Annotated in this window: 207 protein-coding genes, 3 tRNA genes, 11 pseudogenes and 1 riboswitch (2 of these 222 running past the window's edge); of the genes and pseudogenes, 145 read left to right on the top strand and 76 right to left on the bottom strand. The window is 71.2% G+C overall.

Going from position 1 to position 227,033, the window contains the following annotated elements; translation table 11 throughout:
- The 4 genes in view from RKD20_RS06890 to RKD20_RS06875 are tightly spaced (at most 30 nt apart) and all read left to right on the top strand, a layout consistent with a single transcriptional unit that may run on beyond the window.
- On the top strand, window positions 1-900 hold the 3' portion of the coding sequence (locus tag RKD20_RS06890) for an ROK family protein (protein ID WP_424876903.1). The gene continues 246 nt to the left of window position 1, outside the view; the window shows 900 of its 1,146 coding nt (coding positions 247-1,146); the start codon falls outside the window, past its left edge; the stop codon is at window positions 898-900.
- Window positions 901-930: 30 nt separating this feature from the next.
- Window positions 931-2,439: a GMC oxidoreductase gene (locus tag RKD20_RS06885; RefSeq protein ID WP_424876902.1), complete on the top strand. Its 1,509-nt coding sequence runs from the start codon at window positions 931-933 to the stop codon at window positions 2,437-2,439.
- A gap of 22 nt (window positions 2,440-2,461) precedes the next feature.
- On the top strand, window positions 2,462-3,073 hold the full coding sequence (locus tag RKD20_RS06880) for a nucleoside deaminase (protein WP_424876901.1): 612 nt from the start codon (window positions 2,462-2,464) through the stop codon (window positions 3,071-3,073).
- Window positions 3,070-4,041 carry a sugar phosphate isomerase/epimerase family protein gene (locus RKD20_RS06875; protein ID WP_424876900.1) on the top strand — a complete coding sequence of 324 codons (972 nt, stop codon included), beginning with the start codon at window positions 3,070-3,072 and terminating at the stop codon, window positions 4,039-4,041. The genes RKD20_RS06880 and RKD20_RS06875 overlap by 4 nt, the downstream gene beginning before the upstream one ends.
- Here RKD20_RS06875 and RKD20_RS06870 read toward each other — a convergent pair.
- Window positions 3,988-4,134: pseudogene (locus tag RKD20_RS06870) on the bottom strand (MFS transporter); the annotation flags it as partial. The gene RKD20_RS06875 and the pseudogene RKD20_RS06870 overlap by 54 nt on opposite strands.
- Before the next feature lie 151 nt (window positions 4,135-4,285).
- On the opposite strand from RKD20_RS06870, the gene RKD20_RS06865 reads away from it, so the two are divergent.
- Complete coding sequence (locus RKD20_RS06865; RefSeq protein ID WP_424876899.1) at window positions 4,286-6,340, top strand: phosphocholine-specific phospholipase C; 2,055 nt, start codon at window positions 4,286-4,288, stop codon at window positions 6,338-6,340.
- Between the two features lie 63 nt (window positions 6,341-6,403).
- Window positions 6,404-7,267 (top strand): phospholipid scramblase-related protein, encoded by an 864-nt coding sequence (locus RKD20_RS06860; protein WP_424876898.1) that lies wholly within the window; start codon window positions 6,404-6,406, stop codon window positions 7,265-7,267.
- 6 nt (window positions 7,268-7,273) lie between these two features.
- Here the strand turns inward: RKD20_RS06860 and RKD20_RS06855 are convergent, their stop codons facing one another.
- Together RKD20_RS06855 and RKD20_RS06850 are read right to left on the bottom strand one after the other, a co-directional pair.
- Window positions 7,274-8,221 (bottom strand): hypothetical protein, encoded by a 948-nt coding sequence (locus RKD20_RS06855; protein ID WP_424876897.1) that lies wholly within the window; start codon window positions 8,219-8,221, stop codon window positions 7,274-7,276.
- Window positions 8,218-9,021 (bottom strand): phosphatase PAP2 family protein, encoded by an 804-nt coding sequence (locus RKD20_RS06850; RefSeq protein WP_424876896.1) that lies wholly within the window; start codon window positions 9,019-9,021, stop codon window positions 8,218-8,220. The genes RKD20_RS06855 and RKD20_RS06850 overlap by 4 nt, the downstream gene beginning before the upstream one ends.
- 232 nt (window positions 9,022-9,253) lie before the next feature.
- Between RKD20_RS06850 and RKD20_RS06845 the strand changes: the two genes are divergently transcribed.
- Window positions 9,254-9,868, top strand: a complete 615-nt coding sequence (locus tag RKD20_RS06845) for a TetR/AcrR family transcriptional regulator C-terminal ligand-binding domain-containing protein (RefSeq protein ID WP_424876895.1) — start codon at window positions 9,254-9,256, stop codon at window positions 9,866-9,868.
- A 143-nt stretch (window positions 9,869-10,011) separates the two neighbouring features.
- Here the strand turns inward: RKD20_RS06845 and RKD20_RS06840 are convergent, their stop codons facing one another.
- Entirely contained in the window at window positions 10,012-11,022 is a 1,011-nt protein-coding gene (locus tag RKD20_RS06840; RefSeq protein ID WP_424876894.1) for a DUF2510 domain-containing protein, read from the bottom strand.
- Window positions 11,023-11,306: 284 nt separating this feature from the next.
- Between RKD20_RS06840 and RKD20_RS06835 the strand changes: the two genes are divergently transcribed.
- Entirely contained in the window at window positions 11,307-13,976 is a 2,670-nt protein-coding gene (locus RKD20_RS06835) for an ATP-binding protein (protein WP_424876893.1), read from the top strand.
- Window positions 13,977-14,031: 55 nt separating this feature from the next.
- On the opposite strand, the gene RKD20_RS06830 is transcribed toward RKD20_RS06835, so the two are convergent.
- Genes RKD20_RS06830 through RKD20_RS06795 form a run of 8 tightly spaced genes read right to left on the bottom strand, consistent with a single transcriptional unit; the run spans window position 14,032 to window position 21,317 of the window.
- On the bottom strand, window positions 14,032-14,823 hold the full coding sequence (locus RKD20_RS06830; RefSeq protein ID WP_424876892.1) for an SDR family NAD(P)-dependent oxidoreductase: 792 nt from the start codon (window positions 14,821-14,823) through the stop codon (window positions 14,032-14,034).
- Window positions 14,824-14,872: 49 nt separating this feature from the next.
- Window positions 14,873-15,991, bottom strand: a complete 1,119-nt coding sequence (gene pcaD, locus RKD20_RS06825) for a 3-oxoadipate enol-lactonase (RefSeq protein WP_424876891.1) — start codon at window positions 15,989-15,991, stop codon at window positions 14,873-14,875.
- Complete coding sequence (gene pcaB / locus RKD20_RS06820; protein ID WP_424876890.1) at window positions 15,988-17,319, bottom strand: 3-carboxy-cis,cis-muconate cycloisomerase; 1,332 nt, start codon at window positions 17,317-17,319, stop codon at window positions 15,988-15,990. The genes pcaD and pcaB overlap by 4 nt, the downstream gene beginning before the upstream one ends.
- Window positions 17,316-17,921: a protocatechuate 3,4-dioxygenase subunit alpha gene (gene pcaG, locus RKD20_RS06815; RefSeq protein WP_424876889.1), complete on the bottom strand. Its 606-nt coding sequence runs from the start codon at window positions 17,919-17,921 to the stop codon at window positions 17,316-17,318. The genes pcaB and pcaG overlap by 4 nt, the downstream gene beginning before the upstream one ends.
- A 6-nt stretch (window positions 17,922-17,927) precedes the next feature.
- Entirely contained in the window at window positions 17,928-18,701 is a 774-nt protein-coding gene (gene pcaH / locus RKD20_RS06810; RefSeq protein ID WP_424876888.1) for a protocatechuate 3,4-dioxygenase subunit beta, read from the bottom strand.
- Between the two features lie 17 nt (window positions 18,702-18,718).
- Entirely contained in the window at window positions 18,719-19,921 is a 1,203-nt protein-coding gene (locus RKD20_RS06805; protein WP_424876887.1) for a thiolase family protein, read from the bottom strand.
- Entirely contained in the window at window positions 19,918-20,562 is a 645-nt protein-coding gene (locus tag RKD20_RS06800) for a CoA transferase subunit B (RefSeq protein WP_424876886.1), read from the bottom strand. The genes RKD20_RS06805 and RKD20_RS06800 overlap by 4 nt, the downstream gene beginning before the upstream one ends.
- A complete protein-coding gene (locus RKD20_RS06795; protein ID WP_424883162.1) occupies window positions 20,562-21,317 on the bottom strand; it encodes a CoA transferase subunit A in 756 nt (251 codons plus the stop codon). Before RKD20_RS06795 ends, RKD20_RS06800 begins: the two co-directional genes overlap by 1 nt.
- Window positions 21,318-21,452: 135 nt before the next feature.
- Between RKD20_RS06795 and RKD20_RS06790 the strand changes: the two genes are divergently transcribed.
- The gene (locus RKD20_RS06790) at window positions 21,453-21,917 is read left to right on the top strand and encodes a MarR family winged helix-turn-helix transcriptional regulator (protein WP_020122199.1); all 465 of its coding nucleotides are present in this window, start codon (window positions 21,453-21,455) and stop codon (window positions 21,915-21,917) included.
- On the opposite strand, the gene RKD20_RS06785 is transcribed toward RKD20_RS06790, so the two are convergent.
- Window positions 21,918-22,928 (bottom strand): DUF3048 domain-containing protein, encoded by a 1,011-nt coding sequence (locus RKD20_RS06785; protein ID WP_424876885.1) that lies wholly within the window; start codon window positions 22,926-22,928, stop codon window positions 21,918-21,920.
- Window positions 22,929-23,121: 193 nt separating this feature from the next.
- On the opposite strand from RKD20_RS06785, the gene RKD20_RS06780 reads away from it, so the two are divergent.
- A complete protein-coding gene (locus RKD20_RS06780) occupies window positions 23,122-24,312 on the top strand; it encodes a zinc-dependent alcohol dehydrogenase (protein WP_424876884.1) in 1,191 nt (396 codons plus the stop codon).
- A gap of 9 nt (window positions 24,313-24,321) precedes the next feature.
- Here RKD20_RS06780 and RKD20_RS06775 read toward each other — a convergent pair whose 3' ends face one another.
- Window positions 24,322-25,383, bottom strand: coding sequence for an ATP-dependent DNA ligase (locus RKD20_RS06775; protein ID WP_424876883.1), 1,062 nt, complete (start codon window positions 25,381-25,383; stop codon window positions 24,322-24,324).
- 65 nt (window positions 25,384-25,448) lie between these two features.
- On the opposite strand from RKD20_RS06775, the gene ligD reads away from it, so the two are divergent.
- Window positions 25,449-26,474, top strand: coding sequence for a non-homologous end-joining DNA ligase (ligD, locus tag RKD20_RS06770; RefSeq protein WP_424876882.1), 1,026 nt, complete (start codon window positions 25,449-25,451; stop codon window positions 26,472-26,474).
- Here the strand turns inward: ligD and RKD20_RS06765 are convergent.
- Together RKD20_RS06765 and RKD20_RS06760 are read right to left on the bottom strand one after the other, a co-directional pair.
- Complete coding sequence (locus tag RKD20_RS06765; RefSeq protein ID WP_424883161.1) at window positions 26,461-28,653, bottom strand: OmpL47-type beta-barrel domain-containing protein; 2,193 nt, start codon at window positions 28,651-28,653, stop codon at window positions 26,461-26,463. The two genes, ligD and RKD20_RS06765, sit on opposite strands and share 14 nt — an antisense overlap.
- A gap of 17 nt (window positions 28,654-28,670) precedes the next feature.
- The gene (locus tag RKD20_RS06760) at window positions 28,671-31,166 is read right to left on the bottom strand and encodes a ThuA domain-containing protein (protein ID WP_424876881.1); all 2,496 of its coding nucleotides are present in this window, start codon (window positions 31,164-31,166) and stop codon (window positions 28,671-28,673) included.
- A gap of 189 nt (window positions 31,167-31,355) precedes the next feature.
- On the opposite strand from RKD20_RS06760, the gene RKD20_RS06755 reads away from it, so the two are divergent.
- From RKD20_RS06755 to RKD20_RS06745, 3 genes are all read left to right on the top strand, one after another.
- A complete protein-coding gene (locus RKD20_RS06755; protein ID WP_424876880.1) occupies window positions 31,356-32,336 on the top strand; it encodes a multicopper oxidase domain-containing protein in 981 nt (326 codons plus the stop codon).
- Between the two features lie 14 nt (window positions 32,337-32,350).
- Window positions 32,351-33,277 (top strand): ornithine cyclodeaminase family protein, encoded by a 927-nt coding sequence (locus RKD20_RS06750; protein ID WP_424876879.1) that lies wholly within the window; start codon window positions 32,351-32,353, stop codon window positions 33,275-33,277.
- Window positions 33,278-33,395: 118 nt separating this feature from the next.
- Window positions 33,396-34,421, top strand: coding sequence for a LacI family DNA-binding transcriptional regulator (locus RKD20_RS06745; RefSeq protein WP_424876878.1), 1,026 nt, complete (start codon window positions 33,396-33,398; stop codon window positions 34,419-34,421).
- 16 nt (window positions 34,422-34,437) lie between these two features.
- Here RKD20_RS06745 and RKD20_RS06740 read toward each other — a convergent pair whose 3' ends face one another.
- Window positions 34,438-35,229, bottom strand: coding sequence for a VOC family protein (locus RKD20_RS06740; protein WP_424876877.1), 792 nt, complete (start codon window positions 35,227-35,229; stop codon window positions 34,438-34,440).
- Between the two features lie 415 nt (window positions 35,230-35,644).
- Here RKD20_RS06740 and RKD20_RS06735 point away from each other — a divergent pair, with 415 nt between their 5' ends.
- Complete coding sequence (locus RKD20_RS06735; protein WP_424883160.1) at window positions 35,645-35,920, top strand: WhiB family transcriptional regulator; 276 nt, start codon at window positions 35,645-35,647, stop codon at window positions 35,918-35,920.
- Between the two features lie 145 nt (window positions 35,921-36,065).
- Here the strand turns inward: RKD20_RS06735 and RKD20_RS06730 are convergent, their stop codons facing one another.
- The 4 genes from RKD20_RS06730 to RKD20_RS06715 form a co-directional block, all read right to left on the bottom strand.
- Window positions 36,066-36,209 carry a hypothetical protein gene (locus RKD20_RS06730; protein ID WP_424876876.1) on the bottom strand — a complete coding sequence of 48 codons (144 nt, stop codon included), beginning with the start codon at window positions 36,207-36,209 and terminating at the stop codon, window positions 36,066-36,068.
- A gap of 77 nt (window positions 36,210-36,286) precedes the next feature.
- Complete coding sequence (locus RKD20_RS06725; RefSeq protein ID WP_424876875.1) at window positions 36,287-37,264, bottom strand: acyl-ACP desaturase; 978 nt, start codon at window positions 37,262-37,264, stop codon at window positions 36,287-36,289.
- Window positions 37,265-37,491: 227 nt separating this feature from the next.
- Complete coding sequence (gene ddaH, locus RKD20_RS06720) at window positions 37,492-38,268, bottom strand: dimethylargininase (RefSeq protein ID WP_424876874.1); 777 nt, start codon at window positions 38,266-38,268, stop codon at window positions 37,492-37,494.
- A 130-nt stretch (window positions 38,269-38,398) separates the two neighbouring features.
- Window positions 38,399-38,833, bottom strand: a complete 435-nt coding sequence (locus RKD20_RS06715) for a DUF6194 family protein (protein WP_424883159.1) — start codon at window positions 38,831-38,833, stop codon at window positions 38,399-38,401.
- Window positions 38,834-38,884: 51 nt separating this feature from the next.
- Here RKD20_RS06715 and RKD20_RS06710 point away from each other — a divergent pair, with 51 nt between their 5' ends.
- A complete protein-coding gene (locus RKD20_RS06710; protein ID WP_424876873.1) occupies window positions 38,885-39,610 on the top strand; it encodes a MerR family transcriptional regulator in 726 nt (241 codons plus the stop codon).
- On the opposite strand, the gene RKD20_RS06705 is transcribed toward RKD20_RS06710, so the two are convergent.
- Window positions 39,579-41,201: an ABC-F family ATP-binding cassette domain-containing protein gene (locus tag RKD20_RS06705; RefSeq protein WP_424876872.1), complete on the bottom strand. Its 1,623-nt coding sequence runs from the start codon at window positions 41,199-41,201 to the stop codon at window positions 39,579-39,581. The genes RKD20_RS06710 and RKD20_RS06705 overlap by 32 nt on opposite strands.
- A 285-nt stretch (window positions 41,202-41,486) precedes the next feature.
- Here RKD20_RS06705 and RKD20_RS06700 point away from each other — a divergent pair, with 285 nt between their 5' ends.
- Together RKD20_RS06700 and RKD20_RS06695 are read left to right on the top strand one after the other, a co-directional pair.
- Window positions 41,487-42,134, top strand: a complete 648-nt coding sequence (locus tag RKD20_RS06700) for a GOLPH3/VPS74 family protein (protein ID WP_424876871.1) — start codon at window positions 41,487-41,489, stop codon at window positions 42,132-42,134.
- A 49-nt stretch (window positions 42,135-42,183) separates the two neighbouring features.
- Entirely contained in the window at window positions 42,184-42,348 is a 165-nt protein-coding gene (locus RKD20_RS06695) for a hypothetical protein (protein WP_424876870.1), read from the top strand.
- A gap of 339 nt (window positions 42,349-42,687) precedes the next feature.
- On the opposite strand, the gene RKD20_RS06690 is transcribed toward RKD20_RS06695, so the two are convergent.
- Window positions 42,688-43,104, bottom strand: coding sequence for an SsgA family sporulation/cell division regulator (locus tag RKD20_RS06690; RefSeq protein ID WP_424876869.1), 417 nt, complete (start codon window positions 43,102-43,104; stop codon window positions 42,688-42,690).
- A 285-nt stretch (window positions 43,105-43,389) separates the two neighbouring features.
- Between RKD20_RS06690 and RKD20_RS06685 the strand changes: the two genes are divergently transcribed.
- Window positions 43,390-44,457: a WD40/YVTN/BNR-like repeat-containing protein gene (locus RKD20_RS06685; RefSeq protein ID WP_424876868.1), complete on the top strand. Its 1,068-nt coding sequence runs from the start codon at window positions 43,390-43,392 to the stop codon at window positions 44,455-44,457.
- 50 nt (window positions 44,458-44,507) lie between these two features.
- The gene (locus RKD20_RS06680) at window positions 44,508-44,837 is read left to right on the top strand and encodes a hypothetical protein (RefSeq protein ID WP_020122179.1); all 330 of its coding nucleotides are present in this window, start codon (window positions 44,508-44,510) and stop codon (window positions 44,835-44,837) included.
- Window positions 44,838-44,841: 4 nt separating this feature from the next.
- On the opposite strand, the gene RKD20_RS06675 is transcribed toward RKD20_RS06680, so the two are convergent.
- Entirely contained in the window at window positions 44,842-45,138 is a 297-nt protein-coding gene (locus RKD20_RS06675; RefSeq protein WP_424876867.1) for a YciI family protein, read from the bottom strand.
- A 42-nt stretch (window positions 45,139-45,180) separates the two neighbouring features.
- Here RKD20_RS06675 and RKD20_RS06670 point away from each other — a divergent pair.
- Together RKD20_RS06670 and mmpA are read left to right on the top strand one after the other, a co-directional pair.
- Window positions 45,181-45,877, top strand: a pseudogene (locus RKD20_RS06670) (endonuclease V).
- Between the two features lie 84 nt (window positions 45,878-45,961).
- Window positions 45,962-46,120, top strand: coding sequence for a morphogenic membrane protein MmpA (mmpA, locus tag RKD20_RS06665; RefSeq protein ID WP_199790130.1), 159 nt, complete (start codon window positions 45,962-45,964; stop codon window positions 46,118-46,120).
- A 7-nt stretch (window positions 46,121-46,127) separates the two neighbouring features.
- On the opposite strand, the gene RKD20_RS06660 is transcribed toward mmpA, so the two are convergent.
- Window positions 46,128-47,306 (bottom strand): saccharopine dehydrogenase family protein, encoded by a 1,179-nt coding sequence (locus tag RKD20_RS06660; RefSeq protein ID WP_424876866.1) that lies wholly within the window; start codon window positions 47,304-47,306, stop codon window positions 46,128-46,130.
- Window positions 47,307-47,533: 227 nt separating this feature from the next.
- Here RKD20_RS06660 and RKD20_RS06655 point away from each other — a divergent pair, with 227 nt between their 5' ends.
- The 4 genes from RKD20_RS06655 to RKD20_RS06640 are packed head-to-tail and all read left to right on the top strand — an operon-like array spanning window position 47,534 to window position 53,302.
- Complete coding sequence (locus RKD20_RS06655; protein ID WP_424876865.1) at window positions 47,534-48,688, top strand: CaiB/BaiF CoA transferase family protein; 1,155 nt, start codon at window positions 47,534-47,536, stop codon at window positions 48,686-48,688.
- Window positions 48,685-49,827 (top strand): acyl-CoA dehydrogenase family protein, encoded by a 1,143-nt coding sequence (locus RKD20_RS06650; RefSeq protein WP_424876864.1) that lies wholly within the window; start codon window positions 48,685-48,687, stop codon window positions 49,825-49,827. The genes RKD20_RS06655 and RKD20_RS06650 overlap by 4 nt, the downstream gene beginning before the upstream one ends.
- Window positions 49,828-49,849: 22 nt before the next feature.
- Window positions 49,850-51,064: an acetyl-CoA C-acetyltransferase gene (locus RKD20_RS06645; RefSeq protein ID WP_424876863.1), complete on the top strand. Its 1,215-nt coding sequence runs from the start codon at window positions 49,850-49,852 to the stop codon at window positions 51,062-51,064.
- 42 nt (window positions 51,065-51,106) lie between these two features.
- Window positions 51,107-53,302: a 3-hydroxyacyl-CoA dehydrogenase NAD-binding domain-containing protein gene (locus RKD20_RS06640; protein ID WP_424876862.1), complete on the top strand. Its 2,196-nt coding sequence runs from the start codon at window positions 51,107-51,109 to the stop codon at window positions 53,300-53,302.
- 98 nt (window positions 53,303-53,400) lie between these two features.
- On the opposite strand, the gene RKD20_RS06635 is transcribed toward RKD20_RS06640, so the two are convergent.
- A complete protein-coding gene (locus tag RKD20_RS06635) occupies window positions 53,401-54,120 on the bottom strand; it encodes a MerR family transcriptional regulator (RefSeq protein ID WP_424876861.1) in 720 nt (239 codons plus the stop codon).
- Between the two features lie 220 nt (window positions 54,121-54,340).
- Here RKD20_RS06635 and RKD20_RS06630 point away from each other — a divergent pair, with 220 nt between their 5' ends.
- From RKD20_RS06630 to RKD20_RS06605, 6 genes and pseudogenes are all read left to right on the top strand, one after another.
- A complete protein-coding gene (locus RKD20_RS06630) occupies window positions 54,341-55,807 on the top strand; it encodes an amino acid permease (RefSeq protein WP_424876860.1) in 1,467 nt (488 codons plus the stop codon).
- 39 nt (window positions 55,808-55,846) lie between these two features.
- Window positions 55,847-56,044: a hypothetical protein gene (locus RKD20_RS06625; RefSeq protein WP_424876859.1), complete on the top strand. Its 198-nt coding sequence runs from the start codon at window positions 55,847-55,849 to the stop codon at window positions 56,042-56,044.
- A gap of 1 nt (window position 56,045) precedes the next feature.
- On the top strand, window positions 56,046-56,981 hold the full coding sequence (locus RKD20_RS06620) for a PfkB family carbohydrate kinase (protein ID WP_424876858.1): 936 nt from the start codon (window positions 56,046-56,048) through the stop codon (window positions 56,979-56,981).
- A 20-nt stretch (window positions 56,982-57,001) separates the two neighbouring features.
- The gene (locus RKD20_RS06615) at window positions 57,002-57,190 is read left to right on the top strand and encodes a hypothetical protein (RefSeq protein ID WP_424876857.1); all 189 of its coding nucleotides are present in this window, start codon (window positions 57,002-57,004) and stop codon (window positions 57,188-57,190) included.
- Window positions 57,191-57,268: 78 nt separating this feature from the next.
- Entirely contained in the window at window positions 57,269-57,415 is a 147-nt protein-coding gene (locus tag RKD20_RS06610) for a hypothetical protein (RefSeq protein ID WP_424876856.1), read from the top strand.
- An 86-nt stretch (window positions 57,416-57,501) separates the two neighbouring features.
- Window positions 57,502-58,127, top strand: a pseudogene (locus RKD20_RS06605) (DUF6766 family protein).
- 38 nt (window positions 58,128-58,165) lie between these two features.
- Here RKD20_RS06605 and RKD20_RS06600 read toward each other — a convergent pair.
- Window positions 58,166-59,659, bottom strand: a complete 1,494-nt coding sequence (locus RKD20_RS06600) for a M1 family metallopeptidase (protein ID WP_424876855.1) — start codon at window positions 59,657-59,659, stop codon at window positions 58,166-58,168.
- A 161-nt stretch (window positions 59,660-59,820) separates the two neighbouring features.
- Here RKD20_RS06600 and RKD20_RS06595 point away from each other — a divergent pair, with 161 nt between their 5' ends.
- Window positions 59,821-61,797 carry a Xaa-Pro dipeptidyl-peptidase gene (locus RKD20_RS06595; protein ID WP_424876854.1) on the top strand — a complete coding sequence of 659 codons (1,977 nt, stop codon included), beginning with the start codon at window positions 59,821-59,823 and terminating at the stop codon, window positions 61,795-61,797.
- Between the two features lie 241 nt (window positions 61,798-62,038).
- Window positions 62,039-62,377, top strand: coding sequence for a hypothetical protein (locus RKD20_RS06590; RefSeq protein WP_424876853.1), 339 nt, complete (start codon window positions 62,039-62,041; stop codon window positions 62,375-62,377).
- Window positions 62,378-62,886: 509 nt separating this feature from the next.
- Here the strand turns inward: RKD20_RS06590 and RKD20_RS06585 are convergent.
- Window positions 62,887-62,979 (bottom strand): annotated as a pseudogene (locus RKD20_RS06585) (transposase); the annotation flags it as partial.
- 390 nt (window positions 62,980-63,369) lie between these two features.
- Here RKD20_RS06585 and RKD20_RS06580 point away from each other — a divergent pair.
- The 3 genes from RKD20_RS06580 (at window position 63,370) to abc-f (ending at window position 67,992) form a co-directional block, all read left to right on the top strand.
- The gene (locus tag RKD20_RS06580) at window positions 63,370-65,073 is read left to right on the top strand and encodes a BCCT family transporter (RefSeq protein WP_424876852.1); all 1,704 of its coding nucleotides are present in this window, start codon (window positions 63,370-63,372) and stop codon (window positions 65,071-65,073) included.
- A gap of 198 nt (window positions 65,074-65,271) precedes the next feature.
- Entirely contained in the window at window positions 65,272-66,300 is a 1,029-nt protein-coding gene (locus tag RKD20_RS06575; protein ID WP_424876851.1) for an oxidoreductase, read from the top strand.
- A gap of 48 nt (window positions 66,301-66,348) precedes the next feature.
- On the top strand, window positions 66,349-67,992 hold the full coding sequence (abc-f, locus tag RKD20_RS06570) for a ribosomal protection-like ABC-F family protein (RefSeq protein ID WP_424876850.1): 1,644 nt from the start codon (window positions 66,349-66,351) through the stop codon (window positions 67,990-67,992).
- Window positions 67,993-68,049: 57 nt separating this feature from the next.
- Here abc-f and RKD20_RS06565 read toward each other — a convergent pair whose 3' ends face one another.
- The 3 genes from RKD20_RS06565 to RKD20_RS06555 all read right to left on the bottom strand — a co-directional run bounded on the left by RKD20_RS06565 (window position 68,050) and on the right by RKD20_RS06555 (window position 71,586).
- Window positions 68,050-70,401: a Tex family protein gene (locus RKD20_RS06565; RefSeq protein WP_424876849.1), complete on the bottom strand. Its 2,352-nt coding sequence runs from the start codon at window positions 70,399-70,401 to the stop codon at window positions 68,050-68,052.
- Between the two features lie 94 nt (window positions 70,402-70,495).
- On the bottom strand, window positions 70,496-70,627 hold the full coding sequence (locus RKD20_RS06560) for an LPFR motif small protein (RefSeq protein WP_252100555.1): 132 nt from the start codon (window positions 70,625-70,627) through the stop codon (window positions 70,496-70,498).
- Window positions 70,628-70,716: 89 nt separating this feature from the next.
- Window positions 70,717-71,586: an SCO6745 family protein gene (locus RKD20_RS06555; RefSeq protein ID WP_424876848.1), complete on the bottom strand. Its 870-nt coding sequence runs from the start codon at window positions 71,584-71,586 to the stop codon at window positions 70,717-70,719.
- A 113-nt stretch (window positions 71,587-71,699) separates the two neighbouring features.
- Between RKD20_RS06555 and RKD20_RS06550 the strand changes: the two genes are divergently transcribed.
- Both RKD20_RS06550 and RKD20_RS06545 read left to right on the top strand, forming a co-directional pair.
- A complete protein-coding gene (locus RKD20_RS06550) occupies window positions 71,700-72,659 on the top strand; it encodes a GlxA family transcriptional regulator (protein WP_424876847.1) in 960 nt (319 codons plus the stop codon).
- Between the two features lie 11 nt (window positions 72,660-72,670).
- A complete protein-coding gene (locus RKD20_RS06545) occupies window positions 72,671-73,321 on the top strand; it encodes a DJ-1/PfpI family protein (protein ID WP_424876846.1) in 651 nt (216 codons plus the stop codon).
- Here the strand turns inward: RKD20_RS06545 and RKD20_RS06540 are convergent.
- On the bottom strand, window positions 73,293-74,057 hold the full coding sequence (locus tag RKD20_RS06540; protein ID WP_424876845.1) for an enoyl-CoA hydratase/isomerase family protein: 765 nt from the start codon (window positions 74,055-74,057) through the stop codon (window positions 73,293-73,295). The two genes, RKD20_RS06545 and RKD20_RS06540, sit on opposite strands and share 29 nt — an antisense overlap.
- A 69-nt stretch (window positions 74,058-74,126) precedes the next feature.
- Here RKD20_RS06540 and RKD20_RS06535 point away from each other — a divergent pair, with 69 nt between their 5' ends.
- Entirely contained in the window at window positions 74,127-74,732 is a 606-nt protein-coding gene (locus RKD20_RS06535) for an HdeD family acid-resistance protein (protein ID WP_424876844.1), read from the top strand.
- 126 nt (window positions 74,733-74,858) lie between these two features.
- Window positions 74,859-75,383: an ATP-binding protein gene (locus RKD20_RS06530; protein WP_424876843.1), complete on the top strand. Its 525-nt coding sequence runs from the start codon at window positions 74,859-74,861 to the stop codon at window positions 75,381-75,383.
- Between the two features lie 15 nt (window positions 75,384-75,398).
- Here RKD20_RS06530 and idi read toward each other — a convergent pair whose 3' ends face one another.
- From idi to galE, 3 genes are all read right to left on the bottom strand, one after another.
- A complete protein-coding gene (idi, locus tag RKD20_RS06525) occupies window positions 75,399-75,992 on the bottom strand; it encodes an isopentenyl-diphosphate Delta-isomerase (RefSeq protein ID WP_424876842.1) in 594 nt (197 codons plus the stop codon).
- A gap of 187 nt (window positions 75,993-76,179) precedes the next feature.
- Window positions 76,180-77,121 carry a cation diffusion facilitator family transporter gene (locus RKD20_RS06520; protein WP_424876841.1) on the bottom strand — a complete coding sequence of 314 codons (942 nt, stop codon included), beginning with the start codon at window positions 77,119-77,121 and terminating at the stop codon, window positions 76,180-76,182.
- Between the two features lie 141 nt (window positions 77,122-77,262).
- On the bottom strand, window positions 77,263-78,231 hold the full coding sequence (galE, locus tag RKD20_RS06515; protein ID WP_424876840.1) for a UDP-glucose 4-epimerase GalE: 969 nt from the start codon (window positions 78,229-78,231) through the stop codon (window positions 77,263-77,265).
- Between the two features lie 277 nt (window positions 78,232-78,508).
- Between galE and RKD20_RS06510 the strand changes: the two genes are divergently transcribed.
- The 20 genes from RKD20_RS06510 (at window position 78,509) to RKD20_RS06415 (ending at window position 99,549) form a co-directional block, all read left to right on the top strand.
- A complete protein-coding gene (locus RKD20_RS06510) occupies window positions 78,509-80,302 on the top strand; it encodes a DUF5941 domain-containing protein (protein WP_424876839.1) in 1,794 nt (597 codons plus the stop codon).
- Window positions 80,299-81,054: a sugar phosphate nucleotidyltransferase gene (locus RKD20_RS06505; RefSeq protein WP_424876838.1), complete on the top strand. Its 756-nt coding sequence runs from the start codon at window positions 80,299-80,301 to the stop codon at window positions 81,052-81,054. The genes RKD20_RS06510 and RKD20_RS06505 overlap by 4 nt, the downstream gene beginning before the upstream one ends.
- Window positions 81,042-82,103 carry an iron-containing alcohol dehydrogenase family protein gene (locus RKD20_RS06500; protein ID WP_424876837.1) on the top strand — a complete coding sequence of 354 codons (1,062 nt, stop codon included), beginning with the start codon at window positions 81,042-81,044 and terminating at the stop codon, window positions 82,101-82,103. Before RKD20_RS06505 ends, RKD20_RS06500 begins: the two co-directional genes overlap by 13 nt.
- Window positions 82,081-82,860 (top strand): CDP-alcohol phosphatidyltransferase family protein, encoded by a 780-nt coding sequence (locus RKD20_RS06495; RefSeq protein ID WP_424876836.1) that lies wholly within the window; start codon window positions 82,081-82,083, stop codon window positions 82,858-82,860. Before RKD20_RS06500 ends, RKD20_RS06495 begins: the two co-directional genes overlap by 23 nt.
- Window positions 82,857-83,741: a glycosyltransferase family 2 protein gene (locus tag RKD20_RS06490; RefSeq protein WP_028807533.1), complete on the top strand. Its 885-nt coding sequence runs from the start codon at window positions 82,857-82,859 to the stop codon at window positions 83,739-83,741. The genes RKD20_RS06495 and RKD20_RS06490 overlap by 4 nt, the downstream gene beginning before the upstream one ends.
- A 106-nt stretch (window positions 83,742-83,847) precedes the next feature.
- Window positions 83,848-84,777: an ABC transporter permease gene (locus tag RKD20_RS06485; RefSeq protein WP_424876835.1), complete on the top strand. Its 930-nt coding sequence runs from the start codon at window positions 83,848-83,850 to the stop codon at window positions 84,775-84,777.
- A 19-nt stretch (window positions 84,778-84,796) separates the two neighbouring features.
- Window positions 84,797-85,585, top strand: a complete 789-nt coding sequence (locus RKD20_RS06480; RefSeq protein WP_424883158.1) for an ABC transporter ATP-binding protein — start codon at window positions 84,797-84,799, stop codon at window positions 85,583-85,585.
- A 387-nt stretch (window positions 85,586-85,972) separates the two neighbouring features.
- Complete coding sequence (gene hpnC / locus RKD20_RS06475; RefSeq protein WP_424876834.1) at window positions 85,973-86,875, top strand: squalene synthase HpnC; 903 nt, start codon at window positions 85,973-85,975, stop codon at window positions 86,873-86,875.
- A complete protein-coding gene (hpnD, locus tag RKD20_RS06470; protein ID WP_020116597.1) occupies window positions 86,872-87,822 on the top strand; it encodes a presqualene diphosphate synthase HpnD in 951 nt (316 codons plus the stop codon). Before hpnC ends, hpnD begins: the two co-directional genes overlap by 4 nt.
- Window positions 87,822-87,971 carry a DUF6380 family protein gene (locus RKD20_RS06465; RefSeq protein ID WP_424876833.1) on the top strand — a complete coding sequence of 50 codons (150 nt, stop codon included), beginning with the start codon at window positions 87,822-87,824 and terminating at the stop codon, window positions 87,969-87,971. Before hpnD ends, RKD20_RS06465 begins: the two co-directional genes overlap by 1 nt.
- Entirely contained in the window at window positions 87,968-89,362 is a 1,395-nt protein-coding gene (gene hpnE, locus RKD20_RS06460; protein WP_424876832.1) for a hydroxysqualene dehydroxylase HpnE, read from the top strand. The genes RKD20_RS06465 and hpnE overlap by 4 nt, the downstream gene beginning before the upstream one ends.
- 71 nt (window positions 89,363-89,433) lie before the next feature.
- Window positions 89,434-90,498, top strand: a complete 1,065-nt coding sequence (locus RKD20_RS06455; protein WP_424883157.1) for a polyprenyl synthetase family protein — start codon at window positions 89,434-89,436, stop codon at window positions 90,496-90,498.
- Window positions 90,499-90,619: 121 nt separating this feature from the next.
- Window positions 90,620-92,611 carry a squalene--hopene cyclase gene (gene shc, locus RKD20_RS06450; protein ID WP_424876831.1) on the top strand — a complete coding sequence of 664 codons (1,992 nt, stop codon included), beginning with the start codon at window positions 90,620-90,622 and terminating at the stop codon, window positions 92,609-92,611.
- Window positions 92,611-93,252 carry a 1-hydroxy-2-methyl-2-butenyl 4-diphosphate reductase gene (locus RKD20_RS06445; RefSeq protein WP_424876830.1) on the top strand — a complete coding sequence of 214 codons (642 nt, stop codon included), beginning with the start codon at window positions 92,611-92,613 and terminating at the stop codon, window positions 93,250-93,252. Before shc ends, RKD20_RS06445 begins: the two co-directional genes overlap by 1 nt.
- Before the next feature lie 5 nt (window positions 93,253-93,257).
- Window positions 93,258-94,280, top strand: a complete 1,023-nt coding sequence (hpnH, locus tag RKD20_RS06440) for an adenosyl-hopene transferase HpnH (protein WP_020116602.1) — start codon at window positions 93,258-93,260, stop codon at window positions 94,278-94,280.
- A 4-nt stretch (window positions 94,281-94,284) separates the two neighbouring features.
- Window positions 94,285-95,442 (top strand): flavodoxin-dependent (E)-4-hydroxy-3-methylbut-2-enyl-diphosphate synthase, encoded by a 1,158-nt coding sequence (gene ispG, locus RKD20_RS06435; RefSeq protein WP_424876829.1) that lies wholly within the window; start codon window positions 94,285-94,287, stop codon window positions 95,440-95,442.
- 27 nt (window positions 95,443-95,469) lie between these two features.
- Window positions 95,470-97,368 (top strand): 1-deoxy-D-xylulose-5-phosphate synthase, encoded by a 1,899-nt coding sequence (dxs, locus tag RKD20_RS06430; protein ID WP_424876828.1) that lies wholly within the window; start codon window positions 95,470-95,472, stop codon window positions 97,366-97,368.
- Window positions 97,365-98,750, top strand: a complete 1,386-nt coding sequence (locus RKD20_RS06425) for an aspartate aminotransferase family protein (RefSeq protein ID WP_424876827.1) — start codon at window positions 97,365-97,367, stop codon at window positions 98,748-98,750. The genes dxs and RKD20_RS06425 overlap by 4 nt, the downstream gene beginning before the upstream one ends.
- Before the next feature lie 74 nt (window positions 98,751-98,824).
- Entirely contained in the window at window positions 98,825-99,430 is a 606-nt protein-coding gene (locus RKD20_RS06420) for a helix-turn-helix domain-containing protein (protein ID WP_424876826.1), read from the top strand.
- On the top strand, window positions 99,427-99,549 hold the full coding sequence (locus tag RKD20_RS06415; protein WP_033415234.1) for a DUF6126 family protein: 123 nt from the start codon (window positions 99,427-99,429) through the stop codon (window positions 99,547-99,549). The genes RKD20_RS06420 and RKD20_RS06415 overlap by 4 nt, the downstream gene beginning before the upstream one ends.
- Window positions 99,550-99,561: 12 nt before the next feature.
- On the opposite strand, the gene RKD20_RS06410 is transcribed toward RKD20_RS06415, so the two are convergent.
- A complete protein-coding gene (locus RKD20_RS06410) occupies window positions 99,562-100,359 on the bottom strand; it encodes a tyrosine-protein phosphatase (RefSeq protein WP_424876825.1) in 798 nt (265 codons plus the stop codon).
- Between the two features lie 207 nt (window positions 100,360-100,566).
- Here RKD20_RS06410 and RKD20_RS06405 point away from each other — a divergent pair, with 207 nt between their 5' ends.
- From RKD20_RS06405 to RKD20_RS06390, 4 genes are all read left to right on the top strand, one after another.
- On the top strand, window positions 100,567-102,642 hold the full coding sequence (locus tag RKD20_RS06405) for an alpha-galactosidase (protein ID WP_424876824.1): 2,076 nt from the start codon (window positions 100,567-100,569) through the stop codon (window positions 102,640-102,642).
- A gap of 300 nt (window positions 102,643-102,942) precedes the next feature.
- Window positions 102,943-103,111, top strand: a riboswitch (cyclic di-AMP (ydaO/yuaA leader).
- A 2-nt stretch (window positions 103,112-103,113) separates the two neighbouring features.
- Window positions 103,114-104,055, top strand: a complete 942-nt coding sequence (locus RKD20_RS06400; protein ID WP_424876823.1) for a M23 family metallopeptidase — start codon at window positions 103,114-103,116, stop codon at window positions 104,053-104,055.
- Window positions 104,056-104,298: 243 nt separating this feature from the next.
- Window positions 104,299-105,018 (top strand): DUF6250 domain-containing protein, encoded by a 720-nt coding sequence (locus tag RKD20_RS06395; protein WP_424876822.1) that lies wholly within the window; start codon window positions 104,299-104,301, stop codon window positions 105,016-105,018.
- 142 nt (window positions 105,019-105,160) lie between these two features.
- Window positions 105,161-105,946 carry an SGNH/GDSL hydrolase family protein gene (locus RKD20_RS06390; protein WP_020116612.1) on the top strand — a complete coding sequence of 262 codons (786 nt, stop codon included), beginning with the start codon at window positions 105,161-105,163 and terminating at the stop codon, window positions 105,944-105,946.
- A gap of 100 nt (window positions 105,947-106,046) precedes the next feature.
- Here RKD20_RS06390 and RKD20_RS06385 read toward each other — a convergent pair whose 3' ends face one another.
- Together RKD20_RS06385 and RKD20_RS06380 are read right to left on the bottom strand one after the other, a co-directional pair.
- Window positions 106,047-106,655, bottom strand: coding sequence for a TetR/AcrR family transcriptional regulator (locus RKD20_RS06385; RefSeq protein WP_424876821.1), 609 nt, complete (start codon window positions 106,653-106,655; stop codon window positions 106,047-106,049).
- Window positions 106,656-106,703: 48 nt separating this feature from the next.
- Window positions 106,704-107,882 (bottom strand): Glu/Leu/Phe/Val dehydrogenase dimerization domain-containing protein, encoded by a 1,179-nt coding sequence (locus tag RKD20_RS06380; protein ID WP_424876820.1) that lies wholly within the window; start codon window positions 107,880-107,882, stop codon window positions 106,704-106,706.
- Between the two features lie 174 nt (window positions 107,883-108,056).
- Here RKD20_RS06380 and RKD20_RS06375 point away from each other — a divergent pair.
- The 7 genes and pseudogenes from RKD20_RS06375 (at window position 108,057) to RKD20_RS06345 (ending at window position 115,623) form a co-directional block, all read left to right on the top strand.
- Window positions 108,057-109,233: pseudogene (locus tag RKD20_RS06375) on the top strand (MBL fold metallo-hydrolase).
- Window positions 109,234-110,283: 1,050 nt separating this feature from the next.
- Complete coding sequence (locus RKD20_RS06370) at window positions 110,284-112,875, top strand: ATP-binding protein (RefSeq protein WP_424876819.1); 2,592 nt, start codon at window positions 110,284-110,286, stop codon at window positions 112,873-112,875.
- 68 nt (window positions 112,876-112,943) lie between these two features.
- Window positions 112,944-113,378 (top strand): roadblock/LC7 domain-containing protein, encoded by a 435-nt coding sequence (locus RKD20_RS06365; RefSeq protein ID WP_020116617.1) that lies wholly within the window; start codon window positions 112,944-112,946, stop codon window positions 113,376-113,378.
- Window positions 113,379-113,380: 2 nt separating this feature from the next.
- Window positions 113,381-113,752: a DUF742 domain-containing protein gene (locus RKD20_RS06360; protein ID WP_007386182.1), complete on the top strand. Its 372-nt coding sequence runs from the start codon at window positions 113,381-113,383 to the stop codon at window positions 113,750-113,752.
- Complete coding sequence (locus RKD20_RS06355) at window positions 113,730-114,329, top strand: GTP-binding protein (protein WP_007386183.1); 600 nt, start codon at window positions 113,730-113,732, stop codon at window positions 114,327-114,329. Before RKD20_RS06360 ends, RKD20_RS06355 begins: the two co-directional genes overlap by 23 nt.
- Before the next feature lie 57 nt (window positions 114,330-114,386).
- Complete coding sequence (locus tag RKD20_RS06350) at window positions 114,387-114,965, top strand: GAF domain-containing protein (protein WP_424876818.1); 579 nt, start codon at window positions 114,387-114,389, stop codon at window positions 114,963-114,965.
- Between the two features lie 58 nt (window positions 114,966-115,023).
- Entirely contained in the window at window positions 115,024-115,623 is a 600-nt protein-coding gene (locus RKD20_RS06345) for a TetR/AcrR family transcriptional regulator (RefSeq protein ID WP_424876817.1), read from the top strand.
- Here RKD20_RS06345 and RKD20_RS06340 read toward each other — a convergent pair.
- From RKD20_RS06340 to RKD20_RS06330, 3 genes are read right to left on the bottom strand one after another with little or no spacing between them, the layout of a single operon-like run.
- Window positions 115,620-116,213, bottom strand: coding sequence for a GOLPH3/VPS74 family protein (locus tag RKD20_RS06340; protein WP_424876816.1), 594 nt, complete (start codon window positions 116,211-116,213; stop codon window positions 115,620-115,622). The two genes, RKD20_RS06345 and RKD20_RS06340, sit on opposite strands and share 4 nt — an antisense overlap.
- A gap of 41 nt (window positions 116,214-116,254) precedes the next feature.
- A complete protein-coding gene (locus RKD20_RS06335) occupies window positions 116,255-117,412 on the bottom strand; it encodes a YbfB/YjiJ family MFS transporter (RefSeq protein ID WP_424883156.1) in 1,158 nt (385 codons plus the stop codon).
- 56 nt (window positions 117,413-117,468) lie between these two features.
- On the bottom strand, window positions 117,469-117,759 hold the full coding sequence (locus tag RKD20_RS06330; RefSeq protein WP_424876815.1) for a muconolactone Delta-isomerase family protein: 291 nt from the start codon (window positions 117,757-117,759) through the stop codon (window positions 117,469-117,471).
- A 110-nt stretch (window positions 117,760-117,869) separates the two neighbouring features.
- Between RKD20_RS06330 and RKD20_RS06325 the strand changes: the two genes are divergently transcribed.
- The 10 genes and pseudogenes from RKD20_RS06325 (at window position 117,870) to RKD20_RS06280 (ending at window position 125,282) form a co-directional block, all read left to right on the top strand.
- Window positions 117,870-118,808 (top strand): LysR family transcriptional regulator, encoded by a 939-nt coding sequence (locus RKD20_RS06325; RefSeq protein WP_424876814.1) that lies wholly within the window; start codon window positions 117,870-117,872, stop codon window positions 118,806-118,808.
- Window positions 118,809-118,935: 127 nt separating this feature from the next.
- A complete protein-coding gene (locus RKD20_RS06320; RefSeq protein ID WP_424876813.1) occupies window positions 118,936-119,649 on the top strand; it encodes an SDR family NAD(P)-dependent oxidoreductase in 714 nt (237 codons plus the stop codon).
- A gap of 32 nt (window positions 119,650-119,681) precedes the next feature.
- Window positions 119,682-120,054, top strand: a pseudogene (locus RKD20_RS06315) (YybH family protein).
- A gap of 337 nt (window positions 120,055-120,391) precedes the next feature.
- Window positions 120,392-121,420, top strand: a complete 1,029-nt coding sequence (gene tdh / locus RKD20_RS06310; protein WP_424876812.1) for an L-threonine 3-dehydrogenase — start codon at window positions 120,392-120,394, stop codon at window positions 121,418-121,420.
- 15 nt (window positions 121,421-121,435) lie between these two features.
- Window positions 121,436-122,629, top strand: a complete 1,194-nt coding sequence (locus RKD20_RS06305) for a glycine C-acetyltransferase (RefSeq protein ID WP_424876811.1) — start codon at window positions 121,436-121,438, stop codon at window positions 122,627-122,629.
- Between the two features lie 27 nt (window positions 122,630-122,656).
- Window positions 122,657-123,559: a LysR family transcriptional regulator gene (locus tag RKD20_RS06300; RefSeq protein WP_329269835.1), complete on the top strand. Its 903-nt coding sequence runs from the start codon at window positions 122,657-122,659 to the stop codon at window positions 123,557-123,559.
- Window positions 123,560-123,608: 49 nt separating this feature from the next.
- Entirely contained in the window at window positions 123,609-124,193 is a 585-nt protein-coding gene (locus RKD20_RS06295) for a helix-turn-helix domain-containing protein (RefSeq protein ID WP_424876810.1), read from the top strand.
- Window positions 124,190-124,723 carry a GNAT family N-acetyltransferase gene (locus tag RKD20_RS06290; RefSeq protein ID WP_424876809.1) on the top strand — a complete coding sequence of 178 codons (534 nt, stop codon included), beginning with the start codon at window positions 124,190-124,192 and terminating at the stop codon, window positions 124,721-124,723. The genes RKD20_RS06295 and RKD20_RS06290 overlap by 4 nt, the downstream gene beginning before the upstream one ends.
- Window positions 124,724-124,753: 30 nt before the next feature.
- Window positions 124,754-125,110, top strand: coding sequence for an MmcQ/YjbR family DNA-binding protein (locus RKD20_RS06285; RefSeq protein WP_424876808.1), 357 nt, complete (start codon window positions 124,754-124,756; stop codon window positions 125,108-125,110).
- 98 nt (window positions 125,111-125,208) lie between these two features.
- Window positions 125,209-125,282: transfer RNA gene (locus RKD20_RS06280), tRNA-Pro, on the top strand.
- A 69-nt stretch (window positions 125,283-125,351) separates the two neighbouring features.
- Here RKD20_RS06280 and RKD20_RS06275 read toward each other — a convergent pair.
- The 5 genes from RKD20_RS06275 to glyA are packed head-to-tail and all read right to left on the bottom strand — an operon-like array spanning window position 125,352 to window position 131,598.
- Entirely contained in the window at window positions 125,352-125,963 is a 612-nt protein-coding gene (locus tag RKD20_RS06275) for a sarcosine oxidase subunit gamma (RefSeq protein ID WP_424876807.1), read from the bottom strand.
- Entirely contained in the window at window positions 125,956-128,781 is a 2,826-nt protein-coding gene (locus tag RKD20_RS06270) for a sarcosine oxidase subunit alpha family protein (protein ID WP_424876806.1), read from the bottom strand. The genes RKD20_RS06275 and RKD20_RS06270 overlap by 8 nt, the downstream gene beginning before the upstream one ends.
- Complete coding sequence (locus RKD20_RS06265) at window positions 128,778-129,059, bottom strand: sarcosine oxidase subunit delta (RefSeq protein WP_424876805.1); 282 nt, start codon at window positions 129,057-129,059, stop codon at window positions 128,778-128,780. Before RKD20_RS06265 ends, RKD20_RS06270 begins: the two co-directional genes overlap by 4 nt.
- 26 nt (window positions 129,060-129,085) lie before the next feature.
- A complete protein-coding gene (locus RKD20_RS06260; RefSeq protein WP_381332792.1) occupies window positions 129,086-130,306 on the bottom strand; it encodes a sarcosine oxidase subunit beta family protein in 1,221 nt (406 codons plus the stop codon).
- Window positions 130,303-131,598, bottom strand: a complete 1,296-nt coding sequence (gene glyA, locus RKD20_RS06255; RefSeq protein WP_424876804.1) for a serine hydroxymethyltransferase — start codon at window positions 131,596-131,598, stop codon at window positions 130,303-130,305. Before glyA ends, RKD20_RS06260 begins: the two co-directional genes overlap by 4 nt.
- Before the next feature lie 95 nt (window positions 131,599-131,693).
- On the opposite strand from glyA, the gene RKD20_RS06250 reads away from it, so the two are divergent.
- Window positions 131,694-132,353: a GntR family transcriptional regulator gene (locus tag RKD20_RS06250; protein ID WP_424876803.1), complete on the top strand. Its 660-nt coding sequence runs from the start codon at window positions 131,694-131,696 to the stop codon at window positions 132,351-132,353.
- A 27-nt stretch (window positions 132,354-132,380) separates the two neighbouring features.
- On the opposite strand, the gene RKD20_RS06245 is transcribed toward RKD20_RS06250, so the two are convergent.
- The 3 genes and pseudogenes from RKD20_RS06245 to RKD20_RS06235 all read right to left on the bottom strand — a co-directional run bounded on the left by RKD20_RS06245 (window position 132,381) and on the right by RKD20_RS06235 (window position 134,509).
- Window positions 132,381-133,421, bottom strand: a complete 1,041-nt coding sequence (locus RKD20_RS06245) for a glycoside hydrolase family 43 protein (RefSeq protein WP_424876802.1) — start codon at window positions 133,419-133,421, stop codon at window positions 132,381-132,383.
- 115 nt (window positions 133,422-133,536) lie between these two features.
- Window positions 133,537-133,825: pseudogene (locus tag RKD20_RS06240) on the bottom strand (DUF1905 domain-containing protein).
- 24 nt (window positions 133,826-133,849) lie between these two features.
- A complete protein-coding gene (locus RKD20_RS06235) occupies window positions 133,850-134,509 on the bottom strand; it encodes a TetR family transcriptional regulator (protein ID WP_424876801.1) in 660 nt (219 codons plus the stop codon).
- Window positions 134,510-134,602: 93 nt separating this feature from the next.
- On the opposite strand from RKD20_RS06235, the gene RKD20_RS06230 reads away from it, so the two are divergent.
- From RKD20_RS06230 to RKD20_RS06220, 3 genes are all read left to right on the top strand, one after another.
- Window positions 134,603-135,307 (top strand): class II aldolase/adducin family protein, encoded by a 705-nt coding sequence (locus RKD20_RS06230; protein WP_424876800.1) that lies wholly within the window; start codon window positions 134,603-134,605, stop codon window positions 135,305-135,307.
- The gene (locus RKD20_RS06225; RefSeq protein WP_424876799.1) at window positions 135,304-136,233 is read left to right on the top strand and encodes a carbohydrate kinase family protein; all 930 of its coding nucleotides are present in this window, start codon (window positions 135,304-135,306) and stop codon (window positions 136,231-136,233) included. Before RKD20_RS06230 ends, RKD20_RS06225 begins: the two co-directional genes overlap by 4 nt.
- A gap of 316 nt (window positions 136,234-136,549) precedes the next feature.
- Window positions 136,550-136,879, top strand: coding sequence for a DUF2218 domain-containing protein (locus tag RKD20_RS06220; RefSeq protein ID WP_424876798.1), 330 nt, complete (start codon window positions 136,550-136,552; stop codon window positions 136,877-136,879).
- 9 nt (window positions 136,880-136,888) lie between these two features.
- Here the strand turns inward: RKD20_RS06220 and RKD20_RS06215 are convergent, their stop codons facing one another.
- From RKD20_RS06215 to RKD20_RS06200, 4 genes are read right to left on the bottom strand one after another with little or no spacing between them, the layout of a single operon-like run.
- Window positions 136,889-137,425, bottom strand: a complete 537-nt coding sequence (locus RKD20_RS06215; RefSeq protein ID WP_020116643.1) for an NUDIX hydrolase family protein — start codon at window positions 137,423-137,425, stop codon at window positions 136,889-136,891.
- A 2-nt stretch (window positions 137,426-137,427) separates the two neighbouring features.
- A complete protein-coding gene (locus RKD20_RS06210; protein ID WP_424876797.1) occupies window positions 137,428-138,612 on the bottom strand; it encodes an amidohydrolase family protein in 1,185 nt (394 codons plus the stop codon).
- 2 nt (window positions 138,613-138,614) lie between these two features.
- Window positions 138,615-140,018, bottom strand: a complete 1,404-nt coding sequence (locus RKD20_RS06205) for a glutamine synthetase (RefSeq protein ID WP_424876796.1) — start codon at window positions 140,016-140,018, stop codon at window positions 138,615-138,617.
- A 38-nt stretch (window positions 140,019-140,056) separates the two neighbouring features.
- On the bottom strand, window positions 140,057-140,869 hold the full coding sequence (locus tag RKD20_RS06200; protein WP_424876795.1) for an SAM-dependent methyltransferase: 813 nt from the start codon (window positions 140,867-140,869) through the stop codon (window positions 140,057-140,059).
- Window positions 140,870-141,039: 170 nt separating this feature from the next.
- On the opposite strand from RKD20_RS06200, the gene RKD20_RS06195 reads away from it, so the two are divergent.
- From RKD20_RS06195 to RKD20_RS06160, 8 genes are all read left to right on the top strand, one after another.
- Entirely contained in the window at window positions 141,040-141,483 is a 444-nt protein-coding gene (locus tag RKD20_RS06195; RefSeq protein ID WP_424876794.1) for a potassium channel family protein, read from the top strand.
- Between the two features lie 506 nt (window positions 141,484-141,989).
- Entirely contained in the window at window positions 141,990-142,622 is a 633-nt protein-coding gene (locus tag RKD20_RS06190; RefSeq protein ID WP_424876793.1) for a helix-turn-helix domain-containing protein, read from the top strand.
- A 71-nt stretch (window positions 142,623-142,693) separates the two neighbouring features.
- A complete protein-coding gene (locus tag RKD20_RS06185) occupies window positions 142,694-144,019 on the top strand; it encodes a M24 family metallopeptidase (protein ID WP_424876792.1) in 1,326 nt (441 codons plus the stop codon).
- On the top strand, window positions 144,019-144,996 hold the full coding sequence (locus tag RKD20_RS06180; protein WP_424876791.1) for a thiamine pyrophosphate-dependent dehydrogenase E1 component subunit alpha: 978 nt from the start codon (window positions 144,019-144,021) through the stop codon (window positions 144,994-144,996). The genes RKD20_RS06185 and RKD20_RS06180 overlap by 1 nt, the downstream gene beginning before the upstream one ends.
- Entirely contained in the window at window positions 144,984-145,964 is a 981-nt protein-coding gene (locus tag RKD20_RS06175; protein ID WP_424876790.1) for an alpha-ketoacid dehydrogenase subunit beta, read from the top strand. The genes RKD20_RS06180 and RKD20_RS06175 overlap by 13 nt, the downstream gene beginning before the upstream one ends.
- Window positions 145,965-145,986: 22 nt before the next feature.
- Window positions 145,987-147,333, top strand: a complete 1,347-nt coding sequence (locus RKD20_RS06170; protein WP_424876789.1) for an amidohydrolase family protein — start codon at window positions 145,987-145,989, stop codon at window positions 147,331-147,333.
- Window positions 147,330-148,202, top strand: a complete 873-nt coding sequence (locus RKD20_RS06165) for a cupin domain-containing protein (protein WP_424876788.1) — start codon at window positions 147,330-147,332, stop codon at window positions 148,200-148,202. The genes RKD20_RS06170 and RKD20_RS06165 overlap by 4 nt, the downstream gene beginning before the upstream one ends.
- On the top strand, window positions 148,199-148,888 hold the full coding sequence (locus tag RKD20_RS06160; protein WP_424876787.1) for an SDR family NAD(P)-dependent oxidoreductase: 690 nt from the start codon (window positions 148,199-148,201) through the stop codon (window positions 148,886-148,888). Before RKD20_RS06165 ends, RKD20_RS06160 begins: the two co-directional genes overlap by 4 nt.
- 16 nt (window positions 148,889-148,904) lie before the next feature.
- Here RKD20_RS06160 and RKD20_RS06155 read toward each other — a convergent pair whose 3' ends face one another.
- The 6 genes from RKD20_RS06155 to RKD20_RS06130 are packed head-to-tail and all read right to left on the bottom strand — an operon-like array spanning window position 148,905 to window position 152,331.
- Window positions 148,905-149,699 (bottom strand): SAM-dependent methyltransferase, encoded by a 795-nt coding sequence (locus tag RKD20_RS06155; RefSeq protein WP_424876786.1) that lies wholly within the window; start codon window positions 149,697-149,699, stop codon window positions 148,905-148,907.
- Window positions 149,700-149,743: 44 nt separating this feature from the next.
- Window positions 149,744-150,391 carry an endonuclease gene (locus RKD20_RS06150; protein WP_424876785.1) on the bottom strand — a complete coding sequence of 216 codons (648 nt, stop codon included), beginning with the start codon at window positions 150,389-150,391 and terminating at the stop codon, window positions 149,744-149,746.
- Window positions 150,388-150,720: a DUF3140 domain-containing protein gene (locus RKD20_RS06145; protein WP_424876784.1), complete on the bottom strand. Its 333-nt coding sequence runs from the start codon at window positions 150,718-150,720 to the stop codon at window positions 150,388-150,390. The genes RKD20_RS06150 and RKD20_RS06145 overlap by 4 nt, the downstream gene beginning before the upstream one ends.
- Before the next feature lie 32 nt (window positions 150,721-150,752).
- A complete protein-coding gene (locus tag RKD20_RS06140) occupies window positions 150,753-151,232 on the bottom strand; it encodes a Dps family protein (RefSeq protein ID WP_424876783.1) in 480 nt (159 codons plus the stop codon).
- On the bottom strand, window positions 151,229-151,486 hold the full coding sequence (locus RKD20_RS06135; protein WP_424876782.1) for a WhiB family transcriptional regulator: 258 nt from the start codon (window positions 151,484-151,486) through the stop codon (window positions 151,229-151,231). The genes RKD20_RS06140 and RKD20_RS06135 overlap by 4 nt, the downstream gene beginning before the upstream one ends.
- A gap of 44 nt (window positions 151,487-151,530) precedes the next feature.
- Window positions 151,531-152,331, bottom strand: coding sequence for a lysophospholipase (locus RKD20_RS06130; RefSeq protein WP_424876781.1), 801 nt, complete (start codon window positions 152,329-152,331; stop codon window positions 151,531-151,533).
- Window positions 152,332-152,414: 83 nt separating this feature from the next.
- Here RKD20_RS06130 and RKD20_RS06125 point away from each other — a divergent pair, with 83 nt between their 5' ends.
- Both RKD20_RS06125 and RKD20_RS06120 read left to right on the top strand, forming a co-directional pair.
- A complete protein-coding gene (locus tag RKD20_RS06125) occupies window positions 152,415-153,602 on the top strand; it encodes a thiolase family protein (RefSeq protein WP_424876780.1) in 1,188 nt (395 codons plus the stop codon).
- A 77-nt stretch (window positions 153,603-153,679) separates the two neighbouring features.
- Entirely contained in the window at window positions 153,680-154,453 is a 774-nt protein-coding gene (locus RKD20_RS06120; protein ID WP_424876779.1) for a sulfite exporter TauE/SafE family protein, read from the top strand.
- On the opposite strand, the gene RKD20_RS06115 is transcribed toward RKD20_RS06120, so the two are convergent.
- Window positions 154,439-155,233 (bottom strand): HAD-IIA family hydrolase, encoded by a 795-nt coding sequence (locus tag RKD20_RS06115; protein WP_424876778.1) that lies wholly within the window; start codon window positions 155,231-155,233, stop codon window positions 154,439-154,441. The two genes, RKD20_RS06120 and RKD20_RS06115, sit on opposite strands and share 15 nt — an antisense overlap.
- A 136-nt stretch (window positions 155,234-155,369) precedes the next feature.
- On the opposite strand from RKD20_RS06115, the gene RKD20_RS06110 reads away from it, so the two are divergent.
- The gene (locus tag RKD20_RS06110; RefSeq protein WP_424876777.1) at window positions 155,370-156,116 is read left to right on the top strand and encodes a cobalt-precorrin-6A reductase; all 747 of its coding nucleotides are present in this window, start codon (window positions 155,370-155,372) and stop codon (window positions 156,114-156,116) included.
- 114 nt (window positions 156,117-156,230) lie between these two features.
- On the opposite strand, the gene cobF is transcribed toward RKD20_RS06110, so the two are convergent.
- Both cobF and RKD20_RS06100 read right to left on the bottom strand, forming a co-directional pair.
- Window positions 156,231-157,004 (bottom strand): precorrin-6A synthase (deacetylating), encoded by a 774-nt coding sequence (gene cobF, locus RKD20_RS06105; protein WP_424876776.1) that lies wholly within the window; start codon window positions 157,002-157,004, stop codon window positions 156,231-156,233.
- A gap of 125 nt (window positions 157,005-157,129) precedes the next feature.
- Complete coding sequence (locus tag RKD20_RS06100) at window positions 157,130-157,648, bottom strand: DUF309 domain-containing protein (protein ID WP_424876775.1); 519 nt, start codon at window positions 157,646-157,648, stop codon at window positions 157,130-157,132.
- 100 nt (window positions 157,649-157,748) lie between these two features.
- Here RKD20_RS06100 and RKD20_RS06095 point away from each other — a divergent pair.
- Window positions 157,749-157,822, top strand: a tRNA-Pro gene (locus RKD20_RS06095).
- Between the two features lie 104 nt (window positions 157,823-157,926).
- Here RKD20_RS06095 and RKD20_RS06090 read toward each other — a convergent pair.
- A pseudogene (locus tag RKD20_RS06090) lies at window positions 157,927-158,388 on the bottom strand (acyltransferase); the annotation flags it as partial.
- A gap of 188 nt (window positions 158,389-158,576) precedes the next feature.
- Between RKD20_RS06090 and RKD20_RS06085 the strand changes: the two are divergent.
- On the top strand, window positions 158,577-159,239 hold the full coding sequence (locus RKD20_RS06085; RefSeq protein ID WP_424876774.1) for an NUDIX domain-containing protein: 663 nt from the start codon (window positions 158,577-158,579) through the stop codon (window positions 159,237-159,239).
- Window positions 159,240-159,316: 77 nt separating this feature from the next.
- Window positions 159,317-159,484, top strand: a pseudogene (locus tag RKD20_RS06080) (aldo/keto reductase); the annotation flags it as partial.
- A gap of 89 nt (window positions 159,485-159,573) precedes the next feature.
- Here the strand turns inward: RKD20_RS06080 and RKD20_RS06075 are convergent.
- The 3 genes from RKD20_RS06075 to RKD20_RS06065 form a co-directional block, all read right to left on the bottom strand.
- Window positions 159,574-160,359, bottom strand: a complete 786-nt coding sequence (locus RKD20_RS06075) for a GntR family transcriptional regulator (protein ID WP_424876773.1) — start codon at window positions 160,357-160,359, stop codon at window positions 159,574-159,576.
- Between the two features lie 35 nt (window positions 160,360-160,394).
- Window positions 160,395-162,269 (bottom strand): 3D-(3,5/4)-trihydroxycyclohexane-1,2-dione acylhydrolase (decyclizing), encoded by a 1,875-nt coding sequence (iolD, locus tag RKD20_RS06070; RefSeq protein ID WP_424876772.1) that lies wholly within the window; start codon window positions 162,267-162,269, stop codon window positions 160,395-160,397.
- Window positions 162,270-162,366: 97 nt separating this feature from the next.
- A complete protein-coding gene (locus tag RKD20_RS06065; RefSeq protein WP_424876771.1) occupies window positions 162,367-163,254 on the bottom strand; it encodes a PfkB family carbohydrate kinase in 888 nt (295 codons plus the stop codon).
- Window positions 163,255-163,513: 259 nt separating this feature from the next.
- On the opposite strand from RKD20_RS06065, the gene RKD20_RS06060 reads away from it, so the two are divergent.
- The 6 genes from RKD20_RS06060 (at window position 163,514) to RKD20_RS06035 (ending at window position 169,612) form a co-directional block, all read left to right on the top strand.
- A complete protein-coding gene (locus tag RKD20_RS06060) occupies window positions 163,514-164,533 on the top strand; it encodes a sugar ABC transporter substrate-binding protein (RefSeq protein ID WP_424876770.1) in 1,020 nt (339 codons plus the stop codon).
- Complete coding sequence (locus tag RKD20_RS06055) at window positions 164,533-165,612, top strand: ABC transporter permease (protein WP_424876769.1); 1,080 nt, start codon at window positions 164,533-164,535, stop codon at window positions 165,610-165,612. The genes RKD20_RS06060 and RKD20_RS06055 overlap by 1 nt, the downstream gene beginning before the upstream one ends.
- Before the next feature lie 7 nt (window positions 165,613-165,619).
- Window positions 165,620-166,534, top strand: a complete 915-nt coding sequence (locus RKD20_RS06050; RefSeq protein WP_424876768.1) for an ATP-binding cassette domain-containing protein — start codon at window positions 165,620-165,622, stop codon at window positions 166,532-166,534.
- Between the two features lies 1 nt (window position 166,535).
- The gene (locus RKD20_RS06045) at window positions 166,536-167,438 is read left to right on the top strand and encodes a sugar phosphate isomerase/epimerase family protein (protein ID WP_424876767.1); all 903 of its coding nucleotides are present in this window, start codon (window positions 166,536-166,538) and stop codon (window positions 167,436-167,438) included.
- 10 nt (window positions 167,439-167,448) lie between these two features.
- The gene (locus RKD20_RS06040; RefSeq protein ID WP_424876766.1) at window positions 167,449-168,468 is read left to right on the top strand and encodes a Gfo/Idh/MocA family protein; all 1,020 of its coding nucleotides are present in this window, start codon (window positions 167,449-167,451) and stop codon (window positions 168,466-168,468) included.
- A 151-nt stretch (window positions 168,469-168,619) separates the two neighbouring features.
- Entirely contained in the window at window positions 168,620-169,612 is a 993-nt protein-coding gene (locus tag RKD20_RS06035; protein WP_424876765.1) for a hypothetical protein, read from the top strand.
- Between the two features lie 213 nt (window positions 169,613-169,825).
- Here the strand turns inward: RKD20_RS06035 and RKD20_RS06030 are convergent, their stop codons facing one another.
- From RKD20_RS06030 to RKD20_RS06010, 5 genes are all read right to left on the bottom strand, one after another.
- Window positions 169,826-170,833: a Gfo/Idh/MocA family protein gene (locus tag RKD20_RS06030; RefSeq protein ID WP_424876764.1), complete on the bottom strand. Its 1,008-nt coding sequence runs from the start codon at window positions 170,831-170,833 to the stop codon at window positions 169,826-169,828.
- The gene (locus RKD20_RS06025; protein WP_424876763.1) at window positions 170,830-172,152 is read right to left on the bottom strand and encodes a protoporphyrinogen/coproporphyrinogen oxidase; all 1,323 of its coding nucleotides are present in this window, start codon (window positions 172,150-172,152) and stop codon (window positions 170,830-170,832) included. The genes RKD20_RS06030 and RKD20_RS06025 overlap by 4 nt, the downstream gene beginning before the upstream one ends.
- Before the next feature lie 139 nt (window positions 172,153-172,291).
- Window positions 172,292-173,296 (bottom strand): Gfo/Idh/MocA family protein, encoded by a 1,005-nt coding sequence (locus RKD20_RS06020; protein ID WP_424876762.1) that lies wholly within the window; start codon window positions 173,294-173,296, stop codon window positions 172,292-172,294.
- Between the two features lie 35 nt (window positions 173,297-173,331).
- On the bottom strand, window positions 173,332-174,108 hold the full coding sequence (locus RKD20_RS06015) for an SDR family oxidoreductase (protein ID WP_424876761.1): 777 nt from the start codon (window positions 174,106-174,108) through the stop codon (window positions 173,332-173,334).
- A gap of 31 nt (window positions 174,109-174,139) precedes the next feature.
- Window positions 174,140-175,306 carry a phytanoyl-CoA dioxygenase family protein gene (locus RKD20_RS06010; RefSeq protein ID WP_424876760.1) on the bottom strand — a complete coding sequence of 389 codons (1,167 nt, stop codon included), beginning with the start codon at window positions 175,304-175,306 and terminating at the stop codon, window positions 174,140-174,142.
- A 107-nt stretch (window positions 175,307-175,413) separates the two neighbouring features.
- Here RKD20_RS06010 and RKD20_RS06005 point away from each other — a divergent pair, with 107 nt between their 5' ends.
- Window positions 175,414-176,433, top strand: a complete 1,020-nt coding sequence (locus RKD20_RS06005) for a LacI family DNA-binding transcriptional regulator (protein ID WP_424876759.1) — start codon at window positions 175,414-175,416, stop codon at window positions 176,431-176,433.
- Between the two features lie 25 nt (window positions 176,434-176,458).
- On the opposite strand, the gene RKD20_RS06000 is transcribed toward RKD20_RS06005, so the two are convergent.
- Window positions 176,459-177,607, bottom strand: a complete 1,149-nt coding sequence (locus tag RKD20_RS06000) for a Gfo/Idh/MocA family protein (RefSeq protein ID WP_424876758.1) — start codon at window positions 177,605-177,607, stop codon at window positions 176,459-176,461.
- A gap of 112 nt (window positions 177,608-177,719) precedes the next feature.
- On the opposite strand from RKD20_RS06000, the gene RKD20_RS05995 reads away from it, so the two are divergent.
- Entirely contained in the window at window positions 177,720-178,727 is a 1,008-nt protein-coding gene (locus tag RKD20_RS05995; protein WP_424876757.1) for a LacI family DNA-binding transcriptional regulator, read from the top strand.
- Between the two features lie 30 nt (window positions 178,728-178,757).
- Here the strand turns inward: RKD20_RS05995 and RKD20_RS05990 are convergent, their stop codons facing one another.
- Window positions 178,758-179,102, bottom strand: a complete 345-nt coding sequence (locus tag RKD20_RS05990) for a cupin domain-containing protein (RefSeq protein ID WP_424876756.1) — start codon at window positions 179,100-179,102, stop codon at window positions 178,758-178,760.
- A 123-nt stretch (window positions 179,103-179,225) separates the two neighbouring features.
- On the opposite strand from RKD20_RS05990, the gene RKD20_RS05985 reads away from it, so the two are divergent.
- The 7 genes from RKD20_RS05985 (at window position 179,226) to RKD20_RS05955 (ending at window position 185,635) form a co-directional block, all read left to right on the top strand.
- Complete coding sequence (locus RKD20_RS05985) at window positions 179,226-179,738, top strand: hypothetical protein (RefSeq protein WP_424876755.1); 513 nt, start codon at window positions 179,226-179,228, stop codon at window positions 179,736-179,738.
- 268 nt (window positions 179,739-180,006) lie between these two features.
- Complete coding sequence (locus tag RKD20_RS05980) at window positions 180,007-180,657, top strand: GntR family transcriptional regulator (RefSeq protein ID WP_424876754.1); 651 nt, start codon at window positions 180,007-180,009, stop codon at window positions 180,655-180,657.
- A 48-nt stretch (window positions 180,658-180,705) separates the two neighbouring features.
- On the top strand, window positions 180,706-181,455 hold the full coding sequence (locus tag RKD20_RS05975) for a PIG-L deacetylase family protein (protein WP_424876753.1): 750 nt from the start codon (window positions 180,706-180,708) through the stop codon (window positions 181,453-181,455).
- Window positions 181,452-182,156, top strand: a complete 705-nt coding sequence (locus tag RKD20_RS05970) for a 4-carboxy-4-hydroxy-2-oxoadipate aldolase/oxaloacetate decarboxylase (protein WP_424876752.1) — start codon at window positions 181,452-181,454, stop codon at window positions 182,154-182,156. The genes RKD20_RS05975 and RKD20_RS05970 overlap by 4 nt, the downstream gene beginning before the upstream one ends.
- On the top strand, window positions 182,153-183,247 hold the full coding sequence (locus RKD20_RS05965) for a 4-oxalomesaconate tautomerase (RefSeq protein WP_424876751.1): 1,095 nt from the start codon (window positions 182,153-182,155) through the stop codon (window positions 183,245-183,247). Before RKD20_RS05970 ends, RKD20_RS05965 begins: the two co-directional genes overlap by 4 nt.
- Complete coding sequence (locus RKD20_RS05960) at window positions 183,244-184,194, top strand: catechol 2,3-dioxygenase (protein ID WP_424876750.1); 951 nt, start codon at window positions 183,244-183,246, stop codon at window positions 184,192-184,194. The genes RKD20_RS05965 and RKD20_RS05960 overlap by 4 nt, the downstream gene beginning before the upstream one ends.
- 115 nt (window positions 184,195-184,309) lie before the next feature.
- Window positions 184,310-185,635, top strand: a complete 1,326-nt coding sequence (locus tag RKD20_RS05955) for an MFS transporter (protein WP_424876749.1) — start codon at window positions 184,310-184,312, stop codon at window positions 185,633-185,635.
- A 114-nt stretch (window positions 185,636-185,749) separates the two neighbouring features.
- Here the strand turns inward: RKD20_RS05955 and RKD20_RS05950 are convergent, their stop codons facing one another.
- Window positions 185,750-186,343, bottom strand: coding sequence for a TetR/AcrR family transcriptional regulator (locus RKD20_RS05950; protein WP_424876748.1), 594 nt, complete (start codon window positions 186,341-186,343; stop codon window positions 185,750-185,752).
- Window positions 186,344-186,518: 175 nt separating this feature from the next.
- On the opposite strand from RKD20_RS05950, the gene RKD20_RS05945 reads away from it, so the two are divergent.
- Together RKD20_RS05945 and RKD20_RS05940 are read left to right on the top strand one after the other, a co-directional pair.
- Window positions 186,519-187,946, top strand: a complete 1,428-nt coding sequence (locus RKD20_RS05945; protein WP_424876747.1) for an MFS transporter — start codon at window positions 186,519-186,521, stop codon at window positions 187,944-187,946.
- An 81-nt stretch (window positions 187,947-188,027) separates the two neighbouring features.
- Window positions 188,028-188,101, top strand: a tRNA-Pro gene (locus RKD20_RS05940).
- Window positions 188,102-188,702: 601 nt separating this feature from the next.
- Here RKD20_RS05940 and RKD20_RS05935 read toward each other — a convergent pair.
- A pseudogene (locus RKD20_RS05935) lies at window positions 188,703-189,216 on the bottom strand (integrase core domain-containing protein); the annotation flags it as partial.
- Window positions 189,217-189,420: 204 nt separating this feature from the next.
- Between RKD20_RS05935 and RKD20_RS05930 the strand changes: the two are divergent.
- From RKD20_RS05930 to RKD20_RS05875, 12 genes and pseudogenes are all read left to right on the top strand, one after another.
- The gene (locus tag RKD20_RS05930; RefSeq protein WP_424876746.1) at window positions 189,421-190,725 is read left to right on the top strand and encodes an ABC transporter substrate-binding protein; all 1,305 of its coding nucleotides are present in this window, start codon (window positions 189,421-189,423) and stop codon (window positions 190,723-190,725) included.
- Window positions 190,726-190,795: 70 nt separating this feature from the next.
- On the top strand, window positions 190,796-191,755 hold the full coding sequence (locus RKD20_RS05925; protein WP_424883155.1) for a carbohydrate ABC transporter permease: 960 nt from the start codon (window positions 190,796-190,798) through the stop codon (window positions 191,753-191,755).
- Complete coding sequence (locus tag RKD20_RS05920; protein ID WP_424876745.1) at window positions 191,755-192,588, top strand: carbohydrate ABC transporter permease; 834 nt, start codon at window positions 191,755-191,757, stop codon at window positions 192,586-192,588. Before RKD20_RS05925 ends, RKD20_RS05920 begins: the two co-directional genes overlap by 1 nt.
- A 90-nt stretch (window positions 192,589-192,678) precedes the next feature.
- A complete protein-coding gene (locus tag RKD20_RS05915) occupies window positions 192,679-193,866 on the top strand; it encodes an ABC transporter ATP-binding protein (protein WP_424876744.1) in 1,188 nt (395 codons plus the stop codon).
- A gap of 384 nt (window positions 193,867-194,250) precedes the next feature.
- Window positions 194,251-196,935 (top strand): LuxR C-terminal-related transcriptional regulator, encoded by a 2,685-nt coding sequence (locus RKD20_RS05910; protein WP_424883154.1) that lies wholly within the window; start codon window positions 194,251-194,253, stop codon window positions 196,933-196,935.
- 298 nt (window positions 196,936-197,233) lie between these two features.
- Window positions 197,234-197,710: pseudogene (locus RKD20_RS05905) on the top strand (MFS transporter); the annotation flags it as partial.
- Between the two features lie 16 nt (window positions 197,711-197,726).
- Window positions 197,727-198,245 (top strand): hypothetical protein, encoded by a 519-nt coding sequence (locus RKD20_RS05900; RefSeq protein ID WP_424876743.1) that lies wholly within the window; start codon window positions 197,727-197,729, stop codon window positions 198,243-198,245.
- 126 nt (window positions 198,246-198,371) lie between these two features.
- Window positions 198,372-198,572: a hypothetical protein gene (locus RKD20_RS05895; protein ID WP_424876742.1), complete on the top strand. Its 201-nt coding sequence runs from the start codon at window positions 198,372-198,374 to the stop codon at window positions 198,570-198,572.
- Window positions 198,573-198,706: 134 nt separating this feature from the next.
- Complete coding sequence (locus RKD20_RS05890; protein WP_424876741.1) at window positions 198,707-198,901, top strand: hypothetical protein; 195 nt, start codon at window positions 198,707-198,709, stop codon at window positions 198,899-198,901.
- Window positions 198,902-199,008: 107 nt separating this feature from the next.
- Complete coding sequence (locus tag RKD20_RS05885; protein WP_424876740.1) at window positions 199,009-199,671, top strand: DUF308 domain-containing protein; 663 nt, start codon at window positions 199,009-199,011, stop codon at window positions 199,669-199,671.
- A 170-nt stretch (window positions 199,672-199,841) separates the two neighbouring features.
- Entirely contained in the window at window positions 199,842-200,300 is a 459-nt protein-coding gene (locus RKD20_RS05880) for an SHOCT domain-containing protein (protein WP_424876739.1), read from the top strand.
- 31 nt (window positions 200,301-200,331) lie between these two features.
- Window positions 200,332-200,757 (top strand): DUF7144 family membrane protein, encoded by a 426-nt coding sequence (locus tag RKD20_RS05875; RefSeq protein ID WP_424876738.1) that lies wholly within the window; start codon window positions 200,332-200,334, stop codon window positions 200,755-200,757.
- 85 nt (window positions 200,758-200,842) lie between these two features.
- Here the strand turns inward: RKD20_RS05875 and RKD20_RS05870 are convergent, their stop codons facing one another.
- A complete protein-coding gene (locus tag RKD20_RS05870) occupies window positions 200,843-203,803 on the bottom strand; it encodes a GH59 galactosidase (RefSeq protein ID WP_424876737.1) in 2,961 nt (986 codons plus the stop codon).
- Between the two features lie 168 nt (window positions 203,804-203,971).
- On the opposite strand from RKD20_RS05870, the gene RKD20_RS05865 reads away from it, so the two are divergent.
- The 16 genes from RKD20_RS05865 to RKD20_RS05790 form a co-directional block, all read left to right on the top strand.
- The gene (locus RKD20_RS05865; RefSeq protein WP_424876736.1) at window positions 203,972-205,786 is read left to right on the top strand and encodes an ABC transporter ATP-binding protein; all 1,815 of its coding nucleotides are present in this window, start codon (window positions 203,972-203,974) and stop codon (window positions 205,784-205,786) included.
- Between the two features lie 795 nt (window positions 205,787-206,581).
- Window positions 206,582-207,952, top strand: coding sequence for a sugar transferase (locus tag RKD20_RS05860; RefSeq protein WP_424883153.1), 1,371 nt, complete (start codon window positions 206,582-206,584; stop codon window positions 207,950-207,952).
- Window positions 207,953-208,025: 73 nt separating this feature from the next.
- Window positions 208,026-209,342 carry a nucleotide sugar dehydrogenase gene (locus RKD20_RS05855; protein WP_424876735.1) on the top strand — a complete coding sequence of 439 codons (1,317 nt, stop codon included), beginning with the start codon at window positions 208,026-208,028 and terminating at the stop codon, window positions 209,340-209,342.
- Complete coding sequence (locus RKD20_RS05850) at window positions 209,332-210,600, top strand: glycosyltransferase family 4 protein (protein WP_424876734.1); 1,269 nt, start codon at window positions 209,332-209,334, stop codon at window positions 210,598-210,600. Before RKD20_RS05855 ends, RKD20_RS05850 begins: the two co-directional genes overlap by 11 nt.
- Complete coding sequence (locus tag RKD20_RS05845) at window positions 210,597-211,970, top strand: Wzz/FepE/Etk N-terminal domain-containing protein (protein WP_424876733.1); 1,374 nt, start codon at window positions 210,597-210,599, stop codon at window positions 211,968-211,970. Before RKD20_RS05850 ends, RKD20_RS05845 begins: the two co-directional genes overlap by 4 nt.
- Complete coding sequence (locus tag RKD20_RS05840) at window positions 211,967-213,520, top strand: Wzz/FepE/Etk N-terminal domain-containing protein (protein ID WP_424876732.1); 1,554 nt, start codon at window positions 211,967-211,969, stop codon at window positions 213,518-213,520. The genes RKD20_RS05845 and RKD20_RS05840 overlap by 4 nt, the downstream gene beginning before the upstream one ends.
- 3 nt (window positions 213,521-213,523) lie before the next feature.
- On the top strand, window positions 213,524-215,458 hold the full coding sequence (gene asnB / locus RKD20_RS05835) for an asparagine synthase (glutamine-hydrolyzing) (RefSeq protein WP_424876731.1): 1,935 nt from the start codon (window positions 213,524-213,526) through the stop codon (window positions 215,456-215,458).
- Window positions 215,459-215,474: 16 nt separating this feature from the next.
- Entirely contained in the window at window positions 215,475-217,655 is a 2,181-nt protein-coding gene (locus RKD20_RS05830) for a bi-domain-containing oxidoreductase (RefSeq protein ID WP_424876730.1), read from the top strand.
- On the top strand, window positions 217,652-219,592 hold the full coding sequence (locus RKD20_RS05825) for an alginate lyase family protein (protein ID WP_424876729.1): 1,941 nt from the start codon (window positions 217,652-217,654) through the stop codon (window positions 219,590-219,592). The genes RKD20_RS05830 and RKD20_RS05825 overlap by 4 nt, the downstream gene beginning before the upstream one ends.
- Before the next feature lie 8 nt (window positions 219,593-219,600).
- Window positions 219,601-221,142, top strand: coding sequence for a right-handed parallel beta-helix repeat-containing protein (locus RKD20_RS05820; RefSeq protein WP_424876728.1), 1,542 nt, complete (start codon window positions 219,601-219,603; stop codon window positions 221,140-221,142).
- A gap of 1 nt (window position 221,143) precedes the next feature.
- Window positions 221,144-222,376, top strand: a complete 1,233-nt coding sequence (locus RKD20_RS05815; RefSeq protein ID WP_424876727.1) for an O-antigen ligase domain-containing protein — start codon at window positions 221,144-221,146, stop codon at window positions 222,374-222,376.
- Between the two features lie 2 nt (window positions 222,377-222,378).
- On the top strand, window positions 222,379-223,620 hold the full coding sequence (locus RKD20_RS05810) for a glycosyltransferase (RefSeq protein ID WP_424876726.1): 1,242 nt from the start codon (window positions 222,379-222,381) through the stop codon (window positions 223,618-223,620).
- A complete protein-coding gene (locus tag RKD20_RS05805; RefSeq protein ID WP_424876725.1) occupies window positions 223,617-224,876 on the top strand; it encodes a class I SAM-dependent methyltransferase in 1,260 nt (419 codons plus the stop codon). The genes RKD20_RS05810 and RKD20_RS05805 overlap by 4 nt, the downstream gene beginning before the upstream one ends.
- Window positions 224,873-225,667: a glucose-1-phosphate cytidylyltransferase gene (locus RKD20_RS05800; protein WP_424876724.1), complete on the top strand. Its 795-nt coding sequence runs from the start codon at window positions 224,873-224,875 to the stop codon at window positions 225,665-225,667. Before RKD20_RS05805 ends, RKD20_RS05800 begins: the two co-directional genes overlap by 4 nt.
- Complete coding sequence (locus tag RKD20_RS05795; protein ID WP_424876723.1) at window positions 225,664-226,311, top strand: PIG-L deacetylase family protein; 648 nt, start codon at window positions 225,664-225,666, stop codon at window positions 226,309-226,311. Before RKD20_RS05800 ends, RKD20_RS05795 begins: the two co-directional genes overlap by 4 nt.
- A gap of 4 nt (window positions 226,312-226,315) precedes the next feature.
- Window positions 226,316-227,033, top strand: partial view of an NAD-dependent epimerase/dehydratase family protein gene (locus RKD20_RS05790; RefSeq protein ID WP_424876722.1) — the 5' portion only. It continues 317 nt past the right edge of the window; 718 of the gene's 1,035 nt are visible here — the first part of the coding sequence; the start codon lies at window positions 226,316-226,318; its stop codon lies off the right edge, out of view.

The following is a 227,033-nucleotide window of genomic DNA, read 5'->3' as shown; positions in this document are numbered from 1 at the left end:
GAACACGCCCTGCTGGCCGCCGTACGCATCACGACCGTCGATGTCTCCGCCGTCGTCGCCGACGTGCGCGGCCACATCCTCGGCCGGGCACACCGGCCGCTGCGCGCCTACAAGGATCCGTGCACCACCCTCGACGACGCCGCCGCACTGGTCCTTGAGGCCCTCGACGACGCCGGCGGCTCGGTGGACCGGCTGCGCGCCGGGGCCGTCGCGGGCGGCGGTGCCATCGACGACGAGGGAGTCGTACGGCGCCTGGTGCACACCACGCGCTGGGAGGGCGTGCACCTGCCCGAGGAGCTCGGCCGGCGCGTCCCGGTGCCCTGGTTCGCCGACAACGACACCAACCTCGGTGCGCTGGCGGAGCGTTGGCGGGGAGTCGCCGTCGATCACGACAACGTCGTATGGGCGATGCTCGGGAACCGGACCGGTCTCGGCATCCTCATCCGAGGGGCCGTGCACCGCGGGCTCGACGGTGCCGCGGGCGAGATCGTCGAGGCACGCTCGATGCCGGCCGGCTCGGTCGAGGACCGGCCCGTGGCCGCCCTGACGTCACCGTTGCCCGCCCAACGCGCCCTCGCCCTGGCCCGGTTCGAGGCGGCCAGGAACGGTGACGCCGCCTCGCTCGCCGAGGTCGACGAGTTCGTGGAGAACATCGCGTCGATCCTCACCACCCTGTCCTGGACGGTCGCCCCCTCGCTCATCGTCCTCGGCGGCGGCCTGGAGGACGCGGCCGACGTCCTGCTGCCCCGGGTGCGGGACGCGCTGCGGGACGCCCGCACCCCCGCGGTCGAACTGCGCGCCACCGCGCTCGGCCACGACGCCCCGCTCATCGGCGCGGTGAAGCTCGCCCTGGACCGCATGGACACCGAGCTGTTCGGACCGCTCGTCCCGGTCGACTGACCCCCACACCCCACGTACCCGGAGCTCCACTTGACCCACACCCCCCGCACCGACGTCCTCATCGTGGGCAGCGGCATCATGGGCTCCCTCGTGGCCCGCCTCCTGCGCGAGAGCGACCCGGCGCTGCACATCACCATGGCCGACGGCGGCGCCCCGATCGGCGGTGCGCCCGGGCGGCACCTGCACGACCTCGACGACCCCGAGCTGTGGTCCCGCTACAACGAGAAGGTCGCCACCGGCATCCAGGGCATGTACACGGGAGCGGAGGTGGTCCGGGAGGTCGCGGACAGCCTCCCCGACCTCACCCCCGGGATGTTCCACGCGCTCGCCTTCGGCGAGGACGCCGAGGCGATGCCGCAGGCCGCGCTCGCCTGGAACGCGGGCGGCATGGGCGTCCACTGGACCGCCGCGACACCGTGGCCCGCCGGGGACGAGGTCTTCGACTTCGGCGACCCGGACGCCTGGGCGGCCGACCTCGACACCGCACGCCGACTGCTCGCCGTCACACCCGCCGCGATCGGCCCGACCAAGGTCGGCGAACTCGTCCTCGACATCCTGCGCCGACGCTACGGCGGCACAGGGCCGGCCGACCGGGCCCCGCAGCCCATGCCCATGGCCGTCACCCCCACACCCTCGGGCCCCATGCCCCGCACGGCCCCCGGGACGATCTTCCCCGCCCTCGCGGAGGGCGGCGATCCGGCCTTCACCCTGCTCACCGGCACCCTCGTGACCGCCCTGGTCCGGGACGCCGGCCGGGTCACCGGGGCCCGTCTGCGCCGCGTCGCCGACGGCACCGAGACCGAACTCCGCGCCGGCACCGTGGTGGTGTGCGCCGACGCCCTGCGTACCCCACAACTCCTGTACGCCTCCGGCATCCGCCCCGAGGCCCTGGGCCGTCACCTCAACGAGCACGCCTTCGTCACGGCCCGCGTCCTGCTCGACCTCGACCGGTTCGGCCTCGACCCCGGTGCCCTGCCCCTGCCGCGTCCCGGCGAGTTCAGCACGGACTCGCTGTGGCTGCCGTGCAACGGACCCGGCCGGCCCTTCCACGGCCAGATCATGAACCGCACCTACGTCGACGAGGCCGGCCGGCCCCTCGCGCACTCCGTCGGTCTGTCGCTGTACGTCCCCGTCGAGTCGCGCCCGCAGAACCGGCTCGTGTTCTCCGCGAACGAGACCGACCTGGCGGGGCTGCCCCGCATCCGCGTCGAGTTCGGCTACTCCGAGACCGACCGCGCGCTGATCCGGCGAGCGCTGGATGAAGTCCGGTCCGTGGCCGGGAAGTTCGGCCCCTTCGATCCCGACACCGAGTCCACGGTGCTGCCGCCCGGCTCGTCGCTGCATCTCACCGGCACGGTCCGGGCAGGCGTCACCGACGACGGCACCAGCGTGTGCGACCCGGACGGAAGGGTGTGGGGCTTCGACAACCTGTATCTGGCGGGCAACGGAGTCGTTCCCACGGCCATGGCCGCCAACGTCACCCTGACCGGCGCCGTCACCGCGGTACGGGCCGCCCGTGCCGTCACCGCACGCACCTGAACCATCCGAGAGGAACAGCACAGTGATCGACACCGCCAAGGAATACCGCGTCGCCCTGCCCGCCTGGATCGACGACGAACTCGCCGACGCACCCGCCGCCTTGCCCTCCCGCGAGGACCGGATGCGTCTCGTGCACCGCCTTGCCGACCGCAACTGGCGCGAGGGCAACGGCGGCCCGTTCGCCGCTGTCGTCGCCGAGCGCGAGTCCGGCCGGATCGTCTCCGTCGGCGTGAACGTCGTCCTGTCCACCGGAGTCTCCAGCGCGCACGCCGAGGTCGTCGCGCTCGGCCTCGCCCAGATCGCCACCGGCAGCTGGGACCTCGGCGGCGACGGCCTGCCGTCCCACGAACTGGTCGTCAACTGGCGTCCCTGCGTGCAGTGTTACGGCGCCACGATGTGGTCCGGGGTCCGCGGCCTGGTGGTCGCGGGCCAGGGCCCCGAACTGGAGGAGATCACCACGTTCGACGAGGGCCCGGTCGGCGCGGACTGGGCCGAGCAGTTCGAGGCACGCGGTATCGAGGTCGTGCGAGATGTCCTCAGGGACGAGGCGCTCGCGGTGTTCCGCAACTACCGCAAGGCCGTCGACGAGTCCGACGAGGTCGTCGTCTACAACGCGCGCGGGGGAGCCGAATGAGCCCTCGTTTCGCCACGGACGTCGTCACCTTCCATCACCCCGGATTCTGGGGCCTCGACTCCGCCGCCGCGGTACGCGACTGGGCCGCGGATCATCCGGACCGCTTCTGGGGGCGGGTGCTGGACACGCTCGCCGAGACCGAGGTCACCGGCATCGAGCTGACGTTCGCGCCCGGCGGCATCGACTCGGCCCTGCGCGCCTACGGCGGCGCGGAGGCGTTCCGCCGGGAACTGGCCGGCCGGGGCCTGGCCGTCGTCAGCGCCTTCGTCGCCGACAGCGACGCCCCCGACTGGCGGCACGGCGGCAACCTCCCCGCGATCGTCGCCGACGCCGAGCGCCGCGCTGCCTTCCTCGCCGAGGTGGGCGCCGAGGTCCTCGTCGCCGGACTGCCGATGAGGGCGACGTACGGCACCCGCCCGCCCTTCTTCGTCGACGCCGCCTACATGACCCGCATGGCCGACATCGCGCACGTGGTGGGCGAGGCGGTGTCCCGGCACGGGGTGCGGCTGGCCTTCCACACCGAGTCCCACAGCACCCTCTGGTACGAGCGGGACATCGACCTGTTCATGGCCCTCACCGACCCGTGCTACGTCTGGCTGTGCCCCGACTCCTGCCACATCGCCCTGGGCGGCGGCGACCCCGTCGCAGTGGCCCGGCGCCACACCCCGCGCACCGCCCTGGCCCACTGGAAGGACGCGGTCGCCCCGATCGACGTCCACCTCACGATCGACGAGACGGTGTACTCCCGACAGCAGCCGTACATGACGGAGTTGGGCACGGGCATCGTCGACTGGGAGGGCTGGGCGGACGCGATGTCCGCGACGCCCGGCGCGGACACGGTCCTGATCGAACTGGACGAGGCCGCCGACCCGGTGGCCGCGCTGAGGTCGGGCACGGCGGTGGCGAAGCGGGCGCTAGCGGCGCAGTTCCCCGTGGGCGGTCTCCGGGAGCCGCAGATAGACCAGTGACGAGCCGAGGCAGAGGGCGGCCACGTACCAGGGGAACACGCCCGCGTGGCCCAACTCCTTGAACAGAGTGCCCACATACGGTGCCCATCCCCCGATCGAGGTCCGCCACACCTCCCGTACCCACGACTTTCACATCAGCGCCACCGCACCCTTCCCTGACGTTTGTTGCTCTTGGAACACTCGCTGCGCGCACCTTCCGTCACATGCGGGCCATCGATGCGCAGGATTGAGAGGTCCCTCACTCATGTCCGACGTCAACCGGCGCAGATTCCTCCAGCTCGCGGGCGCCACCACCGCCTTCACCGCCCTGTCGAACAGCATCCAGCGCGCCGCCGCGCTTCCGGCCCACCACCGCACGGGGACGATCGAGGACGTCGAGCACGTCGTCGTCCTGATGCAGGAGAACCGGTCCTTCGACCACTACTTCGGCTCGCTCAGGGGCGTTCGCGGCTTCGGCGACCCGCGCCCCGTGACGCTGGAGAACGGCAAGTCGGTCTGGCACCAGACGGACAGGAACGGCAAGGAGATCCTGCCGTTCCGCCCCGAGGCCGACGACCTGGGGCTCCAGTTCATCCAGGACCTCCCGCACGGCTGGAACGACGGACACGCCGCCTTCAACGCGGGCAAGTACGACAAATGGGTCCCGAACAAGGGGTCCACGACGATGGCCTACCTGAACCGCGAGGACATCCCGTTCCACTACGCCCTCGCCGACTCCTTCACCGTCTGCGACGCCTACCACTGCTCGTTCATCGGCTCGACCGACCCGAACCGCTACTACATGTGGACGGGTTACACGGGCAACGACGGCCAGGGCGGCGGCCCGGTCCTCGGCAACGACGAGACCGGCTACGGCTGGACGACCTACCCCGAGCGCCTGGAGAAGGCCGGCGTCTCCTGGAAGATCTACCAGGACGTCGGCGACGGCCTCGACGCGAACGGCTCCTGGGGCTGGATCCCGGACGCCTACCGGGGCAACTACGGCGACAACTCGCTGCTCTACTTCAACCAGTACCGCAATGCCAAGCCCGGCGATCCGCTGTACGACAAGGCCCGCACCGGCACCGACTACACCAAGGGCGAGGGCTACTTCGACCAGCTCAAGGCGGACGTCAAGGCCGGGAAGCTGCCCCAGGTCTCCTGGATCGTCGCCCCGGAGGCCTTCACCGAGCACCCCAACTGGCCCGCGAACTACGGTGCCTGGTACATCGCCCAGGTCCTGGACGCGCTCACCTCCGACCCCGAGGTGTGGGCGAAGACGGCCCTGTTCATCACCTACGACGAGAACGACGGCTTCTTCGACCACGTGGTCCCCGCCTTCCCGCCCGGCTCCGCGGCCCAGGGCAAGTCCACGGTCGACCCCGCCCTCGACCTGTTCAAGGGCGACGCCAACCACCCGGCCGGCCCCTACGGACTCGGCCAGCGCGTGCCCATGCTCGTCGTCTCGCCCTGGAGCAAGGGCGGTTACGTCTGCTCCGAGACGCTCGACCACACCTCGATCGTCCGCTTCCTGGAGAAGCGCTTCGGCGTCCACGAGCCCAACATCTCGCCCTGGCGGCGCGCCGTCTGCGGCGACCTGACCTCGGCCTTCGACTTCTCCCACAAGGACACCGGGCCGGTCGCCCTCCCGGACACCGACGGCTACGCGCCGCCGGACCGCGAGCGCCACCCCGACTACGTGCCGGTCCCACCCGCCGTCGGCGTCCTGCCGAGGCAGGAGCGCGGCCTGCGCCCCGCCCGCCCGCTCAAGTACGTCCCGCGCGTGGACGGTTCGGTGGACGCGGCGAGCGGCACATTCACGCTCACCTTCGCCTCCGGCAGCAAGGCCGGCGCCGCGTTCCTGGTGACCTCCGGCAACCGCACCGACGGGCCCTGGAGTTACACCACCGAGGCCGGCAAGACCGTCTCGGACACCTGGAACTCGGCGTACTCCAAGGGGTCGTACGACCTGACCGTGCACGGCCCGGCAGGCTTCCTGCGCGTCTTCAAGGGGCCGAACAAGAGCGCCGGCCCCGAGGTCGCCGCCTGCCACACCGGCGACGACGTCGAGCTGACCTTCACCAACAAGGGCTCCCGCACGGTCCGTCTGAAGGTGGCGAGCGGCTACGGCGACCCCGCGAGGACCTTCACCGTGCGGGCCGGGGCCACCGTTCAGCACACCTTCGGCCTCGCCAAGAGCCGTCGCTGGTACGACCTCACGGTCACGTCCGACGCGGAGCCGGCGTTCCTGAGGCGATTCGCCGGACATGTCGAGAACGGGCGCCCCGGAGTGAGCGACCCCGCCGTCATCACCAGGTAAAGCCGTACGGGGGGCGGTAATTCACCCGGCCGGAATGCGATGGTCCCGGGGTAGTGTGCCCCGGTGACCATGCATTCGAACACACCTGCAGGCTGGTACCCCGATCCGCACGGAGCCGCCCAGACGCTCCGTTACTGGGACGGGGCGCAGTGGACCTCGCACACGCACCAGGACCAGCAGGGGGCGGGGCAGGCCCAGGCTCAGGCCGTCAAGGCCCCGCCGGTCCAGCAGGCACCGCAGATGCCTCAGCAGTCGGCCGGTCCGGACCCGCGCGTGCAGCGTCAGGTGCAGCAGCAGGCCGGGGTCACCGGGGGAGGTGCGGGCGGCGGCACGCTGTTCTCCGAGCCGGTGCTCGTGGTCAACCAGAAGGCCAAGCTGATCGAGCTGACCAACGAGTACAAGGTCATGGACCAGAACGGCAACCAGCTCGGTTCCGTCAGCCAGGTCGGGCAGAGCGCCTTCCGGAAGATCGTGCGGTTCTTCTACAGCATCGATCAGTTCATGAAGATCAAGCTGGAGATCCGCGACGCCCACGGGCAGCCGGTCATGCTGCTGACCCGGCCGGGGAAGATCTTCAAGTCGCGGGTGATCGTGGAGCGTCCGGACGGTTCGCCGGTCGGCGAGATCGTCCAGCAGAACATGATCGGGAAGATCAACTTCGCGCTGATGGTGAACGGCCAGCGGGTCGGGGCGATCAAGGCGGAGAACTGGCGGGCCTGGAACTTCGCGATCGTCGACCACACGGAGAACGAGGTCGCCCGGATCACGAAGACGTGGGAGGGGCTCGCCAAGACGATGTTCACGACCGCGGACAACTACGTCCTGCAGATCCACTACCAGCTGCCCGAGCCGCTGTTGAGCCTGGTCGTCGCCACCGCGCTGACGGTCGACACGGCGCTGAAGCAGGACGCCCGCGGGTTCGGCTGAGCCTGCCTACAGCGGTGTGAGGTGCCCCGGCTCCGGCTGCCGGGGCACCGTCATGTCCCGCAGGGACGGTTCCACCGACGCGGTCGACGGCTCGAGGGCCAGGACCGCCGCCACCGGGTGGTCGTCGTCCACCGGCACCGGGGACATCCGGGTCAGCAGCACCACACCCCAGGCCGCCAGGCCCGCGCCCGCCAGGGCGAGCAGCACTCCCGCCGCACCGCCCCGCAGGCTCTCGCCCAGGAGGGAGAGGCCGATCACCGCGGCGGCCACCGGGTTGGCCAGAGTCACCACCGCCAGCGGGGCGCCCAGGCCGTCACGGTAGGCGGTCTGGGAGAGCAGGAGGCCGCCTGCGGCGAAGGCCGCCACGAGCAGGGCCACGCCGATCACCTGGACGCTGAGAAGGGACTCGGAACGGTCCGTCGCGGCCACCGTCACGGTCTGGGTGAGCGCGGAGGCCACCCCCGAGGCGACCCCGGACGCCGACGCGTGCCGTATGCCGGGCCGGGCGCCGGGGCGGGCCAGCAGACCGATCAGGGCCGCCGTCACCGCCGCCACCGCCACCGCCTCGGACGTGCTCAGCACCTTCCCGGGCTCGGAGCCCGACGCCACCACCAGGATCGCGGCGAGACCGGCCAGTGTGTATGCCGTGCCCCGCCATTCCGTCGCGCTGACCCGGCGCCCCGCGATCCGCGCGCCCAGTGGCACCGCGGCGACCAGGGTGAGGGCGCCGAGCGGCTGGACCACGGTCAGGGGACCGTACTTGAGGGCGACGACGTGCAGCAGCGCGGCCGCCGCGTTGAGCCCGACCGATCCCCACCAGGCGCCCGAGGTCAGCATCCGCAGCACACCGGAGCCGGGGTTGCGGGAGGCGAGGCGCTCCTGGGCGACCGCGGCGGCCGCGTAGGCGACGGAGGAGAGCAGGGAGAGAGCGAGGGCGAGCAGGGTCGCGTTCATCGGCCCGCTCCGACCAGGACGGTCTCCTTGGGCTCGGCCGGAGCGAGTTTCTCCTGTGCCCCGCCTGTCGTGGTGGCCGTCCGGGACGGCGGCTGGATGACCGCGAGGGCGATGCCGAGGAGGGCCGTCGCCACGATCGCGTCCATCCAGTAGTGGTTCGCGGTGCCGACGATGACGACCAGGGTCACCAGCGGGTGCAGCAGCCACAGCCAACGCAGGCGTGAGCGGGTCGCCACGATCAGGCCGATGGCCACCATCAGGGCCCAGGCGAAGTGCAGCGAGGGCATCGCGGCGAACTGGTTGGAGAGGGTGTCGGTCTGCGGCGGGCCGTACACGGAGGGGCCGTACACCTTCGCGGTGTCGACCAGGCCCGCCGCCGCGAGCATCCGCGGCGGGGCCAGCGGGAAGAGGAGGTGCAGCACCAGGGCGGCGCCGGTGAGGGCGGCCAGGACGCGGCGGGCCCAGACGTAGTGGGCGGGGCGCTTCAGGTACAGCCAGACCAGGAAGGCGACCGTGGCCGGGAAGTGAACGGTCGCGTAGTAGGTGTTAGCGAGATGCGCGAGGGTGTCGCCGTGCAACAGCAGGGACTGCACCGAGCCCTCGCCCGGCAGGTGCAGGGTCCGTTCCCAGTCCCATACGCGACCGGCGTCGCGGTAGGCCTCGGTGGTGTGGCCCGTGACCAGTTGCCGGCCGAACTTGTAGACGAGGAAGAGTCCTACGACGAGCAGGAGCTCACGGACGAGCGGCGGCCGCGCTGTCGCGCTCGGCTCCGCTTCTGAAGGCTCGGTGCGGGCATTCATTCCCCCGGCCCTTTCGCTGGCGGTGGTGCTGATACTGGATCCGAACAAGGGGATGACCCGTCCGGATTCCGAAACTCATCGATACGACATCGTACCGATACGCCAGTGTACCGATACGGTCGGGTACCGGTACACTGGCGTATCGATTGACATACGCCACACTGGAATCCGGGAATGAAACGCGCCGGCCGCGCAGCAGCCCGGCCGGCGGAGCGAAGGAAGGGAAGAGCTGATGACGTCGCAGGCCGCGGACGGACCGGAGACGGTCGCCGCCTCGCGCCGCTCCAAGATCACGCCCGAGCGTGAGCAGGAGTTCTTCGACGCCGTGCTCGAACAGGTCCGCGAATGCGGATACGAAGCCGTGACCATGGAGGGCGTCGCCGCCAGCACCCGCTGCAGCAAGTCCACCCTCTACCGGCAGTGGAAGACCAAGCCCCAGTTCGTGGTGGCCGCCCTGCGCTCCCGCCGCAGGTCGAAGTTCGACGGGATCGACACCGGATCGCTCGCCGACGACCTGCGCGAGGCCGCCCGGGCCGCGGGCCGGTGGTCGATGCACGACACCAAACTGCTCCAGGCGCTCGGCCACGCGGTCACCCAGGACGCGGAACTCGCGCAGGCCCTGCGTGAGGCGCTGGTCGAACCGGAGATCGCCGCACTGCGGCACATTCTCCAGCGCGGGGTCGACCGGGGTGAGATCATCACCGGCCACCCGGCCCTCGAGTACATCCCGGCCCAGATGTTCGGCGTCATCCGCGCCCGGCCCGTCGTGGACGGTAAGTACGCCGACCCGGACTACCTGGTCCGCTTCGTCGAGGCCGCCGTACTGCCGGCCCTCGGCCTGACCTGAGACCCAGGCCGCCGTCCACGGGATGACTGGACGGTGACCTGCTCGCGCCGCACCGTGGGGACGGGGGCGGCGCGCACCCCCCGGCCGGGTGGGGTTCCTCCTGGCTCAGGAGGAACCCCACCCGGCCGACCGGTGTCCGGCCGTCAGACGCCCTGACCGCTGCCGCCGCCCGTCGACACCTTGATGCCCTCGGTGATGTCGTCGATCACCGTCTGGCCCTCCTCGACGTCGACACCGAAGCGCACCACGACGATCTGCTGCGGGTTCGCCGGGGACGGGAAGGCCAGGGACTCGACATAGCCGTCGGAGCCCTTGCTGGTGACCGCCTTCCAGCGCACCCGGTAGCCCTTCTGCCCGGCCACCGTCACGGCCTTGGAGTCGATCACGTCGTGCGAGGTGATCGAACCGTAGGTCTTGCCACCGTAGGACTGCTCGGCGTTCGCCTGGATGTCGGCCTTGGCGACGGCCTCGGCCGTGCCGCCCTTGGTGCCCAGCGCCACGGCGGGAGCCGAGTAGGCACCGCCCTTCGTGCACTTGTCGGCGGTGTCGCCGGGGCAGGCGTAGGAGTCGTTCGAGGTCACGGACGCGCCGACCTGGATCTCCTGGCCGTACCAGTCGTCGGGAATGGGCAGGCTGATCCCGTCGATCGAGTCGGTCACCGAGCCGCTCTCGATCCTCGGCGCCTCGGACCCCTGCGGGGAGGGCGACGCGCCCCCGGAACCCCCGCTGCCCCCGGAGCCGCCGGACCCTCCGTTGCCGCCGAACGGTCCGCCCTGCCCTCCCGTGCCGCCGGGACCGCCCTGGCCTCCCGGCCCCTGCGAGGCGGCCGAGTCGTCGTTGCCGTTGCCGCTGTCGGCCAGCGCGTACACCCCCACGCCTATGCTCGCCAGGACCACGACCGCCACCGCCACGGCTATGCCCGTACGGCCGCGCCGCGAGCCGCTCGGCTGTTGGGCGGGATACGGCGGAAAGGCCGGATACTGCCCGGTGTCCCCGGGGCTCGCGACCTGTTCCGGAGGACCCCATGCGGCGGCCGATCCGGCGAGCCGGGTCTGCTCGGTCCACGCCTTGCCGTCCCACCAGCGCTCGGCGGCGGGACCGTCACTTGTCTGCCCGGGATCGGGGTACCACCCGGGGGGAGTCTCCTGCGTCATGCCCCCACCGTATGAGCACTCGGTGAAAGCGGGATGAGAGGGCCACCACTCGAATCGGCCGTTCCGAGGCGCGCCGCACCGGTGGACCGCCCCAGGTGTCTCCCGGCCCACGACTGACTGTCGGTCAGGTTTGTCGACGGCAGGTCAGGGGCACTGCGCGTCGCCCTCCCGTACCCCAGCTCACCCGTCAAGGCAACAGGTACCCCGACCGCCCTCCGCTTCCGCACCGGGACGGCTACGCTCGAGATCCGTACGTCGTTCGGGCGACTTGGGGAGGTAGCGGGATGACGGAGGTAGGGCCGATTGCGGCCGCCCCGGCCTCGCTGTGGGAGCGCGACGAGGAACTCGCCGCCGTCGAGGGGGCGATCGACTCCCTGTGTGCGGGCCGTACGTCCTCGGGCAGTGTGCTGCTGATCCGCGGCGAGGCGGGCTTCGGCAAGACCGCCCTGCTGGCCCAGACCCGCCGCATCGCCGAGGAGCGCGGCTGCACGGTCTGGTCGGCCCGCGGCGGCGAGACCCTCAGGTCCGTCCCCTTCAATGTCGTACGCCAACTGCTCCAGCCCGCCCTCCTGTCGCTGATGCCCGAGGAGGCCCGCGAGTACCTCGGCGACTGGTACGACATCGCCGGACCCGCCCTCGGCATCGCGGAGCCGGGGGAGCGGCAGGCCGACCCGCAGGGCGTGTGCGACGGACTGGTCGCCGCGGTGCGCAGGCTGGCCCGCCGGGACTGGCCGCTCGTGCTGATGGTCGACGACGCCCACTGGGCCGACCAGGAGACCCTGCACTGGCTCGCCGCCTTCGCCGAGCGCCTGGACGACCTGTCCGTCCTGGTCGTGGTGGCCCGGCGCCCCGGCGAGGCCACCACCGAGAGCGCCCGCCTCCTGGAGACCGTGGCCTCCGCCGCGGGCCACCCCGTCACCAGCCTCAGCGCCCTCACCCCGGAAGCCACCGCGGGCCTCACCCGCGCCACCCTCGGCGAGCACGCCGACGCCCCCTTCTGCCGCGAGGTGTGGGCCGTCACCGGCGGCAACCCGTACGAGACCGTCGAACTCCTCGCCAAGGTCCGCGACAGCGAGATGGAGCCCAGCGAGGCCTCGGCCAACGAACTGCGCGAGCTGAACCGGTCGGCCCGCGGCGGCGGACTCGTCGCCCGCCTGGAGGAACTCGGCATCGACGCCACCCGGTTCGCCTGGGCGGCCGCGATCCTCGGCACCGACATCTTCGTCGACCTGGTGGCCAAACTCGCCACCCTCAAGCCGGACAAGGCAAGGCTCTGCGCCGAACTGCTGCGCAGCGCCCGCATCCTGACCGATTCCGGCGCGGAGGAGGGCGAGCTGGAGTTCGTGCACCCGCTGATCGCCACCGCCGTCTACGACTCCATCCCCGACGCCCTGCGCACCGCCATGCACGGCATCGCCGCCCAGCTCGTCACCGACTCCGGGCTCGGAGCCGCGGCCGCCTCCCGGCACCTGCTCCAGGTCCACCCGGACGACGACGAGGAACTCGTCGAGCAGCTGCGCGAGGCCGCCCGCGAGCACCTGCTCGTCGGCGCCCCCGACGCGGCCCGCCGCTGCCTGGAGCGCGCCCTGCTGGAACCCCCGACCCCCGAGGTCCACGCGCGCGTGCTCTTCGAACTCGGCTGGGCCACCCTCCTGACCGCACCCGCCAAAACCATCGGCCACCTCCAGACCGCGCTCGCCATGCCGGGCCTGGAGGGCTCCGCCCGGGTGGACGCGGTCGTCCGCCTGTCCCAGGCGCTCATGCACAACAACCAGCTGGAGGAGGCGGTCCGCATGGTCGAGGCGGAGGCCGCCCGGCACGAGGAAGGCCCGGCCCGGCTGCGCCTCCAGGCCGTGCAGTACACCTGGGAGGCGCTCTACCCCGGCGAGGCCACCTCCCCGGCCCGCTCCGAGCGCCTCGCCGCCCTCGCCGCCACCTGCACCGGCCGGGACAACTCCGAGCGGGCCCTGCTCATCCTGCGCGGATTCGACGCCATGGCCCGCGGCGAGAGCGCCGAGGAGATCGCCGAAGCGTGCGACCGCGCCCTCGTCAACGGCCGCCTCGCGCCCGGACTCGGCTGGACCGACACCGAGTGGGGGCTCGAACTGCCGCTGATGCTGGCCAGCGCGTACGCCTTCACGGACCGGCTCGACCGCGCAGAGGCCCTGTACACCGAGGCCCTGCGCACCTACGAGTCGGCCGGCTGGAGCGGCGGCCACCTCGCGCTCGCCCACGCCTACGTCGGCCTGGGCCACCGTCGGCGCGGCCGGCTCCGGGAGGCGGAGACCTCCCTGCGCGAGTCGCTGCGGCTCGCCGAGCGGGTGGGGCGAGGACTGCCGCTGTACTGGTCGGCGACGTGCAACCTCGTGGACACGCTGCTCGCGCGCGGGCATGTCGAGGAGGCGTGGGCGATCGCCGAGCAGTACGGGTTCGCCCCGCCGTACCCGTCCACGATCGTGCTGCCCGACCCGCGGTCCGTGCGCGGGCGGCTGCTGCTGGCCGTCGGCAGGACCAAGGAGGGGGTCAACGAACTGGACGCCGCGGAGAAGGCGGCGGCGGTCCGAGGCCATCACAATCCGGTGCTGGTGCCGTGGGCGGCCGACCTCGCGCGCGCTCTCGCCGTCGAGGACCCGGTGCGGGCCGCCCAGCTGGCCACGGATCTTCGCCGGCATGCCGAGCGCCTCGGCACGGACACGGCCATAGGCGAGGCGCTGCGGTGCGCGGCGGCGTTGGAGACCGGTCAGCGGGCGGTACGGCTCGCCGCGCAGGCCGTCGCCTATCTGGAGGCCTCGCCGTGCCAGTACGAGCACGCGGCGGCCCGGGTCGAGTACGGCATCGCGGCCCGGTCCGTGGCCGAGCTCAACCGGGGCCTGGCGCTGGCGCGTTCGTGTGGCGCGGACGGGCTGGTGACGCAGGCCAGGGAGGTGCTGGAGACGGGGCGGGGACTGCGCTGATCTCGTCTGCGGGCCGGTGGGGGCTGGTCGCGCAGTTCCCCGCGCCCCTGGGGAGCTACGGCGCGAGGAGCTGGTCCGTCAGCGTCGCCAGGCGCTTCTGCACCTCCCCGTTGTACGTCTCCCCGTGCGCCCGCGCGGGACGCGTCCCGTCGAAGTAGCCGCCCGTTCCCAGGTCCTCGGTGGCCAGGGCCAGCACTCCCGGCGCCCCGTCCGCGACCGTCGACCACGGGGCGACCCCGCCCTCCCGGACCATCGCCGTGTCCATGAACGTGGCCGGGTGGAGCACATTCACCGCGACACCCGAGTCCTTCAACTCCGCGGCCAGGGCGAAGGTGTGGGCCGACAGGGCGAACTTGGCCCGGCAGTAAGCGGCGAAGCCCGCGTAGCCGCGGGTGAACTCCGGGTCGTCGAAGTCGATCGGCTCCTGCCCCGCCGAACCCACGTTGACGATGCGGGCCGGTGCGTTCGCCCGCAGCACCGGAAGCAGGGACCGGGTCAGGGTCACCGGCGCCAAGTAGTTCACCGCCAGCCGCAGTTCATGTCCGTCCGCGCTCACCTCACGGCCCGAGCCGGGCGAACCCGCGCCCACGCCCGCGTTGTTGACCAGGACGTCGAGTCCGGGACGGGCCTCGGCGACCCTCGCGCCCAGCTCGCGCACCTGGGCCAGGGAGGCGAGGTCGGCCACGAAGCCCTCGGCCTCCCCCTCCGTCCGCAGCTCCGCCACCAGGCTCTCGGTGCGGCCCGGGTCCCGCCCGTGGGCGAGGACGAGATGGCCGGCGCGGACCAGTTCGAAGGCGACGTAACGGCCGAGACCGGAGGTGGCGCCGGTGATCAGGATGGTCGACATGCCCCCACGGTAGGCACATCGTCGTCTCGCGTGCCTGCCCCTGCCCGGGTCACCCTTCCGTCTCCTCCGCCAGCACCCGCTGGGCCGTGGCGAACGCCGAGTTCGCCGCCGGCACCCCGCAGTAGACGGCCGTCTGGAGCAGTACGGCCCCGATCTCCTCCGGCGTGAGGCCGTTGCGCCGGGCCGCCCGCACATGCATGGCCAGCTCGTCGTAGTGGCCGTGCGCGACCAGCGCCGTCAGCGTGATCATGCTGCGCTCGCGGCGGCTGAGCGTCGGGTCGGTCCAGATCTCGCCCCACGCGTACCGTGAGATGAAGTCCTGGAAGCGCGCGGTGAAGGGCGTCTGCCGGGCCTGCGCCCGGTCCACGTGCGCGTCCCCGAGCACCTCGCGCCGCACCTCCATGCCCCGCTTGGCACCCCCGTCGAGATGTGCGCGCAGAGCGGTGAGAACGGCCTCCGGGCACTGCGCCGGGGCCAGGTGCGAGGCCCCCGGGAGTTCGACGAGCGTGGCGCGCGGCACCGCGTCGGCGATCTCCCGCAGATGGGGCGGCGGGGTCGCCGGGTCCTGGCGGCCGGCGATCAGCAGGGTGGGCGCGGAGATCCCGGTCAGTCGGTCGCGCAGGTCGAAGGAGGCCAGGGCGTCACAGCAGGCCGCGTACGCCTCCGGATCGGCCTCGGCGTGGTCCCGTACGAGCTCCGGCACGGTGAAGTCACCCGCGAACCAACGCGCGTTCGCGCTCTCCAGCAGCCACTCCATGCCCTCCCGGCGGACCCGCTCGGCACGCTCCTCCCACGGCTTGCTGCCGTTGAAGTGGGCCGAGGAGCAGATCACCGCCAGCGATGTGACGCGCTCCGGGTGGTGCACGGCCAGGTGCAGACCCACCGCGCCCCCGAGCGACACCCCCGCGTACGCGAATCGCTCGACGCCGAGCGAGTCGGCGAGCGCCAGCACCAGGTCGGCGAGGTCACCCACACCGGCGCCGGGACCGATCAGGTGCGCCGCCGAACCGCCGTGTCCGGGCAGGTCCCAGCGGATCACCCGGTGGCTGGACAGCTCGGGCGCCACCTTGTCCCACAGGGCGTACGACGTCCCGAGCGACGGGCCGAGCAGCAGCGGGGGAGCGGAGGCGGGGCCCTCGGCGCGGTGGTTGAGGAGTGTGTCGGTCAACGTCGCTCCAGAGCACGGTCGGTGAGGGCACCGGCGGAGCCGGTGTAACGGGCGGGGTCGGTGAGCTCGTCGAGATCGACGTCCTTCAACTCGGGTTCCTGGCGGAGGAGTTCACCGAGCGAGACACCATCGGCGTACGTCCGCGCGGCGAGTTCTGTCAGCAGTGCCTTAGCGCGGGCGCGGCCCAGCACGGGGGCCAGCTCGGCGGACAGCCGCTCGGAGACGATCAACCCGTGGGTGAGATCGAGGTGTTCGCGCATGGTGTCGGCGTGGACCCGCAGCCCTGAGGTCAGTTCGGCGGCGTCCCGGGCGGCTCCGCCGACAATCCGCAGCAGGTCCCTGAGCGGCTCCCACTCGGCGTGCCAGGCTCCGGCGGGCCGCTCGTCCTCGGCGGCGAGCGAGCCGTACAGCGTGGCCGCGAGCTGCGGGGCGCGCCGGACGGCGGCGGCGATCAGCGTGGACCGCACGGGATTCGCCTTGTGCGGCATGGCCGAGGAGCCGCCCCCGCTGCCCTCCGCGAGCTCGGCGATCTCGGTGCGGCCGAGCACGAGCACATCCGCGGCGATCCTGCCCAGCGCGCCGGCGGTGAAGGCCAGGCAGCCGGCGAGGTCGGCGATCGGGGTGCGCAGGGTGTGCCAGGGGAGCGACGGCACCCCGAGGCCGAGCTCGTCGGCGAAGGCTGCCGTGAGGGCCGGGGTGTCCTCGGTGCCGTACGCCGTGAAGGCCGCCAAGGTCCCTGCGGCGCCGCCGAGTTGGACGGGCAAGGCGTCCCGTACGGCCGTGACCCGGTCCCGCGCGTCCAGTACCAGCGAACGCCACCCGGCGGCCTTCAGCCCGAACGTCGTCGGTACGGCGTGCTGGGTGAGCGTCCGGCCGGGCATCGCGGTGTCGCGGTGGTCGGCGGCGAGCCGGGCCAGGGTCTGCTGGACGCGGTCGAGGTCGGTCAGCAGGAGAGCGAGCGTGCGGCTCGCGACCAGCATCGTCGCGGTGTCCAGGATGTCCTGGCTGGTGGCGCCCCGGTGCACGTACGGGCCGTACTCCTCGCCGGCCGCCTGCGTGAGGTCGGCGACCAGGGGGATGACGGGGTTGCCGCCGCCGCGCGCCCGCTCGGCGAGCGAGCGTACGTCGAAACGGCCCGCGTCGGCTGCCTCGGTCACGGCGGCGGCCGCCTCCGTCGGAGCCAGGCCCAGCGCTGCCTGTGCCCTGGTCAGCGCGGCCTCCGCGTCCAGCAGCGCCTGGAGGTAGGCGCGGTCGGAGGTCGCCGCGGCGGCGGGGGAGCCTGCCCACCCGGGGGCGAGCAGGCCGGTGTCCGGATCGGGAGAAGTCACTGGAACTCCAGGAAGACCGTTTCGCCTTCGCCCTGAAGGCGGATGTCGAAACGGTAGGTGCCGTCGCCCTGCTTCCGCGCGATCAGCGTGTCGCGCCGCTCCGCCGGCACCCGGGCCAGCAGCGGGTCGGCGGTCAGGGCCGCCTCGTCGCCCGGCAGGTAGATGCGGGTGTACAGGTGCACCAGCAGTCCGCGCGCGAAGACGCACACGCTGATGTACGGCGCGCTCAGCCCGCGCGCGCCCGGCCGCAATGTCCGGGCGGTCCAGTGGCCGTTGGCGTCGGTCTGGATCCGGCCCCAGCCGGTGAACTCCACGCCGTTGCGGCCGAGGTAACCGCCGCTCGCGGGGTCGCGCCGGATCGAGCCGTCGACCTGCGGGACGTTGCCCTCGGGGTCGGCGCTCCACAGTTCCAGGAAGGCGTCCGGCAGCGGGTTGCCCTGGCCGTCGGTGACGTAGCCCTGGAGCGTGATGGTGTCCGGGTGGCCGACGGGCGCGATGTCGCCGCCGCCGGGGAAGGGCAGGGCGTGGCCGTAGAAGGGGCCGACCGTGTGCGACGGGGTCGGCAGCACGGTCTCCGGACGACTGGTGTCGATCTTCGTCATGGCTGGTCAGCGTCCTTCTTCGATCCAGGTGGCCTGCGGCCCGTCGAGCACGATGTCCCAGTGGTAGCCCATCGAGAACTCCGGCACGGACAGGCTGTGGTCGTAGGTGGCGACGAGCCGCTGACGGGCCGAGTCGTCGGTCACCGACTGGATGATCGGGTCGTACGGGAACAGCGGGTCGCTCGGGAAGTACATCTGCGTCACCAGCCGCTGGGTGAAGGCCGTGCCGAAGATCGAGAAGTGGATGTGGGCCGGCCGCCACGCGTTGACGTGCTGGCGCCACGGGTAGGGGCCCGGCTGGACGGTGGTGAAGCGGTAGCAGCCGCTGTCGTCGGTCAGGGTGCGGCCGACGCCGGTGAAGTTCGGGTCCAGCGGGGCGTCGTGCTGCTCGCGCTGGTGGGCGTAGCGCCCGGCCGAGTTCGCCTGCCAGATCTCGACCAGCTGACCGCGCAGCGGACGGCCGTTCCGGTCCAGGAGCCGGCCCTCGACGGTGATCCGCTCACCGATCGGCTCCCCGTTGTGCTGCCGGGTCAGGTCGTTGTCGATCTCGGTGATGTCCCGCTCCCCGAAGGCGGGCGAGTGCAGCTCGACCAGCTCCGGGTCCTTGGACACGTCGATGGTGATCGGCGGCTGCTTCGGGTGCCGCAGCACCGAGGAACGGTAGGGCGCGTAGTCGCGGCGCGGCTGGTGCTCGACGGGTGCGCCGTCGGCGAGCCGCTTCTCGTATGCGGCGTGCTCGGCGGCGATTTCCCGGTCGATGTCGTGCTGGGTGAGAGTCATGGGGATTCCTGCGTTCCTTAACGTTCGAGGACGAGGGCGAGGCCCTGGCCGACGCCGATGCACAGGGTGGCGACACCGACTCCGCCGCCCCTGCGGGCGAGTTGGTGGGCGACCGTGCCGGCAAGGCGGGCGCCGGAGGCACCCAGCGGGTGGCCGAGGGCGATCGCGCCGCCCTGCGGGTTGAGGATCGCCGGGTCGAACTCGGGCCACTCGGCCACGCAGCCGAGCACCTGGGCGGCGAACGCCTCGTTCAGCTCCAGCACCGACAGATCGCCAAATCCCTTGCCCGCCTTGGCGAGTGCCCGGTTGACCGCCTCGACGGGGGCGAGCCCGAAGTAGTGCGGGTCCAGCGCGTTGACGCCGGTCGCGGAGATCCGGGCGAGCGGCTCGCGACCGGTGGCGGCGAGGCCCTCGTCGTCGACGAGCAGCAGCGCGGCGGCGCCGTCGTTCAGGGGCGAGGCGTTGCCCGCGGTCACGGTGCCTTCAGAAGTACGGAAGGAGGGCTTGAGCTTGGCCATCGCCTCCAGCGAGGCATCCGGCCGTACGCACTCGTCGGCGCCGAAGACGACCGGCTCGCCCTTGCGCTGCGGGACGGGCACCGGCGCGAGCTCGGCGTCGAACAGCCCCGCCGCCTGCGCCGCGGCCGCCTTGCGGTGGGAGTCGAGCGCGAACTCGTCCTGCTGTTCACGGCCGATCTTGTGCTTGTCGGCGATCAGCTCGGCCGACTCGCCCAGCGGGACCGTCCACTGCGGCTCCATCCTGGGATTGACCATGCGCCAGCCCAGGGTGGTCGAGTACAGCTCGGCGTGCCCGGCCGGGAACGCACGGTCGGACTTGGGCAGCACGTACGGTGCCCGGGTCATCGACTCCACACCACCGGCCACGGCGATCGAGGCGTCCCCGAGGGCGATCGCCCGGGCCGCCTGGATCACCGCTTCCAGACCCGATGCGCACAGCCGGTTGACGGTCACCCCCGGCACCGAGGTCGGCAGGCCCGCCAGCAGCGCGGCCATCCGGCCGACGTTGCGGTTCTCCTCGCCGGCGCCGTTGGCGTTGCCGAAGTAGACGTCCTCGATCCGGGAGGGGTCCAAGTCGGGCGTACGGGCGAGGAGTTCACGGATCGCGTGCGCGCCCAGATCGTCCGGGCGTACCGAGGCGAGGGAGCCGTTGTAGCGGCCGACCGGGGTGCGGACCGCGTCGACGATGTAGACGGTTTTCACTGCAGGCCCTCCGCGACGGTCAGCTTGGCGTCGGTCTTGGCGGTGATCTCCTCGACGCCCACCCCGGGCGCCGTCTCGACCAGCAGCAGACCGTCCTCGGTGACGTCCAGGACGCCGAGGTCGGTGATGATCCGGTTCACACACGCCTTGCCGGTCAGCGGCAGCGCGCACTCGGTGAGGATCTTCGGCGAGCCGTCCTTGGCGGTGTGCGTCATCACCACGATGACCGTACGGGCGCCGTGGACCAGGTCCATCGCCCCGCCGATCCCGGTGATCAGCTTGCCGGGAATGGCCCAGTTGGCCAGGTCGCCGGCCTCGGAGACCTGCATGGCACCCAGCACGGCCACGTCGATGTGCCCGCCCCGGATCATCCCGAAGGACAGCGCCGAGTCGAAGAAGGACGCCCCCGGCAGCACCGTGACGGTCTCCTTGCCCGCGTTGATCAGGTCCGGGTCGACCTGGTCCTCGGTGGGGTAGGGGCCGGTGCCCAGGATGCCGTTCTCGGACTCGAGGATCACCTCGACGCCCGGCGGGAGATAGTTCGGGATCAGCGTCGGCAGGCCGATGCCGAGGTTGACGTACTGACCGTCCTGGAGCTCGCGCGCGGCCCGCGCGGCCATCTGTTCCCGGGTCCAGGCCATCAGCTGCTCACCGTCCGCTGCTCGATCCGCTTGTCCGTCGCCTGCTCGGGCGTCAGCGCGATCACCCGCTGTACGAAGATCCCCGGCAGGTGCACCGCGTCCGGGTCGATCTCGCCGGGCTCCACCAGCTCCTCCACCTCGGCGATCGTGACCCGGCCCGCCATCGCCGCCAGGGGGTTGAAGTTCCGGGTGGACTTGTTGAAGACCAGGTTGCCGTGCCGGTCGCCCTTCGCCGCCCGCACCAGGGCGAAGTCGGTGCGGATCCCGTGCTCCAGGACGTACTCCGTGCCGTCGAACTCCCGCACCTCCTTCGGCGGCGAGGCCACCGCGACCCCGCCGTGGCCGTCGTAGCGCCAGGGCAGCCCCCCGTCGGCGACCTGGGTCCCGACCCCGGCCGGGGTGAAGAACGCGGGGATCCCGGCGCCGCCCGCCCGCAGCCGCTCGGCGAGCGTGCCCTGCGGGATCATCTCGACCTCCAGTTCGCCGGCCAGGTACTGGCGGGCGAACTCCTTGTTGGCGCCGATGTAGGAGCCGGTCACCCGGGCGATCCGCCCGGCGGCGAGCAGGACGGCGAGGCCCGATTCCATCGCCCCGCAGTTGTTGGAGACCACCGACAGCGAGCCGGTGCCCTGCTCGTACAGGGCCTGGATGAGCACGTTGGGCACACCGCTCAGCCCGAAACCGCCCACCGCGAGCGACGCGCCCTCCGGCACATCGGCCACCGCATCCCGGGCCGTGGCGACCACCTTGTCCATCCGCACAGCCCCATCTCTCCATTGCTCAGTGCACTGAGTATTTCAGCGAGGTTTCTCTTAAGCTGCCACTGTGGCAGCCTGGCGTCAAGGCTCACTACTCTTCAGTGCACCAACCAACCTGACTCGGGAGCGCACATGGCCGCGGTGGACCTCACCACCCACCCCGGGCACCTCGCCCGGCGACTCCAGCAGGCGCACTACCTGCTGTGGAACACCATGGTCTCCGAGGAGATCACCTCGCCCCAGTTCGCGGTCCTGAACGCGCTCGTCGCCGAGCCGGGCCTCGACCAGCGCACGGTGGGGGAGCGGGTGGGGCTCGACCGGTCCACGATCGCCGAGGTCATCAGCCGGCTCGGCCGGCGCGGACTGCTCGACAAGGTCCGCGACCCCCAGGACGGCCGCCGCTTCCTGCTGCGCCTGACCGACGACGGGGTGCGCACCCACCGCAAGCTGACCGTGCGCACCGCCCGGATGAACCAGGTCTTCCTGGCCCCGCTCTCCGACGACGAACAGAGCCGGTTCTTCGAGCTCATCCGCCGGGTCGCGGACGCGGCGGAGGGGCTCCGCAATCCCGCGGAACCCCTCGTCAGCCCGCGCTGATCAGGACGCCTTCGCGAAGACGACCCACACCTGGCCCTCGGCGAAGTTCACCGGGGAGCCGTCCTTCGTGGTGAAGTCCGTGCCGTCCGTGGCCTTCGCCCGCTTCCAGTTCACGTCGTAGGCGCGGCCGTCGCGCAGCACCTTCGCCCTTCCCGAGCCCACCGTCACCGTGTACGGCGTGTTGTTGCCGAGGAAGTCGTGGAAGGCGGACTTGCGGATCTTCACGTACTGCACGACGACCGTGGCCGGGGCCAGCCGCTTCCCGTCGGCCGTCACGTCCGGTGCGCCGTCCATCGAGACCAGCCAGCGCTCCCGGCTCCGCGACCAGGTGAAGGTGAAGCGGGCGGCGGGGTAACGGACCGTCTCCGAGGTGTCCTTGCTGCCCCCGGCCGGCGCGGGGCCGTAGCGGAAGCCGTTCGTCAGAGCGGCCGCGCCCGGCGTGGCGGGCACCAGGCGTTCGGGGTGCAGGAAGAGGTTGTGCGGGACGACCTTGCCGGCGCCGCGGAAGTAGGCGCCGGCCGCCTTCTCGGGGGTCCGGGCCACCAGCGGTGCCCGGTTGATCAGGGGCATCAGCTTGCCCTGGGCGCCGGAGAAGGCGAGCGTCGGTTCGTGGAACTGCCGCAGCAGCTCCAGATCCGACTCGCGGGCGCTGCGCACGGGGCCCACGGCCTTCGGCAGCTTCGTCGCGTACACCGCCATGAGGCGGCTGAGCCCGCCCTCGACCTGCTCGGCGTACACGACATCCGCCGCGTCGAGGCCGGTCTGCGGGCGCGCAGCCCGCACGTTGTCGATCTTCACGGCGAGCACGGAGGGGCCGTCGGCCCTCGCGCTCGGTTCCGAGGTGTCCGGTCGCGAGGTACCCGGTTGTGCCGTGCGGAACTGCCCCCGTCCGTCGTCGGTCGGGGGTGTGCCGTGTCCCGTGCAGCCCGCGGCGAAGAGGCCCGTGACGGTCAGCAGTGCCGCCGCCGTACGGGCGGGTCTCGTGCGCGCCCTTTGCTCCGTACCCACCATGCCCACCATGCCCGCCCGTCTCGTGTCTTTGATTGTGCGCTTATAAGTTCGTTGATGGCCATACCCGTCTGTTTCTGATTAGTCGCGTCGACTACGCCGATCGGCCCTGGATTGCGGTTCGGCGGGAGTGCGTCCGGGTACCCGGGGCGCTTACCGCGGACCGACACGCGATGTGACGGAGGGAAGTGCCGGGATGAAGGCTGTGACCTGGCAGGGCAAGCGGGACGTACGGGTGGAGGAAGTGCCCGATCCGAAGATCAAGGAGCCGACGGACGCCGTCATCCGGATCACCTCGACCGGGCTGTGCGGCTCCGACCTGCATCTCTACGAGGTACTCACCCCGTTCATGACCCCGGGCGACATCCTCGGCCATGAACCCATGGGCATCGTCGAGGAGGTCGGGGCCGCGGTGCCGGACCTCTCGGCGGGCGACCGGGTCGTCGTGCCCTTCCAGATCGCCTGCGGCAACTGCTGGATGTGCATGACCGGACTGCCGACCCAGTGCGAGACCACCCAGGTCGCCAGCGAGGGCATGGGTGCCGCCCTGTTCGGCTACACCCGCCTCTACGGCGCCGTACCGGGCGCCCAGGCCGAGTACCTGCGCGTCCCGCAGGCCCAGTTCGGACCCATCAAGGTCCCCGAGGGCCCGCCGGACGACCGCTTCGTGTACCTCTCCGACGTGCTGCCCACCGCCTGGCAGGCCGTCGCCTACGCGGACATCCCCGAGGGCGGCAGCGTCGCCGTGCTCGGACTCGGGCCCATCGGGGACATGGCCTGCCGGGTCGCACAGGTGCGCGGCGCCGGGCGCGTCTTCGGCGTGGACCTCGTGACCGAACGGCTGCGCCGGGCCCGCACGCGTGGCGTGGAGACGTACGACCTCAGGAGCTTCGACAGCGAGAAGGAGCTGGTCCAGGCGATCCGCGACGAGACCGACGGACGCGGCCCGGACGCGGTGATCGACGCCGTCGGCACCGAGGCCCACGGCAGCGCGGTCGCCCGCCTTGCCCAGAACGCCTCGGCCCTGCTGCCCAGGAAGATCGGCGGACCGTTCGCCGAGCGTTTCAGCGTCGACCGGCTCGCCGCCCTGCACACCGCCATCGAGCTGGTGCGCCGCGGCGGCACGCTCTCCCTCGTCGGTGTCTACGGCGGCATGGCCGACCCGCTGCCCATGCTCACCATGTTCGACAAGCAGATCCAGGTCCGGATGGGCCAGGCCAACGTGCGGCGCTGGAGCGACGAGATCATCCCGTACCTGACCGACGAGGACCCGCTCGGCGTAGACGACTTCGCCACCCATCACGTGCCGCTGTCGGACGCCCCGCACGCGTACGAGATGTTCCAGAAGAAGCAGGAGGGCGCGGTCAAGGTCCTGATGCGGCCCTGACCTGGCGCGTCAGCCCAGGATCTCGTCGAGGTCGTAGCGCACCGGCTCCTCCAGCTGCGCGTACGTGCAGCTCTCCGGGGTCCGGTCGGGCCGCCAGCGGCGGAAGCGGGCGGTGTGGCGGAACCGTATGCCGTTCTCCATGTGGTCGTACGCCACCTCCGCCACCCGCTCCGGCCTGAGCGGCACCCAGGACAGGTCCTTCTTGCCCGACCAGCGGCTCGGCGCCCCGGGCAGCCGGGCGCTCTCGTGCGCGGCCTCCTCGGCCCAGGCCGCCCACGGATGCCCGGAGGCGTCCCGCATCCGCAGCGGCTCCAGCTCCTCGATCAGCTCGGCGCGCCGCTTCATGGGGAAGGCAGCGGACACGCCGACGTGCTGGAGCGTGCCCCGGTCGTCGTGGAGGCCGAGCAGCAGGGAGCCGACGACCGGACCGCTCTTGTGCAGCCGGTAACCCGCGACCACCACGTCCGCCGTGCGCTCGTGCTTGATCTTGAACATGGCGCGCTCGTCCTGGAGATAGCGCAGGGTGAGCGGCTTGGCGATGACCCCGTCCAGGCCCGCGCCCTCGTACTCCTCGAACCACTGCCGCGCCACCTCGATGTCCGTGGTCGCCGGTGCCACGTGCACGGGCGGGGTCGACCGGGACAGTGCCGTCGTGAGCAGCTTCCGGCGGTCGGTCAGCGGGACGTTCAGCAGTGACTCGTCCTGGAGCGCCAGCAGGTCGAAGGCCACGAAGGAGGCCGGCGTCCGCTCCGCCAGGGTGCGCACCCGGGAGGCCGCCGGATGGATCCGCTCGGTGAGCGCGTCGAAGTCCAGCCGCCCGTCCCGGGCGATGACGATCTCCCCGTCCATCACACAGCGCTCGGGCAGCCGCTCCCGCAGCGCCTCCACCAGCTCCGGAAAGTACCTGGTCAGCGTCTTACCGGTACGACTGCCCAGCTCGACCTCCGCACCGTCCCGGAACACGACGGCCCGGAAGCCGTCCCACTTCGCCTCGTAGTGCATGTCCGGCGGGATCTTCGCCACCGACTTGGCGAGCATGGGCTTCACGGGGGGCATCACCGGCAGATCCATGGTCCGATTCTGCACGCGCACGCCCCGAAATGCCTGATATGCCGGGCTCGCTTACGGTGGCTCGCATGGGTGACGCGGTGGAACTGGAGACGGGCGGCCGGACCGTACGGCTGTCCAGCCCGGACAAGATCTTCTTCCCGGAGCGCGGGTTCACCAAGCTGGACCTCGCCCGCTACTACCAGGCCGTCGCCCCCGGCATCCTGCGCGCCCTGCGCGACCGCCCCACCACCCTGGAGCGCTACCCGGACGGTGTGACCGGCGAGAACTTCTTCCAGAAGCGGGCGCCCAAGAACATGCCCGACTGGATCCCGACCGCCCACATCACCTTCCCCAGCGGCCGCAGCGCCGACGAGATGTGCCCCACCGAGGAGGCCGCCGTCCTGTGGGCCGCCCAGTTCGGCACGCTCACCTTCCACCCCTGGCCGGTCCGCCGCGACGACGTCGACCACCCCGACGAACTCCGCATCGACCTCGACCCGCAGCCCGGCACGGACTACGACGACGCCGTGCGCGCGGCCCACGAACTACGGTCGGTCCTGGCGGAGTTCGGCGGTCTGCGCGGCTGGCCCAAGACCTCCGGCGGCCGCGGTCTGCACGTCTTCGTGCCCATCGAACCGCGCTGGACCTTCACCCAGGTGCGACGGGCCGCGATCGCGGTCGGGCGCGAGATGGAACGCCGGATGCCGGACCACGTCACCATCAAGTGGTGGAAGGAGGAGCGCGGCGAACGCATCTTCATCGACTACAACCAGACGGCCCGCGACCGCACGATCGCCTCCGCCTACTCGGTACGGCCGCGCCCGCACGCCCCCGTCTCCGCACCCCTGCGCTGGGAGGAGGTCGGCCAGGCGCACCCCCAGGACTTCGACATCGCGACCATGCCCGCGCGCTTCGCCGAACTCGGCGACGTGCACGCGGACATGGACGATCACGCTTTCTCGCTGGAGGCCCTCCTGGACCTGGCCCGCCGCGACGAGCACGACCACGGGCTGGGTGATCTGCCGTACCCGCCCGAGTATCCGAAGATGCCGGGGGAGCCCAAGCGGGTACAGCCGAGCCGCGCCAAGAAGGCCGGTCCTACAGCTCCTTGATCCTGACGTCCCGGTACGAGATCACGTCCGTCGTGCTGTGCACCTGGAGTCCGATGTAGCCGGAGGAGAACCGCCGTCCGTCCGTGCCCGGGTCATCCGAGCGGGCGGGGTAGAAGTCCTGGCCGCCGATGTTGTCGAACTCGTTGATCAGCACGCCGTTGCGGTAGACCGAGTAGTGCTGGTCGACCACCCGGATCTCGTAGTCGTTCCACGTGCCCTTCTGGGTGACGCCGGCGCCGGCGAGCCCCACCCGGTCGAAGCCGTAGACCGATCCGGTCTTGTACATGTCGCCGTCGGGCCGGTCGAACACCTGCACCTCGTGGCCGTACTTGATGGCCGCCCACTCGGGCCGGGGCTCCTCCGGGTGGTCGTGGACCCACGGGAACCGCACGAACACACCGGAGTTGGCGTTCCCGGTGCCCGGGGCGTCGTCCCGCCACTGGAGCTTGAGCGAGAAGTCGCCGTACGTGCGCTCCGGGAACCAGAGCATGCCGAGGCCGTCCCTCGTGGTGCCTGAGGTGATGGACCCGTCGCCGTTCGGCGCGAAGGAACCACCGCCCACCTGCTGCCACTTGGCGAAGGAGGCAGGGCTGCCGTCGAGGATCGTGCGGTAGCCCTCGGTCTGTCCCGGCCTGCCGATCCCGGACTCACGGGCTGCCGCGTCGATCGCGTCGTACTCGCGCTCGTCGACGACCCCCTCCCGGAAGAGCTTGTCCAGAACGGTCTTCACATGCTTGAGGAACAGCGCGTGGGACGTCCACTCCTTCTCGTCCTCGATCAACTCGTTGATCCGGCACCGGCTGTTGGTGATGCGGTTCGGCACCCCGGAGTCGACCGTGCCGACGATCACCGTCAACCGCTCGTCGAACTCGGCGCAGTTGGGCGCCGGGACCTGGCCTGGGATCACCGTGAAGGTCACCGTGCGCGCGGCCGAGGTGTTGCCCGCCTTGTCCGTCGCCCGGTACGCCAGGGTGTGCGTGCCCGCCCGGTCCACGACCACGGCAGCGGTGTACGCGAGATAGGGGCCCGCGTCGATCGAGTACTCGACCCCGGCCACCCCCGAACCGCCCTCGTCCGTGGCGCTCACGGTCACCTTGGCGTTGCCCACGTACGCCCCGTCGGAGTTCCGCGTGCCGTCCACGGTCACACCGGTCACCGGCGGGGTGGTGTCCTGCGGGGCCGCCGCGACGACCGTGAACCGGACGCTCTTCTCGGCGGCCACGTTGCCCGCCTTGTCGGTCGCCCGGTAGCGCACGGTGTGGGAGCCGGCCTGGTGCACCATCACGGGCATGGTGTACCGCTGCCAACTCCCGTCGTCCACCGCGTACTCGATGGTGTTGACCCCGGATCCGGTGTCGGAGGCCGACACGGTCACCGTGGCCATGTCGATGTAGGCCCCGTCCGGGTTCTGCTCGCCGCTCACCGTCGCCGAGGTGTCCGGCGGGGCGGTGTCGTCGGAGGGCGGCGCGACCACCGTGAAGGCGGCGCTCTTCTCGGCGGAGACGTTGCCCGCCTTGTCGACGGCCCGGTAGCGGACCTTGTGGTCGCCGACCTGGTCGACGACGACCGGGGCGGTGTACGGCTGCCAGGCACCCGTGTCCCCGATCGCGTACTCGATCCGGTCGACGCCGGAGCCACCGGCCTCGTCGGTCGCCGTGACCGCCACGCTCGCCGAACCGATGTACTGGCCCTGCGCGTTCTGCGTGCCGGTCACCTGGGCCTGGGCGGTCGGCGCAGTGGTGTCCTGGCCGCTGCCCTCGCTCACCACGAGGATGCCCTGCATCTGGCCGTGGCCCGGGATCGTGCAGTGGTAGAAGTAGCGGCCCGGGGTGAGCGTGACCTCGGCGGTGTGGCGGCCGCCCATGTCGTCGTTCGGGTTGGCCAGGATGTTGAGTTCGACGTCGTCGTTGAACTCGGGATCACTGGTCACGAAGGTCAACGTGTGCGGCATGCCGGTGGTGTTGCCGGTCTCCGTGCTGTTCTCGAAGACGATCGTGGCCGTACCGGCGACGGCGGTTGCCGGGGCGGATCCGTACTTGGTGATGTCGTCGCCAGCGGTCCAGGTGAGTGTCTGGCCCGCCGCAGGGACCGCGTCGGGCCGTGCTTCGGACGTCGACTGGAGGCCGAGCACCATCAGCAGGGCGGCCAACAGGACGGTCAGAGCTCTTCGGGCGTGCATCACTGCTCGGGGGTGCATCACTGCCCTCCTCTCGCCAGCTGTCCGGCGGCCGGCGTCGGCCCGCCGCCGGTGTAAGTGACCCGCCACAGTGCCGACTTGGCGTCCGAGGTGAAGAACCCGCGTCCGTAGTCGAGGACGTACAGCGCGCCGTCCGGGCCGAACTTCCAGTCCATGAGGTTCTTGATGCCGTCGTTGCCGATCGGCACGATCTTCTTCAGCGACTCCGAGTGGACGGGCAGTCCGCCCTCGCCGTGGTTCTTCGGATCGGTGATGACGGCGTTCCGCGGCTGGTCGGCGTCGTAGAAGTCGCCGACGAACCACTTGCCGTCCCAGTAGGCGGGCCACTTGGTCGCGCTCGCGCTGGATGGGTCGTAGCGGTAGACCGGCCCGTTCATCGCCGCCTGGCCGCCGCCCTTGAGCCACGGCAGCAGGTACTTGGCCTCCTCCTGCTTGTAGGACGGGATGCCGTTCGCGTCCCGCGGGTAGTCCGGGGCGCCGCCCTGCGGCGAGTACCAGATGTTGTTGCCGGTGACCGGCGGGAGGTTGACCAGACCGTCGTTGTTGGGCGACTCGTTCTTCGGGTGGTCGCAGTCGTACCAGCCCAGCGGCTGGTCGGGGTTGGGCAGGTTGCGGTCCCGGTAGGGCTGCTTGTTGCCCATGCAGTACGGCCAGCCCCGGTTGCTCGCCTTGGTGATGACGGCGAAGGTGTCGTACTTGGCCGGCCCCCAGGTCGTCGAGGGCGTGCCGGCGTCCGGCCCGACCCAGCCCGCGTAGAGGATGTCGGTCTTCTTGTCGACGAAGATCCGGGCCGGGTTCCTGACCCCCATCACATAGATCTCGCCCCGGGTCTTGCCGCCGCCCTCGGCCGTCTCCCGGCCCGTGAAGAGGTTGCCCTCGGGCAGGGTGTACGTTCCGTCGGCCTCCGGATGGATGCGCAGGATCTTGCCGTTGAGGTTGTTGGTGTTGCCGGCGGTGCGGCGCGCGTCCGCGAAGGAGACGCCCTTGTAGTTCGGCTGCGGGTTGTTGCCCGAGTAACCGCCGCTGAAGCCACTGGAGTTGTTGTCACCGGTCGCGATGTACAGGTTGCCCTTCGAGTCCCAGGACATCCCGCCGCCCGCGTGGCAGCAACTGTGCACCTGAACCGGCCACTTGAGCAGGACCTTCTCGCTGTTCAGGTCCAGCTTGTTCGTGGCGAGGTCGAGGGTGAAGCGGGAGACCCGCCGCTCGGCCATCTGCGTGTCGCGGTTGAGCTGAGAATGCGGGGTGTAGTGCAGGTACACCCAGCCGTTCTCCTCGAAGCGCGGATCGAGCTCGATCCCGAGCAGGCCCTCCTCGACCTTCACCAGCTCGTCGCCGCCGCCCTTGTTGCCGAACACGGTCAACGCGCCCGCGAGGGTGACCTTCCTGGTCTTCGGGTCGTAGACGTGGATCTCGCCCTTGCCCTTGCCGATGTCGGGGTTGTTCCAGTCGGTGATCACCGGCTGGGAGGAGTCGGCTCCGCCCCGCCCGATGTACAGGACCCGCCCGTCGGGGGCGGTGACCAGCCCGTGCGGTTCGCCGATCTGGTCGTTCAGCCCCGCCTGGTTGGGCTGGGTGAGGCGCTCCGCCTTGTAGTTGCCGTTGATGGTCGCCTTGCAGTCGGCCTGGACGAGCCGCGAGGTCCACAGCAGCGCGCCGCGCAGATGGGTCCGGAAGTCGGTCTCGTCGTACGAGGACACCGTGCCGCCCATGCCGGTGTAGAAGGACCGGCCGCCGTCGTAGTCCCGGCACCAACTCACCGGGTGGTCCCAGCCGTTGGCACTCGCTCCCGGCTGGTAGGTCGACTCGCGCACCCGGGCCACGGTGTGCACGTCACCGGAGGGGTTCTTCGTCCAGTTGAACCACTGGTCGGGGCGCTTCCACTGCACCGGCAGATCCCTGGTCGCCGGATGCTGCCGGTCGCCGACCTCAACGGTAGCCCGCTGTACGGCCGTTGGGCTGGAAGCCGCCGGCCGGGCGCCCACCAGACCCGTGAACCAGTCGGAGTAGGGCTCCGCGCGGGCCGCGTCATGGATGCCGACGAAACCGCCGCCCGCCTCCATGTACGCCTCCAGACCGGCCTCCTGCTCCGCGTCGAGGACATCGCCGCCGCCGGTCAGGAAGACGATGGCGTTGTAACTCCCCAGTGCCTTCTCGTCGGTGAAGACCCTCGCATCGTCGGTGGCCTCGGTCTCGAACCGCTGGTTCACCGGACCGGACAGCCCGATCCTCTCGATCGCCGCGATACCGGCGTTGACGACGGGCGATTCCTCGCCGGCCGCCGCGGACCCGTGGAAGACCAGCACCCGTACGTCCCCGCCGCCCGGTGGCGACTTGACGGACATCGTTGTCGCGGACGGGCCGGGAGCCGGCAGCGCCCCCGCCGCCGGCCCGGACATCAGCCCTGCGGCGACGACCCCCGCGGTCACGGTGGCCGTCCAGACCCGTCTCCTCGCGCTTCCTCCGCTTCTCGCGCTCAACCCTCGTAAGTGCATGGGCACCTCCTCGGTCACAGCAACAGCGCCATGGAAGCTAGACCCCTTTGCCTCCCGCGCCAATACCTATGACCGGGATCGCACGAACTTTGTCCTGAGTGTGGATAAACGGTTCCGGGGCCGGTACCGTCTCACCGGTTCATCACAGGTACGTCTCCGCAAGACCCGTATCGCGGTGGGGAGTTCTGCATGGGCGCACTGGACAGACGTGGCTTCAACCGGCGGGTGCTGCTCGGTGGCGCGGCGGTGGCGACATCGTTGTCGATGGCGCCGGAGGCCCGCAGTGACCCGGGTCCGGCGCAGGCCGCCCCGCCCGGTGGCGAGGTCCGGCGCATCAAGCTGTACGCCGAGAAGCTCGCCGACGGACAGCTGGGCTACGGCCTGGAGAAGGGCAAGGCGACGATCCCCGGCCCGCTCATCGAGCTCAACGAGGGCGACACTCTGCACATCGAGTTCGAGAACACCCTGGACGTCCGGGCGAGCCTGCACGTCCACGGCCTGGACTACGAAGTCTCCAGCGACGGCACGACGTTGAACAGGAGCGACGTCGAACCGGGCGGCACCCGCACCTACACCTGGCGCACCCACGCGCCCGGCCGCCGCAGCGACGGCACCTGGCGGGCCGGCAGCGCGGGCTACTGGCACTACCACGACCACGTCGTCGGCACGGAACACGGCACCGGCGGCATCCGCAAGGGCCTCTACGGCCCGGTGATCGTCCGTCGCAAGGGCGACGTCCTGCCGGACGCGACGCACACGATCGTCTTCAACGACATGCTCATCAACAACAAGCCGGCGCACTCGGGACCCGACTTCGAGGCCACCGTGGGCGATCGGGTCGAGTTCGTGATGATCACGCACGGCGAGTACTACCACACCTTCCACCTGCACGGTCACCGCTGGGCGGACAACCGCACCGGCATGCTTACCGGGCCCGACGACCCGAGCCAGGTCGTCGACAACAAGATCGTGGGCCCTGCGGACTCCTTCGGCTTCCAGGTGATCGCGGGGGAGGGGGTCGGGGCGGGCGCGTGGATGTACCACTGCCATGTGCAGAGCCACTCCGACATGGGGATGGTGGGCCTGTTCCTGGTGAGGAAGACGGACGGGACGATCCCGGGGTACGAGCCGCACGACCACACCGGGCAGCGGGCCGGGCACCACCACTGACGGATCATGGGCGGGTGACTCTTCTTCTCACGCGCGGCGACCTGGAGACGGTGCTGGAGCCGGAGACGTGCCTCGACGCACTGCGGGACGGCTTCCTGAATGCGGACGTGGACGCGGACGGTGTGTCGATCGCCGGGCAACGGGTGCGCACGGACCTCCCGTTCCCCGGTACGGCCACCGCGCTGATCCCGGGCCTGCTCCCCGGCGTTCCCGCCTACACCGTGAAGGTCAACGCCAAGTTCCCGGCCGCGCGCCCCGCCCTGCGCGGGGTGATCTGCCTGCACAGCGGAACCGACGGCGCGTTGCTGGCCCTCATGGACTCGGCGACGGTCACGGCGTGGCGGACGGGGCTGGCCGCGGCACTGGGCACACACCTGCTGGCCGGCCACGCTGACGTCGTCGGAGTGATCGGCGCGGGCGTACAGGCCGAGCTGATGGTGCGGGGCCTCGGGGCGCTACGACCCCGCGGTGCCCTCGTCGTCCATGACACGTCCGCCGAGCGCGCCGCGGAGTTCGCCGCGAGGCACGGCGGCCGGGTTCTGGGCTCCGCCGCGGAGATTGCCACGGCCGCCGACGTCGTCCTCTCGGCGACCTGGTCCCGAGAGCCGCTGCTGCACCTGAACGACACCAGGCCGGGCCAGCACTTCACGAGCCTCGGCGTGGACGAACCGGGCAAGGCAGAGCTGGCGGCGGACCTCCTGGACGCGTCGCTGCTGGTGGTCGACGATCGCGAACTGGCGTCACGCGTGGGCGTGTTGAGGGCCGCCGACGCGACCTTGGGCGAGATCGTGCGTTGCGAACACTCCGGCCGGACGGCGGAGTCGGACCGTACGGTCTACGCCCCCGTGGGCATGCCCTGGCAGGACCTCGCGGTCGCCTGGACGGCGTACGAGCGGGCCGAACGGGACGGGATCGGGCGGCGGATCGACCTGCTGGCGTGAGGCCGTTCACCGGACGTCCCCGGGCTCAGGTGTCCATCGTCCGATGCCGCGAGAGCGCTCTCACCGGGTGCTCGTCCGGGGCTATCCTGATCCGCACCCGCCGATGAGGAGCCCCGAAGTGACCGAGACAGCGCCGCGCCCCACACTGGAGGCCGTGGCGGCCCGGGCCGGGGTGTCGCGGGCCACCGTGTCCCGGGTGGTGAACGGTGGGGACGGGGTCAGGGAGCCGCTCGTCGAGCGGGTGCGCAGAGCTGTCGAGGAGCTCGGTTACGTGCCCAACCAGGCCGCCCGCAGCCTTGTCACCCGGCGCCACGACGCGGTCGCCGTGGTCGTGGCCGAGCCGGAGACCCGGGTCTTCGCCGATCCCTTCTTCGCGCTGCAACTGCGGGGTATCAGCAAGGAGTTGACCGCTCACGACAATCAGCTCGTCCTGCTGCTCACCGAGGGCCGCGACGACCACGCGCGCGTCGGACGCTACCTCGCCGGAGGCCACGTCGACGGCGCGCTCGTCTTCTCGCTGCACCTCGACGACCCGCTGCCCGGACTGATCCAGCGGGCCGGTGTCCCCACGGTGTTCGGCGGACGGCCCGGCTGGAGCGACGGGACGACGGACGTCGTGTACGTCGACAGCGACAACCGGGGCGGTGCCCGCGAGGCCGTACGGCATCTCGCCGGGCTCGGGCGCACCCGTGTCGCCCACATCACCGGCCCCCTCGACCAGACCTCCGCGGCGGACCGGCTCGACGGCTACCGGGACGTCATGGGCGACGCCCACCCGAGGCTGGTCGCAGGCGGCGACTTCACCCCGGCCGGCGGTGAGCGGGCCATGCGGGAACTCCTCGACCGGTGTCCGGACGTGGACGCGGTGTTCGCCGCCAACGACCTCACCGCGTCCGGCGCCCTGCGCGTGCTGCGCGAGCGAGGGTGCCGGGTGCCCGAGGATGTGGCGGTGATCGGCTTCGACGACATGCTGCCGCTCGCCGAGCAGGCCGATCCGCCGCTGACGACGGTCCGTCAGGACATCGAGGAGATGGGCCGGTTGATGGCCCGCCTGCTCCTGGGAGGCCTCGGCCCGGGGGACACGGGAGCCGCACCGGCCGGTGTCGTACTGCCCACCACGCTGGTGCGGCGCACCTCGGCGTGAGCCGCCCCCGCCCCCGTCACGTCTGCTGCGGCGCGCTCTTGATCACCGCGAAGCGGGCGCCGTACGGATCGGCCAGCTTGGCGACCCGGCCGACACCCGGGATGTCGGTGCCGGGCAGCCGGACGCTGCCGCCCAGCTCCTGCGCCTTCGCCACCGTCTCGTCCGTGTCCGTGACCTCGAAGTACGGCATCCAGTACGCCCCGTCCCGCGCCTCCAGCGGATCGTCGGCGAGCGGGACGATGCCGCCGAACATGCCGTCCTCGCTCTGCCCGTCCGGCAGCACGGTGGTGTACGTCCCGCCGGGGAAGTCGACCCCGTAGGTCTCCAGGCCGAGGGCCGCGCGGTAGAAGTAGGCGGCCATCGGCAGGTCGGCCGTGTACAGCTCGACCCAGCACAGTGACCCGGGCTCCTGGGTGACGTCGAGCCCCTTGTTCCGCCCGGGCTGCCAGATGCCGAAGGGGACGCCCGCCTTGTCGGCGAGGATCGCCATGCGGCCCTGGTCCATCACGTCCATGGGCTGCATCAGCACCGAGCCGTGCGCCTCCTCGGCCGCCTTCGCGGTGGCGTCCGCGTCCGGTGTCTGGAAGTACACCGTCCAGGACGGCGGGCCCTGCTCCGGTGTGGTCTGCATGCCGCCCGCGGCGGTTTTGCCGGCGAGCTGGAAGAAGCCGTAACCGCCGGCCTCGGGCGGGCCCGGCCGGAACTCCCAGCCGAACAGGCCACCGTAGAAGGTGGTGGCGCCGTCGATGTCGGGGGTGCCTAGGTCGAGCCAGTTCGGAGCGCCGGTGACATAACGGGTCGTGAGCATCTCTGCCCTCCTCTGAGGGGTCCCGTTGCCTGTACCGCCGAGTCTCGCACCGTCCACTGACAATCGCTGCCGGGACGCCGATGCGGGCCGGTCGGCAGTCGCGCCCGCCGTGGGGGAGCGGGTGCGGTCCTTGCCGGCGGACGCGCGGGTGCCGTCGAAGCCGGGCCGGCCGGGCCGGAGGGCACCGGGCCCGCGGCGGACCTGGGCGGGAGCGCATCGGGACGACCGGCGGCCCGCACCGCCCCGGGGCGCCGGCACCCACCGGGCGATCCGTTTCCGCAGGGCGAACCGATTCCGCGCGCCGCCGTGCGCCCCCGCGACGGACGGGGGACCATCAAGGCGGCCCGGGGCCATGAACGCAGCCGTTGATCCCGCGTTGATCGAACGTTTTTCGCTGCCCGGCACGATCTCCGCCATGCACATCGACACCATCACCCCGACCGACCCCGCCTGGCAGGCGCAGGCGTTGTGCGCGCAGACCGGGGCGGACTTCTTCTTTCCCGAGCCGGGCAGCTCGGTACGAGAGGCGAAGCGCATCTGCGGCATGTGCGAGATGCGCCCGGCCTGTCTCGAGTACGCCCTGGCCAACGACGAACGCTTCGGCGTCTGGGGCGGCCTCTCCGAGAAGGAACGGCTGGCGATCAGGCGCGACGGCAAAACCGGTGAGCCGGCCGGCCGGGAGTGCGGTTAAGACCCCGGAGCGCACCCGGGCGTAGCGCAGAGGCAGGCGCACCTTCATGGCCACGGGCGGCTGGATCGTGCGACGGCCGCGTTGAGCTCCGGGTCGTCCTCCTCCAGGATCCACACCAGCACGGAGGAGGCGACCGGGGTCGACCTCAGGACGGCCCGGGCGACCCGGCGTGCGTTCGCGCCCGATGGCGGCGCGCCGATGCGCCGTCGTATCCGTACGGCGGCGCATCGGCGTCGATCAGGCCCGGCAGGAAGCCGGCGGCCCGCTGATCCATGCTGCTGTCATGCATGGCCGCATGATCGCGCTGGGTAGGGCGGATCGCACCGGGATTCGATGCGTCGGCGGGCCGGGACGGCCAGGTCGGCGTCAGGCGCCCGCGCGGGCCGCCATCCGCGCCTTGCGCGCAGCCAGCTTCTCGTCGAACTTCGCGGCCTCCGCGTCCAGACCGCCCATGTACAGGCCGAGTTCGTCCTGCGCCTTCTGGCCCTCGGGGCCGAGGCCGTCGATCTCCATGACCTTCAGGAAGCGCAGGACGGGCTGGAGCACGTCGTCGTGGTGGATGCGCATGTTGTAGATCTCGCCGATCGCCATCTGCGCGGCGGCCCGCTCGAAGCCGGGCATGCCGTGGCCGGGCATCCGGAAGTTCACGATCACGTCGCGCACGGCCATCATCGTCAGGTCGGGTGCGAGCTCGAAGGCCGCCTTCAGCAGGTTCCGGTAGAAGACCATGTGCAGGTTCTCGTCGGTGGCGATGCGCGCCAGCATGCGGTCGCAGACCGGGTCCCCGGACTGGTGGCCGGTGTTGCGGTGCGAGACGCGGGTCGCGAGCTCCTGGAAGGACACGTACGCGACCGAGTGCAGCATGGAGTGGCGGTTGTCCGACTCGAAGCCCTCGCTCATGTGGGCCATGCGGAACTGCTCCAGCTTGTCCGGGTCCACCGCCCGCGAGGCCAGCAGGTAGTCCCGCATCACGATGCCGTGCCGGCCCTCCTCGGCGGTCCAGCGGTGCACCCAGGTGCCCCAGGCGCCGTCACGGCCGAAGAGCGAGGCGATCTCGTGGTGGTAGCTGGGGAGGTTGTCCTCGGTGAGCAGGTTCACGACCAGGGCGATCCGGCCGATCTCGGTGACCTTGGACTGCTCCTTCTCCCAGGCCTCGCCGTCCTCGAAGAAGCCGGGGAAGTTGCGGCCGTCGCTCCACGGGACGTACTCGTGCGGCATCCAGTCCTTGGTGACCTTCAGATGCCGGTTGAGTTCGGTCTCGACCACTTCCTCCAGCGCGAACAGCAGTCGCGCGTCGGTCCACTCGGAGGACGGGCTGCCGAGGTGAGGGGAAGTGATCGTCATAGGTGCTCCAGGGGGACGGGACCAGCATTGCGGGCTCCGGCGAGCGGTGCCGGGGAACCTACGGAATCGTAGGCTACGAAACCGTAGGTTACGAGACCGTAGGTTAAGGGTGTCGTAAAGATCCCTGATCAGCAGTGCTCCCCGGGCAGGACACGCGGCTCTGGAACCACGAGAAGCGCCCCTGGAACTGCAGGTCCGAGGCCGCCGGGTCTCATGCCCGCACCCCGTCAGGCGTACAGCTCCCGCAAGCGCACTGAGAGGCAAGTCACACAGCCTTCGAGCTTCTCGAACTCGCTGATGTCCACCACGACCGGTTCGAATCCGAGGTCGGTGAGCAGCTCCGCGGTCTTCGGCGCGCTCGCGGCCATCAGCAGCTTGGGACCGCCGAGCAGGACGACATGGGCGCCGGCCTCCTCGGGCACGGACAGGAAGCGCGGGAAGAGCGCGGGCCGGTCCACCTTGGGGATGTGTCCGATGACGGTTCCGTCGGGCAGCGCGGTGACCGCCGACTTCAGGTGCAGCACCTTGCTCACCGGCACGGCGACGACCCGCGCCCCGAGCGGTTCGAAGGCGGCCCGCAGCTGCTGGACGCCGGCCGCGTTGGTACGCCCGCCCCGGCCGACGTAGATCGTGTCGTCGATCTTCAGCACGTCACCGCCGTCCAGGGTGCCCGGCTCCCAGACCCAGTTCACCGAGCAGCCCAGGCGCGCCACGGCCTCCTCGACGCCGGTGGTCTCCTCGCGCCGGGACTCGGCGCCGGAGCGCGCGATCAGGGCGACGTTCTTGTACATCACCACGGTGTCCTCGACGAACACCGAGTCCGGGCAGTCGTCCTCCGGGTCCACCTCGACGGTCTCCCAGCCGTGCCCGCGCAGGGCCTCGACGTACGCCTCCCACTGTTCGAGCGCGAGGTCGACGTCGACCTTCTCCCGCTCGACGTGCGTCACCAGACCTTCGGCGAGGCGCGGGCTGGGGCGGCGGACGAGGGCCTTCTTGCTGGGCACGAGGGAACTCCGTATCGGCGGGACAGGGGGCGGCGCGCGTGACGGGCGCCGGTCAGCCATCATGCAGCGCCGGTCCGTGTCGACAAAACCCCTGGAGTCAGGCTGTGGCCCTCCTGAGACGCTTCACGGCTCACGAGCGCCGTCGCGCAGCACGCACGCGTGCCGCCTCATGGGCCTCGCGCAGCAGTCGTACGACGGTCCCGGTCGTCCTCTCGCCGGGATTCACCACGCAGATCCAGCCGAGGGACCCGTAGACCGGGTGCGGCAGCACCACGTCGGCCGTCGCGGGATCGTGCCGTTCCCCGAGGAGTTCCGGGAGCGCCGTGCGGCCGACCTGGACGTTGACCCGCCAGCGGCCCGGCGGGTCCAGGTCGCAGGCGGTGTCGGCGGGGTAGTTCTTCGTGACGATCGTCCCGTAGGGCTGGGTGTTCCGTGGCGTCCGGCCGTCGGGGGCGTAGTAGAAGAACGCGTCGCCCCACGCGATCTCGGGGGAGTCCCCACCCGGCCCCGGGACGATCACGAGAGCCCCGTCGAAGCCGCGCACGGTCGCGATGATCTGCTCCATACTCATGGTTCAAGCGTGACCTTCAAGTGCTTGTGTGGGGTTGACCGAACGATGCGCACGACCGACGTCGCCAGGGAGTCCGGGTACTCGGCCCAGCAGGTGCGCGACCTGGAGCGGCTGGGCGTGATTCCGCCGGCCGTACGGTCGGACAACGGCTACCGCTCCTACACGCCGCTCCATGTGCACGCTCTGCGCGCCTACCGAGGGCTCGCAGCGGCCGCCGGACCCGTCGAGGCCCGGCGGCTGCTCGCCGAGCTGCGGACGGCGACGGTCACGGAGGCGGCCTCGGCGGTCGACGAGGTCCACGCCCGGCTCGCGCGGGAGCGCGCGGAGGTGCTGCGCGCCCAGCGGGCGCTGGAGGGCATCCAGGCCGAAGGGGCCGGCGGGGACGACGACTTCATGACCATCACCCAGCTCGCGCAGGCCCTCGGCGTACGGTCCTCGACCCTGCGGTTCTGGGAGGAGGAAGGGCTCGTCCTCCCGGAGCGCGTGACCACCCTGCGCGCGCGCCGCTACGGTCCCGCGGCGATCAGGGCGGCACGCGTCGTCGTCGCCCTGCGCGCCGGCGGGTACGGCATCCCGGCCGTACGTGAGGTGATGGCCTGCCTGGACGGCACCGACGGCCTGGAGGACGCCCGGCGGATCCTGCGGGCACGGCTCGACCGGATCGCCGCCCGGAGCGTGGCGCTGCTCCGGGCGGGCGCGGACCTGGCGGCCGTCGTCTGCGCCGCGGACGTCACGGACGCTACACGCGGAACTCCAGATCCTCCGGCGTGACCTCACGCAGCTCCCCGTCCAGCATCAGCCAGCGCGTGATGCCGATCGACTCCAGGAACGGCAGGTCGTGACTGGCCACGACCAGCGCGCCCTCGTACGACTCCAGGGCCGAGGTCAGCTGTCGCACGCTCGCGATGTCGAGGTTGTTCGTCGGCTCGTCGAGCATGAGCAGCTGGGGTGCGGGCTCCGCCAGCATCAGCGCGGCCAGGGTCGCCCGGAAGCGTTCGCCGCCGGACAGTGTCGACGCCTGCTGGTCGGCCCGGGCGCCCCGGAACAGGAAGCGGGCGAGACGGGCCCGCACCCGGTTGTTGGTGGCGCCCGGCGCGAACCGGGCCACGTTCTCGGCGACCGACAGCTCGCCGTCGAGGACGTCCAGACGCTGGGGCAGGAAGCGGAGCGGGACATGGACGGTGGCCTCGCCCGACACCGGGGGCAGCTCCCCGGCGATCGTCCGCAGCAGCGTCGTCTTGCCCGTGCCGTTGCGCCCGATCAGCGCGACCCGCTCGGGCCCGCGAAGGTCGAGACCGCCCTTCACCCGCGCGCCATAGGCGAGGTGCAGGTCCATGAGGGTCAGGACCGTACGGCCCTGCGGTACGGCCGTGTACGGCAGGTCGACGCGGATCTCGTCGTCGTCCCGTACGGCCTCCACCGCCTCGTCGAGGCGGTCCTTGGCCTCGGCGAGCTTCTCCTCGTGCATGATGCGGTGCTTGCCCGCGGAGACCTGGGCCGCGCGGCTCCTCAGCTTCATGACGGCCCGGGGCTCGCGCTTGGTGTCGTACATCTTCTGGGCGTAGCGCCTGCGATGGGCCAACTTGACCTGTGCGTCCACCAGTTCACGCTTCTGCTTGCGGAAGTCGGACTCGGCGACGCGCACCATCCGCTCCGCCGCCTCCTGTTCCACGGCGAGGGCCTCCTCGTAGGCGGAGAAGTTCCCGCCGTACCAGGCGACCTCGCCCGAGCGCAGATCGGCGATCTGGTCGACCAGGTCGAGGAGTTCGCGGTCGTGGCTGACCACGACCATCACCCCGGGCCAGGAGGCGACGGCCGAGTACAGCCGCCTGCGGGCGTACAGGTCGAGGTTGTTGGTGGGCTCGTCGAGGAGCAGGACGTCCGGTCGGCGCAGCAGCAGCGCGGCCAGCCGCAGCAGTACCGACTCGCCGCCCGAGACCTCGCCGATCCTGCGGTCCAACCCGATGTGGCCGAGCCCGAGTTCACCGAGGGTGGCCAGGGCCCGCTCCTCCACGTCCCAGTCGTCGCCGACCGTCTCGAAGTGCTCCTCGGACACGTCGCCGCCCTCGATGGCGTGCAGGGCGGCGCGGCGCGCGGCGATACCGAGCGCCTCGTCGACCTTCAGGCCGGTGTCGAGCGTGACGTTCTGCGGGAGGTGGCCGACCTCGCCCGCGACGCGCACGGCGCCGTCGGCCGGGGTGAGTTCACCGGCGATCAGCTTCAACAGGGTGGACTTTCCTGACCCGTTGACGCCGACGAGGCCCGTCCGGCCGGGGCCGAAGGCGATGTCGAGGCCGTCGAAAACGGGGGTGCCGTCGGGCCAGGAGAAGGCGAGGGAGGCGCAGGTGAGGGAAGCAGACATGTGAGTCTCCGCGGTTGCTCGAAGCGAGAAGGGGCAAACGCGTATCGAGACACCCGCGACCACGGGAGAAGGCCAGGAGACCGGAGGGCGGGAACAGGGCCCTGCTCGTCGGGAACGGCTCGTGTGCCGAGGTCGCACGCGGCGCACACACCTCAGGTGTGTGACACGGTGTCTCAGGACCTCAGACGAGCAACGTCCTACTCCGATCGACGGCAACAGAAGCGTTCTACACCGTACGAGGCGGCCGTAGGGCTGTCAACGAGTTAAATCGCCTTAGGAGGCCCCGTGCCCGACGGACCGCTCTCCCTGCCGGCCCACCTCTATCTGCTGGCCTGGGACACCTCGAAGTCCGAGACCACCGGTGCCGCCCAGGTTCCCCAGCTGGTCCGGGCCGGTGCCCTCACCGAGCTGGCCCGGCGCGGGCTGCTCCTCGACGTGGACGGCATCGCCACGCCGGTCGACATGGACGCCGAGACCGGTGACCCCGTCCTGGACGGGCTGCTCGAACTGGTCCGGGAATCCCGCCCGCACCGGTGGCGGAGCTGGGTGACACCGCACACCCGGATCACCCTGGACGCCGTACGGGAACAGCTCACGGCGGGCGGACATCTGCGCGCCCGCAAGCGGCGGATCCTCGGGCTGTTCCCGACGGTGGAGCACGACCTGGCCCGACCGGCCGCCGTGGAGGCGCTGCAGGAGGAGGCGCGGCAGGTGCTGCGAGGCCCGGTGCCGCCGGTGGACGTCTCCGAGCGAGACGCGGCCCTCGTCGCGCTCGCCGCGGCGGCCGAACTGCGCACCCTCCTGCCCCGCGGCGAACACCACGAGGCGCGCGTCGAGGAGCTGGTCGAGCGCAGCGGTCAGGTGGCGCCGGTGCTGCGGGAACTCGTCCACGGGGTCCGCGGGGCGGCGGCCGCGGTCACGGCGCGCGCCTGAACGCCGGGGTCGGATTCCGGCCGGCGCTGCCGCGGGGGCCGGCGACTGAGTGAGCAGGAACGCGGGCGCCACTGCCGTGGCCAACGCGAGCTCCGGGCTCTCCTGGGCCCTGGACGCCGTGGGGCGGATCGCCGCCGTGCCGGTCGGCGCGGACATAGAGAGCGGGTTCGTATCGCGCGGGCGGGCGGTGCTCGCGGCGGGCGGGGTCGGGTGAACGTCGAGGACGCCCTGTACGACGACGAGGGCGAACCGCGCCTCGCCGTGGGCGTCGACGGGATCCCCGTCCCCGGGGCCGTCGACCCGGGAACCGTCAGGCTCCTCGTCGACGCGATCGACCGTCCGCTGAACGTCATGGCCGGGCCCGGCGCCCCGCGTTCGTTGCCGAGTCGGCCTCAATCGGGGTGGCGCGCGTCAGCGTCGGCTCCGGCCTCGTGCAGGCCGCGCACGCCCTGGCCCGCCGCGTCGCGCGGGAGCTGCTGGACGCGGGGACGTGCGACGTGCCGACCGAGGGGCTCGACCACGGCGAGCCCGACGCCCTCCTGGGCGCCCGGCGTCAGCAGGCGTCGCGTATCAGCTCGGCCAGGTCGTGGTCGAGGTCGAGCTGGAGGTGCTCCAGACCGGTCGGCACGAGGTCGTTCGTCGCCTCCAGGAACCGGCGCAGCTCACCCGTGCGGACATGCACGACGGCCGTGCCCTCGGGGGCGTGGAACTCGAGAACGGTGCGGTCGTAGCCGTACGGCCGCACCCGGACGTCGCCGTGGCCCTCGGGCTCGTGCAGGCCGGTGGTGAGCAGTTCGCGGCTGAAGGTCCAGCAGACCTCGACGCCCTCCAGGGTGGCCGGGGCGGGGAAGGTCATACGGACGGCGAACGGATCACAGCGGTCGTAGTGCAGGGTGGCGGGAATGCTCGGCATCCGCGGTGCCGCGGCGACGAGACGGGCCTCTACGGGCTGCTCGATGACGGTGGACAACGCCTTGCTCCCTTGTGACGGCGGTGGGCTTCCGGAGTGGGACGGGCACTGGAAGAGACGTCGGAATGAGCCAATCCGTGTACACGAAATTCGAGTGACCTCTGTCACCGTCTTCATGTACCGGTGTGATCCAGTCCTTCTCCCGTGCCCCGAGAGACACTTGTGACACCCCGCGCACCGGTCGGCGGCCGCCCGAGGGCATCTGGACGGCGCCGGGAGCGTGGGCTAGCTTCGCCCGCCATGAGGCGCTTGGGAAACACGCGAGGCAAGAGACCGACGGGCCTGATGAGCCGGACCGTCGCCGCGGGGGCGGCCTGTGCGGCGGCGCTGGCCGTCCTGACCGCAGTACCGGCCGAGGCACATGACCCGGACGGCCGTGCGCCGCGCTGGGAGCTCAAGGACAGCGGCACCCCCGAGGTGCGGTTCCGCGGGCTGTCGGCGGTCAGCCGGGACACCGCCTGGCTGGCCGGCACCCAGGGCACCGTGCTGCGCACCACGGACGGCGGAGCGAGCTGGCGAAACGTCTCGCCGCCCGGTGCCGCCGAGCTCCAGTTCCGGGACATCGAGGCCTTCGACGCGCGCCGGGCGGTGGTGCTGGCCATCGGGGAGGGCGAGGCGTCCCGCGTCTACCGCACCGAGGACGGCGGCGCGACCTGGACCGAGTCCTTCCGCAACACCGACACCAAGGCCTTCTACGACTGCCTCACCTTCTTCGACCACCGCCACGGCCTCGCCATGAGCGACCCGGTGGACGGGAAGTTCCGCATCCTGTCGACCTCCGACGGCGGCCGCTCCTGGAAGGTGCTGCCCGACAAGGGGATGCCGGCCGCGCTCGACGGCGAGGCGGGCTTCGCGGCGAGCGGGCAGTGCCTGGTCAGTTCCGGGCCCCGGGACGTCTGGCTGGCCACCGGCGGGGCGGCACGCGCGCGTGTCCTGCACTCCGCCGACCGGGGCCGCACCTGGACGGCCTCCGAGACGCCGATCCCGGCGGGCGACCCCGCCAAGGGCGTCTTCGCGCTCGCCTTCCGCGACCGCGTCCACGGGCTCGCGGTCGGCGGCGACTACCGACCTGACCAGAGCTCTCCGCAGGCCGCCGCCCGCACCGGTGACGGGGGCGCGACCTGGCGGCCCGCCGCGGCCCCGGTGAACGCCTACCGCTCCGGCGTGGCCTGGCTTCCGCACAGCCGCACCGCGGCCCTCGCGGTCGGCCCTACCGGAACGGACCTCACCAGGGACGGCGGCCGGACCTGGCGGACCGTGGACACCGGCTCGTACGACACCGTCGACTGCACGGTCGACGGCGGCTGCTGGGCGGCCGGGGAGAAGGGACGGGTGGCTCGTCTGGAGGGCTGAGTGGCGGAATGTGGGTACCCGGGCGCCGACGGCGAAAGGAGTGATCCCCCATGCCGGCCGGTTCGAACTCGAAGCGTGAACGCCAGTACGAGCACATCAAGGAGAGCGCGGAAGACCGGGGCGAGAGCACCGGACGGGCCAAGGAGATCGCGGCGCGGACGGTCAACAAGGAACGCGCCCGCTCCGGCGAGTCCAAGACCGCCAGCCGTACCTCGACCAAGGACATGTCCTCCGGCAAGCGGGGCGGCCAGCGGTCGGGCAAGGGCTCGCAGGGGCCGACCTACGACCAGCTGTACGAAGAGGCCAAGCGCAAGGGCGTCAAGGGCCGTTCGGACATGAACAAGAGCCAGCTCCAGCGCGCCCTCGGCAACAAGAGCTGATCCGTCAGCCGGGGATCTCCCGGTACGGCTCCAGCGCCGGAGCCGTCTTCGTCGCGGCGAACTCGGTGACGCGGTACGCGCACACCCCGGCCGTGACGAACGGGTCGCCCGCGGTGATCTCCTCGATCCGCGCACGATCCTCCGCGACGGCGATGATCATCCCGCCGTCGCGGGGGTTCTTGGGCCCGGACGCCAGGAAGACGCCGTGCTCGTACTGCTTTTCCAGCCAGGCGACATGCGCCGGCAGCACGGCGTCCACGGCATCGAGCGGGGCGGTGTAGGTCAGTTCCAGTACGAACATGATCGCGAGCCTACGCCGCCCCGTCGTACGCTCGCTTCCACCATGACGACAGTGGACATCCCCGCGGGCTGGCCCGCCACCGAGGAGCAGGCCCGCGCGGTCCAGGACGAGTTGAGGCCGCGGACGGTCCTCGACGAGCCGGGCCCGCCGCCCGGCACCGGCTATGTCACCGGGGTCGACGTGGCCTACGACGACGACCGGGACGTGGTCGCGGCGGCGGCCGTGGTGCTGGACGCGGCGACCCTTCAGGCCGTGGCCGAGGCGACCGCCGTCGGCCGCATCTCGTTCCCGTACGTCCCCGGCCTGCTCGCCTTCCGCGAGATCCCCACGGTCCTCGCCGCCCTCGACGCCCTGCCGTGTCCGCCCGGCCTTGTCGTCTGCGACGGCTACGGCCGCGCCCACCCCCGCCGCTTCGGTCTCGCGAGCCACCTCGGCGTCCTCAGCGGGCTGCCGACGATCGGGGTCGCCAAGAACCCATTCACTTTCACCTGCGACGATCCCGGCACCCGGCACCCGGCGCGGTGCGTGGTCGCCGTTGCTGGCGGGCCCGGAGGAGGTCGGCCGGGCCCTGCGCACGCGCGAGGCGGTGAAGCCGGTCTTCGTCTCGGTCGGCCACCGCGTGAGCCTGGACAACGCCTGCGCCCACACCCTCGCGCTCACGCCGTCGTACCGGCTGCCGGAGACGACCCGCAGGGCGGACGCGCTGTGCCGGCAGGCGCTGCGGGAGGCGACCTCCTGACAGGTTTCAGGAGAGGTACTGAGTACGTCGTCTGAGTATCTGTACGGATGTGCCCACCCCGGTGTGCTCGGCAGGCTGTTCCGCATGACGACGCACCGCATGGCCCACCGTTCGCCCAAGCCCCTCGCCGACCCGAACCGGCCCGTCGAGCGTGCCGTGACCGCCGCGCTGGTCCTCGGCGTGCTCGCCGGGCTCGGCTGGATCGCGGGGATGATCTACACGGTGGCGGGCTGGTCCTTCTGACGCGGCCTCACCGGGTCGACGCGACCCGGAAGGTGATCCCGGCCCGTCGCAGCCGCTCGATCAGCGCGTCCCCCATCGCCACCGCCGGCGTGACCTGACCGGACGTCTCCGGGAGGTCGTCGAAGGCCAGCGACAGCGCCGACTCGGCGAACATCTTCGCGGTCTCGTCGTACCCCGGGTCGCCGCCCGCGACCTCGGTGAACACCCGCCGGCCACCGCCCTCGCCGACGAAGCGCACCGAGAACCAGCTCTTCGCCCGCTTCTCGGCGCTCGGCCCGTCACCCGGCCTGACCCGGCCGGACAGCCAGCGACGCGCGGGCGGCACCTGAGCCGCCGCGAACAGCGCGCCCACGGCCGCGACCCCGCCCACCGCGACCGGCAGCCGCCGTACCGCCGCGTAGTGGCGGTAGCGGAAGTCCGGGCCGTAGCGCTCCAGGGCCTTCGCCGAGCGCCGGACGATCTGCGCGTCGATGGTAGGCAGCGGCAGCGCCCAGGCGCCGACCTCCTGCGCGTACCGGGGGGTGCCGGTCGGCGCGGCGGCCCGCCGCCCCACCAGGCGCGGCTCGTGCCGGCCGCGGTCCCGGGCGGCGGCGATCATCTGCCGGCCGCGCGCGAACTGGTTGAGAGCGGAGGCGAAGGTCCCGCCGGAGAACATGGCGTCCGCGGTCACGAAGCCGTCGACGGTGAGCGGAACGCCCTCCGGCAGCTGCCGGACCGTGAAGTAGGCCCCCAGATCGTGCGGGACCGAGTCGAACCCGCACGCGTGCACCAGGCGTGCGCCCGTCTCACGCGCGCGTGCGTCGTGCCGGACGTACATCAGGTCCACGAACTCCGGCTCGCCCGAGAGGTCGAGGTAGTCCGTCCCCGCGTCCGCGCAGGCGGCGACCAGCTCCTCGCCGTACGTCAGGTAGGGGCCGACCGTGGTGGCGACCACGCGCGCGTGCTCGGCGAGGGCGCGCAGCGAGTCCGGGTCCGACACGTCGGCCGTGAGGACCCCGATGTCCGTGCCCTCCGGCAGCCGCTCGCGCAGCGCCCTCAGCTTGTCCTCGTTGCGGCCGGCGATCGCCCAGCGCAGATCGTCCGGGCCGTGCGCGGCGAGGTACTGCGCGGTGAGCGCGCCCGCGAAACTCGTCGCCCCGAACAGCACGATGTCGTAGGGACGGTCCGACCTTTTCAGCCTGCTCATGACACTCCTGGATCCGCCGCACGCGCCGTTGTCGGTGGCCGAGGCTAGCGTGAGGAGTGCGGAGCCAGTCGAGGGGGCCGGAGGTTGATGCGGATGGCGAAGCGGGAGAACCGCCGTGACCGGCTCATAATTGGCTAAGCGCTTGCTCGCTCAGGTCTTGTGTCCACTGGAACACGTTCTTAGCATCACTGGTGTTACATCGGTTGTGTCACGCCAATGGGGGCTGCATGACAACGGCAACGACGCCCGGGCACGGCCCGCTCGCCGGCGTGCGCGTGGTGGAGCTCGCCGGCATCGGGCCGGGGCCGTTCGCCGGCATGCTCCTCGCAGACCTGGGAGCCGACGTCGTCCGTGTCTCCCGCCCCGGCGGCGCCGCCCTCTCGATCGACCCCGACCACGACCTCACCAACCGCAACAAGCGCTCGGTCGTCGTCGACCTCAAGGCCCCAGAAGGACCCGCGCGCGTGCTCGACCTCGCCGCCCGCGCCGACATCCTGATCGAGGGCAACCGCCCCGGTGTCGCCGAGCGCCTCGGCGTCGGCCCCGAGGACTGCCACGCACGCAACCCCGCCCTCGTCTACGGCCGTATGACCGGCTGGGGCCAGCAGGGACCGCTGGCCCAGCGCGCCGGGCACGACATCGCCTACATCGCCCTCACCGGCACCCTCGGCATGATCGGCGAACCGGGTCGCCCCCCGGCCGTCCCCGCCAACCTCCTGGGCGACTACGCGGGCGGCTCCCTCTACCTCGTCGTCGGCGTTCTCGCCGCCCTCCACCACGCGCGCGCGACCGGCACCGGACAGGTCGTCGACGCCGCCATCGTCGACGGCACCTCCCACCTCTCCGCGATGATCCACGCCATGACCGCGGCCGGCGGCTGGCAGGACCGGCGCGGCGCCAACCTCCTGGACGGCGGCTGCCCGTACTACGGCACCTACGAGACCGCCGACGGGAAGTACATGGCGGTGGGGGCGCTGGAGCCGCAGTTCTACGACCTGTTCCTCGACCTGCTCGGCGTCCCGGACTTCGCGGACGCCCGCAAGGACTGGACCCGCTGGGGCGACCTGCGCGAGGCGGTCGCGGCCCGCTTCCGCAGCCGTACGAGAGACGAGTGGGCGGCCGTCTTCGAGGGCACCGACGCGTGTGTGGCGCCCGTCCTGTCGCTGCGCGAGGCGCCGCACCACCCGCACCTCGCCGCCCGCGGCACCTTCACGGACCACGGCGGCATCACCCAGCCCGCGCCCGCGCCCCGCTTCTCCGCGACCCCCACGGCCGTGCGCACCGGGCCCGCCCGGGACGGCGCCGACACCGCGGACGTGGCACGAGACTGGGACGTACCGGACCTCGTGCAGGTCCAGGAACTCCGGAAAGGCCCCGAATGAAGCGGCAGCTCTTCGCCCCCGAGCACGACGCCTTCCGCGCGACCGTGCGCGCCTTCCTGGCCAGGGAGGTCCTGCCGTACTACGCGCAGTGGGAGAAGGACGGCATCGTCTCCCGCGAGGCCTGGCGGGCGGCCGGCAAGCAGGGTCTGCTCGGGCTCGCCGTGCCCGAGGAGTTCGGGGGCGGCGGCACGACCGACTTCCGCTACGCGACCGTCCTGGCCGAGGAGTTCACGCGCGCGGGCGCCCCCGGACTCGCCCTGGGCCTGCACAACGACGTCATCGGCCCGTACCTCACCGGCCTCGCCACCGAGGAGCAGAAGCGCCGCTGGCTGCCCGGCTTCTGCGACGGCTCGCTGATCACGGCCATCGCCATGACCGAGCCCGGCGCGGGCTCCGACCTCCAGGGCATCCGCACGCACGCGGAGGATCGGGGCGACCACTGGGTGCTGAACGGCTCCAAGACCTTCATCTCCAACGGGATCATCGCCGACCTGGTGATCGTCGTCGCCAAGACCACCCCCGAGGGCGGGGCCCGCGGGCTGTCGCTGCTGGTCGTCGAGCGCGGCATTGCGGGCTTCGAGCGCGGCCGCAACCTCGACAAGATCGGCCAGAAGGCGCAGGACACCGCCGAGCTGTTCTTCCACGACGTGCGCGTGCCCAAGGAGAACCTCCTCGGCGAGCGCGACGGCGCCTTCGCGCACCTGATGACCAACCTCGCACAGGAGCGCCTGAGCATCGCCGTCGCGGCGATCGCCGCTGCCGAACACCTCCTGGAGATCACCACCGCGTACGTCAAGGAGCGCGAGGCCTTCGGCCGGCCGCTCGCCACCAAGCAGCACATCCGGTTCGAGATAGCCGAGATGGCCACGGAGTGCGCGGTCACGCGGACGTTCGTCGACCGCTGCGTCGAGGACCACTCCGACGGAGGACTGGACGCCGTCCACGCCTCCATGGCCAAGTGGTGGGCGACCGAGCTCCAGAAGCGGGTCGCCGACCGCTGCCTGCAACTGCACGGCGGCTACGGCTACATGAGCGAGTACCCGGTCGCACGGGCCTTCACCGACGGCCGGATCCAGACCATCTACGGCGGCACGACCGAGATCATGAAAGAGATCATCGGCCGTTCCCTGCTGAGCTGACCCTCATTTGAAAGGCTTCCCCGTGAGCACCGAAGCGTACGTGTACGACGCGATCCGCACCCCGCGCGGCCGCGGCAAGGCGAACGGCGCCCTGCACGGCACCAAGCCCATCGACCTGGTCGTGGGACTCATCCACGAGATCCGCGCCCGTTTCCCGGGCCTGGATCCGGCGGCGGTCGACGACATCGTGCTCGGTGTCGTCGGCCCGGTCGGCGACCAGGGCTCCGACATCGCCCGGATCGCCGCCGTCGCCGCCGGACTGCCGGACACGGTCGCGGGCGTCCAGGAGAACCGCTTCTGTGCCTCGGGTCTCGAGGCCGTCAACATGGCTGCCGCCAAGGTGCGTTCGGGCTGGGAGGACCTGGTCCTCGCGGGCGGTGTCGAGTCGATGTCCCGGGTGCCGATGGCCTCCGACGGCGGCGCCTGGTTCAACGACCCGATGACCAACCTCGCCGTCAACTTCGTGCCGCAGGGCATCGGCGCCGACCTGATCGCCACGATCGAGGGATTCTCCCGGCGTGACGTCGACGAGTACGCGGCACTGTCCCAGGAGCGTGCCGCGACGGCCTGGAAGGAGGGCCGCTTCGACCGCTCCGTCGTCCCGGTGAAGGACCGCGCGGGCCTGACCGTCCTCGACCACGACGAGCACCTGCGCCCCGGCACCACCGCCGACTCCCTCGGCAAACTCAAGCCGTCCTTCGCGGACATCGGCGACCTGGGCGGCTTCGACGCCGTGGCCCTGCAGAAGTACCACTGGGTCGAGAGGATCGACCACGTCCACCACGCGGGCAACTCCTCCGGCATCGTCGACGGCGCCTCGCTGGTCGCGATCGGCTCCAAGGAGGTCGGCGAGCGCTACGGCCTCACCCCGCGCGCGCGGATCGTCTCCGCCGCGGTCTCCGGCTCCGAGCCCACCATCATGCTCACCGGCCCCGCGCCCGCCACCCGCAAGGCGCTCGCCAAGGCCGGGCTGACCATCGACGACATCGACCTCGTCGAGATCAACGAGGCCTTCGCGGCGGTCGTCCTGCGCTTCGTCAGGGACATGGGCCTCTCGCTGGACAAGGTCAACGTCAACGGCGGCGCGATCGCCCTCGGCCACCCGCTCGGCGCCACCGGCGCCATGATCCTGGGCAGCCTGATCGACGAACTGGAGCGCCAGGACAAGCGGTACGGCCTCGCGACCCTCTGTGTCGGCGGCGGCATGGGCATCGCCACCGTCGTCGAGCGCATCTGACCCCCTCCCACGGATACGACGGATCACACGGAGCACTTCCACATGAGCACTCAGTCCACGACCATCCGCTGGGAACAGGACCGCACGGGCGTCGTCACCCTCGTCATCGACGACCCGAACCAGTCCGCGAACACCATGAACCAGGCGTTCCGCGACTCCCTCGCGGTGATCACCGACCGCCTGGAGGCCGAGAAGGACACCATCCGCGGTGTCATCATCACCTCCGCCAAGAAGACCTTCTTCGCGGGCGGCGACCTGCGCGACCTGATCCGGGTCACCCCCGGGACCGCGCAGGAGCTCTTCGACGGCGGCCTCGCGATCAAGCGCGACCTGCGCCGCATCGAGACCCTGGGCAAGCCGGTCGTCGCCGCCATCAACGGAGCGGCCCTCGGCGGCGGTTACGAGATCGCCCTGGCCTGCCACCACCGCATCGCCCTCGACGCGCCCGGCTCCAAGATCGGCTGCCCCGAGGTCACCCTCGGCCTGCTGCCCGGTGGCGGGGGAGTGGTGCGCACCGTCCGGCTGCTCGGCATCGCCGACGCGCTGCTGAAGGTGCTGCTCCAGGGCACGCAATACGCCCCGCAGCGCGCCCTGCAGAACGGCCTCGTCGACGACGTGGCCACCACACAGGACGAACTCCTCGCCAAGGCCCGCGCGTTCATCGAGGCCAACCCCGAGTCCCAGCAGCCCTGGGACAAGCCCGGCTACCGCATCCCCGGCGGCACGCCCTCCAACCCGAAGTTCGCGGCGAACCTGCCCGCCTTCCCGGCGAACCTCCGCAAGCAGACCAACGGCGCGCCCTACCCGGCCCCGCGCAACATCCTCGCGGCCGCGGTGGAGGGCGCCCAGGTCGACTTCGAGACCGCGCAGGTCATCGAGGCGCGTTACTTCGTCGAGCTGGCCGCCGGCCAGATCTCGAAGAACATGATCCAGGCGTTCTTCTTCGACCTCCAGGCGGTGAACTCCGGCGCGAACCGCCCCAAGGGCGTGGCACCCCGCCAGGTCCGCAAGGTGGCCGTGCTCGGCGCCGGGATGATGGGCGCCGGCATCGCGTACTCGTGCGCCCGCGCGGGCATCGACGTGGTCCTCAAGGACGTGTCCCTGCAGGCGGCGGCCAAGGGCAAGGCCTACTCGGAGAAGCTCTGCGCGAAGGCGGTCTCCCGAGGCCGTACGACGCAGGAGAAGGCGGACGCGCTCCTGGCCCGCATCACCCCGACCGCGGACCCGCAGGACCTGGCCGGCTGCGACGCCGTCATCGAGGCCGTCTTCGAGGACACGTCGCTCAAGCACAAGGTCTTCCAGGAGATCCAGCACATCGTCGAGCCGGACGCACTGCTGTGCTCCAACACCTCGACGCTTCCCATCACCGCTCTCGCCGAAGGGGTGGAGCGCCAGAGCGACTTCATCGGCCTGCACTTCTTCTCACCGGTCGACAAGATGCCGCTGGTCGAGATCATCAAGGGCGAGCGCACGGGCGAGGAAGCCCTCGCGAGGGCCTTCGACCTGGTGCGGCAGATCAACAAGACCCCGATCGTGGTGAACGACTCCCGCGGGTTCTTCACCTCCCGCGTGATCGGCCAGTTCCTCAACGAGGGCGTCGCGATGGTCGGCGAGGGCATCGAGCCCGCGTCGATCGAACAGGCCGCGGCGCAGGCGGGCTACCCGGCCAAGGTCCTCTCCCTGATGGACGAACTGACGCTGACGCTCCCGCGCAAGATCCGCAAGGAGACGAAGCAGGCGGTGGAGGAGGCGGGCGGCACCTGGACGCCCCACCCCGCCGAGGCGGTCATCGACCGCATGGTCGACGAGTTCGGCCGCACCGGCCGCAGCGGGGGCGGCGGCTTCTACGACTACGGCGACGACGGCAGGCGCTCCGCCCTGTGGACCGGTCTCCGCGAACACTTCACCCGCCCCGGCACGGAGATCCCCTTCCAGGACATGCAGGAACGCATGCTCTTCGCCGAGGCCCTGGACAGCGTCAAGCTCCTGGAGGAGGGAGTCCTCACCTCGGTCGCCGACGCCAACATCGGCTCCATCTTCGGTATCGGCTTCCCGGGCTGGACGGGCGGTGTCCTCCAGTACATCAACGGCTACGACGGCGGCGCCGGGGCAGGTGTCGGCCTGCCGGGCTTCGTGGCACGCGCGCGTGAGCTGGCGGACCGGTACGGAGAGCGCTTCACGCCTCCGGCGCTGCTGGTCGAGAAGGCGGAGAACGGAGGCCGTTTCGGGGACGAGTGAGGCGAACGCCAGGAACGCCGGGCGGGGCTGTGCCGACCCGCCCGGCGTCCGCGGTGGTGCGGGCGTCAGAGGGCCCCGCTCTCAGGAGGCCCCCACCCTCAGGGGGCCCCGCCCACCTCTGACGTCCACTCCCGCAGCTCCTCCTTCAGGGACCGCTGAAAGGTCGTCAACAGGGCCTGCACGACCAGGGGTTCCATGTGTGCCGACAACGACTTCACGTCCTGCGCGTCGCGTTGGGCCACCTCGCCCCGGAACAGCTGCGACAACTCGTGCGCGGCGGACCGGGAGTGCTCGATGAGGACCTTCCGCGAGGCGAGGATCGCCTCCTGCGACAGGGGGACGTCGAGCAGCGCGACGCCGAGCCGGAGCAGGCCCAGGTCGACTCGGTAGCCGTCGCCGTCCCGCCGTACGACGTCCATCGCGGCGAGCCGCTCCAGGTCGTCGTCGCTCAGTGCCCGCCCCGCCCGCCGCCGCAGCTCCTCGCGGGTCACCCGCTCCACGACGTCCGGGGCCCAGGAGGCCACCACCGCCCGGTGGATCGCGAGGTCGTGTGCGCTCAGCTCGGCCGGCAGCTGCTGCATGTACCGCTCGATCGCCGCCAGCGTCATCCCCTGGTGCTGGAGCTCCTCGATCAGCGCGAGACGCGCGAGGTGCTCGCGGCCGTAGTGGCCGACCCGGCGCGGACCGATCACCGGCGGCGGCAGCAGCCCTCGCGTGCCGTAGAAGCGGACCGTGCGGACCGTGACCCCCGCCCGCGCGGCCAGCTCGTCGACGGTGAGGGTCGGCTCCTCGGCAACGGGGGAGGGGTCGGTCGTCATGTGCAGCAGTATCGCTGTCTCACCACTGCTGTGACACCCGGTCGGCAGACCCTTTCCGATCATGTCGGCCGCCGACCGCTGTGACGACCGCCACCGCGTGAGGGGTCGTTTCCGGGGCATGCGCCCTCTCGGCCTGTGCCTGTCACCAGGAGGTGCGGGCCGACGCACGTCCGGAAACCCGAGCGGGACCCGCCGGGGCGCACCAGAGAGTGGATCCACCGTGAGCAAGGACGCCGTGCACTCGGCACAGGCCGCCTCCCGCACCGACGTGGCCCAGGTGCCCGCCGACGCGGGCGACGCCGGCTACAGCAAGGACCTCAAGGCCCGCCATGTCAACATGATCGCCATCGGCGGCGCGATCGGCACCGGTCTCTTCCTGGGGGCCGGAGGGCGTCTCCACACGGCGGGTCCGGCGCTGGCGCTGGCCTACCTGGTCTGCGGCATCTTCGCCTTCTTCGTCGTCCGCGCCCTGGGCGAGCTGGTCCTGTACCGCCCCTCCTCGGGCTCCTTCGTGTCGTACGCGCGCGAGTTCCTCGGGGAGAAGGGCGCGTACGTCGCCGGCTGGATGTACTTCCTGAACTGGTCGACGACCGGCATCGCCGACATCACCGCGATCGCGCTCTACACGCACTACTGGAGCCTGTTCACCCACATCCCGCAGTGGACGCTGGCCCTGATCGCGCTGGCCGTGGTCCTCGCCGTGAACCTGATCTCGGTGAAGATCTTCGGCGAGATGGAGTTCTGGTTCGCGATCATCAAGGTCGCCACGCTCGTCGGCTTCATGCTGATCGGCATCTTCCTGCTGGCCACCCAGCACGAGGTGGGCGGTCGGACGCCCGGTGTGTCGGTGATCTCGGACAACGGCGGCGTCGTCCCGCACGGCGTGATGCCGGTCGTCCTCGTCATGCAGGGCGTCATCTTCGCGTACGCCGCCCTCGAACTGGTCGGTGTCGCGGCGGGCGAGACCGCGGAGCCGGAGAAGGTGGTCCCGCGCGCGGTGAACTCGATCATGTGGCGGGTGGGCCTGTTCTACGTGGGCTCGGTGGTTCTCCTGGCCCTGCTCCTGCCGGGGTCGGTCTACTCGGCCGACCAGAGCCCGTTCGTCACGGTCCTGTCGAAGATCGGGGTCCCGGCGGCCGGTGACGTGATGAACCTCGTCGTCCTGACGGCGGCGATGTCCTCGCTGAACTCCGGGCTGTACTCCACGGGCCGCATCCTGCGCTCGATGGCGACGGCGGGCTCGGCCCCGAAGTTCACGGCCCGGATGAACCGCAGCCAGGTCCCCTACGGCGGCATCCTGCTCACGTGCGCGGTCTGCGTCCTCGGTGTGGTCCTGAACTACCTCATGCCGAGCCAGGCCTTCGAGATCGTCCTGAACGTCGCCTCCCTCGGCGTCATCAGCACCTGGGTGATCATCATGGTGTGCCACCTGGTCTTCGTCCGCCGCGCACGTTCGGGCCTGCTCACCCGCCCCTCCTTCCGGCTCCCGTTCAGCCCGGCCACCGAGATCACCACGATCGCCTTCCTCCTGGCCTGCCTGGGCATGATGTGGAAGGACCCCGAGGTCGGCCGCAGGACGCTGCTGCTCATCCCGGTGATCGCGGTACTCCTGGTGGGCGGCTGGTTCGGTATCCGCCGCAGGGTGGAACGGACCACGGACCGCGAACTGACCGAGTTCACGGACTGACGAGCAGCCACTGTCAGTGGTGGCCTTTACGGTGGCGCCATGGGGGAGATCAAGTACGACATCATGTCGACAGGCGGCGAGGGACGCGCCCCGCAGGGGCGCGGGGAACTGCGCGACCAGCCACAGCCGGCCCGCAGCTGCCCCATGCCTGGGGGCCTACGGGAGAGAGCAAGCGACACACCCAGCGGAGCGACGCGCGACCTCTCCGTCACCGTCTACGACCACGGGGAGGACTGACGTGAGCCGGGACATCGACGTGCTCGTGCTGGGCGGGGCCGGGGTGGACACCATCGTGTACGTCCCCGAGCTGCCCCTGCCCTACGCCGACAGCTACATGATCGACTCCGGCATCCGCACCCGCGCCGGACAGACCGGGGACTTCGTCGCCGTGGGCCTCGCCGCCCTCGGCATGAACACCCACCACCTCGACTTCCTCGGCGACGACCCCGAGGGCGAGCTGGTCCGCACCCTGCACCGCGACCGCGGCATCGCGCTCACCGCCGTACCCCAGCCCGCCGGCACCAAGCGGGCGGTCAACCTCGTCGGCCCCGACGGCAGGCGCCTGTCCCTGTACGACACCAGCCGTGCCCACGCAGACGACCGCATCCCGCCGGACACCCTGCGGCCCGTCGCCGAGGCGAGCCGCCATGTCCACATCTCGATCACCCACCCCTGCGCCCACGCCCTCCCCGTCCTCCAGGACACCGGGGCCACCCTCTCCACCGACCTCCACGACTGGGACGGCGAGAACCCCTACCACGAGCCGTTCGCCCTCACCGCCGACGTGGTCTTCCTGTCCGCGGCCGCCCTCACCGACCCCGAGCGCACCCTGCGCGACATCGCCGCACGCGGCCGTGCCGAGGTGGTCGTCGCCACCGCCGGCGCCGAGGGCTCGTACCTTCTCGCCGAGGACGAGCTGACCCACGTCCCGCCGGTCACGCCACCCGCCCCCGTGATCGACTCCAACGGCGCCGGTGACGCCTTCGCCGCCGCCTTCCTCTTCGGCCGCCTGACCGGCGAGCCCCCGCACCGGTGCGCCCTGTACGGCGCGGTGGCCAGCGCCCACGCCTGCACCGTGCCGTCGACGCGGACGGACGCGATCACCAGGGACGTCCTCCTCGCCCGCGTGGCAGATCTCTTGAACCGGGAGGATCCGGGTACCCGGGCCGGGTGAGAGAGCCGCACCGGAACCGGATGCGCACATCGCACCGGATCAGCGCGCTGATGTGCCTGGCCCTGCTGGGACTGGTCCTCTCGGGCTGCGGCAGCGTCGGAGAGCGCCGTTCGGACGCCGAGACCGCGGCCACCGGATTCGAGCGGCTTCTGCGTGCCGACGATCCGACCGGACTGCGCACCGCACTCGCGCCGGAAACCCGCAGCTAACTGGAGGAGTCCGACAAGGCTGGTTGCGAGAAGGCGATCTCCTCCCAGGAGATTCCCCCCGGCGGCACCACCCACCGAGTGGACCTCTACGGCAGACAGGCCCGCATCGTCCTGGCCAGGGACACCCTCTTCCTCTCCCTGTTCCCCGACGGCTGGAAAGTCGTCGCGGCCGGCTGCAGCCCGCAGCCGGGGCGGCCGTACCAGTGCGCGATCAGGGGAGGCTGACGGCACACGCGGACCATGTTCACGCTCTGCCTGGCCGTCGTCCTCAGCGGCCTCGTCTACTTCACCGTCGTGGGGCTGATGCACCGATGACCACACGCCCCCGGACGACCACCCGCACCCGCGGCTTCCTGCGCGACAACGGCCTCGGCCTTGCCTTCGGCATCGGATTCCTGGTGGCCCTCGCCGGACGGGCGATCGCGGGGTACGCGGACTTCAACAACCAGCTCACCACCGAGGGACTCGCCCAGGTCGGCTTCGGCGACTACCTCATGTCCTCGGACTTCGCGGTCGACGTGACGGAGAACTGGCAGTCGGAGTACCTCCAGTTCTTCCTCTACATCACGGCCACTGTCTGGCTCCTCCAGCGCGGCTCACCCGAGCCCACCGGAACTCCCCGCGATGGGCCGCTGCCGGCGGACTGCGCCAGGGCCTCTACTCCCGCTCCCTCGGGCTGGTGGTGGGCGCCATCTTCGTCTTCTCCTGGCTGGCCCAGTCGATCGGCGGCGTCGCCGCCTACAACGAGGGGCAACCGCGGCAGTTCCAGGCCCCCATGAGCTGGGGCGGCTACATCGGCTCCGCGGACTTCCGGAGCCGCACCCTGCGGAACTGGCAGTCCGAACTCCTCGCCGTGGCCTCGATGGCCATCCTCTCCGTCTACCTCCGACAGCGCGGCTCACCGGAGTCCAAACCGGTCGGAGCGGCCCACACCTAGACGGGCGTCGAGGGACAGGCCGCCCCACCCCACGACCCTCAGTGGCCGTGTACCTCGTTCGTCGCGGCGATCCTCTTCCACGACTTCGGCTGTACGGGAGCCTCCGCGGCCCTCGCGATCGACACGCCCCGAGCCGCGGGCGACCCCGGCCTCGACGGCTGGAACAGCCACGTGTCGAACAGCGCGGCCAGCGGCTGCCCCGACACCTCCTCGGCGTACCTCTGGAAGTCGGCGACCGACGCGTTGCCGTAGGCGTACTTCTGCGGCCAGCCCTTCAGCACCGCGAAGAACGCCTCGTCGCCGATCTCGTTCCGCAGCGCCTGAAGGGCCAGCGCGCCCCGGTCGTAGACGGCGATGTCGAACTGGTTCTCCGGCCCGGGGTCACCCGGCCTGACCGTCCAGAACGTGTCGTCGGCCGGATGCGAGGCGTACACGTAGTCGGCGAGCTCCTGCGCGGTCCCCTCGTCCTCGTGCTCGGACCACAGCCACTGTGCGTACCGGGCGAAGCCCTCGTTGATCCAGATGTCCTTCCAGCCGTGCACGGACACCAGGTCGCCGTACCACTGGTGGGCCAACTCGTGGACGACCACGGAGGTGTTGGACCCGTTCGCGAACTGCCGCGGGCTGTAGAAGGGCCGGGTCTGCGTCTCCAGCGCGTAACCGGTGTTCGTGTTCGGCACATAGCCGCCGAGCGCGTCGAAGGGATACGGCCCGAAGTAGCCGCTCAGCCAGTCGGCGATCTCCCCGGTCCGCTCGACGCTGGCGCGCGCGGCGCCGTAGTTGGCCCCGAGGTCCTTGCTGTAGGCGTTGACGACCGGAATCCCGCCGTCGGTCGTCCCGGTCGTGAGGTCGAAGCGGCCGACGGCGAGCGTCGCGAGATAGGTGGCCTGCGGCTTGTCGGAGCGCCAGTTCCAGCGGGTCCAGCCGAGGCGTGAACTCGTCGACTGGAGCGTGCCGTTGGAGATGGCCTGGCTGCCGTCCGGCACCAGGACCGACACGTCGTAGGTGGCCTTGTCGAGCGGGTGGTCGTTGCTCGGGAACCACCACCAGGCCGCCTCGGGCTCGTTCGCCCCGACCCCGCCGTCCGGAGCGCGGTGCCAGCTGGTGAAGCCGTACGCCTGCTTCGACGAGGGCACTCCGCTGTAGCGGACCACCACCGTCACGGAAGTGCCCTTTGCCAGCGGCGACTTCGGTGTGACTTCCAGCTCGTGCTCGCCCGAGGTGGTGAACAACGCCTTCGCGCCGTTGACCCGGACTTCGCTCACGTCGAGGAGAAAGTCCAGATCGAAGCGGGAGAGGTCCTGCGTGGTGCGGGCCAGGAGGGTGGCGGTGCCCTCCAGTTCGTCCGTGGCCGGCTGGTACTTCAGCCGCAGGTCGTAGTGGGAGACGTCGTATCCGCCGTTGCCGTAGTCCGGGTAGTAGGGGTCGCCGATGCCCGGAGCGCCGGGGGAGAAGCCCGCCGCCGACGCCGGGATCGCCAGCATCAGGGAGGCCGCCGCGAATGCGCCCGGTGCGATGAGTCTGCGGTGCACGAATGCTCCAAGTCGTAGGGGCACGAGGTCTGTTCGCAGCCTATTCACCACCTGTGAGCCGGATGTGTCCACGGCCACCCCTGTCACACGATCGCCATTCGGTCGTCGCGGACTCAAGGGGCCCTCTTTTGCACGGGAGTTGACCGCAGTACCGTCCGCGCATGTCGATACGCACGCGCTTCATGATCTGGAGACCGCTCGCGACCGCCGCCGCGGCCACCGCCGCCCTGCTGGCGACCTTCCTCGCACCCGCGACCGCACAGGCACAGGCCCAGTCGGCCCCGCGGGAGAGCCAACCGATCTACTCGTACGAGAACGCCGTCCGCGAGGCCGTCTGGGTGGACACCCGGCTCGACGGCGACGGAGACGGAAGGACCGACCGCGTCGCCGTCGACATCGTCCGGCCCCGCGAAGCAGCCCAGAAGGGCCGCAAGGTCCCGGTCATCATGGACGCCAGCCCCTACTACTCCTGCTGCGGACGCGGCAACGAGAGCCAGCTGAAGACGTACGACGCCAACGGCGATGTCGTCCAGATGCCGCTGTTCTACGACAACTACTTCGTGCCCCGCGGCTACGCCTTCGTCGGCGTCGACCTCGCCGGCACCAACCGCTCCGACGGCTGTGTGGACGTCGGCGGCCGCTCCGACGTCCAGTCGGCGAAAGCGGTGGTCGACTGGCTGAACGGCCGGGCCACGGCCTACACGAGCCGCACCGGCACCGCGAAGACCAAAGCCACCTGGACCAACGGCAGAACCGGCATGATCGGCAAGAGCTGGGACGGCACCATCGCCAACGGCGTCGCCGCCACCGGCGTCAAGGGCCTGAAGACCATCGTCCCGATCAGCGCCATCTCCACCTGGTACGACTACTACTTCGCTCAGGGCGCCCCGCTCTACGACTCCGGCCCCGACTGGCTGTCCGACTACGTCGACAGCCCCGACGCCCGCGCCAAGTGCGCCGCCGTCCAGCACAAGCTCGTCGACCAGGCGCCCCGCACCGGCGACCGGACCCCGCTGTGGACCGAACGCGACTACGTGAAGGACGCGAAGAAGGTAAAGGCCAGCGTCTTCCTCGTGCACGGCATGCAGGACCTCAACGTCCGTCTCCAGCACGTCGGTCCGTGGTGGGACGCCCTCGCGAAGAACGGCGTCGAGGGCAAGATCTGGCTCTCCCAGACCGGCCACGTCGACCCCTTCGACTTCCGGCGCACGGCATGGGTCGACACCCTGCACCGCTGGTTCGACCACGAACTCCTCGGCTACGACAACGGCATCGACCGCGAGCCCATGGCCGACATCGAACGCCACCCCGACCAGTGGGTCACCTCGAAGTCCTGGCCCCCGCGCGGCACTTCGTCGGCCACCTTGCGCCCCGCCCAGGGTGCCCGGTCGGGCGTCGGCACCCTCGGCCTCGCCAAGGCCAAGGGCACCGAGACCTTCACCGACGACCCGGCGCTGAGCGAGACCGACTGGGCCGCCCGGATCGACACGTCCACCCCCGACAAGGCGGGCTTCACCACGGGCACCCTCACCAAGGACCTCCGCCTGTCCGGCCCTTCCAAGGTCACGGTCACGGCGACCCCGACCACCCCCACGGCCCACCTCTCCGCCGTGCTCGTGGACCTCGGCCCCGACACCATCCGCGACTACGCGGCCAGTGGGGAAGGCATCACCACGCTCACGAACCGCACCTGCTGGGGCGCCGGCACCACCGGTGACAGCGCCTGCTTCAAGGAGACAAAGGCCAGGACCACGGCCGTCGACTACACGGTGGTCAGCCGCGGCTGGGCCGACCTCGGCACCTACGCCGACGCCGGGAAGGGCGTCCCGCTCACCCCGGGCAAGGCCTACACCATCACCCTCGACCTCGGCGCCACGGACCACGTCGTCCCGGCGGGCCACCGCCTCGCCCTGATCGTCGCGGGCACCGACAAGGACCTCATCGACCCGCCGTCCACCAAGCCCACCCTGACGATCGACCTGGCCCGCACCTCGGCCCGCGTCCCGCTGGTCGGCGGCGCCTCCGCCTTCGCGCACGCCACGAAGGGCGCCGGGACCGCCGTACCCCATCGGGCGGCAGCCCTCGACGGCGTGCGGGCACCGCGCGCCGCGCACCGCGTCCCGGAGGGAGGACGATGATCCGAGCCGTCACCGCGAGCGTGGCTGCCGGGGCCGCATCCCTGATCGCGACGCCGGGCGAGTCCACGGAAGCCACCGAGGCCGCAAGTGGTTGTCCGATGGGTTCCCCGAACGTCCTCACCCTGACGTAGCCGCATCTCAGCAGGTCCACGGTCTGTACCGGGGAGTCACTCGTTCATGTGGGATCTCCGCTGTTACTGGCGGATTCTGCGAGTGATCCCCCTAATGTGCCGGTTCGTGGATGAAACCAGAAGTCGTCGGCTGTCGCTGGTCCCGCACGGCAGCTGCACCGAGTGAGGCGCGTCCGCCAGGGGAGGGTCTGGCGGACGTACTCACGCTGCAGCGGCGGGCCGCCGCGATCTCGGACAGCGCGGACGAGATCGCGGCCTTCCAGGACGCCGTGGCCGAGTACACCTGGGCACGGGACGTGGCCGGGCTCGCGGCGACGACGCTGGGCAAGCTCACGAAGCCGGTCATCGAGCTCTGCGACGTCTACGAGATCCTGCGGCGGTTCGGGGCGGCCGTCGAGTCGCCGGTCGATCCCTTCAACCGTCCGCGCCACCGGGCGAGTACGGCTTGAGGATCCCGCCCTCGAAGCGGGCGATGACAGAGTTCTTCGCCTCCTGGCGCGAGGCATTACCGGACGCCCGCAAGTATTCGGTGGCCGTGCGTGACTACTGCATGGCGAAGATCTCCTACATCTCCGGCGTCCGGGCCACCGAGCTGTGCACAGTGCGCATCGGCGGCATCCACTGGGAGTTGGGCCAGTGGGGACGTTTCGTCGTCCAGGGCAAAGGCGCCAGAGGCTCCGGGCCGCGTGAACGCGAGGCGTTTCCGTTCGCGGAGGGCCGTGAACTTCTGTGGTGGTACGTCGAGGAGATCCGCGGTGAGTCCGCCGACGACCCGTCCGATCCGTGTGCTCCGGTGTGGCCCTCGGAACGGCTGCCGACCGCTGTCGCCTCCCTCGATCTCCCGGTCGCGCGGGCTGTCGGCCCGGACGCCTTCCGCCGGTCCTTGAAGGCCGCCTCGAAACCGCATCCGTCGGGCCCGGTCACCGAGCTTCATCCACATCTCCTGCGGCACGCGTGCTCTCCAACAGGTCATGCCCGAGCCGAAGCCCATCTGGGCGGGCAGGTGTTCCCACTGGATGCCGGTGTGCAGCACGTACAGGATCCCGCAGAGAACCTCAGCCCGCCCTGCCGACACCACCGCTGAGACCAAAGCCTTCATTGCGTTGGCCGTTGTCAGCGGAAATGCGACTTCACCCCTGAAGGGCAACGGTGCGGTCGCAGATCTGCCGGCCACCTCTCTCCGAGACCTGCTGGACTGATCGCGAAACGGGCGGCCTTACACAGGACGGAACCCATGTCGCCCACCTCCACCGCTTCGGTCAACGCCAGCCCCTGCGCGCCCTCGTCCCGCTGCTTCTCGACGAACGCGCTCCCTATCACCTGACGGTCGGGGAGCCCGACACCGGCTGCTGAATCGGCTCCGATCTGCGGCACCTGTGGTAGGTCCTGGGGAACTGTGTGAAAACCGGCGTATCCACTGCCCCGGGGGAAGGTGCCGCACATGACTGAAGACCTGAAGCAGAGAGGTGGCCGGGAAGACCCCACCGCGGGGATTCTCGGCCACCGGACCGACCGGGTGGTGTTCGGCGTCACCGCCGCCATCACCCTGGCCTTCGTGATCTGGGGCTGGGCGGCGACCGACTCGCTGGAGGACGTCTCCACCAGCATGCTCGGCGGGCTGATCCACAACGGCGGCTGGGCCTTCATGCTGGCCGCCTCGTGTTTCGTGGTGTTCGCCCTCTGGCTCGCGATGAGCCGCTACGGCCGCATCCACCTGGGCGCCGAGGGCGAGGAACCCGAGTTCAAGACCGTCTCCTGGGTCGCGATGATGTTCAGCGCCGGCATGGGCATCGGCCTGATGTTCTACGGCGTCAGTGAGCCCCTCTCGCACTACACGACCCCGCCTCCGGGCACGAGTCCCGCCAACTCCGGTGAACGCATGGAGACGGCGATGGCCACCACCCTGTTCCACTGGACCCTGCACCCCTGGGCGATCTACGCGGTGGTCGGCCTGGGCATCGCCTACAGCACCTTCCGCAAGCGCCGGCGCCAGACCATCAGCGCCGTGTTCACCCCGCTCATCGGGGAGAAGCACGCGAACGGCACCGCGGGCCGCGTGATCGACATCCTCGCGATCATCGCCACCGTCTTCGGCTCCGCGGCCTCCCTCGGCCTCGGCGCCCTCCAGATCGGCTCCGGCTTCCAGGAGCTGAACTGGATGGACCACGTCAGCACCGGACTGCTCGTCACGATCATCGCCGTGCTGACCCTGGCCTTCGTGCTCTCGGCCGTCTCCGGCATCGAGCGGGGCATCCAGTGGCTGTCCAACACCAACATGGTGCTCGCCCTGATCCTCGCCGTGTTCGTGTTCATCGCGGGCCCCACGATCATCGTCCTCGACCTGCTGCCCACCTCGGTCTTCTCCTACCTCGGCGATCTGCCCCAGCTCGCGGGGCGTACCGAGGCGAGCGGCGGCAAGGGCGTCGCGGACTGGCTCGGCAGCTGGACCGTCTTCTACTGGGCCTGGTGGATCTCCTGGACGCCCTTCGTCGGCATGTTCATCGCCCGCATCAGCCGCGGCCGCACCATCCGGCAGTTCGTCGGCGGCGTCATCCTGGTGCCCAGCACGGTCAGCCTCGTCTGGTTCGCGATCTTCGGCGGTACGGCCATGAAGCTGAAGGAGGGCGGCGCGCTCGCCGGCGAGTCGACCCCGGAGGGCCAGCTGTTCGGCGTGCTCCAGGAGTTCCCCCTCGCCACCGCCACCAGCCTGCTCGTGATGATCCTGGTCGGCATCTTCTTCGTCTCCGGAGCCGACGCCGCGTCCATCGTGATGGGCACGCTCTCCCAGAAGGGCGCCCTCGAACCCGGCCGTTTCGTCGTCGTGTTCTGGGGTGTGGTCACCGGAGCGGTCGCCGCCATCATGCTGCTCGTCGGCAGCGGCCAGGGCGACGCGCTCACCGGCCTGCAGAACCTCACGATCCTGGCCGCCGCCCCCTTCGTCCTCGTGATGATCGGGATGTGTGTCGCCCTCATGCGCGATCTGCGCCAGGACCCGGTGATCGTGCGCGGCGAGATGGGCTCCGAGGCCGTCGAACTCGCCGTGATCGAGGGCCACAAGAAGTACGACGGCGACTTCGGGATCCAGATCGGCCCGGGCCCCGGCACCGAGACGGAGGGTGACCCGCTGGGCCACGACCACAGCTGAGTACGGCGCACGTCGGGAGGAGGGGGTCACACCCTCTCCGACCGGTCCTCCTTCGACCACGCGTACGCCGCTGACGCCGGGCCGCGCCGCCAACTCCTCGTGCACGCCGAGGTACTTGTCGAGCGACCGCGCCGCCCGGCGTGAGCGGAATGACCCATGCCGTGCTCAGACCGGCCCAAAGCCGGGAATACTCACACCATGTCTGCCGCATACGCGACCTTCGGCCTGGCACCGGCGATGCGTGCCGGTGGAGTACTCGCCAACGGTGACGTCCAGGTCCACCGGGACTTCCTGGACTTCATCGTCGACGGCCGGCCGCTCCTCTTCCAGCTCTCCGACCTCGACGCCGTCTCCCCCCTCGCCTCCGACGTCCCACCCGCGATCTTCACCGCCCAGGTCCGCAGCCTCCTGGGCGAGACGGACGCCCCGCTTCCGAACGGCCGGCACGTCATCTACGGCTGCCCCGAGTGCGAGGACCTCGGCTGCGGTGCCGTCACCGCCGTCATCGAGCGGGACGGCGACGACTTCATCTGGCGCGACTTCGCCTGGCAGACCGCGGAGGCCGTGGACGTCCAGCTCAACGGCTACCACGGCATCGGGCCGTTCCGCTTCCAGGGCGCCGAGTACCGCACGGCGCTCGACTCCCTGCTCCGGGGCGCCGAAGACTCGGAGGGCTCCCGCCGCCGCGTCCTGCTCATCGGCGCCCGCGTCGCCGTCCTCGCCAAACTCGCCGCCGCCCTGCGCGCCATCGGCATCGGCGCCGACATCACCCGCGAGGTCGGTGAGGTCCACGCCGACGAACTGCGCGGCTACGGCGCCGTGGCCTTCGGCCGCGCGGTCACCGAGGAGGAACGTGCCGCCGTACGCCGCTCCTTCGCCCGCGCGGGCGTCGACGTGGCCTACGTCGACGGCCTCGCCCCGATCGTCCCTCTGCTCGTGGCGCAGATTGAGCACGCCCTGGACCGCCGCCCGGTGGAACTGCGCCGGCTGACCCGGCTGGTGGCCGCCGACGGCGAGGCCGGCGTCGAGGTCACCTCGCCGTGCCGGGTGCGCCTGACGGCGTACCGTCTCGACCGGCTGTACCGCACCCACGCCCAGGAGGTCTTCGACGGCGTCCTGGAAGCGGGCCGGCACCGCATCGCCCTGGACGCCAAGGCGGTGCGGGGAGAAGCGTTCGTGGTGGCGCGGACCTCGGGAAGCGTCCTGGTGGAGGCGATGGCCCGCTGAGAACCGGGGCGCCGGGCACCCACCACGGCCATTAGGATCGACGGTCTGATGACTGCCACCCTCGTCGCCAAGAACCTCGCCGCCGGCCACGGCGACCGTTCCCTGTTCAGCGGGCTCGACCTCGTCGTCGCGCCCGGAGATGTGATCGGCCTGGTCGGGGCCAACGGCGCGGGCAAGTCCACGCTGCTCAGGATGCTCGCGGGTCTGCTCGCCCCGGAGGAGGGAGAGCTCAGGCTCTCCCCGCCCACGGCCACCGTCGGGCACCTGCCGCAGGAGCCGGAGCGGCGCCCGGGGGAGACCGTGCGCGAGTTCCTCGCCCGCCGCACCGGAGTCGCCGAGGCCCAGCGGGTGATGGACGAGGCGACCCAGGCCCTGGTCGACGGGGCACCGGGCGCCGACGACGCCTACGCCACCAGCCTGGAGCGCTGGCTGGACCTCGGCGGCGCCGACCTCGACGAACGGGCCGAGGAGGTCACCGACTCGCTGGGCCTGGCGGTCGACCTGGACCAGCCGATGACGTCCCTGTCGGGCGGCCAGGCGGCACGAGCAGGCCTCGCCTCCCTGCTGCTCTCCCGCTACGACCTGTTCCTCCTCGACGAGCCGACCAACGACCTCGACCTGGACGGCCTGGAGCGCCTGGAGCGGTTCGTGAAGGGCCTAAGAGCCGGCACGGTGGTCGTCAGCCACGACCGCGAGTTCCTCACCCGCACGGTCACCAAGGTCCTCGAACTCGACCTGGCCCAGCAGCAGATCACCCTGTACGGCGGCGGCTACGAGGCCTACCTGGAGGAGCGCGAGGTCGCCCGCCGGCACGCCCGGGACGACTACGAGGAGTACGCCGACAAGCGCTCAGCGCTCCAGGACCGGGCGCAGATGCAGCGCTCGTGGATGGACAAGGGCGTGAAGAACGCGCGCCGCAAGGCGAACAACGACAACGACAAGATCGGCCGCAAGTTCCGCAGCGAGGCCAGCGAGAAGCAGGCCGCGAAGGCCCGCCAGACCCAGCGCATGATCGAACGCCTCGATGTCGTCGACGAGCCGCGCAAGGAGTGGGAACTGCGCATGGAGATCGCGTCGGCGCCCCGCTCCGGCGCGGTCGTCGCGACTCTGCGGGACGCCGAGGTACGCCACGGCGACTTCGTCCTGGGCCCGGTGTCCCTCCAGATCGACTGGGCGGACCGGGTGGCCGTCACGGGCGCGAACGGGGCCGGCAAGTCCACTCTGCTCGGCGCCCTGCTGGGCCGGGTGCCGCTGACCTCCGGCCAGTCCTCCCTGGGCTCCGGTGTCCTGATCGGCGAGGTAGACCAGGCCCGCGAGCTGTTCCACGGTGAGGAGTCCCTGCTGGACGCCTTCTGCGCGGCGGTCCCCGACACCGAACCGGCGGAGGTCCGCACCCTCCTGGCCAAGTTCGGCCTGAAGTCCGACCACGTCACGCGCTCGGCGGCGACGCTCTCCCCTGGGGAGCGGACGAGGGCGGCGCTCGCCTTGTTGCAGGGCCGGGGGGTGAATCTCCTGGTCCTGGACGAGCCCACCAACCACCTCGACCTGCCGGCGATCGAACAGCTGGAATCCGCGCTGGACGCCTACGAAGGCACCCTGCTGTTGGTCACCCACGACCGCAGAATGCTGGACGCGGTAAGGGTGAACCGCCGCCTGGAGCTCTCGTCGGGCAAGGTGACGGAAACTCGTTAGGGGCGCGGGGAACGGCGCGACCAGCCACAGCCGACCCGCAGTTCCCCACGACCTGTACTAGCGTTTGCCGTTCTTCGGATTGAGCAGGCCCGCCTTCCGCAAAGCGTCAGCCATCGCACTGTTGCCCGGCGCAGGCGCCTGCTGCCGCTGCTGAGGCGGCCGCCCACCCCGCTGCGGCTGACGACGCTCCCCACCGGAGGACTTCGGCGCCGCTTCGTCGTCGAGCCGCAGCGTCAACGAGATCCGCTTGCGGGGAATGTCGACTTCCAGCACCTTCACCTTGACGATGTCACCGGGCTTCACCACATCCCGCGGGTCCTTGACGAACGTCTTCGACAGCGCGGAGACATGCGCCAGACCGTCCTGGTGGACACCGACGTCGATAAACGCCCCGAACGCCGCCACATTGGTCACGACCCCCTCCAGCACCATCCCGGCGGACAGGTCGGAGATCTTCTCGACACCCTCCTTGAAGGTCGCCGTCTTGAAGGCGGGCCGCGGGTCGCGGCCCGGCTTCTCCAGCTCCTTGAGGATGTCGCTCACCGTGGGCAGACCGAACGTCTCGTCCACGAAGTCCTGCGGCCTCAGCGACCGCAGCACCCCGGTGTTGCCGATGAGGGAGGCGACTTCCTGACCCGCGGTCTTCACCATGCGCCGCACCACCGGATACGCCTCGGGGTGGACGCTGGAGGAGTCCAGTGGGTCGTCGCCGCCGCGGATCCGCAGGAAGCCCGCGCACTGCTCGTACGCCTTGGGGCCCAGCCGGGCCACCTTCTTCAGCTGGGTGCGGGACTTGAAGGGGCCGTTCGCGTCGCGGTGCGACACGATGTTCTCCGCCAGTCCGGAGGTGATGCCGGAGACCCGGGCGAGCAGCGGGGCGGACGCGGTGTTGACGTCGACCCCCACGCCGTTCACACAGTCCTCCACCACCGCGTCCAGGGAGCGCGACAGCTTCACCTCGGACAGGTCGTGCTGGTACTGGCCGACGCCGATCGACTTCGGGTCGATCTTCACCAGCTCGGCCAGCGGGTCCTGGAGCCGGCGCGCGATGGAGACGGCGCCGCGCAGCGACACGTCCATGTCCGGCAGCTCCTGCGAGGCGAACGCGGAGGCCGAGTACACGGAGGCGCCCGCCTCGGACACCATCACCTTGGTGAGCTTCAGCTCCGGGTGCTTGGTGATCAGTTCCCCGGCGAGCTTGTCGGTCTCGCGGGAGGCCGTGCCGTTGCCGATCGCGATCAGCTCGACCGCGTGCTCCATGGCGAGCCGGGCCAGCTTGGCGATCGCCTCGTCCCACCGGTTGGCCGGGACGTGCGGGTGGATGACGTCGGTGGCGACGACCTTGCCGGTCGCGTCGACCACGGCGACCTTGACGCCCGTACGGAAGCCGGGGTCCAGGCCGAGCGTCGAGCGTGTGCCGGCCGGGGCGGCGAGCAGCAGGTCGCGGAGGTTGGCCGCGAACACGTTGACCGCCTCGTCCTCGGCGGCCGTCCGCAGCCGCAGCCTGAGGTCGATGCCGAGGTGCACGAGGATGCGGGTCCGCCAGGCCCAGCGGACCGTGTCCGTCAGCCACTTGTCGCCGGGGCGGCCGCGGTCGGCGATCCCGAACCGGTGGGCCACGATGCCCTCGTAGGACGAGGGTCCCTCGGTGGGCTCCTCGGGCTCCAGGACGAGGTCGAGGACCTCCTCCTTCTCGCCGCGCAGCATCGCCAGGATGCGGTGCGAGGGCAGGTTCGTGAAGGGCTCGGTGAAGTCGAAGTAGTCGGCGAACTTGGCGCCCGCCTCCTCCTTGCCGTCCCGCACCTTGGCGGCCAGCCGCCCCCGCACCCACATGCGCTCGCGGAGCTCGCCGATCAGGTCGGCGTCCTCCGAGAAGCGCTCGGTGAGGATCGCCCGGGCGCCGTCGAGCGCGGCCTGCGCGTCGGGCACGCCCTTGTCGGCGTCGACGAACGCGGCGGCCGCGGCGAGCGGAGCGACACCCGGGTCCCCGAGCAGGCCCTCGGCGAGCGGTTCGAGGCCGGCCTCGCGGGCGATCTGCGCCTTGGTGCGGCGCTTCGGCTTGAACGGCAGGTAGATGTCCTCGAGGCGCGCCTTGGTCTCCGCGCCCTGGATCCGCGCCTGAAGCTCCTCGGTGAGCTTGCCCTGCTCGCGCACCGAGTCGAGGATCGCCGTCCGCCGCTCCTCCAGCTCCCGCAGATACCGCAACCGCTCCTCGAGCGTGCGCAGCTGCGCGTCGTCGAGCATCTCGGTCGCTTCCTTGCGGTAGCGGGCGATGAAGGGAACCGTGGAACCGCCGTCGAGCAGTTCCACGGCGGCCTTCACCTGCCGCTCCCGTACGCCGAGCTCCTCGGCGATCCTGCTTTCGATCGACCCTGCGCTGGTGGACCCGCTGGACCCGGGTGTCGTCACGATCCCGTACCGCCTTCTCACTGAGGTTGCGCGGCAATTGTGGCAGGCGGCACCGACAGTCGGGGATCAGGGCGCGGTCATACGACCGGGGGCATCACGCCCTGCGGCTCCGCGTGGAGCCGGACGCACCGCCGAAGAGCCGGGCCAGTGCCCGGAAGGGCAGGGTCACCACGGTGGCGATGGCGCCACCGATCTGGCGCAGGACGTCTGCGATCGCGCGGAACATGTGCTTCCCCTTTCCTCTCCCGGCCAGGACGACCGGGAAGGGAACGGGTACCTCCGAGACGGCCGGGCAATCTTCGTGGCCCGGGAAGATCAGCGCTTGCCGATCAGGTCCGCGGGATAGGCCCCCGCCGCCATTGCGGTTCGCGCGAACCCCACCGCGAGCTCGGTCAGCCGTCGTACGCCCTCCGGCCCGAGGTGCTCGTACGGGGCCCGGTCCAGCCGGTCCGTCTCGGCCTCGACCTCCTCCCGCAGGGCGAGCCCCCGCTCGGTGAGCTCACCGTCTGCGTCCAGAAGTCCGCGTCCACGGAGCCGTTCGACGGCCGCGTCCCACTCCTGACGGGTCCACCCGCGCGTGGTGAACACCCAGGACGGCGTCATGCCCCGGCCGGTCGCGGTGTGGGTCACCAGAGCCTCAAGACCGTCCAGCTCCGCGGCCATCAAGGCGGCCAGATGTCCGTCGCCCCGGTGCTCGCGCAGCAGCGTCGCGGCGTGCCAGAACGCCAGGTGGGGCTCCTCGGGCACCGGCAGGTCGGCGTGCGCGGAGTACAGCGGGCGGGCGGCGCGCGAACAGCCCTCCGCGGCCCGCAGCGCGAGCCGCGCGGCCTCGGCCATCCCGTCCGAGGTCACGGTCTCGTCGCCGAGCAGGCGGCGCAGGGTCGCGTCGACGGCACGCACGCGTGCCGCCAGAACCTGTTCGGGCGTGGCGGTCCGCCACACGGCGGGCACGTGCTCGGCGACCAGCTCGTGCTTGTAGTTGTAGAACGCGGCCGTCACCGCTCCCGGGCCGACCGGTCCCAGCGCGGCGGCCCGCACCGCGAAGTTGACGGCTCTCGGGTGCGTGACACCGATCGCGGCCAGCTCCTTGCCCAGGTCGGGAGAGAAGTAGTGCGCGGCGTGCAGGGAGTTGAGGGGGTTGTGACAGCGGCGGCCGACGCGCGGTTCCAGGGCGGCAGTAGTCATGGCGAGCAGGTTACCGACCGCTTGGTATCCCCTCTACGGGGAGGCTGCGCAGGGCAGAAAAGGTGGGGAACTCGTCATTGCCGCCATCGCCCCGCGGCCCAAGAATCGGGGACATGGCCCAGCGAACCGTTCTCTTCGTCCTCTTCGACGGGGTGCAGAGCCTCGACGTCACCGGCCCGTTGGAGGTCTTCGCCGGCGCCGAGCAGCTCGCCCCGGGCACCTACCGCATCCGTACGGCCTCGCCGGACGGCGCTCCCGTACGCACCTCCAGCGGCCTGACCGTCGTACCGGACGAAGCCCTCGCGCGGGCGGACGCCCCGCACACCCTCCTCGTGCCCGGTGGCCAGGGCACCCGGCACCCCGACGCGCGCCTCGCCGACTGGCTGCGCGAGTACGGACCCCGGGCCGAGCGCCTGGTCTCGGTGTGCACCGGCGCCATCCGGCTCGCCGAGGCAGGGCTCCTGGACGGCCGCCGGGTCACCACGCACTGGGCGTACTGCGACAAGCTGGCCCGCGACCACCCGGCCGTCGAGGTGGACCCCGACCCGATCTACGTGCGCGACGGACAGGTGTCGACGTCCGCCGGCGTCACCTCGGGCATCGACCTCGCGCTCGCCCTGGTCGAGGAGGACCTGGGCCGGGAGGCCGCCCTCGCCATCGCCCGCCACCTGGTCGTCTTCCTGCGCCGGCCGGGCAACCAGGCCCAGTTCAGCGCCCAGCTCGCCGCCCAGACCGCGCAGCGCGAGCCGCTGCGCGAGGTCCAGCTGTGGATCACCGAGCACCCCGCCGACGACCTGAGCGTCGAGGCCCTCGCCGCCCGGGCCCGCCTCTCGCCCCGCCACTTCGCGCGTGCCTTCCGGACCGAGACCGGCATGACGCCCGGCCGGTACGTCGACCGGGTCCGGCTCGAACACGCCCGCCGTCTCCTGGAGGACACCTCCGACGGCATCGAGGAGATCTCCCGCGCCAGCGGCTACGGCACACCCGAGGGGATGCGCCGTGCCTTCGTCAAAGCCCTCGGCACGGCCCCCTCCGAGTACCGCCGCCGCTTCCACCCGACCCCGGCCCGCTGAAAGGACTCCCTGTGCAGATCGCCATCGTCCTCTTCGACCGTTTCACCGCCCTGGACGCGATCGGCCCGTACGAGACCCTGGGCCGTCTCCCGGACTCGGAGGTCGTCTTCGTCGCCGAGGAGACCGGCCCCGTCCGTACGGACAACGGCAGGCTCGCCCTGGTCGCCGACAAGAGCCTCGCCGAGGCGCCGCACCCCGACATCGTGGTCGTCCCGGGCGGCCCCGGACAGACCCCGCAGATGACCAACCAGGCACTGCTGGACTGGATCCGCGCCGCCGACGCCACCAGCACCTGGACGACGTCCGTGTGCACCGGCTCCCTGCTGCTCGCGGCGGCGGGCCTCCTCGAAGGCCGCCGGGCCACCTCGCACTGGCTGGCCCTCGACGAACTGAGGAAGTTCGGCGTCGAACCGACCGGGGAGCGGGTCGTGGTGGACGGCAAGTACGTCACCGCGGCCGGGGTCTCGTCCGGTATCGACATGGGGCTCGACCTGATCGGCCGGACGGCGGGAGACTTCGTCGCCCAGGCCGTGCAGCTGGGCATCGAGTACGATCCGCAGCCGCCCTACGACGCCGGGGCCCCGCAGAAGGCACCCGCGGACGTCGTGGAACTGCTCCGCTCCAGGAGCCGTTTCATCCTCGGCCAGGAACCGACCACGTGAACCGCGGCTGACGGCGCTCCAGGAACGCGGCGACCCCCTCCGAGGTGTCGTCGCTGTCCCGTGTCTGCGCGCTCCAGTGCGCGTCCCGGTCCGTGCGGCCGTTCGCGAACTCCTTCGCCGCGGCCTGCGTGAGCTGCGAACGGGACGCCAGGATCCGCGCGAACTCCCCGACCCGCTTGGTGAGTTCGCCCTCCGGCAGTACCTCGTCGACCAGACCCGAACGCAGTGCCCGCTCCGCGTCGATCAACTCGCCCGAGAACAACAGGTACTTGGCGGTGGCCGGACCGACCAGCGACACCAACCGCCGGGTGGAGGAGGCCGGATACACGATACCGAGCTTCGCCGGAGTCACCCCGAACAGCGCGCCCTCCTCGGCGAACCGCAGGTCGCACGCCGCCGCGAGCTGCGACCCGCCGCCCACGCAGTGCCCCCGGACCGCCGCGAGCGTCGGCTTCGGAAACGCGGCCAGGGCCTCCTCGGCCCGCACCGCGAGGCCCTGGGCCTCCTCGGGCGACCGGCGCAGCGTGGAGATGTCGGCGCCCGCGCAGAACGTCCCGCCCTGCCCGGTCAGCACGAGCATCCGGACGCCCGGATCGGCGGCCAGCGTGTCCAGCAGCGGCGGCAGTGCTCCCCACATCGCGGCCGTCATGGCATTGCGCTTGGCCGGATGGTGGACCACGACGGTAGCGACCGAGTCGGCGACGGTGTGCAGCAACTGCGGTTCCGGGTACTCCATGGGTCGGATGCTAGCCGTACCCCCCGACCGCACGATCAAGAAGGGGCCCGCGGCGCGAGGAGGCCCCGCATGGCAGTGAACAAGGCGGAGAACCCGGAGACGGCCAGGCTGAGCCGCGATTTCGGCTGGCTGGCGGCGCTCGGTGTGATCCTGGTGATCGCCGGACTCGTCGGGCTGGTCTACACCGGGGTGGCCACGCTCACCTCGATGATCCTGTTCGGCTGGCTCCTGCTGATCGGCGGCGTGGTCGGACTGCTGCACGCGGTCCAGGCCCGGGGCTCCAGCTTCTTCTGGCTCGGTGTCGTGGTCGCCGCACTGAACATCGCGGCCGGCGTCGTCGTCATCGCCCGCCCGGAGGCGGCCGCCGCGGCGCTGACCATGTTCGCCGCGCTGCTCTTCCTGACCGGCGGGGTGTTCCGGCTGGTCGGCAGTCTGGTGGTGCGGGGACCGCAGTTCGGCTGGACGCTCGTGCAGGGCGCCTTCGGTCTGCTGCTGGGCATCCTGGTGCTGGCCTCCTGGCCGAGCAGCAGCAAGTACGTGATCGGCTGCTTCTTCTCGCTCGCCCTGCTCTTCGACGGTCTCGGGCTCATCGCCACCGGGTTCGGCGGACGAAAGATCGTCGGCATGGTCACCGAACAGCACGAGGCAGTCGCCAAGCCGACGCAATCCGAATAGTTCCGCGCGGAATCGGTCAGGGGCATTCGATATGCGCTGACTTCTGTTCAGACATCCGGAGGGGAGCGGTGCGCTGCCAACACTCGACATGTGGTGACAATCGAGCGCAAGGGTGGCGACCGAAGAATGGACGATCATGGGCGTGGGTCAGGCCCTCGCCCGACGGACAGCGGAGAAGACCCCCTCGAACCGGACCCTCTCGACCGGGGCACACCGGACCCGCTGCCGTACGAGGGGGTGTGGAGGTTCACCGCCCCCGCCGTCGACGCGTCGGTCCCGCAGGCGCGCCACGCCGTGCGGGACCTGCTGTACCGCCAGGGAGTGCCCGTCTCGGACGACCTCGTCCAGGGCCTCCTGCTGATCGTGTCCGAGCTCGTCACGAACGCCGTCCGGCACGCGGCCCTGCTCTCACCGATGCTCGCCGTGGAGGTGGCCGTGGGTGCGGAGTGGGTGCGGGTGTCCGTGGAGGACAACCACCCCTACCGGCCGACCGCCCTGGAGGCCGACCACAGCGGTGAGGGGGGCAGGGGACTGCTCCTGGTCCGCGAGATCACCCGCGAGGCGGGCGGGGTCTGCGACGTCGAGCACACCTCCAGCGGCGGCAAGGTGATCTGGGCCGCCCTGCCGCTCAAGGCCGTGCGCGTGTCCTGAAGGCCCATGGGCCCCTCACCAGCCGGCGGACGGGCCCGTCAGCTCCCTGACCGCGGGACGGGCCGCGTCCAGCACCGTCATGAACCACGCGGAGAAGGGGTCCTTCGCGTGCCGCTCCGCCAGCTCGGCCGGGGTCACGAAGGCGGTCGTGGCGACCTCCTCCGGGTCCGGGCCGAGCGGGGACTGCACCACGCCGACGAACAGGTGGTTGTACTCCTGCTCGACCAGGCCCGAGTCCGGGTCGGGGTGGTTGTAGCGGACCGTGCCCGCCTCGGCGAGCAGCGACGGGGAGACCCCCAGCTCCTCGTACGTCCGCCGGGCCGCCGCCGCGAAGGGCGCCTCGCCCGGGTAGGGGTGGCCGCAGCAGGTGTTGGACCACACGCCGGGGGAGTGGTACTTGCCGAGCGCGCGCTGCTGCAGCAGCAGCCGGCCCCGCTCGTCGAAGAGGAACACCGAGAAGGCGCGGTGCAGTTGTCCCGGCGGCTGGTGGGCGGCGAGCTTCTCCGCGGTGCCGATCGTCACACCGTGCTCGTCGACCAGTTCCAGCAGGATCGCGTTCGCGGCGCCGTTCGACGGAGTGTGCGTCGTGGTGGCAGGTGTGGTCGGCATACCCATCCTTCACATCGGTCTTCGCGCCCCAAGTGTGCCGCACGGATCCGGCACCCCCGGCAGTTGATCGTGCCCGGCGCGGCGGGCGGGGAACCGCTCGGGGCGGGGTTGTGGGGTGGAGGACGCGAAGGTGCGCCGGATCGCTGCATTCCGCCAGAACGGGCGTTTCATGCACCGTACACGCGTGTCAGTGACACAGATGGGCCTCGTGCTCCGCGTGCCCGACCGGCTCCAGCTGGAAGGTGCAGTGCTCCACGTCGAAATGGTCACCGAGGCAGTTCTGGAGCTCGTGCAGCATTTTCTCGTGGCCGATCGCGCTGAGTACGTCGGAACGCACCACCACGTGAGCGGACAGCACCGGCATTCCCGAGGTGATCGTCCAGGCGTGCAGGTCGTGGACGTCCTCCACGCCGTCCAGGGCCAGGATGTGCGTGCGCACCTCCGCCATGTCGACGTCCTTGGGCGCCGACTCCAGCAGCACGTCGAGGGTCTCGCGCAGCAGCCTGAAGGTGCGCGGCACGATCATCACGCCGATGACGAGCGACGCGATCGGGTCGGCGGCCTGCCAGCCCGTGGTCAGGATCACCGCGGCCGAGACGATCACCGCGAGCGAGCCCAGCGCGTCCGCCGCGACCTCCAGGAACGCCCCGCGCACGTTGAGGCTCTCCTTCTGGCCGCGCATCAGCAGGGTCAGCGAGATCATGTTCGCGACCAGACCGATCGCACCGAACACGATGGTCAGCCCGCCCTCGGTGTCGGCCGGCGTGACGAACCGCTGGATCGCCTCGTACAGGACGTAGCCGCCGACGACGAGCAGCAGCAGACAGTTCGCGAGGGCGGCGAGGATCTCCGCGCGGGCGTACCCGAAGGTGCGGTTGCCGGTCGGCGGGCGGTTGGCGAAGTGGATCGCGAGGAGGGCCATGCCGAGGCCCAGCGCGTCCGTCGCCATGTGCGCCGCGTCCGCGACCAGGGCGAGGGAGTCGGCGACGACGCCGCCGACGATCTCGACCACCATGACGGTGAGCGTGATCGACAACGCCACCCGCAGCCTGCCGACGTACGCCGAGGTCGCCGTACCGCCGGCCGGCGCATGCGAGTGCGCGTGGCCGTGATCGTGCCCTGCCCCCATGGAAGCCGCCTCCTGTGTCGATCCCGGACAGTCCGCCCGGGATCACAGTGAACTACGGGCGGGGGGTATCGGGCAACGCGGCACTGAACACCGTTGTCATGTGCCCTGACCTGCGGAAACGAATCGCAGGTCAGGGCAGCCTCACCGGTGGTGCAGCAGCCAGCCGCGCCAGGCGGACTCGATCATCTCGCGCACCCCCCGGCGCGCGCTCCAGCCGAGCGTCTCGGCCGCCCGGGCCGCCGAGGCCACCGACACGGGCGCGTCCCCGGGACGGCGGGGCTCCACGACCGCGGGCCGTCGGTCTCCGGTCACCTCGCCGATCACCGTGACCATCTCGCGTACGGAAACGCCCTCACCACGACCGATGTTGACCGTCAGGTCGCCGTGCCGGCCGCCCTCGGACAGCCGCCTGGCCGCCGCGAGGTGCGCGTCGGCCAGGTCGGACACATGGATGTAGTCGCGGACGCAGGTGCCGTCCGGCGTCGGGTAGTCGTCGCCGAAGATCCGCGGGGCCTCGTCGCGGGTGAGGCGGTCGAAGACCATGGGCACGATGTTGAAGACGCCGGTGTCCGCGAGCTCCGGCGCCGCGGCCCCGGCGACGTTGAAGTAGCGCAGGCACACGGTGGAGATCCCGTGTGCCTGTCCGGCCGCCCGCACCAGCCACTCCCCGGTGAGCTTCGTCTCGCCGTACGGGTTCACGGGAGCGCACGGCGTCTCCTCCGTGATGAGTTCCACATCGGGGTTGCCGTAGACCGCCGCCGAGGAGGAGAAGAGGAAGCGTTCGATCCCGGCCTCCGCGACCGCCTCCAGAAGGGTCGCGAGCCCCCCGACGTTCTCCTGGTAGTAGCGGGTCGGCTGCGCCACCGACTCGGCGACCTGCTTGCGCGCCGCGAGATGCACCACACCCGTCACCGCGTGCTCGGCCAGCACCCGCTTCAGCAGGCCGCCGTCCCGCGAGGAGCCCCGGACCAGCGGCACGTCGGCCGGGAGCCGCGCGGGCACCCCGGCCGAGAGGTCGTCCAGGGCGAGCACCCGTTCCCCGGCCCCCGTCATGGCCCGCGCCACATGCGCCCCTATGTACCCGGCACCGCCGGTGATCAGCCACGTCATGGTCGTCCACCCTATGCCGACGGTCCCGGACCCTCACGATGTCCTGGATGTCCGCTCTGTGGGGCGCGGTTTGTGGGCGGGGGCCCGGATCACCGATGATGATCGCGGCAAAGGCCGGGGGAGACGCTGTTGATCGGTCCGTTAACGGGCGGTGAACGCCGCCTTCTTGGCATCCGATAGCCTCTGCCGACATGCCGCCCGCCTGGTCCAGCCAAGGGGCGCCCCCATCGTGCACATGACCGGCGCCCGCGCGTCGGCACCCAGGGAGTGAGTTCGGTTGTCGACCGCCATCCTCACCGGTCAGCCGGTCCCCGGTTCGTCGATCGAGGGTGATCTGCGGTCCCTCGGCTTCGACGTGCAGGTCGCCGCGGACGCCGCCGACGCCGAGCGGCTGGTCGCCGAGGCACCCTGCGACCAGCGCGTCGCCCTCGTCGACGCCCGGTTCGTCGGCCACGTCCACGCGCTGCGCCTGGGTCTCACCGACCCCCGCTTCTCCCTCGCCGCGCTGCCCGGCGCGGTCACCGCGCAGCCCGACGGCCGGGTGGCCCTCACCCGCGTGCTGGCCCGCGAGAACTCCGCGGGCGGCGGCACGGCGGTCGCCGTGGACAGCCTTCCCGACCGCATCGTCACGGCGCTGGCCGAGGACGGCGCCGAGGTGTACCGCCCCGAGCTCGGCAGCCTGGTCGCCGCCGTCCCCGCCGACCCGCAGGCCCGCAACGAGGCACGGCAGGCCGTCGCGGACGTCGACGACGAGGCCGTACGCCTGAAGTCCGCCGTGAAGTCCCGCGACGGCTTCTTCACCACGTACTGCATCAGCCCCTACTCCCGCTACATCGCCCGCTGGTGCGCCCGCCGCGGCCTGACCCCGAACCAGGTCACCACCGCGTCCCTGATCACCGCCCTGATCGCGGCGGCCTGCGCGGCCACCGGCACCCGCGGCGGCTTCGTCGCGGCGGGCGTCCTGCTGATCGCCTCGTTCGTCCTGGACTGCACCGACGGCCAGCTCGCCCGCTACTCGCTGCAGTACTCCACCCTCGGCGCCTGGCTCGACGCCACCTTCGACCGCGCCAAGGAGTACGCCTACTACGCCGGCCTGGCCCTCGGCGCGGCCCGGAGCGGCGACGACGTGTGGGCGCTGGCGCTCGGCGCGATGATCCTCCAGACCTGCCGGCACGTCGTCGACTTCTCCTTCAACGAGGCCAACCACGACGCGACCGCCAACACCAGCCCCACGGCCGCCCTTTCGGACAAGCTCGACAGCGTCGGCTGGACGGTGTGGCTACGGCGGATGATCGTGCTGCCCATCGGGGAGCGCTGGGCGATGATCGCCGTGCTCACCGCGGTCACGACACCGCGGATCACCTTCTACGTCCTTCTCGTCGGATGCGCCTTCGCGGCGACGTACACCACGGCGGGCCGGGTGCTGCGGTCGCTGACCCGCAAGGCACAGCGCACGGACCGGGCGGCACAGGCGCTGGCGGACCTCGCGGACAACGGGCCCCTCGTCCAGGCACTGGCGCGGATTCTCCGTGGGAACGGCCCGCACCTGGCACCCCTGAGCGCCGCCGTGGGCGGCGGCATCGTCGTCGCCGGAGCCTGGGCGTGGGGCTCGGGATGGTGGGTCGTCCTGATGGCGGGTACCTATGTCCTGCTCTCCGCGGAAGCCGTCTCCCGCCCCCTCAAGGGCGCCCTCGACTGGCTCGTCCCCCCGCTCTTCCGCGCCGCCGAATACGGCACCGTCCTGATCCTGGCGGCCAAGGCGGACGTGAACGGAGCCCTGCCAGCGGCTTTCGGGCTGGTGGGCGCCGTCGCCTACCATCACTACGACACGGTGTACCGCATCCGCGGCAACGCCGGAGCGCCCCCGGCCTGGCTGGTGCGCGCCGTCGGGGGGCACGAAGGACGGACTTTGCTCGTCACCGTCCTGGCCGCGCTGCTCACCGCCTCGCAGTTCACGGTCGCGCTCACGGTCCTGGCCGTGGCCGTGGCCCTGCTGGTGCTCGTCGAGAGCATCCGCTTCTGGGTGTCCGCTGGGGCTCCCGCCGTACACGACGAAGGAGAACCCGCATGATCGGCCTCGTGCTGGCGGCCGGCGCCGGACGCCGTCTGCGCCCCTACACCGACAGCCTCCCCAAGGCTCTGGTGCCGGTGGGCCCCGCGGGCATAGAGGGCGAGCCGACGGTCCTGGACCTCACCCTCGGCAACTTCGCCGAGATCGGTCTGACCGAGGTCGCGGTCATCGTCGGCTACCGCAAGGAAGCCGTGTACGAGCGCAAGGCGGCGCTGGAGGCCAAGTACGGCCTCCAGCTCACCCTCATCGACAACGACAAGGCCGAGGAGTGGAACAACGCCTACTCCCTGTGGTGCGGTCGTGACGCCCTCAAGGACGGTGTGATCCTCGCCAACGGCGACACCGTGCACCCGGTCTCCGTCGAGAAGACGCTGCTCGCCGCCCGCGGCGAGGGCAGGCGGATCATCCTCGCCCTGGACACGGTGAAGAACCTCGCCGACGAGGAGATGAAGGTCGTCGTCGACCCCGAGCGGGGGGGCATGACGAGGATCACCAAGCTGATGGACCCCGCCGAGGCCACCGGCGAGTACATCGGTGTCACCCTCATCGAGGGCGACGCCGCCCCCGAACTGGCCGACGCGCTCAAGACGGTCTGGGAGACCGACCCGCAGCAGTTCTACGAGCACGGCTACCAGGAGCTCGTGAACCGCGGCTTCCGTATCGACGTCGCGCCGATCGGCGACGTTCCGTGGGTGGAGATCGACAACCACGACGACCTCGCCCGTGGACGGGAGATCGCGTGCCGCTACTGACAAGGCTGATTCCCTCGCCGGTCGTCGTGGACATCCGCCCCGGTGCCCTCGACGACCTCGCCGGTGTGCTCGCCGACGAGCGCATCTCGCACTCCGGCAAGCTCGCCGTCGCCGTCAGCAACGGCTCCGGCGCCAAGCTGAGGGACCGGCTTGCTCCCGCCCTGCCCGGCGCCACCTGGTACGAGGTCGGCGGCGGCACCCTCGACGACGCGATCCGGCTGGCCGGCGAGATGAAGGCCGGCCACTACGACGCGGTCGTCGGACTCGGCGGCGGCAAGATCATCGACTGCGCCAAGTTCGCCGCGGCACGCGTCGGCCTGCCCCTGGTCGCCGTACCGACCAACCTCGCGCACGACGGCCTGTGCTCGCCCGTCGCGACCCTCGACAACGACGCGGGCCGCGGCTCCTACGGCGTGCCCAATCCGATCGCGGCCGTCATCGATCTCGACGTCATCCGCGAGGCCCCGGCCCGGTTCGTGCGGGCCGGCATCGGTGACGCGATCTCCAACATCAACGCCGTCGCCGACTGGGAACTGTCCAACCGCGTCAACGGCGAGAAGATCGACGGTCTCGCCGCCGCCATGGCCCGCCAGGCCGGCGAGGCGGTACTGCGCCACCCCGGCGGCATCGGGGACAACGCCTTCCTCCAGGTGCTCGCCGAGGCGCTGGTGCTCAGCGGTATCTCGATGTCGATCTCCGGTGACTCCCGCCCGGCCTCCGGGTCCTGTCACGAAATCCACCACGCGTTCGACCTGCTCTACCCCAAGCGTGCCGCCGCCCATGGCGAGCAGTGCGGTTTGGGCGCGGCCTTCGCGATGTACCTGCGCGGAGCCCACGAGGAATCGGCGTACATGGCCGAGGTACTGCGCCGGCACGGACTTCCGGTACTGCCGGAGGAGATCGGCTTCACGCCCGCGGAGTTCGTCCGCGTCGTGGAGTTCGCCCCGCAGACCCGCCCCGGCCGCTACACCATCCTCGAACACCTCGACCTCAAGACCGACCAGATCAAGGACATCTACGCCGACTATGTCAAGGCCATCGGTAGCTGAACTCCGTCCGGTCGTCCACCCCGCAGGGGTCAAGGACCGGCGCAGCGGTGAGCACTGGATGGGACGCCTCTACATGCGTGAGGTGTCCCTGCGGGTGGACCGCTACCTGGTGAACACCAGGGTCACGCCCAACCAGCTCACGTACCTGATGACCGTCTTCGGAGTCCTCGCGGCCCCGGCCCTCCTGGTGCCGGGGATCCCGGGGGCCGTGCTCGGCGTGGTGTGCGTCCAGATGTACCTGCTGCTGGACTGCGTCGACGGCGAGATCGCGCGCTGGAAGAAGCAGTACTCGCTCAACGGCGTCTACCTGGACCGCGTCGGCGCGTACCTGACCGACGCGGCCGTGCTCGTCGGCTTCGGTCTGCGCGCCGCCGACCTGTTCGGCAGCGGCCGTATCGACTGGCTGTGGGCCTTCCTCGGCACCCTGGCCGCGCTCGGCGCGATCCTGATCAAGGCCGAGACCGACCTCGTGGGGGTCGCCCGGCACCAGACGGGCAAGCCGCCTGTTCAGGAGGCCGCCGCCGAGATGCGCTCCTCCGGCATGGCGCTGGCCCGCAGGGCCGCCTCCCTGCTCAAGTTCCACCGGCTGATCCTCGGCATAGAGGCGTCCCTGCTGATCCTCGTCCTCGCGGTCGTGGACCAGGCGCGCGGCGACCTGTTCTTCTCGCGGCTCGGTGTCGCGGTGCTCGCCGGGATCGCCCTGCTCCAGACCCTGCTGCACCTCGTGTCGATCCTCGCCTCCAGCAGGCTGAAGTGAGCACCGGCATGAAGGTCGGCGCGGTCATCATCACCATGGGCAACCGCCCCGAGGAGCTGCGCGCCCTGCTCGACTCGGTCGCCAAGCAGGACGGCGACCCGGTCCAGGTGGTCGTCGTCGGCAACGGCTCGCCCGTCCCGGACGTCCCCGAGGGCGTCCGGACCATCGAGCTGCCCGAGAACCTCGGCATCCCCGGCGGCCGCAACGTCGGCATCGAGGCCTTCGGCCCCAGCGGTCGCGATGTAGACATATTGCTTTTCCTGGACGACGACGGACTCCTCCCGAATCACGACACCGCCGAACTGTGCCGCCAGGCCTTCACGGCCGACCCGAAGCTCGGCATCGTCAGCTTCCGCATCGCCGACCCCGACACCGGGGTCACCCAGCGCCGGCACGTTCCCCGGCTGCGGGCCGCCGACCCGATGCGTTCCTCCCGGGTCACCACCTTCCTCGGCGGCGCCAACGCCGTCCGCACCCAGGTCTTCGCCGAAGTCGGCGGCCTCCCGGACGAGTTCTTCTACGCCCACGAGGAAACCGACCTGGCATGGCGGGCTCTCGACGCGGGCTGGATGATCGACTACCGGTCCGACATGGTGCTGTACCACCCGACGACCGCGCCCTCCCGGCACGCGGTCTACCACCGCATGGTCGCCCGCAACCGCGTCTGGCTCGCCCGCCGCAACCTGCCCGCGCTCCTGGTCCCGGTCTACCTGGGTGTCTGGATGCTGCTGACCCTGGTGCGCCGCCCCTCGCGGCCCGCCCTGAAGGCCTGGTTCGGCGGCTTCCGGGAGGGCTGGAGCACGCCGTGCGGACCGCGCAGGCCGATGAAGTGGCGTACCGTCTGGCGCCTGACCCGACTGGGCCGGCCCCCGGTCATCTGACAAGCTCGTTCCTGAGAGCGGCCGGGCCGGACCATGGCCCCCGCTCCTGCCGTGCCCGTACAGGCCGCGCATCCCGAAGCATCCCGAAGAGGAAAGCTATCCATCAGTGAGTGAGACAACGCACGACGCCATGGTCGCGGTGAGCGCGCCCGCGTCGCCCGACGAGGGCCTCACGGCGGCGCAGCTCGCCGGCCGGTACGGCCTGACCGTGAGCGGCGCCAGGCCCTCGCTCGTCGAGTACGTCCGCCAGCTCTGGGACCGGCGCCACTTCATCCTCGCGTTCTCGCGGGCGAAGCTGACGGCCCAGTACAGCCAGGCCAAGCTCGGCCAGCTGTGGCAGGTGGCGACGCCGCTGCTGAACGCCGCCGTGTACTTCTTCATCTTCGGCCTGCTGCTGGGGGCCCGGAAGGGCATCCCGCACGACGTCTACGTGCCGTTCCTGGTGACCGGCGTGTTCGTCTTCACCTTCACGCAGAGCTCGGTCATGGCGGGTGTGCGGGCCATCTCCGGCAACCTCGGGCTCGTGCGGGCGCTGCACTTCCCGCGCGCCTCCCTGCCGATCTCCTTCGCGCTCCAGCAGCTCCAGCAGCTGCTGTTCTCGATGATCGTGCTGTTCGCCGTGGTGATCGGGTTCGGTCACTACCCGGACCTGTCCTGGGCGCTGATCGTGCCGGTGCTGGCCCTTCAGTTCCTCTTCAACACGGGCCTCGCGCTGATCATGGCCCGCGCTGGTGCCAAGACACCCGACCTGGCCCAGCTGATGCCCTTCGTGATGCGTACGTGGATGTACGCGTCCGGCGTGATGTTCTCGATCCCGGCCATGCTGGCCGGCAAGCCGCAGTGGATCGCCACGGTTCTCCAGTGGAACCCGGCGGCCCTCTACATGGACCTGATGCGCTTCGCCCTGATCGAGGAGTACGGCGCCGAGAACCTGCCGGACCACGTCTGGGCGGCCGCGTGCGGCTGGGCCGCACTCTTCGCGATCGGCGGTTTCGTGTACTTCTGGAAGGCGGAGGAAAGGTACGGCCGTGGCTGACGACATCCGGGACGAGCAGATGCCCAAGGTGACGGCGGACGCGCAGACCCCCACGGTCATCGCGGACGAGCTGCACATCGTCTACCGCGTCAACGGCGCCAAGACCGGCAAGGGCAGCGCGACCGCCGCGCTCAGCCGCATCCTCAAGCGAGGCTCCGACGACACTGCGCGCGGTGTGCGCAAGGTGCACGCCGTCAAGGGCGTCTCCTTCGTCGCCTACAAGGGCGAGGCGGTCGGCCTGATCGGCTCCAACGGCTCCGGCAAGTCGACCCTCCTGCGCGCCATCGCAGGCCTGCTGCCCGCCGAGAGCGGCCGCGTCTACACCCACGGCCAGCCCTCCCTGCTCGGCGTCAACGCGGCGCTGATGAACGACCTGACCGGCGAGCGCAACGTCATCCTGGGCGGGCTCGCCATGGGCATGTCCCGGGAGCAGGTCAGGGAGCGCTACCAGGAGATCGTCGACTTCTCCGGGATCAACGAGAAGGGCGACTTCATCACCCTTCCGATGCGCACCTACTCCTCCGGCATGGCGGCCCGCCTGCGCTTCTCCATCGCCGCGGCCAAGGACCACGACGTCCTCATGATCGACGAGGCCCTGGCCACCGGTGACCGCAAGTTCCAGAAGCGCTCCGAGGAGCGCATCCGGGAACTGCGCAAGGAGGCCGGCACGGTCTTTCTCGTCAGTCACAACAACAAGTCGATCCGTGACACCTGCAACCGCGTTCTGTGGCTGGAGCGCGGCGAGCTGCGCATGGACGGCCCGACCGACGAGGTCATCAAGGAGTACGAGAAGTTCACGGGCAAGTAGTCCACCGCGCCACGGACGAAAAACACCGCTCCGCTCGACCGGGCCCCGCCGGAACTGTTCCGGCGGGGCCGCGCGTCTGCAAAGGAAGCGTCAACTTCGGCGCCCCTTAGGAATCTTGGGGCCAATCGGTGTGTTGTTGTGATGTGCAGGACACCCCGACGATCCTTGCCGCGTTGTACAACGTAAGCTGTACCGGTGCCCAATCGCGGCAAGTAGGGCGATAATGCGCGACACCCCATCACTGGGACGCCGTGCGGACGGCTGGGCGGCGTGTCCGAAATAGTGTGTATTGGGTCGGCGGTGTAGAACGGGAGATGTGACGGCGATGGCTACGGAAACTCCCCAGCTCAACGCAGCACGTGCCGTCCCCGCCCCGGGCAGGCCGCGATGACGGAGACGGGCACGACGCGCCCCGGAGTGACGGAGCGTGGAACGCTCGACAAGGCCGCGGCGGAGAACTTCCCCGTGGCCCCCTTCTTCCTGCCCAGGGACTGGCGCACCGACCTCATGGCGGTCTACGGCTTCGCGCGCCTCGTCGACGACATCGGCGACGGCGACCTCGCCCCCGGCGGAGCCGACGCCCGGCTGCTCGGCGTGTCGCCCGCGCAGGCCGAGGACCGGCTGCTCCTCCTGGACGCCTTCGAGGCCGACCTGCACCGCGTCTTCACCGGAGAGCCCCGCCACCCGTTGCTGCGCCGCCTCCGGCCCACGGTCCGCCGCCGCGCGCTGAGCCCCGAGCCCTTCCTCGGCCTGATCGCCGCCAACCGCCAGGACCAGCTCGTCACCCGCTACGAGACCTACGACGACCTGCTCGCCTACTGCGAGCTGTCCGCCAACCCCGTAGGCCGTCTCGTGCTCGCCGTCACCGGCACCTCGACCCCCGAGCGGGTCCGCCTCTCGGACGCGGTCTGCACCGCCCTCCAGATCGTCGAACACCTCCAGGACGTCGCCGAGGACCTCGGCCGCGACCGGGTCTATCTGCCCGCCGCGGACATGAAGCGCTTTCATGTGCAGGAGGCGGATCTCGCCACGAAAACCGCGGGCGCATCGGTGCGCGCTCTGGTTGCATACGAGGCGCAACGCGCCCGCGAACTCCTGAATGAAGGCGCCCCCCTGGTGGGTAGCGTCCACGGCAGACTGAAGCTGCTGCTCGCGGGGTTCGTGGCGGGGGGAAGGGCGGCGCTCCGTGCGATCGCCGCCGCCGAGCACGACGTACTTCCCGGCCCGCCCAAGCCCGGCAAGCTCCAGCTGCTGCGCGAGGTGGGCGTCACTCTGCGAGGAGAGAGGTGATCCGGACGGTGGAGCCACCACCGCACGCGTCCGCACCGGTACTCGCCGCCTACAGCTACTGCGAGGCCGTGACCGGACAGCAGGCCCGTAACTTCGCGTACGGCATCAGGCTGCTGCCGACGTCCAAGCGGCGTGCGATGTCCGCGCTCTACGCGTTCTCACGGCGGGTCGACGACATCGGCGACGGCGCGCTGGCGGGCGACGTCAAGGCCGCGCGACTCGAGGACACCCGGGCGATGCTGACCCGGGTGCGCGAGGGCTCGGTCGACGAGGACGACACCGATCCGGTGGCCGTCGCCCTCGCCCACGCCGCCGAGACCTTCCCGATCCCGCTGAGCGGCCTGGACGAACTGATCGACGGCGTCCTGATGGACGTACGCGGCGAGACCTACGAGACGTGGGACGACCTGAAGGTGTACTGCCGCTGCGTGGCCGGCGCCATCGGGCGCCTCTCGCTCGGCGTGTTCGGCACCGAACCGGGGGCGCGCGCCGCCGAACGCGCGCCGGAGTATGCCGACACGCTCGGTCTCGCGCTCCAGCTCACCAACATCCTCAGAGACGTCCGTGAGGACGCCGAGGGAGGGCGGATCTATCTGCCGGCCGACGACCTCGCGAAGTTCGGCTGCTCGGCCGGCTTCAAGGGGCCGAAACCACCGGAGGGTGCCGACTTCGCGGGCCTCGTGCACTTCGAAGTGCGACGGGCCCGCGCCCTTTTCGCCGAGGGCTACCGGCTGCTGCCCATGCTCGACCGGCGCAGCGGCGCCTGTGTCGCCGCCATGGCCGGCATCTACCGCCGCCTGCTCGACCGCATCGAGCGCGACCCCGAGGCTGTGCTGCGCGGCCGGGTCTCGCTGCCCGGGCGTGAGAAGGCGTACGTCGCCGTCCGCGGCCTGTCCGGCCTGGACACCCGCCATGTGACGCGGCGGACCGTCAGGAGGCGCGCCTGATGGAAGACGTGGACAATCCGCTCCAAGGTGATGTCGCCGGAGGAAAGCGGCACGCAACCCTCCGCTCGACGACGGCGTCCCTGACTGCAACGGCCGACCGTGCACCGTACGAGCACCACGGCGTCCGGGCAGGGGAGGGTGTGCGATGACCGACGGACAGCGGTCCGGACGGGACGCCGTCGTGATCGGCGGCGGGCTCGCCGGCATCACCGCCGCGCTCGCGCTCGCCGACGCCGGGGTGCGCGTCACCCTGCTCGAAGGCAGGCCACGCCTGGGCGGGCTCGCCTTCTCCTTCCAGCGCGGCGAACTGACCGTCGACAACGGACAGCACGTCTACCTGCGCTGCTGCACCGCCTACCGCTGGTTCCTCGACCGCATCGAGGGGACGGCGCTGGCGCCGCTGCAGGATCGTCTCGACGTGCCCGTACTCGACCTGGCCCGGCCCGCGGGCCGACGGCTCGGCAGACTGCGGCGCGACGCGCTGCCGGTCCCCCTGCATCTGGGACGCAGCCTCGCGACCTATCCGCATCTCTCGCTCGCCGAGCGGGCCAGGGTGGGTCGGGCCGCGCTCGCGCTCAAGGGTCTCGATCTCGCCGATCCGAGCCTGGACGCACAGGACTTCGGCAGCTGGCTGACCGCGCACGGTCAGTCGGCGCGTGCCGTCGAGGCCCTGTGGGACCTGGTCGGGGTCGCCACCCTCAACGCGGTCGCGGGCGACGCCTCGCTGGGGCTCGCCGCGATGGTGTTCAAGACCGGTCTGCTGTCCGACCCGGGCGCGGCCGACATCGGCTGGGCGCACGTCCCGCTGGGTGAACTGCATGACCGGCTCGCCCGCAAGGCGCTCGACTCCGCGGGCGTGCGTACCGAGGTCCGTACACGCGTCACCTCCATCTCTACTGACGAGAACGGCACTTGGAGCGTTCAGGTTCCCGGGGAGACGCTCCGGGCCGACGCCGTCGTGCTCGCCGTGGCCCAGCACGAGGCGTGTGACCTGCTGCCGGAGGGCGCGCTCGACGCCCCGGAAAATCTTCGGCAGATCGGCACCGCGCCGATCCTCAACGTCCACGTGGTCTACGACCGCAAGGTCCTCGACGAGCCGTTCCTCGCGGCCCTCGGCACCCCGGTGCAGTGGGTCTTCGACCGCACCGGCGCCTCCGGGCTGAGCGAGGGCCAGTACCTCGCCCTGTCCCAGTCGGCCGCGCACGACGAGATCGACGAGCCGGTGGCCGCGCTGCGCGAGCGCTATCTGCCCGAGCTGGAGCGGCTGCTGCCGCTCGCACGGGGCGCCGAGGTGAAGGACTTCTTCGTGACCAGGGAGCGCACGGCGACCTTCGCCCCAGCCCCCGGCGTCGGACGGCTGCGGCCCGGCGCCCGTACGAAAGCCCCCGGCCTCTACCTGGCCGGCGCGTGGACCGCCACAGGGTGGCCCGCGACCATGGAGAGTGCGGTCCGCAGTGGTGTGAGTGCGGCGGACGCCGCCCTCGCCGCCCTGGGCCGGCCCCGCCCCGCCCGTCTCTTCGAGTTCGAGGAGGCCGCGTGATGCTCGACCAGCACGGCGTATCCGGCCCCAGCACCTCCGGTACCGCAACAAGAGGAGAGACTGTGCCCACTGTGCCCCCGGCCGAGACGGCCGCTGCGAGGTCCGCGGTGGACGTGACCGCGCTCCTGGAGCGCGGCCGGACCCTGGCCACTCCGGTGCTGAAGGCGGCCGTGGACCGCCTCGCATCCCCGATGGACACCGTTTCCGCCTACCACTTCGGCTGGATCGACGCCCAGGGCAACCCCGCGGCCGGAGACGGCGGCAAGGCCGTGCGACCCGCGCTCGCCGTGCTCTCCGCCGAGGTCACCGGTGCCGAGCCCGAGACCGGCATCCCCGGCGCGGTCGCCGTGGAACTGGTCCACAACTTCTCGCTGCTGCACGACGACCTGATGGACGGCGACGAGCAGCGCCGCCACCGCGACACCGTCTGGAAGGTGCACGGCCCGGCTCAGGCGATCCTGGTCGGCGACGCCCTGTTCGCCCTGGCCAACGAGGTCCTGCTGGAGCTCGGCACCGTCGAGGCCGGCCGCGCCACCCGCCGTCTGACCACCGCCACCCGCGCCCTGATCGACGGCCAGGCCCAGGACATCTCCTACGAGCACCGCGACCGCGTCAGCGTCGAGGAGTGCCTGGAGATGGAGGGCAACAAGACCGGCGCCCTGCTGGCCTGCGCCAGCTCCATCGGCGCCGTGCTCGGCGGCGCGGACGACCGCACCGCCGACACCCTGGAGAAGTACGGCTACCACCTCGGCCTCGCCTTCCAGGCCGTCGACGACCTCCTCGGCATCTGGGGCGACCCGGACTCCACCGGCAAGCAGACCTGGAGCGACCTGCGCCAGCGCAAGAAGTCCCTGCCCGTGGTGGCCGCGCTCGCGGCGGGCGGTGCCGCCTCCGAGCGGCTCGGCGAGATCCTCGCCGCGGACGCCAAGAGCAGCGACTTCGAGAACTTCTCCGAGGAGGAGTTCGCGGCCCGCGCCGCCCTCATCGAGGAGGCCGGAGGCCGCGAGTGGACGGCCGCGGAGGCCCGCCGTCAGCACACCATCGCCATCGAAGCCCTGAACGCCATCGACATGCCCGACCGGGTACGGGACCAGTTCACGGCGCTCGCCGACTTCGTCGTCGTACGAAAGAGATGATCACTATCGGTCGAATAGCCCTCGCGTAGTCGCCGGCCGGTGCTGCGAGGAAAGGAAAGGCACCGGCCGACGGCGGACCCACAGCAGAGCACCACATTGCACACTGCACGAAGGGGAAGCCATGACAGCGACGACCGACGGAAGCACCGGGGCCCTGCCGCCCCGCGCTGCCGCGGCCAGCGAAACCCACCTCGACACCCCCGTGGCGGCCGGGATACAAGAAGCCGCCCTGCGTGCCGTCCTGCGCGCGACCGACCACCTGCTCGCCCGGCAGGACGCCGAGGGCTGGTGGAAGGGCGACCTGGAGACCAACGTCACGATGGACGCCGAGGACCTGCTGCTCCGTCAGTTCCTCGGCATCCGCGACGAGTCGACCACCCGGGCCGCCGCCAAGTTCATCCGCGGCGAGCAGCGCGAGGACGGCACCTGGGCCAGCTTCTACGGCGGTCCCGGCGAACTCTCCACCACCGTCGAGGCGTACGTCGCCCTGCGCCTGGACGGCGACGCCCCGGACGCCCCGCACATGGCGAAGGCCTCCGCCTGGATCCGCGCACAGGGCGGGATCGCCGCCGCCCGGGTGTTCACCCGGATCTGGCTCGCCCTGTTCGGCTGGTGGAAGTGGGAGGACCTGCCCGAACTCCCGCCGGAGCTCATCTACTTCCCCAAGTGGGCCCCGCTCAACATCTACGACTTCGGCTGCTGGGCCCGCCAGACCATCGTCCCGCTGACGATCGTCTCCGCGAAGCGCCCGGTGCGGCCCGCGCCCTTCCCGCTCGACGAACTGCACACCGACCCGGCCGACCCGAACCCGGCCAAGCCCCTCGCCCCGGTGGCGAGTTGGGAGGGAGCCTTCCAGCGGCTCGACAAGGCGATGCACCAGCTGCGCAAGGTCGCCCCGCGCAGACTCCGCAGAGCCGCGATGAACAGCGCGGCCCGCTGGATCATCGAACGGCAGGAGAACGACGGCTGCTGGGGCGGCATCCAGCCCCCGGCCGTGTACTCGGTGATCGCCCTGCACCTGCTCGGCTACGACCTCCAGCACCCGGTCATCCGGGCCGGTCTGGAGTCACTGGACCGGTTCGCCATCTGGCGCGAGGACGGGTCCCGGATGATCGAGGCCTGCCAGTCGCCGGTGTGGGACACCTGCCTTGCCACCATCGCGCTCGTCGACGCGGGCGTGCCCGCCGACCATCCGCAGCTCGTCAAGGCCGCGGACTGGATGCTCGGCGAGGAGATCGTGCGGCCCGGTGACTGGTCGGTCAAGCGGCCCCAACTTCCGCCGGGCGGCTGGGCGTTCGAGTTCCACAACGACAACTACCCGGACATCGACGACACCGCCGAGGTCGTCCTCGCGCTGCGCCGGGTCAGGCACCACGACCCCGAGCGGGTTGAGAAGGCCATCGGGCGCGGGGTGCGCTGGAACCTCGGCATGCAGTCGAAGAACGGGGCCTGGGGCGCCTTCGACGTCGACAACACCAGTCCCTTCCCCAACCGGCTGCCGTTCTGCGACTTCGGCGAGGTCATCGACCCGCCGTCCGCCGACGTCACCGCCCATGTGGTGGAGATGCTGGCCGTCGAGGGTCTCTCCCACGACCCGCGCACCCGGCGCGGCATCGAGTGGCTGCTCGCCGAACAGGAGCCCGACGGCTCGTGGTTCGGGCGCTGGGGCGTCAACTACATCTACGGCACCGGGTCGGTGGTGCCCGCCCTGACGGCCGCCGGACTGCCCGCCTCGCACCCGGCGATCCGGCGGGCGGTGGCCTGGCTGGAGAAGGTGCAGAACGACGACGGCGGCTGGGGCGAGGACCTGCGCTCCTACAAGCACGTCAAGGAGTGGAGCGGCCGCGGCGCCTCCACCGCCTCGCAGACGGCCTGGGCGCTGATGGCGCTGCTGGCCGCGGGGGAGAAGGACTCCAAGGCCGTCGAGCGCGGCATCGAGTGGCTCGCGAGCACCCAGCGCGCGGACGGCTCCTGGGACGAGCCCTACTTCACCGGCACCGGCTTCCCCTGGGACTTCTCCATCAACTACCACCTCTACCGGCAGGTCTTCCCGCTCACTGCCCTGGGCCGTTACGTCCATGGAGAACCGTTCTCCCGGACCGAGGCGATCTGATGAGCACCCAGCCCGCCACCGCCCCGCTGCTGATCGCCTGCGCGCTCGGCATCGAGCATCTCGCCCTGCGCACCGGCGAGCGCGGCGGGGCCGGCGGGCCGGTCACCCTGCTCCGGACGGGCATGGGCCCCAAGGCGGCGCAGCGGTCCGTCACCCGGCGCCTGGCCGACCCGGCCCTCGCCGGGGCCGCCGTGCTGGCCACCGGCTTCTGCGCGGGCCTCGCCCCCGGGATGCACCCCGGCGACCTGGTCGTCGCCGAGGAGACCCGTGACCCGGACGGAACCGTTCCCTGTATGGGGACCGACCTGCTCGTCAAGGAGCTGGTACGGGCCGTGCCGGGACGTACCGTGCACACCGGACCCCTCACCGGCTCCGATCACGTCGTCCGAGGTCACGAGCGGTCCGCGCTGCTCGCGACCGGCGCGATCGCGGTCGACATGGAGTCCGCGGCCACACTCCTGAGCGCCGTGCGCGCGGGCGAGCGCCCTGTTGCGGCCGTCCGGGTGGTCGTGGACGCTCCACAACATGAACTCGTCCGGATCGGCACGGTACGCGGTGGAATATCAGCCTTCCGCGTTCTTCGTTCCGTCCTTCCCGCTTTCTATGAATGGCACCGTTCCTTGCTGCTCCCCAGGAGGTGAGCCAGATGGCCATGCCGCTGCGTCAGTCCATCAAGGTCGCTACATACTTGGCCGAACAGAAGCTCCGCAAGCGGGACAAGTTCCCGTTGATCGTGGAGCTTGAGCCCCTCTTCGCGTGCAACCTCAAGTGCGAGGGCTGCGGCAAGATCCAGCATCCGGCGGGCGTGCTCAAGCAGCGCATGCCGGTGGCGCAGGCCGTCGGGGCGGTCCTCGAGTCCGGTGCGCCGATGGTGTCCATCGCCGGCGGTGAGCCGCTGATGCACCCTCAGATCGATGAGATCGTGCGGCAGTTGGTGGCGAAGAAGAAGTACGTCTTCCTCTGCACCAACGCCATGCTGCTGCGCAAGAAGATGGACAAGTTCACGCCCTCCCCCTACTTCGCCTTCGCCGTGCACATCGACGGACTGCGCGAGCGCCACGACGAGTCCGTTGCCAAGGAGGGTGTGTTCGACGAGGCGGTGGAGGCGATCAAGGAGGCCAAGCGGCGCGGCTTCCGGGTCACCACCAACTCGACCTTCTTCAACACCGACACCCCGCAGACCATCATCGAGGTGCTCAACTTCCTCAACGACGACCTCAAGGTCGACGAGATGATGATCTCGCCCGCCTACGCCTACGAGAAGGCGCCCGACCAGGAGCACTTCCTGGGCGTGGAGCAGACCCGCGAACTGTTCAAGAAGGCCTTCGCGGGCGGCAACCGGAAGAAGTGGCGGCTCAACCACTCCCCGCTCTTCCTGGACTTCCTGGAGGGCAAGGTCGACTTCCCGTGCACGGCCTGGGCGATCCCGAACTACTCCCTGTTCGGCTGGCAGCGCCCCTGCTACCTGATGAGCGACGGGTACGTGCCGACTTACCGCGAACTCATCGAGGAGACCGACTGGGACAAGTACGGCCGCGGCAAGGACCCGCGCTGCGCCAACTGCATGGCGCACTGCGGCTACGAGCCCACCGCCGTCCTCGCCACCATGGGCTCGCTCAAGGAGTCGCTGCGCGCCATGCGCGAGACCGTCTCCGGAAACCGCGAGTAGCGCCATGACCGCCATTCCCTTGGGCGTCCCCGAGGTACCGGTCCGGCCGATCGCCAGGCGGCGTGTGTCGCGGCAGATCCAGGTCGGGCCGGTGGCGGTCGGGGGCGGGGCTCCGGTGCCGGTGCAGTCGATGACGACGACCCGTACGTCCGACATCGGCGCCACCCTCCAGCAGATCGCCGAACTCACCGCGTCCGGCTGCCAGATCGTCCGTGTCGCCTGTCCCACGCAGGACGACGCGGACGCCCTCGCGACCATCGCCCGCAAGTCGCAGATCCCGGTGATCGCGGACATCCACTTCCAGCCCAAGTACGTGTTCGCGGCGATCGAGGCGGGCTGTGCCGCCGTACGCGTCAATCCCGGCAACATCAAGCAGTTCGACGACAAGGTCAAGGAGATCGCGCGGGCCGCGAAGGACCACGGCACGCCGATCCGGATCGGGGTCAACGCCGGGTCGCTGGACCGGAGGCTGCTCCAGAAGTACGGCAGGGCGACCCCGGAGGCACTGGTCGAATCGGCGCTGTGGGAAGCGTCGTTGTTCGAGGAGCACGGATTCCGGGACATCAAGATCTCCGTCAAGCACAACGACCCCGTGGTGATGGTGGCCGCCTACCAGCAGCTCGCCGAGCAGTGCGACTACCCGCTGCACCTGGGGGTCACGGAGGCCGGGCCCGCCTTCCAGGGGACGATCAAGTCGGCGGTGGCCTTCGGGGCGCTGCTGTCCAGGGGCATCGGCGACACCATCCGGGTGTCGCTGTCCGCCCCGCCCGTCGAGGAGGTCAAGGTCGGCATCCAGATCCTGGAGGCGCTGAACCTGCGGCAACGCCGGCTGGAGATCGTCTCGTGCCCGTCCTGTGGGCGCGCGCAGGTGGACGTCTACAAGCTGGCGGACGAGGTCACGGCGGGTCTCGAAGGCATGGAGGTGCCTTTGCGGGTCGCGGTGATGGGGTGTGTGGTCAACGGTCCCGGCGAGGCGCGGGAGGCGGACCTGGGGGTCGCCTCCGGCAACGGCAAGGGACAGATCTTCGTGAAGGGCGAGGTCGTCAAGACCGTCCCGGAGTCGAAGATCGTGGAGACCCTCATCGAGGAGGCGATGAAGATCGCCGAACAGATGGAGCAGGACGGCGTCGCGTCGGGGGAGCCGGCCGTCACCGTGAGCTGAACAGCACGGACCGAAGGGGGCCCGAGCGTGACCATCTTGGAGAACATCCGGGGACCACGCGACCTGAAGGCGCTGTCCGAGTCGGATCTTGGTGAACTGTCCGAGGAGATCAGGGAGTTCCTGGTGCACGCGGTCGCCAGGACCGGCGGACACCTCGGGCCCAACCTGGGGGTGGTGGAACTGACCATCGCACTCCACCGGGTCTTCGAGTCGCCGGTCGACCGCATCGTGTGGGACACCGGCCATCAGAGCTATGTGCACAAGATCCTGACAGGGCGTCAGGACTTCTCCAAGCTGCGCGGCAAGGGCGGTCTGTCCGGCTACCCCTCCCGCGAGGAGTCCGAGCACGACATCGTCGAGAACAGCCACGCGTCCACCGCGCTCGGCTGGGCGGACGGGCTCGCCAAGGCCCGCCAGGTGCAGGGCGAGAAGGGGCATGTCGTCGCGGTCATCGGCGACGGCGCGCTCACCGGCGGCATGGCCTGGGAGGCGCTGAACAACATCGCGGCCGCCAAGGACCGGCCGCTGATCATAGTCGTCAACGACAACGAGCGGTCGTACTCGCCGACCATCGGCGGCCTCGCCAACCACCTGGCCACCCTGCGCACGACCGACGGCTACGAGAAGGTGCTGGCCTGGGGCAAGGACGTACTGCTCAGAACCCCCCTGGTCGGCAACACCGTCTACGAGTCCCTGCACGGCGCGAAGAAGGGCTTCAAGGACGCCTTCGCACCGCAGGGCATGTTCGAGGACCTCGGGCTGAAGTACGTCGGCCCGATCGACGGACACGACATCGGGGCCGTCGAGTCCGCGCTGCGGCGTGCGAAGCGCTTCCACGGGCCGGTGCTGATCCACTGCCTCACCGAGAAGGGACGCGGATACGAGCCCGCCCTCGCCCACGAGGAGGACCACTTCCACACCGTCGGTGTGATGGACCCCCTCACCTGCGAGCCGCTCGCGCCGTCCAACGGGCCGTCCTGGACCTCGGTGTTCGGTGACGAGATCGTCGCGATCGGGGAGGAGCGGGAGGATGTCGTGGCGATCACGGCGGCCATGCTGCACCCGGTGGGGCTCGGGAAGTTCGCGGCGCGTTTCCCGGACCGGGTGTGGGACGTCGGCATCGCCGAGCAGCACGCGGCGGTCTCCGCGGCAGGTCTCGCCACTGGCGGGCTGCACCCGGTCGTCGCCGTCTACGCCACCTTCCTGAACCGGGCCTTCGACCAGCTCCTGATGGATGTCGCCCTGCACCGCTGCGGGGTCACGTTCGTCCTCGACCGCGCCGGGGTCACGGGGGTGGACGGGGCCTCCCACAACGGCATGTGGGACATGTCGATCCTCCAGGTCGTGCCCGGCCTGAGGATCGCCGCGCCCCGCGACGCCGACCAGCTGCGGGCGCAGCTGCGGGAGGCGGTCGCGGTGGACGACGCGCCGACGCTGGTGCGGTTCCCGAAGGAGTCGGTGGGGCCCGTGGTCCCGGCCGTGGACCACGTGGGCGGCATGGACGTGCTCCACCGCGGGGAGCGGCCCGAGGTGCTTCTCGTCGCCGTCGGCGTGATGGCGCGCGTCTGCCTCCAGGCCGCCGAGCTGCTGCAGGCGCGGGGCATCAACTGCACGGTCGTGGACCCCCGTTGGGTCAAGCCCGTCGATCCCGCGCTGCCGGGCCTCGCGGCGGAGCACCGGCTGGTGGCCGTGGTCGAGGACAACAGCCGGGCCTCCGGAGTGGGCGCAGCGGTGGCGCTGACGCTCGGGGACGCCGAGGTCGACGTGCCGGTACGGCGGTTCGGGATCCCGGAGCAGTTCCTCGCGCACGCCAAACGGGGCGAGGTGATCGCGGACATCGGCCTCACGCCGGTCGAGGTGGCGGGACGGATCAGCGCGAGCCTGGCCGTGAAGGCACAGGTCGACCTCAAGGAGACTGCTGAATGAGCACGGAGTTCGACCTCGGCAGACTCCTGGCCGAGCGCGGAGCCGAGCGCTACGAGCTGCACGGCAGGTATCTGAACCACCAGCTCCCGCGAATGCTGCACACCATCGGCTTCGACAAGGTCTACGAGCGTGGTGAGGGCGCCTACTTCTGGGACGCGGACGGCAACGACTACCTGGACATGCTCGCCGGGTTCGGGGTGATGGGCCTCGGGCGCCACCACCCCGTCGTCCGCAAGGCGCTGCACGACGTCCTGGACGCCTCTCTCGCCGACCTCACCCGCTTCGACTGCCAGCCGCTGCCGGGGCTGCTGGCGGAGAAGCTGCTCACGTACAGTCCGCACCTGGACCGGGTGTTCTTCGGGAACAGCGGCACCGAGGCGGTGGAGACCGCGCTGAAGTTCGCCCGGTACGCCACCGGCAGGCCCCGCGTCCTGTACTGCGACCACGCCTTCCACGGGCTGACCACCGGCTCGCTGTCGGTCAACGGCGAGTCCGGTTTCCGGGACGGATTCGCGCCCCTGCTGCCCGACACCGCCGTACCCCTCGGCGATCTCGACGCTCTGGCCCGGGAGCTGAAGAAGGGTGATGTCGCCGCCCTGGTCGTCGAGCCGATCCAGGGCAAGGGGGTGCACGAGGCGCCACCCGGGTATCTGCGCGCCGCGCAGGAGCTCCTGCGCAGGCACAAGGCGCTGCTCATCGCCGACGAGGTGCAGACCGGGCTCGGCCGGACCGGGGACTTCTACGCCTACCAGCACGAGGACGGCGTCGAGCCCGACCTGGTGTGCGTGGCCAAGGCGCTCTCCGGAGGCTATGTCCCGGTCGGCGCCACCCTCGGCAAGGACTGGATCTTCAAGAAGGTCTACTCGTCGATGGACCGGGTCCTGGTGCACTCGGCGAGCTTCGGATCCAACGCCCAGGCGATGGCGGCCGGGCTGGCCGTCCTGTCGGTCATGGAGAACGAGCAGATCGTCGCGAACGCCCGCGCCACCGGTGACCTGCTGCGGTCCCGGCTCGCGGCACTGGTGGACAAGTACGAGCTGCTCGCCGACGTACGAGGCCGGGGCCTGATGATCGGCATCGAGTTCGGCAGGCCGAAGTCGCTCAAGCTGCGCAGCCGCTGGACCATGCTCCAGGCCGCGCGCAAGGGTCTGTTCGCGCAGATGGTCGTCGTCCCGCTGCTCCAGCGGCACCGGATCCTCACCCAGGTCTCCGGCGACCACCTGGAGGTCATCAAGCTCATCCCGCCGCTCGTCGTCGGAGAGAAGGAGGTGGACCGGTTCGTGGACGCCTTCACCGAGGTCATGGACGACGCGCACAACGGCGGCGGACTGATGTGGGACTTCGGCAAGACGCTGGTGAAGCAGGCGGTGGCCAACCGGTAACGGCCCGACCCAAAGGTTTTTGCCTCTGAGGCAAGAAATTTGCCGCAGAGGCAAAACTCCGGCTCAATGGACGTATGACCTCCCCGGAAGCCTCCACGGAGCTGCCCTCCGTGGCTCCCCAGCTTCGCGCTCTGCGCCGTCGCGCCTCCCTGACCCTGGAGGCCGCGGCCGGTGCCGCGGGGCTGTCGCCCGCCCATCTCTCGCGGCTGGAGACCGGTCAGCGCCAGCCCTCGCTGCCGATGCTGCTCGCGCTCGCCCGTATCTACGGTACGACGGTCTCGGAACTTCTCGGCGAGACGGCCGCCGACCGGGACGCCGTGATCCGCGCCACCGACATGGAACCGACCGTGGCGGGCGGCTGGACCTACGTCCAGGCGGGCGCGGCCGGCCGTGGCATGCAGGCCCTGCGCGTGCAGGTCCCGCACGGCTCCCAGGGCGACATCGTGCGGGTGCACCCCGGCGAGGAATGGCTGTACGTCCTCAAGGGGCGGCTCAGGCTGCGCCTCGGGGACGCCACGCACCGGCTCGGCCCGGGCGACAGCGCGCACTTCGACTCGCTGACCCCGCACCGCATCGCCGCCCAGGATCCCGACGGTGTCGAGCTCCTGTTCGTCCACACCCTGTTGCAGAGTCCCACGGCCACGTTGTGCCTGGGCCCCACCCCTGGAGAGACGCCATGAGTGACATGGAGGAGAAGTTCCCCCGCGCCCTGTGGGTGCGCCTCATCATCTACCTCGCGGTCGGCCACGTCTTCGCGGCCTTCATCTACTTCCTGTTCGCGGTGGGAGCCGGGCAGTAGCGGCCGTGCGGCTCAGTCGAGCAGGCGCTCCCGCAGCCGCTCGCGGATCTCGGGAGTCAGGCCGAGGCCCTCTCGCAGATACTCCTCGACCCCGCCCCACGTCTCCTCGATGGTCTCGAAGGCCGCCTCCAGATACTCGGCGCGCGCCTCGAACAGCGGGCTGAGCAGCTCCATGACCTCGGGGGAGTAGGCGTCGGCGGAGGTGCTGGTGCGGCGCACCTTGTACCGGCGGTGCTTGGCGTTCGACTCCAGGTAGTCGGCGACGATCGCCTCGCGCTCCACCCCGAGGGCGAGCAGGGTCACGGCGACGGACAGGCCCGCGCGGTCCTTGCCGGCCGCGCAGTGCATGAGGGCGGGCGCGCTGTCCTCCGCGAGGGAATGCAGCACCTGGGAGTGCTCGCCGGTGCGCTCCTTGATCATCGTGCGGTAGGAGCTGGTCATGCGCTCCGCGGCCTTGCCGTCCCCGAGGAGCTCGCGCAGCTGCTCTATGTCGCCGTCGCGGACCATCTTCCAGAACCAGGTGCCCTCGGCGGGGTCGCTCAGCGGCAGGTTCACATTGGTGACGCCCGGCAGGTCGACGTCGGGGCCCTCCAGCTTCTGGTCCGCAGCGTTGCGGAAGTCGAAGATCGTGTGCAGGCCCAGGGAGGCCAGGAAGGCCGCGTCCTCCTCGGTCGCGTGCGCGAGGTGACCGCTGCGGAACAGCATTCCGTACCGCACCCGCCGCCCGTCCGCCGTCGGCAGTCCGCCCACGTCGCGGAAGTTGCGGATTCCTGCCAGTTCGGGTTCGGTCGACGGGATCTGCTGCGTCACGGGGGCTCCTCCCAGCCGGGCTCCGCCGACGCGGCTCGTCGACGGGGCACGTCCTCGACGATACGACATGGGTTCCTGGGGCAATGAGTTGTCCACAGGGCCGGCAATGACTTGTCCACAGCCGTTGCAACCAGCGCTGTCCGCCCTTGATGATGTTGGGGCCTGAGTGCACCTGTTGGCACCTGTTCGGATCTGTGAGGAAGCACCATGCTGGAGATCGCCGAGAACGGCCGTACGTGGATTCTGTCCGGGCCGGCCAGCAGTTACGCCCTGCACCTCACCGCCGAGGACGAGCTGCTGCACCTGCACTGGGGCCCGAGGATCGCCCTGGCCGACGCCGAGGCCCTCGCCGTACGTCCGCTGCCCGAGTACTGGCCCTTCGAGTCCCCGCTCGACGGCCGCGAGGAGTACCCCGTCGAGGGCGGCCCCCGCTTCACCCGCCCCGCCCTTTCCGTGCGCACCGACGAGCGGCGCGGCACCGAATGGGGCTTCGAGGCGTACGACACCGAGGGCGACGAGCTGCGGCTGCGGTTCCGCGACGGCTGGCTGACCATCACGCTGCACTACCGGATGCGCCACGACGTCCTGGAGCGCTGGGTGACCCTGGACAACCAGGACCCGGCCCCGGTCGAGCTGCTGCGTGCCGACTCCGCCACCTGGACCCTGCCGGACCGCGAGGACGGCTGGCGGCTGTCCCAGCTGCACGGCCGCTGGGCCGCCGAGTCCCTGCTCACCCGGACCCCGCTCACCTACGGCGAGAAGGTCATCGGCAGCCGCCGCGGACACACCGGCCACCAGCACCTGCCGTGGGTGGCGCTCGACACCGACGCCACCGAGGAGCGGGGCGAGGTCTACGGCGTCGCCCTCGGCTGGTCGGGGTCCTGGCGGATCGCCGTGGCACAGCTGCCCGACGCGCGCGTGCAGATCACCGGCGGCGCCGGCTACGACGACTCGGGTCTGCTGCGGCTGGCGGCCGGGGAGTCCTTCACGACCCCTGTCTTCGCCGGCCTCTGGAGCGACGGCGGCTTCGGCGGCGCGAGCCGTGCCTGGCACGCCTACCAGCGGGCGTACGTCATCCCGGACGCGGACCAGGACCGGCCCGTGCTGTTCAACTCCTGGGAGGCCACGAACTTCGACATCTCCGAGGAGCAGCAGGGCACCCTCGCCCGGCGGGCCGCGGCGATGGGCGTCGAGCTGTTCGTGGTCGACGACGGCTGGTTCGGTGCCCGCACCAGTGACCGGGCCGGACTCGGCGACTGGGCGCCCAACCCCGACCGCTTCCCCTCCGGCCTCAAGCCGCTCGGCGACTACGTGCGCGCGCTCGGCATGCAGTTCGGCATCTGGGTCGAGCCGGAGATGATCAACCCGGACAGCGAGCTGTACCGCGCCCACCCGGACTGGGTGCAGTACCAAACGGGACGTAAGAGGACGGAGTTCCGCAATCAGCTCGTGCTGAACCTCGCGCGGGAGGACGTCCAGGAGTACCTGTGGGAGCAGCTCGACACCCTGCTCTCCTCGGCCCCGATCGACTATGTGAAGTGGGACTTCAACCGCTGCTTCACGGACGCGGGCTGGCCCGGCGAGTCCTACCCGCAGCGCCTGTGGGTCGACCATGTGCGTGGCTTCTACGCCCTGTTGGACCGGTTGCGGGCGGCTCACCCGGGCGTGGCCTTCGAGTCCTGCTCGGGGGGCGGCGGCCGGATCGACCTCGGGGTGCTCAGCCGTACCGACCAGGTGTGGACCTCGGACAACACCGACCCGCTCGACCGGCTCGCCATTCAGGACGGCTTCAGTCAGATCCATCCCGCGCGCGTGATGGCCGCCTGGGTCACCGACAGTCCCAACACCCAGCTCAACGGCCGGGTGAGCTCGCTGCGGTTCCGGTTCGTGAGCGCGATGGCCGGGGTGCTCGGAGTCGGCGGGGACCTCGCCGAGTGGACAGAGGAGGAGCTCGCCGAAGCCGGTCGCTGGGTGAAGCTCTACAAGGAGATCAGGCCGCTGGTGCAGCATGGCGACCTCTACCGGCTGCGGCCTCCGCGGGGCGGACTGAGTGCGGTGCAGTACGTCCGCGGGGACGAGACCGTCGTCCTCGCCTGGCTTCAGGCGCAGAAGTACGGCGAGCCCGTCCCCTCGCTGCGGCTGCGCGGGCTCGATCCGACAGCGTCGTACGAATGCCCTGAAACGGGCGAAGTTCACCGAGGGGTCGTACTGATGCATCACGGACTTCGGACCGGGTTGCGCGGCGACCTCGATGCGACGGTTATCCGACTGCGCCGCATCTAGGGCTTCTGTCCGAATTACTAGCTTCCTTCCAACTCCTTCCGGAATGAGGATTCCTGTGAATTCGTGACGTGAGGAGCGTCATAGCCGTGACGGTGTGTCGCCCGTCATGTTCACGTAATTCACAGGTTTATCAAGGGGGTTTGGGTGGGAGAAGCGCGGCCGATACACGCAGGGTGACTGGTAATTCTCATAGGGGATCAAGGGAAACGCATACCCGCGCAACCTCTCACTTGTCCCTTTGCGTCTTGCTCGTTTACGTTCGCCACCGATCCGGTCGGACGCCCAATCCTGCCGCCGAACGGATTCCCCACACCCACTTACCCGTGAACGGCAGGAGCGGGGGACCCACAGGCAGTACTGCCTGTTCCGGTCTCCGGAACAGGCTTGGGGTTTAGTCGCGTCTCGGCGCGGCCGGGCATCTCCAGCCCGCACCCGACAGCTCACCTCGCAGGCGCCGGAGAGGAATTCGTCATGCCCGCGAAGGGTAAGCACCGCCGCCCGAAGTCCCAGCGCTTCGCCCGCTCGATCGCCGTCGCCGGAACCGGGGGCGCCGCGCTCGCCCTCCCGCTCATGGGGGCCACCGGCGCGCACGCCGCCACCTCGCAGTCCGTGTCGGAAAAGGCCGTTCAGTCGATTCCCGTCACGCAGAAGGCCGTTGAGAAGTCCGCCGAAAAGGCGGCTGCGAAGAAAGACGCGGCAAAGACCTCGACCGTGCGCACCTATTCGGTGCGGGTCGGTGACTATCTCTCGAAGATCGCCGACGAACAGCATGTGAGCGGTGGCTGGAAGAAGCTCTACGCCGACAACCGCCAGGCGGTCGGCGACGACCCGTCGCTGATCCACCCGGGTCTGAAGCTCTCGATCGGCAAGAAGGCCAAGGCGGGCGCGACGAAGACCGGCTCCTCCTCGTCGTCCTCGGCGAGGACCGAGAAGGCCGAGCCGAAGAAGGCGTCCTCGAAGTCGACGGCCGTCACCCAGAGCGCCGACACCACCAGCAGTGCCAGCGGCTTCACCCTCCCGGTCAGCGGCGCCACCATCGGCACCGGCTACCGCGTCGCGGGCAGCATGTGGTCCAGCGGCTACCACACCGGCGTCGACTTCGTCGTCCCGACCGGTACCTCGCTCAAGGCCGTCGGCGCGGGTACGGTCGTCTCCGCGGGCTGGGGCGGCGCCTACGGCAACCAGGTCGTCATCAAGCTGGCCGACGGCTACTACGCGCAGTACGCCCACCTGTCCCAGCTCTCCGTCTCGGCCGGCCAGACCGTGTCCGAGGGCCAGCAGATCGGCCTCTCCGGCGCGACCGGCAATGTGACCGGCCCGCACCTGCACTTCGAGATCCGCACCACGCCGGACTACGGCTCCGACGTGGACCCGGTCGCCTACCTCCGCTCCAAGGGCGTCGCCGTCGGCTGACGCCCCCCTGTGCCACCGAAGGCCGGACCCCGATCCCCGGGTCCGGCCTTCGGTGTTTCCGTGGAAGCGCGATGCCGGTCGGGGGTGTTCGCGCCTTCATGATCGCTTCGTTGCGTTCTTGTGGCAGGCGCGCTCGGGGCGTCGACAGGTGGGGGAGGGGCGGGGCACAGTGAACTCCGTTGCTGCGTAAGCGCTTTCTAACGGCTTCGGAGTTCACCCCCTTCCCGGAAGGAACCGTCCGCCATGACGACCACGCGCAGAGCCTTCGGAGCCCTCGCGGCCGGCGCCGCCCTGGCAGCCCTCGCCCCCGCGGCCACCGCGAGCGCCTCGCCCCGCCACCGGCGCCTCATCGCTCACGACGACTTCCGTCACGGCCTCGGCCGCTGGGCCGTCGAACTGGAGCAGGGCGGCACGGTCACCGCGCGGCGCGGGATCCTGGAGGTCGACGTGCCGGCCGGTGCGACGATCTGGTTCAGGCAGCCGCTCGCAGGGCCGTACGTCCTGGAGTACACCGCCACACCCGTGTCCGCGGGCGGGGCCAACGACCGGGTGTCCGACCTGAACAACTTCTGGAACGCGGTCGACGTCCGGTCCCCCGACGACCTCTTCGCCGTCCCCCGGGGCGGGGCGCTCGCGGAGTACGACTACCTGAGGACGTACTACTCCGGCTACGGCGCCAACTACAACACCACGACACGGCTGCGCCGCTACGTCGGACAATCCGGTGTGCGGCCCCTGATTTACGACTACACCGAGCCGCTGCTGGCCGCGAACGAGCCGAACCGGGTACGGATCGTCTCCGACGGCTCCAGGGTGCAGTGGTGGAACAACGGGCGGCTCGTCTTCGACTACACCGACCCGGAGCCTTATACGAGCGGGCACTTCGCGTTCCGGACCACCTGGAGCCACTTCCGGATCAGTGACTTCAGGGTGTGGCGGTCGCAGTGTCAACACTCCTGGTGAAAGGGCTATTCCTGGTTTGGCCAACACTTTAGGAGTGGCTTATCTCACCGCCCGTCAAGTCCTTCCTACGGTCGCGTAGGTCACATTCCAAGGTGAATCATGAACGGCTGTGGCAGACGATTCGAAGAATGACAGCAGCTCAGTGATCGGGTCGTACGTGGCGGTGGGGGACAGCTTCACCGAGGGCGTCGGCGACCCCGGCCCTGACGGGGCGTTCGTCGGCTGGGCCGACCGGTTCGCGGTACTTCTCGCGGACCGGCGGCCCGAAGGCGACTTCAGGTACAGCAATCTCGCCGTACGCGGGAAGCTGCTCGACCAGATCGTCGAGGACCAGCTTCCGCAGGCCGTCGAACTGGCACCGGACCTGGTGTCGTTCTGCGCCGGCGGCAACGACATCATCCGGCCCGGCACCGACCCCGACGAGGTCGCCGAACGCTTCGAGCGGGCCATCGCCCGGCTCACCCAGGCGTGCGGCACGGTCATGGTGACGACCGGCTTCGACACCCGTGGTGTGCCCGTGCTCAAGCATCTGCGCGGCAAGATCGCCACGTACAACGGACATGTGCGGGCCGTCGCCGACCGGTACGGATGCCCGGTGCTCGATCTGTGGTCCCTGAAGACCATCCAGGACCGGCGGGCCTGGGACAGCGACCGGCTGCACCTCTCTCCGGAGGGGCACACGCGTGTGGCGCTCCGTGCGGGACAGGTGCTGGGCCTCGAGGTGCCGGCTGACCCGGACCAGCCCTGGCCGCCGCTTCCCCCTCGCGGGCCGCTGGACGTGCGGCGGGACGACGTGCACTGGGCGCGTGAGTTCCTGGTGCCGTGGATCGGACGCCGGCTGCGAGGGGAGTCCTCCGGCGACCATGTCACCGCCAAGGGTGTGCTGTCGCCGGACGACATCAAGACGCGGATCGCCAAGGTGGCTTGAGCCCGAGGCGGTCCTGGGGCCGGTCGGGGCGGGGGCCGCCCGGCGTCCGCGGTCGGGTCGTCCACCAGTGCACCTGGGCGACCCGGCTCGTGAGCCGCCGCTAGGCGGGACTCGTGCCGTCCAGCCCGAGTTCCCGCGCCAGGGCCTCGGCGACCCACTCCTGGGCCCGCGACCTGGCCACCGCGCCCGCATAGGACGTCAGTTGGACCGCCAGGCCGTCCATAAGGGCGGTGAGGCGCAGCGCGGTGGCCTCCGGGTCCGGGCAGCGGAACTCGCCCGCTGCCACGCCCTCGGCGATCACCTCGGTGAGCGCCGCCTTCCAGCGTCTGTCGAGGTCGCGCGTGACCTCCTGGAGGGCCGGTTCACGCAGGGCCACCGCCCAGCCCTCGATCCACAGCCGCCAGCCCTTGGCCTGGCCCGTCGGGGCGTACCAGCGCACCGCCGACCGGAGCCGGCGCAGGGCGCTGGTGCGGCGGCCGAGGAGCTTGCGCAGACGGGCCAGGTCCTCCTCGGCGGCGTAGGTGAACGCGGCGGCGACCAGCTTCTCCTTCGTGGAGAAGTGATAGAGCACCAGGGCGTTGCTCACCCCGAGCGCCGAGGCCACGTCGGCGATCCTGACGGCCGCCACGCCCCGCGCCTCGATCTGCTCGATGGCGGCCCGCAGCAGCTCCTCGCGCCGCTCGGCCACTGTCAACCGCACTCTCGCCACGGGCTCACCCTAATCCGTCCCCTGCGGGGCACCGCGCGACGGGCCAGGTCAGCGGTACCGGCCGAACCGCTCCGCGATCACCGGCAACCGGTCGGCCACCAGCGCGTGCGCGGCGGCGCGCGGCGAGGTGCCGTCCGCCTCCGCGCGCGTCAGCAACTGCTCGACCAGGGCGCGCATGGAACGGCGTATGTGCGTGAAGGCCCCGTCCGCGTCCGGGCCGATGTCGCCGAAGAGGGTCCACCACCACCAGGCGTTCGTCCCGGAGTTGACCACCACGTCCGGTAGTACGGTCACCCCGCGCGCGGCCAGCAGCGCCTCCGCGGCGGGCAGGACCGGCATGTTGGCCGCCTCGACGATCCAACGGGCCCGGATCCGCTCCTGGTTGCCGGTGTCGATCGCGTACGAGACCGCCGCGGGCACCAGTACCTCCACGTCGAGCGACAGCCAGGCCTCGCCGGGCAGTTCGCGGTCGGCGCGGAGCAGGGCCGAGCGGTCCACGGTGCCGTGGGAGTCCCGGGCGGCCAGCAGCGCCTCGACGTCGAGCCCCGCCGGGTTGAAGATCGTGCCCTTGATGTCGGCGACGGCCACGACCGTGAGCCCCGCGCGCGCGAGGAAACGGGCGGTGGCCCCGCCCATGGTGCCAAGGCCCTGCACGGCCACGCGCGTGCCCGTGTACGGCACCCCGGCCGCGTCCAGGGCCGTGAGCGCCGACTCGGCCACCCCGCAGCCGCCCGCCAGCTCGTCGAGTCCGATGCCGTCCACCTCCACGGCGAACGCGTCCGCGAGCCGCCGCCGGGCCGCGGACTCGTCGTCGAGCAGCGGATAGACCGCCTGGATCGAGGAGACCAGGCCGGCCTCCGCGGCCGCCCGGTCCACCAGGTCCTGACTGAGACCGAGGTCCTCGCCGGTCGTCCAGCAGCTCTCGACGTACGGTCGCACGGCGCGCAGGTAGCGCACGAGCAGGCCGTACGCCTCCGGGTCCCGGGGGTCGCAGTCGATGCCGCCCTTGGCCCCGCCCAGCGGGACGTACCGCGCCGCGGGGTCGTAGTGCAGGGCCTCCTTCATGGTCATGCCGCGGGCCAGCCCGGCGACCTCGTCCAGCGTGCAGCCCGGGCGCATCCGCAGGCCGCCGCTGGCGACACCCCGTACCAGCCGGTCGACGACCAGGAAGCCCTGGCGGCCGGTGACGTGGTCGGTCCAGGTGAGCGAGAGCAAAGGGGTGGTCACGCGGGCTCCGGTGGTGGGGCGGCTACTGAACGAGGGGTCAGTATTTGCAGTCGGGTGCGCGCTGTCAACGTGATCCGCCGCGGTGGCGTCCTTATCCGTGTGACCGGACAGACCCCGGCACTGTCGGAGGGGCGGACCATAATGGATGCCTCAGCGACTCCACCTGGAGGTACCGTGACCGGCTTCCGTCCCTTGAGCTCCGGGCTCCGCGCGCTGCAGCCCGCGGCCTTCGGAGCGGACCCGAGCGGTGAGCGCATGGCGCGCATCCGCAGATCCCCCCACTACAAAGACGGTGTCTTCCAGAACCCCGGCGGAACCGCCAGGACCCGGCCCGACGGATCGGCGATCGACTTCGCCAAGGTCTTCTTCGACAGCGACGGCCGGCAGCAGCGCGCCCCCGGAGGGCCGGATCCCGGTGCACGCCACGACCCTCGCCGACCTCTCCAAGCCCCCTGCCACCGGTCTGCGGCTGACCTGGATGGGGCACTCCAGCGTGCTCGCCGAGATCGACGGACGGCGGGTGCTGTTCGACCCCGTCTGGGGTGAGCGGTGCTCCCCCTTCCCCTTCGCCGGGCCCAAGCGGCTGCACCCCGTGCCGCTGCCGCTCGCCGCGCTCGGTCCGGTCGACGTGGTCGTCATCTCCCACGATCACTACGACCACCTGGACATGCCCACGATCAAGGAACTGGCCGGGACGGACACCGTCTTCGCCGTCCCGCTCGGGGTGGGGTCCCACCTCGAATACTGGGGTGTGTCCGCAGACCGGCTGCGCGAGCTGGACTGGCACGAGTCGACCCAGGTCGCCGGGCTGACCTTGACGGCCACCCCGGCCCGGCACTTCTGCGGACGGGGACTGCGGAACACCCAGCACACGCTGTGGGCGTCCTGGGTCGTCGCCGGCGGGGAGCACCGGATCTACCACAGCGGTGACACCGGGTACTTCGACGGGTTCAAGGACATCGGCGCGGCCTTCGGGCCCTTCGACGCCACGATGATCCAGCTCGGCGCCTACTCGGAGTTCTGGCCCGACATCCACATGACGCCCGATGAGGCGGTGCGGTCCCATCTGGACCTCCAGGGCGGGGACGCGGCGGAAGGGGTGCTGCTGCCGATCCACTGGGGCACGTTCAACCTCGCGACGCATCCCTGGGCGGAGCCGGCGGAGCGGACGATGCTGCTGTCCCACAAGGCCGGGGTCGCCATGGCCACGCCGCGGCCGGGGGAGCCGTTCGAGCCGGGGGCGGCGCCGGTGGTCGATCCCTGGTGGCGGGGGGTGGCCAGGGCGCCGGTCGGGGGTTGGGTCGAGTTGCCCACGGCGGTGGAGGATCGGGAGCCGGTGGCCGAGGTGTGACGTGAGGTTGGTGCCGGTGCCGGCCGGGGTTGGGTCAGCGAGGCGTGCAGTGTGTTTCTGAACCGCTGAGAACTGTCGAGCGGGTGGTGCCCGGGCTTGCGCACTGCGCGCGTCGGGTCGGCGGCCGCTGGTAGGAGCACGGTGACGTCCGTGGCCGTCCTGGCCTTGGGGCCCGGTACCGGCAACACCCGACCTCGTGACGCCGTGTCCGGCGAGGACGGGCTGCGGCCAGGAGGCGGCCGTAGCGCCACGAGGTTGTTCGAAGAGCGCCGGATCGCGTAGCGAGCTGCCGGTGTCACTGCCGCCTGCCGTGGCGAGCGGCGTGGGCAGCGCTGCGCCCGGAACGCCCCTGTGTCCGGAACGCCCCTGCGCCCGGTTTGCCCGCGCTGCGGGAGACGCGTACGGGCGGCGCACCGGCGACAGTCCCCGGCTCGCTCATGCGCGTGGGATGCCGGTGAGCCGTGGCCCAGTGGCCGCGGCGGTCCCGCACCCGCGGCGAACCGACACAGTCAGTGACGATGCGGAAGGCTTGGGCCAAGGCTCCGGAGGGGTGTCGGGGAGCCTGTCCGTACCCGGGTAAGGGCCTGCGCGGCGATCGAGGTGTGCGTACGGCCTGGGCCCTCGCCTGTCGTGCGTGACCGGTTCTGACCAGGGCTGATCGGTATTCACTCGTTCGGGTAAGGCGGGCCGGTCGGCTTGTCGGTCTGTCGTGCGAGTCCTCATACCAGAGCGGGACGCTCCGCGGAGGAGTTTGTCAACTGCCGCTCGCACATGATGCGTTGGCGACTACTGTGAGTGTCCGCCGGGCGACGAGGGGTTGAAGTCTTCGGTTCTCTCGACCGGTACGCCATGACGCATGCCCACGGCGAACAGCCGAGGCGCGGGGAGGAGGGAGGCGACGCGCCGGTGACCGACGACCATGCCGCCGCGCGAGCCGCCCGGCAACCCGCCCCGAAGCCCGTGGGGGCACCCGCCGGAGCCCGCCGACCCGGGCCGGGCGGCCCGGAGCCCTCCGGCCCACAGGACCGACGGACCAGTACAAGGACACCGATGTCTCACCTCCGCGCACCGGCCGCACGCGCAGACCGCCGTGAGGGCGGGCGGCACGGGCGGCCGGTCGCCCGCACCGCCCCCTCGCTGCCCGAGACGCACATACGGCCGCAACTGCTGCGGCTGGCCGTGCTGCCGCCGATCGCTGTCGCCCTCAGCGGCTGCGCGGCCGTCCTGTTCACCGTTCGCTCCACCGGGGCACAACCCGGCCTCATCCTGTGGAGTGTTCTGGCCGGCGCGGTCTCGGTGACCTTCGCGGGCATCGCCATCGCCGCCGTCGCGGCCGACCGAGCCGCGAAATCGGTGAGCGACCGCGTGGGCGCGCTGCGCCGCAGCAGCGCGCGCCGCGAGGCCGACCTGCGGGCCCTGGTCGACGGGCTGCGCCGCGGCGAGCTTCCGCCGGGGCGTGGCCCGGGCAGCGGTCCGCCGGAGAACGCCGACGACTTCGACCTGCTCGCCGCCGACCTGGCCCGCGCCCACGACGGGGCCGTCACCGCCGTCGTCCAGGCCGCCCAGCTCTCCAGCCAGGCCGGCAGCGAACAGAAACTGGAGGTCTTCGTCAACCTGGCGCGGCGCCTTCAGTCGCTCGTGCACCGGGAGATCTCGATCCTCGACGAGCTGGAGAACGAGATCGAGGACCCCGACCTGCTCAAGGGGCTCTTCCACGTCGACCACCTCGCCACCCGTATCCGCCGGCACGCCGAGAACCTCGCCGTCCTCGGCGGCGCCGTCTCGCGCCGGCAGTGGAGCAACCCCGTCTCGATGACCGAGGTGCTGCGCTCCGCCATCGCCGAGGTCGAGCAGTACTCGCGGGTCAAGCTCGTGCCGCCGATCGACGGCACACTGCGCGGGCACGCCGTCGCCGACGTCATCCATCTGCTCGCCGAACTGGTCGAGAACGCCACGGTGTTCTCGGCCCCGCACACCCAGGTGCTGCTGCGCGCCAACCTCGTGACCTCCGGGCTCGCCGTCGAGGTGGAGGACCGCGGGCTCGGCATGCCGGTCGCCGAACAGCACCGGATGAACGCCCTGTTGACGGACCCGGACCAGGTCAACGTCGCGAGTCTGCTGGCGGACGGGCGCATCGGGCTGTTCGTGGTCTCGCAGCTCGCGAAGCGGCACGGGATCCATGTCCGGCTCCAGACCAACATCTACGGCGGTGTCCAGGCGGTCCTCGTCGTGCCGCAGGCGCTGCTGGGTTCGGCGCCGGGAGCGGTCGGCGCGCGGCCGCCGGAGGCCACGGGGGCGGCCGTGTCCCCACAGGGCCCCGGTCACCCGAGGCCGGGGCACGAGGCACGGCACCGGGGAGCGTCCGCGGAGCCGCGTCCCGGTGCCGACCCGCAGCGGCGGGAGCCCCGGGGCACGGAGCCCGGCCTCAACGGCAGTGCGGCGCCGACGGCACAGGGCGGCGTCGCGGTGCCGCAGGGCGCGCGGCACGGACGTGGTGGCCATGGGCCGGGACTGAACGGGAGTGGCCGCCCGCCCGGCGGAGGTGTACCGGCCGGCGGAGGCGTACCGGCCGGCGACGGCGCCGCGCCGAACGGCGGCGGGGCCCCGTCGAGCGGTGGGGGGCATGAGCCCGGGGGCGAGCCTCTGCCCAGTGGCGGCTGGCGCTTCCTGAACGGCGCCTCGGGGGCACCGAACACCGGCGGGAGCGTTCCGAAAGGGGGTGAACACTTGCCGGGTGAGCGGCAGCCCGACGGAGCTGCCGGGTCATTGCCGGACGGTAGCGGAGGTGTGCCGGAAGGCGGCGGGAGCGTGCCGAACGTAAGCGGGCCCCAGTCCGGTGCGAAGGACACGGTGACCGATCGGCAGCCCGGTGCCGGGGGCGGCCCGAACGGCGGGGGAGCGCGCTCCGGGCGTCCCGCGCCGCTGCCCGTGCGCGGGGCCCGTGGGGCGCGGCCCACGCCCGCCGATGCCGTGCCGGGGATCAGGCCCGACGACCGGCGGCTGGTCGCCGAGCACGTGACCGCGCCGCCCACCCCGCGTACCGGGACCGTGCGCGGCACCATGGGCAAGCCCCAACTGCCCCGGCGCCGCGCCCAGGAGCACATCGCACCCCAACTGCGCGGCGGACCGGCGCCCCGGCAGGAAGCCGAGCACCTGACCGGCCACGACCCGGGACTGATGGCGGCCTTCCAGCGCGGGATCAGCCTCGCCGAGGCCCAGCAACACCTGGAGCCCGAGGGCGGCGAACCGACCACGTCACCACCGTTGCCGTTGCCGTCGCCGCGTAGGGAGATCGGCCACATGGGTTCGGCCCGGCCGGACCGGCAAGCCCAGTCGGCCCACCCGGAACCGGCGCCAGGGGGCCGCACGCAGAGGGACGTCGCCTACACAGGTGCACCCACCACCGACAGCGGCTCCCCGGCATCCGCCGCTCCGGAGCCCCGCCCTGCCCCGTCCCCCCACCCGTCCGCCTCCTTCGACTTCGGGTTCGACCTGGACGCGAGCCACACGGAGGCCGCACCCACGACCGACGCCACCGCCCTTGACGCATCCCCCATGGAGCGGCCCCACATAGCCGAGGCGCGCGGCCTCGATCACGACCGCACCACCCCCCGGCACGACGGGAGCGCACCCGCCGGATGACCACCCCCGCGTTCACCCCACCCCCCAGCGCTCCCGCAGACCTTCGTACCTCAAGGAGTCGATCCACCATGGCGAGCGAAGCGCCGACCGGCCATGTATCCGACCTCGACTGGCTGATGAGCGGCCTCGTGCAGCGCGTGCCGCACACCAGCAGCGCGGTCCTGCTGTCCTGCGACGGGCTCGTGAAGTCGGTCCACGGGCTCGACGGGGACAGCGCCGACCACATGGCGGCCCTGGCCGCCGGCCTGTACTCCCTCGGCCGCAGCGCGGGCGTCCGCTTCGGCGACGGCGGGGACGTCCGCCAGGTCGTCGTCGAACTCGACTCGACGCTGCTGTTCGTGACCACCGCCGGCTCCGGCACCTGTCTCGCCGTCCTGGCGGGACGCGAGGCCGACGCCGCCGTGCTCGGCTACGAGATGGCGATGCTCGTCAAGAGCGTGCGCCCCTACCTGGTGACCGCGCCCCGGCAGCATGCCGTCGAATCCCCGGCGATGAGGCCTTGAGCGTGGCGGCGGTCGGCGACGGGCCCTGGCTCGACGACGCAGCCGGGCGGCTGGTGCGGCCCTTCACGGTCAGCAACGGCCGCACCCGGCCGTCCATCGCGTTCGACCTTCTGTCGCACGTGATGGCCACCGGTGCCACTCCCATCGGCTACCTCGGCCCCGAGCACGCGCAGGCGCTCGACCTGTGCCGCGCGCCCGTCTCGGTCGCCGAGGTCGCCGCCCATCTCAGGCTGCCGGCGGTGGTCACCAAGGTGCTGCTGTCCGACCTCGTCGACTGCGGGGCGCTGACCACCAAGCCGCCCGAGTTCACCCACAACCCGACTGACCGGGCTCTTCTGGAGGCAGTGCTCGATGGACTACGACGACAGCTCTGATCCCTTCCCCACCGCACTGAAGATCCTGGTGGCGGGAGGGTTCGGGGTAGGCAAGACGACCTTCGTGGGCGCGGTCAGCGAGATCGCTCCCCTCAGCACGGAGGAACTGCTCACCACGGTCAGCGCCGCGACCGACAGTCTCGACGGCATCGAGAACAAGGTCGAGACGACGGTGGCCATGGACTTCGGCAGGATCACCCTCGATCCGGAACACGTTCTGTACCTGTTCGGCACGCCCGGACAGGAGCGGTTCTGGTTCATGTGGGACGAACTCTCCGAGGGCGCGCTCGGCGCGGTGATCCTCGCCGACACCCGCAGACTGGAGGACTGCTTCGCGGCCGTGGACTTCTTCGAGCAGCGCGGCCTCGGATTCATCGTGGCCATCAACGAGTTCGACGGGGGGTACCGCTACGACCCCGAGGAGGTCCGCGCCGCCATCGACCTCCCGCCGGAGATCCCGATCGTGCGCTGCGACGCGCGGATCTCCAGCTCGGGTGTGCAGACCCTGCTCACCCTCGTACGGCATCTCATCGCCCACAGCCCGGCGCCCGCGCCGAGCCACGGCGCCCACATGTGACCCCCGCACACACCTTACGGAGCCGCATATGACCGACGTCCACAGCGACGGCCGCCCATGAGCTACGACCCACCACGCCCGGCCGGTCGACTGCTGCTCACCCCGGAGGACAAGGAGGCCCCGCACCGGGCGCGACGGCTGCGCCTGCTCGGGCTCGGGGAGTATCCGGAGCCCGCGCTGGACGCCTTCGCCGAGCGGCTCGCCGAGCGCACGGGGGCGCCGTACGCGATGGTCAACTTCCTCGGCGAGGAGCGGCAGTTCTTCGCCGGTCTCAGGATTCCCGCGGCCCGGCCACCGTCGGACGGCGAGGAGGCCAAGCCGGAACTGGGCCGTCATCTGGCGCGCGACCATGGGTTCTGCCCCCATGTGGTCGTCCGCCGCAAGGCGCTGGTCCTGGAGGACGTCCGTGACTACCCGCGGTTCGCGGGCAACCCGGTCGTCGACGAGTTCGGCATCCGTTCCTATCTGGGCGCCCCGCTCATCGACTCCGCGGGGATGGTGCTGGGCACGGTGTGCGCGGCCGACGTGGAGCCGCGGACCTGGGGGAAGTCCGGCCTGGAGACCATCAAGTCGGCGGCGGCGGAACTCGTCGCGCGTCTGGAGCGACGGGAGGCCGACGGGCTCCCTGTGCTGTGACGGGCGAGACGGGCCCCCTTTCTAGCCGACCGGTCCAGTACCTACGTACACTCGCTGTGTGGGACGCACCAGTGACGCCAGGCAGAAGATTCTCGGTGCCGCGCGCTCGCTCATCGAGGGGCGCGGCTACTCGGCGCTGGGCGTGGCCGAGATCTGCAAGGCGGCCGGGGTGCCGAAGGGCAGTTTCTACTACTTCTTCGAGTCCAAGGAGGCCCTCGCGCTCGCCGTCGTCGACGAGCACTGGGCGGCCCAACGGCGGGACTGGGAAAGTGCGTTGGGGGCGGACGCGGACCCTCTGGGGCGGCTGCGCGCGCTCTTCGAGCGGACCGAGGCCGGCCAGCGCGCCGTCCAGGAGGGCTGCGGCACGGTGGCGGGCTGTCTGTTCGGGAACCTCGCTCTGGAGCTGAGCAACCACGCCGAGCCCGTGCGCGGACGGCTGCAGGAGATCTTCGAGGCGCAGGTCGACATGGTCGAGGCCGTCGTCGCCGAGGCCCGGGAGCGCGGTGACGTCACCGTGTCCGACCCCCGGCAGGCGGCGCGGGCGGTGGTGGCCCAGCTGGAGGGCCAGGTGATGTTCGCCAAGCTCTACAACAGCCCCGAGCGCCTGAGCCCCCTGTGGGACAACTGCCGCGCGCTGCTCGGGGTCGCCGGCTCCTAGTAACCGCGCCAGACGTTGTCGAACGCGGCGTCCTCGATGGCCTTCCGCTGGCGTACGGCCTCCAGTTCCATCACCGCGTCCCCGACCGCGGCCAGCACGGTGGCCGTCTCGTCGGCGAGTTCACCGGCCGGTTCGTCGCCGATGCCGGCGGCTGCCGCCAGCGCGACGAGGACGGGCTCGCCCGCCGCCCAGCGCTCCTCGGCCTCCCGCCGGGCCGCCGAGTCGACCAGCTCCGGGCGCCCGGTCCGCAGCGTGATCCGGCGGCTGCGCTGCCGGGTCGTGAGCCCGATCCGCTCCAGGTCGTCGACGTAGGCCGAGGACAGTCCGCGGCCCCGGCGCCACAGCCAGTCCTCGACCGACTCGTACGGCTCCTGCCGTACGAGCGTCTCGGCGGCCTCGTCCAGCAGGCGGTCACCCGTGGGGGACGGGGCGTTGGGCAGGATGCGGTCGCCGTCCAGGACGAGGGCGTGGGCGTCGAGGAGGTCGAACACCTCGGCTCCCGCGAGCGCGAGCGAGAGATCGCCCTGCCCCACCGGTTTGCCGGCGGTCACATCGAGGGCGACGATCGCGAGGTCCCGTGCGGTGGTCATCAGCGGCTCCACGTCAGTTGGCCGGGTGCGGCGGTGCGTGCTCAGGGGCCGGCCCCGTCGAGCCGGGCGTCCTCGGTCGATTCTCGCTGCTGATCGACGTCCGTGTGACCCGATACGACCATGTGGTGCGGGAAACCGATCCGCAGTACGCCGGCGGCCGCGGCCGCCGCCAGCACCACGAGGGCGGCCGGCAGCAGCGCCCGGTGGTAGCCGTGGTGCAGCAGCGGGGCGACGATCAGCGGGCCCAGGATCTGTCCGACCGAGTACCCGGCGGTCAGCAGGGCGACCGAGCGCGGGAACCGCAGATGCGCTCCCAGGGCCAGGGCGAGGGTGCTGACGCCGATGAACGTCGCGCCGAACAGCACCGCCGAGCCGAGGGCCGCGGCCGTACCGCCGACCAGGGCGGGCAGTGCGATGCCCACCGCCTGGACCACCAGCGCCGTGCACAGCAGTCCGGGGCGTGACCAGCGGCGGCCCGGCCGGGCCCACAGTGCCGCGGACGGTACGGCGGCCAGGCCCACGAGCACCCAGGCGCCGCTGCCGACCCACCCGGGGGAGCCCTGTCCGACGGCGGCGACCAGGAAGGTCCCGGCGATGATGTAGCCGACGCCCTCCAGCGTGTAGCCGGCGAACAGCGCAGCGAACCAGCGGTGCGTGCGGGGCCTCGCGCCGCCGAGCCCGCCCGGGACGGCGACGGGCGCCTGCTCCGGCCGTAGATTCCACGAGGCGGCGGCGAGCAGCGCGGCGAGGACGGCGGCGGCCCACCAGGCGGTGCGCCAGTCGGCGACGGGCCGCACCGCCAGGACCAGCAGGCCGGACAGCGCGATGCCGCCGCCCACCCCGCCGAACGCCCAGCCGGACAGGTGCGGCGGGTGCTCCCTCAGGTGGTCCAGGAGGGATCCGGCCGCGACGACGAACACCAGGGCGCTCGCCACACCGGCGGCCAGCCGCAGCAGGCTCCAGACGGTGGTGCTGAGGGTGAGGGGCATCGCGGCGAGCGTGCCGGTCAGCAGGAGCAGACAGGCACGGAGCACGGCGCGGGACCGGACCAGCACGGGGGCCAGGATGCCCGCGAGGGCGCCGACGAGATAGCCGGCGTAGTTCGCGGTGGCCAGGTTCGCCCCGGCCTCGGCGGACAGGCCCGCCTGGGTGTGCATCAGGGGCAGGATCGGGGTGTAGACGAAGCGGCCCACTCCCATGGCCGCCGCGAGGGCCGCCGCGGCCCGGGTGACATGTCCCCAGGGGGACGGAGCGCTCACGTCGTGCCGGGGTCGTTGGGATGCGCTTCGAGCGGGGTGACGGTGAGGGTCATCCACGGGCGCAGCGGCAGGGTGCCGAGTACTTTCGCGTGGAGTTCCTCCTCGTCGGCGGCCCGCCACACGCCGATGCTGCGCAACTCGCCGACCGGGCGCCACAGTCGGGCCAGATGGCCGGTCGCGGCCAGTTCCTTCGCGCGGACGGCCTCGGCGGCCCGGCGCCGGTCCACCTCCTCCTGCGCGGTGCCCTCGGGAACGGTGGTGGTGATCTCGACCAGGAACTCTCGCACGGCGCGCTCCTGTCGTCGTCGGTGAACCCATCGTGCGCTCGTCACCTGCGCCGACGCCACGACCGGCTTCCTCGCTGCTGAGAGGCGCAGCCTCCCAGCGCGCGCGTACGATGGCGGCCGTGGAACTGCGCCAGCTGCGGTACTTCGTCGCCGTCGCCGAGGAGCTGAACTTCGGCCGGGCCGCCGAGCGGCTGCTCATCGCCGGCCCTTCGCTCTCCCAGCAGATCAAGGCGCTCGAACGGGACCTGGGCGTCCGGCTGTTCGACCGCGACCGCCGCAAGGTCTCCCTCACCCCGGCCGGTGCCGCCCTCCTCCCGCACACCCGCGCCCTGCTGGACCGCGCCGACGACCTCAAACACCGGGCCGGCCGGCTGTCCGGCTCGCAGTCCGTGCGGCTCGGATACGTCAACTGGCTACCCCCGGACCTGACGGCGCGTACGGCAGCGGCGGCCCAGGTGCACCTCGACGCCTGGGTCGCGCCCTCCCACACCCAGGCCGCGCGCGTCGCCGACGGCAGCCTGGACCTCGCCGTCTGCTGGCTGCGCACCGAGGACCTCCGGAAGCTCGGCCTGCGGGCCCGGCTGATCGGCGCGGACCGGCTCTACGCCGTGTCCAGGGGCGGCGACAGCGGCGACGTACCCGCCGTGCGGGCCAGGGACACCGATGTGCTCATCGATGACGACGTCACCGCCTGGGCGTCCTGGAACGTGTACGGCGAGGAGCTCGCACAGGCCAGCGGCGCCCGTACGGTCCGCATCTCCGACGGCGCGATCACCGGCCCCGCGTTCTTCGACCACGTGCGCCGCTGCAGCCGCCCGGTCGTCAACTCGCCCAAGGGGCAGACCAGTCCGCTCCCGCCGGACCTGGTCCGGCGGGAGATCGTCGAGCCGAAGGTCTACTGGACGTGGTCCCTGGTCCGGCGCGAGACGGAGGACCGCGCGGGTGTCCTGGCGGTCGTCGACGCGCTGTGCGAAGGGGTCGGCGACCTCGGCATCCATGCCCCGGACGCCTGGCTGCCGGCCGACGATCCGTACGGGATCCCGGGCTGACCTGCGCTGGGAGCCCGTGCCTTCCAGACGGGAGGAACCCGATCCTTCCCACTCCTGGTGGACCGGCCTAGCTTCTTCATAGTCGACCGGTCGGCTAGTACCGGTCACGGACTCCGAGAAGGCCACCATGAGCACGCAGAACCAGAAGGTCGCGATCATCACCGGCGCCTCGCAGGGCATCGGCGCCGCCCTCGTCGAGGGCTACCGCAAGCTGGGACACGCCGTCGTCGCCACCTCGCGCACCATCGCACCCGTGGACGACGCCGACGTCCTCACCGTTCAGGGCGACATCGCCGACCCGGAGACCGCGGAGCGCGTGGTCGAGGCCGCCGTGAAGCGGTTCGGCTGCATCGACACCGTGGTCAACAACGCGGGCGTCTTCGTCGCCAAGCCGTTCACCGAGTACACGGCCGAGGACTACGCCACCGTGACGGGCATCAACGTCGCCGGCGTCTTCCACCTCACTCAGCGGGCCGTCCCGCACCTGCTCGCCCAGGGCGGCGGCCACATCGTCAACGTCACCACCAGCCTGGTCGACAGCGCGGACTCCCGCGTCCCGTCCGTGCTGGCCTCGCTGACCAAGGGGGGTCTGCAGTCCGCCACCAAGTCCCTCGCCGTCGAGTACGCCACCCGCGGCATCCGCGTCAACGCGGTGTCGCCCGGCACCGTCAAGACGCCCATGCACGCCGAGGAGACCCATGAGTTCCTCGCCGCCCTGCACCCGGTCGGACGGATGGGGGAAGTGAGCGACATCGTCGACGCGGTGCTCTTCCTGGAGACGGCGCCGTTCGTCACCGGCGAGATCCTGCACGTCGACGGCGGAATGAGCGCCGGACACTGACGATCCGTCAATTCACCGTCCAAGGAGCGGACATGACTGTCTCGACCGACGACAAGGCGATCCTGAGCGGGGTCCTCGACCGGTGGAAGTCCGGTGTCGACGCCCATCGGCCGGAGCGCGTGGCCGCCCTTCTTCACCGAGGACGCCGTCTTCCAGGGGCTGCACCCCTACAGCGTCGGACGGCAGGGCGTGGCCGAGTACTACGCCTCCCAGCCGGCCGGCATGAAGGCGTCCTACCGCGTCCTCGAGACACGGCGACCCGCGGACGGCCTCGTCCTGGGCTACCTGGACGTCGACTTCACGTTCACGGACCGGCCCGCACTCGCGGTCAAACTGGCGGTTCTCGTGACCCGGGAGGGGGAGGACTGGCGCATCAGCCACTATCAGGTCTCGCGCCTCGACTAAAGCCCCCGCAGAGCGGTACCGGGGCGTGCTGTCACCGTGGCCGTCGGCTCCGCCCCGGAGCGGCGGGCCGGGGCCGGGCGCAGCATCCTCGGCGGGCGTACGGTCGGCGACCACCGCTGGGCCATCGAGCCGGGCCGGACGTCGACACCGTGTCCGTCCTCGCCCCGGACCGCGCCCGTGCCGACTTCGACTGCGAGGCGCGGTTCGTGCACGAGTGCGGGCGGCGGGGTGTGAAGCGGAGCTGTGGCACCGCTTAAGAAATCCTCGATGGACCAGGACGGTGTCGTACGGCAGATTGCTGGGCGTTTCCACCCCTCGCAATCACAGGAGCCGTACCTTGAAGGCGCTGGTCAAGGAGAAGGCCGAGCCCGGGCTGTGGCTCGCGGACGTCCCGGAGCCGGCCGTCGGCCCCGGTGACGTACTGATCAAGGTGCTGCGCACCGGCATCTGCGGCACCGATCTGCACATCCGGTCCTGGGACGGCTGGGCCCAGCAGGCGATCCGGACCCCGCTCGTGCTCGGACACGAGTTCGTCGGCGAGGTCGTGGAGACCGGGCGCGACGTCCCGGACATCCGGGTCGGGGACCGGGTGAGCGGCGAGGGACACCTCGTCTGCGGCAAGTGCCGCAACTGTCTCGCCGGGCGACGGCATCTGTGCCGGGCCACGGTCGGACTCGGGGTGGGCCGGGACGGGGCCTTCGCGGAGTACGTCGCCCTTCCCGCCGCCAATGTGTGGGTGCACCGGGTCCCCGTGGAACTCGACGTGGCCGCGATCTTCGACCCGTTCGGCAACGCCGTGCACACCGCGCTGTCCTTCCCGCTGGTCGGCGAGGACGTGCTGATCACCGGCGCCGGGCCGATCGGGCTGATGGCGGCGGCGGTCGCCCGGCACGCGGGTGCCCGCAACGTCGTGGTCACCGACGTCAGCGAGGAGCGCCTGGAGCTGGCCCGCAAGATCGGGGTGAGTCTCGCGCTGAACGTGTCGGAGGCTGGGATCGCCGACGGGCAGCGGGAGCTGGGGCTGCGCGAGGGCTTCGACATCGGCCTGGAGATGTCCGGGCGGCCGGAGGCCCTGCGCGACATGATCGCCAACATGACACACGGCGGCCGGATCGCCATGCTGGGACTGCCGGCCGCGGAGTTCCCGGTCGACTGGGCCCGGATCGTCACCTCCATGATCACCATCAAGGGCATCTACGGCCGTGAGATGTTCGAGACCTGGTACGCGATGTCGGTCCTCCTGGAGGGCGGCCTCGACCTCGCCCCCGTGATCACCGGCCGGTACGGCTACCGCGACTTCGAGGCGGCGTTCGCCGACGCGGCGAGCGGCCGCGGCGGCAAGGTCATCCTCGACTGGACCAACTGACCTCAGGGACTGACGATGTTCGACTCCGTGCGCGACGACCTGCGCGCCACCCTCGACGAGATCCGCGCCGCCGGACTGCACAAGCCCGAGCGCGTGATCGACACCCCGCAGTCGGCGACCGTGAACGTCTCCGCGGGCGGCCGCCCCGGCGAGGTCCTCAACTTCTGCGCCAACAACTACCTCGGACTCGCCGACCACCCCGAGGTGATCGCCGCCGCCCACGAGGCCCTGGACCGCTGGGGCTACGGCATGGCCTCGGTCCGCTTCATCTGCGGCACGCAGGAGGTCCACAAGGAGCTGGAGGCACGGCTGTCCGCCTTCCTCGGCCAGGAGGACACGATCCTGTACTCCTCCTGCTTCGACGCCAACGGCGGTGTCTTCGAGACCCTGCTGGGCCCCGAGGACGCGGTGATCTCCGACGCCCTGAACCACGCGTCGATCATCGACGGCATCCGGCTGTCCAAGGCCCGCCGCTTCCGCTACGCCAACCGTGATCTGGCCGATCTGGAACGGCAGTTGAAGGAGGCCGCGGGGGCGCGCCGCAAGCTGGTCGTCACCGACGGCGTGTTCTCCATGGACGGTTACCTCGCCCCGCTGAAGGACATCTGCGACCTCGCCGACCGCTACGACGCCATGGTCATGGTCGACGACTCCCACGCGGTCGGCTTCGTCGGCCCCGGCGGCCGCGGCACCCCCGAGCTGCACGGCGTCATGGACCGCGTCGACATCATCACCGGCACTCTCGGCAAGGCGCTCGGCGGCGCCTCCGGCGGCTACGTCGCCGCCCGCGCCGAGATCGTCGCGCTCCTGCGCCAGCGCTCCCGGCCGTACCTCTTCTCCAACACGCTCGCCCCGGTGATCGCCGCGGCCTCCCTGAAGGTCCTCGACCTGCTGGAGTCGGCGGACGACCTGCGGGTGCGGCTGCGGGAGAACACCGCGCTGTTCCGGCGCCGGATGACCGAGGAGGGCTTCGACGTCCTGCCCGGCGACCACGCCATCGCGCCGGTGATGATCGGGGACGCGGCGAAGGCGGGACGCCTCGCGGAGCTGCTCCTGGAACGGGGGGTGTACGTGATCGGCTTCTCGTACCCGGTGGTCCCGCAGGGGCAGGCGCGCATCAGGGTGCAGCTCTCGGCGGCCCACTCCACCGAGGACGTGAACCGCGCGGTCGACGCCTTCGTCGCGGCCAGGGCCGAGCTGGCGGCCTAGTCCGGACCTCTTGCGATAATCGATCCCATGATCGAAGCGCGGCGGCTCCACATCCTCCGTGCGGTGGCCGACCACCGCACGGTCACGGCGGCTGCCGCCGCGCTGTATCTCACGCCCTCCGCCGTCTCGCAGCAGCTCACGGCCCTGGAGCAGGAGACCGGCCACCGTCTGGTGGAGCGCGGCGCGAAGGGCGTACGGCTGACCCCCGCGGGCGAGATCCTGCTCAGCCACACCAACGCGGTCCTCGCCCAGCTGGAGCGGGCGGAGGCCGAGCTGGCCGCCTACAGCTCGGGTGCGGCCGGCACGGTCACCGTCGCCTCCTTCGCGACCGGGATCGCCCTGGTCGTGGCGCCCGCGGTGGCCCGCCTCGCCGCGACGGCCCCGGGCATCCACCTCCGCGTCCAGGACGCCGAGGGCGACGCGAGCCTGCCGATGGTCCTTGACCGGCAGGTCGACGTGGCGGTCGCGGTGGAGTACCGCGGAGCCCCGCCCGCCGACGACCCCCGGCTGGCGCACGTGCCGCTGTACGCCGAGCCCTTCGACGCGGTCGTCCCGGTGAGCCACCGGCTGGCCGACGCGGGCGAGGTGCCGCTGGCGGAGCTCGCCAAGGACCCGTGGATCGGCCCCTACCCGGGCAATCCCTGCCACGATGTCGTCGTCCTCGCCTGCGAGCACGCCGGTTTCCAGCCACGCCTGGAGCACTCCTCGGACGACTTCCGCGCGGTGGTCGCCCTCGCGTCCGCGGACGCGGGGGTGGCCCTGGTGCCGCGCTCGGCCTTGATCGGGATGGACCTAGCCGGAGTGGTCGTACGGCCGGTCGACGGGGTGGCCCCGACGCGCCGGGTCTTCGCGGCGGTACGACGGGGAGCCGAGGAGCACCCCCTGATCCGCCCGGTCCTCGACGCACTCCGAGCCGTCGCCGAGGGGTAGGGAACCGAGGGATTGAAAGACATCCCGCATCTGGGATAACGTCCCGCATGTGAAACAGGAGGAGTCCGGACCCGACCCCGTCGACACCCGCCTGGGCGTCCGGCTCGCCGAGCTGCGGGCCGAACGCGGCTGGTCGCTGGGCGAGTTGGCCGAGCGCAGCGGTGTCAGCAAGTCCACCCTCTCCCGTGCCGAGCGGGCCGAGATCAGCCCCACCGCCTCGCTGCTGAACCGGCTGTGCGGGGTGTACGGGCGGACCATGTCCCAGCTGCTCAGCGAGGTCGAGGCCGAGGCCGAGCCCACGCCGTTGATGCGGAGTGCCGAACAGGAGGTCTGGGAAGACCGGGCCTCCGGGTTCGTACGGCGGTCCGTGTCGCCGCCGCACCCCGGGCTGCGCGGCGAACTCGTCGAGGGACGGCTCGCCGCCGGTGCCGACCTCGCCTATGACCGGCCGCCCGTGCCCGGCCTGGAGCAGCACATCTGGGTCCTGGAGGGTGCGCTCGACGTCACTGCAATGGACGTCGAGCACCGCCTCGACACCGGGGACTGTCTGCGGCTGCGCGTGTGGGGGCCGACGCGGTTCCGGTGTGCGGGCCCCGGCGCCGTGCGGTATGTGCTGGCGGTGGTCCTGCCGTGATCGTCAACCGCCTTGATGAGGCCCAACTCGCGAACGAGGTCGACGGGTTGGCCGACCTGCTGATCGACACCGTGGACGGCGGCGCCTCCATCGGGTTCCTCGCCGCGACGGACCGGGCGGCGGCCGTCGCCTGGTGGAAGGAGCGCGTCGGCGCGGTGGCCGCGGGACACCTGGCGGTGTGGGCGGCGTACGACGGCCGCCGCGCGGTCGGCACCGTCAGTCTGGCCTTCCCCGACAAGCCCAACTCCCGCCACCGCGCGGAACTGGTCAAGCTGATGGTGCACCGGGACGCGCGCGGACAGGGCCTCGGGCGCCGGCTCCTCGGCACCGCGGAGAACGCCGCCCGCTCGGCCGGAATCACCCTGCTCCACCTGGACACCGAGACCGACAGCCCCGCCGAGCGGCTCTACGGCTCCGCCGGCTGGACCCGGGCCGGCGTCATCCCCGACTACGCGGCCGATCCCGCCGGGGTGCTGCGGCCGACGACCCTCTACTACAAGCGGCTCGGGACGACCGCTGCGACCAGGTGATTGTCAGAGGCAGCCGCTACGGTGCCTGTCATGCCGGACGCCGAAGACGTACGCCGTGTCGCCCTGTCCCTGCCGGACGCCACGGAGAAGATCGCCTGGAGCATGCCCACGTTCCGGGTCGCGGGCAAGATGTTCGCCACGCTGCCCGAGGACGAGACCTCCATCGCCGTGCGCTGTCCCAAGGAGGAGCGCGACGAGCTGGTGCTGGCCGAGCCGGGGAAGTTCTGGATCGCGGACCACGAGGCGCAGTTCGCGTGGGTGCGCGCTCGTCTCGCCGCGATCGAGGACGAGGGTGAACTGCGCGACATCCTCGCCGACTCCTGGCGGCAGGCGGCCCCGTCCCGGCTGCTCGACGCGTATCCGGAGCTGGGGCTGCCCCAGGGGTGAGGAAGGCGCCAGGGAGAAAGGAGTGCGCGACCACCGACCCGAGTGCGGTATGGTTTCTCTGCGCGTTCGGCCAGGGGAAACCCCAGGTCAGACGGCACCGGGACGTGGCGCAGCTTGGTAGCGCACTTGACTGGGGGTCAAGGGGTCGCAGGTTCAAATCCTGTCGTCCCGACGGTGCGAAGGGTCTTCGCAGGCGAGAGCCTGCGGGGACCCTTTTCGTGCTCCATGTGCGCCGGCCCGGCTACGCTCGGCCGTACTCGCTCATCGCGTCGATCAGCCAGCGCGCCAGGTAGTCGGCGAACGAGGACCGCGGGAGCAGACGGTAGGTCGGGGTGTCGTCGGTCTGCCAGAGCAGTGCCGCGACGGGGCCGACCGTCGTCGACACCGCGTGGCCGGGGCCGAAGACGCGGGGGTGCAGGTCCAGCGGGCAGCCCTTCTCCAGGACCTCGCGGGCGGACGGGCCGCTCAGCTCAAGGGTGGTGCGGTTCGCCGACACGTCGACCACCGATCCGGGGGCGCCCTGGAGGGCCTCCCGCAGCTCGGCCGTCACGACGCCGGCGTCGGCCCGTGAGATCACGAGCCACTCGTCGGGGCCCAGCCAGACCGCCGTACGGTGGCTGCTCGCGGCGGTGTCGCCGCACCGGCGGGGGAGCGGTGCCCCCAGCGTCCTGCCGATCCGGTCGGCCGCCTCGGACGCGGGGTCGACCCGCACGTTCACCATCGTGAGGAACGGCAGCTCGGTCAGGGTGACGCCCCGGGCGCCGGTGACGGCGGCGGAGCACATCCGCTCCTCCAGGTGGGCCAGGGGGCTGGTGCGCAGGGCCACCGGCCCCGCCATGATCGGTTCAGCCATCTCGCCGGGTCCCTTCGGGGTCATAGAGGATGAAGTCGGTCACCTCGACGGGCACCAGGGCCTCGCCCACCGGGGCGAGCAGGGTCTGGCCCTTCCGTGCCTGTCCGTCGGCGACGAGGGCGAGGGCGAACGGGCGGCCGAGGGCCGGACTGTGGTAGCTGGAGGTGACGTGGCCGAGCATCGGCACCGGCACCGTCCCCAAGTCGACCTCCGGCGCGACGAGTTGGGTGCCCTCGGGCAGCCGGGTCGTGCGGTCGGCCGGGAGCAGCCCGACCAGTTGCTTGCGGTCCGTGCGGGCGGTGTCGGCACGGGCGAAGGACCGCTTGCCGATGAAGTCCTTCTGCTTGGAGACCACCCAGCTCATGCCCGCGTCCTGCGGGGTGACCGTCCCGTCGGTGTCCTGGCCGACGATGATGTAACCCTTCTCGGCCCGCAGGACGTGCATGGTCTCGGTGCCGTACGGGGTGATGCCGTACGGCCGGCCGACCGCGTCCACCTCCTCCCAGACCGCGAGCCCGTACCAGGCCGAGACGTTGATCTCGTAGGCCAGTTCGCCGGAGAAGGAGATCCGGCAGACCCGGGCCGGGATGCCGGAGGCCAGGGTCGTCTCGCGGAAGGCCATGAACGGGAAGGCCTCGTTCGACAGGTCGAGGTCCGGGGCGAGATGACCGAGGACCGCGCGCGACTGCGGGCCGACGACGGCGATCGTCGCCCACTGCTCGGTCACCGAGGTGCAGTGCACGTCGAGTTCGGGCCACTCGGTCTGCGACCACTCCTCCAGCCAGTCCAGGACGTTCGCGGCGCCGCCGGTCGTGGTGGTCATGAAGTAGCGGTTGTCGTCGAGGCGCAGCGTCACCCCGTCGTCGAAGATCATGCCGTCGGGCTTGCACATCACGCCGTACCGCCCGGTGCCGGGCTTCAGCTTCTTGAAGGCGTTGGTGTAGATCCGGTTGAGGAACTCGCCCGCGTCCGCGCCCCAGATCTCGATCTTGCCCAGGGTGGAGGCGTCCATGAACGCCACACCTTCCCGGGCCGCCCGGCACTCGCGCGCCACGGCCGCGTCCATGTCCTCCCCGGCCTGCGGGTAGTACCACGGGCGCTTCCACTGCCCGACGTCCTCGAACTGGGCGCCGTGCGCCACGTGCCAGCTGTGGATCGACGTGGTCCGCTCCGGGTCGAACAGCTCCCCGCGCTCGCGCCCGGCCAGGGCGGCGAAGGCGATCGGCGTGTACGGCGCCCGGTAGGCCGTGGTGCCGATCTCCCCCAGTGAACCGCCGAGGGCCTCGGCGATCACCCCGATCGCGTTGACGCCGGACGTCTTGCCCTGGTCGTTCGCCGTGCCGAGCGAGGTGTAGCGCTTGACGTGCTCGACGCCGCGCATGCCGGCGCCGGTGGAGCGCCAGACGTCGGCGACCGTGACATCACGCTGGAGATCGACGAAGTGGCTGTCCCAGGTGCCCGGTTCGCCCTCGGGGGAAGGCACCAGCCACAGGGCCCGCGTCGTACCCGGCGCGCGCCGCACGGGGTCGGCCGGTACGGGCACCGGGAACCCCGCCGCCGTCGCCGCCAGTGCACCGGCCCGGGTCCCTTCGGTCAGACAGTCGTCGAGGTCGTACGTCCCCCGGGCCGCCCCCACGACCTGCTGATCGCGTACGGCCCCGTCCGGAACGAACGCCACCAGGTCGGAGTCCCACCGCAGCGTGCCCTGACGCTGGCTGTGCAGATGCACCACCGGACTCCAGCCGCCCGACACGGCCAGCAGATCGCAGACGAACGACTCGGGTTCGCCGGTGAGTTGACCCTCGGCGTCGAGGGCCTGCACGGTGACGCCGGTGAGCCTGTGGTCGCCCGAGGTGTCGACCACCGTGCTGCCCGTCAGGACCCGCACACCCGTCGCCACCACCACCTCGGCGGCCCGGTCGGAGAGTTCGGGGCGGGCGTCCACCACGGCGGCGATGTCGATGCCGGCCCTGTGCAGATCGGCCACGGTGTCGTAGGCGCTGTCGTTGGCCGTGCTCACCACGGCCCGCGAACCCGGGCTCACGGCATACCGGTTGAGATACGTGCGCACGGCCCCGGCGAGCATCACGCCGGGCCGGTCGTTGCCCGCGAAGACCAGCGGACGCTCGTGTGCCCCGGTCGCCAGGATCACCTGACGGGCGCGGATGTGCCACAGCCGCTGCCGCGAGACACCTTCGGGGGCGTCGGCGCCGAGGTGGTCGGTGCGCCGCTCAAGGGCCAGCACGTAGTTGTCGTCGTACGACCCGAAAGCCGTGGTCCGATGCAGGACGACGGCCTCGGGGGCGGCGTCGAGGGCCGCGCGCAGCTCCTCGGACCGCTCCCCGTCACCGGGCTCGGGCTGCTCGTCGACGAGGAGCACGCGGGCGCCGGAGGAGGCGGCAGCTGCGGCCGCCGCGAGGCCCGCCGGGCCGGCGCCGACGACCAGGACGTCGGTGTGGACGTACTTCTTGTCGTAGACGGCGGGATCCGGGGTCGGGTCGAGCCGGCCCATCCCGGAGAGCGTGGTGGCGGACAAGCCTTCGTACAGTTCGACGGTCGTGGCCGGGAGCATGCCCTCCGAGTGCGAACCGCCCAGCTGGACCAGGGCGTTGGGCTCCTCGACGCCCGCGGAGACGATGCCGCGCGGGCGGCCGCGGTAGAGCGAGGGGGCGACCTCGACGAGGCCGTTCGCCAGCATCGCGGAGGCGAGGGTGTCGCCGGGGTGGCCGGTCAACTCCCGTCCGTCGACGGTGAATCGGAGCAGCGTGCCGCGGTCGACACGGCCGCCTCGCGGCAGCCGGAAGCGCTGGTCGGTCATCGGTTCCCTCCGGGGCGTGGCTCGTCGAGCCGGTACGAGGTCAGCACCTCGTGGGTGGTGGTGTCGCGCAGGACGTTGAACCAGCGGCGGCAGCCGACGCTGTGCATCCACCGTTCCGCGAAGGGGCCCTTGGGGTTGTCGCGGTAGAAGACGTACTCGGCCCACTGCTCGTCGGTGAGGTCGGCGGGGGACTCGGGGTGGGGGACGTGGGCCTGTCCGCCGTAGCGGTACTCCGTCTCGTTCCGCGGCCCGCACCATGGGCAGGTGATCAGCAGCACGGCGTTCTCCTCAAAGCCTCAGTGCCTCAGTGGGCCACGGCTGCTGCGCCGTGTTCGTCGATCAACGCGCCCGTCGTGAACCGGTCGAGGGCGAAGGGGGCGTTCAGCGGATGCGGCTCGCCGGTCGCGATGGTGTGCGCGAAGGTCCAGCCGGCTGCCGGAGTGGCCTTGAAACCGCCGGTTCCCCAGCCGCAGTTGACGTAGAGGTTCTCGACGGGCGTGCTGCCGATGATCGGCGAGGCGTCCGGGGTGACGTCGACGATGCCGCCCCAGGTGCGCAGCACATGCGCCCTGGCGAAGACCGGGAACAGCTCGACGGCGGCCGCCATCTGCTGCTCGATCACATGGAACGAGCCGCGTTGTCCGTAGCCGTTGTACGAGTCGACGCCCGCCCCCATCACCAACTCGCCCTTGTGGGCCTGGGAGACGTAGACGTGCACGTGGTTCGACATGACGACGGTCGGGTGCACCGGCTCGTGCAGCTCGGAGACCAGGGCCTGGAGCGGGTGCGACTGCACCGGCAGCCGGATGCCCGCCCGCTCGGCCAGCACGCTGCTGTGCCCGGCGGCCGCGAGACCGACCCGGCCGGCGTGGATGCGGCCGCGGTTGGTGTCGACACCCACCACCCGGTCGCCGTCCTTGAGGAAGCCGGTGACCTCGCAGCCCTGGATCAGGTCCACGCCCAGTTCGTCGGCGCGGCGGGCCAGCGCCCAGGCGACGTGGTCGTGCTTGGCGATGCCGGCCCGGGGCTGGAAGGTGGCGCCGAGCACCGGGTACCGGGTGCGGGACGAGACGTTGAGGATGGGGCAGACCTTGGCGACCTCGTCCGGCTCCAGCCACTCGGCGTCGACTCCGTTGAGGCGGTTGGCGTTGACCCGGCGCACGCCCTCGCGGACGTCCTGGAGGGTGTGCGCGAGGTTGAGGACTCCGCGCTGACTGAACAGGAAGTCGTAGTCCAGCTCCTCCGGCAGCCGCTCCCACAGCTTGAGCGCGTGCTCGTAGATCGCCGCGCTCTCGTCCCACAGGTAGTTGGAGCGGATGATCGTGGTGTTGCGGGCCATGTTGCCGCCCGCGAGCCAGCCCTTCTCCAGGACGGCCACATTGGTGATGCCGTGGTTCTTGGCGAGGTAGTAGGCGGTGGCGAGACCGTGACCGCCCGCGCCGACGATGACGACGTCGTACGAGGAGCGCGGCTCGGGGTTGCGCCAGAGGAAGTCCGGGTGCTCCGGCAGCGGTTCGGCGGTCATGCCGGGCCTCCGTCGAGGTGGGGGTAGAGGGGGAACGCGGCGGCGAGCTTCTCGACCCGGGCGCGCAGTTCGTCCTCGGGGCGTTCGCGCTTCAGGGCCTCGGCGATGATGTCGGCGACCTCGCGGAACTCCGTCTCGCCGAAGCCGCGGGTGGCCAGGGCGGGGGTGCCGATCCGCAGGCCCGAGGAGACCATCGGGGGGCGCGGGTCGAAGGGCACGGCGTTGCGGTTGACGGTGATGCCGATGCGGTGCAGCCGGTCCTCGGCCTGCTTCCCGTCCAGCTCGGAGTTGCGCAGGTCGACCAGGATCAGATGGACCTCGGTGCCGCCGGTCAGCACGGTGATCCCGGCCTCGGCCACGTCGTCGGCCAGCAGCCGGCCGGCGAGGATCTTCGCGCCCCGCAGCGTGCGCCGCTGGCGCTCCTTGAACTCCTCGCCCGCCGCCACCTTGAAGGCCACCGCCTTCGCCGCGATCACATGCTCCAGCGGACCGCCCTGCTGACCGGGGAAGACCGCCGAGTTGATCTTCTTGGCCAGGGCGGCGCGGCTGAGGATGACACCGCCGCGCGGACCGCCGAGGGTCTTGTGGGTGGTCGTCGTGACCACGTCGGCGTACGGCACCGGGCTCGGGTGCAGGCCCGCGGCCACCAGCCCCGCGAAGTGCGCCATGTCCACCATCAGGTACGCGCCCACGGCGTCGGCGATCCGCCGGAACCCGGCGAAGTCCAACTGCCGTGGGTAGGCCGACCAGCCCGCGACGATCATCTTCGGCCGGTGGGCGAGGGCGAGCCGCTCCACCTCGTCCATGTCGACGCGCAGGTCCGACTCGCGCACGTGGTACGGGACGACGTCGTACAGCTTGCCGGAGTAGTTGAGGCGCATGCCGTGGGTCAGGTGCCCGCCGTGCGCCAGGTCGAGGCCGAGGATCGTGTCGCCGGGGCTGAGCAACGCGAACATCGCGGCCGCGTTGGCCTGGGCGCCCGAGTGCGGCTGGACGTTCGCGGCCTCGGCGCCGAAGAGCTCCTTCACCCGGGCGATGGCCAGCCGCTCGACGACGTCGACGTGCTCGCAGCCGCCGTAGTAGCGGCGGCCCGGGTAGCCCTCGGCGTACTTGTTGGTCAGGACCGAGCCCTGGGCCTCCATCACGGCGGCGGGTGCGAAGTTCTCGGAGGCGATCATCTCGAGTGTGGACTGCTGGCGGTGCAGCTCGGCGGCGAGCGCGTCGGCGACGTCCGGGTCGAGTTCGCTGAGGGGGAGGGAGAGCGGCGAGGTGGGCGACGTGCTCGTTGCCATCGGTGCACCATCCTGAGAGCCAGCTAATGAGCAACTGATATATCAGCCTGTGCGCTAAGGTATGGGAGCTCGCCGCACGGGTCAAGGGGGCATCCATGGAGCAGGTCGCGACGGAGATCGAGGAGCTGTCGCTCGCCGAGCGCGCGTACCGCGCCATCCGGGACCGGCTGGTCATGCTGGAGATCCGGCCCGGCGCGCCGATCAACGAGGAGCAACTGGGGCAGTCCCTCGGCGTCGGCCGCACCCCGGTGCGCGAGGCGCTCAAGCGGCTCCAGTACGAGCGCCTGATCACGACCTATCCCCGCCGCGGCACCTTCGCCACCGAGGTCAACATCACCGACCTCGCCCACATCTCCGAGGTGCGCCAGGAACTGGAACCCCTGGCGGCGGCACAGGCCGCGCGGCGCGCCACGGCAACTGACCGCGCGAACCTGACGGCCCTACGGCGGGAACTCGACACCGCCGGGGCCCCCGGGCGGGACTCCACAGAACTCATGCACCTGGACCTCCAGGTCCACCGCGCCATCTACACGGCCACGCACAACCCGTACCTGGAGGACACCCTCGTCCGCCACGACAACCTGGCCACCCGCATCTGGTGCCTGTTCGTGGACCGGCTGTCCGACATGGCCGGCCATGTCGAGGAGCACGGCCCGCTGATCGAGGCGATCGTCTCCGGCGACGCCGACACGGCGGCGCGGCTCGCCCGCAGCCATGTCGAGGGCTTCGAACAGGCCATCCGCGAAGCCATCTGAGGCCGGCGGGCCCGTCAGGTCCGGCCGTCACTGCCCGGTGGCGGTCGTACCTCCCGGCTGTTCCTGTTCTTCGCACGGCCGCAGCACCCGCAGTTCGTCACCCTCGATCCGCATCTCGTACAGATGCCCGCGCGCGTTCTCGAAGGGACGGTGGAGGATCATCAGCAGCCGGCCGTCGAAGGCCCGGAACAGCATGCCGTGCCCGCTGTCCTCCCGGACCAGCGGCCGGCGCTGCTCCCAGGGGCCGGTCAGCTCACCGGACCTGGAGACGGCGTAGGTCTGCACGTAATCGCCACTGACGGTGCCGTCCGCGGCGGCCCTGTTCTTCTCGTACGTCGACCACAGCATGAGGAGGGCGCCGTCGGGGGTGCGGTGGAGCTGCGGGCCGTCGGTGACGTAGGGCGCGAGCTGGTGCGGCACGCCCGCGGGGAGCTGCTCGCCGAGCCAGAACGCGTCCGAGCCCTTGAACAGGAAGACGGGCTCACCGACCGTCCCGGTCAGGTCGGGGGCCAGCCGGATCGCCTCCATCGTCCCGTCGACGGTCTGCAGCCACTCGTGCGCGTACACCATCCAGGGCTGCCCGTCCGGATCGACGTGGAGCGTGCCGTCGAGCGTCATCAGGTGGGCGGGCGGAGTGGGCCCGGACGGGTCGACGACGGTGAACGGGCCGAGCAGCGAGTCGGAGACGGCGGTGACCGTGCCGCGCGCGTGGTTCGGCAGCTGGAAGGGCGTACCCCAGCGCCCGGCGGGCGGCACCGGCAGCGGCCGGCTCTCGTCGTGCAGGGTGGTGAACAGGTAGTACCTGCCGTCCCACGCGTGCACCTCCGGCGCCCAGCCGCCGTCCCGTGCCCAGATGTCCTCCTGCTCGTCCGTCCGGAACACCACGACGGGCCGCGTCCAGTCCCGCAGGTCCCGGCTGCGGTACACCATCGTCCCGACGCCCCGCACACCCGACACGGACGGCTCGTTGGACGTGTAGAGGAAGTACGTCCGCGTCTTCTCGTCCGCGACGACGAACGGATCGTGCAACGGCATGTCGGGCAGCCGCAGGGGCTCGGTGTCGTTCATCGCCGAACGATACGTCGGCGTCGTGATCGGGCGGCCGCGAGGGCCGCCGGGGCGTCGGGGGCGTCCACGAGCGGGCGGCGAGCGTGGGCGCCGTCCGGACGGGCGGCCGCGGGACCTAGAAGCGGACCGTCATCTCCACCCGTACGTCGTCCCCCGCGTCGAGCCCTTCCGGTGTGCGCACCGCGTTCTTCAAGGGCAGCAGATAGCCGCCGTCCTTCGGGAACAACGAGGTCGTGAAGGTGACCTCGCCGATCCGGGCCTCGACCGGGATCACGCCCCAGCCGTACGTGGCCATGCGGGCCACCTCAGCGATGTCGGCGGACTCCTGGCCGGGCACGGGGACGAAGTAGTAGGGGGCCGGGGCCGCGCCATTCGATCACCCGGCCGGTGAAGGTGAGCTGCATGAGACCCCCGTTGTCCCGACGACGTCAGGACAGTCTGTACCGTGCGGCGACGTCCGTGAGATATCCGCGCAACAGGATCTTCGCCTCCTCCAGCAGCGCGCTGTCCCCCTTCGTGTCCCGGCGGAAGGCCTCCTGCGCGAGGGCGTCGGCGGCGAGGATCGCGGCGTGGCAGACGCGGGCGAGGGTCTCGTCGTCCTCGGCGAGGTCCAGCGCGAGCAGGATGCGGCGGATCCCGTCGGCCATCCGGTGCTTGTGCTCGCGGTCCGCGGCCCGGGTCCGCTCGGTCAGCCCGCTGCCGAACCACAGGGCGCGGAAGCCGTGTTCGGTGCGGTAGATCTCGGCGTACGCGTCGACGAGGACACCGACCGGGTCCGCCCAGCGCTCGGCGGCCGCGGCCTCGACGAGCGCGTCCATCGCCGCTTCCAGCTTCGCGAAGTAGCCGGCCGCGAGCGCCTCGATGATCGCCCCGCGGTCGGGCAGGTACTGGTAGAGCGAACCGACCGACACCCGCGCCTCGGACGCGATGCGGGTCGTGGTGAGCGACTCGACGCCCTCCTCGACCAGAATGCGCTCCGCGGCTTCCAGCACTCTGGCCAACCGGGCCCGGCTGCGGGCCTGTTGGGGGGTGCGGCGCAGGGAGGCGATCCATGCGGCCGGGTCGGCGTCCGGGGCGGACTCAGCCACGCGACGACCTCCGCTCACCCACGTGACCACCTCACGCGACTACCTCCGAACCTGAACGTGACTTTGTTTCACGTTTAGGTTAGCGTCGCGCGCATGACCGACTCAAGCCCGGCGCTGAGCGAGGAGCGGGCCGCCGTGGCGGCCGCCTGCCGCCGACTGGGGGCCGAGGGGCTGCTCATCGGTACGGCGGGAAATGTCAGCGTCCGTGTCGAGGACCGCGTGGCGATCACCGCGACCGGCGCGATCCTGGCCGAGCTCACTCCGGACCAGGTCACCGTCGTCGACCTCGACGGAGAGATCGTGACCGGCAGCCTGCTGCCGACCTCGGAACTGGACCTCCACCTCGGCGTCTACCGCCGTTACGGCACCGGCGCCGTCGTGCACACCCACGCCCCGATGGCCACCGCGCTCTCCCTCGTCCTCGACGAACTCCCCTGCGTGCACTATCAGTTGCTGGCCCTCGGCGGCACCGTCCGGGTCGCGCCGTACGCCACCTTCGGCACCCCGGAACTCGCCGAGTCGGTCCTCACCGCGCTGGAGGGCCGGGGCGCCGCCCTGATGGCCAACCACGGGGCCGTCACGCACGCCCCGACCCTCGACAAGGCGGTCGAGCACGCGCTGCTCCTGGAGTGGGCCTGCGGTGTCTACCAGCGCGCGGCCGCCCTGGGGCTGCCGCGCGTCCTCGATGAACAGCAGCAGATCGCGGTGATCGAGGCCGCCCTCGCCCGCAACTACGGCACCACGCAGTCCGCACCCACCGCACCCACCGCAACATCCGCGCAGGAGGGGAACCGATGAACGTCGTCACCATGGGCGTGCACGTGCTGGACGTCCTGGTCCGGCCGGTCGAGGAGATACCGGAGGGCCAGGGCGCGACCCTGGTCGAGGACATCCGCATGACCGCCGCCGGCACGGCCGCCGGCACCGCCCTCACCCTGGCCAAGCTGGGCGCCTCGGTGCGCACCGCCGGGGCCATCGGCACCGACCCGACGGGCGACCTGCTCACACGGCTCCTCGACAAGGCGGGAATCGACACCGGGCTGCTCGTCCGCCGTATCGACACCTCCACCTCCGCGACCGTCCTGCCCATCCGCCCCAACGGTGACCGCCCCACCCTCCACCTGCTCGGCGCCAACGTCACCTACGGCCTCGACGACGTGCCCTGGGACGCGGTCGCCGAGGCGAGTCACCTGCACCTCGGCGGCCCCGAGCTCATCGGAGCCGACGTCGCCGCCCGCATCCTGGCGCACGCCAAGGAGCACGGCGTGGTCACCTCGGTGGACCTGCTCGCCCCGGGCTACCTCGGCACCTTCGACCAGATCGAACCGCTGCTCCCGTACGTCGACTTCCTGCTCCCCAACGACGACCAGGTCCTCGGCTTCAGCGAGGAGGAGGACCTCGTCACCGGTGCGAAGAGGTTCCTGGCCGGCGGGGTGGGCCTGGTCGCGGTCACCCGCGGCGGCGACGGCGCCCTCCTGGTCACCGCCGAGGGCACGGAGACGGTCCCCGCCTTCGAGGTCGAGGTCGTCGACACCACCGGCTGCGGGGACGCGTTCTCGGCGGGCTTCCTGCGCGGGATGAGCCTGGACCGCACACCACGCGAGGCGGCGGTCCTGGGCAGCGCCGCGGCGGCACTGGTGGCGCAGGGCCTGGGCAGCGACCACGGCGACTTCGACCTGGCGGAGGCCGACGAGTTCTCCATGACGAGCAGGACCCGCGGCTAGGGCCTGTCTGACAATTCCCGTCGTCGCCCGAAGGGCGGCCTCGCGGCGTCAGGTGCGTGCTCTCGGCGTGCCGGGCGTAGGCCCTCGTACTGGACGTACTTGGGTCTGCGCCCGGTGCGGCGAGTGGGGGCACCTCCCACGCCCTTGAGGCAGTGGGGGAGCGTGCATGGCGTCGCGAGGCAGACGGGAATTGTCCGACAGGCGCTAGGGGCCGTCCCTGCCGTGCGGTGTGCGAGGGCCGCGGAATGGGCGCGGGGCGGCCGGTGTTGCGGCACCAACGAGTCCGTTCCGCGCCACCGCACTCCTGGGAGTTCCCGTGCCCCGCTCCGAAGCCCGCGTCGCCACCGACCGCCCGCACCGCTACGCCAAGCAGCTCGCCTCGCACCTGGGCCGCCGCTCCACGACCAGCTGGGACGAGGAGAGCGGTGAGGGCAGCCTGCTCTTCCAGAACGGAGGCAAGGGCTCCCTCACCGCCACCGAGGGCGCGCTGCTGCTGACGCTGGAGACGGAGTCCGAGCACCTCGATCTGCTGGAGGGTGTCGTCGGCAGCCACCTCGTCCGCTTCGGCAGCAAGGACGAACTGGTCGTCGAGTGGACCCGGGACGGCGGCGAGCCCGGCACCACGCAGCGCAAGGAGTCCGACTGACCGGGGGCCTCAGACCGAGCAGCCCACGTGGGCCAGCGCCTGCTTGAGCAGCACCCCGTGACCGCCGGGCATCTCGCTCGCCACCGCCGGTGACAGGGCCTCCTGCGGGCTGAACCACACGAGGTCCAGGGCGTCCTGGCGAGGCTGGCAGTCACCGCTCACCGGAACGACGTAGACAAGGGAGACGGCGTGCTGGCGCGGGTCGTGGTACGGGGTGACCCCCTGGGTGGGGAAGTACTCCGCCACCGTGAACGGCTGCAGGGAGGGCGGGATCCGGGGCAGGGCCACGGGTCCGAGGTCCTTCTCCAGGTGACGCAGCAGGGCGTCCCGGACCCGCTCGTGGTGCAGAACGCGGCCGGAGACCAGAGTCCGGCTGACCGTTCCGTCGGGTCCGATGCGCAGCAGCAGGCCGACGCTGGTGACTTCGCCGCTGTCGTCTACGCGCACGGGCACGGCCTCGACGTACAGGATGGGCATCCGGGCGCGCGCCTGCTCGAGATCGTCGGCGCTGAGCCAGCCGGGCGTGGTATCGGTCAAGTCAGACATTGCTAGATCATACTTTCCGGGGACGGCGGGTGCTCAGTCGCGCTCGCCTGGTGGGACGGGGACGGGGCGGGAAGTCCGTAGAGACGGCGGGCGTTGTCCCCGCTCGTCCAGGCCGCGATGCGCAAGGCGTCCGGCAGGCTCAGCTCGTCGGCGTCCACCCGCTCCTGCAGCAGACCGGCCAGGCCGTGCCGGAAGGACAGCGCGCCGAGCAGATGGAATTCGGCCACACCGTACGCGTCGGAGCTGTACAGCAGTTTGCGGAACGGCGTGATCTCCAGAGCCTCCGCCAGGATCGCCCGGGACCGCGCGGGGCCGACGTGGTGCAGTGTGAGGCCCACATCCAGGTACACCTGCTCGAACACCGCGGCCAGATAGGCGGCCTGCCGCTGGTACGGCCAGCAGTGCAGCAGCAGGACCGGGACGGTGCCCGCGGTCAGGTGCAGCCAGTCCGTGAGGTGGGTGGGATCCACGCGGTGCATCCGGATGTCGCTGTCGCCGAACCCGGTGTGCAGCTGGAGCGGCAGCCCCAGGTCCACGGCGGTCCACAGCAGATGCCGTACGAGAACGGGATCGGCCAGTCGGCCACCGCGGGCGAGCCAGGCGCCGGCGGCGCGGGTGACCTCCGCCTCCGAGGGGCGCGCCGGGTCCAGGTCGAAGCCGGTGCGGTAGGCGGCGACCGACTTCACGGCCACCACACCCGGCCGTCCCACGGCGTCCAGAGCGGCCGCCCGGAACACATCGGCGTACGCGTGCGGCTCCACGCCCCGCGCCGCCACCGCCTCCGCGACGCTCTCCAGCCGTACGACCTCGTAGGCCGACCCGCCCGCGATGGCGGCCAGTTCCCCGGGCGAGGTGATGCGGTCCGGCGCGTACCCGGTGTCGACGCAGAACACGTCCGTGCCCGCGGCGCTCAGGAAGCGGCGGTTGACCTCCTGCGGGCCGAGTTCGGCACGGCGGGCCAGATAGTCCTCGGGCGGCGCGTGGCGGGGGAGGTCCAGCAGGGGCGCGCAGTGGCGCCGGACCGCCACGCCGACGGGGCTGTCGAAGGGGGAGATCCCGGGCCAGGCCGTGCCCTCGGTGAGCAGCGACTCGAAGGCGGGCCGGTCGAGTTCGTCGGTGACGACCCCGTGGCAGTGGTGGTCCACCAGCCGGGCGGTGGCGAGGGCCTCGTGGACGCGTCCGCTCATGCTCAGTACTTCCAGCGGTACGCGGCCGCGATCTGCTCGTCGTCCAGGTCGGCCACGGAATCGCTCTCTCCGAAGCGCACGGCGACCACGGCGTCGGCGAGGACCGGACCCAGCGCGGCCCGCAGCTGTTCGTCGGCGCGGAAGGCCCGGACCGCCTGGGACAGGGAGGTCGGCAGCCGGCGCACACCCAGGGCGGCGGCCCGGTCGGCGGCGAGCAGGGCCGGATCCCCGGTGATCTCCCTGGGCAGCGGCATGGCCGAGGTCAGCCCGTCGAGCCCGGCGGCGATCAGCCCGGTGAGCGCGAGATACGGGTTCGCGGCCAGGTCGGCCGGCTTCAGCTCCAGGTTCGCGGCCCGGTCGGTCAGGCCCGCCGTGCCGGTGACGATCCGCACGGCCGCCTCCCGGGTCTCCCGGCCCCAGGCGGTGAACACCCCCGCCCACTGGGAGGGCTTGAGGCGCAGATAGCTGGCTGGGCTCGGCGCGGTCAGGGCCGTCAGCGCGTGCAGGTGGGCGAGGACACCCGCGACGAACCACTCGGCCTCGCGCGTCATGCCGTACCGGCCCTTGCCGCCCGAGTGCAGGTTCACGCCCTCGCGCCAGGCGGAGAGATGGAGATGGCCGCCGTTGCCGACGCCCTCCGCGAAGACCGCCGGGGAGAAGGAGACGACGAGCCCGTGCCGCTGGGCCACCGCACGGATCGTCTGCCGTACGAGGACGCTGACGTCGGCCGCCGCCACCGGGTCCAGGGCACCCGTCGAGATCTCGAACTGCCCGGCCGCGTACTCGGGGTGGAGCTGTGCGACCTCGATGCCCTGGGCGGCGCAGGCCGCCAGCAGGTCGGCCGCGTAGTCGCTCAGCTCCACCTGCCGGGTGGCGCCGTACGCCGGTCCCGACACCGCGGGCACGAAGTCGCCGTCCGCCGCCGGGCCCCGGCCCACCGCCCACTCGATCTCGATGCCCGCCTCGAAGGTGATCCCGTGCCGCTCGGCCGCCTCGGTGACGGTCCGCCGCAGAACCGTGCGGGAACAGCCCGGATGGCGTTCGCCCTCCTGGGTGATCCGGTCGACCGGCGCCCACGCCCAGCCGGGCTGCCCGGCCAGTGCCACCAGCCGGTCCAGATCGGGGTACAGACGCAGGTCACCGTCCGGGGAGCCGAGAGTCTCCGTGGTGACGATGGAATCGTTCGCCAGGAAGGTGTCGAACACCGGCGACATGCCCACGCCCCAGGCCGCGGCGGAGGGCAGCTTCGCCGTCGGGACGGTCTTCACCCGGCAGATGCCCGCGGTGTCGACATAGGCCAGCACCACGCCGTGCACGCCCTTCGCGGACAGCTCCTCGCTCAGTGCGGTGGCCCGGTCCACGTCTCCGGGACGGCCGCCGGGGACGGGGTCGGCAAGGGTGGTCATACGTCCTCCACGACGGGCTCGGCCGATCGGATCCCGCGTCAGGGTTTCACGGCGACCGCGCCGAACTGCGGTACCACCCCCGGGGAGTCGGACTCGGCACGCCACTGCGAGCAGGAGACCAGGCCCGGTTCGAGGAGATCGAGTCCGTCGAAGAACGTGGCGATGTCCGTGCCGCTGCGGGCCGTGATCGGCGGAGTGGCGTTCTCGTTCCAGAACTTCATGGCCGGGATCTGGCCCTCGCCGCCGAGGTCGGCGTCGAACGTGGGGTGGGTCAGGGCCAGATGGCTGCCGGCGGGCATCGAGGCCATGATCTCGTGCGCGATCCTGCGCGCCTCGTCGGTGTCGAGGACGAAGTTGAGGATGCCGAGCATCATCACCGCCACCGGCTTGCTGAAGTCCAGGGTCCGCGCGGCCCGTTCGAGGATGGCGGCCGGGTCGTGGACGTCGGCGTCGATGTAGTCGGTGACGCCCTCGGGGGTGCTGGTCAGCAGGGTGCGGGCGTGGACGAGGACGATCGGGTCGTTGTCGACGTAGACGATCCGGGCGTCGGGCGCGATGCGCTGGGCGATCTCATGGGTGTTGTCCACCGTCGGCAGCCCCGTGCCGACGTCGAGGAACTGCCGGATGCCCCGCTCCTCGGCGAGGAAGCGCACCGAGCGGCCCAGGAACCAGCGGTCCGCGCGGGCGATCTCCCGGATGATCGGGAACATCCCGGCGACATGGTCGCCGACCCGCTGGTCGACCTCGTAGTTGTCCTTGCCGCCGATCCAGTAGTTCCACACGCGCGCGTTGTGCGCCACACCTGTGTTCAGCCTCGCCGATGCGCCCGACGGGGTGTGGCTCTCGCTCACGACAGTGCTCCTTCTCCGTGCCTGCGGCCGTTGCCGCCATTGTGCCGTCCGATGATCAGCTTGTCCCGCGAACCCCCGACTCGAACGCCCTGTCCGAAGTGCCGGACACCCTCTCGGCGGTGACACTGGCCCCGTGCGCCCGCCCCGCCCCCGGCCTTCGAGGAGTGAGCATGCTGCCCGGTTTCCTCGCCAGGATGGTCGAGTTGATGCGCGGCCGGGAAGGCCGCTCGCTCCATGTGAAGGCGGCGGGCGGTGCGACCGCCGTGCTGCTCCTGGTGATGCTCACCGGTTCCTGGGCGGTGCTCGCCGCCGAGGAGGGGGCGCGGGGCGCCAGTCTGACCTCGTACCCGAAGGCCCTGTGGTGGTCGGTCGAGACGGCGACGACCGTCGGATACGGCGACTTCTACCCCGTGACCTGGTGGGGCCGGGTCGTCGGCACGGTCGTCATGGTCGTCGGCATCACGACGTACGGCATGGTCACGGCGGCGCTCGCGACCTGGTTCGTGGCCCGGCAGCAGAAGCGTGCGCACCCGGTGGGTGCCGAGACCCTGCATGCCCTGCACGAGCGGTTCGACCGGCTGGAGGAGGTGCTGGGAGCGAAGAAGAAGGGGTGACGCGGTTCTCCGGCCGCGCCTGCCCGTCCTGCCGGGCCCTGGCGGCGATCTCCGCGTTCCTCCGGCCGAGGGCGACCAGGCGGACCAGGTCGAGCTCGCGGTCGGTCGGGGGCTCGGGGCCGCTGCCGGGTGGGGCGCTACGACCGGCTGCGGCATCGGGCCCGCGGTGAGGTACGGGAAGCAGACGTGCGGCGGCCGAGGGGAGACCAGTGAGTCACCGGCCGCGGCGGCTCGGACCGCCTCGGCGAGGAGCGTGGGGCCGGACCGCGGGTGTTCTTCCGAGGAGGGCGGGGTTCTCGTCCGGGGGCGCGGGTCGTCCGGACGAGAGCGAGTCGTCCGGCCGGGGCTACGGGCGACGCTGCTCCCCGGGCGGCGTTCCTCCCCGGGGACGGTGCCGGAGCTGTCTTCCGGGGAGGAGCACGCCCGCCCGCCCGGGCGAAGCGGGCGTCTTTCCCGGGCGGCGGGTCGGGTTGTTCAATGGGGCTGCACAGGAGAGGAGCCCGCCCGTGTCCCCTGCCCCCGTGCCCTCCGTCGGCGTCCGCATCCGGCAGGCGCGGCTGGAGCGTGGCCTCGGGCTGCGTGCCCTGGCCCGCGAGGTCGGTGTCTCCGCGAGCCTGGTCTCCCAGATAGAGACCGGGAAGAGCCAGCCGTCGGTCAGCACCCTGTACGCGATCACCACGGCTCTCGGGATCTCCGTCGAGTCGCTCTTCGAGGGCCGGGAGACCGCCGCGGCGGTGGGTTCGGCCACCGTCGTGCACGCCCTGGCGGCCTTCGCCGCCGACCCCGGCCACCGCATAGGCCCCCTGGTCACCCCCGGTGAGCGGGAGGTGCTGGAACTGGACTCCGGCGTCCTGTGGGAGCGGCTCGGGCACGTCCCCGGCACGGACGTGGACTTCCTGCTCGTCACCTACCGGCCCGGCGGCTCCTCCTCCGGCGCGGGCGGTCTGATGCGGCACGCCGGTACCGAGTACGGCTATCTGACCTCCGGCGAACTCGTCCTCACCCTCGGCTACGACGAGCAGGTCCTGCGCCCCGGCGACGCCGTCAGCTTCGAGTCCACGACCCCGCACCGCTACCGCAACGACGGCGACGAACCGGCCGTGGGTGTCTGGTTCGTGTCGAGCCGGACCGTTCGGTGACGGCCAAACCGTTCAGTGACACTTGACACTCCCCGTGGACGGTCGTTGACTCGATGGTGGGGGTGGTCGCGATGGCGATCCGCACATACGGCCCCAACGCTGTCGACTGGGAAGAGCGCGTAGACCTCGACCGGCTGCGCCGACAGCGCCTGGCCCGGCTCCACGACACGCTGAACCGCTCCGAACTGGGCGCCGTGCTCAGCTTCGACTTCGCGAACATCCGCTACATGACCGCCACGCACATCGGCACCTGGGCGATGGACAAGCTGATCCGCTTCGCCCTGCTGGTCCGCGGCGGCGAGCCGATCGTCTGGGACTTCGGCTCCGCGGCCCGCCACCACCAGCTCTACAACCCGTGGCTCGACCACAGCGACGGCAAGGGCGGCCCGCCCACCGGAGCCCGCGCCGGCATCTCCACCCTGCGCGGCGCCTTCCACCCGGACGCCGGGATCGCCGAGGACGTCGCCGCGAAGATCGCCGCCGAACTGCGCGCCCACGGCCTCGCCGGCGAACCGCTCGGCATCGACGTCGCCGAGATGCCCGTCCTCGCCGCCCTGCGCGCCGAGGGCATCGACGTGGTCGACGGCCAGCAGGTCTTCCTGGAGGCCCGCCGCGTCAAGACCGGCGACGAGATCTCCCTGCTCGCCCAGGCCTGCGCGATGGTCGACGCGGCCTACGAGGAGCTCTACGCCCACCTCCGCCCCGGCATCCGCGAGAACGAGTGCGTCGGCCTGGTCAGCAAGGTCCTCTACGACCTCGGCAGCGAGTACGTCGAAGGCGTCAACGCCATCTCGGGCGAACGCTGTTCACCCCACCCGCACGTGTACAGCGACCGCCTGATCCGCCCCGGCGACCCCGCCTTCTTCGACATCCTGCACAGCCACCTCGGCTACCGCACCTGCTACTACCGCACCTTCGCCGTCGGCAGCGCCTCCCGAGCGCAACGGGACGCGTACGTCCGCTGCCGGGAGTACATGGACGAGGCGATCTCCCTGGTCCGACCGGGCGCCACCACCGCCGACATCGTCCAAGTGTGGCCGCGTGCCGAGGAGTTCGGCTTCGCCGACGAGACCGCCGCCTTCGCCCTCCAGTACGGCCACGGCGTGGGCCTGTCGATCTGGGAGAAGCCCGTCTTCAGCCGGCTGGTCTCCCTCGACCACCCCGAAGTCCTCGAAGAGGGCATGGTGTTCGCCCTGGAGACCTACTGGCCCGCAGCCGACGGCTGGTCCGCCGCCCGGATCGAGGAGGAACTGGTCGTCACCGCCGACGGCTGCGAGGTCATCACCAAGTTCCCCGCCGAGGAACTCCTGGTCGCGGGCCGCAAGTACTGGACGGTGGGCGGCGAGCTGAACACCCGCCGTGAGTCGCAGTCGCATCTCAACAACGGGAAGCACTGATGGAACCGGCCGAACTCCTCGCCCTGTACGAGCGGATGGTCCTCATCCGCCGTACCGAGAAGGCCGCCCACGACCTGTTCCTCCAGGGCCTCGTCAAGGGCACCACCCATCTCGCCGCCGGCCACGAGGCGATCGCCGTCGGCGCGAGCGCCGCCCTGCGCGACGACGACTACGTCTTCGCCACCTATCGCGGCCACCACCACGCGATGGCCCGGGGCGCCGGCCCCGAGGAGTGCCTCGCCGAACTCATGAGCAGGGCAACGGGGTTGTGCGGGGCCAAGGGCGGCTCCATGCACCTCACCAAGGCAGCCACGAACATGCTCGGCTCCTACGCCATCGTCGGCGCCCACCTGCCGATGGCGGTCGGCGCCGCCTGGTCGGCGAAACTGCGCGGCACCGGACAGCTCGCGGTCGCCTTCTTCGGGGACGGCGCCACCAACATCGGCGCCTTCCATGAGGCGTTGAACCTGGCCGCCGTGTGGAAGCTGCCCGTGCTGTTCGTCTGCGAGAACAACCTGTACATGGAGTACACGCCGATCGCCGACGTCACCGCGGTGCCCCGGCCCGCCGCGGACCGGGCGTCCGCCTACGGCATCCCCGGCGAGGTCGTCGACGGCAACGACGTCGTCTCCGTCCAGGAGACGGTGGCACGGCTGGCGCGGCGGGCCCGGGCCGGAGACGGGCCCGCCCTGCTGGAGGCCGAGACCTACCGCCACTTCGGGCACAGCCGGACCGACCCGGCGACCTACCGTCCGGCCGAGGAGGTCGAACGCTGGCTCAAGCACGACCCGTTGGACATCGCGCGCGGGCGGCTCGTCGAGGCCGGGGTGCCCGAGGAGAGGGTCACCGAGGCCGACGAGCGCGCGCGGACCGTCGTACGGGAGGCGGTCGAGGCCGCGAAGAACGCGCCGCCGCCCGATCCCCGCGAGGCCTTCACCGACGTGTGGGCCGACGGAGGTGCGGCATGGCGGACGTGATCACCTATCGGGAGGCGGTCGCCGAGGGCATCGCGCGGGAGATGCGCCGCGATCCCTCCGTCGTCTGCCTGGGGGAGGACATCGGCGCGGCCGGCGGGGTGTTCAAGACGACCGCGGGACTGCACAAGGAGTTCGGATCCGAGCGGGTGTGGGACACGCCGATCTCCGAACAGGCCATCGTGGGCGCGGCGATGGGGGCCGCGATGACCGGGATGCGGCCCGTCGCGGAGATCATGTTCTCGGACTTCCTGGCCTGTTGCTGGGACTACCTCGCCAACGAGATACCCAAGGTGCGTTACATGACGGGAGGTCAGGTCACCGTGCCCCTCGTCGTGCGCACCGCCAACGGCGGCGGGCTCGGTTTCGGCGCCCAGCATTCGCAGGCCACCGAGAACTGGGCGCTGACCGTTCCCGGACTGAAGATCGCGGCCCCTGCCACGCCCGCCGACGTCATCGGGATGATGGCGGCGGCCATCCGCAGTGACGACCCGGTCGTGTTCTTCGAGCACAAGGGACTGCTGGCCACCAAGGGGCCACCCCCGCCGCCGGACCACGTGGTCGACCTGGGGCGCGCGGCCGTCGTGCGCGAGGGGGCCGACGTGACGCTGGTGGCGCTCGCCTCGATGGTGCCGGTCGCGCTCACGGCCGCGGAACGGCTCGCCGCGGACGGCATCGGCGTCGAGGTCGTCGACCTGCGCTCCCTAGTGCCGCTCGACATGGCCACCGTGCTCGCCTCCCTCGGCCGGACCTCCCGGCTGGCGACCGTCGAGGAGAACCCGTACCAGGGCGGCTGGGGGGCGACGGTCGTCTCCGTCGTGGCCGACGAGGGGTTCGGGCTGCTGGACGCGCCGGTGCGGCGGGTGACGGGGGAGTGCGTGCCGCTGCCGTTCGCGGACGCGCTGGAGGAACAGGTCATTCCCACCGTCGACAAGGTCGTGGCGGCCGTCAGGAGTCTCGCCGCGTACTGAACACCCCCTAGGAGGAAGCGCGATGACCCATCGGACACTCCTTCGAGCCGGACACGTGCTCTCCATGGACCCCGACATCGGGGACCTGCCGAGGGGGGACGTCCTCATCGAGGACGGGAGGATCGCGGCCGTGGACCGCGAGATCGGCGCGGACGCCGAAGTCCTCGACATGACCGGCCGCATCGTGATCCCCGGCTTCGTCGACACCCACCGCCACACCTGGGAGGCGTCGATCCGGAACGTGGCGCCCGACGCCACCCTCGACGACTACTTCGTCGACATCCTCGACACCTTCGCGCCGCTCTACACCCCCGAGGACGTCTACGCGGCCAACCTCGCGGGCGCCCTGGAGTGCCTCAACGCCGGCATCACCACGCTCGTCGACTGGTCCCACATCAACAACACGCCCGAGCACCCGGACGCGGCGATCCGGGCCCTCGCGGAGAGCGGCATCCGTGCCCAGTACGCGTACGGCAGCGCCAACACCTCGCTCGCCGACTACTGGTTCGAAAGCAAGATCGCGATCCCGGGCGACGACGTACGCCGGATCCGCACCGAGTACTTCTCCTCCGACGCCGGCCTGCTCACCCTGGCCCTCGCCACCCGCGGCCCCGGTTTCTGCGTCAACGACGTCGTCACCTCCGAGTGGGCCCTCGCCCGCGAGCTCGGCATCCCGATCACCGTGCACGTGGCCATGGGACGCCTCGCGGGCCGCTTCGGCATGGTCAAGCAACTCCACGACCTCGGACTGCTCGGCCCCGACACCACCTACGTCCACTGCTGCTACTTCAGCGAGGAGGAGTGGCGGCTGGTCGCCGACAGCGGCGGTACGGTCTCCATCGCGCCGCAGGTCGAGACGCAGATGGGGCACGGCTGGCCGCCGGTGATGAAGGCGATCGAGCACGGCCTGCGCCCCTCCCTGAGCATCGACGTCGTCACCACCGTGCCCGGCGACATGTTCACCCAGATCCGCGCGGCCTTCGCAGCCGAGCGCGCCCGCGTCAACGCGGCCAGCTGGCAGGCCGATGCCCCGGTCCCCGACACCATGTTGACGGCACGTCAGATGCTGGAGATCGCCACCGGCAACGGCGCCCACGTCGCAGGCCTGGAGGACCGCACCGGATCGCTCACCCCGGGCAAGCGCGCGGACGTCGTCGCGATCGACGCGACCGCCCTGAACGTGGCCCCGGTGCACGACGCGGCCGCCGCCGTGGCGTTGAGCGCGGACGTGTCCAACGTGGAGACGGTCATCGTCGACGGCGTCGTCCGCAAGCGCGACGGCAGGCTCACGGCCGACGCGGTCCGTGCCCGGCGCCTGGTCGAGGAGTCCCGCGACCGGCTGCTGGCCGCGAAGGAGGCCCGGGCGTGACCAGGCACCTGGTGCGCCGCGCCACCGACCTCCCTGAGCCGTCGTACGACGAACACGGCTACCGGCGACGGGAGTTGGTCGGCGAGGCCGACGGCAGCTCGCACACCGGCTTCGGGGTGTGCGAGCTGCGCCCCGACGGGAGCGTGGCGGCCCATGTCCACTCCTACGAGGAGAGCTTCCACGTCCTCGACGGGACCGTGGTCCTCGATGCGCCCGAGGGGGCGTATCTGCTGGAGGAGGGCGACTACGGGCTTCTTGCGACCGGCGTCCCGCACGCCTGGCGTGGCGCCGGGGACGGCGTCGCCCGCTGGGCGGACATGCTCGCTCCGGTACCGCGGGCCCGGTACGGGTACGACACCCAGGCGGTCTCCGCGTGGCCGCTGCGTCCGCCCGTCCGTGTCGACGTCCGCGACCCGCGCACCCGGTCCTTCGGGCACTTCGAGCCCGCCCAGATGGATCCCGGGAAGCAGTCCCAGGACCTGCTCGCGGTGTCGGCGAGCATGCGGACCGCGCTGCTCGTCTACAGCGGGATCACCGTGAAGATGATGGTCGACAGCGACCTGGGCGCGGTGGCCTCGACGATGTTCATGGTGCAGTACGCGCCCGACGGCGTCGCGGGCACGCACGACCACCCTTTCGAGGAGACGTATCTGTTCCTGGAAGGCGAGGCGGACGCGGTCTTCGACGGTTCGCCGTACCGGCTCGGTCCGGGCGACTGCGCCTGGGCGGGCGCCGGTTGTGTGCACGGATTCTCCAACGCCGGTGAGGGGCCGCTGCGTTGGCTGGAGACACAGGCGCCGCAGCCGCCGGTGCGGCACTCCTACCGGTTCACCCGGGACTGGGACTACCTGAGGGAGGCTTCCCGATGAGCGGTGTGGTGGTGATCGGGGGAACCTCGGGCATCGGCAGGGAGTTCGCCCGGGTGCGTGCCGAGCGCGGCGACGAGGTGGTGATCACCGGGCGGGACGCCCACCGCACCGACACCGCGGCCAAGGAGATCGGCGCCCGGGGACTCGCCCTGGACCTCGCGCGGCCGAAGGGGGTCGTCGACGCGCTGAGCGACGTGGGAACCGTCGACCACCTGGTGATCGCGGGCATCTCCCGCGACGAGAACCGGGTGACCGCGTACGACATCGACGCCGCCGTCCACCTCGTCACCCTCAAGCTCGTCGGCTACACCGCCGTCGTGCACGCGCTGCGGTCCCGGCTGCACGACGACAGCGCCATCGTGCTGTTCGGCGGACAGGCCAAGGAGCGGCCCTACCCGGGAGCGACGACGGTGGCGACCGTCAACGCCGGGGTGACGGGGCTGATGCACTCCCTGGCCGTCGAACTCGCCCCTGTCCGGGTCAACGCGATCCATCCCGGGGTGGTGGGGGACAGCCCCTACTGGCGGGCCAAGCCGGCGGAGGTCCTGGCGGACCTGCGGGCCAGGACCCCGACCGGACGGCTCGCGACCGTGGCGGACGTGGTGGACGCCGTGGACTTCCTGCTGCGCAACGGCTCCGTCAACGCGGTGGAGTTGAGCGTGGACGGCGGATGGCTGCTGGGGTGAGGTCCGGCCCGCGGGCTCAGCGCTTGATGCCGACCGCCCCGTACAGCGACACGGGGTCGCCCTCCTCGCGGGCGTCCGGACGCCATCGCGACAGGGACACGATCCCCGGCTCCAGCACGTCGAGTCCCTTGAAGAGACGGCTCACCTCGTCGTGCGAGCGGGCCACCAGGGTGACCCCGCCGGCCGTGTAGGCCGCGATGCCCGCGTGCACCCGCTCCGGATCGAAGTCCGCCGTCATCGCCGACAGCACCAGGCAACTGCCCGGAGCCAGCGCGCCGACCAGCGTGTCCACCAGCTCCTGGGCGCCGTCCTCGTCGGAGATGAAGTGCAGCAGCGCGACCAGCGACAGCGCGACGGGCTCCTCGAAGTCGAGGACGGCGGAGGCGCCTTGGAGGATCCGCCGCGGCTCCCGGGCATCCGCCTGGAGGTAGTGCGTCGCCCCCTCCGGGGTGCCGTGCAGCAGGGCCGCCGCGTGGGCCAGGACGATCGGGTCGTTGTCGACGTACACGATCCGGGCGTCCGGTACGGCGGACTGGGCGATCTGGTGGAGGTTGGGCTCGGTGGGGATGCCGGAGCCGATGTCGAGGAACTGGCGGATTCCCGCTTCCCGTACGACGACCCGGGTGGCCCGCTCCATGAACCGGCGGTTGGCGCGCGCCTGCCGGGGAGCGTCCCCCTGTGCCGTGATCGCTCGTCCGAGCTCCTCGTCGACGGGGTAGTTGTCCTTCCCGCCGAGGAACCAGTCGTACACCCGGGCCGGATGCGGCCTGCTTGTGTCGATCCGCCGGCCGGCCGACTCGGTCCCGGTCACGCAAAGCTCCTCTGCTCGACAGAATGTGCGAGCAGTGTGCCATGTCACCCGGCGCGGCGAAGGCTGTCCTCGGCCACCTCGTCGTCGATCGCCGCCCGCACCAACGCGGCCGCCAGGACGTCAGGATGGGCGTCACCGGCCAGGGACAGCAGCCCGTCGGGATCCTTCGGCAGACCGAGCCGCTCCGCGCCCGCCAGTGTCCTGCCGTCCAGGTAGGGCGCGACCTCCGGCCAGACACCCTGCACCTCGCGCAGGAAGATGTCGGCGCCGGCGGGCCCGATACCCGGGAACTCCTGGAGCAGGCGCCGCAGTTCGGCGGCCCGGCCGTCCGCCTCCGCGCGCAGCCGGCGCAGATCGCCGCCCCATCGCTCGGTCAACAGCTCGGCGCCTTCGCCGAGTTGGGTCGCCGTACGTTCGTCGTAGCGCCGGTGGCCGCCGCGGCCCAGTGCGTCCACCCGCTCCTGCCACTGGGCCCGGGCCATGCGGCGGGGGTCGCGCAGTCCCGCCCTGTGCAGTTCGCGGGCGGTGGCGACCGCGACGGAGCCGCGGATGCGGGCACTGAGCAGAAGGGACAGCACCAGCAGCCGGTACAGGGGCTGCGGGGTGTCCTTCAGCGTGATGCCCGCCTCCGCGGCGTACGTCCGTCCATGCGCGCCGACGAGTTCCCGTACGACGCGCTCGGCCCTGGTCACCGCCTGAGCGGGTCGTGCCCGACGGACATCAGGCGATGCCTGCGCAGAGTCTCCTCGGCCTCGGGTTCCTTCTCCACGTCGGCCTCTGCGGCGACGGTGTCCACGACCTCGTACATGACGTCGATGTCCGCGTCGGTCAGGTCCGTGCGCCGCTTCTGGAGGATGGCGAGGACATGCTGCCCGGTCGGCTCACCCGCGTGCTCCGGCAGCGGCTCCGAGGACTCGTCGGCCTCGCTGACCCGCAGCCACGCGGCCAGTTCCTGTGAGGTCATGTTCACCGCGCGGTGGAAGTCCTCCCACAGCGCGTCGAGTTCGAGAGCGTCGGTCATCGCATGCGCCTTTCCGTGGGTGTTGCGGCCGGTCAGTCCCGGGGCCAGTTCTCGGCCTCGAACATCCAGCGCTGCTTCTCCAGCTCGGCGGTGATGCCGATCAGCAGGTCCTGCGTGACCGGGTCGGCCTTCTCGGTGGCCTCGATGCGCTCGCGCAGCCGGCCGATGGCCGCCTCCAGCGTCTCCACGACCAGCCGGACGACCTCGTCGTCCCGGATCCAGCCGCTCTTCGAGCCGGGCAGCGTGTAGGCGGCCGCGATCGTCTCGGGCCGGCCGTCGGGCGCCACGCCCAGGGCCGCGGCGCGCTCCGCCACCGTGTCGGAGAACGAGCGGGCCGTCGACACCACCTCGTCCAACTGGAGGTGGATGGACCGGAAACGCGGGCCCACGATGTTCCAGTGCGCCTGCTTTCCGATCAACGACAGGCCGATCAGATCCACCAGGGTGCTCTGCAGGGCCTCCCCGGCCGTCTCGCGGGCCGAGTCGGACAGGGTGCTCCTGACCACAGTCATACCGTGCTCCTCCTTCTGGCATGGTCAATGCCGGTACGGAGCAGTGCGTCGCGTTCCTGCTCGCAGGTTCCGCCCCACACGCCCGAGGTCTGCCCACTGCTGAGCGCCAGATCGAGGCACTCGAGGGCGACCGGGCAGCGGGCGCACACGCGCTTCGCCGCCGCGGTGTCCCGCAGCGCGGGTCCTTGCGTGCCCACGGGGAAGAACAGCTCGGGGTCCTCGCCCACGCAGGCCGCTCGACGCAACCACTCCATGGGGGCGCGGGTGCCCCGGGCGTACTCGTGCAAACAGTGGTGTCTCAGCCGGTGAGCACCCCGTCGAGGAAGTCCGTCACGTCCGCGAAGACCTCCGCCTTGTGCGTCTCGTGGAACACCTCGTGCCGGGCCCCGGCGTAGGTCCGCTCGGTGAACGTCCCGCCCCTGATCCCCTCGACACCGACGCGGCTCCCGGCGAGCGGGACCAGCCGGTCGTCCTCGCCGTGCAGCCACAGCAGCGGGAGCGGCCCGACGTCACCGGCCCGCGACACGATCTCCAGGGTGCGGGCGAACGCCTCCACCGTCGGCCGCTTCATCGGCCCGTGCCAGACGAGGGGGTCCGCCCGGTACGCGGCGCCCACCTCGGGGTCCCGGGAGAGCGAGGCCGCGCTGACGGGCGTGTCCGGGATCTCGTCGAGGGCGAGCAGCGCCCCGGGCAGCGCCCAGGCGCCGATCACCGGCCCCGACAGCACGAGCGCGGCGAGCTCGGTGCCGTACCGCTGGGCGAAGCGGGCGGCGATCAGACCGCCCATGGAATGCCCGACCATGACGAGGGGCACACCGGGGCAGGCGTCTCGCACCAGGTCCGCCACCGCGTGCACATCCGTGACCACGTCCTCGAAGTCCTCGATGAGCACCCGCTCGCCCGCCGACCTCCCGTGCCCGACATGATCCGGCCCGAACACGGCCGCCCCGTGGGCCGTGAGGACCTCGGCGAGTTCCGCGTACCGGCCGATGTGCTCGCCATAACCGTGCACCAGCAGCGCCGCGTATCGGGGCCTTCGGTTCGGCCACTCGTGGACGGTGAGGGCGCCGTGAATTCCGGCGAGGACGTGCTCGGCCATGTCTCCTCCAGCTATAGTCCGAAACTAGCGGTGCTAATTAAATTCTCTCGGTCCCCCGGATCATGACGGTCAGGAGTCAAGTCGTGCGCCCCGTCCACTTCGCGGCCGCCCGCCGCACCCCCATCGGCAGGCTCCGCGGCGCCCTGTCCGCCGTACGCCCCGACGACCTCGCCGCGACCGTGATCCGCGCCCTGGTCGCCGACGTGCCCGCGCTCGACCCGGCGCGGGTCGACGACGTCTACTGGGGCGCCGCCAACCAGGCCGGCGAGGACAACCGCAACGTGGCCCGCATGGCCGCGCTGCTCGCCGGACTGCCCGAGACCGTACCCGGCGCCACCGTCAACCGCCTGTGCGCCTCCGGCCTGGAGGCGGTGACGACCGCGGCCCGCACCATCGCCGCGGGCGAGGCCGACATCGTGCTCGCGGGCGGCTCCGAGTCGATGAGCCGCGCCCCCTTCGTGCTGCCCCGCCCCGACGAGGCCCTCCCGCACCGGATCGAGACCCACGACACCCGGCTCGGCTGGCGCCTGGTCAACCCGGCCATGAAGGAACTCCACGGCCTGCTGCCCATGGGCGAGACCGCCGAGGAGGTCGCCGAGCGCTACGGCATCTCGCGCGAACGCCAGGACGAGTTCGCCCTGCGCAGCCACCGCCTCGCCGCCGAGGCCCGCAAGAACGGCCGCTTCGACGACGAACTCCTCCCGGTGGAGCGCCCCGACGGCGTGCTCGTCGACAGCGACGAGTGCATCCGCGAGGACACCTCCTACGACAAGCTGGCCCGCCTCAAGCCCGTCTTCCGGGCCGGCGGCACGGTCACGGCGGGCAACGCCTCCCCCATGAACGACGGCGCGGCAGGACTCCTCCTGGTCAGCGAGGAGGCGCTGAACGACCTGGGCCTTGAGTCCCTGGGCCGCTACGTCGCCGGTGCCTCGGCCGGCGTCCACCCCGACGTGATGGGCATCGGCCCCGTCCCCGCCACCCGCAAGGCACTCGCCCGCGTGGACTGGAGCATCGGCGACATCGAGGAGGCCGAGTTCAACGAGGCCTTCGCCGCCCAGGCCCTCGCCTGCGTCGACGAGCTCGGCATCGACCCCGACCGCGTCAACCCGACCGGCGGCGCGATCGCGCTGGGCCACCCGCTCGGCTGCTCGGGCGCCCGCATCCTCACGACCCTGCTGCACCGGATGCGCCGGACGGGGGCGGCACGAGGTCTTGCCACGATGTGCGTGGGCGTCGGGCAGGGGAGCGCCGTCCTGGTGGAGCGGCACTAGCGCGAGCACGCCAACAGGACCACACGGCGAGACGGCACTTACAAGATCTCTTACCTGCACCTAGCATCGGTCTCCGCATGGACACGATGACGCTCTGGCACCTTTCCGTCTGGGAGTTCGCCGCGCTCGCCGCCGCGGCCCTGCTCGTCGGCTTCTCCAAGACGGCCGTGAGCGGGGCCAACACGGTCAGCCTCGCGATCTTCGCCGCGGTGCTGCCCGCCCGCGCCTCCACCGGCGCGCTGCTGCCGATCCTGATCGCCGGGGACGTGCTCGCGGTACTCACCTACCGACGGCACGCCCACTGGCCCACCCTCTGGCGGCTGTTCCCGGCGGTCGCGGTCGGCGTGGTCGCCGGCACGCTGTTCCTGCAATGGGCGGACGACGGGATCGTCCGCACGTCGATCGGCGCGATCCTCCTCTTCATGGCCGGGGTGACGGTCTGGCGCCGCCGCACGGCCGACACGGAGGAGGAACCCGACTCGGTCGCCACCCGGACCGGCCGGGTCAAGGCCCGCTCCTACGGCGTCCTCGGCGGCTTCACCACCATGGTCGCCAACGCCGGCGGCCCGGTGATGTCGATGTACCTGCTGTCGGCGGGCTTCCGCAAACTCGGCTTCCTCGGCACCTCGGCCTTCTTCTTCCTGATCGTCAATGTCTCCAAGGTGCCCTTCAGCGTCGGTCTCGGCCTGATCGACGGCCACTCGCTGCTGCTCGACCTGGCCCTCGTGGCCTTCGTCGTCCCCGGCGCGTTCCTCGGCAAATGGGCGGTGCACCGGATCAACCAGCGGCTCTTCGAACAGCTGGTGATCGCGGCGACCGTCGTGGGCGGTGTACAACTACTGCTCCGCTGAAGCGGCGAGCAGCACCGGCAGGTCAGCGAAGGACTCGATCACGTGATCGGGCGTGCCACTGGCCGAACGGTGGGTCTCCGGGAGGTACTTCCCGGTCCTCACGAGCACCCCGGTGAGCCCGGCGCGCTGAGCCGCCAGCACGTCCGACTCGATGTCGTCCCCCACCATCAGCGCCTCGTCCGCCCCGACCCCGAGCCGGGCGAGCGCCGCCTCGAAGAACGCGGGCGACGGCTTGCCGGTGACCTCGGCCTCGGTCCTGGCGGCCTGCTCCAGTCCGGCCAGGAAGGCCCCGGCGTCGAGCTGCAGCCCGTCTTCGGTACGCCAGTACAGATTGCGGTGCATCGCCACCAGCCGGGCCCCGCGCTGGAGGTGCCCGAAGGCGTGATTGAGCGCGGTGTAACCGAACTCGGGCCCCGCACCACCGAGGACGACGACATCCACATCCCCGGCCTCGCCACCGACCAGCGTGACGCCCGCGAGATCCTCGGCGATGTCCCCGCTGTTCAGCAGTGTGCAGCGGGCGCCGGGACAGTGGGCGGCCAGATACGAGGCGGTGACCGCGGGCGCGGTGAGAATGTCCTCCGCCCGCACCGGAAAGCCCGCCCCCTCCAGCACCTCGGCGATCGACGCCCGGGTCCGCGAGGTCGTGTTCGTGACCAGCGCGACCCCGAAACCGGCCTCCCGGACCTCCCGCAACGCCGCCACCGCCCCCGGCAGCGGCTCCCACGACACGGTGAGAACTCCGTCGATGTCGATCAGGACCGCGCGCACGGATGCCATGCCCGGACCATAACCACGGACGGGCGGGAACGCCCGTTGTCGTGCGCCCGGATGTCCTGCCGGCCGGAGGAGGGGACGGCCGCACTCGCACACCCGCCTCGCCGCCGCACGCCCCCGGCCTCGTACGCTTCCCGCCATGTCCCCGCACATCCTGATCCTCGGCGGCACCACCGAGGCCCGCGAACTGGCCGCCGCGCTCGCGTCGCGGCCGGGGTGGCGCGTCACCACCTCTCTCGCGGGGCGGGTGACCCGGCCGGGCACGGTCGCGGGGGAGGTACGGATCGGGGGGTTCGGCGGGGTGGAGGGGCTGGCCGGCTGGCTGCGGGAAGAGCAGGTCGACGCACTGGTCGACGCCACGCATCCCTTCGCCCGCGCCATCACCGCTCACGCGGCCCGGGCGGCCGCGGTGACCGGCGTGCCCTCCGTGGTGCTGCGCCGCCCGGGCTGGCGGCCCGGCCCCGGGGACCGCTGGCATCCGGTCGACTCCCTCGACGAGGCCGCCCGGTTGCTGCCGCGCCTCGGCCGACGGGTGTTCCTGACCACCGGCCGCATGGAGCTCGCCGCCTTCGCCCACCTGACCGCACTGCACTTCGTCGTACGGTCGGTGGAACCGCCCGAGCCGCCCATGCCCCCGCGCACCGAAATCCTCCTGGCCCGCGGTCCGTTCACGGTGGCCGACGAGTCTGCCCTCCTCCGCGACCACTGCATCGACGTGCTGGTCACCAAGGACAGCGGGGGAGCGGCCACCTCCGCCAAACTCACGGCCGCCCGCGAACTGGCCCTGCCCGTGGTGGTCGTACGCCGCCCGGCCCTCCCGGCCGGGGTGACGGCGGTGCCGGACGTGGCGGGAGTGCAGAGGTGGCTGGACCTCGACCCGCGATGACGGGTCCCGCATGCGGTCGATCACAAGGGCACGATCAACCGCTGGGCCATCCGTGCCTGCGGGGCGGTCCGCCCGGGTGCCTGCCGTGCTCCCGGTGCCTACCGCTGCTTCTGCCTACCGCCGCTTCGGACGGCGGCGCAGCAGATACGTGTCCATGATCCAGCCCTTGCGCTCCCTGGCCTCGGCCCGCAATCGCTCGATCCGGGGCGCGGCCTCGGCGATCGGACCGGAGGCGAGGATCTCGTCCGGCGTGCCGATGTAGGCGCCCCAGTAGATGTCGATGTCCTGGTCGGCGTACGCCCGGAAGGCCTGGTGGGCGTCGAGCATCACCACCACGTCGTCCACACCGTCCGGGAACCCCTCGGCGAGGCGCCGCCCGGTGGTGATCTGCACCGGCCGCGCGACCCGGTTCAGCCCGGTGCGATGCCGTGCCACCAGGGCCGACACACTGCTGATGCCGGGCACGACGTCGTACTCGAAGGACACCGAGCCGCGCTCCAGGATCTCTTCCAGGATGCCGAGCGTGCTGTCGTACAGCGCCGGATCCCCCCACACCAGGAACGCGCCGCTCTCCTCCTCGCCCAGCTCCTCGGCGATCAGCCGCTCGTAGATGTCGGCGCGGGCGCTGCGCCAGTCGCCGACGGCGGGGGAGTAGGCGGAGCCGCCCGCACCGCGGTCCCGCTCCGGGTCCCGGGCTTCCACCACCCGGTACGACCCCTCCGGTATGTGCGCGTCCAGCATGTCCCGGCGCAGCTGTGTGAGGTCGCTCTTCACCTCGCCCTTGTCCAGGACGAAGAACACGTCCGTGCTCCGCAGCGCCCTGACCGCCTGGAGGGTGAGCTGCTCGGGGTCGCCCGCGCCGATACCGATGACATGAATCTTTCGCACACCCCGAGTCTGCCGCACGCCACCGACAGCGACGGCACCGCGTCCGGGCATCGTGCCTCCGGCGGTGGTGCAGGGCCCCGGAGCCGCTGTGCGGCACTCACCCGCCCCGCCTCACCCGCCCCGCCTCACCCCCGCAGCCGAGGACTGCGGACCTGTGCGTCCACCGCCGAGCCGTCCCGCTCGACCTCCTCCGCCAGCTGCCGTGCCCACTCGGCGAGCCCGGCCAGATCCATCCCGTACGGCCGACCCCGCCCGGCAGTCGACGCGGCCCACTCCTCCACGGCCCCGGCGCCGCGCCGCAGCAGCCTCGCGCCGCCCGTGACGTTCCCCCGGGCCGCGTGGGTCAGCCCCACCGCGAGCTGGGCGAGCCCTCTCCACAGGGCCCGTTCCTCGTCGGGCCCCGCCTTCCAGGCGTCCTCGAAGACCTCGTGCGCGTGGAACGGACGCCCCGCGTCCAGCAGTTCCTGAGCCTCGGCCACGGTCTCCTGCGGAGTGCGCACCACGCCCTCCGGTTGCCGTTCGACGCCGTCGGCGCCGTACGGAAGCGGCCGCCCGAGCCCGTCCCGTGGCCGGGCGTTGCGCGCCCGCCCCTCGCTGTCGCGGTCCCGCGCGCCCGTCTGCCGTCCTGAGGATGTACTGGCCATACGTCGATTGTCCCGCGCCCGGTGCGGGCTTCGGTCCGGCCCCCGACGTGGGGTAAAGTTCTGTACGCGCGTTCCCGCGGTCCACCGCGGGGCAGCGCACCGGGACGTGGCGCAGCTTGGTAGCGCACTTGACTGGGGGTCAAGGGGTCGCAGGTTCAAATCCTGTCGTCCCGACGGTGCGAAGGGTCTTCGCGGGCGAGAGCCCGCGGGGGCCCTTTTCGTGTGGTCCGGCGGCTTGGCGACGCCTGAGCCTTTGTGCCTCGCCACGTCCTGTCGGCTCACGCCGGTCCCCCGATCCCCTGTCGGGCGGGTTCGGGGCGGTGGATGCCGCGGGGGCGGCAGCCGAGTTCGCCGGAGCGGCCCAGCAGATCGGCGAGGTACCAGACGATGGCCAGCCACATCTCCGTGCCCTGGAGCCCGGGTTCGGCGCCCGGTCCCGCGGCGCCAGGGCCGAAGCCGAGGCCCCGGCCGTCCTGCCAGCGCGGCAGCACCGCGGCCAGTCGCCGCTCGGCCCAGCCGCGGATCTCGCCGGATCGGTAGCCGTCGTCGGCAGGGCCGAGTTGCCGGGTGCACAGTCACAGAGGGTGGGTGACGTCGAGCACATTGCAGGCGTTCTCCCGCCCGGGACCGAAATGCCGGGCGTCGCGCGCATGGTCGAGGACCGCGTCCACGACCCGTTCCGGATACGGCACCGGCAGCCCGAACTGTGCGAACGACCCCCGCGTCAGCCGGTAGAACCCGGGCAGTGGTCGAAGTGCCGTTGGGACGGCTGCCGCGGATGATCCATAGGTGCACGCTAGGCAGCGTGGGCCCCGCCGGGAAGGGGTGCCGTACGCGACGCGGCCTGCCGCGGAATGGTAGAAGCGGGCATGACCAACTCGCACCACCACTGTTCCTCCCGCTTCTCCTCCCGTCCGGCGGGTGCCCGATGACCGAGGGCGTCGACATCCCCGACCGCCGGGGCCGCACCGGACTCGACCGCACCGGCCTGGACCTGACCGGCAACCCGCACGTCAGGGTCCGGGAGGTGAAACTGCTGTCCAGCCACTGGTACGTCGAGCGGGCCACCACCTTCGACATCCGGCGCGCCGACGGCTCCTGGAGCACCCAGCAGCGCGAGACCCACGACCGCGGCAACGGCGCCACCATGCTGCTGTACGACACGGAACGCCAAACCGTCCTGCTCACCCGCCAGTTCCGCTACCCGGTGTACGTCAACGGGCACCCCGACGGGCTGCTGATCGAGACCCCGGGCGGTCTGCTCGACGACGATGACGAGCACCCCGAGATCGCGGTACGGCGCGAGGTCGTCGAGGAGACCGGGCACACCATCGGCGAGGTCCGCCACGTCTTCGATGTCTACATGAGCCCCGGTTCGGTCACCGAGCGCGTCAGTTTCTACGCCGCCGAGTACGCGTCCTCGACCCGCACCCACGAGGGGGGCGGTCTCGACGAGGAGGGTGAGGACATCGAGATCCTCGAACTGCCCTTCCGCCGGGCCCTGGAGATGATCCGTACCGGGGAGATCGCCGACGCCAAGACCATCATGCTGCTCCAATGGGCGGCGCTGGAAGGCCCGTTCGCCAAGTAAGCACGTGGGTGCTTGACTTGAAGTGTGCTTCAAGATGAAGGCTCCCGTGTGTGCCCCCAAGACGGGTACACACGGGAGTGATCCGCGAGTCCGCGGAACGCAGCCGGGAGTGCCTGGGTGTGGCAAAGCTGGATCTCCTCTACGCGTACATAGAGGACCACAGGGTCCCGCTCCAGGAAACGGTGGAGGGATTCGCCGAAGTGGTCGCCGAGGGCACGGTGGGCCTGCTGGGCGTGACTGGGCAACACGCCCCAGGCCTTCAGTCACATGGCCCTGGTCGAGACGGCGTTCGCGCTGTCCCGTCCGGCCGGCGCCGGCGGTCGGGCCGGGCCCTTCACGGCCTGACCAGCAGCCGGAAGTCGAACGCGTACCGCGACGCCCGGTAGATGTGGCTGCCGTACTCCACCGGGCGGCCGGTGTCGTCGTAGGCCGTGCGCTGCATGGTCAGGACCGCCGCGCCTTCCTGTTCGTCGAGGCGGTCGGCCTCCTCGGCGGTGGCGGAGCGGGCGCCGATGGTCTGGCGGGCGCTGTGCAGGGTGACGCCGGCGGTGCGCAGCAGGCGGTAGAGGCCGGTGGACTCCAGGCGGTCGCTGTCCAGGTCGAGGAGGTCGGTGGGCAGGTGGTTGCACAGGAGGGCCACCGGCTGGCCGTGGGTCAGGCGCAGGCGTTCCAGCACCGTGACCGGGCTGCCCTCCGGGAGGGACAGCGCGGCCGCCACGTCGGCGGGGGCCGGCACGGTCTCGTTGCGCACGACCCGCGTGGCCGGACCCTGCCCGGCCGCCTCCAGGTCGTCGTAGAGGCTGCTGAGCTCCAGAGGGCGCTTGACCTGGCTGTGCACCACCTGCGTGCCCACCCCGCGCCGGCGGACCAGCAGGCCCTTCTCCACCAGGGTCTGGATGGCCTGCCGGACGGTCGGGCGGGACAGGCCGAGGCGGATCGACAGGTCGATCTCGTTGCCCAGGAGGTTTCCCGGGGCGAGCGCACCGTGCTCGATGGCCGCCTCCAGCTGCTGGGCGAGCTGGTAGTACAGCGGCACCGGACTGCCCCGGTCCAGGGCGAAGTCCAGGGCGTCCAGCGCGGCGGTGGTCGCGGCACGTGGCGTGTCGCCGGGCTTCGCCATGGGGGTACCTCCCTCAAAGGGTCGGGGGCGGGCCGTCACAGGTGGGTGCGTCGGGCGGCAGCCTGACGGTCGTACTCCGTCCTCGCCGCCACCGCCGCCTCCCGCGCCGCGGTCTCCGCCACCGGCACGTCCCACCAGGCCTGAGCCGGGGGAGCGGTCGCGGTCGCGGTGTCCGTCTCGACGTAGACGCACGTCGGACGGTCCGAGGCGCGGGCCGTGGCCAGGGCCTCCCGCAGCTCCCGTACGGTCTTGGCGCGCAGGACGTCCATGCCGAGGCTCGCCGCGTTGGCGGCCAGGTCGACCGGGAGCGGGGCGCCGCTGAAGGTGCCGTCGGCGGCCCGGTAGCGGTAGGCCGTACCGAAGCGCTCGCCGCCCACCGACTCCGACAGGCCCCCGATGGAGGCGTAGCCGTGGTTCTGGATGAGGACCAGGTTGATCGGCAGGCCCTCCTGGACCGCGGTGACCAGTTCCGTCGGCATCATCAGATACGTGCCGTCGCCGACCAGCGCCCACACCGGGGTGTCCGGGGTCGCCTGCTGGACGCCGATCGCCGCCGGGATCTCGTAGCCCATGCAGGAGTAGCCGTACTCCAGGTGGTACTGGCGCGGGCTGCGGGCCCGCCACAGCTTGTGCAGGTCGCCGGGGAGCGAGCCCGCCGCGTTGATCACCACGTCCTCGTCGCCCACGACCGCGTCCAGCGCGCCGAGCAGCTGGGTCTGGGTCGGAACGGCGTTCTCGTCGGCGGCGCGGTAGGCCTGGGCCACCACCTGGTCCCAGCGCTCCTTGCCGGTGCCGTACGCGGCCTCGTACGCCGGGTCCACGCGGTGACCCGCCAGCGCCGACGCCAGCGCCTCCAGACCCGCCCGGGCATCGCACACGAGCGTCCGCGCGGCCAGCTTGTGGGCGTCGAAGGCGGTGATGTTGAGGTTGAGGAAGCGCACGTCCGGGTTCTGGAAGAGGGTGCCGGAGGCGGTGGTGAAGTCGGAGTAGCGCGTGCCCACGCCGATGACCAGGTCCGCGGCGCGCGCGAGCTCGTCGGCGACCGCCGTGCCGGTGTGGCCGATGCCGCCCACGTCGGCGGGGTGGTCGTGGCGCAGGGAGCCCTTGCCCGCCTGGGTGGAGGCGACCGGGATGCCGGTGGCGTCCACCAGCGTCCTCAGCGCCTCCTCGGCCTCGCTGTGGTGGACTCCGCCGCCGGCCACGACGAGGGGCCTCCGGGAGGCACGGATCGCCCTGACCGCCTCCGCCAGCTCCACCGGGTCCGGCACGGGCCGCCGTACCCGCCACACCCGCTCGGCGAAGAACTCCTGCGGCCAGTCGTACGCCTCCGCCTGGACGTCCTGAGGGAGGGCGAGGGTGACCGCGCCGGTCTCCGCCGGGTCCGACAGGACGCGCATGGCCTGCAGGGCCGACGGGACGAGGGCCTCGGGGCGGTGGACGCGGTCGAACCAGCGGGAGACCGGGCGCAGGGTGTCGTTCACCGACACGTCCGCCTCGGTGGGGTGCTCCAGCTGCTGGAGGAGCGGGTCGGCGGGGCGGCTGGCGAAGTAGTCGCTGGGCAGGAGCAGCACCGGGAGGCGGTTGATCGTCGCCAGGGCCGCGCCGGTGACCAGGTTCGTGGCGCCCGGGCCGATCGACGTGGTGACCGCCTGGGCCGACAGGCGGTTGAGCTGGCGGGCGTGGCCGACGGCCGCGTGGACCATCGCCTGCTCGTTGCGGCCCTGGTGGAAGGGCATCGCGTCCTCGCCGGCCTCCAGGAGGGCCTGCCCGATACCCGCCACGTTGCCGTGTCCGAAGATGCCCCAGGTCCCGGCGATCAGCCGGTGCCGTACGCCGTCCCGTTCCGTGTACTGGACGGACAGGAACCGCACCAGGGCTTGGGCGACGGTCAGGCGGGTGGTGGCGCTCATCAGGACTTCTCCGGTGCGGTGTAGAGGGGAAGCGGGGGATCAGGAGGCAGGTGGTCGGGTCAGGAGCCGTGGATCGGCCGGGCGGACGGGCCGCCGGTCACGGTGCGACGCCGTTCAGGAGACCGTCGACCTCCGCCGGTGCCGGCATCGCGGCCGCGCCCGCGTACCGCACGGTCCGCTCCAGTTCCCAGCCCGACAGCAGCCCGTGGCACAGCGCGCCGCCGAACGCGTCCCCCCCGCCGAGACCGTTGACCACCTCGACCGGGACCGGCGGGACCTCGGCCGTGGTGCCGTCCCGGTGCACGGCGAGAACGCCCTTGGGGCCCTGCCTCACCACGGCGAGTTCCACGCCCGCCGCCAGCAGGGCCTCGGCGCACGCCCGGGGTTCGCGGACCCCGGTGACGATCTCGCACTCGTCGAGGGTGCCGACCGCGACGGTCGCGTGCCGCAGGGCCTCGGCGTAGTACGGCCGGGCCTCCTCGGGGTCCGCCCAGGCCGTGTCGTTCCACAGCGCGGGCCGCCAGTCGAGGTCGAAGACCGTGGTGCCCGACCTGTCGCGGCACTTGAGCGCGGCGAGCGTGGCCGAGCGGCTCGGCTCGGCGCTCAGACCGGTGCCGGTGATCCAGAGGATCCGGGCCGCACGGAGGGCGAAGTAGTCGAGCTCGTCCGTGTGTATCTCCAGGTCGGGGGCCCCGGAGACCGGCGTCGAGGAGTCCGCCACCCGGCTCACCCAGCGGTTGTCGACGCCGTACTCCGTGAGGGTCTGGTGGAGATACGCGCCGAAGGAATCGGCTCGGGTGCGGCTGATGACCGCGGTGGAGCGGCCGAGCCGGGCGGCGGCGACCACGACGTCGGCGGCCGAGCCCCCGAGGAACCTACCGGAGGACCCGCCCCGGGCCCGCGGCACCCCTGGTCGGGGCGGGTGGAGATCAACTCCGATACGGCCCATACTGATCACGTCGAACTGCTGCACTGGCTCGACCATGCGCGACGCTCCTCGGTCCGGACTGGGGATGCGAGGCCCTTCGGGCCCGTTGCATCCCAGGTGTAGGACTCGAAGGGCGACGCTGTCAATAGTTTGTACTTACATTCGGACCTGTTCGTGAAATGATGTCTTAACAAAGTATTGACAGCGGCCGCGCCAGGGGAGTTGGATCCCGTCCCAACGCAAGTTGGCGCGTTTTCACAGATCCCGCCCCCCTTTCCCGACGTTCTCCCCGTCGCACAGTGAGGTGCAAGGAAAGATGGACCGCTCTTCTCTCTCCCGTTCGCGGAGATTCGCTCCCGCCGTGGCCCTGGCTGCGGCCGCGGCCCTGACGCTCGCCGGCTGCTCCAGCAGCTCGGGCGGCAAGAAGTCCGAGGAGAGCGCGGACGGCGCCTCCGCGGGCAAGGCCACCACCCCCCGGATGACCATCGCCCTGGTCACCCACCAGTCTCCCGGAGACACCTTCTGGGACATCGTCCGCAAGGGCGCCCAGGCCGCCGCCGCCAAGGACAACGTCAAGCTGGTCTACTCGGCCGACCCGAGCGCGGGCGGCCAGGCCAACCTCGTCCAGAACGCCATCGACCAGAAGGTCGACGGCATCGCCATCACCCTCGCCAAGCCCGACGCCCTCAAGGACGTCGTCGCCAAGGCGAAGAAGGCCGGGATACCCGTCGTCGGCCTGAACTCCGGCGTCAGCGACTGGCAGAAGCTCGGCCTGATGGAGTTCTTCGGCCAGGACGAGACCGTGGCCGGTGAGGCGCTCGGCAAGCGGCTGAACCAGGAGGGCGCCAAGAGTGCCGTCTGTGTCATCCAGGAGCAGGGCAACATCGGCCTGACCCAGCGCTGCGACGGCGTGAAGAAGACCTTCACCGGCAAGTTCCAGACGCTGAACGTCAACGGCGCCGACATGCCGTCGGTGAAGTCGACGATCACCGCCAAGCTCAGCCAGGACAAGTCCATCGACTACGTCGTCGCCCTCGGCGCGCCCATCGCGCTGACCGCGTCGCAGGCGGGGGCCGACGCCGGCAGCAAGGCCAAGGTCGCCACCTTCGACCTCAACAAGGACCTGACGACCGCCATCAGCAAGGGCACCATCGCCTTCGCCGTCGACCAGCAGCCCTACCTCCAGGGCTACCTGGCGATCGACTCGCTGTGGCTCTACAAGAACAACGGCAACTACATGGGCGGCGGCGAGCAGCCGGTGCTGACCGGTCCGGCCTTCGTGGACAAGTCGAACGTCGACACCGTCGCCAAGTTCGCCGCGAAGGGCACCAGGTGATGGGTATGACCCAGCACGCCGAGCCGGCGGTGACCACACCGCCGGCCCCCGGCCCCAGCAACACCAAGGACGGCCGGACCGCGGAACGACCGCTCGCCCTGCGGCTGTTGGCGCGCCCCGAGGTCGGGGTGTTCCTGGGCGCGGTGGCGGTGTGGGTGTTCTTCCTGATCGCTGCTCCGCCGGTGCGCGAGGGCAGTTCGATGGCGAACATCCTCTACCAGTCGTCGACGATCGGGATCATGGCGCTGCCGGTCGCCCTGCTGATGATCGGCGGCGAGTTCGACCTGTCGGCCGGCGTCGCGGTGATCACCTCGGCGCTGACCGCGAGCATGTTCGCCTTCCAGCTCACGCTGAACGTGTGGGTGGGCATCTTCGTGGCGCTGCTGGTGTCGCTGGCGATCGGGTTCCTCAACGGCTGGCTGGTCGTCAAGACCGGTCTGCCCAGCTTCCTGATCACCCTGGGCACCTTCCTGATCCTCCAGGGCGTCAACCTCGCGGTGACCAAGCTGGTCACCGGGAACGTGGCCACCGACGACATCAGCGACATGGACGGCTTCGACCAGGCCAAGAAGGTCTTCGCGAACTCCTTCGAAGTGGCCGGCGTCCAGATCAAGATCACCATCATCTACTGGCTCGTCTTCGCCGCCCTGGCGACCTGGGTGCTCCTGCGCACCAAGTACGGCAACTGGATCTTCGCGGTGGGCGGGAACAAGGACTCCGCCCGGGCCGTGGGTGTCCCGGTGAACTTCACCAAGATCAGCCTGTTCATGCTGGTCGGCTTCGCCGCCTGGTTCGTGGGCATGCACAACCTGTTCTCCTTCAACACCGTGCAGTCCGGCGAGGGCGTCGGCCAGGAACTGATCTACATCTCGGCCGCGGTGATCGGTGGCTGTCTGCTGACCGGCGGCGCGGGCTCGGCGATCGGGCCGGTGTTCGGGGCGTTCATGTTCGGCATGGTCCAGCAGGGAATCGTCTACGCCAACTGGAACCCGGACTGGTTCAAGGCCTTCCTCGGCGTGATGCTGCTGGGCGCCGTCATGATCAATCTGTGGGTCAGCCGCACCGCGACCCGGAGGTAAACGCACTATGACCACTGAAGAGACCGGCCCGCACGGCGCGATCATCGCCGACACCCCCGACACCGCCGCCGGCGAGGACGGGGTGATCGTGGAGCTGCGCGGCGCGGGCAAGTCCTACGGCAACATCCGCGCCCTGCACGGCGTGGACCTGAAGGTCCGTCCCGGCCAGGTCACCTGCGTGCTCGGCGACAACGGCGCCGGCAAGTCCACCCTCATCAAAATCGTCTCCGGGCTGCACCAGCACACCGAGGGCGACTTCCTCGTCGACAGCACTCCGGTGCGCTTCAGCACCCCGCGTGAAGCCCTCGACAAGGGCATCGCGACCGTCTACCAGGACCTCGCGGTCGTCCCGCTGATGCCGGTGTGGCGCAACTTCTTCCTCGGCTCCGAGATGACCAAGGGCCCCTGGCCGATCCGTCGCCTCGACATCGAGAGGATGAAGAAGACCGCCGACCACGAGCTGCGCGAGATGGGCATCGTCCTGGACGACCTCGAACAGCCCATCGGCACCCTGTCCGGCGGCCAGCGCCAGTGCGTGGCCATCGCCCGCGCGGTCTACTTCGGCGCCCGCGTCCTGATCCTGGACGAGCCCACCGCGGCCCTGGGTGTGAAGCAGTCCGGCGTGGTGCTCAAGTACGTGGCCGCCGCCCGCGACCGCGGCCTGGGCGTCATCTTCATCACCCACAACCCCCACCACGCCTACATGGTCGGCGACCACTTCAGCGTGCTGCGCCTGGGCACCATGGAATTGTCCGCCCCCCGCGACCGGATCACCCTGGAAGAACTGACCAACCACATGGCCGGCGGTGCCGAACTCGCGGCCCTGAAGCACGAGTTGAGTCAGGTCCGCGGTGTCGACACCGAGGCCCTCCCCGAAGAGGGGGACCTCACCGCGGCCACCACCGGCGAGGGGAAGTCCTGAGATGACGGCCTCACTCGACCGTATCCGCGTCGGTTCGGCCCCGGACTCCTGGGGCGTCTGGTTCCCCGACGACCCGGCCCAGGTGCCGTGGGAACGGTTCCTGGACGAGGTCGCCGAGGCGGGCTACTCCTGGATCGAGCTGGGGCCGTACGGCTATCTCCCGACCGACCCGGCCCGCCTGACCGACGAGCTCGCGCGGCGCGACCTCAAGGTCTCGGCGGGGACGGTCTTCACCGGGCTGCACCGCGGCCCCTCGGTGTGGGAGGAGACCTGGGAGCACGTCCGTCAGGTCGCCGCGCTCACCCAGGTGACGGGCGCGCGGCACCTCGTCGTCATCCCGTCCTTCTGGCGGGACGACAAGACCGCCGAGATCCTGGAGCCGCCCGAGCTGACCCACGAGCAGTGGGCCCACCTCACCAAGGGCATGGAACGGCTCGGCCACGAGGTGAAGGAGGCGTACGGGCTCGACATCGTCGTCCACCCGCACGCCGACACCCACCTCGACACCGAGGACCACGTCGAGCACTTCCTGGACTCGACGGACTCCGAGCTCGTCAACCTCTGCCTGGACACGGGGCATTACGCCTACTGCGGCGGGGACAGCGTCAAGCTCATCGAGACGTACGGCGAGCGCATCGGCTATCTGCACCTCAAGCAGGTCGACCCGGAGGTCCTCGCGGACGTCGTGGCGAACGGGGTGCCGTTCGGGCCTGCCGTCCGGCTTGGAGTGATGTGCGAACCGCCGTCCGGCGTACCCGAGTTGGAGCCGGTGCTGGTGGCCGCGCAGAAACTCGGCGTGGAGCTGTTCGCCATCGTCGAGCAGGACATGTATCCGTGCGAGCCGGACAAGCCGCTGCCGATCGCGGTGCGCACCCGTAAGTTCCTGAGGTCCTGCGGCGCCTGAAGGGATCACCATGACCGAGCGAGCCACGCTGGGCGTCGCCGTCATCGGCACCGGCAAGATGGGCGCCGACCATGTCCGCCGTATCCACGAGGTCGTCAGCGGTGCCCGGGTGAGCGCCGTCGTGGACCTCGACGCGGAACGCGCCAAGCAGATCGCGGCCCGCGTCGAGGGTTGCACCGCCTACACCGACCCGGCCTCCGCGATGGCGGCGGCCGACGTGGACGCCGTCCTGATCGCCTCACCCGGCCCCGCCCACGAGGCGGCACTCCTGCAGGCCTTCGAGCACGACCTGCCGGTGCTGTGCGAGAAGCCGCTCACCCCCGACGCGGCCTCCGCGCTGCGGGTGGTGGAGGCCGAGCAGGAACTGGGGCACCGGCGTGCCCAGGTGGGCTTCATGCGGCGCTACGATGCGGAGTACATGAAGCTCAAGTCCCTGCTGGGGACCGGCCAGTTGGGGCGGCCGCTCATGCTGCACAACCGGCACCGCAACGCCGCGAGCCCGCCCTTCTTCACCAGCTCCATGCTGATCAGCGACTCCGTGGCCCACGAGACCGACGTGACGCGCTGGCTGCTCGGACACGAGATCACGGCGGTCACGGTGTGGCGCCCGACCCCGTCGGCGAACGCCCCCGACGATCTCCAGGACCCCCAGTTCGTCGTCTTCGAGACCGACGGCGGCGCCCTGTCCGACGTGGAGATCTTCGTCAACTGCGGCTTCGGCTACCAGGTCCAGGCCGAGGCGGTCTGCGAACGCGGCACCGCGCGCATCGGCGACGGCCACGCCATGGTCACCAACATGGCGGGGCGCTGGGGCGGCACCATCGCCCAGGACTTCGTCGAACGCTTCGCCGACGCCTACGACCGTGAGGTCCAGGCCTGGGTCGACGCCACCCGCCGCGGGGAGGTCACCGGCCCCAGCGCGTGGGACGGCTACGCTGCCGCCGCGGTGTGCGAGGCGGGCGTACGGTCGCTGGACGAGGGCGGCCGGGTGCCGGTGGAACTCGTGGCGCGACCCGCACTGTACGGCTGATTCCGCGCGGTACGGCTGACTCCGTGCTGTACGGGGCGAGTTCGGCGAAGTTCCCCCGTGCTCGCTACGTACTCGGTGAATCGCGGTATCCGCGTGACCCCCTGTGCGACCATGGCGCGGCTGTCCTCGGCGGGGCGGCGAGGGGGTGATCATGGGACTCGTACGGATACTGCTGCCGTTGCCGCGCGCGGCGGCCCGGCTGGCGCCGGAGAGGGGCGGACCGCTGCTCGGGGCGGCACTGTCGTACTGCGTCACGCCCTCCTGGGCGGGCCTGCGGTCGCCGTCCCCCGCGCGGCGGCTCGCCTGGGCCGAGGAGGCGGTCGCGGTCTACCGCGCGACCACCGACGCGGACGGGCTCGGCCGCGCTCTGGCGCTGCGCGCCCACGCGTTGCTGCTGTCCGGCCGGTACGAGGAGGCGTGCGCGGCCGTCGCCGACGCGGTCGCCGTTCCCGGGGCGCAGGCGTCCCCGGCACTGACCGCGTTCGCCGGCGATGTGCGGGCACAGGCCCTCGCGGGAGCCGACCGGACCGAGGAGGCCGTGTCCGTGGCACGCGCGTGCGTGGAGGCGTACCGCGGACTGTCCGGTCCCGAACGCCGGGAGCGGGCGCTCGGCAGTCTGCCCGGCGCGCTGCGCACCTACGGGATGCTGCTCGCCGCGGTCGGCCGGACCGAGGAGTCCGTGGCCGTGTACGAGGAGTGCGCGGCGCTGCTCGCCGCCATGTCGCTCAGGGAGCTGTCCCACGTCGAGCTGGTGCGGCCGCGGGTGCTGGCCGAACTGGTCGGCGGGCTGCGGGCGTCGGGGCGCCACAAGGACGCGCTGGGCGTGGGGCCCGAGGCCAGGGAGGCGCTGCGCGGCCCCGTCGCGTGGGCCGTCCCCGAGATCGTCCTGCCCCTGCGGGTACGGCTCCTGGTGGACCTCGCCCGCTGCCACAGCGCCACCGGCGCCCCGGTCGAGGCCCGCGCCTGCGCCGTGGAGGCGGTGGCCGAGGCCCGCAAGCCACTCGGCGCGAGCGCCCTGCCCGCGGCCCTGACCTGCCTCGCCGACGTCCTCGGAGAAGTCGGCGAACAGGACAGGGAATCGGACATCCGCCGCGAACTCGGTGCACTGGACCCCGACTTCACGGCGGACCGGGCGGGAGGCTAGGTCCAGCCGGCTGGATCGGCTCGGGTCGGGCGGCCCTACGGCTTTCCGAAGGGTTGCCGCCGGGCCCGACCGCAGCAGACGGCCCGGCCACCGCCGTCAGTGCTGCCGAAGGCCCGCCGGGACTCGCGGGCCCACCGCTGCGGACCGGTCGGACGGTCCCGGAGGCCGCGGCCGGACCCACCCGGTGTCGCGGTCCGGCCCCTCCGGCCGGTTTCAGGACATGACGTACCGCGGTCTCGGCTCGAATCCGGCCGCCCGGTACCCGGTGTCGATCAGTGTCATCGTCGCCACCGCGTCGTCCGGGTCCAGCGGCAGCCGGGCGCCCCCGCGCACCCGGTCCGCGAAGGCCTCCAGCTGGTAGGTGTACGACGAGCGGGTGCCGAGCCGCTCGGTGCGCTCGCCGGCCGCCGTGCGCACCACTACACGGTCGTCCATGTGCGGCAGCACGAAGTTCGGTGCGAAGGCCTCCCCGTGCGAACCGATGATCCGGCAGCTCATCTCCAGCCGGTCGTACGCCATGTGGCAGCGCGCCGACCCCGTCGCACCGCCCGGGAAGGCCAGGTCGGCGTCCAGCAACTCGTCGACGCCCGGTGCGCCCGCCCGCTCCCCGCCGCGTGCGGAGACCAGCAGCGGCGCGCCGCCCGCCCAGGGGGCCAGCACGCGCAGCGCGTGCAGGCTGTAGCAGCCGAGGTCCATCACCGCCCCGCCGGCCAGCGGCAGTGACCAGCGCGGGTCGGAGTCCGCCGGAGCCGGGATCGCGACCATGGTCTCCACGTGCCGCAGCTCCCCGATCTCCCCGCTCCCGAGAACCTCGTGCAGGCGCCGGGTGACCGGGTGGAACAGGTAGTGGAAGGCCTCCATGAAGACCGTCCCGGCCTTCGCGGCAGCGTCCCGCACCTCCGCGGCCTCCTCGGCGTTGCTCGCCGACGGCTTCTCGCTCAGCACGTGCTTGCCGGCGGCGAGCGCCGCGAGGTTCCACGGCCCGTGCAGGCCGTTGGCGAGCGGGTTGTAGACGACCTCGACCTCGGGGTCGGCGATCAGTTCGGCGTACGACCCCGCCACCCGCTCCACGCCGTGCTCGGCCGCGTAGGCCTCGGCGCGGGCCCGGTCGCGCGCGGCCACCGCCACGACCCGGTGGCCGGTCGCCCGGGCGGGGCCGATCAGCGAGGCCCCGCTGATCCGCGCGGCTCCCAGGACTCCGATGCGCAGCGGTTCGTTCATGTCTGCCGTTCCTCCTCGGTCGTGGCAGGGCCGTGGTCCTGCCGGGTCAGTGTCCCCCGCGCGGGCGGGAACCGGCGGCGCACGAGGTCCTGGGCGTGCGCCACCGTGCACTCGACGAGCTCGAACGCCGGTAGCCCGCCGACGTAGTAGGTGCGCTGCCGGCCCTGCTGCGCGTCGAGCCGGTCCAGCGCCCCGGCCGCGAGGTCGGCGCTGCCGAAGTGCGGCATGAACGCCCACTCGCGCCGCAGATGCACCTCCTCCAGCCGTCCGCCGAGGGCCGCGACGTCCTCCCGCAGCAGCGAGGTGATGTCGCCCGGGCGCCCGTAGGAGTAGAAGGTCCGCACCTCGCTGTCCGGGTAGCGGTGGTGGTACGAGACGCAGTGGCCGGCCGTCTCGCGGCTCCCGGTGTGGCCGGCGAGGAAGTAGAAGGCGTCCTCGGGGAGGCCGGACGCCGCGGCGAGGGTGGTGTGGTAGGCGTTGCTGCGGATCCGCGCGGCCAGGTCGTGCTCCTCGTCGGTGGCGTCCAGGACCGGCAGGACCCGGTCCGGCGCGACCGCGAGCACCACGTCGTCCGCCTCGACCGGGCCCGAGTCGGTGTGCACCCGCACCCCGTCCTCGCGGCGCTCCACCGACGTCACACGCACCCCGCACCGCACGTCCTTCAGCTCCTCCGCGACCCGGCGCCACAGCGTCGCGAACCCGCCCACGACGGTGAAGTCGCCCGCGTGGCCGAGGAGTTCGGGTCCGGGGTCCAACAGCCCGGTCATCTCCGCGTACTTGACGAAGTACAGCGCCGGGACGTCGTCGTCGAGGTGGCCGTACCCGGCCGCCGTGTATCCGGTGCCGAAGGACTCGGCCATGGACCGGAGCCCGTGCTCGGCGAGCCAGTCGGCGACGGGGGCGGCGAGCGCCCGCGCGGAGTGGGCCAGCCCGGGTTCGCCGATGCGGGTGAACTCCCGCTCCCGCAGGGCCCGGTAGCGCTGGAGGGAGCCGTCGCGCAGGAACGCCATCGACTGGCGGACGGCGCGTCCTTCGGTGTCGAGGACGCGGTAACGGCTGGTGCGCTCCGTCGCCACGTCCAACTCGGTCAGCAACTGAGCGATCCGTTCGTACCTGTTGGTACAGATGTGGCCGCCGAGATCGAAGGCGTGCCCGTCGACGTGCACGCTCTGGCACTTCCCGGCCACCGTGGCCTGCTCCTCCAGCACGGTCACCCGGTGCCCGGCGCGCTCCAGTTCGCGGGCGGCGGCCAGACCGCTGGGCCCCGCGCCCACGACGGTCACGGTTCGGGGGCCCGCGGTGTGGGGTAACTCCTGCATGCTCGTGACTCCTGGGTCGGTCGGACGTGGGAGGCTCTCATGGTCGTACGGAGAGATCACGTGACCGTAAACGGGCGTCGCGGGCGGAGCGTTCACCCCCGTGCGTCCCGGGCGCGGGGCCCGGGGCACGGTGGCGGGCTCAGGCGGAGCGGACCTCGGCGATCGTCACCGGGCGGTGCTCGTGCAGGGACAGCGTGCACGCCTCCGCGATCCAGCCCGCCTCCAGGGCGTCCGCGACGGTGCACGGCGAGGGCCGGGTGCCCGCCACGACCTCGGTGAACGCGGTGAGTTCGGCGCGGTAGGCCGCGGTGAAGCGGTCCATGAAGAAGTCGTGCGGGGTGCCCGCCGGGAAGGTAACGCCGGGCTCGACCGAGCGCAGCGGGAGCTTGTCCTCCAGGCCCACCGCGATGGAGTCCGTGAAGCCGTGGATCTCCATGCGGACGTCGTAACCTCGGGCATTGTGACGGGAGTTGGAGACCACCGCGATCGTGCCGTCGTCGAGGGTGAGGATCGCGCCGGTGGTGTCGGCGTCGCCCGCCTCCTTGATGTAGTCGGCGCCCCGGTTGCCGCCGACGGCGTACACCTCGACGACCTCGCGGCCGGTCACCCAGCGGATGATGTCGAAGTCGTGCACCGAGCAGTCCCGGAAGATGCCCCCCGAGGCGGCGACGTACGCGGCCGGCGGCGGGGCCGGGTCCAGGGTGGTCGAGCGCACGGTGTGCAGCTTGCCCAGCTCACCGGCCTGGACGGCGGCCCGCGCGTTCACGAAACCGGTGTCGAAGCGGCGGTTGTAGCCGATCTGGATCGGTACGTCGCTGCCCTGGACGGCGTTGAGGACCTGGACGCCCTCGCTCATGTGCTTGGCGACGGGCTTCTCGCAGAAGACGGGGATGCCGGCCTCGACGCCGGCCAGGATCAGCCCGGGGTGCGCGTCCGTCGCGGCCGCGATGACGATGCCGTCCACACCGGCGGCCAGCAGAGCCTCGGGCGAGTCGACGACCTCGCCGCCGAACCGGTCCGCGGCGGACTTGGCGGCCTCGGCGAAGGGGTCGGTGAGCACGAGCGACTCGACCGCGTCGAGTCCGGAGAGGGTCTCGGCGTGGAAGGCGCCGATGCGGCCGAGGCCGAGGATTCCGATACGCATGGGGGTGCAGCTCCTTGAGGGTTGGTGCGGGGGTGCTAGTCGAGGCCGCCGAGGACGTTCTGGTCCCAGTCGATCACCGATCCGGTCACCACGCCCGACCGGTCGGACAGCAGGAGGACCACGAAGTCGGCGATCTCGTCGGGCTGGCCGAGCTTGCCCATCGGCAGCCTGGCCGCGGCCTCCTCACGCCAGTCGTCGCCGGCGCCGTGGAAGGTCTTCTGGGTGGCGTCCTCGCCCTCGGTCGCCGTCCAGCCGATGTTCAGGCCGTTGATCCGCACCCGGTCCCAGCGGTGCGCGTGCGCCGCGTTGCGGGTGAGACCGATCAGGCCGGCCTTGGCGGCCACGTAGGGCGCCAGGAACGGCTGCCCGCCGTGCGCCGAGGAGGTGATGATGTTGACGACCGTGCCGGGCGCCCCGCGGCCGACCATGTCCGCCACCACCGCCTGCATGGCGAAGAACGGCGCCTTCAGGTTGATCGCGATGTGCTGGTCGAACAGCTCGGGCGTGGTGTCGAGGAGCGTGCCCCGGGAGGTGAGCCCGGCGGAGTTCACCAGGCAGTCGACCCGGCCGTACGCCTCCACGACCCGGGTGACGGAAGCCTTGGCCTGCTCGGCGTCGGCGAGGTCGGCGCGGACGAACAGCGCCTTGCCGCCGGCCGCCTCCAGTTCCGCCACCAACGCCTCACCGGGCTCGGCGCGGCGGCCGGTGACGGCCACGACCGCCCCCTCACGGACGGCGGCCCGGGCGATGGCGGCACCGACCCCCTGGCTGCCGCCGTTGACGAGGACGACCTTGTCGTCGAGAAGTCCCATGACCGTGCCGGTACCTTTCAGCAGTGGTGATTCAGCTCGTGCGCCGGTCGGCGCCCGCCCGCAGTTCGTCCCGGAGCGTCCGCGGGGTCCAGCCCTCGGCGATCGCCCGTCGTACGAGGTCCGCCTGGGAGGGCGGGGCGAGCCCGTCGACCGGGGGGTCGCTGTCGAGGTTGGTGGGGAAGGGGTAGCCCTCGGCGCTCGCCGCGATCACGTTGTCCAGCCACTCCGCGTCGGCGCCCTCCGCCTTCCGCCGCAGCAGCGCGGGGTAGACGGCGTTCGACACCGCCTCCCGGTCCACGGTCTCCATGGCACGTCCGAAGGCCGAGGACACCTGGAGCAGGTTGGCCGTGCGCCGCACGTCGGTGGTGCGGTTGGTCCCGGCCGCGTGGAACAGCGCCGGATTGAAGAAGACGGCGTCGCCCTTCGCGAGCGGCAGCTGGACGTGGTGCTCCTTGAAGTACGCCTGGAACTCCGGCCGCCGCCACGCCAGATACCCGGGCTCGAACAGCTGCGAGAACGGCAGGTACAGCGTCGGCCCCGACTCCACGGGCATGTCGCAGTGCGCGACCGCGCCCTGGAGCGTGAGCACGGGGGAGAGCCGGTGGACGTGCGCCGGATAGGCCGCGGCGGCCTCGTCGGAGAGGAAGCCGAGGTGGTAGTCGCGGTGCACGGTCTGCGCGAGCCCGCCCGGGTTGACCACGTTGACCTGTGAGGTGACCTGGTAGCCGGGGCCGAGCCAGGCCTCTGACACCAGGGCGACGACGGGGTTGGCGTAGTAGTCGGCGAACGCCGCCGGGTCGTAGAGGGCGGCCTTCTCCAGCGCGTTCCACACCCGCTCGTTGGCGCCGGGCTTCGCGAAGTGGTCGCCCGCGGTCGTGCCCGCCGCGTACTGCTCGCGGATCAGCGAGTCGAACACCTCGGTGAACCGGTCGACGACCGCGGGGTCGGGAAACGCCCCCTGGAAGACCACGACCCCGGGGCCGTCGGTCAGGGCCCGCACCAGCTCTTCCTGCACCTGCCGGCGGTCCTTGGCGCCGAGGACGCGCCCGGTGTCGTACAGCAGGACGTTCCGCTCCACGGCCGAGGCGTGCGGGTAGTCGGCGGGGTCGGCCGTCCGCTCGACGAGAGCGCGGAACGAGCCGAGGTCGCAGTCCTGCTCGGACAGCCAGGCGCGGCGGTGTACGGCGGTGAAGGACATCGGCGTCCTCTCGGTGACAGGGGCGACTCAGCGCTGTCATTCTTGTCATGACAAAGGCGTCGAACAACCAGCAGGCAGCCATCAAAAACCCCTCAAGGAGCAGGCGCGTGGGCCACCCCTATCCGATCCGGGAAATCGCACGTCAGGCGGGGCTGAGCGAGGCCACCGTCGACCGGGTCCTGAACGGCAGGGGAGGGGTCCGGGAGAACACCGCCCGCGAGGTCCGTCAGGCGATCACCGACCTGGACCGGCAGCGCACCCAGGTCCGGCTCGTCGGCCGCACCTTCATGATCGACATCGTGATGCAGACACCGGAACGCTTCTCGACGGCCGTCCGCGCCGCCCTGGAGGCCGAGCTGCCCGCGCTGCACCCCGCCGTCCTGCGCTCCCGCTTCCACTTCCGGGAGACCGGCCCGGTGGCGGAACTGACGAAGACCCTCGACCGGATAGCCCGGCGCGGCTCCCAGGGAGTGATCCTGAAGGCCCCGGACGTCCCCGAGGTCACGGCGGCCGTCGGCCGGCTCGCGGAGGCGGGCATCCCCGTGGTCACCCTGGTCACCGACCTGCCCTCCACGGCCCGTCTCGCCTACGTCGGCATCGACAACCGGGCCGCGGGAGCGACCGCCGCCTACCTCATGGGCCAGTGGCTCGGCGACCGCCCCAGCAACGTCCTCACCAGCCTCAGCAGCGGCTTCTTCCGCAACGAGGAGGAGCGCGAGATGGGGTTCCGCAGCGCCATGCGCGCCCGGCACCCCGAGCGGGCGCTGGTGGAGATCGCCGAGGGCCAGGGCCTCGACGCCACGCAGTACGACCTCGTCCGGGCCGCGCTGGAGCGGGACCCGGAGATCCGCGCGGTCTACTCGATCGGCGGCGGCAACATCGCCACGCTCAGGGCCTTCGAGGACCTGGGCCGGGAGTGCGCGGTCTTCGTCGCCCACGACCTCGACCACGACAACGACCGGCTGCTGCGGGAACACCGCCTGTCGGCCGTACTGCACCACGATCTGCGGCAGGACATGCGGGAGGCGTGCCACATCGTGATGCGGGCGCACGGGGCGTTGCCGCCGGCCGGTCCGACGACGCCATCGGCGATACAGGTGGTGACGCCGTACAACATGCCGTACTGAAGGCGCCGCACCGAAGGGGCTGCTCCTACACGTCCACCCACGAACCGCTCTGCGCGGACCGGGACATCGCGTCCAGTACGGCGGCACTGTGCACGGCGTCCTCCAGCGTGGCCCCGTACGGCCTGCCCTCGGCGACCGAACGCAGGAAGCGGTACGCCTCCACGACCTTGAGGTCGTCGTAGCCCATGGCGTTGGCCGCACCCGGCTGGAAGGCGCCGAACTCGCCGTCGCCCGGGCCGATATACACCGTGCTGACCGGCTGGTCCTGGTAGCGGGTGCCGCGGCTGATGCCGAGCTCGCCCATGCGGCGGAAGTCCCAGAACACCGCGCCCTTCGTGCCGTGCACCTCGAAGCCGTAGTTGTTCTGCTCGCCGACCGAGACCCGGCAGGCCTCCAGGACACCCCGGGCACCGGAGGCGAAACGCAGCAGGCAGTTGACGTAGTCCTCGTTCTCGACCGGCCCGAGCTCCCCGGTGGCGAGGGTGTGCCCGGCGGTGGCGCCGGTGGGGCGGGCCCGCTCCGGTACGAAGACCGCGGTGTCGGCCGTGAGGGAGGCGATGTCGCCGAGGAGGAAGCGGGCCAGGTCGGCGCCGTGCGAGGCGAGGTCGCCGAGCACTCCGCTGCCGCCGCGTTCGCGTTCGAAGCGCCACGTCAGGGCGGACTGCGGGTGGGCCGCGTAGTCGCTGAAGAGCCGGACGCGGACATGGGTGACCGCGCCGATCTCTCCGGAGGCGATCAGCTCCCGGGCGGCCTCGACGGCGGGGGCGTTGCGGTAGTTGAAGCCGACCGCGCTCCGCACCCCGGCCTTGGCCGCCGCGTCGGCCACCGCCCGGGCGTCCTCGGCGGTGAGGCCGACCGGCTTCTCGATCCAGAGGTGCTTGCCGGCCTCGGCCATCGCCACGCCGATCTCGCGGTGCAGGAAGTTGGGCGCGGTGATGCTGACCGCCTGGACGCGGGGGTCGGCGGCGACCTCACGCCAGTCGCGGGTCGTCGAGGCGAACCCGAACTGCGCGGCGGCCTCCTCGGCCCGACCCGGCACCTCCTCGGCGACCGTCACGAGCTCCGGACGCAGGGGGAGCCGCGGGTAGTGGTGCGGGACACGGGCGTACGCCTGGGTGTGCACCCGCCCCATCCAGCCGAATCCGACGACGGCGACGCCGAGCGTGTCCACCATGACAGCCCCTCTTTGGACCGGTCCACAATCTGTCCGGGTCACCATGGGTGCCGTCTTTGCCCGCTGTCAACCCTTTGACAACCCGCGGCGCGACATGGAACGGTCCATATCCATGAGAGCGCCGACGATCCGCGATGTGGCCGACCGGGCCGGTGTCTCCAAGTCGCTGGTCTCGCTCGTGCTGCGGGGCTCCGACCAGGTGCGTCCCGAGAAGCGGGAGGCCGTGCTGCGGGCCGTGCGAGAACTCGGGTACCGTCCGAACGCCGCCGCCCGCAGCCTCAGTGAGCAGCGCACCCGCACGGTCGGCGTCCTCCTCAACGACCTGCGCAACCCGTGGTTCGTCGACCTGCTCGACGGCCTCAACTCCCTGCTCCACGACAACGGCCTGCGCATGCTCCTGGCCGACGCGCGCCTCAACCGCCGTAGCGGGCAGGACCCGGCGGGCCCATTTCTGGACCTCGGGGTGGACGGGCTGGTCGTGGTCGGCACGCTGCCCGACCCCGCCGCGCTCGGGGCGGTGGCCGAACGCCTCCCGGTGGTCGTGGCCGGAGCGCGCGAACCCGGGCTGCCGGGGGTGGACGTGGTCGCCAACGACGACGAGCACGGCGCCCGCCTGGTCACCGAGCACCTGATCGGCCTCGGCCACCGACGGGTCGCGCACATCGCGGGATACGGGGCGGTCGGCGAGCTGCGCCGGGGCAGCTTCGAGGCGACGATGCGGGCGCACGGCCTCGCAGGGGAGGCTGTCGTCGAGCCGAGCGACATGACCGAGGAGGGCGGCTACCGCACGACGGTCCGGCTGCTGAGCCGCGCCGACCGGCCGACGGCCGTCTTCGCCTTCAACGACATCGCCGCGATCGGCGCGGTGTCGGCCGCCGAGGAACTGGGCCTGACGGTCCCGCGCGACCTGTCCGTCGTCGGCTACGACAACACCAGCATCGCCCGGCTGCGCCACGTCTGGCTCACCACCGTCGACAACGCCAGCCACGAGGTCGGCCGCCGCGCGGCCCGCTGTCTGCTCGACCGGTTCGAGGGGCGCGGGGGAGCGGGGCGTACGGATCTCGCGACGCCGGTCCTTGAGGTCCGGGGGACGACGGCGGGCCCGCCGGAGGGAAGGTGACGGCGCCCTTGCCTCCCTTCCCGGCCCCGGTCAGAGGTTGATCGCGTACGCCTTGCGCAGCGTCTCGTGCACCGTCCACGTCGTACGGTCGCCCTCGCGCAGTACGGCCATGTCGCCGGGCCCCACGGTCAACGTCGGCCCGCCCTCGACCTCGATGGTCGCCGAGCCGCTGATGACGACGAACAGTTCGTCCGCCTCCGTGTCGGTGACGACGCCCGGCGTGATCTGCCAGATGCCCCGTAGCTGACGCCCGTCCTGCGACTCCCAGACCACCTTCCCGGTCACCTCGGGCGTCCCGGAGACGATCTGCTCCCGGGCGAGGGGCTCGGACTCGAGCTCGGCGTCGGGGATGTGCAGTACGAAGCTGTGGTCCATGAGGCGACCCTAGCGAGATCGTTCCCGGCCCGTCCGCCGACAGTGTGTGCAGTGCCGGCGCAGGTGGGAGGACACTCCGTCGCGAACTGGCGGCACCTCGCGGCCCGGGTGATCGTGGAGGGCATGGCCGACTCAGAGGCTGCCGCGTCCCGGCCGCACCAACACGACACCCGCGAGGCCGTCCTGTTCGGCGGCGTCTACGGCTCGGTCCTGGCCTGCTCCATGGTCGCCGCGCTCACCCAGTACGGGCACACCTCCCGGGACAGCCGCCGCTACGACGCCGCGTGGCTCCTGGTCACCGCCCTCGCCTCCGCCCTCGCGCACGGCTACGCCCACTACATCGCCGAGCGCGCCCCGCACCGCCGCTGGGACGCCCTGCGCACGCTGGCCGACGAGTGGCCCCTGGTCGCGGCCGTCCTGCCCACGGCCGTCGTCCTGATGGGCGCCGGCTGGGGCTGGTGGCCCGCGAAGGGCGTCGAGTACCCGGCCTTCGCCCTCAACCTCACCCTCCTGTTCACCCTCGGCCTGGTCACGGCCCGCTGGTCCCACCGCTCGTGGGCGGCAGCGATCGGCATCGGGGCGGGGGACGCGATGCTGGGCGTGGTGGTCGTGGTGGCGAACGCGGTGATCAAGTAGGGGGAGCGGGGTGGCGGTGGGGCGGGTCCGGCCGTGGAGGAGCCTTGCCGTCGCGCCGAGCGGTGACAGCCACCCGTGACGCCGAGCGGCCCTTGTGGGCAGTGACGGCCACTCGGGCCGGTGCCTGGACCCGGGCTCACGCCCTGGCACCGACCTCCGTCGGCCGACGGAGGCCTCCGACCGGCATCCGCCTAGCGCGGACAAAATTGTTGACAATCTTGTTTGGCTAGATTTAGGTTCGACAGGCACTCACTCAGGGAGGGCAACGATGCCGAAAGAAGCCCGTCCGAGCACCGGGGAGCAGGCCAAGCAGCACGCGTTCGCGCAGCTGCGGCAGGCGATCCTGCACGGCGAGATGGCACCGGCGCAGCGGCTGGTGGAGAACGAGCTCGCCGAGCAGTTCGGTGTGACACGGGCCAGCATCCGGGCCGCACTCATCGATCTGGAGGCCCAGGGCCTCGTCGAGCGGATCCGCAACCGGGGTTCCCGGGTGCGGGTGGTGACCGTCGAGGAGGCGGTCGCCATCACCGAGTGCCGCATGGTCCTCGAAGGGCTGTGCGCGGCCAAGGCGGCGACCCTGGCCAGCGACGAGCAGCTCGCCGAGCTGACAGAGCTGGGCACGGCGATGACCAAGGCCGTGGCCGACGGTGAGCCGGTGACCTACTCCGAGCTCAACCAGGAACTGCACACCAAGGTGCGGGAGTTCTCCGGCCAGCGGACCGCCGTGGATCTGCTGGAGCGGCTCAACGCCCAACTGGTGCGGCACCGCTTCCAGTTGGCGCTGCGACCGGGCCGCCCGCAGCACTCCCTGAACGAGCATCTGGCGATGATCGAGACGATCAGGTCCAGGGATCCGCAGGCGGCCGAGAAAGCCGTCCGCGCCCACCTCGCCAGTGTGATCGAGGCGTTGCGCGACTGAGCCGCGCGAGGTGGGCGCGAACCTGTCCACTCCAAGGAGATTTCAGCCATGACGCAGTCCGGCGCGCCCGCCCCTCCACGTTCGACACTGGTGATCACCGCGCATGCCGGGGACTTCGTGTGGCGGGCGGGCGGCGCCATCGCCCTGGCCGCCTCCCGGGGCGAGAAGGTCACCGTCGCCTGTCTGACCTTCGGCGAGCGCGGGGAGTCCGCGAAGGCCTGGCGCGAGGGCAGGAAGCTCGACGAGATCAAGGCGATACGCCGGGACGAGGCCGAGCGCGCCGCAGCCGGCCTCGGCGCCGAGGTCCGTTTCTTCGACGCCGGCGACTACCCACTGGTCGCCACCGCCGAGTTGACCGACCGGCTCGTCGAGGTCTACCGGGCCGTCCAGCCCGACGTCGTGCTCACCCACCCGGTCGAGGACCCGTACAACGGCGACCACCCGGCCGCGAACCGTATGGCGCTGGAGGCCCGGATCCTTGCGCAGGCCATCGGCTACCCGGGCGAGGGCGAGATCATCGGCGCCCCGCCGGTCTTCTACTTCGAGCCCCACCAGCCCGAGATGAGCGGCTTCAGGCCCGAGGTCCTCCTCGACATCACCGAGGTCTGGGAGACCAAGCGCAAGGCCATGGAGTGCCTCGGCGCCCAGCAGCACCTCTGGGACTACTACACCGACCTCGCCGTACGCCGGGGCGTCCAGCTCAAGCGCAACGCGGGCCCGAACCTGGGGCTGGCCCACAAGGCCATGGCCGAGGCGTACATGCGCCCCTTCCCGCAGATCGCGAAGGAGCTGGCGTGAGCGGCGTGATCGTCACCAACCCGCCGAAGGCGGACCTGAAGGACGTCGACGCGCTCGCGCGGTACGGCGTGGCCACCGTCAGCGAGGCCATGGGCCGAACGGGCCTGCTGGGGCCGCGAATTCGCCCCGTCCAGCAGGGCGTACGAGTCGCGGGCACCGCGGTCACCGTGCTGAGCTGGCCCGGCGACAACCTCATGATCCACGCGGCCGTCGAGCAGTGCGGCGAGGGCGACATCCTGGTCGTCACCACCACCTCCCCGTGCACGGACGGCTTGTTCGGTGAGCTGTTCGCGACCGCTCTGCAGCGGCGCGGGGTGCGCGGGGTCGTCACCAACACCGGTATCCGCGACACCCAGGAGCTGCGCGACATGGGCTTCGCCGCCTGGTCCCGCGCGGTCTCCTCACAGGGCACCGTCAAGGCCACCGGCGGCTCGGTCAACGTGCCGATCGCCATCGACGGCCAGGTGATCAACCCGGGCGACGTGATCCTCGCCGACGACGACGGTGTCGTGGTCGTCCCGCGCGAGCGCGTCGCGAAGACGGTGCAGAGGTCCGAGGCCCGCGAGGCCAAGGAGGCCGCCACCCGGGCCGCCTTCCTCGACGGCCAACTGGGCCTGGACCGCTACGGGTTGCGCGAAACACTGAATAACCTAGGCGTCGAGTACAGGTCCTACGAGGAGTACACGGGGGAGCGGTCGTGACCCCGCTGCCCGAGGAGGTGCCCTGCGTGCTGATGCGGGGCGGCACTTCCAAGGGCGCCTACTTCCTCGCCGACGACCTGCCCGCCGAACCCGCCCTGCGCGACGACCTGTTGCTGCGGATCATGGGCAGTCCGGACGAGCGGCAAGTCGACGGCCTCGGTGGCGCGCACCCGCTCACCAGCAAGGTCGCCGTGATCTCACCGTCCGCCGATCCCGAGGCCGACGTCGACTACCTCTTCCTCCAAGTCGTCGTCGACCGGCCCGAGGTGAGCGCCCGTCAGAACTGCGGGAACATCCTCGCCGGCGTCGGCCCGTTCGCCGTCGAGCGCGGACTCGTCCCGGCGGGGGAGCGGCGGACCTCCGTCCGGATCCGCATGGTCAACTCCGGCGACCGCGCCACGGCGACCTTCCCGACCCCCGGGGGTCGCGTGGACTACACGGGGGACGCGCAGATCTCGGGCGTGCCCGGGACGGCGGCGCCCGTGGTGATCGAGTTCCCGCCGGGCGCCGGGAGGCTGCTCCCCACCGGCAACGCCGCCGACGTCATCGACGGCGTCGAGGTGACCTGCGTGGACAACGGCATGCCGACCGTCCTCATCCCGGCGACCTCCCTCAAGGTCACCGGCTACGAACTGCCCCGGGACCTGGAGGAGGACGTGGCCCTGGCGGATCGCCTGCGCACCATCCGCCTGGTGGCGGGCCGCCTGATGGGCCTCGGCGACGTGTCCGACGCCACCGTGCCCAAGCTCACGCTGCTCGCCCCGCCACGCGACGGCGGCGCGGTCACCACCCGCACCTTCATCCCCGTGCGCTGCCACACCTCCATCGGGGTCCTCGGTGCCGCGAGTGTGGCCGCGGGCCTGCGGATCGACGGCAGTGTGGGCGCCGGGCTCGCCACGATCGACCCCGGTAGCGACCGCGTCCGCATAGAACACCCCACCGGGTTCATGGACATCGAGAGCAGCGTGGCCGCCGGCCCCGACGGCCTGCCCTCCGTCCGCCGTACCGCCGTGGTCCGCACGGCCCGCAAGATCTTCGACGGCACCGTCTTCCCCCGGGCCGCCCACCGACCCACAGGAGGTCACCGATGACTCCGCCGCTCGGCGACATCGCCCACATCGGCCACACCCAGCTCTTCAGCCCGGACCCGGACGCCAGCGTCGCCTTCTTCACCGACTTCCTCGGCCTGACGGTCAACGGCCAGGACGGCGACACGGTTTATCTGCGGACCTACGACGATTACGAGCACCACAGCCTCGTCCTCACCGCCCGCGAGCAGCCCGGTCTCGGCCGGCTCGCCCTGCGCGCCTCCAGCGAGGAGGCACTCCATCGCCGGGTCAGGGCGGTCGAGGAGTCGGGCGGCACCGGCACCTGGGTCGAGGACGAACCGGGCCTCGGCAAGCTCTACGTCACCACCGACCCGGACGGCCACGAGCACGCCCTCTACTGGGAGAGCGAGTACTACCGGGCCCCCGACGATCTGAAACCCGCGCTGAAGAACCAGCCGCAGGCCAAGCCCAACAGGGGAGTCGGCGTACGGCGGTTGGACCACGTCAACTTCCTCGCGGCCGACGTGCTCGCCAACGCCGAGTTCCAGCAGAACGTGCTCGGCGCCCGGCCCACCGAGCAGATCCGGCTGGACAGCGGGAAGATCGCGGCGCGCTGGCTGACGTACACGAACAAGTCGTACGACGTCGTCTACACCTCGGACTGGACCGGCAGCGAGGGGCGGCTGCATCACATCGCCTTCGCGACCGACACCCGTGAGGACGTCCTGCGCGCGGCCGATCTCGCCATCGACACGGGCGTGTTCATCGAGACCGGCCCGCACAAGCACGCCATCCAGCAGACGTTCTTCCTGTACGTCTACGAGCCCGGCGGCAACCGCATCGAGCTGTGCAACCCGCTCACCCGGCTGGTGCTCGCGCCCGACTGGCCGCTCGTCACCTGGACCGAGGAGGAGCGGAAGAAGGGGCAGGCCTGGGGTCTGAAGACCATCGAGTCGTTCCATACGCACGGGACGCCGCCGGTGGCCTGAGCCGCGCTGTTCCGAGCCATCCCTGGATTGTCGATGAGATTGTTGACAAAAGCGTTGACACTCCAGGGTCGGCTCCTTAGCGTCTGGCGCACCACGTACGAGAGGCAACCCAACGATGTCTTCCTCCCCCTCCCCGCTCCTGTCCGCCCGCGGCAGCAGACTGGCCCTCCTGGTCGTCGGCCTGTGCTGGCTGGCCGTGCTCTTCGACGGGCTCGACATGTTCATCTACGGCTCGGTGCTGCCCCACCTGCTGGAGACCAGGACCTTCGGTCTCACCGCGGACCAGGCCGGCGACCTCGGCAGCTACGCCACCTTCGGCATGCTGGTCGGCGCCCTCGTCGCCGGCACGATCGCCGACCGGATCGGCCGCAAGCGGCTGATGGTCGCCTGCGTGACCCTCTTCTCGCTGGCCTCCGGCGTGTGCGCACTGGCCGACGGCGTCGCGGTCTTCGGCCTCGGCCGGACCCTGGCGGGCGTCGGCCTCGGCGGACTGCTGCCGACCGCGATCAGCATGGTCTCCGACTACGCCCCGCGCGGCCGCGGCGCCCTCGTCATCGGCCTGCTGATGACCGCCCACCACGCGGGCGGCATCCTCTCCGCCTATGTGGCCAAGTGGCTCATCGACCCGGTCGGCTGGCGTGCCGCGTTCTGGGTCTGCGTCCTCCCGCTGCTCTTCGCCCCGGTGCTGGCGAAGCTGCTGCCCGAGTCGCTGAGCTTCCTGGTCGCCAAGGGCCGCGGCGAGGAGGCCAGGGCCCTGGCCGAGCGCTACGACGTCGAGGTGCCCGCCGCGAGGACCGGCGGCGCCGGTGACCGCTGGACCAGCCTGGCGACTCTCTTCCGCGGGAACGAGTGGATCCAGACCCTGCTCTACTGGGTGGCCTCCTTCGGCGGCCTGCTCCTCGTGTACGGCGTCGCCACCTGGCTGCCGACCCTGATGCGCGCCGAGGGCTACGAACTGGGCTCCGCGCTGTCCTTCGTGGTCGTCTTCAACCTCGGCGGCATCGTGGGCATGCTGGTCGCGGGCCGGGCCGCCGACCGCTTCGGCGCCCCGCGCATCTCGGCGCTCTGGTTCGGGCTCACCGCCGCGGGCGTCTTCCTGCTCAGCGTCCACATGCCGATGACCGTCACGATGATCGTCGTCTTCCTCACCGGCGTCTTCCTCAACAGCGCCCAGACGATGATCTACGCCACGGTCTCGATCCGCTCCGCCGCGGACAACCGCGCCACCGCCGTCGGCTGGACCTCCGGCATGGGCCGCTTCGGCGCCGTCTTCGGCCCGTGGCTCGGCGGCCAGTTGCTCGCGTCGGGCAACGGCGACCGGGGCTTCACGGCTTTCGCCGTCGCCGGCCTGTCGTCCATGGTCTTCATCGGCATCGCCGCCCTGCGCACCTCGAAGCGGACGCCCAGCGGCGGCGAGCGGGAGCTGGTCGCGGCCCACTGAACCGGTCGCGGACCGCTGAAACAGCGGTCCGCGATACCCACCCCTGGCCCGGGGAACCGCGCGACCGGCCCTGCGCGACCCGCACCCGCAAACGGCGACGCGGAACCCGAGTTCCTAGGCGCTCCCCGCTCCGCGTGCCGCCCGCACCCCGTCCAGCGCGATCGACAACACCCGGTCGCGCTGGGCGTCGTCGTCGAAGACCGTCGCGGTGATCCCCGAGACCATCCGCAGCAGATCCACGAAGTCCATGTCCCGCCGCACCTGGCCCGCCTCCTGCGCCCGCGCGAACAACGGCCCGCCCGCCGCGTACATCGAGTCCCGGCAGGCCGTGAAGATCTCCGACTCGTCGTTGAGCGCCTCGCGGACCGCCCGCTTGGTCACCATGTAGCCGGCGAACCGGTCGAGCCAGGCCGTGAGCGCCTCCCAGGGCTCCTGCTCCGCGACCTCCTGGGCGACGCGTACGAGGGTGTTCACCTCGTCCGCGTAGACGCTCTCGAAGAGATGGCGGCGGGTGGGGAAGTTCCGGTACAGGGTGCCGATGCCCACGCCCGCCCGCCGCGCGATGTCCTCCAAGGACGCCTCCGCGCCGTGCTCCGCGAACGCCTCGCGGGCCGCGGCCAGCAGGGCGTCGTAGTTGCGGGCGGCGTCCTTCCGGTGCGGTCTGCGGGACGCGACGATCTCGCTGATGGGGAACGACGGGACGGTCACGGCTGCCTCCCGGGGCTGAAACGGAGGTGCACCTCCGGTACGGGTTGAAGCGGAGGGTGGCCTCCGCTAGAGTGGAGGCGTGCCTCCACTTTACCAGTCGAGGTGCGTCCACCCACCTTTCCGCGACCGCTTCCCACGAGGCTCCGGCCGCACTCAGTGTTCGGAGAGGCTCTTCATGCCCCGCAAGTCCACCCGCCTCACCTTCGCCGTCCTCGCGGCCGGTGCGGGCGTGTTCTCCATGCTGCAGTCGCTGATCGCGCCGGCCCTGCCGACCGTCCAGCACGCGCTGCACACCTCCCAGTCCACCGTGACCTGGGTGATGACCGCGTATCTGCTGTCGGCCTCGGTCTTCACGCCGATCCTCGGCCGGGTCGGCGACCTGATCGGCAAGAAGCGCACCCTCGTCGCCGTCCTCGTGACCGTGACCGTCGGCTGTCTCCTGGCCGCGCTCGCGCCGAGCATCGGTGTGCTGATCGTCGCCCGGGTCGTGCAGGGCGTCGGCGGCGCCCTGTTCCCGCTGTCCTTCGGCATCATCCGGGACGAGTTCGCCGCGTCCGAGGTGAGCGGATCCATCAGCAACCTGTCCGCCGTGATCGCCGCCGGCGGTGGCGTCGGCATCGTCGCCGCGGGCCCCATCGTGACCGCGCTCGACTACCGCTGGCTGTTCTGGATCCCGGTCGCCATCGTGATCGCCGCGACGCTGATCGCCGTACGCTATGTGCCCGAGTCGCCCAACAGGGCACAGGGGAACGTGAATTGGCCGGGCGCGGTCCTGCTGTCCGCGTGGCTGGTCGCGCTGCTGCTGCCGCTCAGCCAGGCGGGCAAGTGGGGCTGGGGTTCGGCCCGGGTGCTCGGCCTGTTCGCCGCGGCCGTCGCGCTGTTCGCGCTGTGGCTGTACTCCGAGGCCCGCTCCCGCACCCCGCTGATCGACCTCAAGGTGATGCGCCTGCCCGCTGTCTGGACCACCAACACCGCCGCGCTGCTCTTCGGTGCCGGGATGTACTCGATCTGGTCCTTCCTGCCGGGCTTCGTGCAGACGCCGTCGTCGGCCGGGTACGGCTTCGGCGCGAGTGTCACCGCGGCCGGGCTGCTCATGCTGCCGATGCTGGTGGCGATGTTCCTCTCCGGGGTGCTCAGCGGCCGGCTGGAGCCGGTCGTCGGCGCCAAGTCCCTGCTGGTGACCGGTGCCGCGCTGGGCGCGGTGGCCTGCGGGTTCCTCGCCCTCTGGCACGACGAGCAGTGGCAGATCGCCGTGGTCGCGGGCCTGTTCGGCCTGGGCATCGGACTCGCCTTCGCCTCCATGGCCAACCTGATCGTGGGCAGCGTCCCGGCCGACCAGACCGGCGCCGCGACCGGCATGAACGCCAACATCCGCACCATCGGCGGCTCCATCGGCGCGGCGGTCACCAGCGTCCTGGTCACCGGTCACCTCCAGTCCTCGGGGCTGCCCCACGAGTCCGGGTACACCCACGGTTTCTCGCTGCTGGCCGTGCTGTGCCTGGCGGCGGCGCTGGCCGCCCTGCTGGTTCCGGTACGGCGGAGCGTGCGCCGGGTCGTCACGGACACCACGGAGGTCCGCGAGACCGCGGCCACCCGGGGCTGATGTCCCGCCAGTCGGTCCGGCCGCGTGCGTGGGGTAGGGTTTAGCTGCGCGATCACACGGAACACCCGTGGCGATCGCGGCCGGGACGTGGCGCAGCTTGGTAGCGCACTTGACTGGGGGTCAAGGGGTCGCAGGTTCAAATCCTGTCGTCCCGACTTTTCGAAGTCGCAGGTCAGAGGCCGTGTAAGAGAGAATCTGACACGGCCTTTTGATCATTCTTGGGGACCAGCTGGGGACCAGCCCACTTGCCCAGTCCCGAAGCGCACCTTGACCCAGTCAAGGTGCGCCATGCGACCCCATTGACTTGCCTGCTTTCCCGCTTTCCAGGGACTGATATCCGCACGCGCGACTGTCCAATTGCCTTGCCGGTAGCTCGCCCACCACGCCCGCCGCAACGAGCTGATCCCGACGGAGTGGAAGCCCCCCGACGCGGTCGGTGCAGCCTGACACTGACCAACCTCGTCGAACACCTCCACCAGCCAGCACCGCCCGCGGCTTCCGCAGCAACCGCGGCCAGACATGCCTGCTTGCCCAAGCCCTCACCTCGCGTGGCATCACTTCGCTGGTCTGCACGGTGGCATGCCGTCGGTCAAGCGCGGCGGCATCCGCGCCGCCCTGGCCCAGGAGAAGGACGTGTTGCCGGCGATCGACGAGCCGGTCACCGAGGGCTGGAGCGCATGCCCCGCAATCGTTGCCGCATTCTCGAAGGCCGCGGCTCTACCACGATCACCCCCGAGAACCTGCCGCCTACGCTGCCTAGCTGTATTGCCCTGTGAGGTTGGGGACGCGGCTGGCGGGTGGTTGGCCTTTCAGCGTGGTGTGTCCGCGGTGGCGATTGTAGGTGTGCAGCCAGCCGGGGAAGGCGTCGCGTCGTTCGGTCTCCGTGCGGTAGGGGCGGGCGTAGGCCCACTCTTCGAGCAGGGTGCGGTTGAAGCGTTCGACCTTGCCGTTGGTCTGCGGCCGGTAGGGCCGGGTGCGCTTGTGGGCGATCCCGGCTGCTGCCAGCGCATCTCGCCAGTCGCGTGAGCGGTAGCAGGAGCCGTGGTCGGTCAGGACGCGCTCGACCGTGATCCCGGCTTGGGCGAAGAAGGCGTGGGCCCGCTGCCAGAAGCCGGTGGCGGTCTCCTTCTTCTCGTCTGTGTGGATCTCGCTGTAGGCGAGGCGGGAGTGGTCGTCGACGGGGGTGTAGGTAGCTGTAGCCGGCGTTGGCGCGGGTCCTGCGGCCTGCTTGCCGGCCGAGGACCTTGTGGCCGCCGCCGTCGGTTCGGCGGGCTCCTCCAGGTCGTGCAGATCGCACCCCCTTCCGCGCCCGTAGGTTCGCTGAATCGGTCCCACCACTGGGCCGAGCTGGGCGATTTGGTGCATTATGCGCTTGATCTTGCTTTATGTGGCATTTAGTGTTTGCCGGGAGTAAAACGCTGCGAGGTTCGAGTCCCGTGCCATCGTCCGGAAGGGAGGTGTGGAGCGCGTGCGTGTGAGGTGCGACTTTCGGCAGGTTTCAGGCCAGAAGGGACGTCCCGGAGGGGCGCGATGGCTGCGGGCGTTCGCCGTACTGCCGTTGCTGGCGTCGGTGCTCGCCGCTTGTGGCAGTGACGAGGGCTCCGGTAGGCCCACCCTCAATTGGTACAACTTCCCCGACGACTCCGGTGCGCTCCAGAAGGCGGCCGACCGGTGCAGCCAGGCGTCGGGCGGCCGCTACAGGATCAGCTACAACAAGCTCCCGCGTGCCGCGGACGGCCAGCGCCAGCAGCTTGTCCGCAGACTCGCCGCTGAGGACGACTCGCTCGACATCCTGGGCCTGGACGTCACCTGGGCGGCGGAGTTCGCCGAGGCACGCTGGATCCGGGAATGGAGGGGGACGGCGAGGCGGAAGGCCGTGGCGGGCACCCTGCGCGTACCGCTTCAGACCTCGACCTGGAAAGGCAAGCTGTACGCCGTCCCGTACAACACCAACACCCAGCTGTTGTGGTACCGCAAGGACCTGGTGCCCACCCCGCCGAGGACCTGGGCCGAGATGCTGGACATGGCCGGCGCCCTTGCCCGGCAGGGCAAACCGCACTTCGTGGAGATCCAGGGCGCCCAGTACGAGGGCCTGACCGTCTGGTTCAACACCCTGATCAACAGTGCGGGCGGCTCCATCCTCAACGCCCGCGCGACCGAGCCATCGCTCGGTCCTCCCGCCGTGCGGGCCGCCGGGATCATGCGTGAGCTGGCGAACTCCCCGGCCGCGGATCCTTCCCTGCCCAACCAGATGGAGGACCAGAACCGCCTCGCCATGGAGGCGGGGGCGGCGGCGTTCGAGCTCAACTACCCGTTCGTCTATCCGTCGATGAAGGCGAACAACCCCGCACTGTTCAAGAACTTCCGCTGGGCGCCGTACCCCCGGGTCGACCCGAACCGCCCGGCACGGCCCACCGTCGGCGGCATCGACCTGGCGGTGAGCGCCTACTCGCGCCACCCCGACCTGGCCTTCGAGGCTGCGCTGTGCCTGCGCAACCGGGAGAACCAGCTCACCGCCGCGCTCGAGGGCGGTCTGCCGCCCACCCTGCGCGCCCTGTACGACGAGCCCGCGTTCATGAAGGAGTACCCCTTCTCCAAGGACGTGCTGGCCGCCCTGGAGTCGGCGAGCGTGCGCCCGATCACTCCGGTCTACCAGAACGTGTCGATCGCGGTCTCCCACACGCTGTCTCCGCCGTCCGGAATCAAACCGGTGAGCTCCGTCAACACCATCCGAGAGCAGATCGACGATGCCCTGCGATCCGAGGGTGTGATCCCGTGAACCACCTCCCACCGCACCACCTCGCCGGCCTGTGCCGCAGCGCACGGGCCTCGTCCTCGGGCGGCCCGAGATGAGCGCGCAGGCGCAACCGGCCGGAGCACCGCCGCCCCCCGAGTCGCAGGTGGAGCAGGCGGAGCCGGACCGGGCGGCACTCTCGGCGGGCGCCAGACAGGAACGGCGGCTCGGCTGGCTGCTCTGCGCGCCCGCGGTCGTCGTCATGATCGCGGTGACCGCCTACCCCATCGGGTACGCCGTCTATCTGTCCCTCCAGCGGTACGACCTGCGCTTTCCCGGACGAGCCGAGTTCGTGGGCCTGAGCAACTACGGGGCGGTGCTGTCCTCCCCGTTCTGGTGGGACGCCTTCTGGGTCACGCTTTTCATCACGGCCGTCTCAGTGACGATCGAATTGGTCCTCGGAATGGGGCTCGCCCTGGTGATGCACCGCACGATCTTCTGGCGCGGCACCGTCAGGACGTCGGTCCTCATTCCCTATGGGATCGTTACCGTGGTCGCCGCCTTCTCCTGGCAGTACGCCTGGACCCCGGACCTCGGATACCTCGCCGAGTTGCTGCCCGGTGGAGGGGCTCCGCTGACCGACATGTGGTCCGCCCTCTGGCTGATCATCCTTGCCGAGGTGTGGAAGACGACGCCGTTCATGGCCCTGCTCCTGCTCGCGGGCCTCGCGCTGGTCCCCGAGGAGACCCTGAAGGCGGCCATGGTGGACGGTGCCACCGCCTGGCAGCGCTTCACCAAGATCATGCTGCCGCTGATGAAGCCGGCCATCTTGGTGGCACTGCTCTTCCGCACACTGGACGCGTTCCGGATCTTCGACAACATCTACATCCTGACCGCGGGCGCGCAGGGGACCGGCTCCGTGTCGATCCTCGGGTACGACAACCTGTTCACCTCCCTGAACCTGGGCATCGGGTCGGCGATCTCGGTCCTGATCTTCATCTGCGTCGGGATCATCGCCTTCGCCTTCGTCAAACTGTTCGGCACGGCAGCACCCGGCGCGGAGGTGAAGCGCTGATGGCCGCGGTAGGAAAGACACATGCCGTCCGTTGGGGAGTCCTGAATGTGGTGGTGGTGCTGTACGCCCTGTTCCCGGTGTGGTGGATCGTCGCGCTGTCGTTCAAGGACCCCAGCACCCTGACGGACGGCAACTACATCCCCACGGACTGGACCTGGGAGAATTACCAGGGCATCTTCGACACCTCCGAGTTCACCCGGGCGCTGATCAACTCGATCGGTATCGCCCTGATCGCCACGGTGATCGCGGTCGCGCTGGGCACCATGGCCGCCTACGCGGTGGCCCGGCTGCGCTTTCCCGGGAAGCGGGTACTCATCGGGATGTCACTCCTGATCGCCATGTTCCCCCCGATCTCCCTGGTGTCACCGCTGTTCAACATCGAGCGGAACATCGGGATCTTCGACACCTGGATCGGGCTGATCATCCCGTACATGACCTTCTCCCTGCCGCTTGCGATCTACACCCTGTCGGCGTTCTTCCGGGAGATCCCCTGGGACCTGGAGAAGGCCGCCAAGGTCGACGGGGCGACGCCCGCGCAGGCCTTCCGGCTGGTCATCGCACCGCTGGCCGCGCCGGGCGTGTTCACCACGGCCATTCTCGTGTTCATCTTCTGCTGGAACGACTTCCTGTTCGCGATCTCGCTGACGTCCACCGAGTCCGCGCGCACCGTGCCTGCCGCGATCGCGTTCTTCACCGGGAGCTCCCAGTTCCAGCAGCCCACAGGGTCGATCGCCGCCGCCGCTGTGGTCATCACCATCCCGATCATCGTTTTCGTCCTGCTCTTCCAGCGGCGGATCGTCGCCGGACTGACCTCCGGGGCAGTCAAGGGGTGAACGGGCCGACCGCGGCAGACAGGCCGCCGGTCCGGGACACCGACCGGGGTACCCGGACTCGGAAGGCATGAAGGCAAGGAGGCACCATCCATGGCCGAGATCATCCTCGAGGGAGTCACCAAGCGTTTTCCCGACGGGTCCCTCGCCGTGAAGGACGTGGACCTCGAGATCGACGACGGCGAGTTCGTGATCCTGGTCGGTCCGTCGGGATGCGGCAAGTCCACCACCCTGAACATGATCGCCGGACTTGAGGACATCACCGAGGGCACCCTGCGCATCGGAGACCGAGTCGTCAACAACCTGGCTCCCAAGGAACGCGACGTCGCCATGGTGTTCCAGAGCTACGCCCTGTACCCGCACATGAACGTCCGGGAGAACATGGGCTTCCCGCTGCGCCTGGCCAAGGTGGACAAGGACACCATCGACGCCAAGGTGACGGAAGCCGCCCGGATCCTCGACCTCACCGAGCACCTGGACCGCAAGCCCGCCAACCTCTCCGGCGGTCAGCGCCAGCGGGTGGCCATGGGGCGGGCGATCGTCCGTGATCCCAAGGCGTTCCTGATGGACGAGCCGCTGTCCAACCTGGACGCCAAACTCCGGGTGCAGATGCGCACCCAGATCTCCCGGCTGCAGCGGAGCCTCGGCACGACCACCGTGTACGTCACCCACGACCAGACCGAGGCGATGACGCTCGGCGACCGGGTCGTGGTCATGAGGCAGGGCCTGGTCCAGCAGATCGGAACACCCGCCGAGCTGTACGACTTGCCGCGCAACATCTTCGTCGCGGGCTTCATCGGCTCCCCGGCGATGAACTTCCTGAACGCCACTCTGGAGGGCGGTGCCCTGCGCTCGTCCCTGGGCGACCTGACCCTCGACGACCGTACGAGGCAGGCGCTGGCACGTCAGAACGCGCCCCGCGAGGTCATCGTCGGGCTGCGACCGGAGGCATTCGAGGACGTGGCCCTGTCCCACGGCCGGGACCGGACGGGCCCGGTCTTCACCGTCACCGTGGAGGTACTGGAGTCGCTGGGCTCCGATGCGTATGTCTACTTCACCGCGGAGGGCGGGCCCGCGACGACCGCCGAACTGGAGGAGCTCGCCAAGGACTCGGGCCTGCGCGACACCGGCGCCGACACCCAGAACATCGTGGCCCGCCTGGACGCCGCCACGCGTGCCCGCGAGGGTGAACCGGTAGAGCTGCGGGTCGACATGTCCAAGGCGCACGTGTTCGACCCGGCGACCGGAGCCAACCTCACGCATCCGGTGAGGGCGGACTGACGACAGGGTGTTCCCCGCGGAGGCGGCGCGTGGTGTCAGACGCCACCGGCGGCCGGTGCCAGGTGCACTTCTGAAGCGGCCTGGGGACCAGTTGGGGACCACACGGTCTGCGCGATATCGCACGGTAGGGTTATTGACGCACAACACACGCCCGGATTGCGTCTGTTATCTGCCGATGATGTAGGTGACTCTCACTCCTGGGGGTCAAGGGGTCGCAGGTTCGAATCCTGTCGTCCCGACGGTACGAAGGGCTTCGCGGGCAACAGCCCGCGAAGCCCTTTTTCGCGTGGGCCCGACCTCACCCGGGATGCCCTGCGACGGGTGAATGTCCGGGAAGCATGGAAAACTGAGTGCGTGGGAGCGCTGCCCATGACCTGCCGAGACATGGTGGTGAGCGCCGTGGTCACAGGTGACAGGAACACCACGAATCCGGCCGCAGGCCGGGTGGATCCGCTCGGGGACCCGTTCTTGCGTACGCGATTCGCGGTGCCGTCGAGGCCCGCCACGTTCCTGCCCCGCCGACGCCTGACCCAGCACCTGGCACAGGGCCTCCGGACGCCGCTGACCATGGTGAACGGTTCGGCCGGCGCGGGGAAGACCCTGTTGGTCGCCGACTGGACCGCGAACCTCGACCGGCCTGTCGCCTGGCTCACCGTCGAGGCGGAGAAACAGCGCCCCGGCACGTTCTGGGCGTACTTCGTCCAGGCTCTCAGCGCCTGTGGCACTCCGCTGTCCGACCGGGTCCACTGCCCGGCGGACCCGAACCGGGTGAGCCGCAAGGTGCTGTCGGAGATCGCCGAGGACCTGGTCGGACGCGACCCGGCCCCGATCGTCGTGCTCGACGAGTTCGACCGGGTGAGCGCGTCCGAGGTGGCGGAGCAGCTGGAGTTCGTGCTGCGGCACGCCGGATCCGGGCTGCGTCTGATCCTCGTCACCCGCAACGAACCGATGCTGTCCCTGCACCGCTACCGAGCCGCCGGAACCCTGACGGAGATCCGTGACGCCGAGCTCGCCCTGAACCCCGAGGAGGCCGCGGCGCTCCTGGAACTGCACGGACTCAGCCTGCCCGCCGACGCGGTGCGCGCCCTCGTGGAGCGCACCCGCGGCTGGGCCGCCGGTCTGCGGCTGTGCGCCCTGGCCGCGCAGGAGAGCCCGGACCCGGAGAGGTACCTCAAGGAGTTCGAGGCAGACCACAGCACGGTCGCCGACTTCCTGCTGGCGGAGGTGCTCAGACGCCAGCCGCCGGCGACGCAGGACCTGCTGCTGCGCGTCAGCGTCCTGGACCGCTTCTGTCCCGACCTGGTGAACCGGCTGACCCACCGGACCGATGCCGCACACATCCTGGCCGAGCTGCACCGCGACAACGCCTTCGTCGAACAGCTGGGACAGGGGTGGTACCGCCTCCATCCGTTGTTCGGGGAGATACTCCAGACCCATCTCCGGGTGCGCCAGCCCGGTCTCGAACCCGATCTGCACCGGTCGGCGGCCCAGTGGATGCGGCGCCGCGGCGCCCTCCCGGAGGCGCTCGCCCACGGGGCCGCCGCCGACGACTGGGGCTTCACCGCCGCCGCTGTCGTCGACGACCTCGCGATCGGACAGTTCTTCACCGGTCTGCGCTCCGACGACCTGAACGAGCTGTTCTCCCGGATGGGGCCCGAGGCCACGGGCCCCGCGACCGAGCTCGTCCGGGCGGCTCGCGATCTCGCCCACAGCGACCTGGACCGGGGTGTGGCCCACCTGCACCACGTCGAGGCATGGCTGTCGGCCGAAACGGAGGATCCGGCGGCCGCCCAGCTGAGCTGGGCCTTCCTGGAGGCGGTGGCCGCCCGGCTGACGGGTTCTCCCGCACGGGCCGAACAGGCCGCCGAGACCGCCGACGAGGTACGGAAGGATGTCCCCCCGCACCTCCTGGACAAACACCCTGAACTGTCCGCCCTGCTGCTGACCCATCTGGGCTCCACACGTCTGTGGGCCGGACGCTACGAGGACGCGAGGGCCGCGCTGTCCGAGGCGGCCGACTGTCCCGGCGGGATCCTGACGATGCTGCCCCGAGAGGAGTCGATGGGCCACCTGGCGTTGATCGACTACCTGGACGGCTGGCCCGGCAGGGCCGAGCGCCAGGCCCTCGCGGCGATGACCGAGACGGAGCGGTTCAGCCTTCCGCAGCCCTCCGGCTCCGGCATCGAACGGCTGGTGCTGGCCGCCGTGGCGGTCGACCGCCACGAACTGGGCCGGGCCCAGGCCCTCCTCGACGAGGCCGACGAGCTCGACCTCGACACCCATGACCCGGTGAAGGCCGCCGGGCGGGCGATCGCCACGTCCCGGCTCCACCTGGCACGGGGCAACGCGCGAGCGGCCATGGACTCGGTGACCCCGGCCCTGATCACCACCGTCGCCTCACCCTGGGCGGACAGCCTGGAGCGGCTGGTCACCTCCGCCGTCCATCTGGCCGAGGGGCGGTCCGAGACGGCCGCCGAAGTGCTCCGGCACCTGCCGGACGACCAGCCGACATGGGCCGTGGAAGCCGCGCGCATCCAGCTCGCCGCGGGCAAGACGGGCGCCGCGATCGACCTTCTCGACAGCGTGCCCGCCGAAAGCCGGCCGGGGCCCGCGGTGACCGTGCGGGCGGCGCTGGTGAGAGCTCAGGCCGCACAGGTGGCGGGTGACACCGATACGGCCCGCAGGCTCGTCGCGCAGGCTCTTCTCCTCGCCCGGCGCGAACGGCTGCGCCGCCCCTTCCTCGACGCCGGGCGCTGGATCAGACCGCTGCTGGCCACGGCGCCCCTGCGGTCGCTGGCCGCCGAATGGCTCGTGCCCGGCCCCGTCCCCGGCAACGGACCGGGCGCGGCCGGCCCGCGTCCCGCGCCGATCGTCGTGCAGGAGCTGAGCGAGCGCGAGCGCGACGTCCTGCAACGGCTGGCGCAGATGATGTCGACGGAGGAAATCGCCGTGGACCTGTACCTCTCGGTGAACACGGTGAAGACCCACCTCAAGAGCCTGTACCGGAAGCTGGCCGTGAACCGCCGCAGTGAGGCCGTGCACCGCGCACGGGACATGCGGCTCCTGTGAGGACACTCCGGGTCGCCCGCGGCGGGTGAGGCGCCGGCCGCCCCGCCGCGCTGACATGGGAGGAGCGGCCGCCTCCACCGCCGCTCCGAACCGACCTGGCGAGATGGTCACCATGCGGCGATGGCGCGCACTGATAGTCCTGGGGACGGCTCAGTTCCTGATGGTCCTGGACACCTCGGTCATGAACGTCTCGATCAGCCAGCTGGTCGAGGACTTCGACACCGAGGTCACCACCATCCAGGCCGTCATCACCCTGTACGCGCTGGTCATGGCCGCCTTCATGGTCATCGGCGGCCGACAGCTGGGCAACGTCGTCCAGTCCAGCGTCGGCGAGGAGGAGCGCAGCGAGGTCGGCGGGCTTCAGTTCACGGCGCAGAACCTGGGCTCCGCGCTGGGCACGGCACTGATCGGGTCGATCCTCCTCGGTGCGCTGGCGCATGCCTTCACCACCCAGGTCGAGGACGATCCACGGCTCTCCGAGGAGGCCCGCACACAGACCGGTGTCGCCCTCGAGTCCGGCATCTCCTTCGTCACCACCGACCAGGTGCGCTCGGCGGCGGCGGAAGCCGGCCTGCCGCCCTCCGAGGTCGACGCCGTCGCGGACTCCTACGCCTCCGCGCAGCTCGACGGTCTCAAGGCGGCGATCCTCGCCACCGGCGGCGTCACGCCGGCCGGTTTCCTCGTCACACCGAACCTCCCGGGCGGCGGGAAGAGCCGTACCGGAGCCCGGGGGAAGACCGCGGCACCGGCCCCCTCGGCCGGACCGACGCGCTGATCCACAGGGAGCACCGATGTCCACGACCGACCACCCGACGGTGCAGGGGACCGACAGCGAGCGCCGGGCCCGCGCCGACTACACCGGCGGCGTCTACGGATCCATGCTCGCGGCCTCCGTGGTGATCGGCGCCGGCGCCCTGGGCTCGTTCCCGCGCCTGGAACTGGTGGTGCTGTTGCTGCTCACCGGTGTGGCGTTCTGGATCGCCCATGTGCACGCCCAGCTGTTCGGCGCGCGGCTGGCACAGCAACCGCTCGACCGTCACGTCGTCTTCCACGCGTGTCGTGAGGAGTGGCCGATCGTCAAGGCCGCCGTACCGCCGGCCGTGGCGGTGGCCGTCAGCCCGCTGCTGGGCCTGGACGTGCAGGGCGCCCTGTGGCTGGCGCTCTCCGTCGCGGTGGCCGGGCAAGTGGCGTGGTCGGTGGCCGCGGCCCGTCGTGCTCACGCCACCTGGCGGCTGGTCGCCATCACCGCCTCGGTCAACCTTCTGCTCGGCCTGCTGATCATCTCCTTCAAGGTGTTCCTGAAGCACTGACCGGGTCGGCGGAGCCGCCGGAGGGCGGATCATCTTCGCAGGGTGAGGCCGCCGGACACGCTCCGAGGGGACCATCGCAGAAGCGGGCACAGACCGCCTTCCCGGCAGCCCGCGGGAGTACAGCCCATGCGCTACGAGATCCGCATCGACGGACACATGTCGGACACCCTGGCCGAAGCCTTTCCCGAGCTGGAACACGTGGTCCTGTCCGGGCAGACCGTCCTGTTCGGCTCCGTCGTCGACGAGGCGCAGCTGTTCGGTCTGCTGGCCCGCTGTCAGTCGCTGGGCCTGCACGTGGTGGAGATGCGGCGGATGCCCGACGAGTGAGCGGACGTGGCCCCCCGAGGCTCACCCGGTGACACTCTTCCGGTCGGCGTAGGACTTGGGCCCTGGCCGACGAGGAACCGCGCAGCCGGGCGAACAGCCCGAGCAGGCCCGGGTCCGTGGTCTCCGGCAGGGCCATGCCCGAACGGGGTGCACGGGCACGGACGCCGGTGCCGACCGCCGCCCGTTCGGCGGGCGACAGAAAGACCGTGGAGGAGATCGGCACGGCCGTGGCGGAACCTCCGGGTTCGATGACGAGGACCGGCATCACGACCGGCGCCCACCTCGGTTCCCGGCCCACCGGCACGGCCCGTGCCGCGGATCACCCGTGACGGGTGACCCGGCCGTGGACCGTGCGCGGGACGCTGGGCCGCGTGAGGGCCTCCGTACCGCCCCGGGCGGTGCGGGGACGACCCATCCGACGGGGCGAGGAGGAACCATGACCGTGCCGCGTGGATCGGCACCGCCCACCGCACCGGAGCGTGACCCCTACGGCGGCGCCTCCGATCGCACGGCCGGCGGCGCGGACGTACTGGGGCGGCTCGGCCGTTCCTGGACCTGGATCCTGGGGTCCGCGATCGCCACGCTCGTGCCGGGCGTCCTCGTGCTGGTCTGGCCGGACGAGACCCTGCAGGTCCTCGCCGTCCTCATCGGCCTGTACCTGCTTGTGACCGGAGCGTTCCGGTTCGTCGCCGTCTTCGCCCGGGGCACGTCCGGCGAACGGCTCCCCGGTCTGCTCATCGCCGTGCTCTACGTCCTCGCCGGGGTGCTGTGTCTGCGCAATCCGCTCCAGACCATCGCCGCGCTCTCCCTGATCGTGGGAGTGGTCTGGCTGGTGTCCGGGATTCTCACCCTCTACACGGCGATCGCCACCGAGGACCTGCCGCACCGTGCCTTCGTGGTGGGCGTGGCGGTGATCGGCATCGTCGCCGGGATCGTGGTGCTGGCCCTGCCGGCCGAGTCGGCCCGTGCGCTGACCCGGCTGCTCGGCCTGTGGCTCGTCCTGCTCGGCCTGTTCGAGTTCGTGCTCGCCCTCGCCTGGCGGGCCGCTCTGCGCAGGTCGGGCCTCACGGACCGCCAGGAGGCACCGGCGGACGTCTGAGACGGAGCCCGGCGCCGCGCAGCCCGCGTTCCGCCGGGCCGTGCTCCGACAACCGACCCGGCCGGGGTGCCCGCTCACCCGCGCCGGGTGAAGCGCCCGCTTCTTGCCGTGGGCACGCTGAGGACGGCAGACAGGCGGCCGGGCGAAGGCCCCGGACGGAGGAGACCGACATGAGTGCGTCCACGTACCTCGCGTACGACTATCCACTGCTGAGCGTCTTCTGGTCCATGCTGTGGTTCTTCCTGTGGATCATGTGGTTCGTCCTGCTCTTCCGGGTAGTCGTCGACATCTTCCGGGACGACGACATGAGCGGCTGGGCCAAGGCCGGCTGGCTGGTGTTCACGATCCTCCTGCCGTTCCTGGGCGTCTTCGTCTACGTCATCGCCCGCGGCAAGCACATGGGCCGTCGTGAGGTCGCCCAGGCGCGGTCACAGCAGCAGGCCTTCGACTCGTACATCCGTGAGACCGCCAAGGGCGGCAGCAGCAGCGTCGACGAACTCGCCAAGCTCTCGGAGATCCGGGCCAAGGGCGACATCACGGACGCGGAGTTCGCCCGGGCGAAGGAGCTGGTCCTGAGCGGCCACGGCTCGGGGACATCCGCCGACGTCGGCGCCACCTCCCGGCGCTGAGCACGCCGGCCGATCGAAACGAGGGGTAAGGATGACCGCCACACACACCGCACACCGGTCCACGGCCAAGCAGGGCTGGGCCTCCGGGACGATGGTCTTCGCGGCCGTCATGCTGATGCTCGCCGGAGTGCTCGACATCTTCCGGGGCATCATGGCCATCGCCGAGGACGACGTCTTCGTCACGACGCGCAACTACGTGTTCAAGTTCGACCTGACCAGCTGGGGCTGGATACACCTCGCCCTGGGAGTGATCGGCGTGCTGGTGAGCCTCGGGCTCTTCCGCGCGGCGACCTGGGCGCGGGTGACCGGGGTGGCCATCGCCGGACTCATCATCATCGCGAACTTCCTCTCCCTGCCGTACTACCCGGTCTGGTCGGTCGTGATGATCGCGTTCTCCGGATTCGTCATCTGGGCCCTGTGCGTGGTCCGGCGCGACGACTCCTTCGCTTCGTTCTGACCGTTGTGCTCGACGGTTCCGGCCGACGGATCGGGCCGGGTGCACCGCACCCGGCCCGATGCCGTACGGGAGCCGCTCGCAGCGGTCAGACCTCCTTGCGCACCAGCCCGTCACAGGCGTCGCCCAGCCTGCTCGCGAGCTGTTCGACACCGAGGGCGTCGAGGCCCCGCTGCCCGGACACCGCGGCCCTGGCAGCCGTGCGGGCGGTGGCGAAGAGGGCCCAGGAGTCGGCCGTGTAGTCGGTCCGGTCCAAGGAGCCCACCGCGTCCAGAGCGGCCCGGACCGGGGCGGTGTCGACCGGCCCGTCCACGTCGCCCGAGATCGCGGTGAAGGCGTCGAGGACGAGCTTCCCGGACTTCAGCGTGAACGTGACCGTGTGCCTGCCGTCGGGCAGGCCGCGCAGTGAGTACGTCGCCTGGCGCTTGTCGGTGGCGGTGGTCCGCGCGTTCCGGGCGACGGGCCGGCCGTCCACCAGGACGTCGAGGACGGCACTCGCGTCGTTGCCGCCGATGACGTCGACGCCCGTGCCGCGGAACGGCACGGTCGCGGTCGCGCCGGCGGTGGTGCTGGTCGACGTCGACCGGTACCAGTTCATCGCGTCGCCGAGGGAGGCGTTCCGGCTCCAGGTGCCGTGGTAGGCGACCGAACCGTCCATGTTGTCGGTCAGCGTGGTGGCGTACGGGGTGTATCCGGTGACCTTCTCGACCTTCAGGTTGTCGAACGCGGTCCGGTGGAAGTCGGTGCCGAGCTTGACGCGCCCCTCGCTCACCGGCGTCGGGTCCTGGTAGCCGGCGACGGCCTGACCGTCGACGTACGCGGTCACGGTCGCGCCCTTGGCCTCGACGGCGAGACGGTAGCCGGCGGACGCGGTGACCGTTCCGGTCCGCAGCGCCGTGCCGTACCGGTAGAAGGTCCAGTTCCCGTCCGGCCCGATCCCGACGCTGTACGCCGCGTCGGTCGCCGCCATGCCCTTCTGCTGGCGTACGCCCAGGGTGGCGAGGCCGCCCTGCGGGTCGGGGAAGGAGACGTCGACCGAGGCCCGGTAGTTCTCCCAACGGAAGTCGCCGACCGTGGTGTTGGGGGTGTTGCGGTTCCAGGCGCCGGTGTCCTTCATGGACTGGTCCAGGTACTGGTACAGCGCGTTGCCGCCGTCGGCGTCCTTGCCGACCTCCCACGCACCGGTCTGGTCGACCAGGTAACGGGGCTGGTTGCCCCGGGACTCGAGGTACGACCGGGACACCTTGCGGGCCCCGTTGTCGGTGCCGACCTGGACCCGGCCCTCCTCCTCGTACCCGAAGTCGTCGGCGTACAGGACGCTGTCGCGGGTGTCGTGCCTCCTGCCGGTCGCGTCGGTGTCGAGCACCGTACGGGCCCCGGCCCCGGGCAGGCGCTGTGTGGTCGCCTTGTCGTGGCTGCGGTCGAGCGTGGTGAACGTGGCGATCGAGCGCGGCTTGACCGTGTAGGTGTAGAAGCCGTCGCCGTCGGGGCGGAGTTCGGCCGCGAGGTGCTTGAAGTTCGCGTCGTAGGCCTGGCCGGGGTCCGCCGCGCGGGTCTCCCAGACCTCCATGGTGGGGTCGTCGCCCAGGTCCATGTGCTCGGCCTTGATCCGGTACGTCTTCGTGCCGTCGCTGTCGTTGACGGCGATCGTGGAGAAGTCCTTCTTCCGCGGTTCGGCGAGCGTCAGGTAGCTGGGCGCGCCGTTCGAGCCGTCGACGTTCTCGGTGCCGCTCACCCCGCTGTGGCTCGCCTCCGGCACGGTGCGCCAGATGCCGGCCGTGTTGGTGTCGTTCTCCCAGCCGGTCTTCGCGAACTGGGTGAAGTGCTGCATCACGTACACGGCGGCGTCGTAGTGGATGCTCCCGGACCACGGGTCGCGCGCGCTGACCAGCTCCTTGTGGCTGTACTGGGCGCCCTCGTAGAAGGCCCCGATCGCGGGCTGGAAGATGTAGTGCGTCCGCTTGGAGTTGGCGTAGCTCTTCACGGAGCGGTTGGCGATGTCGAGCGCGCTCTGCACGCCGCCGATCCCGGTGCTCGCGCCGCCCGGGCCCTCGGTGTTGTTGACGCGGTAGTCCGTCCAGCCGAACGAGCCGACGCCCTCGCTGTACCAGACCTCCTTGTCCTGACCGCGGGCGTTGTCACCGGTCGCCAGCTTCGAGTACGGGCGGTAGGTGGCGCTGTCGGGGGTGCCGTCGAGCCGGTCCTCGGTGGTGTAGTGGTAGCCCACCGCGTCGACCGCGCCGAAGAGTTCGGTGTCCGTGAGCAGCGCCGGACCGATGTTCTTCGTGGTGTTCTCGTCCGAGGCGACGATCTTGATGGCGCGGTACGCCTTCGCGGCCGCCTGTTGCTGATGAGGCGTCAGGTCGTAGCGGGGGTCGGCGAATTCGGTGTCGATCGCCAGTGCGTGCTTGTACCACTTGACGAAGGAGATGTCGGGTTTCGTGGTCTCGTTGGTGTCCGGGTCGACGTAGTCGACCATGTACCCGTACTTCTGGTACGCGTCGAGGATCGTCTCCTTGTACCACTTGTACATCTCGTCGGTGCCGGTGCCCTTGTTCCACTCGGTCTGGACCCACTGGGGCATGACCCAGCGCAGGATCGAGACCTTGAGCCTCGGGTTCACCGTCTTGGCGTCGGCGGCCAGTTGGAAGCCGGGGGAGCGGGACACGTCGGCGAGTTCGTCCGCCGTGCGCATGGTCGCGGGGTCGGAACCGGTCGACGTGTTGGTGTCCGAACCCATCTCGATCTTGACGTGGTTGATCAGCGGGTTCCTCCCGCCGAACAGGACCCTGACGAGCTGCCAGTAACGGCCGGGGTGCTCCGCCTTGTAGTCCATCAGCAGATTGCTCGTGCTGTTGCAGCTGAGCAGACCGAGGCCCTTGTAGGTCAGGCCGTTCACGTTGTCGGCGCGTACGTCACTCCCGTCGACCACGATCTGCACGGGATCGTCCGCGGAGTGGGCGGCGGGTGCCGCGGTCACTCCCGCCGCCAGTGCCATGGTGGTCGCCGCGGCGAGCGAGGCCCACCCGAATCTTCGCTGCATACCCATTCGGGGGACCGTAGGTGGCAAGCGCTTTCTACGTCAATCCCCTTGCGCCACTTGAGATTTGGCGTTTCTCGATGGGCGTGACCTGCCGAAAAACGCATGGACCGCGAGGTGGCCACCGCGGGACACTGCCGAACTCGGACCGCTACTCCCCATACACACAGGGTTAGGATGCAGACGCCTGAGCTGGAGAAAATCGCGCCGCGCCGAGGCGCGGTGCTACTCGCACTTCGTTACTACGGACGGGAGTTGGCCAGGCTTCGCCGGCTGACGGCTCCCGCCATGCTGCTGTTCGCGCTGGGCGGCATCGGTCTCAACTACATCGCCCCCCTCATCGTCGCCAGGCTCGCCGGCGACATCGCCGACGGCGCCGAACTGACCGCCGGGTCGGCACTGCCGTACGTCCTGGGTTTCGCCGGTGTCCTGCTGCTCGCGGAAGCGCTGTGGCGGGTCGCCCTGCACTGTATGAACCGTCTCGACGCCCTCGGCATCGAGCACCTGTACGTGATCGGGATGGACGAACTGTTCGCCAAGGACGCCACGTTCTTCCACGACAACTTCGCAGGGTCACTGACCAAGCGCGTCCTGAGCTTCGCCACCCGTTTCGAGCCGTTCGTCGACACGCTGGCGTTCCAGGTCGTGGGCAACGTCGTGCCGCTGCTGTTCGGCTCGGTGGTGCTGTGGCACTACGAACCCCTGCTCGTCGTAGGGCTGTTGACGATGATCGTCGTGACGGCGCTGTGCGCGGCGCCCCTCATCCGGCGCCGCCAGGCCCTGGTCGCCGAGCGCGAGGCGGCGGTCGCCCGGGTGTCCGGGCACGTCGCCGACAGCCTGATGAACATGGACACCGTCCGGGCGTTCGGCGCCGAGGCCCGCGAAGCCGCCGAGCACCGCTCCCGCGTCGCGGTCTCACGCCGGCTCACGCTCAGGTCCTGGGACTACGGCAATCTGCGCATCGACACCTTCGTCGCGCCGATGTCCGTGCTGACCAACGCCCTGGGGCTGCTGCTCGCGGTCGCCCTCGGTGGGGGCGAGCACGGCGTCGAGGCGGTCGTGGTCGCCTTCACCTACTACTCCAACGCGACCCGGATCATGTTCGAGTTCAACCAGATCTACCGTCGCCTGGAGAGCTCGATGACGGAGGCCGCTCAGTTCACCGAACTGCTGCTGACCCCGCCGACCGTGCTCGACCCGCCGTCGCCCGAGCCACTGCTGCCCGGAGCCGCCGAAGTCCGCTTCGAGCGGGTGGACTTCGCCCACGCGGGCGCCGAGCGGCTCTTCGAGGGGCTCGACCTGGTCGTGCCCGGCGGGACGAAGGTGGGGCTCGTCGGCCGGTCCGGCGGCGGCAAGACCACCCTCACCCGGTTGCTGCTGCGGATGCAGGACATCGACGGCGGCCGGATCCTGATCGGCGGACAGGACATCAGCCGGCTGCGCCAGACCGACCTGCGCAGTCTGATGGCGTACGTCCCGCAGGACCCGGCGATGTTCCACCGCACGCTGCGGGACAACATCGCCTTCGCCCGGCCGGATGCCACGGAGGCCGAGATCCGCCGCGCGGCCGAGGCGGCCCACGTCACGGAGTTCGCCGACGCACTGCCGGAGGGCTTCGACACCCTCGTGGGCGAGCGCGGCGTCAAGCTGTCCGGCGGACAGCGCCAGCGTGTGGCCCTCGCCCGGGCGATCCTGCGCGACGCGCCGATCCTGCTGCTCGACGAGGCGACCAGTGCGCTGGACTCGGAGAGCGAGATCCTGGTCCAGGAGGCGCTGTGGCGGCTCATGGAGGGACGGACGGCGCTCGTGGTGGCGCACCGGCTGAGCACGGTCGCGGGCATGGACCAGCTCGTCGTCCTCGACCGCGGGCGGATCGTGGAGCAGGGCAGCCATCAGGAACTGCTCGCGCTGGACGGGCCGTACGCCAAGCTGTGGCACCACCAGTCGGGGGGATTCCTCGAAGACGACCCGGTGGAGGCCGAGTTGCACTGAACGGGGCGTCCTGTGCGGAGTGCCGCCCGGACCGGTGAGCAGTGGCGCCGACGGTGCCAAGGGTCTTCGCGGACGTGAGTCCGCGGGGGCCCTTCGACCGGCTGCGCCACCCGGTGGTCACCCCGTGGGGCGTCCTCCTGTCACCGAGACTCCCCGTCGGCGCAGGAGGCCCGTCTCATGGCCGAAACACCTACGGTGAAGCTGTCTCCACTACCCCCATCTTCAAATCGTAAGCACATATTCCACACATGCCCCCTTGCAGACGGGTCTCGATGGTCTAGATTGACCTTGCTGCCCATGGTGGGACACGGGGCAACAAATAGTGATCTATGGGTCCGGTGCTGCCTATACCGAGCAGAAACGTCTCGGCGCCGGGCTCGGGGGTGAGGGGTTCTTGGAGCCCGAGGGGGGCTTCGGGTGCAGGGGGCATCCGAGGTTTCAGTGGGTTCCCGAACGGCTCGAGAGTCTGGCGAAGCGTCTAAGTCTGCTGCTTCCTAGGTCGGTTCTTTACGCAATGTTGACCTAGGCATGTCATGTGCGAGGGGTTGTGCCTCCCGCAAGCAAAAGGAACAGCGCGCGACGCAGGGCGGGGGGTCCTGCGAGGAACGTGGCGGGAGGCGGGGGCCTCCCGGGGGGAGGAACGATGTCCGGCAACCACGTCGTACCACTGGGGACCGGGGGGGACCTGTGCGGGAGGGGGGCATAGTCAGCCCCGTTCCGTCGGCGCACGAGCGTCTGACGGACGGGGCGATCGGCCAGTCGGCGAACGACTGGGAGCAGCGGTACCGCCGTACCGTGATCACCAGCGACACCGTGACCACCGCCTTCGTGGTGGCGGCCATCGGCGAGTTCTTCGGGGCCCGGGACGCGGCCAACTGGCACGAGAAGTGGGGAATACTCGCATTCGGCACCGAGCTGCTGGTGCTGGGAGCGTTCGGCGTGAGCCGGGCGTGGGTTCCGGCCGTTCTCGGCCAAGGTGCCGAGGAATTCCGTCGGCTGGGGCGCTCGCTGTTCGCGGCGACCGTCGTGCTGGCGCTCGGCGGGATCGCCCTCACCTCGCGCAATATCAAGCTCTGGATCTTCGTCGCGATCCCCGCGATCGCGCTCGTCACCATGACCGCGCGGTATCTGCTCCGCCTCGGGCTGCACAAACAGCGCAAGGAAGGGCAGTGTCTGAGACCGGTGCTCGCTGCCGGGAGCCCGGCCACCGTGCGCGACCTGATCAGCCGCACCCGTAAGTTCCCGCACCTCGGATGGCGGGTGGACGGGGTGTGCACGACGGACGGGCGTGGGCTCGACGGAGACGAACTGGACGGAGTGCCGGTCCTCGGCCAGCTGACGGATGTCGCCAAGTACGTGGAGAACGACGGCTATCGGGTCGTCGCGATCACACCGGACCCGTACTGGACACCGGACCGGCTGCAGCGGCTGGCCTGGAACCTGGAGGGCAGCGATGCCGAGATGGTCGTGGCTCCGGTGCTGATGGAGGTGGCCGGCCCGCGGCTGCACGTCGACGCCGTGCTCGGGATTCCGCTGCTGCGGGTCAGCATGCCGGCGTTCACCGGGGGCCGCCGGGCGATCAAGGCGGTCGCCGACCGGTTGGGCTCGGCGATCCTGCTGATCCTGTTCGCGCCGCTGATGCTCTTCGTCGCACTGCTCGTCGTGACGGACAGCCGGGGCGGGGCGTTCTACCGCCAGCGCAGGGTCGGCAAGGACGGCCGCGAGTTCACCATCCTCAAGTTCCGCACCATGGTCGTGGGGGCCGACCTGGCACGTGCCGAGTTGGCCGACCGCAACGAGGGTGCGGGGCTGCTGTTCAAGATGCGCCGGGATCCGCGGGTGACCCGGGTGGGAACGGTGCTGCGGCGGTACTCGCTCGACGAACTCCCGCAGCTGTTCAACGTACTCACCGGATCGATGTCGCTCGTCGGTCCGCGCCCTCCGCTGCCGGAGGAGTCCGCCGCGTACGGCCCGGACATCCGGCGGCGACTGCTGGTCAAGCCCGGCCTCACCGGCCTGTGGCAGATCAGCGGACGCAGCGACCTGCCGTGGGAGGAGGCCGTCCGCCTCGACCTGCGGTACGTGGAGGACTGGTCGCTCGCCCTGGACGCGGTGATCTTGTGGAAGACGCTGCGCGCGGTGCTCTACGGCCACGGGGCCTACTGATGTGCGGGGGACGCCGTCCGGACGGCGGGCATACCGCAGGCCACAAGGGCCTGCCTGGGGGGAGGAACGGGTCATGAGAATCAGCGTGTTCGGGCTCGGCTACGTGGGCTGCGTGTCGGCCGCGTGCCTGGCCGGCATGGGGCACGAGGTCATCGGCGTGGACGTCAACCAGGTGAAGGTCGACCTGGTCAACGACGGCAAGGCCCCGGTGGTCGAGGAGCGGATCGGCGAACTCACCGCCGACGTCGTGCGGACGGGGGCGCTCCGTGCCACCACCGACGTCCGTGAGGCGATCATGGGCAGCGAGGTGTCGCTGATCTGCGTGGGCACCCCCTCGGAGCCCAACGGCAGCCTGTGCACCACGTACTTGGAGCGGGTCACCGAGGAGATAGGCGCCGCTCTCGCCGAGCGGGGCGGGCGGCACACCGTGGTGTTCCGCAGCACCATGCTCCCGGGCACCTGCCTGAACCTCCTGGTACCGATCCTGGAGAAGAACGTCGGCGGCACCGCCGGCGTGGACGTCGGGGTCGCGGTCAACCCGGAGTTCCTGCGCGAGGGCACCAGCGTGCGGGACTTCTTCGACCCGCCCAAGACGGTCATCGGCGAGCTCGACCCGGCCAGCGGCGACGTGGTGGCGGCGCTGTACGAGGGCCTGCCCGGCGAGGTGTTCCGGGTGCCGGTACCGACGGCCGAGGCGATCAAGTACGCGGACAACGCGTTCCACGGCCTCAAGATCGGCTTCGCCAACGAGCTGGGCGCGGTCTGTCAGGCGCTCGGGGTGGACTCGCACCAGGTGATGGACGTGTTCCTGGCCGACCGCAAGCTGAACATCAGCCCCGCCTACCTGCGGCCCGGCTTCGCCTTCGGCGGCTCCTGCCTGCCCAAGGACCTGCGCAGCCTGGTCCACGCGGCGCAGCGGGCCGACGTCTCGGTGCCCATCCTCTCCCACGTGCTGGCCTCCAACTCCGACCATCTGCAGCGTGCGGTGGACCTGGTGGAGCGCACCGGCAAGCGCCGGGTGGGCCTGTTCGGGCTGTCCTTCAAGCCCGGCACCGACGACCTCCGGGAGAGTCCGCTCGTCGAGCTGGCGGAGCGGCTCCACGGCAAGGGGTACGACCTGCGGATCCACGACGCCAACGTGAGCCTCTCCCGGCTGATCGGCGCGAACCGCGAGTACATCGAGACCCGGCTGCCGCACCTCGCGCAGCTGCTCGCGGACTCCGTCGAGGAGGTGCTCGACCATGCCGAGGTGTGCCTGGTCGGGACCAAAGACCCGGCCGTCCTCGCGGCCCTGCCTCATGGCGGCGGCCCGGTGATCGTCGACCTCATCCGCCTTCCCGACGCCGAGACGCGCCGGACCGAACCGGGATACATGGGCCTTGCTTGGTAACGAAGTCAGCGGCGACGGCTCGGGCCGGCGCGCGCTGATCCTGGTGGAGAACCTGTCGGTGCCGTTCGACCGACGGGTGTGGCAGGAGTGCACGACGCTGCGCGCCGCGGGCTGGGAAGTGCACGTCATCTGTCCTCAGGGGGAGAAGCGGGACACGGAGCCGGAGGCGGTCATCGACGGGGTGCGCATCCACCGCTACCCGTTGAGCGCCGCCACCGGAGGACCGGCCGGCTACCTCAAGGAGTACGGATCGGCGCTCTGGCACACGGCCCGGCTGGCCCGCAAGGTCGGTCCGGTCCACGTGGTGCACGCCTGCAACCCGCCCGACCTGCTGTTCCTGTCCGCCCGTTGGCTGCGGCGGCGCGGCGCACGGTTCGTCTTCGACCAGCACGACCTGGTGCCCGAGCTGTACCTCTCCCGGTTCGACCGCGGCAAGGACCTGCTCTACCGCGCCGTGTGCGCCGTGGAACGGCGGACCTACCGGGCCGCGGACGTGGTGCTCGCCACGAACGAGAGCTACCGGGATGTCGCGGTGAGCCGTGGCGGCAAGCGCCCGGAGGACGTCTTCGTGGTGCGCAGCGCGCCCCAGATCGAGCGGTTCCAACCGGTGCCGCCCGAGCCGGAGTTGAAGCGCGGCAAGCCCCACCTGCTGTGCTACCTGGGCGTCATGGGTCCGCAGGACGGCGTCGACTACGCCCTGCGCGCCCTTGCCAAGCTGCGCGACGAGTTCGGGCGGACCGACTGGCACGCGGTGTTCGTCGGCTCCGGCGACGCCTTCGACGCGATGGTGGAGCTGTCCCGGCAGCTCGGGCTCACCGAGCAGGTGCAGTTCACCGGGCGCATCCCGGACGCCGACCTGCTGCGCCACCTGTCCACCGCGGACGTGTGCCTGTCTCCCGACCCGCGCAATCCGCTCAACGACGTGTCGACCATGAACAAGGTCCTTGAATACATGGCGATGGGCCGGCCGATCGTCTCCTTCGACCTGAAGGAGGCGCGCGTCTCAGCCGGTGACGCCGCCGTCTACGCGCCCGCCAACGACGAGGCCCAGTTCGCCGAGCTCATCACGGAACTGCTGGACGATCCGGACAAGCGGGCCCGCATGGGCAAGATCGGCCAGGAGCGAATCGGCGGGCAGCTTTCCTGGCGCAACTCGCAGGCGTCGCTGCTCGCCGCCTATGCCGCCGCGTGCCGGGACCGCAATGCGGTGTCGGCGAGCGGTCCGGTGCGCACAAGGAAGAAGAGGCAGCGCAGTTGAACGAAGACACCATCCGCCTCGTCACGATCGGGCGGATACTCCGTCGGCGGTGGCGGCTTCTGGCCGTCCTCGCCGTGGTGGGCGCACTGTTCGGTTACGGCACCTCGGTGCTCGTGTTCCCGCCCCGATACACCGCCTCGGCACCGGTACTGCTGCCAGGGGTGTGGGAGGAGCGAGAGCTGCTCACCCAGGTCGACATCGCCACCAGTCTGACCGTTGTCGACCGTACGGCCGACGCTCTGCACTGGTCCGACGTCAGCCGCTCCGAGCTGCGGGACCACGTGAGCGCCAAGGCCGGCGACGGGAACATCATCACGATCTCCGGTACGGCCGACACCCCGGAGCGCGCGCAGCAGCTCGCCGACGGGGTGGCCCAGCAGTTCGTGCAGTTCGCCGCGGAGGTCGCGGGCAGCGGCACCGACGCCTCAGTGGTCACGCGGACCGAGGCACTGCGCAAGCAGGTGGCGGAGACCAACCGGCGCATCTCCGACCTGGCCAAGGCCGCCGATCCGGGCCAGACCGTGGAGAGCGTCCAGTCCCGCACGGCGCTCGAGAACCTGCGCACCTCGCTGGAGGCGGCCATGAAGAAGCTGCAAGAGGCCGACCCGTCGACCAGCAAGTCAGGCATGGTCGTCATGGGGCAGGCCGCCCGGCCCACCGGTGAGGCGCCGCCGACGAGGACGCAGCTCATCGTGGGCGGGGCGCTGGTGTTCTTCCTGCTCGCGGTCCTCGGCCATCTCGTCGCCGCGCGGATGAACCGCCGGCTGCGCACCGAACCCCAGATCGCCGCGGCACTGGGCTCGACGCCGCTGGGCGCCGTGGACGTGCCCGGTGAATGGCCCGCGCACGGGACGGAAGGCGGCGGCCGCCGAGGAGCCCGCATCCGCCGGCTCCTCGGCGCCGACACCCGATGGGACGTACCGGCCCTGCAGAAGTCCGGCGACGAGGCCGGCAGACGGCTCCGTTACCGGCGGGTGTGCGCCCGCCTCCAGGAGCAACTGCCGGCTCCCCGACGGCTGCTGCTCGTCGTACCGGACGGCGACAAGATCGCCCGCCGGGCCGCGGGGCAGCTCCTGGCCGAGGCCAGGAACGATCCGCAGCTGCGCGTGGTGGAGGTGTCGGTGGACCGGCCGATCGTGCCGGACCGAGGAACGGAGAACGGTGCCGTGGTGGTCCTCAGCGCGAACACCTGGACCGCGGAGGAGCTCGCCGGCATCGCCGAGGCGTGCGCGGACGGCCGGCACGAGGTCGTGGGCGTCGTCGTCGCAGGCCCGGTCCAGGCCGGCCCCACGCGTTCCGCCGCCGACCCGCCGGACGACGCCACTCTCACGTTCGCGGTTCCCGGCCGCGCGACGGGAGGTCGGGCGTGACGACCAACACGACTTCACCGGAGTCGGCCGCCACCCCGCTCCTGGACCTTCAGGCGCTGGTGGTGGCGGTGCGCAGGCGCCGCCGCCTGTGGTGCGCCATGGCGGTCCTGGGCTTCCTGGCCGGCGCGGCAGTGGCGGTCCTGATGCCGCCGCCGCCGAGCGCGACGACCAAGGTGCTGGTCGCCCACGCGGAGGACCAGCCGAACGACACCGGAACGCTGATCCGCACCGACGTCGCGCTGCTGCAGACCACGCGTATCGCCGACGCGGCTCTGAAGTCCCTCAAGTCCCCGGAAAAACCTGAGGACTTCATGAAGGACTACCGGGGCACCGGCCTGACCAACAACCTGCTGCAGATCGAGGTGACCGGCGACGACGACGCGCAGGCGGTGGCCCGGGCCAAGGCGCTGGCCGACGCGTTCGTCGCGGACCACGTGCAGCGGATGAAGGCAACCGCGCAGGCCGAGTCCAAGGCCCTGCTCGACCAGCGTGACCGCACGCGCGACGAGCTCGCCACGGTCAACCAGGAGATCAACGACCGCGCCACCGCAGGCGAGACGACGGGGGCGGCGAGCATCGAGTCGCTCTACGCCCGCCGGGCCGAACTCAACTCGCGGATCTCCGACTTCGACCAGCGCGCCGCCGAGGCCCGCACCGGCACGCCCGCGGTCGTCGCCGGCACGCAGATCGTGGACGACCCGAGCGCGGTACGGCACTCCCTGCCCAAGGCCGCTGCCACCGACTCCGTGATCGGGCTCGTCCTCGGGCTCTTCCTCGGGCTCGCGCTCGCCGCGGTCGGTGTGGTGGTCGCGGACCGCCCCGTACTGCGCCGGGACATCGCGGCGAACCTGGGGGCCTCGGTCATCTCGGAGCTGCCCCGCCGGTCGGGCAGGCCGTGGCAGCGCCGACGGACCCGGCTGGCACGCGAACGGCTCACCGCGTCCCTGGCCCGCACCGCGCGCGGCTCCGCGGAACAGCTGTCGATGCTGGAACTGGGCTGTGCGCGCAGCACGAGCGCGATCGCCCTGGACGTCGCCAGGGCGCTGGCGACCGACGGGCCCGTGGCCGTCGTCGACGGTCTGCCGGGCTCGGAGCTCTCCGGCCGCCGCCCGAAGCCGGGGGATCCCAGCGTGGTCAGCGGTCAGCAGGCCACGACCGTGCCGGACCAAGGGCGCCTGCTGGGCGTCGGCTCGGTGGCACCCGGCACCGCGTGGACCGACCTCCAGTACCTCGGTACCCGGACCGTGCTCGTCGTGCGTGCCGGGCACGGCAGCGCCGCATGGCTGCACACCGTGGCGCGGCAACTCGCGGACCAGCGCATCGCGGTGGTCGGTGTGGTGCTGATCGACCCCGATCCCCGGGACCGGACCGACGGCACGCTCTGGGACGGGCTGCACGTCGCGCTGCGGGGGCACAGCGAGCGGACGGCCCGGCAGAACGGTGGGGGTACCTCCCACGCCGTTCAGGCAGTGGGGGACGGCCAGGTGAAGACGGAACGACAGCCGATGTGGGCCGCACGAGTCCCGGACAGCGACCAGGAGGTGCGGTAGGACATGTGTGGCATCGCAGGGACTTACCGATGGCCGGACGGCAAGATCGTGACCGACCGGCTCACCGACACCCTCGCCCACCGCGGCCCGGACGGGTCGGGCCGGTACAGTCACCCCGTCGGTGACGGCGAGGTGCACCTCGGGCACCGCCGGCTGTCCATCATCGACCTGTCCGAGACCGGCGCCCAGCCGATGGCCAAGGACGGCCTCGTCCTGACGTACAACGGCGAGCTGTACAACGCGCCCGAGCTGCGTGCCGAGCTGGCGGCCGCCGGGGTGGGCTTCCGCGGCACCTCCGACACCGAGGTGCTGCTCGAGGCGTGGCGGCGCTGGGGCACGGACTGTCTGCCCCGGCTGCGCGGCATGTTCGCGTTCGGCGTCTTCGACGAGCGCACCGGCGAACTGGTCCTGGTCCGCGATCAGTTGGGCATCAAGCCGCTGTTCCTGCTCCATCGCGACGGGGGCCTGGTGTTCGCCTCCGAGCTCAAGGCGCTAGCCGTCGCCACCGGCGGCAAGCTGGAGGTGGACCACGCGGCACTGGTGGCCTCGCTGCTCTACTACTGGGTACCGGACTCACGGTGCGCGTTCCGCGAGGCGGAGAAGCTGCCGCCGGGCAGCTGGCTGCGGTGCAGGCCCGACGGCCGGGTGGAGCGCGGCCGGTTCTGGAACCTGAAGGACGTCGCCGCCGAGGGCCAGGAACGGGCCCGGACCGGCGAACTGCCGGACCTGGCGGCCATCATCGAGGAGTCGACCCGGCAGCACCTGCTCTCCGACGTACCCGTGGCGACCTTCCTGTCCGGCGGGCTCGACTCCAGCTACCTGACCGCGCTCGCGGCCCGCGACCATCCCGGGATCTCCGCCTACACGATCGGATTCCGCGCGGAGGACGCCAAGTTCGAGGCGATGCCCGACGACCTGCGCTACGCCCGGCAGGTGGCCGAACGGTTCGGCGTCGACCTCCACGAGATCGAGATCGCCCCGAACGTGCTCGACCTGCTGCCGCAGATGACGTACCACCTGGACGAGCCGATCGGCGACCCCGCCGCGATCAACACCTTCCTGATCTGCGAGGCCGCCCGGGAGGCCGGGGTCAAGGTGATGCTCTCGGGGATGGGCGCCGACGAGCTGTTCGCCGGGTACCGCAAGCACCTGGCCAACCTGCTCGCACTGCGGTACCAGCGCGTCCCGCGACCCCTGCGGCGCGGGCTGTCCGCGGCCGTGGACCGGCTGCCGGTCGCCACGTCCCGCAGGGGCCTCAGGTCGGTGCGCTTCGCGAAGCGGTTCCTCTCCTTCGCCGATCTGCCGGAGGAGACCGCGTTCCGGCGCAGCTACACCATGTACGACCAGGACGACCTGCTCGCCCTGATCGATCCGGACCTGGCGGGGACGGTCGATGACGTGGTGACCGAGCATGCCGACATCTACGAGGACAACGAGCTCGACGACTTCGTCAACCGCATGTGCCTGGCGGACGCCCGGATGTTCCTGCCGGGCCTCAACCTCGCCTACACGGACCGGTCCAGCATGGCCGCGTCTACCGAGGTGCGGGTGCCGTACGTGGACGTCGAGGTGGTCAAGGCGGCGTTCGCCGTTCCCGGCGACCGCAAGATCGTCGGACGACAGGGCAAGGCCGTCCTCAAGGAGGCGGCCACCTCGATCCTGCCCCGGGAGATCGTCTACCGGCCCAAGGGCCTGTTCAGCGCCCCGCTGCGGGCCTGGATGAGCCGGGATCTGGCACCGCTGGTGCGCGAGGTGGTCAACGACGGCGAGCTCGTGCGTTCCGGGTTCCTGCGCAGGGACGCGCTGGCGCGGATGGTCGCCGAGGACGCCGCCGGGCAGCAGGACTTCTCCAAGCATCTGTGGCATGTGCTGACCCTCGAGTACTGGTACCGCGACGCGACCTCCGGGTCCGGCCAGAGCACTCGGCAAACGGCTTAGGAATCAGGGGACTTCGGTGAAACAGGTCGTACAGAACTACAAGAGCGGCGAGCTGGCGGTGCTCGACGTGCCGGTGCCGGGGTGCAAGCCGGGCGGTGTCCTGGTCCGCAGTGCCTTCTCGCTGATCTCCACGGGGACCGAGCTCATGAAGGTGTCCGAGGCCGGCATGTCGATGCTGGGCAAGGCCCGCTCCCGCCCCGACCAGGTGGCCAAGGTCATGCAGAGCGTGGCCACCAACGGGGTGCCCGCCACGTACCGCAAGGTGATGGGCAAGCTGGACTCCTACACACCGCTGGGCTACTCGCTGTGCGGGGTGGTCGAGGAGGTCGGCGCCGGGATCGACGACGTGAAGGTCGGCGACCTCGTGGCCTGCGCCGGCAACGAGCACGCGCTGCACGCCGAGCTCAACTGGGTGCCGAAGAACCTCTACGTCCCGGTGCCGGACGGCCTCGCGCCCAGGCACGCGGCCTTCGGCACCGTCGGGTCGATCGCCATGCAGGGTGTTCGCCAGGGCGAGCCGCAGCTCGGCGAAGTGGCCCTGGTCATCGGCCTCGGGCTGATCGGCCAGCTGGTGGTGCAGCTCCTGGCCGCCTCGGGAGTCCGCGTCGTCGGCGCCGACCCCGACCCGGCGCGCTGCGAGCTGGCCGAGCGCCTGGGCGCCGCGGCCTGCGGCGACCCGGCCTCCGCCGCCGTGGAGAACGCCGTCGCCGAACTCACCGACGGACACGGCGTGGACCAGGTGTACCTGGCCGCCGGCGGCGGCAGCAACCAGCCCGTCGAACTGGCCGCCAAGCTGGCCCGGGACCGCGGCCGGGTCGTCGACATCGGCAAGTGCCGCCTGGACCTGCCGTGGAACGCGTACTACGAGAAGGAACTCGACGTCCGGTTCTCCCGCTCGTACGGCCCCGGCCGGTACGACCCGGAGTACGAGCTGCAGGGCCGCGACTACCCGATCGGCTACGTCCGCTGGACCGAGCGCCGCAACCTGGCCTGCTTCCTCGACCTCGCCGCCCGCGGCAAGGTCGACGTGGAACCCCTGATCTCCCACGTCGCCGACTTCGACGACGCCGTCGAGACCTACCAGCGCCTGAAGGACGGCGAGCTGAAGGCCGTCACCGCGCTGTTCCGGTACCCCGAGCAGGCCGGGGAAGCGGAGGAAGCGAAGGCTCCCGCGGTGGCCGTGCCCGCGGTGGACGTGAAGGCACGTCCTGCCCGCGCCGCCAAAACGCCGGTGAAGCTGGCGTTCGTCGGCGCCGGCAACTACGCGACCTCCATGCTGCTGCCGCACCTCGCACAGCGCGAGGGCGTCGAGCTGTCGACCGTCGTCACCACGACGTCGCTGTCCGCGGCCAACGCGCAGCGGAAGTTCGGCTTCGCCGAGGCGACCACCGACCTCGACGCCGTACTCGGCGACAAGTCCATCGACGCGGTGTTCGTGGTCACCCGGCACAGCTCGCACTCCGAACTGACGCGCCAGGCACTGCTGGCCGGCAAGACCGTGTTCGTGGAGAAGCCTCTGGCGCTCACCGAGGACGAACTGGCCGGCGTGCTCGCGGCGGTCGAGGAGTCCGGCAACGACCGGCTCCAGGTGGGCTTCAACCGCCGGTTCGCGCCGCTGCTGCAGGAGGCCAGGACGCGGTTCGGCGCCCGAAGCGGTCCGGCGAACCTCCGCTACCTGGTCAACGCGGGCCGCCTCACGCACGGCAGCTGGTACCTCCAGCAGGGCACCGAGGGCTCGCGGTTCGCCGGCGAGGGCGGCCACTTCATCGACACCGCGAGCTGGCTGCTCGACGCCGACCCGGTCTCGGTGTACGCGACCGCCACGTCCGGCAACGAGGATCTGCAGGTCGTGCTGCGCTACCCGGACGGTTCCACCGCCACCATCAGTTACGTCACCACCGGCCCGTCCGGCTTCCCCAAGGAGACGCTGGACCTGGTCGCGGACGGTCGCGCGCTGCGCCTCGACGACTTCGTGCATGCCGCGGTGTACGGCCGTAAGAAGTGGGTCAGTTCGAAGCTGCCCAAAGCGCGGGACAAGGGCCAGAACGCCGAACTGGCGGCGTTCATCAAGGCGGTTCGCACCGGCGGCCCGATGCCGGTGCCGCTGGAGTCGCTGGTCGCCACCACGGCGGCCACCCTCGCCGTGCAGGCCGGCCTGGCCGGTGGCGTGCCGGTGACGTTGGCGAGGTCCCGATGACCATGAGCGTGGGCTGGTACCTCCGGCGGCTGTCCCGGATGGGGCCGCGGGAGGTCGCGGGCCGGGTGGGCGACACGGTGCGCAGACGGCGCTGGCGGTCGGCGCCGCCCGACTGCCCGAGCACGACCGGCGCCCGGTTCACCGCCGTGCTGCCCGCCGGGACGATCGCCGCCGTACCCGCCGACGCCGCCAAACGCCTCGTCGCCGAGGCGGACCGGCTGATGGACGGGCACGCCGAGTTCTTCGGGGTGGTCCGCGACGACATGGCCGACCCGGACTGGTGGCGCGACCCGAAGACCGGGCGCCGGGCCCCCTCGGGCTACGCCTTCGACGTGCCGTACCGCAGCGAGGACGCGGTCGGGGACATCAAGCAGATCTGGGAGCCGTCCCGGCACCAGTACCTCACCCGGCTCGCGGCCGCCTACGCGGTCACCGGGAACGAGCGGTACGCCGAGCGGGTGGCCGAGCACCTGCGGTCGTGGTGGTCGGCCAACCCGCCGCTGCGCGGTGTCCACTGGATCAGCGGCATCGAGCTGGGCATCCGGCTGCTGTCCTGGGTGTGGATCCGCCGACTGCTCGACGGCTGGCCGGGCGCGGCCGACCTGTTCGAGGGCAACCCGGTGGCGCGGAACCAGATCTGGCACCACCAGCGCTGGCTGGCGGCCTTCCCCAGCCGGGGCTCCTCGGCGAACAACCACGTCATCGCCGAGACCGCCGGTCAGTTCGCCGCGTCCTGCGCGTTCGACTGGTTCCCCTCCTCGACGCGCTGGCGAGCCGAGGCGCTGCGCTCGCTGGACCGGCAACTGCGCGGTAACACCTACGGCTCCGGCCTCAACCGCGAGCTGGCCACCGAGTACCACGGACTGGTCCTGGAGCTCGGCCTGGCCGCGTTGGCCGAGGCGGACGCCGCCGAGGTGCCGGTCCCCGCGTCCGTCCGTCTCGTGCTGCTGCGCATGACCGACGCGCTCGCGGCCGTCGTGGACAACCGGCTGCGGCCGCCGCGTCAGGGGGACGCGGACGACGGGCACGGTCTGATCGTGGACGGCGCGGGCACCGACCGCTGGGCCTCGCTGCTGGCCACCGGGGACGCCGTGTTCGGCCGCCTCGACTGGTGGCCGGAGGTGACCGCCACCGATGTGCGCACCCCGCTGCTGGCCGCGCTCGTCAAACCCACCGACCCGTCGGCGACCCGCCCGGCGAGCCGGCCGGCCCACTTCGCGGACGCGGGCATGACGATTCTGCGCGGCCCGGAGGAGATCTGGTGCCGCTGCGACGGTGGTCCGCACGGCTTCCTGTCCATCGCCGCGCACGCCCACGCGGACGCGCTGTCCGTGGAGGTCCGGCACGACGGGGTCGATGTGCTCGCCGACCCGGGGACGTACTGCTACCACGGGCAGCCCGAGTGGCGGCAGTACTTCCGGTCGACCCTCGGCCACAACACCCTGCAACTGGACGGCACCGACCAGTCCGTCTCCGGCGGCCCGTTCCTGTGGACCCGGCACGCCGAGAGCCGTGTCCTGGTCGCGGACCCGTCCGGCGAGGTGGCCCGCTGGTCCGCCGAGCACGACGGCTACGAGGGCTCCGTGCACCGCCGCCAGGTGGAACTGACCGCGGAGAGCCAGGAGCTGAGGCTGGTCGACGAGGTGAGCGGCCCGCGCCGGACCGTGCATCTGGCGTTCCACCTCGGCCCGGCGATCACCGCCGACCTGGTCGGGAACCGGGCCCAGCTCACCTGGACCCGCGACGGCGAGGACCGCTCCGCCGTACTCGACCTGCCCGAGCGACTGTCCTGGCAGGCGCACCGCGGCGAGAGCGAGCCGCCGCTGGGCTGGTACTCCTCCGGCTTCGGGCGCAAGGAACCCGCCACCACCCTGATCGGCACCGGCTCCACCGACGGCACGGCGGGTTTCACCACCGTGCTCAGGTTCCGCGGCTAGGGGGGCGCGTGGGGATCAACAGGCGGCCCTGGGCGTTGGCGGCGGTACCGCTGACGCTGGCCCTGCTGGCGGCGACCGGCTGTGACAGCGGCACGCCGGAAGGCGACGCGAAACCGACCGCCGCGCCGACCACGTCCGGGGCCCGGCCCGAGTCCCTGGCCCGGGTGTGCGCCAACCCCGCGGCCGGGCCGGCCAAGGCACCGGCGGGTGCGGTGACGGTCGACCCCGGCAAGGTCGGTGACCTTGCGGCCAAGACCAGGAACAGCCCCCCGCACACCACGTTCTGGCTGCGGCCGGGCAAGCACCGGCTCGACCCGGACCGCTACGCCCAGGTCGTCCCCAAGCAGGGGGACCGCTACCTCGGTGCGCCCGGCGCGGTGTTCGACGGCGGGAAGAAGAACCAGTACGCGTTCAGCGGCAGCGCCCGCGACGTCACCATCCGCTACCTGACCGTGCAGGGTTTCGCGGCGCCGTCGGACGAGGGCGTGGTCAACCATGACTCGGCCGACGGGTGGGTCATCGAGGACGCGACGATCCAGGACAACTCCGGTGCCGGGCTGATGGCCGGTGCCCGCCAGCAGGTCCGCGCCAGCTGCCTGCGGAACAACGGCCAGTACGGCATGAACGCGTACAAGGGCAACGGCCGTATCACCGGCCTGGTGGTCGAGGGCAACGAGATCGTGGGCAACAACACCGGAGACTGGGAGCGGCGCAAGCCCGGCTGCGGCTGCACCGGAGGCGTCAAGTTCTGGGCCGTCAACGGCGCCGACATACGCGGGAACTGGGTGCACGGCAACCGGGGAACCGGGTTGTGGGCGGACACCAACAACAACGACTTCCTCATCGAGAACAACGTGATCGAGGCCAACGACGGTGCCGCGCTGATCTACGAGATCAGCTACAACGCGATCATCCGGAACAACACGATTCGGCGGAACAACTGGGTCGAGGGCCGCAAGGCGGCCGACAAGGGTGACAGTTTCCCGTTCGCGACCCTCTACCTGTCCGAGTCGGGCGGGGAACCTCGGATCAAGGCCCGCACCGACAAGATCGAGATCTATCGGAACCTGCTGGAGAACAACTGGTCCGGAATCACCCTCTGGGAGAACGCCGACCGGTTCTGCAACAGCCCGGCCAACACATCCTCCGGTGACTGCACGTTGCTGGTGAAGAAGACCGGCAGCTGCGCGAAGCCGGCGATCGCCAAGGCGCCGCTCTACGCAGACTGCCGGTGGAAGACCCAGCGGGTGGACATCCACGACAACCGCTTCGTGCTGGACAAGTCCGTCCTCAAGTGCACGACGAAATGCGACCGGATGGCGGTGCTGTCCAACTACGGCACCTATCCGGACTGGTCGCCGTACAAGGGCGAGAAGGTGGCCGACGCGATCACGCAGAAGCAGCACAACCGCTGGCACGACAACGTCTACGTCGGACCATGGCAGTTCGTCGTCCACGACCCGAGCAGGATGCTCGCGTTCGAGCGCTGGCAGGGCATGCCGAACCAGCAGGACGCGGGCAGCACCCTCGTCGCCCGGGCCGGTGGTTGAGATGGAGGCAGAGCGCACGCCGAAGATCGTCGGGGTGGTCTGGGGGCTGCTGGTCCTCAACACGCTCGGCTCCGCCGGGGCGAAGACCATCGTCCCGTTGCCCCGCTCCCTCATCCAGATGGTCACCATGGGCGCGCTGGTTCTCGCGTTCACGCTGGCGCTCGCGGTCAATGCCCGGTTGCGCATCCGAGCCGGCGCGTACGTGTTCCTGCTGACCCTGCTGCTGGTGACGAGCGTGATCTCCAGCGCTCACCTGGAGTCCGGGTTCGGCGCGCTGTTCCGCTGCTTCAGGCTGACGCTCTTCGTCGGCACGCTGTGGCTGCTCAGCCGCTGGTGGGCCGGCAGCCTGACGTTCGTACGGCACCACATCCGGATGTACTACGCGGTGCTCGGATCGGTGGCCCTCGGCCTGGTCGTCTCACCGGGCGCGGCCCTGCCCGAGCTCTACGGCGGGCGGCTGGTGGGCGCGCTGTGGCCGCTCACACCGCCGCAGATCGGCCAGTACGCCGCGGTGATCATCGGGCTCACCGTGCTGCTCCTCCTGGGTGGCCGGACAGACAGGACCAGCGCGGCGGTCATCATCGTGCCCTCCCTTGTCCTGCTCGCGCTGACCCATACCCGCACGGCCACGCTCGGCCTGCTCCTCGGGCTGGTGCTGGCGATCGGCTCGCTCCTGCTCACCAGCGCCGCGGCCCGCCGCTTCTTCACCTGGGCGGTGGTGTGCGCCACGGTCGCCGCGGTGGGGTTCGCCGGTGCGCTGCAGGCGTGGTTCCTGCGCGGCCAGAGCAAGGACAACTTCTCCAGCCTCACCGGTCGCGCCAAGGTCTGGGACGCCCTGCTGGCCGCGCCCCGGTCGACCGGGGAGAAGTGGTTCGGCGTGGGGCTGGGCGACAAGTCGTTCGGCGGGCTGCCGATCGACAACAGCTGGCTGGCCGTCTACAACGAGCAGGGCCTGATGGGCGTCACCCTCGTCGCGGCGATCATCATCGTGCTGGGCGGCGTCGCGCTGCTGCGGCCACCGTCGCTGCAGCGGGCCTGCGCGATCTTCCTGATCAGCTACTGCGCGATCGCGTCGTACACCGAGGCCGGTCTCGGCGACGCCTCGCCGTATCTGCTGCATCTGGCCCTGGCCGTCTCGCTGTTGGCGGCACCTGCCGAGGCAGGCCCCCTCGCGACGCCCGTCGTCCCCCGACAACGCGTCCCGCGCTGGGCCAAGAGATCGGAGGTGAGGTGAGCATGCACATCCTCGTGGTGCACAACCGTTACGGATCGGCGCAGCCGAGCGGCGAGAACAAGGTCGTCGACCAGGAGGTGGAGCTGCTGCGCGAGGGCGGCCACCGGGTCGAGACGTTCGAGCGGCGCAGCGACGACATCGGCGCCATGTCCCTCCTCGCCAAGGTCGCGGTGCCCCTGCGGGTGCCGTGGAACCCGGCGGTCCGCACCGAACTCGCCGGCCGGCTCCGCACCGAGCGGCCGGACATCGTCCACGTGCACAACGTCTTCCCGCTCCTGTCGCCCGCGGTGCTCGCCGCCTGCGCCGACGCAGGCGTGCCCGCCGTGGCGACGCTGCACAACTACACCCAGGTCTGCCCGCCCGGCACCCTGCAGCGGGACGGCCGGCCGTGCACCGACTGCGTCGGGTCGACGCCACTGCCCGCCGTCCGGCACGGCTGCTACCGCGACTCCCGCCTCGCGACCGTGCCGCTCGCGGTCAGCCTGTCGGTCAACCGGCGGCGGTGGTGGTCCGGCGTGGAGCGCTTCTTCTGCATCTCCGCGGCGCAGCGTGACGTCCTGGTGGGTGCCGGGATGCCGGCCGAACGGCTGGCGGTGAAGCACAACTTCGTGCCCGACCCGGACGCGCGCCGAACGGACGCCGGCGAGCATGTGCTCTATCTCGGCCGGCTCGCGGAGGCCAAGGGCGTACGGCTGCTCATGGCCGCGTGGGACGAGATCGCGGCGAGTGGCGGTGTGGGAGTACCGCTCGTGATCGCCGGCACGGGACCACTGGAGGCAGACGTCACCGCCTGGGCGGCGGGCCGGGACGACGTGCGGTACGTCGGCCTGTACGACACGGCGGAGTGCCAGAAGGCCATCGCGCGGTCGGTCGCCGTGGTGGCTCCCTCGACGTGGCTGGAGGCGTTCGGCCTGGTGGTCGTGGAGGCGATGGCGGCCGGGGTCCCGGTCGTCGCGGCCGGCCACGGCGCCTTCGTCGAACTCGTCGAGGACGGGGTGACCGGGCTGCTGCACGAGCCGGGCGAGTCCGCCTCGCTCTCGTCCTGCATACGCCGGATCGCGGGCGGGCCGGCCGGCAACCGGGAGATGGGCGAGGCGGCCCGGCGCCGTTACGAAAAGGGTTTCAGCCCGACGGTCGGCCTGGACCGTCTGGTTGACGAGTACCGCTCCGTGATCGCGGGGCGGTCGGCACGGACTCGCGGCGGGGACACCCGCGCGAGCAGGGGGGATGGGGACAACAGATGACACGATGCCGACTGTGCGGCTCGGAGGCGATGGCGAGCGTCGTCGACCTCGGGGCGACGCCACCGTGCGAGAGCTTTCTCGCCGCGGACCAACTCGACCGGCCGGAGCCCGCGTACCCGCTGCACCTGCGGGTCTGCACCGACTGCTGGCTCGCGCAGATCCCACCGCTGATCACGCCGGAGGAGACGTTCAAGGAGTACGCGTACTTCTCCTCGTTCTCGACCTCCTGGGTGGAGCACGCACGCACGTTCGTCGCCGACGCCGTGGAGCGCGTGGGTCTCGACGCCGAGGGCTCCGACGCCTTCGTGGTCGAGGTCGCGAGCAACGACGGGTATCTGCTGAAGCACGTGGTGGACCGGGGGATCCGCTGCCTGGGCATCGAGCCCTCGGTGAACGTCGGCGCGGCGGCACGCGACAAGGGCGTGCCCACGCTCACGGAGTTCCTGAGCCCGGACACCGGCTCGGCCGTCCGCGCCGAGTACGGCCCGGCGAACCTGGTCGTGGCCAACAACGTGTACGCGCACATCCCCGACGTGGTCGGCTTCACCCAGGGGCTGCGCGCCCTCGTCGCCGACGACGGCTGGGTCTCCGTCGAGGTGCAGCACCTGCTGACCCTGATCGAGGAGAACCAGTACGACACGATCTACCACGAGCACTTCCAGTACTACACGGTCGCCTCCGCAATCCGGGCCCTCGCGAGCGGCGGACTGACGCTCGTGGACGTCGAGTTGCTGCCCACGCACGGCGGCTCCATCCGGCTGTGGGCCCGGCCGGCCGAAGTCGCCGGCGAGCCGTCGCAGCGGGTGGCCGACGTGCTGGCCCGGGAGAAGGCCGCCGGGCTGCAGGAGCTGTCCGGGTACGCGGAGTTCTCCGCCCGGGTGGCCAAGGTGCGCCGGGACCTCCTGAAGTTCCTCATCGACGCGGCCGAGCGCGGCGAGACGGTCGTCGGCTACGGCGCCCCGGGCAAGGGCAACACCCTGCTCAACCACTGCGGCATCCGGCCCGACCTGCTCGCGTACACGGTCGACCGCAACCCCTACAAGCACGGCAGGTTCACGCCGGGCACCCGTATCCCGATCCTGGCGCCCGAGCAGATAGCCGCCGACAAGCCGGACTACGTGCTCGTCCTCCCGTGGAACCTGCGGGCCGAGCTGGTCGAGCAGCTGTCCTTCGTGCACGACTGGGGCGGCCGGCTGGTCTTTCCCATCCCGGAACTGAGCATCGTCGAGGTCGCGTCGCGAAAGGTCACAGCATGAAGGTCGTTCTGTTCTGCGGCGGTTACGGCATGCGGATGCGCAACGGAACCTCCGACGACGTGCCCAAGCCGATGGCGATGGTCGGCCCCAGACCGCTGATCTGGCACGTCATGCGCTACTACGCCCACTTCGGGCACACGGAGTTCATCCTGTGCCTGGGGTACGGGGCCCACCACATCAAGGACTTCTTCCTCAACTACGAGGAGACGACGTCCAACGACTTCGTACTGCGGGGTGGGCGGACCGAGTTGCTGTCCACCGACATCTCGGACTGGACCATCACGTTCGCGCAGACCGGCATCGAGTCACCGATCGGGGAGCGGCTGCGCCGCGTGCGACACCACCTGGACGGCGACGAGATGTTCCTCGCCAACTACGCCGACGTCCTCACCGACGCCCCGCTGCCCGAGATGATCGAGAAGTTCGCGCAGCGCGACGCCGGAGCGTCGATGATGGTGGTGCCGCCCCAGTCCTCCTTCCACTGCGTGGAGTTGGGCGAGGACAGCCTGGTGGGGGGCATCACCGCGGTGAGCGACATGCCGCTGTGGGAGAACGGCGGCTACTTCGTGCTCCGTCAGGAGGTCTTCGACCACATACCGGAGAACGGTGATCTGGTGGCCGACGGCTGCGGCCAACTCGCCAAGCGCGGACGGCTGGTGGCGCACCAGCACCGCGGCTTCTGGAAGCCGACCGACACCGTGAAGGAGCGCGCCGCGCTCGACGAGGCCTACGCCCGGGGCGACCGCCCGTGGGCCGTGTGGGAACGCGACAACGCTGGGGTGGGAGCGTGATCCGGCTCGCGGCCGGGCGCCCGGCCCGGATCGTCGCGGTGGGCGCGCACTGCGACGACATCGCCATCGGCGCAGGCGGCACGCTGCTGACGCTGTGCCTCGCGCACCCGGGCATCCGCGTCGACGCGCTGGTGCTCTCCGGCGGTGGCAGCGAGCGGGAGCAGGAGGAGGAGGCCGCGCTCGCCGCCTTCTGCCCCGGCGCCGACCTGCGGCTGACCGTGCACAAGCTCCCGGACGGCCGACTGCCCGTGCACTGGGACGAGGCCAAGGCCGCGGTCGAGGAACTGCGCGCGCAGACCGACCCGGACCTGATCCTCGCCCCGCGCACCGACGACGCCCACCAGGACCACCGCGGCCTGGCGCAGCTGATACCCACCGCCTTCCGCGACCACCTCGTGCTCGGCTACGAGATCGTCAAGTGGGACGGCGACCTCGGCCGCATGGCGGCGTACCAGCCTCTGTCGACGGAGATCGCCGAACAGAAGGTGCGGCTGCTGCAGGAGCACTACGCCTCGCAGCGGCACCGGCCCTGGTACGACCGGGAGGCCTTCCTCGGCCTCGCGCGAATCCGCGGCATCGAATGCCACGAGCGATACGCCGAAGCGTTCGCCGTCACCAAACTCACGCTCAACCTGGGGGGTTGAACCCATGCGCGTACTGCTCACCGGACACCAGGGATATCTGGGAACCGTCATGGCCCCGGTCCTCGCCGCCGCCGGGCACGAGGTCGTCGGCCTCGACGCCGGCCTGTTCGCCGACTGTGTCCTTGGTCCGGCGCCCGCCGACCCGCCGGGGCACCGGGTGGACCTGCGCGACGTCACGGCCGAACACGTGGCCGGGGTCGACGCCGTGATCCACCTTGCCGCGCTCTCCAACGACCCGCTGGGATCACTGGCGCCGGAACTGACCTACGACATCAACCACCACGCGTCGGTACACCTCGCCCGGCTGGCCCGCGACGCCGGAGTGGGGCGCTTCCTGTACGCGTCGACCTGCTCGGTGTACGGCGCCGCCGGCGACCCCGACTTGTCGAACTTGGTGGGCGAGGACGCCCCGCTGCGCCCGGTGACGCCGTACGCGGAGTCCAAGGTGCGGGTCGAGGACGACCTGCACGAGCTGGCCGACGGCGACTTCACCCCGGTGTTCATGCGCAACGCCACGGCCTTCGGTTTCTCGCCCCGGCTGCGCGCCGACATCGTGCTGAACAACCTGGTCGGCCACGCGCTGCTGTCCGGCGAGGTGCTGGTGATGTCCGACGGCACGCCCTGGCGCCCGCTGGTGCACGCCGTCGACATCGCGCGGGCCTTCACCGCCGCGCTGACAGCGCCGCGGGAAGCGGTGCACGACCGGGCGTTCAACATCGGCA

It is taken from the genome of Streptomyces sp. SLBN-8D4 (assembly GCF_049739545.1).
Classification (GTDB): domain Bacteria; phylum Actinomycetota; class Actinomycetes; order Streptomycetales; family Streptomycetaceae; genus Streptomyces; species Streptomyces canus_C.
This window is presented reverse-complemented; position numbering and strand designations above follow the sequence as displayed.

Bases quoted from the DNA above. Each gene is read 5' to 3' on its own strand.
- RKD20_RS06875 (WP_424876900.1), top strand. From the start codon at position 3,070: ATGAGCCCTCGTTTCGCCACGGACGTCGTCACCTTCCATCACCCCGGA.
- RKD20_RS06865 (WP_424876899.1), top strand. From the start codon at position 4,286: ATGTCCGACGTCAACCGGCGCAGATTCCTCCAGCTCGCGGGCGCCACC.
- RKD20_RS06855 (WP_424876897.1), bottom strand. From the start codon at position 8,221: ATGAACGCGACCCTGCTCGCCCTCGCTCTCTCCCTGCTCTCCTCCGTC.
- RKD20_RS06850 (WP_424876896.1), bottom strand. From the start codon at position 9,021: ATGAATGCCCGCACCGAGCCTTCAGAAGCGGAGCCGAGCGCGACAGCG.
- RKD20_RS06845 (WP_424876895.1), top strand. From the start codon at position 9,254: ATGACGTCGCAGGCCGCGGACGGACCGGAGACGGTCGCCGCCTCGCGC.
- RKD20_RS06840 (WP_424876894.1), bottom strand. From the start codon at position 11,022: ATGACGCAGGAGACTCCCCCCGGGTGGTACCCCGATCCCGGGCAGACA.
- RKD20_RS06835 (WP_424876893.1), top strand. From the start codon at position 11,307: ATGACGGAGGTAGGGCCGATTGCGGCCGCCCCGGCCTCGCTGTGGGAG.
- RKD20_RS06830 (WP_424876892.1), bottom strand. From the start codon at position 14,823: ATGTCGACCATCCTGATCACCGGCGCCACCTCCGGTCTCGGCCGTTAC.
- pcaG (WP_424876889.1), bottom strand. From the start codon at position 17,921: ATGACGAAGATCGACACCAGTCGTCCGGAGACCGTGCTGCCGACCCCG.
- pcaH (WP_424876888.1), bottom strand. From the start codon at position 18,701: ATGACTCTCACCCAGCACGACATCGACCGGGAAATCGCCGCCGAGCAC.
- RKD20_RS06800 (WP_424876886.1), bottom strand. From the start codon at position 20,562: ATGGCCTGGACCCGGGAACAGATGGCCGCGCGGGCCGCGCGCGAGCTC.
- RKD20_RS06795 (WP_424883162.1), bottom strand. From the start codon at position 21,317: ATGGACAAGGTGGTCGCCACGGCCCGGGATGCGGTGGCCGATGTGCCG.
- RKD20_RS06790 (WP_020122199.1), top strand. From the start codon at position 21,453: ATGGCCGCGGTGGACCTCACCACCCACCCCGGGCACCTCGCCCGGCGA.
- RKD20_RS06785 (WP_424876885.1), bottom strand. From the start codon at position 22,928: ATGGTGGGTACGGAGCAAAGGGCGCGCACGAGACCCGCCCGTACGGCG.
- RKD20_RS06780 (WP_424876884.1), top strand. From the start codon at position 23,122: ATGAAGGCTGTGACCTGGCAGGGCAAGCGGGACGTACGGGTGGAGGAA.
- RKD20_RS06775 (WP_424876883.1), bottom strand. From the start codon at position 25,383: ATGGATCTGCCGGTGATGCCCCCCGTGAAGCCCATGCTCGCCAAGTCG.
- ligD (WP_424876882.1), top strand. From the start codon at position 25,449: ATGGGTGACGCGGTGGAACTGGAGACGGGCGGCCGGACCGTACGGCTG.
- RKD20_RS06765 (WP_424883161.1), bottom strand. From the start codon at position 28,653: ATGCACGCCCGAAGAGCTCTGACCGTCCTGTTGGCCGCCCTGCTGATG.
- RKD20_RS06760 (WP_424876881.1), bottom strand. From the start codon at position 31,166: ATGCACTTACGAGGGTTGAGCGCGAGAAGCGGAGGAAGCGCGAGGAGA.
- RKD20_RS06755 (WP_424876880.1), top strand. From the start codon at position 31,356: ATGGGCGCACTGGACAGACGTGGCTTCAACCGGCGGGTGCTGCTCGGT.
- RKD20_RS06740 (WP_424876877.1), bottom strand. From the start codon at position 35,229: ATGCTCACGACCCGTTATGTCACCGGCGCTCCGAACTGGCTCGACCTA.
- RKD20_RS06735 (WP_424883160.1), top strand. From the start codon at position 35,645: ATGCACATCGACACCATCACCCCGACCGACCCCGCCTGGCAGGCGCAG.
- RKD20_RS06730 (WP_424876876.1), bottom strand. From the start codon at position 36,209: ATGCATGACAGCAGCATGGATCAGCGGGCCGCCGGCTTCCTGCCGGGC.
- RKD20_RS06725 (WP_424876875.1), bottom strand. From the start codon at position 37,264: ATGACGATCACTTCCCCTCACCTCGGCAGCCCGTCCTCCGAGTGGACC.
- RKD20_RS06715 (WP_424883159.1), bottom strand. From the start codon at position 38,833: ATGGAGCAGATCATCGCGACCGTGCGCGGCTTCGACGGGGCTCTCGTG.
- RKD20_RS06710 (WP_424876873.1), top strand. From the start codon at position 38,885: ATGCGCACGACCGACGTCGCCAGGGAGTCCGGGTACTCGGCCCAGCAG.
- RKD20_RS06705 (WP_424876872.1), bottom strand. From the start codon at position 41,201: ATGTCTGCTTCCCTCACCTGCGCCTCCCTCGCCTTCTCCTGGCCCGAC.
- RKD20_RS06685 (WP_424876868.1), top strand. From the start codon at position 43,390: ATGAGCCGGACCGTCGCCGCGGGGGCGGCCTGTGCGGCGGCGCTGGCC.
- RKD20_RS06680 (WP_020122179.1), top strand. From the start codon at position 44,508: ATGCCGGCCGGTTCGAACTCGAAGCGTGAACGCCAGTACGAGCACATC.
- RKD20_RS06675 (WP_424876867.1), bottom strand. From the start codon at position 45,138: ATGTTCGTACTGGAACTGACCTACACCGCCCCGCTCGATGCCGTGGAC.
- mmpA (WP_199790130.1), top strand. From the start codon at position 45,962: ATGACGACGCACCGCATGGCCCACCGTTCGCCCAAGCCCCTCGCCGAC.
- RKD20_RS06660 (WP_424876866.1), bottom strand. From the start codon at position 47,306: ATGAGCAGGCTGAAAAGGTCGGACCGTCCCTACGACATCGTGCTGTTC.
- RKD20_RS06655 (WP_424876865.1), top strand. From the start codon at position 47,534: ATGACAACGGCAACGACGCCCGGGCACGGCCCGCTCGCCGGCGTGCGC.
- RKD20_RS06650 (WP_424876864.1), top strand. From the start codon at position 48,685: ATGAAGCGGCAGCTCTTCGCCCCCGAGCACGACGCCTTCCGCGCGACC.
- RKD20_RS06640 (WP_424876862.1), top strand. From the start codon at position 51,107: ATGAGCACTCAGTCCACGACCATCCGCTGGGAACAGGACCGCACGGGC.
- RKD20_RS06635 (WP_424876861.1), bottom strand. From the start codon at position 54,120: ATGACGACCGACCCCTCCCCCGTTGCCGAGGAGCCGACCCTCACCGTC.
- RKD20_RS06625 (WP_424876859.1), top strand. From the start codon at position 55,847: ATGGGGGAGATCAAGTACGACATCATGTCGACAGGCGGCGAGGGACGC.
- RKD20_RS06615 (WP_424876857.1), top strand. From the start codon at position 57,002: ATGCGCACATCGCACCGGATCAGCGCGCTGATGTGCCTGGCCCTGCTG.
- RKD20_RS06595 (WP_424876854.1), top strand. From the start codon at position 59,821: ATGTCGATACGCACGCGCTTCATGATCTGGAGACCGCTCGCGACCGCC.
- RKD20_RS06590 (WP_424876853.1), top strand. From the start codon at position 62,039: ATGAAACCAGAAGTCGTCGGCTGTCGCTGGTCCCGCACGGCAGCTGCA.
- RKD20_RS06580 (WP_424876852.1), top strand. From the start codon at position 63,370: ATGACTGAAGACCTGAAGCAGAGAGGTGGCCGGGAAGACCCCACCGCG.
- RKD20_RS06575 (WP_424876851.1), top strand. From the start codon at position 65,272: ATGTCTGCCGCATACGCGACCTTCGGCCTGGCACCGGCGATGCGTGCC.
- abc-f (WP_424876850.1), top strand. From the start codon at position 66,349: ATGACTGCCACCCTCGTCGCCAAGAACCTCGCCGCCGGCCACGGCGAC.
- RKD20_RS06560 (WP_252100555.1), bottom strand. From the start codon at position 70,627: ATGTTCCGCGCGATCGCAGACGTCCTGCGCCAGATCGGTGGCGCCATC.
- RKD20_RS06555 (WP_424876848.1), bottom strand. From the start codon at position 71,586: ATGACTACTGCCGCCCTGGAACCGCGCGTCGGCCGCCGCTGTCACAAC.
- RKD20_RS06550 (WP_424876847.1), top strand. From the start codon at position 71,700: ATGGCCCAGCGAACCGTTCTCTTCGTCCTCTTCGACGGGGTGCAGAGC.
- RKD20_RS06540 (WP_424876845.1), bottom strand. From the start codon at position 74,057: ATGGAGTACCCGGAACCGCAGTTGCTGCACACCGTCGCCGACTCGGTC.
- RKD20_RS06535 (WP_424876844.1), top strand. From the start codon at position 74,127: ATGGCAGTGAACAAGGCGGAGAACCCGGAGACGGCCAGGCTGAGCCGC.
- RKD20_RS06530 (WP_424876843.1), top strand. From the start codon at position 74,859: ATGGACGATCATGGGCGTGGGTCAGGCCCTCGCCCGACGGACAGCGGA.
- idi (WP_424876842.1), bottom strand. From the start codon at position 75,992: ATGCCGACCACACCTGCCACCACGACGCACACTCCGTCGAACGGCGCC.
- RKD20_RS06520 (WP_424876841.1), bottom strand. From the start codon at position 77,121: ATGGGGGCAGGGCACGATCACGGCCACGCGCACTCGCATGCGCCGGCC.
- galE (WP_424876840.1), bottom strand. From the start codon at position 78,231: ATGACGTGGCTGATCACCGGCGGTGCCGGGTACATAGGGGCGCATGTG.
- RKD20_RS06505 (WP_424876838.1), top strand. From the start codon at position 80,299: ATGATCGGCCTCGTGCTGGCGGCCGGCGCCGGACGCCGTCTGCGCCCC.
- RKD20_RS06495 (WP_424876836.1), top strand. From the start codon at position 82,081: ATGTCAAGGCCATCGGTAGCTGAACTCCGTCCGGTCGTCCACCCCGCA.
- RKD20_RS06480 (WP_424883158.1), top strand. From the start codon at position 84,797: ATGCCCAAGGTGACGGCGGACGCGCAGACCCCCACGGTCATCGCGGAC.
- hpnC (WP_424876834.1), top strand. From the start codon at position 85,973: ATGACGGAGACGGGCACGACGCGCCCCGGAGTGACGGAGCGTGGAACG.
- RKD20_RS06465 (WP_424876833.1), top strand. From the start codon at position 87,822: ATGGAAGACGTGGACAATCCGCTCCAAGGTGATGTCGCCGGAGGAAAG.
- hpnE (WP_424876832.1), top strand. From the start codon at position 87,968: ATGACCGACGGACAGCGGTCCGGACGGGACGCCGTCGTGATCGGCGGC.
- shc (WP_424876831.1), top strand. From the start codon at position 90,620: ATGACAGCGACGACCGACGGAAGCACCGGGGCCCTGCCGCCCCGCGCT.
- RKD20_RS06445 (WP_424876830.1), top strand. From the start codon at position 92,611: ATGAGCACCCAGCCCGCCACCGCCCCGCTGCTGATCGCCTGCGCGCTC.
- hpnH (WP_020116602.1), top strand. From the start codon at position 93,258: ATGGCCATGCCGCTGCGTCAGTCCATCAAGGTCGCTACATACTTGGCC.
- ispG (WP_424876829.1), top strand. From the start codon at position 94,285: ATGACCGCCATTCCCTTGGGCGTCCCCGAGGTACCGGTCCGGCCGATC.
- RKD20_RS06425 (WP_424876827.1), top strand. From the start codon at position 97,365: ATGAGCACGGAGTTCGACCTCGGCAGACTCCTGGCCGAGCGCGGAGCC.
- RKD20_RS06420 (WP_424876826.1), top strand. From the start codon at position 98,825: ATGACCTCCCCGGAAGCCTCCACGGAGCTGCCCTCCGTGGCTCCCCAG.
- RKD20_RS06415 (WP_033415234.1), top strand. From the start codon at position 99,427: ATGAGTGACATGGAGGAGAAGTTCCCCCGCGCCCTGTGGGTGCGCCTC.
- RKD20_RS06405 (WP_424876824.1), top strand. From the start codon at position 100,567: ATGCTGGAGATCGCCGAGAACGGCCGTACGTGGATTCTGTCCGGGCCG.
- RKD20_RS06400 (WP_424876823.1), top strand. From the start codon at position 103,114: ATGCCCGCGAAGGGTAAGCACCGCCGCCCGAAGTCCCAGCGCTTCGCC.
- RKD20_RS06395 (WP_424876822.1), top strand. From the start codon at position 104,299: ATGACGACCACGCGCAGAGCCTTCGGAGCCCTCGCGGCCGGCGCCGCC.
- RKD20_RS06370 (WP_424876819.1), top strand. From the start codon at position 110,284: ATGTCTCACCTCCGCGCACCGGCCGCACGCGCAGACCGCCGTGAGGGC.
- RKD20_RS06365 (WP_020116617.1), top strand. From the start codon at position 112,944: ATGGCGAGCGAAGCGCCGACCGGCCATGTATCCGACCTCGACTGGCTG.
- RKD20_RS06355 (WP_007386183.1), top strand. From the start codon at position 113,730: ATGGACTACGACGACAGCTCTGATCCCTTCCCCACCGCACTGAAGATC.
- RKD20_RS06350 (WP_424876818.1), top strand. From the start codon at position 114,387: ATGAGCTACGACCCACCACGCCCGGCCGGTCGACTGCTGCTCACCCCG.
- RKD20_RS06340 (WP_424876816.1), bottom strand. From the start codon at position 116,213: ATGACCACCGCACGGGACCTCGCGATCGTCGCCCTCGATGTGACCGCC.
- RKD20_RS06335 (WP_424883156.1), bottom strand. From the start codon at position 117,412: ATGGGAGTGGGCCGCTTCGTCTACACCCCGATCCTGCCCCTGATGCAC.
- RKD20_RS06325 (WP_424876814.1), top strand. From the start codon at position 117,870: ATGGCGGCCGTGGAACTGCGCCAGCTGCGGTACTTCGTCGCCGTCGCC.
- RKD20_RS06320 (WP_424876813.1), top strand. From the start codon at position 118,936: ATGAGCACGCAGAACCAGAAGGTCGCGATCATCACCGGCGCCTCGCAG.
- RKD20_RS06305 (WP_424876811.1), top strand. From the start codon at position 121,436: ATGTTCGACTCCGTGCGCGACGACCTGCGCGCCACCCTCGACGAGATC.
- RKD20_RS06300 (WP_329269835.1), top strand. From the start codon at position 122,657: ATGATCGAAGCGCGGCGGCTCCACATCCTCCGTGCGGTGGCCGACCAC.
- RKD20_RS06285 (WP_424876808.1), top strand. From the start codon at position 124,754: ATGCCGGACGCCGAAGACGTACGCCGTGTCGCCCTGTCCCTGCCGGAC.
- RKD20_RS06275 (WP_424876807.1), bottom strand. From the start codon at position 125,963: ATGGCTGAACCGATCATGGCGGGGCCGGTGGCCCTGCGCACCAGCCCC.
- RKD20_RS06270 (WP_424876806.1), bottom strand. From the start codon at position 128,781: ATGACCGACCAGCGCTTCCGGCTGCCGCGAGGCGGCCGTGTCGACCGC.
- RKD20_RS06260 (WP_381332792.1), bottom strand. From the start codon at position 130,306: ATGACCGCCGAACCGCTGCCGGAGCACCCGGACTTCCTCTGGCGCAAC.
- glyA (WP_424876804.1), bottom strand. From the start codon at position 131,598: ATGGCAACGAGCACGTCGCCCACCTCGCCGCTCTCCCTCCCCCTCAGC.
- RKD20_RS06250 (WP_424876803.1), top strand. From the start codon at position 131,694: ATGGAGCAGGTCGCGACGGAGATCGAGGAGCTGTCGCTCGCCGAGCGC.
- RKD20_RS06245 (WP_424876802.1), bottom strand. From the start codon at position 133,421: ATGAACGACACCGAGCCCCTGCGGCTGCCCGACATGCCGTTGCACGAT.
- RKD20_RS06230 (WP_424876800.1), top strand. From the start codon at position 134,603: ATGACCGACTCAAGCCCGGCGCTGAGCGAGGAGCGGGCCGCCGTGGCG.
- RKD20_RS06225 (WP_424876799.1), top strand. From the start codon at position 135,304: ATGAACGTCGTCACCATGGGCGTGCACGTGCTGGACGTCCTGGTCCGG.
- RKD20_RS06215 (WP_020116643.1), bottom strand. From the start codon at position 137,425: ATGTCTGACTTGACCGATACCACGCCCGGCTGGCTCAGCGCCGACGAT.
- RKD20_RS06210 (WP_424876797.1), bottom strand. From the start codon at position 138,612: ATGAGCGGACGCGTCCACGAGGCCCTCGCCACCGCCCGGCTGGTGGAC.
- RKD20_RS06205 (WP_424876796.1), bottom strand. From the start codon at position 140,018: ATGACCACCCTTGCCGACCCCGTCCCCGGCGGCCGTCCCGGAGACGTG.
- RKD20_RS06195 (WP_424876794.1), top strand. From the start codon at position 141,040: ATGCTGCCCGGTTTCCTCGCCAGGATGGTCGAGTTGATGCGCGGCCGG.
- RKD20_RS06185 (WP_424876792.1), top strand. From the start codon at position 142,694: ATGGCGATCCGCACATACGGCCCCAACGCTGTCGACTGGGAAGAGCGC.
- RKD20_RS06180 (WP_424876791.1), top strand. From the start codon at position 144,019: ATGGAACCGGCCGAACTCCTCGCCCTGTACGAGCGGATGGTCCTCATC.
- RKD20_RS06175 (WP_424876790.1), top strand. From the start codon at position 144,984: ATGGCGGACGTGATCACCTATCGGGAGGCGGTCGCCGAGGGCATCGCG.
- RKD20_RS06170 (WP_424876789.1), top strand. From the start codon at position 145,987: ATGACCCATCGGACACTCCTTCGAGCCGGACACGTGCTCTCCATGGAC.
- RKD20_RS06160 (WP_424876787.1), top strand. From the start codon at position 148,199: ATGAGCGGTGTGGTGGTGATCGGGGGAACCTCGGGCATCGGCAGGGAG.
- RKD20_RS06145 (WP_424876784.1), bottom strand. From the start codon at position 150,720: ATGACCGACGCTCTCGAACTCGACGCGCTGTGGGAGGACTTCCACCGC.
- RKD20_RS06140 (WP_424876783.1), bottom strand. From the start codon at position 151,232: ATGACTGTGGTCAGGAGCACCCTGTCCGACTCGGCCCGCGAGACGGCC.
- RKD20_RS06135 (WP_424876782.1), bottom strand. From the start codon at position 151,486: ATGGAGTGGTTGCGTCGAGCGGCCTGCGTGGGCGAGGACCCCGAGCTG.
- RKD20_RS06130 (WP_424876781.1), bottom strand. From the start codon at position 152,331: ATGGCCGAGCACGTCCTCGCCGGAATTCACGGCGCCCTCACCGTCCAC.
- RKD20_RS06120 (WP_424876779.1), top strand. From the start codon at position 153,680: ATGGACACGATGACGCTCTGGCACCTTTCCGTCTGGGAGTTCGCCGCG.
- RKD20_RS06115 (WP_424876778.1), bottom strand. From the start codon at position 155,233: ATGGCATCCGTGCGCGCGGTCCTGATCGACATCGACGGAGTTCTCACC.
- RKD20_RS06110 (WP_424876777.1), top strand. From the start codon at position 155,370: ATGTCCCCGCACATCCTGATCCTCGGCGGCACCACCGAGGCCCGCGAA.
- RKD20_RS06100 (WP_424876775.1), bottom strand. From the start codon at position 157,648: ATGGCCAGTACATCCTCAGGACGGCAGACGGGCGCGCGGGACCGCGAC.
- RKD20_RS06085 (WP_424876774.1), top strand. From the start codon at position 158,577: ATGACCGAGGGCGTCGACATCCCCGACCGCCGGGGCCGCACCGGACTC.
- RKD20_RS06075 (WP_424876773.1), bottom strand. From the start codon at position 160,359: ATGGCGAAGCCCGGCGACACGCCACGTGCCGCGACCACCGCCGCGCTG.
- iolD (WP_424876772.1), bottom strand. From the start codon at position 162,269: ATGAGCGCCACCACCCGCCTGACCGTCGCCCAAGCCCTGGTGCGGTTC.
- RKD20_RS06065 (WP_424876771.1), bottom strand. From the start codon at position 163,254: ATGGTCGAGCCAGTGCAGCAGTTCGACGTGATCAGTATGGGCCGTATC.
- RKD20_RS06060 (WP_424876770.1), top strand. From the start codon at position 163,514: ATGGACCGCTCTTCTCTCTCCCGTTCGCGGAGATTCGCTCCCGCCGTG.
- RKD20_RS06055 (WP_424876769.1), top strand. From the start codon at position 164,533: ATGGGTATGACCCAGCACGCCGAGCCGGCGGTGACCACACCGCCGGCC.
- RKD20_RS06050 (WP_424876768.1), top strand. From the start codon at position 165,620: ATGACCACTGAAGAGACCGGCCCGCACGGCGCGATCATCGCCGACACC.
- RKD20_RS06045 (WP_424876767.1), top strand. From the start codon at position 166,536: ATGACGGCCTCACTCGACCGTATCCGCGTCGGTTCGGCCCCGGACTCC.
- RKD20_RS06040 (WP_424876766.1), top strand. From the start codon at position 167,449: ATGACCGAGCGAGCCACGCTGGGCGTCGCCGTCATCGGCACCGGCAAG.
- RKD20_RS06035 (WP_424876765.1), top strand. From the start codon at position 168,620: ATGGGACTCGTACGGATACTGCTGCCGTTGCCGCGCGCGGCGGCCCGG.
- RKD20_RS06030 (WP_424876764.1), bottom strand. From the start codon at position 170,833: ATGAACGAACCGCTGCGCATCGGAGTCCTGGGAGCCGCGCGGATCAGC.
- RKD20_RS06025 (WP_424876763.1), bottom strand. From the start codon at position 172,152: ATGCAGGAGTTACCCCACACCGCGGGCCCCCGAACCGTGACCGTCGTG.
- RKD20_RS06020 (WP_424876762.1), bottom strand. From the start codon at position 173,296: ATGCGTATCGGAATCCTCGGCCTCGGCCGCATCGGCGCCTTCCACGCC.
- RKD20_RS06015 (WP_424876761.1), bottom strand. From the start codon at position 174,108: ATGGGACTTCTCGACGACAAGGTCGTCCTCGTCAACGGCGGCAGCCAG.
- RKD20_RS06010 (WP_424876760.1), bottom strand. From the start codon at position 175,306: ATGTCCTTCACCGCCGTACACCGCCGCGCCTGGCTGTCCGAGCAGGAC.
- RKD20_RS06000 (WP_424876758.1), bottom strand. From the start codon at position 177,607: ATGGTGGACACGCTCGGCGTCGCCGTCGTCGGATTCGGCTGGATGGGG.
- RKD20_RS05995 (WP_424876757.1), top strand. From the start codon at position 177,720: ATGAGAGCGCCGACGATCCGCGATGTGGCCGACCGGGCCGGTGTCTCC.
- RKD20_RS05990 (WP_424876756.1), bottom strand. From the start codon at position 179,102: ATGGACCACAGCTTCGTACTGCACATCCCCGACGCCGAGCTCGAGTCC.
- RKD20_RS05985 (WP_424876755.1), top strand. From the start codon at position 179,226: ATGGCCGACTCAGAGGCTGCCGCGTCCCGGCCGCACCAACACGACACC.
- RKD20_RS05980 (WP_424876754.1), top strand. From the start codon at position 180,007: ATGCCGAAAGAAGCCCGTCCGAGCACCGGGGAGCAGGCCAAGCAGCAC.
- RKD20_RS05975 (WP_424876753.1), top strand. From the start codon at position 180,706: ATGACGCAGTCCGGCGCGCCCGCCCCTCCACGTTCGACACTGGTGATC.
- RKD20_RS05960 (WP_424876750.1), top strand. From the start codon at position 183,244: ATGACTCCGCCGCTCGGCGACATCGCCCACATCGGCCACACCCAGCTC.
- RKD20_RS05955 (WP_424876749.1), top strand. From the start codon at position 184,310: ATGTCTTCCTCCCCCTCCCCGCTCCTGTCCGCCCGCGGCAGCAGACTG.
- RKD20_RS05945 (WP_424876747.1), top strand. From the start codon at position 186,519: ATGCCCCGCAAGTCCACCCGCCTCACCTTCGCCGTCCTCGCGGCCGGT.
- RKD20_RS05925 (WP_424883155.1), top strand. From the start codon at position 190,796: ATGAGCGCGCAGGCGCAACCGGCCGGAGCACCGCCGCCCCCCGAGTCG.
- RKD20_RS05920 (WP_424876745.1), top strand. From the start codon at position 191,755: ATGGCCGCGGTAGGAAAGACACATGCCGTCCGTTGGGGAGTCCTGAAT.
- RKD20_RS05915 (WP_424876744.1), top strand. From the start codon at position 192,679: ATGGCCGAGATCATCCTCGAGGGAGTCACCAAGCGTTTTCCCGACGGG.
- RKD20_RS05910 (WP_424883154.1), top strand. From the start codon at position 194,251: ATGGTGGTGAGCGCCGTGGTCACAGGTGACAGGAACACCACGAATCCG.
- RKD20_RS05900 (WP_424876743.1), top strand. From the start codon at position 197,727: ATGTCCACGACCGACCACCCGACGGTGCAGGGGACCGACAGCGAGCGC.
- RKD20_RS05895 (WP_424876742.1), top strand. From the start codon at position 198,372: ATGCGCTACGAGATCCGCATCGACGGACACATGTCGGACACCCTGGCC.
- RKD20_RS05890 (WP_424876741.1), top strand. From the start codon at position 198,707: ATGCCCGAACGGGGTGCACGGGCACGGACGCCGGTGCCGACCGCCGCC.
- RKD20_RS05885 (WP_424876740.1), top strand. From the start codon at position 199,009: ATGACCGTGCCGCGTGGATCGGCACCGCCCACCGCACCGGAGCGTGAC.
- RKD20_RS05880 (WP_424876739.1), top strand. From the start codon at position 199,842: ATGAGTGCGTCCACGTACCTCGCGTACGACTATCCACTGCTGAGCGTC.
- RKD20_RS05875 (WP_424876738.1), top strand. From the start codon at position 200,332: ATGACCGCCACACACACCGCACACCGGTCCACGGCCAAGCAGGGCTGG.
- RKD20_RS05870 (WP_424876737.1), bottom strand. From the start codon at position 203,803: ATGGGTATGCAGCGAAGATTCGGGTGGGCCTCGCTCGCCGCGGCGACC.
- RKD20_RS05865 (WP_424876736.1), top strand. From the start codon at position 203,972: ATGCAGACGCCTGAGCTGGAGAAAATCGCGCCGCGCCGAGGCGCGGTG.
- RKD20_RS05855 (WP_424876735.1), top strand. From the start codon at position 208,026: ATGAGAATCAGCGTGTTCGGGCTCGGCTACGTGGGCTGCGTGTCGGCC.
- asnB (WP_424876731.1), top strand. From the start codon at position 213,524: ATGTGTGGCATCGCAGGGACTTACCGATGGCCGGACGGCAAGATCGTG.
- RKD20_RS05825 (WP_424876729.1), top strand. From the start codon at position 217,652: ATGACCATGAGCGTGGGCTGGTACCTCCGGCGGCTGTCCCGGATGGGG.
- RKD20_RS05815 (WP_424876727.1), top strand. From the start codon at position 221,144: ATGGAGGCAGAGCGCACGCCGAAGATCGTCGGGGTGGTCTGGGGGCTG.
- RKD20_RS05810 (WP_424876726.1), top strand. From the start codon at position 222,379: ATGCACATCCTCGTGGTGCACAACCGTTACGGATCGGCGCAGCCGAGC.
- RKD20_RS05805 (WP_424876725.1), top strand. From the start codon at position 223,617: ATGACACGATGCCGACTGTGCGGCTCGGAGGCGATGGCGAGCGTCGTC.
- RKD20_RS05800 (WP_424876724.1), top strand. From the start codon at position 224,873: ATGAAGGTCGTTCTGTTCTGCGGCGGTTACGGCATGCGGATGCGCAAC.